The organism is Dyadobacter arcticus (assembly GCF_011762185.1).
GTDB lineage: Bacteria > Bacteroidota > Bacteroidia > Cytophagales > Spirosomataceae > Dyadobacter > Dyadobacter arcticus.
This window is the reverse complement of record NZ_JAASQJ010000001.1, coordinates 460,714-691,399: the sequence shown is the minus strand read 5'-3', so window position 1 is coordinate 691,399 and position 230,686 is coordinate 460,714. Positions and strand designations below refer to the sequence as shown.

Here is a 230,686-nt window from a genome sequence, read left to right as displayed (position 1 = left end):
CCAATATAATTTTACGGTCATTATTCCAAAGGTGATTAGGGTAGTAGCGATGCGCGAGACTCTGACAATTATATCCATAGAAATGGTCAAAGCCCTGTTTATTTGGATCGCCTTCCGAACCTACCGGCCCGAGGCCCCACTTGCCAAAAGCTCCCGTGACATAACCGGCCTTTTTGAGGATTTCCGCCACCGTCAGCACAGAATCGGCAATCGGCTGCTGCCCTTCCGGTTCCACGCTTTTATTTCCGCGGATATAGGTATGACCTGTATGTTGCCCGCTCAATAAAGACGAACGCGAAGGGGCGCAAACGGAGGTACCTGCATAAAATTGGTTGAATATCATCCCCTCTCGGGCCAAACGATCAATATGAGGCGTTTTGATCAACTTTTGTCCATTGAAACCCACATCACCATATCCCAGATCGTCGGCGAGGATGAAAACAATGTTGGGACGGCTTGGTTTGGCAGCCTGTGCATATAATGGCGAACCTGATGGGTTCGCAGCCAGGGTCAAAAACAGGAAAAAATATTTAGTCATTCTCAGAAGGTCAGGATATAAATAAAAGGTTTTGCAACCGCAAGATTACTTGGAAATCTGAAAGAATCCTGCCGAAAAAAAGGCAGAAAACAGTTTTTGAACCGCAAAATTGAACGGATAAATTCCCTGGAAGCAGGCGAATAGAAAGTATAATGCTATGTATCTTTGCACCTGATACCCTTTGACAGCCGGGACGAAGAGCATGAATTGACAACCACCGAAAATTCCGGCAAATCGGCCCCAGGCTGTCTTTCAGGGTATCAGGTGCGTTAACGTTTAGTCAAAATTGGAATACCCGAAAAGTTTAATCTACTTAATTGGTAGACAAAGTAAAGAAAGAGATTCTAATTAAACAACCGTTGATAAATAGAGATTTTCAAATACTTAAAAAAATCCTTCAATTATTTCTTCTCAACGCGTCCTGCAACCCTTACATTCTTTCCTTTCTTTTGCTGTAAATCATCGCCCAAATCTTCCCTGGCGGCTTCGGCGATTTTTTCGAGTTCGGTGATGATTTCGGGATTTTGCTCTAATACATTATTGCGTTCACCCGGATCACGCGTCAGATGGTAAAGCGCTTTTGGAAAGAGGTGATCTTCGGGGATTAGACCAGGTTGCCCATTCTTGCCGGGTAAGGAACCTTCGTAAGTCCGGCCGGGATGTTCAAAGATTAATTTCCAATCGTTTTTCCGGACTGCTTCAAGGTTGTTTTGTCGGTAATAGTAGAGAAAACTTTCTCGGGGTGTCGTACTGTCATCACCTTTCAAAAGATTCACAAATTCAATACCATCAATCTTCGCTTTTGGCAACTTTGCACCGGTTAGCTTGGCGATGGTAGGTAGAATGTCAATGGTTGACAGCAACTTATTGGAAACCCTGCCTGCCGGCACAACGCCTGGCCAGCGCATAATACAAGGCTCCCGTTGCCCGCCTTCAAATGAAGTTCCTTTACCTTCCCGAAATCCTCCCGCCGATCCCGCGTGGTCGCCGTAATTCAGCCAGGGGCCGTTGTCGCTGGTAAAAATGACCAGCGTGTTCTTGTCCAGACCCTGGGTTTTCAGCTCCTTCATAATCTCGCCAACAGACCAGTCCAGCTCCATCATAACATCCCCAAAAATACCACGGCCACTTTTGCCTTTAAACTTTGCAGATGCTGCAAGCGGCACGTGCGGCAATGGATGAGGCACATACAAGAAGAATGGCTTACTCTTATTTTTTCTGATAAATGAAATTGCATGTTCTGTAATCACCGGCGTAAGTTCACTGGCATCATCCAGCGTTTTGATCTCCTTACCCTGCTTATTTCCATCAATCCAATGCAGCGGAGGATATTTTGAGGTTTCCTGCCAGGGATGTAGCGGCCACATATCATGTGAATACGGCACCCCATAGTATTCATCAAAGCCTTGCTGCAAGGGCAGAAACTGTTCTTGACTTCCCAGGTGCCATTTCCCAAAAATACCCGTCGCATATCCCTGCGCCTTTACCAATTCAGCGATCGTTTCCTCTTCCGGATTTAAACCGATCGGCGACGAAGGCCCGAATGCCCCCGATATTCCGAGCCGGTTTGGATAACAGCCGGTTAGTAATGCTGCCCGCGAAGCGCTGCAAACGGCCTGAGCTGCCATGAAGTTTGTAAACCGGGTTCCTTCAAACGCCATTTTATCCAGATTGGGCGTGGTGTACCCCAGCGCCCCATTGACCGACAAATCACCATATCCCAGGTCATCAATAAAAAAAAGGACAATGTTGGGAGTTTTTGCTGGTGGTTTTTCAGACTGGAATGCAGTTAGCAGATAAAAGCCAAGACATAAAACGGCGGCAGAAACCAAACGGAGCATTTTAAGAGACATTTTATGAAAGATCATTTTCGGAAATTTATTGATAAATCCATTATGCCGACTAATCATGCAGCATAATCCGTGAATCTAGCTGATAATGCTTGTTTTCATTGCTATTTTAAAAAAGGCTATTTACTTTCATCATTCACAGTTCCTTTTATTAGCCTTCAAAAATGTCAAACGAGACCACTTTTTATGGTGTGAAAGAAATTGCCCGGCGGGCCAATGTGTCAATTGCAACCGTAGACAGGGTAATCCACAATCGTTCGGGTGTATCGGAGAAAACGAAAAAGAAAATCAATGACATTATAAAGGAGCTTGATTATCAGCCCAATATTCTTGCTAGTCGGCTTGCCTCCCGAAAAATCATATCGCTTGCAGTTTTAATTCCCAAAGTTTCTGAGGAAACCGATTTTTGGGAATCACCATTGAAAGGGATTTCCCGAGCAGAAACCGAGATAAAGAAATATGGCGTTCAGGCTATACCGTTTTTCTTTGATCTGAACGACCGCAACTCATTCAATGCAAAGGCAGATCTCATTTTGGAAGGGAATTTCCATGGCGTATTACTTGCTCCTTCATTTGTGGAAGAAGCCAAACAATTTACCGAAGCCTGTTATTCCAGAAAAATACCTTTCACATTCATCGACTCCGATCTGCCTGACCAGCACAATCTCTGTTACATTGGTCCGCACCTCTATCAAAGCGGATATGTAGGTGCCAAGCTGCTTACCTATCGTTTGAAAGAAAGACATAAGGTGCTCGTTATCAACATTTCGAGAGCAACCGACAATTACAATTACGTTCAGATCGAAGAGGGTTTTCGCTCCTATTTTAAAGATCACAAGCTACCTGGCGACATTATCCGGGTCGACATTCAGGACACCGACAACTTATCGGTTTCTCGGGAGCTGACCAAAGTCTTAAACGATCACGAAGGCATTCAAGCCATTTTCGTAACCAATTCCAGGGTGTTTGCTGTTGCCAAGTTTCTTGAAAAAAGTAAGCGCGACGATATATCGCTGATCGGTTACGACTTCCTAAAAGAAAATATCAATTACCTGGAAAACGGATTGATCGACTTTCTGATCTGTCATAAGCCTGAGGAGCAAGGATATCGCGGACTGATGTCGTTATATGAAACATTGGTTTTAGGCACACGCATTGAAAAGGTGCAGTTTATGCCGATTGATATCATTACCAAAGAGAATCAAGCCTTTTACATGAATTAGCACACATTCTATTATTTATGTAAATTTAAATTAATTATTATATTTACGGGTACGTACCCGAACCAGAGATTATTCCTAAACACTTTTTTTAAAAATTATGCATTCTCGCGACAGAAGAAGGTTTCTTATCAAATCCATTGCGGCGGGCGCAGGATTGGGTTTTCTCCATTATCTGCCAACAACCGCGAAACCTGCCGATGGAAAACGGGTCGGCATTATTGGTCTGGATACATCTCACAGCATCGCATTTGCAAAAGCCCTGAATGCCGCCCAGCCTGATCCTGTTTTTGACGGTTACCGCATTACCGCTGCTTACCCATACGGCAGCAAGGACATTGAATCCAGCACGAAACGAATTCCAGGATACATTGAAGAAATAAAAAAGCTGGGTGTCGAGATTGCTGGCTCGATCAAAGAACTCTTAGCCAACGTCGACGTGGTACTTTTGGAAACCAATGACGGACGATTACATCTGGAACAGGCTTTGGAAGTTTTCAAAGCAGGCAAGAGAATGTTCATCGATAAACCCGTTGCGGCTTCTTTATCCGATACAATTGCTATTTATGCAGCATCTAAAAAATATAACATTCCCATATTTTCTGCTTCTTCCCTTCGCTATATTAAAGGGATAGAAAGCATTGACAAGAAAAAAGTCCTCGGTGCGGACACATATAGTCCTGCCGTTCTTGAAAAAACACATCCTGATTTCTTTTGGTATGGCATACACGGCGTGGAAACGCTCTATACTGTTATGGGGACCGGCTGCAAAAGCGTCACCCGCGTCAGTTCGCCCGATACGGATATTGTAGTAGGGATATGGGGCGATGGCCGAACAGGCACATTCCGGGGCACGCGAACAGGAAAGCACGATTATGGCGGAACGGTTTTCACCGAAGATGGCAACAAAGTGCTTGGACCATATGGAGGTTATGAGCCACTTTTAACGGATATTGTTAAGTATTTCAAAACCGGAGAGGTTCCCGTAACGCCCGAGGAAACCATTGAAATATTTGCGTTCATGGAAGCTGCGGATGAGAGCAAGCGACAGGGTGGAAAAAGCGTAACGCTTGAAAGTGTGCTTGCGAAAGCTCGAAAGAATTAAGGTTTGAAATCATGACTTATCTTAAATCCCATGAAACCATTTAAAGAAAAGCTCTCTCGGCGCACTTTTGTAAAGCGTAACACGCTTGCAAGTTTGGGCATTGTCCTAACTGCGGGCAGCATTAATAAACCATTTGAGATAGGCAGCCTTTCGGCACAAAAACCGGCGATTTTGGGAGGGGCATCGGCTTGGAGTGTCGATAAATGGCCAATCTGGCCTATCTGGAACCCTGAGACGGATGAAAAACAGGTTTTGGAGGTACTCCGCAGCGGCGTATGGTCGCGGGCGGCAGTGGTTACTGAGTTTGAAAAAGAATGGGCAGCAGCATTGGGTGCAAAGCGATGTCTGGCCGTCGTAAACGGTACCAATTCGTTGGTAATTGCATTGAACCAATTCGATATCAAGGCTGGTGACGAAGTTCTGGTTCCACCATATACCTTCATAGCAACAGTTTCTGCAATCCTATCCAATGGCGCGATGCCCGTTTTTGTAGATGTTGACCCGGAGACTTTCCAGATCGATCCCGCCAAAATTGAGGCGAAGATCACTTCACGCACCAAAGCTATTTTGCCCGTCCATATCCTGGGATTACCTGCGGATATGGACCCGATTATGGCTATTGCTAAAAAACACAAGCTGCTGGTAATAGAAGACGCCTGCCAGGCGCATTTGGCAGAATATGATAAACATAAAGTGGGTACGATTGGCGACGCGGGTTGTTTTAGTTTTCAAAATTCCAAAAACCTGCCGATTGGCGAAGGCGGTGCCATTGTGAGTAACAATGACCAATTTATGGATAAGTGTTTTTCCTATTCCAATTTCGGTAATCCTTTCGGTGCCGGTGTTGCGGCAATAGGAACCGGCAGTATGATGCAGGGCACCAAACTACGATTTACAGAATATCAGGCCGCAATCGGACTTGCCCAAATGAAAAGGCTGGATGCCCAAACGACCACCCGAAATGAGAATGCCGCCTATTTGAAATCCTTGATCAAAGACATTCCGGGCATTATACCCTACAAACTATACGATAAAGTGACCCGCGGCGCTTTTCATCTTTTTCCATTTCGTTATCATAAAGAAGGTTTTAAGGGTTTACTAAGAATCAATTTTTTAAAGGCTTTACAGGCCGAAGGCGTTCCTTGTTCCAGCGGGTACACAACTTTGAATACCCAACCCTATCTCAAGGATACATTTCAATCCAAAAATTATAAGAAAATGTATCCGGCAGAAATGCTCAACATCAATACGTACAACGAGCGGAACAAATGTCCCCAAAACGACCAGCTCTGTGAAGAGGCAGTCTGGTTTACGCAAAATATTTTGCTGGGCACACAATCAGATATGAAAGCCATTGCCTCGGCCATTGAGAAAATCCATCAGAATGCGGACAAAATTAAAACTTTGAGCAAAAAATGAGGATACTCATTGCCCTAACCTTCTTAATGGTCGGTTTCCTGCCGGTTTCTGCGCAAAATGGGTGGAAAGCCGGAGTAGCGCGAGTTGCCATCACACCACAGCAGGAAATGTGGATGGCAGGTTTTGCTTCCCGGACGCATGCATCCGAGGGTAAGCTTCATGATTTGTGGGCAAAGGCATTGGTATTGGAAGATGCGGACGGAAAACAAGCTGTTATGATTACAACAGATCTTCTCGGATTCCCGAAAGTCCTGTCCGATGATATCAGGACCAAGCTGAATGCTAAATACAAGTTATCCAAAGCTCAGATTATCCTCAATAGCTCACATACTCATTCGGGACCTGTGCTTGGGACCGCACTTTCGGACATTTATCCATTGAATGAAGCTGAACAGAGAAAAATTGATCAATATGCTGAATTGCTTTCCAATCAGATCATTAAGCTCGTTGGCTATGCGGTTCAGGCGTTGCAACCCGCCACTTTGCAATCGCAAAATGGCGTAACCCGATTTCAGGTTAACCGCAGAAATAACAATGCGGCCACTTTGGAAACATTGACAGAAATTGCAGGACCGGGAGATGCTGCGGTACCAGTGTTAAAAGTGTCGGACTCGAAAGGGAAAATAATTGCCATTGCATTCGGATATGCATGCCACCCCACGGTTTTGGATCAATATAAATGGTCGGGCGACTATCCGGGTTTCGCGCAAATTGAGCTTGAAAAACTATATCCCGGAGCAAGTGCACTGTTTTTCCAGGGAGCCGGAGCTGACCAAAATCCATTGCCGAGACATACCGTTCCGCTTGCGATTCAATATGGAAAAACATTGGCAGCCGCGGTAGAGAGGGTTTTGAGTGAAGATATGAAACCGCTGGATGCGAAACTTTCAACGGCTTACACCGAACTTGAACTATCACTCACAACCGCGCCTACCAAAGAACAATTCTCTGCATTGGCCTCGAAAACAACGAGTTACCAACAAAAATGGGCCAACAGAATGATAGAGAAAATTGATAAGGGCGAAAAATTTCAGACCTCTTACCCTTTTCCCATACAGGTTTGGAAACTGGGAGAGCAGGCTATCATGACCATGGGTGGGGAATTGGTGGTGGATTATGCGATTAATCTCAAAAAAATATTTGGCCAGGACACGTTTGTGATGGGTTATACCAATGATGTGATGACGTACATTCCGAGTACAACCATTCTGCGGGAAGGTGGTTATGAGGGCGAAGTCGCAGCGATTGTTTACGGACTTCCTGCAACCTGGGCCTCGGATGTGGAAATTGAAATTTTGAATGGAATGGTGCAGCTGGCAAAGCAGGCTGGCGTAGTCAAACCCGAATCGCGGGTAATCAAAAACTAATGTTCCGATCGTGAATCGTACCGACTATTTTGTGGCATTTGAGTCTTTGACGGATAAGGAAACCTTAACTGCCAACCTTTATTACTCGGGTTTTGAAAAAGCACATGATACTTACAATGCGATTTCAGCTGCGAGTGACGGCAAAATATATTACGTTCTGTCTTCCGACAATCACGAAGTTGGAGGTCAAATGTATGTGTATGATCCTGAAAACGATTCGATCCGGTTTTTGGGTGACCTTACTGAAATTTGCGGAGAGAAGGATTCGAAAACAATTCCGCAAGGCAAAAGCCACGTCCGGTTTTACGAACGAGATGGAAAGCTGTATTTCTCCACACATGTCGGCTACTATCAGTCAATTGACGGAATGGAACGGCTGCCGGAAACGCCTCCAGAGGGATATGGGCTATATCCGGGCGGACATTTCCTTTCTTATGATTTAAAAACAGGGCAATTTGAAGATCTGGCCAAAATCCAGAATGGCGAGGGAGTAGTTTCAATGACTATGGACCGTGATCGGGGACAATTGTATGGCATTACGTGGCCCCATGGCAATTTTGTGCATTATGATGTTGATCAGAAGGCGTTAAGGATTCTCGGCCCGATCTCCCATGGCGGCGAAGCGGGAGCGCCCGGGCAGGATTTTCGCTCTCTTTGCCGATCGCTCTTTGTGGATGCTAGAAATGGAAAGGTTTATTTCTCAGTGGCTGAGGGTGATATTTTTTGTTATGATCCGGAAACCATTGCGATCCGCAAGCTGGAAAACGTGGATTTGCGGCTGGACTATTTTGGGAAATACGACCCTACCCGGCCTGGAAGCATGTCGTACAATTGGCGGAAAATCTTCTGGCACCCGACCGAGAATGTTGCGTACGGCGTACACGGTAACTCAGGATATCTCTTCCGTTTTGATCCAAAGTCGGAGAGGATTGAGATAGTCGAACGCATTACGTCCGGGCCGTCCAAAAGAAGCGGGATGTTTGACCAGTTTAGCTATGGTTACCTTGGTTTTCAGCTTGGGCCTGATCAGGAAACAATCTATTATCTTACCGGCGGGCCTGTGTATCAAGATGGTAAACGGGTAAAAGGAGAAACGCAAATTGCGAAAGGTGCGGCGAAAGGGTTGGAAAACCTTCATTTGATCACCTATAACCTTCCAAGCCAGACATACATGGATCACGGCCCCATATTTTACGAAAATGGCGCCCGACCTACTTATGTGAATTCGATCGCGGTCGGTGCGGATGGCAGCGTTTACACTCTTGGCCGGCTCGAGCACGATGAAAAAATTATTCAGGGCCTAATCAAAATCCCTAATCCATTCAAATGAACATTAAACGCTTATTCCATGCAAAATATCAATCAGACAAAAAAAGATATGGATTGTAATCAATCGGATAACCGCAGAGATTTTATCAAAAAAACATTGGCTGGAAGCGCTGTGATTACTTTTGGTGGTGTTTTGCCAGGTTTTAGTCCAAAAAGCTATGGCAAAATTTTGGGAGCAAATGAAAAGGTACGGGTAGGTGTAATGGGTGTGAATAGCCGTGGACTGGCGCTTTCTTCCAACTATGCCTTACAGCCCAATTGCGAGGTAATTTCTATTTCTGATGTGGACACCCGCGCGGCCGATAAAGCGATCGAGACGGTAAATGACATTACGAAGTCCAAACCTGCGAACGTCCCCGACTTTCGTAAAGCATTGGAAAACAAAGATTTGGATGCGCTGGTCGTGGCAGCTCCCGACCATTGGCATGCGCCAGCCGCAATTCTTGCTTCCAAGGCTGGAAAACATGTTTACCTGGAAAAACCCTGCAGCCACAACCCACATGAGGGGGAGCTTCTGGTATCGGTTGCAAAAAAATATAAGAATGTGATCCAAATGGGCAACCAGCGCCGTTCCTGGCCGAATGTGGCTGCCGGGATTAAGGAGGTACATAATGGCGCGATCGGCAGGCCGTATTTTGTAAAAGGCTGGTATACCAACAACCGTGCGTCCATTGGAATAGGCAAAGAAACGGCTGCCCCTTCCTGGCTGAACTATGATTTATGGCAGGGCCCTGCACCCCGCAAGGCTTATAAAGACAATGTGATCCATTACAACTGGCATTGGTTCTGGCATTGGGGAACCGGCGAAGCATTGAACAACGGAACCCACATGCTGGACCTCATGCGCTGGGGTTTACAGGTCGACTATCCTACCCGGGTAACTTCATCGGGCGGGCGCTACCGTTACAAAGACGATTGGGAAGCACCAGATACACAGGTAATTAATCTGGAATTTGCCAACAACACGGCTATGTCATGGGAAGGACGCAGCTGCAATGGGCGTACCAATGAAGGCAGCAGTGTGGGAGTGATTTTCTATGGTGAAAATGGCTCACTACAAATCTGGGAAGGTAATGCTTACACGATTTACGGGCTTGATAATAAAGTGATTAAGGAAGTAAAAAATGATTTTGTGATCGACCCAAGAAACAAGATGAACCCATCACAGGGTCTGGACGCATTGCACATCCAAAACTTTTTCGACGCCATCAAAAAAGGAGCTCCGCTCGCTTCTGAAATTGTCGGCGGGCATCAGAGTACACTGCTGGCGCAGCTGGGTAACATTGCGATCCGCTCAGGGGAAACTTTGAATATTGATTCGACAAACGGGCATATTAAAGGGAATAAAGCTGCAGAGAAGCTTTGGAAGAGGGAATATGAAAAAGGCTGGGAGCCGACTATTTGACCTTATTCTTTCTTTCTGTGATCCCTGGATCCCCGGGTTGAAACCCGGGGCAATTAGATTTTGCACCGCTCTGCGGTTGAGTAGTGCATACAAGGATCAAACCGCAGAGCGGTGACGGATGTCTTAACCTGGGATTTCGATCCCAGGAACAACAAAGGATAAAAAACCGCTCAGCGGTTAGGCAGTGCAATGCAAGAGCAAACCGCAGAGCGGTGACCGATATCTTAACCCGGGGTTTCAACCCCAGGAGAGGCAGTAGCAAAAAGCAAAACCCTCAACCCAAAGGCCTCAGCGTGGGCATATGACAAGTAGCTCAGCAAGCAGCCACAAACAGATACGATACGGCAAGCTCAGACAAAGCAAAATAAAAACATGAAAGCCGAAACCATAGCAATTAAAGTCGAAGACTTAACCAAGCGGGAAACAACCATCTCGATCTTCCTGATCGGGGCGATGTTTTTCATCTTCGGCTTTATCTCCTGGGTGAATTCTATCTTGATCCCCTATTTCAAAATTGCCTGTGAGCTGACCAGCTTCCAGGCTTATCTGGTGGCTTTCGCTTTTTACATTGCCTATTTTGTGATGTCGGTGCCGGCTTCGTTTTTGTTGAGAAAGCTGGGTTTTAAAAAAGGAATGATGCTGGGTTTCTGGGCGATGTCGCTAGGGGCATTCATTTTTGTGCCGGCGGCTATGTCTCGGACTTATGAGATTTTCCTTTTGGGATTGTTTACGATTGGCATTGGGTTATCGATTCTTCAGACAGCAGCCAATCCGTACATTACTATTTTGGGAGCCAAGGAACGGGCGGCGCAGAGGATCAGCATGATGGGGATTTGTAATAAGGCGGCCGGAATTTTATCGCCGATTGTGTTTGCAGCGGTGATCTTAAAACCTACTGATACCGATCTATTTAAGCAGCTGAGTGCGATGAATGACCTTCAAAGAAGCGCGGCATTGGACGAGCTGATACAAAGGGTGATCGTTCCATATATTTGCCTTGGGACGTTTTTATTTGTGTTAGGTTACCTGGTTTTCAAATCACCTCTTCCTGAAATTGATACCGAGCACGAAAGCCAGGATTTGGCAACAGTGAATGCTGGAAAGAACAGTATATTTCAATTCCCGCATTTGATATTGGGAGCACTTGCTATCTTCTTGCACGTCGGAACCCAAGTGATTGCGATCGATACCATTATTGGTTATGCCAATTCTATGGGCATTGATTTGCTCGAAGCCAAGGTTTTTCCTTCTTATACCCTTTTCTGCACCATTTGTGGCTATCTGATTGGAATTACGGTTATTCCAAAATTCATCAGTCAGGTGAATGCATTGCGGATATGTACCTTGCTTGGGACAGCTTTTACATTGCTGATCATTTTCGCCCAAGGGCAGATTAACTTCCTGGGACATAGCGCAGATATTTCGATCTGGTTTGTAGTATTGCTCGGATTGGCTAACTCACTGGTCTGGGCAGGAATCTGGCCGCTGGCTTTGGATGATCTGGGTCGATTTACCAAGCTTGGTGCTTCCATCATGATCATGGGACTGTGCGGAAATGCGATTATGCCGCTTTTCTACGGCTACTTTGCTGATAAGTTGGATGCGCGTCAGGCGTATTGGGTGTTGTTGCCTTGCTACCTGTATTTGGTTTTTTATGCAGTTAGGGGGCATCAGTTGCGGAGGTGGGGATTCAGATAAGGAGTATTGGAGTATAAAATTTGTCATGCTGAGCGAAGTCGAAGCACGTTACTGCTCGTGAGTAGCGCCCTTCGACTCCGCTCAGGGTGACAAAAAGTAAGTCAAATAACTTATACATTAATGAAATTAAAAATCAAAAACGGCACACTAATTACCCCATACCGTTACATCAAAAACGGCACGCTGGTGATCGAGGATGGTAAGATTGCGGGGATTCACCAGGGAGATATTGAAGTACCAGACGCCGACATAATCGACGCCGGCGGAAAATACGTCGCCCCAGGCTTTATTGATCTGCATATCCACGGCGGCGGCGGTCATGACTTTATGGATGGGACTGTTGAGGCTTTTCTAAAAATCGCCGAAACACACGCCCAATACGGAACTACCGCATTGGTACCCACCACTTTGACCAGCGAAAAAGAGGATTTGTTGATCACCTTGGACAATTATGAAAAAGCCAATGCTAATAATTTGTTTGGAGCGCAATTCCTCGGGATGCATTTGGAAGGACCTTATTTCGCATTAAGTCAGCCGGGTGCGCAGGATCCGCGTTATATCCGCAATCCTGATCCTGCCGAATATGAGGAGGTACTTGCCTATTCCTCGTCGATTACCCGATGGAGCGCTGCACCTGAACTGCCAGGAGCTATTGATTTTGGTAAAAGATTGAAGCAAAAAGGCATTCTGGCGGCAGTAGCGCATACTGATGCGATTTATGAAGAGGTTTTGGAAGCATACGAAAATGGCTACACACTCGCGACGCATCTTTACTCCGCCATGTCGGGCGTGACGCGGAAAAATGCATTCAGATATGCAGGTACCATTGAAAGCGCTTTTTTGCTGGATATGGATGTGGAGATCATTGCAGATGGCGTGCATTTGCCCGCGCCGCTTTTAAAATTAATCTATAAAATAAAAGGCCCGGATCGCATCGCATTGATCACCGACGCTATGCGCGCAGCTGGGATGCCGGAGGGAGAAAGCACTTTGGGTTCGCTCAAAAACGGCTTAAAAGTGATCGTTGAAGACGGAGTCGCCAAGTTACCTGACCGCACTTCATTTGCCGGAAGCGTTTCGACGACCGATCGATTGGTAAGGAATATGGTGAAAATGGCCGATGTGTCTTTATTGGATTCGGTCAGAATGATGACGGCTACACCAGCCCGGATTATGGGCGTGGATCATAAAAAAGGAACATTGGTAGCGGGCAAAGATGCAGATATTATCATTTTTGACGAAGATATCAACATACAAATGACCATTGTAAAAGGGAAAATTATCTACGAAAAGCATAACAAGAATTTTACTGCCACAAACTATGAAAGTTGATCAATTGGATATAAAAATATTCGACACACGAAAAGAAATGGGCGAAGCGGCCGCAAGAGCAGTAGCCGATAAAATCCGTGAATTGCAAGACACCAAAGATTTCGTCAATATCATTTTCGCCTCTGCGCCTTCTCAGAACGAGTTTTTGGCTTCATTAAAAGAGGAAAAAGGAATTAAGTGGGAAAAGATTAATGCTTTTCACATGGACGAATACGTAGGCATTGCAGACGATGCACCACAAAACTTCGGCTATTTCCTGAAAGTCCGTTTGTTCGATCATGTTCCAGTCCATTCCGTTTCCTATCTCGACGGCAATGCGCCTGATCTTGAAAATGAATGTGATCGTTATGCTCAGCTTTTACTAGATAACCCAATTGATATTGTTTGTCTCGGAATCGGCGAAAACGGTCACCTCGCATTCAATGATCCGCATGTCGCATTTTTTGATGATCCTTTGATTGTAAAACAAGTAGAGCTTGATCAAGCATGCCGCCAGCAACAGGTAAATGATGCTTGTTTCGACACATTCGACGAAGTACCGGAAACTGCATTGACTCTCACGATACCGACCTTGCTAAAAGCCAAATACGCTTTTTGCATCGTTCCGGGCGAGAAAAAAGCGGATGCGATTTACCATACCGTTTCCGAAGATATCCAGGAAGCATTCCCTTCCACGATCCTCCGCAATCATCCGAATGCCGTTTTATTTATCGACAAAGACAGTTCAGGGAAGTTGAAAGAAATATCGTCGTACAGTCAGGCATAGTTTCATTTTGAGATTATCTTGCAATCATTACCTCAATCCATTCAAATGAGAAAAGAACTCTTGACAATCGCTTTATTGAGCGCAATGGCAATAAATCAGGGATGTAGTACCAAGAAAGCAGAAGCAAAAGAAGGGACGAAAAAGCCTTTGAGCCTGATCGTAGTGGAGCCAGGCCATTTCCATGCGGCATTGGTACAGAAATCCATGTACGACGATGTGGATTCGGTTGTTCACGTTTATGCGTCCGAGGGGCCGGATGTAAAAGCCTACCTCGATAAAGTTCAGAAATACAACGGCGCACCTGAAAACCCTACGCATTGGAAAGAGGAAGTTTATACAGGACCTGATTTTCTCGATAAAATGCTGGCCGAAAAGAAGGGTAACGTAGTAGTCCTGGCAGGAAACAATCAGAAGAAAACCGATTACATTAAAAAATCTGTCGATGCTGGTTTGAATGTGCTTGCCGACAAGCCGATGGCGATCAATGTGGCGGGTTTTGAGAAATTGAAGGAAGCATTCGCAAGTGCCGACAAAAATAAGGTGCTTTTGTATGATATCATGACTGAGCGTTATGAGATCACCAATGCATTGCAGCGTGAACTGGCCTCTCTTCCCGCTATTTTTGGAGAACTACAAAAGGGGACACCGGAAAACCCTGCTGTTGCCAAGGAAAGCGTTCACCATTACTTTAAATATATTTCGGGTGAAGCCTTGGTACGGCCTACATGGTTTTTTGATGTAAATCAGTCGGGTGAGGGAATAGTGGACGTGACCACGCACCTTGTGGACCTGGTGCAGTGGAGCTGTTTTCCAAATACGGTTGTGGATTATCAAAAGGATGTGAAGTTACTATCAACCAAACGCACTGCTACCAAGCTTACGCCATCGCAATTCAAGCTGGTAACAAAAAGCGATAAGTATCCCGACTTCCTGAGCAAGGATGTGAAGGATTCCACATTGAGTGTTTATTCAAACGGCGAGATTAATTATTCGCTGAAAGGCGTGCACGCGAAAGTATCTGTGCTCTGGAATTTCCAAGCACCGGAAGGGACCGGTGATACGCATTATTCGATCATGAAAGGCTCCAAAGCCAACCTGATCGTCCGCCAGGGCAAAGAGCAAAAGTACAAGCCTGTTCTTTTTATCGAAAACACGGACAAGTCGAAAGCCTACGAAGATGGCGTTGCCGGTGCATTCAAATCTGTACAGGATAAGTACCCAGGCGTCGAGCTGAAAAAGATTGCAGCAGGCTGGGAAATCACCATTCCAGCAAAATACGATACCGGGCATGAGTCGCACTTTGCGCAGGTTGCTAATAAGTATATGGAATATTTGAAGGCGGGCAAACTGCCCGAGTGGGAAGTGCCGAACATGATTACGAAATATTGGATTACGACGATGGCGCTGAAGCAGGCGAAGGGGAAATAGCCGCCCGGCCCCGTTGCCCGTCGGTTGAAACCGACGGAAATTGATTTAAAAAGCGAGCAGCGCATTATGGACTGCTCGCTTTTTTTGTGAAATATGAATATTATCTGTGAAAAATAGATACTTATGACTGAATTTCATGAAAAGTGAATACCAACGTTGCTTTACATCAATCTGCTGTGCCCGACCTAAACAGAGTAAAGGCAACCTTGCCCTCCAAAGCCTGACTTGTAATACCTGTCCTGCTAATATTTCTTTTTACTGGTGCGAGATCATGTCGATATTCGACCGATATTGCCAAACGCTTCCATTTGATTCCCGCCGAACCTGATACCGTCGGAGCTATACGATCATATCCAAATGCATTCCATGTGGCAACATTCCCGAAACCTTCCACTCGCTGAACCGCCGCAATTAATATGTTTGCAGCCAGCTTTCCGTCGACAAAAAACCTGAGCTGAGATTTGGGATTTACATACCAACGCAATCCAATGTCCGCAGATCCACGGTGATGAACTTCCTTCGTAACCCAACGGGCGCCAGTCGCGCTTCGCTCGCCAAACATATCAACAGGCATTTTCTTTTGAGTATAATTTAGCTGTCCAAGCAGCGAAAATTGCGAGTTAAGTATTCGCTCGGCGAAAATACCGACGCCGCGCGAATGGTAAGATGGAAAATCCTGAATGTAGCCATTGGGAAGCGACTCCCATTCATAATACGCTCTGTGATACCAATCGTTACCATATTCGGCTTGAATGCCAAACTCCCAGGAATTATTTTGCTGGGCCTGAGCCTGTGAAAGGCTGATTGTGATAATTGCTGATAGTATAGCTAATGTTTTCATATCTCTTACCTAATTTAATTTAAGACGATTCTCACTTTCTCAATACGCTCATTTTTATCACCACCAAAAAGCAAATGCACATAATATGTTCCTCGGGGCAAATCGCCTACCCCTATGTTTATCTTGCTCTCTGATTTCTGCTTCACAAGCGCGTCTTTCACCAAAATTACTCTTTCAGGATTTGTCGAATTCTCTTTAAACAGTTGAATTTGAACGGGAAGCGTTTCTTCAATTTCCGCTCTTCCAAATTCAAGGGTTACCAAATCTTTTGCCGGATTTGGATAAACTTTTAGCCCCGAGGAAAGATAAAATACAAAGTCCTCAGCGTAATTTCCACAACTGTTGGCTGCCGTCAATTTGACTTTACGAAGTCCATTTGTAGAATTTGCCAATACGTACATTTGTGTGCTTGCGCTATTTGGATTATAAATGTCAATTGCCATATCGCCCGATCCCGCATAGTTATTGTAATTAAAGTTTGTCGACGGACTCGACGAACTAGCGGCCAGACTATACAATCCACCTGCATTTACCGAAATGGTACTGGTAATTACACCATTGACGGTCTTGGTGATATTCGGGTTACCTACCCAAATCGAACGCTTGATAGTTACTGGAGCACAGGCATTCGGAATAGTTAGCGTTGCAAAAATAGTTGCCACACCCTTGTATCCGCCTTGCCGGGTAGCCAGGTTTCCTGCCGTTGTCAACCCCGCAGATGCGGACCACATTGCGGATGAACCCGCCGGAAATTGCGTAAGTGTGTAACCTCCGTTACTGCAAATCAGGTCCGGACCTGCGATAGGTGCGCCCGCTGCTTTTTCTACTGCACGCAATGCATTGACCCTTCCATAACCAAGATCATTGTTATGCGACAGGTCAGAAAATGTTGAACCATTACCAACCAAGTAGTTATAACCGCCAACTTTATCACACGTCTCAGCGATGATCCTTCGAACCTGCATTTGAGTCAGGCTGGGGTTAACCGAAAGGATCAACGCTGCGATTCCTGCTACCGAGGGTGCCGCCCACGAAGTGGCACTTTCAGCTGGCTGATTGTTGTATTGGCTACCATCCTTGGTAGTTACATAAGCGCCGGGCGCCGCCACATCTATGCGGTGCGTCGGACCATTGGAACCTTCCCAGCGCATATCGTTTGATTTCGATGCTCCCACCACAAATATGTCCTTGACATTCCCTGGCAATGGAGCGAGATAGTTGAGGCCTTTATTACCGGAGCTGGTCACCAAAACCGCCCCTTTGCCTCCTCTTCCATTCATAGTCGCATTGTTGAGGGCAGCTTCAATAACCGGACTTTGATTGACAGGTACCACACTTGGAATGATTCCCCACGACATGCTTAAGATGTCTGCATTCTTTACATTAATAGCATGATTGATGGCGGAAGCTATGTACGAATCCAGCGTTTCGGTTCGCAAGCTGCCATCCGGTTTTGTCCCAAATGCCCTGATTGGAATGATTTTGCTGTTATATGCTACTCCCGCGATTCCTATTCCATTGTTTCCTTTTGCAGCTGCAAAACCAGCACAATTGGTTCCATGCTGCTCCTCGCCTGCGACAGTTCCTCCGTTTGTACCGTATGGAGTTGCATCAAATCCTGGAAGCAAGTTGGGTTGCAAGTCAGGATGATTAAGTTGTACGCCGTCATCGATAATCGCTATTTTGATATTAGGGCAACCTGCCGTGATGTCCCAGGCTTCCGGCAATTTCATTTTGGCAAGGCCCCAGTTACTGGCAAAAAGTGGGTCATTCGGATTTCCAGCTAGTTCCAAAAATCGGAGATAATTTGGCTGAATGAATTCAAAGAGTCCGGTAGCTTCCAGTTTCTCACAGGCCTCAAATGGATTACTAGTGACGAGTTTACCTCTCAAATAGTAGTTCTTTTCAGAATCAGTGTCATCCGCATCAATGTCTAAATTGTATGTTCTGAATACGTTCAGAATATTTTGAATCAAAGCATTTCTTTTCGGTCGGGCAATAATAACGTCGGTCAGCCCGGCAACTTCCTCGCCCGACTCGTTGACCAGCACTGGGTGAGTAGACTTAACGTTTTCATTCTTCCGAAGAGCGGAAATCGCCGAATCAATCTCCGTTTGCGATGTCAGGGAATCAAAAAGCACATACGCCATATCAGGAATGCTGTGAATTGGCTCAATGCGCTTGGCCTTCGCTGATACATCCTCCGGCCTGAGATCGCTACTACCGGAAATGTCCACGAACTTTACAAGGATCTTTGTTTTGCTGTACCAAATAGGATACCGCACGCCTTTTGTTAAATAATATGCATCCTGAGCGGCTGAAATTTGGATGGTAAGAGTTAGTAATAACAGTAATTTCTTCATCATAGCGGCAAATAGTTTTAAATGAGATTAAAAATACCTGCTGCTATCTAATTGTATTTTTTGAATTAAAAATTGAAATTTTTCTATCGGCAGGACTTCATCGAGCGAACGGTTTGTAGCATTTACAAACAGCCCAAAAAGTCACTAACCGTTGGCTTCAGCCAACGGAGTGAACGCCCGAAGTAACCGCCCCGCCCCTCACCCTCCCTCCCCCTTCCTAATCTCCTCAACCTTCTCAAAAAAATCAACCAGCTCCTTCCACGACCAAAACGTGTTACTCAGGCCCGGCGTGTAGCCTAACTCTTTCAATGCGAGGACGTAGCCGCCGAACATTGTCCAGAGTTCGGCAGTCCAGCTTTTGGGATTACTACTGCTCAACAGCGAGCTTACTTCCTTACCATAAGCGATCAATTTCGGGTCTGCGGACTCCTGGGGGTTTGGTTCTGTTTGCATGTGTGGCTGATTTTAAAAATGTTGATGAAAACCTTGCTTTAAGGCCTCGTATTTGGTTTCGGCAAAGCACGGCTTCCTGCAAATCGTACCCAACACATTCGGCTGGTACATTACGCCGAAATGCTTGTAAATTACCCGAAAACTTACCGAAGGATTTATATAAATTGCCTTTTCAAAAAATAGCTTTCCGCATGACACCCACTACCTCCAACCCTAAGATCCACGAGGGCCGCAACCTGAAACGCTTCCGCGAATTACTCGGAATTAAGCAAGACGCGCTCGCCTTCGAGCTCGGCGACGAATGGAACCAGCAAAAGGTTTCTCTACTCGAACAAAGAGAAAAGATCGATTCCGACATATTGGAACAAGTTTCGGCGATTCTTAAAATCCCAGTTGAGGCAATTCGGAATTTTGATGAGGAAAAAGCTGTGAATATTATTTCAAATACATTTCACGACTTTAAGGATAGTGCATTTGTCAATACTGGAAATGCACCAACTTTTAATGTCAACCCAATTGAAGAAATAAGGAAGTTGCATAATGAAAAAATGGAGCTTTATGAGCGGATGTTGAAGGAGAAGGATGAGATGATGGGGAGGATGGAAAAGTTGATTGGGAGTAAATAGCTTAGTAATGATCATAGCGTGACCGTCGAGGAGATGCTTCATTTATCAGTTTTTTGCCGATAATTAAATCAACCATGCCGATCAATAACTACTTCGCTATACCGGGATTACGTTGACAGTAAAAAGGCTTTGATAAGAGATTTGATAGTCAAACCTTATATCCTCTTACATATGCCATCAAAAGATCTACACGAAGATCCATTCGACGAAAGCACAATTACAAAACTCGAAATTTTCGAGGATTATGTCCAAGCCTGGATTCCGACATTTGTTATGCAGGAGGCTCCAATAATCTGCATTTTCGACTTCTTTGCGGGTACGGGTTACGATTTAAATGGGATACCTGGTAGCCCAATTAGGCTTTTGAGAAAAATTAAGGATCATATTGGCTATATTATTGAAAAAAGTGTTCGCATTCGGTTGTACCTCAATGAATACGAGCCCAATCGAACAAAGCAAAATAAATATCAATTACTGCAAGACGCTTGCAACGAATATCTCGCTATTAATCAAGATGTTAAGGGCTCAATTGATCTGATCTTTACTAATAAAGATTTTGAAACACTCTTCCCAAAACTACTTTCTGAAATAAAGCAGCATCCTTCATTAGTTTACATTGACCAAAATGGCATTAAATTCCTTTCGGATAAGTATTTGCTTGAATTCGAAAAAATGGTCCAAACTGATTTTCTTTATTTTGTCTCATCCTCATACTTCCTGTGGCTTGGTAATACAGATGAATTCAAAAAGCATGTCACACTCGACGTCGACTCCCTGAAAAAGGGATCATTTAGCTTGGTCCACAGGAATCTAATTACACAATTAAAGCAAAAACTTCCAGGGAAGACAAAGCTGAAATTGTATCCATTTTCAATAAAAAAAGGAACCAATATTTTCGGCATTGTCTTCGGTGCTAGCCATCCACTTGCAGTTGAAAAATTTCTGGGAATTGCATGGAAAAGAAATGAAATCAACGGTCAGGCCAACTTCGATATGGATCAAGACTTTCGCAAAGCACAACTAGATTTATTCGGAACGAAAAAATTGACGAAGATTGAACAGTTCAAAGAAAACCTGAAAAAAAGAATTCTATCTGGCGAGATTAGGAGTAATTTCGACGCACTAAACTTTGCATACGAGGAAGGCCACATTGGCAGACACGCGGCTGAGACTTTGAAAGAGATGAAGCAAAAAGGCGAGATAAATTTCACAGCTACTTCACCATATATTACATATGACAAAGTCTACAGAGAAAGGCAACTTGTAGATTTTAACCTACCAAAGTAATGAAATACAGCAAGATAGAGTGGACAGAAGCAACGTGGAACCCTTCGGTGGGCTGTGATAAAGTTTCAGCTGGCTGTAAATTTTGCTATGCTGAAACGATGGCCAGAAGGTTGATGTTGATGGGAGCACCAGGATATGAAGACGGATTTGATTTCAAGATCTTACCCAACCGCCTTGATGCGCCGAAAAAAATTAAGCGTCCAACAAAGTTTTTTGTCAACTCAATGAGCGATCTTTTTCACGAAAAGATGCCTTTCAGTTATCTGGATGAGGTTTTCGCTACTATTCGAGATACTCCACAACATACATATCAAATACTTACCAAGCGAGAGGATATTCTTGTCAGCTATTTTGCTAACAGATCAGTTCCTGACAATGTTTGGCTTGGGGTAACAGTTGAAATTGCGAAAAAGAAAAATCGTATTGATGCATTAAGAAGCATTGATGCGAAAATTCGATTTCTGTCTATTGAGCCTCTGTTGGAAAATATGGGAGAACTCAATCTTACTGACATTCACTGGGTTATTGTCGGCGGTGAAAGCGGTAGTCGCGCCAGGCCGATGAAGTCGCAGTGGGCTGCTGAAATTCAAAGACAATGTGATGACCAAGAAGTTTCATTCTTTTTCAAACAGTGGGGTACCTGGGGCGAGGATGGCCTGAAGCGGAATAAGAAGGCTAACGGTAGATTATTGTTAGGAAAAGAGTGGAATGAGGAACCGGCTTTCTCTAAGGCTTATCCATAATGTACAAAGTTGAAGATACATGGGATTAAAAATCTACGTAAAATCTACTCTGGTTTATGATGATCATAATCAGGCAGTAAGAGAATTTTTTAGTGTAGGTGAAGAAAAGGAGCACAATCTCCCGAAGATTACGACATCCTTTCATTACCTTGTGGCTGATGAAAAATTCAAATTTGAAATCAATTCAATATTTGAGTACGAAATAAATGTGAAGACATACGATGCGTTTGTGGCAATTTCTGAATCTCATAAAAAAGGCTTTCCTCTTCGCATACCTCCAAATGATATAATAAAAGGTTTTATTGATAATCACATAAGTGAATGGGACAAACCACAGACGTATTTTAATCTGATGCGGTGGGTTCTTAACGTTAATCTAGCCTCCGGAAGAACTTCCAAAAATTGGTCTTTTGATAAATTCAACTGGTACCACTTGTTTGATATGTGGATTTCTGGTGCTACACTGCAAGATTCAAGAATTTTCAATTTATCCTTATTAGCGCAATTAGCGAACAGAAATATTTCCGAACCACTGCCTTTTGAAATTTTAAACGAGGCAAAGGTTACAATGTCATCTACTCCACGAGCGGCTCTCATAATGGTAGCCACTGCGTTAGAGATCGGAGTCAAACAGTTTATTAAAAGTAGAAGTCCAGATACTGAATGGATTTTAGAAAACATTCAATCTCCACCTGTGATTAAACTTATAAGCGAGCTTGTTCAGCAGCTTGAACCAAGATTGGACTTTTCAAAAGAAACAATTGCCAGTGCAAAAAATCTCATTTCTGAACGAAATAAGGCGATCCATTCGGGCGTATTTGACAATTCGACAAAAAACGCAGCAAGAATTGGCGAGAAGATGCATAATTATGCAACCCTTGTAAATGATATCCTCTATTACCTAGAATTCTTTTCAGGCCATCGTTGGGTTAAACTGGGAACACATATAATGCATAAACGGATCTCACAGCATTTATGGGATATCTCTTAGGTGCAATGGAAGACCAGCCTAATTGTCAATCTAATTCGCAAGCTTCACGTCACTACATCTAAATATTGAAACCTCCTTAGCTCTCACCGCCACGCCAACTCAACCCCTTCCCCCTTCAAAAACTCCTGAAACCCCTTTAACATTTCACTCCTCTCCCGCACACCCCGCGGCGTAACCCCCTTCCCAAAAGCAAACTTCACCAACAACCCCACAGCCTCCCCAATGCTCCATTCTACCGGATGAAGCCGATAACAACCATTCGTAATATGCGTAGTCCCAATATTCTTATTCGCTGGCAACAAATTTTCCATGCGTATAGGAATAAGCGCACCTAGGGGGATTTGGAAGGGGAGGGATGCGAAATCGATGTAATTGTCGCCGGCGCTGCTTGGGTGGAGGTCGATGTGGTAGTAGCCTACGCCTACGCTGTCGTGGAATTCGGCAGCTTTGTCTTTGGGGCCTGGGGTGCCAGCGGCTACGGCCATTTCGCGGTTTGCGGCTCCTACGTGTTCTTCTTTGATGGTAAAAACGGCTTTGATGCGGCGCGATTCGCGGACGTAGGGGTATTTGGCAAGGCCGTCTTCGGTGCCCATGATGTCTTTCCGGAAACGGATTCCCGGCCAGCCTTTTCCGCCATCGGGGCGGGGGGCTTCGGTTTGCAGCCAGTAGAGCAGGGATAAGCTGAGTTGTTTGGCTTTTTCGACATGTTTGGCGAAATCCTTTTCGCTGGCTCCGATCAGGTTGCCCAGGAAATAGTCGTTTTGCGGCCAGTTTACAATCGTGATGTCGCCTTTGTAGGTACCGGGCACGAAATTGGCTTTGCTGATGATCCTGCGGTAGTTCCAGAGGTTCAGCTTGTCGCCCGTAGCAATGCCTTCGGGATGAAAACCGAGTTCTTTGGGTTCGAGGGTTTTGGGGTTGGAATAGGAAGGTGACAGTAACTTTCCAGACCAGGGTTTGCTCATTTTCGGAATGTAATCCTTCCAGAAATCATAGTCTGCAGGCTTGGGGATCACGTGGTTTTTGCCGGGCTGGTAATCCATCGCAAAGCAAACGGTAAATGCCTGTACGTTGTCGGGATTTCCCTTTTCCGGGGCGTGCAGTTCGTTGGTCTCGCTTTTGGATTCGGTCCCGGTCACGAATTCGGTGCCGGTTAGCGGAAGCAAATCGCCCAATTCGGTAGCATCTACAAAATACGGTGCTGAAAGTATGAGATGCTTGCCAGTCCGGTTATTTCTTGCTTCCAATGATTGCACTTTGTTGCCGCTCGCTTTTGCTGAGACGACTTTATGCTCCAAAAGCAAAGTCAATTTGCCGGAACTGATGTAAGGCGCAAACATATCCATCAAAACGGTTACCGCTACACGCGGTTCAATGCAGAGACGCGAAACGGCACCGTCACCGGGATTCAGGAACTTGCGGCCCTTTGCTTCTTCTGTCAGCGGATAGTTTTTAATGTAATATTGCCTGATCGCTTTACGAAAATCCCGGTACTGCTTCGTACAACCATGCGTTTCAATCCATTGATGCTCGTCCGGCGGCACGCCTTGCTGGGAAAGCTGGCCGCCGATCCAATCGGTTTCTTCCGTCAGGATTACGGACAGGTTATTTCGCAATGCCGCCAATGCCGCAGCGCAGCCGCCCAGTCCTCCTCCAGCGATCGCGACGTCAGCAATAAGCGTTTCCTCCGCTTTATTTTCACGCAAAAAAGGCCCGGACTCAATAGCCGGACCTTCGTTGATTGTATTTGCAATAGCGCCACTGAGGGCGATGTTTGCTATAAAACTTCTACGTTTCATTTATCTAGCGATATCTTGGAACTGTCATGCGAAATGCTCTTTGTCAAACTAACTGCTACATTGTCCCACTGAGCGCAGTCGAAGTGCAAGAAGCAGTATTCAAAAGGGCATTGTACCGAGCCAGTAACGTGCTTCGACTCCGCTCAGCATGACAAAGGTCAACTATACTTTTCCCATCACATACATTTCTTCCATCGTCGGTGACGGTACGCCACCTTCTTTCTCAAGCGTGATAGCAAACGCTACTGAGCCTGGTTTGGTGTTTTTCATTTTCAAAACCTTACCACTAAACTGGTTGTCGATCATCCCCATATCCATTGGTGCGGCTTCACCATTCACAATGCTCCACAGCTGATATTGTTTGCCGGCAGGCGCCGCGGGCAAATTCTTCACATCAATCAAAACCTCATTGGTTTTCTGGTTCCAGAATGCGGCAACAGAACTTTCGGGAGATTTTGGAAGACCTGCCAACTGAACGGCTTTATAACTCGGATCCCGATATAGATTGGCGAGCGACTGATTGTACTCAAAACCTTGTTTTAGGCTTGCCATTTCCATTTTCATGCCACTCATTTCCGAAGCCAACTGCTCGTTGCTACCTTTATACTCGGTCATCTGACTTGCAGACCAGGCCGCAAAAATGGCTAGTAAAACTGCCGCAGCTGCTGCAAATTTGGCCCAAGCTGGTGTTACCACCCTGGTTTCAACCTGATCAAATACATTGTCTATAATTTTAGGCTCTGCATTTACTGGTCGCATCGTATCATGTGATTCTATTGTTGTCGTGCTTACGCTTTCAATATAGTCACTGGTCAAATCATGGGTGTGTGTGTCTTCTATTTCCTGTGCGAAATCAAAATTCATTTTAGCAAAAAGCGATTCTTTTAAAGACGCAGGTGGAGCAGTTTGATGCTTTAATGCATATTCCTCCAATGCGTTCTCAGTGCGTAACAGCTCTTCCTTAATCTCAGGGTAAATATGAGACATACACTCCACTTCCTGTTTTTCCTGAGAAGAAACAGTGCCCAATACATATTCCTCTAATATGCCGGACTCTATGTAGGCTTGTGTATTCATGCTGCAAAGTATTGTTTTAACTCTTGTAATGCTGTTCGGATCCTCGATTTAACCGTACCCAATGGAATGCTCAATTCTTCTGAAATTTCCTCATGGGTGTAGCCCTGAAAATAGGCCATATCAATGAGAATCTTCCTTTCGGGCCTGAGCATGTTAATGATCGCTTTCATTTCCGAACTTGAATTCTGCGAATCCTCGTACACATCCCGCTCATTCAGGACTGCCCTGTCGTCAATATCATCCATTGCGGGTTTCCTTCCTTCCACTCTGACCGCATCTATTGCGCCGTTACGCGCAATATTCATGATCCAGGTAAACAATCGTCCTTTCTCGGGATTATAGGAAGCAATGTTCTTCCAAATTTTTAAAAAGGACTCCTGTAATACGTCTGCGGCTCTCTCCTCGTCCCTCAACGTTTTTGAAATGATATTAAACAATGCCCCTGAGTAATGGTCGTACAGGAATTCGAAAGCGGTGCGCTCGTTTCTTTTAAGAGCTAACACCAATTCCTCTTCCGAGTATTTTACCTTGCTAGTCGCCAAGAGTTGCTTAACTTTTAGTTCTAAATTACTTACTGGCAAGCTAGCAAAATTTCCGTAAAAGAGGGCAGAGCCATTCCAAATTATTGTCCCTGTACCTTGTGTCCCGGAAACCGCAATAGCTTTCCACATTGGCGGTGCACCTAATCGGGCTTGAATTGTTCTCATCTTAGTGTGTTTGTTCTGATATACGTTGAACACACAAGATTGGATCAAAAAGCTTTTACGTTCGTAAAAAGCCGTTCATTTTCTGAGGTTTTCGATCCTCAAAAAGGTGAGAAAAATGAACAGGCTCATGATGCTGAAAAGGTAAATAACATTGCGGGAATCAACCACGCCTTTTCCCAGTGACTGGTACTGCCCGTTCAAAGCCGCCCAGGAAAAAAACTGGGAGATCGGTCCCGCGCCAAATAATGTGGCAACGGCACCGAAACCGATATACCAGACAAATGCGAGGAAAACGCCAAGGATAAAGGCGACGATCTGGTTTTCATTGAGCGAAGACGACCAGATTCCCATGGACACCACCACGCCGCTGAAAAGCAGCAATCCGATATAAGATCCGAAGACAGAAGCAGAATCAACATTACCTTCAGGATTTCCAAGTTTGTAGACGCTGTAATAATAAACAAGCGTTGGCAGAATTGTAACTAGAACTAGGACCCAGTTAGCGAGGAATTTACCGAGTACCAGCTCAGCATTACGCAAAGGTTTTGTAAGTAAAAGTTCAAGCGTTCCGGAGCGGGCTTCTTCGGCCAATGAACGCATTGTGATCGCGGGGATCAGGAAAATTAATACATAGGGAGCAAGACTGAAAAAGGAACCAAGGTCAGCGTAACCGTAATCTAGAATGTTGGAATCAGGGAAAACCCAGACAATTAATCCGATTGCAGTCAAAAAGACCGCCATTACAATGTAAGCGATCAGTGAATTGAAGAAACTACCTATCTCTTTGTTAAAAACTGCTAGCACGCTTCCGGTGATTTGAACAATTCTATCCTAATGCATTTTACTCGAAAACTGGCTTTTCACGCCGTATAATTGCTGCTGCAACGAGTGAAATAACAAAGCCGGTAATGACATAAACCAATATGCTTGCCGGAAATACGATTGCTGGCGACATGAGTTTTTGGGACAATTCCATTGCCATCTCAATTTCAGAATCGTCTTTACCTCTACTCTCCATATCCTCCCGTACCTTGTCCAGTGCCTGCGCTAGCAGCGTGTCATCAATGAATTGGACGTAAAACATGGTAAACGCCGAACTCAATAACCCCAGAACGGCCGAAGTGAGGGTACCTAATCCCAGACCTTCGCCGTAAGACATAAAACCCTTACTTTGTTCCCTGAAATTTTTCATCGCCAGTACAATGGCAATGATCATGAACAGGAACGACAGGGACGACAGTATCTTATTTTGGGAGAAGCCCGAAATGTTAATGATCGTTGTATAGACCATAATTACAACAGCACCTAAAATGCCATATTTCAGCGCAACGCGGGCAGTAGATATTTTTTCGTCCATGTCAATAAAATTAAGGTTTATTCTGAAATACGCCGTAATCCTGCTTTCTGAAAATTAATGAAATGACCAGAATTGGGATGATCGCCATCAATGTTTTTTTGCTAACCTCATCCATAATGATCTCGGACCGCTGCATACTTCCCACACCATTGTACATTTTAAGAAATTCAGCTTCCCCAATGTTCTTGACCAATTCCTTTTTCCCATCCAGCATCAATACTTTCATTTGAGCGAGGTAGTCTGTAAATACAGACGGATCAGCATAGGTAATAAAAAAATAGATCAGCCAGCCGCCGACCAGCGCACCAATGGTGTTTACGACATAACCGATCGTCAATGCTTCCCAAAGGTGTAAAAATCCATTTCCCACTTTTTTGCGGTAATACCAGCAAGCTCCGGCAATCATAATGATATGTATGCCAATGTCAAGTACCTTATTATTGCCTAATGGCACGATGCCAATCAGATAAAGTCCGAGGAAAAATATAAAAACCAGCACGCCTGTTACCAACCCGAAAAGCAGGGGAAGTTTTAAAATCGGTTTATTAAAATATGCAATAATTGATTTCATGAATACCACTCCTGTTTTCCATTGTTAATTACCCCTCTTACTTTCCCGATTAGCTCTTTTCCCAGAAAGGGTGTATTCTTTGATTTTGAATAGCTTTTATTAAAATTCCATTTAGCGTCCGGCTCAAAACAGGTAATGTTGGCTGCGGCTCCCACTTCAATCTTATTTTCTGCAAGTCGGAGGATGTGTCTTGGTGCAGAAGTCAGTTTTTCAATAATATCTTCTAAATCCAACCCGCTATGCGTTATGGCCAGTGAAAATGCGGTTTCTAATCCAGTTATCCCAAAATCCGCATGGTCAAATTCCAGATTTTTACTTTCCTCATCATGTGGATTATGATCCGAAACAATGGCGTCGATCGTACCGTCTGCCAATCCTTGTTTTAATGCTTGCAAATCAGCCGCCGAGCGAAATGGCGGGCTTACTTTCAAATTGGTATCAAAATCGATCAGGTCCTTATCTTCAAAAGCAAGCTGATGCGCTGCGATATCGCAGGAAACGGGAAGTCCTTTTTTCTTTGCCTCCCTCACCAGGTGAACAGCTGCAACGGTTGAGATTAGCGAAATGTGAAGGGCCGGAACTTCCGATGGATACATATTATTTTCCAGGGCGTATTCGAGTAATTTAAGATCGCGGTTCAGCATCATTTCTTCTGCCAGCGAGGGTATACCTTTCAGCCCAATCAATGTGCTGGTCACGCCTTCGTGCATTTGTCCGTAAAGCGTAAGCTGCCTGTCCTCCGGGCGGTTCATCAGCAATGCATTCAGCGGCTGGAGATATAAAATGGTTTTGAGAAAAAGGTCCGGATTCTGGACGGGTTGCTCGCCGTCAGTAAATGCAATCGCCCCAGCCTCATGCAAATCGATCATTTCGGTGAAATCCACTCCTTCGGCATTCCGGCTGACAGCTGCTGCAACGTGCAATTTCACCAGTCCTCCCGAACCTGATTGCCTGATATAGTTCAATGTATCCTTGCTGTGGACAACCGGCTGGGTATTTGGCAACAATACGATTTCAGTAAATCCTCCGTGGGACGCCGCCGCACGAACGGAAGTCAAGTCCTCTTTATGTTCAAAGCCTGGATCACGTGAGGCAACGCGCATATCAATCCAGCCTGCCGACATACACAACCCATTCGCTTCCCAAATTTCGGCGTTATTAGCATCAAGATCCTGCCCTATCTCCTTAATTTTCCCTTCCTCAATCAATACATCCCTAACCTGCCCGTTGAAGGTGGACTTTTTATCAATGATTCGAACTGAACGGATTACTAGTTTCATGTTGTGTCAAAACAAATGCCCGGAGTATCAAAAGAAAAACCGGATTCAAAAAAAAAGCTCCAAATGGAGCTTAAACCTTTTCTCAGGCACCTATAAACTTTTGATAATCCTCTGCGGACAATAAACCGCCTTCCTCTCCCGGACTATCAATGCTGATTTTCACCATCCAGCCATCGCCATAAGGATCTGTATTGACTAATTCAGGTTCTCCATCTAGCTTTTCATTCACTTCAAGCACGGTACCGGCTATTGGGATGAAGAGATCAGAAACTGTTTTTACTGCTTCCACTGATCCAAAAATCTCGCCTTTTTGAAGGGCGTCGCCAATTGTATTAATGTCAACATACACAATGTCACCTAATTCATTCTGCGCGTGGTCTGTTATACCAATCGTCGCTATATCTCCATCAATGCGAATCCATTCGTGATCTTCTGTATATTTTATTTCTGGCGGGAAATTCATGATTTAATCAGGTAAAGTAGAACATTCATTGAACCGCAAATTACAGGATGTGCGTTGTCTTTTCCAAATCAAAATATTATTCTGCCAAATTGAATTTTAGCTGCACACCACCGGATGTGCTGGCGCGATAAAATGAGTTGGAAACAAGCGGATCATTGAAGGTGCGGTCAAAATAAAACTGTACACTTAACCTGTTATTGACCATATAGTTAATGGTCGGCCGGAGCTGGAAATTGATATTTCCGGCGATTGGTATATTCTCGCCGTCGAACTTCCGCTGGATCGACCTGGTATCCCTGAATGTAAGGCCCAGCTGCATGGTCATATCATTTTTTAGCTTCCTTTTTACCCCATTGATCTTAAATGGTATTGCCACATTGTTTTTAGTAAAACCAATGTTGACCGTAACGTCCTGATTGAACAGCTCAGCCATCTGCGAATTAGAAAGATTCAATGCAACTGTCCTATCACGGTTGTACTCGATCCTTGCCGTAACCCTGCTTTGAGTTCGGAATTCAACACCAACCAATGGCTGGAATTTTTCCGAAAGCGTAATGGTACTCATTGAGAACACCGGAATGTACTGTCCCAAATCATTTAGCCTAGAAGATAACGGATAACCTGTCACGGCCAGGTTCACATAAAGTGCTTCGTAATCCAATGACGAAGTGAAGTTGCCGACGCTGTAATTGGACATATACTTGTGTTTCAGCGTAAATGAACTGAACATTCTCTTGAACATGGGCAGCTGCGACAATCCGTTGTAACTCAAGTCCCAATTGGGCATCGGAAATTTCAAAAATGGATTGGTACGGACGGTGTTGGGATCCTTGCCGGTATAAGCAGCAAAGAATGAAGAGATCAGAACATCCTGCGAGGTCTCATTGTATTCACCGCCGCTCTGATTTTCATTATTAAGGCGATCGCGCAGAATGGCACGATAAGCCCTGAATTTGTCGAAAACTGGTGACGAGTTATCTCTTTTCATCTTCGCAAATGCAGTTCTGAATGACAAAAATGACATACTGAACTGCCCATTCCTAAGCGGGCTTTGCGAAACAAAATCTCCGGAAGAATCGGGGCGATAGAATTCCTGATAAGCATCCTGTCTCGTCAAACGTGCTTCAATGATCAGCCGGAAGTCTTTGAATGGTTCGAGAGTTGTATTGGCCGAGAAATTTTTCGCGATGGTTTGCTGGAATGGCATATTCTGTTGCTCACTTCTCGTAATCCACCCTTTTTCTGCGGCTTTAATCTGGAAATTCCGACCCTGTTGCCCCAATACAAATGGTAATCCGGGCGCATTGGTATTGTCGATCCCAAAATATTTTGGCGCCCTTAAATAACCAGGCAACGCAGTTGTTTCCAGCACCGAATAACTAAAATTGATTCCTCTCACCGTCATGAGGGCGCGGGTTACGCTTTTGAGGATATCCGTCGTGCGCATGTCGATTTCTTCAATGTCACCCGGACTTCTTGCAAAGTTCTTACGCGCGGTCGAAGGCGTATTGGCGAATTTCAGATAGCGTAGTTTATTATAAAGTAAAACAAAATCCACTTTCCCGGTCACGCCCCGCTCACGGCTGTTCCGGATGATATCTCCGAACGGAAGTCCGGTCGTATCCTTTAATCCCAATGCATTCGCCTGATACTGGTAAGCCACTGAATGTTTGTAATCAGCAGTCATCCAGTCGACCAGCGGAATTTTATCCAATGGCAAACGGTAGGTCAGGTCTATTTTCTGATCAAAATTTTTGATCCGCCCCAGATTTTTAAAATTTGTCCACAACGAATCTTTTTTCTGAGTGCTATTAATATCCCCCATCGGCTCGTCGATAATGGAGTTAGCCGACGAATTGTAGGTCAATGTCAAGTTTCTGGTCAGGTTCCAGCCAAAATCATAATAGCGGTTAAACCAGAAGTATTTTTCAAACAAAGGCTGAATGCCATCAGTAGTCAGGTCGGCATTCCGCAATTGGGTTTTCAGGAAACGCCGGTCCACGTCGGTACGGAGCGAAACCATGTTTGGCATTAAGGTAAGGTTCACATCCTTGATCAATTCAGCCCATCGGTTTGTTGCTTTCCAATTTTTAAATGGCTCAAAAGCTTTGGGCTGACTACTGTAAACATAGGATATCCCACCTCTGTAATTGCGTTGATTGTATTCTTGCGTCAGTACATTGCGCCGCTTATCGTCACTGAAAGCATAGGTGAAGGAGAAGTTCTCGAAATCGTAAAAGTGATTTTTGGCACCTGGCTTCATTTTAATTTTCCTGACATTGGAAAAATTGATTCCCCGCTTGACGGCATTTTCCTCCACCAACCGGCTGTAACCATCTCGCTCTTCGTCAGAAAGTAGATTATCCAGCGAAGTAGTCAGCGGTGTATCTGGATCGAGTGGATTAAAGTGTGGTTTTACATTCCGCCTGTCATAACTTAAAAATAGCGGGATACTGAATCCCCATTGTGCCGGGAGCAGCTTATCTAATGCAACATTGGATGAAAATCCATATTCCTGGGTGAAATTACGGGAGCGCTCACCGATCCGTTGCTGAACACTTCCAAAACCAAATGTCTCTATTCTTCCGGAAGCTGTTACCGTTGCAAAATCAGCCAGTTTCGCATTCAACTGCGCAATAGCGGCAATACCGCCAGTATCGTCAAAACCTTCCACGTGCATTTCATCGGTCCAGAGGCAGAAACTCTTAGGACGCTGATCGGCAGATTTGGGGTTTCTCATTCCAATCATCATAATTCGAACGGAACTAAGGTCAGGGTTGCCGACAACGGTTAGCTTGAACCTGCCGTCGGAGGTAAGTATGGTATAAGGCACGCTAAGGTTTCTATCAATCTGCCTGTTACGCTGTGATTTTACTGAGATAAGATCTGCCAACGCAATGTTAATCTCATTACCCTCCGGCCATATTTCCGATGCGTCGGTAGCAGAAGGACGGGTGGCCTGTAATGTTGACAGGTCAATTTCGTAGTAATTTTGAGTAAGGTCAGTTCCAATCCTCATGAATGTACCCACCATGCCATCTTCACTTTGCTCATTTTGCATGTGGACGTACATGCGCAATCTTTTGCGGAACAACAGGTCCAGGTTTACATTTTTAAATACCGCCCGCGAATCGCCATCGCGTAGGTCGGTCACGCAAAGGCTCATGGATTGTTCATTCAGCAACAAAGGTGGCCTTTGTGTATTGTCCTGGTCACGTTTCCAGCCGGGAGGGATGGTGTAAATGTATTTGTTGGCGCCGCCGCGTGGGTCACTATTTTCCTCAATACTAACCGTTCCAACCGTGAATTTCGCATCGTAAGGCTCTGGAACTTCCTGCAATCCAGGTGCGTCAAGGTTGGACGTGTATTTGCGATATTGCTGCCCTACCATTTGCAACTGTGCAAAGCGAAGGATAACCGGCTGCTGAAAATCAGTGAGGTACATCCGCATGAAACGAATGGATTTGAAACCATTCATATTGCCGACTATTCCTGAGAATTCCTTTATGGGAACACGGAATAAGTACCAGTTCTGACCATTTGTTAATGTTTTATCAACGATATATCCATTCCCAATTGCGAGCTGGTTGGGTTTCAGATCAATTTCATATTCATAATAAGCTTCGTTGTCGTTGATGGTATTGTCCACATTCATATCCTCACCATCCGGAACATTGGTGGAAGCGGGCGTAACGTCGGTAGACCGGCCCTGGCTTTCGGGTGAGTTATTCTCCATCCCGATGTAGTTTTTGTAACGTTCCAGGACTTTCAACCCGGCGCTGTCCAGATCGGCGCCGAGGAAAAATTTGAAATCATCCCCAGATGGATCGGAAAGTATTCTCTCTCTTGCTTCCGCGGTAAGGTTAGCGGGCAAGCGGTCCAGATATTTCCTGAAGAAATTACGTTCTTCTTCATTACTCAATCCATCCAGCCCCACATCCTGCTTCTCTCTCGCCCCCGATTCGTTACTGAATGCATTGATCAGATACTGAGATTTGGTGGCATATCCCCAGGCGGTAGAATCAACATTCACCCCAATCTGTTTTGGAACCAATGGAAGCCCGTTTTCAAAATCGTAGCGTTCGTTCGGGACAACGTCTTCGGAAATATCCCCAAGATTGAACACCAGTTTCCCTCCGGTTGTATTGTTTCTATTCTCAACCCCGTCCCTCACTACTCCATCCGGCGTGTTGATAAAGGGATCAAGCATCCAGAATTCAATGCTTTCAATGTTAGCATTGTCAAAATCGTTATCAGATGTGATAGCACGGCTGATGGCACCAAAATTCAGCCTTGGTGTTTTCAAACGTCCATCGGTCGCGAGATCTGCATTGTAATTGTACATCCCCCTTTCGCTTGGATAGTATGCAATGTCGAGGACCTGTTGGGGGTATGTAACCAAACCAGCAATCGCCCTGTTTGGAAAGATTTCATTAGGAAGAAAAAGTCTTTCGTAAAAGAATTTACGGTCGGCATCTTCAATGTTGCTCGGAGGCTGATAACCTCCACCCAAACCTTGTGATCCTCCAAAAATATTATCGACAGTATAAGCAGAGATTTTGGCCCGCTTATAGGCATAATTCAATGTTTTTCCATCAAACCCTTCGCGGAATTTTGTGGGAACCGATGCCAGACGCCATTTTTGAGGCTGGCGGGAAAGGTCGTAAATCGTTCGTGCAGCTTCAAAATCATCGACTAATGAGCGATTGTTCACATCTTTGGAAACCCCCGGCAAGAGTTTGGCAAATTCCCCCTTAAACTGAATGCTAGACATTTCTTTTGTCTGCAAAAGCGGCAATGCATCCAGCCATTTGGTCAGGAAAGGAACATCTTTACGGAAATTGATATCGAAACCCAGCATTGTATTGTTCACGGGTTCGTTGCCGATAGAAACACGGGACAAAAACCCAGCCGGCCGCTCACGGTATTTCATGATGGTTGCGCCAATGCTCAAATCTCTGTTCAAAACATAATCCAGACGTGTTCCCAGCAATGAGCGGATCTGATTCTGGAACATATCAGGACGTTCGTATTCAATGACGATCTCCCGTCCCGAATTAAGCACGCTGCTATTTAACAATCTGACGCGGCCAATCTGCGCCTCCACAATGTAATCGGAACCCGGGGAAAGAGGTACGCCGCCGGAAGTAACCGTCACGGAAGTTTCCAAAACCCCAAAAGGAAGCTGCACCTCTGCACCACCGCTGGATTGATAAGTACCTTTGATAAAAAACTTGTTACGCTCCGAAACCTGCTGCGCGTCGATCATCGTAGTCCGGTACAACTCGTTGAAGACATATTTGTTCCGAAACTGATCTTCTCCCGCACCAAATTTTCTGGAAAGGTTGGTACCAAATGGTTCAAGTACTGGAAAAATAATGCGCCCAGTTTTGCTGTCTACGGTAATGCCGTCTACAAAGTCAAAGTTTCCGTCGGGTTGAAGGTCGTTGACGGGATTAAGACGGTCGAGCCCTGCAAGGCGGATTAAGGGAACATTGGCAATGCTGCTTTCCTGCAAATTGGGATTATCAATACCCGTCTGGTCATCTTTATAAATAATCCTGAGCTGAAAACCCTGCTTATCGATCTGGCTGGTTCCGAGTGAGTAAACATTCTTCATCATCAGGTCCCACATCGGAAGATTGGTATTATTCCTGATCGTGGATGATTTCAATAATTTCAACGCAATCACCTCGTTGTCCCTTCTCGCCTGATAATCTTCGGTCAATTCTCCTACTTTAAAGGCACGCCCATTGAGGGTATATTCGTAAGAAACAGCCAATACTTCGTCGTTTCTCAATGCATTGGTCAGGGAGATATATCCTAATTGGGGGTGAAAAGTGTAATCACGATCAGCTATCAGTCTTTTCGATCCTCTTAATAATTCATAGTCTATTGTTCTTTCCAGCCCCAACGCGGTGATTGCGCTATTGGTATTATCAACCTGCCTGAACGCATTGTTTGAAGTCAATGCCTGATAAAGTCCATTCGCTGCATTGTCTGCGGGCGATGTCGAGCGGATCGGTTGTAAACTGGGGTTTGCTGATTTATAAGGTGCTGGTTCTCCTAAATCAGCAAAGCCGACCACATTTCGCAAAGATTCTGTCGTGGTCGTGCGGTTTGTCACGTACACTTCAAGCCGCGTAACAGTTATGCCGGAAGTGATCGTGGGTGTATTTTGCAGAGAACCTTCATACTTGTTCCTGAAATATTGAGAAAGAAAGAAGTTGCGGTTTTCATCGTAAGTATCTGCTCTGAGTTCAAAATCCCTGTTCTGAGCTCCTCCGCGCAATACGATCCTTTCTTTGCTGGACTTTTGCTGGGAAGCAACAAATGTTGCGCTTAATCTCCCAAACTGGAAATCAGTTTTTAACCCGAACAAATTTTGAACCCCTGGAATAAGCTGGCTATTAATGGCCCAGTTGATATTACCGGCCTCAATTTTCCGGATGAAACTCTCTTCCGGATTTTTATAATTCAGCTTGATCGCATTCTCAAAATTGAAATTTGCTTTGGTATCAAAGTTGGTTTGAAAACCAAGCTGATCCCCCAGTTTCGCATCAAAATTGATACTGATCTGTTCGTTAAATATGAATTGGGTATTGCGCCGCTGGCGGATGGGGATGGAAGGGTTATCCAAAAATTGGTGCATTAACCCCAGATCAAGTGAAACAAAGCCAGTTGGTTTAAAATTGACAAAGTCGTCGCCTAGCAATTTAGACAATGCTGGCGGGAGATCCAGCTTGGGCAGCAATCCTCTCGCACCCATAGCGCTTTTTCCATCTTGCCGACCCGCATATTCGCGCAATAAGCTTTTAAATGCCCGGTCTTCCTGAATCTTGTCGTACGTTTCCAAGTCCATCCGCTCAGGTGCACGGAAGTCGAGATTGCCGGACGGAGTCTGGATTTTTTCGGTAACTGCTACTTTTCCAGCACTGTCCAGGATGATAGTAGTAGAAATATTGGAAGGATCGCGCATATAGAATGGCGATCTTGGGCGGGGTTCGGTGATCCTGTTGGAGTAATAATCCTTCCAGCGTGTGATCAGCTGGTTACCGGAGCGGTCTACATTTTTCTTCGTAGTATCTTCTATAATCGTATCTGCAAACACTGCCCAGTCCTGGGCCTGCGTTGCATATGGTTCATCCATGTCAACCGAGAGGTTGGCTAATAATACCGCTCCGGTCGAAATGCTTAGTATCTTAAAAAGAAATGAGTAAATCGTTGATGACAAGGTAATGTACTTATTTAGAGAAGGTTGTATCTAAAATCAAAGCCACCAATACTAATTTACTATCGTAAAATTTTTCGCCAAATATCATTGTGGTACTGGTCAACGAAGCGCCAGTTTTATTAAGTTTTCAACAGTCATATCCAGTCCTTCCCGTTTTACAATGGTGTCCAGACTTTTCTCCGCAGTGGCCTTGGGGATTCCCAACGTTACCAATGCAGCTAATGCTTCACTTCTTAAATGGTTGGAAGATGTTTCTGAGGATTTAGGACCTGTTGATGTCAGCTCTTCCTTGCGTATTTTATCTCTTAATTCCAGAATAACGCGTTGAGCAGTTTTTGATCCGATGCCTTTAATCGATTGAATCAGGCGCAGGTCTTCATCTATAATCCCCCGCCGGATTTCTGATGAGGAGAGTGAAGAAAGCATAATCAGAGCTGTCGAGGGTCCAATTCCCGAAATACCAACCAGGTCAAGAAAAAGCGCTTTTTCATCAATTCCCCAAAAGCCGAAAAGAACGTGGGCATCTTCCCGTATACTCAAAAACGTTACCAATTTGCAACGCTCACCCAAGTCCGGAAGTGAAGTATAGGTCTGTAATGAAATGCGTACTTCATAGCCTATTCCATTTACATCAATAATGGCGTAAGCCGGATCTTTATAGGTTACAGTTCCGTTAACGTAGGCAATCATATATGTAGTATGTGTGCTTGTAACTCTCGTTTACTAGGTCGAAATGATCAATTTTTGGCCTGGCTTGATCGCGTTGCCCCTGATTCTATTCCGCTTCTTCAATTGCCCGATTTCCAGTCCGTAACGCTGCGAAATGATCCATAAGGTGTCGCCTTTTTGTACGGTATGGTAACGTTTACTAATATGCCTGGCCTTTTTCGCAGGCTGCTGCTGTTCATCGGCACGATAAGATGCGATTGCCACGCGAGTTGTAGGTGCAGTTACTCTTACCTCCCTGTAAATCACCAGTCGCTGGCCTCTTTGGATGTTATTCCGGCGAATGTGGTTCCATCTTCTGAGCTCCGAGACGGAAACGTGATATCTCCTGGCAATAGCTCCCAAATTTTCTCCACGCCGAACAGTGTGGGATGATTTTTTTGTTTTGCTGCGGCTCGTTACCACTACTTCCTTTTCCTCGTTTTCCTCATCTTCGCCCGAGCCGACCTCATTACTTACCAAAGCGTATGGAAATGCCGAATTCCTGCTCAATGAATCCACCGTAGTGCTATCTACCTTCGCGATCATCATCCCCGAAGCTGTGTACCTTCTGGTGCACGAATCCATGATCACATTGCGGTTGCTGACAAAGTAAGTATACTGAACACTCGGTACTTTTAATATAAAATCCCTTGTTTGATCAGGAAGTGATGTTTTGGTAATCTGGGGATTAAGTTTTTTGAGATCTTCGAAATTGATATTGCTTTGCTGGCAAAAAGTAACCAGATCAATATAGCCGTCAATATGTATGGTATCATTTGGAATCTGAAACTCCATTTTTTCCGGATAGATACCATGGTCATACCCATAATTCATCATATAGTTCATGGCGACATATTGCGGAACATAGGAGCGTGTTTCGCGGGGAAGTACATTGTAGATAGTCCAAAAAGTGGTTCCGCGAGAGCGTCTCATGGCTCGCTTCACATTGCCCGGTCCTGTATTGTAGGAAGCGAGTGCAAGCTCCCAATCACCAAAAATCCGATATAGCTGCGCAAGGTACATGCATGCGGCCTCTGTGGCTTTGGCGGGTTCAAAACGTTCATCAATGTATTTGTCTTGATGCAAGCCAAACTCACGACCTGTTGCCGGCATAAACTGCCACAATCCGCCAGCTCGGGCACGTGAAATCACTGTCGGGTTAAGCCCCGATTCTATCATTGAAAGATATTTGAGTTCGGTAGGCAGGCCATGACGCGCCAGTGCTTTTTCAAAAAGGGGAAAATAGAGCGGCATTTTCTCCATCATCGTTTTCGTAAAGTCCGCCTTTTTGTAGATAAAATATTCTACGAATTCGTGAGAAGACTTATGGTAGGTGAGCGGGATTGCATTTTCAAGTTTTGCAAACCGCTCTCTGAGAAGTTCCTGGGGCACCGCAGGATTAGGGCCAATCTCTTCTACTTCTGGTAAATAAGGTAGCAGTTTTTCATCTGCCTGAGTAATTGTTTCCAGCGTATCTGGCTCGAATGCTAACTTCTCCTGTGGAATATTCGCCAACGCGGCCGAGTTCCAGTATCCCAAACACATGGCTCCGAGCCACAACACTTTTTTCGAAATCCTCATCAATAATACTTTTTGAAGGTTAATCAATTCACGGTTTTCAATGGCTCGTACCTGTTAATGAACAACTTACAGATAAAAAATCCCTTTTAATTTTCCTTGATGAATCAGAATAATCTCTAACACATTTCACGCCCCGCTCACAAAAAATCTTTGACCGAATAACTTTAACAAAACCGCCTGTTATACTGGCATGATATTTTTCGTTCAAACACTGGGTCCTGATACAAATGCAGCTTAGTAAGCATGATCACAAAAATAACTGCATACAGTTAAGCAATCTAGTGATTTGTATCGTATTCTTCGGCAACCTTTTTATTCAGCCCGGAAAGATAATGGGCAAATGCCAGCATTTTTTCTTCCCCAAAATAAGGAGCCATTACCTGAATTCCAATAGGCATCCCATTATCGTCCACACCATTTGGAATTGAAATAGCAGGATTCCCCACCACATTGGCTTGAACCGTAAATATATCAGCAAGATACATTTGCAACGGATCTTCTGTTTTTTCTCCTATTGTAAAGGCGGTTGTTGGTGTAACCGGGGAAATCAGAAAATCAAATGATTCGAAAAACTTATCCGTTTCCTCCCGCACCAATCTTCTAACGCGTTGCGCCTTGGTATAGTATGCATCATAATAATTTGCACTTAACACAAAAGTGCCGAGCAATATTCTCCGTTTTACCTCTTCCCCAAATGCTTCTGTACGTGTTTTTTTATACATACTTTCAAGGTCGGTTGCTTCGGAACTTCTGTAACCATACCGCACACCATCAAACCGGGACAAGTTCGAACTGGCCTCCGCGGTAGTCAAAATGTAATAAGTTGGCAGCAATGCATCAACCAGCGGAATCTCAACAGGAGTGACTTCATGTCCTTCGGCACGTAGCCGATTCAGCATTTCAAGGGTTTGCTGACGGATTTCGAGAGATATTGCAGTGCTTTCTACCGCTTCACGGATATAGCCAATCCTGGCATTTCCTTTCCACATCAAAAGCGAAGAATAAGAAGGTACCCGCTTTTCAGAAACTGTACTATCGAAATCATCAGCGCCAGCCATAATTTCCAGGATCAATGCAGCGTCTTCTATACTTTTTGTAATTGGCCCGATGCAATCAAAAGACGATGCATAGGCGATGAGGCCATATCGCGAAACCCTGCCATATGAAGGTTTTACCCCAATTACCCCACAAAAAGCAGCAGGTTGCCGGACAGAACCGCCAGTATCACTACCCAAAGAAGCATGGCACATTCCAGCCTGAACTGCAACAGCAGACCCTCCGGACGAACCGCCCGGAACCTTTGTATTGTCGGCCGCATTCAATACGGGACCAAATGAAGAATTTTCGTTTGAGGAACCCATTGCGAATTCATCACAATTTTGCCTTCCAATGACAATCGCATCTTCATCAATCAGGCGTTGAACGGCTGTCGCGGTAAATGGAGCTTTATAATCTTGAAGGATTTTACTACCGGCTTGCAAACCGTGTCCTTTGAGAGAAAGTACGTCTTTTAATCCAATCACCAGACCTGCCAATTTCCCAGCAGTTTGGGTAGCTATTTTTTCATCCAAAGCAAGGGCTGCTTTTTTTGCTTCGTCAGCATAAACTTCGACAAAGGCATTCAGATGTTTATTGGATTCAATTTTTTGTAAATAATGATCAACTAACTTGACACAGGTCAAATCTCCTGCACGCAAATCTTCCTGTATATCGGCTAGCGTCAGATATTCCTTCAATGTAGAAATTTTTGTGGGGTTGTAAATAAAGAATCAGAGCCGATAAGTTGAAGCTTATAGGCTCTGGTTATGAAATCGATAAGAGGGAAGAGTTACTTTGGGTCTTCCATGCTTTTCTCAATATTTTCTTTAACGTCTTTGGTTGCGCTCTTGAACTCATTGATACCTTGGCCAAGGCCGCGCATCAATTCAGGAATTTTCTTCGCACCGAAGAAGAGTAAGACGAACAAGGCAACCAAAAAGATTTCTTGTCCACCTAATCCCATGATGCCTAAAACGGTTATTGATTCCATGTTTTTTCTTTTTTAATGTTTACAAAAATAACTATTCTTTTTTACAAGAACTATAACTGATTACTACTTTATCCTATATTAATCGTTTTTTCCTGCTTCTCCCATTCACCAAATTTCTTCACATCGTCAGCGAAAGTTTTGATAAGCCAAACGACCAGCGCAACATCGTCCGTAATGCCTATAAATGGCAGGAAATCAGGTATTAAGTCAATCGGGGAAACGAAATAAATAAGCACTGCAACAATGGAAAGTAAGCTCTTCCAAGGCAGGTTTCTATACTCCCCGGAAGCATAAGCCCGGATCATCCGGATCAACAACTGCACATTGGTTTGAAACTCCGAAAAGTTCTCTTTAAAGCCTACTTTCTGAAGCTTGCTGACCGTCTCTTTGACCAATTCAAACAACTTGCCTGAACTCTTGGCATAACGGCCTGCTTTTCCCGCGGCGCTTTTAAAAAAAACTGATCTTAAAATCTGTGAAATCATTGACTCATCCTTCATTATATTAAGCAAGAAAAAGTGGTTTGTAATGCCAATATAACTATCAAGATACGTAAATAATTGCATTTTGGATCACCACTACGAGTTTTCTGGCAAAAAATTACATTCGTCTTGGGTTAAACAAATTATGTATCCTACTTTTAGGCAAAAATTTAAAAAGCATTAATTTCTATACAATTAACCATATTTTTCTATGAAGATTACTGTTGTAGGTGCGGGCGCCGTCGGTGCAACCACTGCCGATAATATTATTCGTCGTGAACTGGCAGAGGAGGTCGTTTTGCTTGATATCAAAGAAGGTGTGAGCGAAGGCAAAGCACTCGACATGTACCAAACAGCAGCATTGCTTGGCTTTAATACCAAACCCATCGGCTCTACCAACGATTACGAAAAAACCAAAGGATCCGATGTTGTTGTGGTCACATCTGGTTTGCCACGTAAGCCAGGAATGACCCGTGAAGAATTGATTGGTATTAATGCTGGGATCGTTAAAGGAGTTACTGAAAATATTCTCAAATATTCCCCCAAAGCCATCATCATTGTCGTGTCAAATCCGATGGATACGATGACTTACCTGGCACTGAAAGAGTCTGGTATTCCAAAAAAACGTCTGATCGGAATGGGCGGGGCGTTGGATAGCGCTCGCTTTAAAACCTATCTGGCACTTGCCATGGATGCATCGCCCCTGGATATTCACGGCATGGTGATTGGTGGGCACGGAGATACAACCATGATCCCGCTTACCCGGCTTGCAACCTACAATGGTATTCCCGTAAGCCGTTTTCTTTCCGCTGAACAATTGGAAAAAGTAGCAGCCGATACCATGGTTGGCGGCGCTACATTAACCAAACTGATCGGTACTTCTGCATGGTATGCGCCAGGTGCAGCTACTTTGCTATTAGTGGAAAGCATTGTCCGTAACCAGAAACGCATCGTACCATGCAGCGTTTACCTTAATGGTGAATATGGCCAAAAGGATATTTGCATGGGCGTACCAGTTGTTTTGGGAAGAAGCGGTTGGGAAAAAATTATCAACCTTCGTCTGAGCGACACGGAAAAAGCCGCTTTTGAAAAGTCTGCCGAAGCCGTTCGCTCAATGAACGGCGCATTAAGTTTGTAACAACTTAAATATGCCCACCATACAAGCCGGTCCAAAATTTTGGATCGGCTTTTCTTTTGCTCAAATTTCATTGTTTTACATAGTATGAACCGGATTCATTAAGATTGTAGCGAATATCGCTCCTGGTCTTGCCGTCGAAAGGCTTACTTGCGCCGTGGCCAGGTTAATGCTAAGCAGCATTATGAAAGTATTTTTTTCATTATAAACGTGATCAATTTTAGGGCAAATCGCATACTCAATCTTTAATGGAGCGTTAAAAAGTATCAAAAAGCAGTTGAAATGATTTTCGACCATCCAGTAAGGCTACACACGCATGCTAAACGAACATACCGGTCGTCAAAACACAAGACTGGTTTGTTGGCTGCCTTACTGTTTCTATTGTTGATTTTTTCAAACCTCCACGCACAGGAAACACCGCCACTCGTCCACTATTCCTCATCATTATTTAAGGCACATAATCAGAATTGGCAGATCAGTCAAAGTTCCGACCACATGATTTATGCTGCGAATTCCGATGGCTTGTTGGAATACGACGGCGCATCCTGGCGGCTATATCCTTTGCCCGATGGTCAGATTGTAAGAACTGTGTTGTTCGACGAAACGGATCGGGAGAAGCGCATTTATGCAGGTGGGTTTGCAGAGTTTGGATATTGGAAAAAAGAAGCAGACGGTCAGCTTAAATACTATTCGCTTAGCAGCAAGGCAAATTTCCCGAGCCTTAAAACCGAGGAAATCTGGCACATCCTAAAAACTCCGGATTACATTTATTTTCAATCATTCGCCAAAATCTACCGATATGACGGGAAAAACCTGGTAGAAATAGGGGCGTCCGGAAATTTTATGTTTCTGAGATATGTGCAAGGCCGTCTGCTTATCCAGCTCATTGGCAAGGGGTTATATAAACTCAAAGACACGAAATTCGAACCTGTGCCGGGTACAGAATCTTTGGCCGCCACCATTGTTTCGTCTATTCTTCCCTTGTCCAATGACAGGCTTTTGATCACTACCACTAAGAAAGGGCTATTTGTCTGGCGAAATGGAAGTATTAAGCCCTGGAACATTCCTCTTTCGCAAGAATTGAAACGAAATATCCTCAACCGAGCTATTATTCTGAGCCAGGACAGCAGTCTTGTATTTGGGACGATTCAGAACGGCGTATACGTTTTTTCGAAGGATGGAAATCTTAAATATCAATTTAATAAGGAAACAGGGTTACAAAACAATACGGTACTTGGATTGACAGAAGACACTCGCAAACAACTTTGGATAGGCCTTGATCAAGGCATCGATATGATTAAAATGTCTTCTCCGATTATCTCCTACCAAACCAACGACAACCCATTAGGCTCTACCTACGCTGCCGCTATTTGGCATGAAAAATTATATGTGGGCTCCAATAAAGGAGTATTTGTAAAAAAATGGCTCTCCTCCGAACCATTCCGCTCCGTTCCCGGGCTCGAAGGACAGACCTGGGCCCTGACTGTATTCGACGACCAGCTTTTGTGCGGGCACAACGATGCCACTTATCGCATTGAAGAAAATGGGATCAAAAAAATATCCGACATTACAGGAGGCTGGATTATTCGACCGGTTGTGAATGGAAATGATACCTTGCTTCTCCAGGGTACCTACAATGGCTTACACGTATACAGGAAGAATCCTCAGAAGCTTTGGTCATACGCATACCCTGTTAAAGCGGTTTTGCCCATTCCGATCCGCCAGATTGAAACGGATATCAAAGGAACATTTTGGCTTGGACATGCTTACAAAGGCCTTTTTACAGCTCGCCTAACCCCACAACTGGACTCAGCGTTCCAATGGAGGGAATTGAAGGCCCCAAAAAAACTGCCCAGCGAATTTTCAATTGAAATAACCGAATGGAAAAAACAAATACTCATCCGGTCAGGACATACTTTTCTTCAACCAGATTCTAAAAACAACTTACGCCCGAGTCCAGATTTCCCAACAGAAGACGAAGCTTTTAAAGTCAGGATCGGGACTAATGGCGATTGGTTTAAGGTCTTCATGAATCGGGTGACCTTTTATCCGGCCGGTAAAAAGCCAGCAAATCTAGCCTTAACCCTGATCAGAAATAACGAAACCATCATTCCAATTTCAGCCGGATATTACTTTTTCTGTTTGGACAATGGCTATGCTTTGTATAACCGAGTATCCGACAAGGAAGAGAATGAGATTATTTCAGTGCCAATCATTCGGAAGGTTGCTAATCTGAGAAATCTTTCAGAAACGTTCGGTATCTCAGGAAAACCCGCCTTGCCTTCGGAGGTACGCGCAGTCAGGATCATGTATGCGCTGCCCGAATATGGGCAAAATATTCAATTCAAGTACCGTTTGAAAGGTCTTACAGACCAATGGTCCGAATGGACAAGCCAGAATTTCGTGGAGTTTACAAACTTGGAATCGGCTGACTATATTTTTGAGATCCGTAGCAATTTGAATGATTCGAGCGCATTGTATTCATTTAGCATTAAACCCTTTTGGAGAGAAACCGTCTTCGCCAGGATCCTATTTGCTGTGCTGACGTTGATGTTATTACTTGGACTAATATATTATCAGGAGAAACGTTTAGCAAGTCACCGTTCAAGATTGATTGAGGAGCAGGAAGAGAAATTACATCAACAACGTCTTTCGAGTGAGCGGCAAATTATGCGAATCCAAAATGAAAAACTTCAGAGCGATATTCAAAGCAAGAGCCAGCAGCTTAGCAATGTGGCCATTAATGTGGTGCGCAAAAATGAGATCCTCGAAGAAATCAGGGACGAGCTAAAACAGGTTAAGGAAGAGCTTGGGCAGCAGCTTCCCAATATACATTATCAGAAACTACTCAATAGCATTGAACGTAATGTTGCAGGAAAGGATGACTGGGTGCTTTTTGAGCAAAATTTTGACGAAGTCCACGAGCAATTCTTCAAAAGGCTCCGACAATCATATCCTTCCATATCCCCTTCAGAACTACGTCTGGCCGCCTGCCTCCGCATGAATCTTTCAACAAAGGAAATGGCTCCCGTATTGGGAATATCCATCCGTGGTGTGGGAATAAAGCGTTACCGACTCCGGAAAAAACTGGGATTAAATTTGGAAGCCAATCTTGTGCAAGCTATGATGGATATTTAAGCCACTTGCATTTATCTGAGATAAAAGCCCCATAATTTAATCAACCATTGCATTATTCCCATTGATGTAATGGTGATGTAGTGCTTTTTTTGATTCCTTCCACATCCTGGATTTATATTTGAAGACAATTAATTCTTATAATAATTCTATCAACTAATTAAATACTAATGAAAACTACTGTACGACTGCTGTACATCCTTGTTTTCCTATGCTTTGGGACGCTTTCCTACGCGCAGGAAATCAATGTAACAGGAAAAGTCACTTCTGGCTCGGACGGTTCTGCTCTTCCGGGAGCAAGTGTGCTGATAAAAGGGACAACAACAGGTGTTCCGACGGACGTCGAAGGGAATTACACAATCAAGGTACCATCAGTACAATCGATTTTAGTGTTCTCGATGATCGGGATGACGGCGCAGGAAGTAGCGGTTGGAACACAAACTGTTCTGAACGTCATCCTGCAGGAAGACGCCAAAGCCTTGAATGAAGTGGTTATTGTGGGTTATGGAACGCAAAAGAAACTGGACATAACTGGTTCTGTCGTTCAGATCAAAGGTGAGGAAATTTCAAAACAGCCTTCCATGAACGCGGTAAGTGGTTTACAGGGAAAAGTCGCTGGTGTTCAGATTAACAACTCCGGAAAACCAGGTGAAGCTCCCCAAATTCGGATTCGCGGTGTAGGAACGGCTTACGGAAGTGCCAATCCATTGTATGTTGTGGATGGCGTTTGGTTTGATGACATCAGCTTCCTGAATTCAGGGGACATCGAAAGTATGAACATCCTGAAAGACGCCTCAAGCCAGTCTATTTATGGTGTTCGCGCTGCAAATGGCGTCGTGCTGATTTCAACCAAAAAAGGAAAAGCAGGAAAAGCAGTTGTTAACTACAATGGTTTTGTGGGCTTCCAAAAAGTCACCAACCAGATCAAAATGGCTAATGCAAATGAATATGCCACCATGGTTAACGAGTTGAGCAATATCAATGGCAAGGGAAACGTCCTTGATCCAAGCCAATATGGAGAAGGAACAGACTGGTATCATCAGATTTTAAGAAATGCGATGGTAAACAATCACCAGCTTTCCATCAGCGGCGGAGGAGAAAATTCGACTTACAATTTCTCAGTCGGATATCTGAACCAGGATGGTATTGTTGAAAAAAATAATTTCAAACGCTACACCGCACGTCTTCAGAACGACTTTCAGGTTTTTAAGGCTTTAAAAATCGGGTATACCGCAACCGGTTCTTTCAGCAAATCACAAGACGAAGCGGGCGGAATATTCAGGCAGCTGTACGCAGCCGGTCCAGTTGTACCTGTTTATTACGACGATGGTACTTATGGCGATCCGACCGACTACAATCTGGGGGACGGTAATAACTTCAACCCACAGGTTACGATCGATTACTACAATCAGAACACCAAGAAAACATTACTTACCGGAAACGCTTACGCGGAATTATCCATTCTGAAGGGCCTGACTTTTAGAAGCAGCCTCGGCGGACGTTATGCGCAGGATGAAACTCGCTTTTATAACCCTGAATACGTTGCTACTTTTAAGCAGCGCAACACCACAAGTCGCCTTGAATTCACGCGTCCGCAAAGTCGCTACTGGATTTTTGAAAACACTTTGACCTACACCAAAGATTTCGGAAATCATAGCCTTACCGCGCTGATCGGCCAGTCTGCCCAGCGTGACCAGTCTTACAAGCTGACAGCCAGCGCATTGAATGTGCCTTATTCCAGCGAAGGTGATTTATACCTGACTCTTGGAAATACCGATGGCCGCAATGTAGTGGATGAAGGCGATCTGGCGACTTATGCATCCTATTTTGGGCGGGTTAACTATTCATTTGGAGACCGTTACCTGCTTAATGCCTCTCTTCGCGCCGACGGATCTTCGAAGTTTTTCCAGGGAGGCAATGCCTGGGGCTATTTCCCTTCGATCGGTGCGGGCTGGGTGATTAGTAATGAATCCTTCATGAAGGGGCAGAATTTTGTCGATAACCTGAAAATCAGAGGTAGCTGGGGTAAAATCGGGAATGCATCCGTGCCTTCCAATCTCTCTACATTGACCGTTGCAACAGGTGGCGGACTTGCGGCTATTTTCGGAGGCGCATTGAATACAGGTGCCAGCATCAACACCATTATTCCACCGACAACCTATTGGGAAAGAGGTGTTGGAACGGATATTGGTTTGGAAGCATCATTCCTAAAATCACGGCTTTCAGTTGAATTGGATTATTATGTCAAGAAAACAGAGCGGGCCATTTTTGACATTCCTGTACTAAGCTCAATCGGAACAGAATCGGGAAGGATTGTAGGTAACCAGGCTGACTTTCAGAACAAAGGTTTTGAATTTGCATTGAACTGGAGAGACGATATCAGTAAGGACCTTACTTACAGCATTGGCTTCAACGGCGGTATCAATGACAATACAGTTTTAGCTGTATCATCGGGAGCTAATCCGATTTATGACGGTGGCGTGGGACTTACTAGCGGTGCCCTGGCGACCCGTACGAAAGTAGGTGACCCAATTGGCTCATTTTATGGCTACGTCGTAGACGGCATTTTCCAGAATGCGGATGAAATCGCTAAGTCTGCGCAGCCCAATGCTAAACCAGGCGATTTTAAATACCGTGATATCAGTGGAACTTCGGGTACCCCCGACGGCGCAATCACAGGTCTGGACAGACAAGTGATCGGCAATCCCAATCCTAAGTTCACTTACGGTATCAACACCAGCTTCAACTACCGTAACATTGACTTATCTCTTGATTTCCAAGGTGTCGCTAAGATTGACATTTATAATGCGAATCTTGGATGGCGGTACGGGAATGAAAACTTCACGAAAGATTTCTATGATAACCGCTGGCATGGGGAAGGAATTTCCAACACTTACCCATCGGCAAATATTGGTGGCGGTTCCAATTATTCGCCTAATACATTCTATGTTCAAAGCGGAAGTTATTTCCGGGTGAGAAATGCGCAGCTGGGCTTTACGTTCCCTCAGGCAGTGAACGAAAAACTGAAAATCAGGAAGCTCCGTTTATATGCAAATGCGCAAAACCCTTTAAATTTCTTCAAATACAAAGGACTTTCCCCTGAGGTGAGGGCGAATGAAAATAAACCAACGCAGGCCGGAATCGACGCCAATGTGTACCCACTTTCGGCAACTTACAACTTTGGTATTAATGTTACTTTCTAATATCAGCATCAACATGAAAAATTTAATGTTTAAAAATAGTTTAAAACGGACGGGACTTTATCTAAGCCTGATTGGGCTTCTCATGATCCCTTCCGCTTGTGACCAGGGTTTTCTGGACACCGACCCTCAGGGTAAACAGGCAGGCACCGTTTTCTGGCAAAGCGGAGAAGATGCAACAAAGGCCGTGAATGCCATGTATGCCAATCTCCGTGGCTGGAATAATACAGCTTTCGCACCTATCGCCATTGAAAGTGTCGGTTCCGACGATGCCGAAAAAGGCAGTACACCTTCGGATGCAACATTTTTTAACGATTATGATAACTTTTCGGTAGGATCCGGCGACGGACAGTTGGGCGGTTTCTGGTCTGGGCAATATCAGAATATCAATTATGCCAATCAGGTGATTGATAACATTCCCGCGATCAGCATGGATGAAACCCTGAAAGCGAGATACCTGGCAGAAGCGAAATTCATTCGAGCCTATTCCTACTTCCGTCTTGTGCGGGCATTTGGAGATGTTCCACTTAGGTTAACTCTTCCAAAGGATGCAACCGAATACAACATTCCACGCAATCCCAAGGCAGAAGTCTACGCTGCTATCGAGAAAGACTTGACCGACGCGGCCGCAGTATTGCCTCTTAGCTATGGAGCAGCTGATCGTGGCCGAATTACCAAAGGTGCTGCGTCGAGTTTGCTTGCCAAGGTATCCATGTACCAGCAAAAATGGCAGCAGGTTTTTGACCTTACCACCCAGGTGATCACATCGGGACAATATTCACTATTTCCAAATTATGAGGCGCTGTTCCGCGTTGCCAATGAAAACTCTGTTGAATCCATTTTCGAAATCCAGAATGAGCTGATTCCTTCCAATGCAGATGCTTCCAATTCGCAATATTCACAGGTTCAGGGGGTTCGTGGGGTTACCGGCGGCGGCTGGGGATTTAATACACCGACCAAAACATTGGCAGATTCTTATGAAGCAGGCGATCCGAGAAGAGATGCTACCATCATTTTCAGAGGAGAAACCACTCCTGCCGGTGACGCGATCGCCGCAATAGGCGATAATCCAATGTATAACCAAAAGTCATATGTGCCATTTGGCCTTTACACAACTGGTTTCAATGAAGGTTCCCAGCAGAATGTGAGGGTTATCCGTTACGCCGATGTATTGCTTATGAATGCGGAAGCTGCTAACGAACTGGGAAATACCGCGCAAGCGCTGGCTTCTCTGGAATTGGTGAGGGCACGTGCAAGAGGGGCCAGTAAAACCATTCTTCCAAAAGTAATTGCAACTGATAAAGCTGCATTACGTACGGCAATCTGGAATGAACGTCATGTAGAACTTGCGATGGAAAATGACCGCTACTTTGATGTGATCCGTCAGGGACGTGGTGCTGAGGTTTTTGGACCAAAAGGTTGGAAAGCTGGTAAAAATGAAGTTTGGCCGCTCCCACAAAATGAGTTGGACTTGAGTGCAGGTGTATTGGTTCAAAATCCAGGATATTAATTGTAAACCACGATTTATCGATGAAAGCTTTAACGAATAAAATGATATGGGTAATCAGTGGCTTGCTACTAGTAGGCGCTTCCTCCTGCTATGAAAAGTTCGATCCTGAAAGCTATGCACCCAGCGTATCCATTGGCGGTTTCACTTCAACAAGTGAGATCGCATCTGCTAATCTCATCGCTTATTTCCCATTCGACGGCGACTATGTGGATGTTGTTTCGAAAACTGCCGGTACTAACACAGGTACCACTTTCGCCAATGGCTTGAAGGGCAAGGCAATGAAGGGAGCAAAAAGTGGATATGTGCTTTTTAATCCAACCGCAGCAATTCTTGGTTTGAAGAGTTTCACAATGACTTATTGGGTGAACAGCCAGTCCACCACAGCGGCGGGCGGAATCATCGGCTTGGTGGGATTATCTAAAAAAGATGGGTTCTGGGGAAACATTGAGACTTTTTTCGAAAATGGCGGTACTACTACCGACGGAATCTTCAAGGCCCACATTCAAAATGACACCTTGGATACCTGGGTTGCAAAGGAAGGTATTGTGAACCTGTACAATTCATGGACGCACATTGCATTGAGCTACGATGCAACAAGTTCTACTTTTTCAATATATGTCAATGGATCCAAGACCGCAACCAGCACTGTTCCCAAGTTTGGAAACCTTAAATGGAAAAATCCAGGGCAAATGGTTTTTGGTACTGTCCAGTTCCAAACTACCCCAAGTCTTACCACCGGAGCGAAAGGTCAAGATTGGGCAAGTTACCTGACCGGTCTGCTTGACGAAGTGCGTATTTACGATGTTGCCTTGAAAGACAATGAAGTAGATGCGCTGGTGAAACTAGAATCACGAGGGAAATAATGCCTCTTAGAAAACTTATGCATATTGGCCTGTTCTTGTGGCTTGGGATTTCCTGCAAATCAGAGCAGGATCCCAAGCCTACACCACCAGCCACCCCCTCCTCTTTCGGTTTTAATAGCCTGAAAGTCAATGATTCCTATTCAGGATTTGACTACGTTAATGTGAACCTGAAACCAAAAGTCAGGTTTACATTTTCATCTTCTTTAAATAATAGCTCCTTCGCAAGCGCAATTACTTTCAAATCCAAAACGGGTGAAAGCATTGCCTTTTCCACAACACTGGAAAACGGCGACAGCACTGTCCTGATCACGCCTTCCTCAAATCTGGATTACCTTCAGGCTTACACGGTTTCGGCGACCAAGGCGTTAAAGTCGAAAGCCAACGGTACATTGCTCAGTGAGGTAAAGGTTAATCTCACAACAGCGCTCGATTCGACGGATAAGTTTCCGGTTGTTTCTGACGACGCACTTCTTACCCTGGTGCAAAAACAAACATTCAAATATTTTTGGGATTTCGGACATCCAATAAGCGGCTTAGCAAGAGAAAGGAACAGCTCTGGTGATGTGGTAACCAGTGGCGGCAGCGGTTTTGGCGTTATGACCATTCCAATTGCCATCGAGCGAAAATTCATTTCCAGGACACAAGGTCTGGAGCGGATGCAGAAGATCGTTGGTTTCCTAAAAGATAAGGCTCAGAAGTTTCATGGTGCCTTTCCGCATTGGCTCAATGGTGCTACCGGAGCAGTTCAGCCATTCAGTACCAAAGACAATGGGGCTGATCTTGTGGAAACCTCGTATCTTATTCAGGGCTTATTGACTGCCCGTCAGTATTTCAATAGTGCAAATGCTGCCGAAACAACTTTGCGGGCTAACATTAACACAATCTGGCAAAGCGTAGAATGGGATTGGTTCAGGAAAAACAATGAGGATGTCCTGTACTGGCATTGGAGTCCTGAATACAATTGGGACATGAACCATCAGATCAAAGGCTGGAATGAATGTCTGATCACCTATGCATTGGCGGCATCTTCTCCAACCCATTCCATAACAAAAGTTGTTTACGACAATGGCTGGGCAGGCAATGCGAATTTCGTCAACGGGAAAGAATATTATGGCCTGGTACTTCCTCTGGGCGAACCCTATGGAGGGCCTTTGTTTTTTTCACAATATTCCTTCCTCGGTCTGAATCCCACAGGTTTGACAGACCGTTTTGCGAATTATTTTACGCAGAATAAAAACCACAGCTTAATCAATTATAATTACTGTAAAACCAATCCGCAATCATTTTATGGATACAGCGACCAGTGCTGGGGACTCACTGCAAGCGACATTCCAAACGGTTATAATGCCAATTCGCCAACCAATGATAAAGGAGTAGTTTCGCCCACAGCCGCCCTTTCCGCGTTTCCATACACGCCAACGGAATCCATGAAAGCCCTTAAATTTTTCTACTACAAGCTCGGGGACAAAATATGGGGCGAATATGGGTTTCATGATGCATTCTCATTGCAGGAACTATGGTTTGCGGATTCGTACCTTTCTATTGATCAGGGGCCAATCGTGATCATGATCGAAAATCAAAGAAGTGGCCTACCCTGGAAATTGTTTATGAGCTGCCCGGAAGTAAAGGCGGGACTTAAAAAAATAGGGTTTAATAGTCCTAATCTCAACTAAGGCATTTAAAAACTCAATGATGAAGATATCTATCTATTACCTTTTGGGGCTGCTATTACTTTGCTCCCAAGGCGACTTAATAGCTCAAAAAAAGAAGCAGACCGTTTCTAAACCTGCTGTCTTCAATGCATCTGAACGTCCACGAAACTTATCAGACACTGCCTTGTTGGAATTGGTGCAGAAACAGACATTTCGATACTTCTGGGAATTCGGACATCCGGTCAGTGGCATGTCGCGTGAAAGAAGCAATGTCGCTTATGACTATGGGAATGAAGTTGTAACTACTGGTGGTACTGGCTTCGGTGTCATGGCGATGATTGTGGCTGCGGAAAGGAAATGGCAACCGCGTGATTCTGTGGCAGCAAGGCTCCTGAAAATGGTGAAGTTCCTCTCGAAAGCAGATCATTACCACGGTATTTTTCCACATTGGCTTAATGGTGCCACCGGAAAAATCATTCCTTTTGGACGAAAAGACGATGGCGGCGACCTGGTAGAAACCTCCTTTCTTTTTCAAGGATTACTGGCTGCAAGGCAATATTTCAATTCAAATAATGATGTGGAAAGGGATCTACGCAACCGAATTCAATGGATTTGGGATGAGGCGGAATGGGATTGGTACACAAGGGGCAACCCAAACCAGTTGTATTGGCATTGGAGTCCGAACAACGGTTGGGCTATGAATTTTGAGTTGAGAGGTTACAATGAAACGCTGATCACGTACATCCTGGCCGCCTCTTCGCCGCGATACCCTATCACAGCACAGGTTTATAACAAATGCTGGGCGCAAAGCGAACATTTCAAAAACGGAAAAGAGTATTATGGCATCAAGATACCGTTAGGATTTGAGTTTGGCGGACCGCTGTTTTTTACCCACTATTCATTTGTAGGACTTGACCCACGTAAATTAAAAGACCAGTACGCCGATTATTGGGAGCAGAATGTGAACCATACTCTAGTTAATTATAAATACTGCGTCACGAATCCCGGCAAGTTCAAGGGATATGGTGAAAATAACTGGGGACTGACTGCCAGTGACACTTACAATGGTTACAATGCGCATTCCCCCACCAACGACTTTGGTACCATCACTCCAACGGCTGCCTTATCATCTTTTCCGTATACCCCCGAACAGTCCATGAAGGCGCTAAGGCACTTTTATGATGATATGGGTGATAAGCTATGGTCCGAATATGGATTTGTGGATGCATTCAACGAATCGCAAAACTGGTATGCCAAATCGCATTTGGCGATAGATCAGGGACCTATCATTGTGATGATTGAAAATTACAGGACAGGTTTATTATGGAAATTATTTATGAAAGACCCGGACATACAGAATGGACTGAAAAAGCTGGGATTCGAAAGCCCTGCGCTGGAAATAAGCAGCAAGAATTAATCACTTTTTGAACTAAATTAACCGAAAGACCGGCCATACGCCGGTCTTTCGGTTTTATGAAATATAATTGTACCTTGATAATGTATTTTATAAAAGGCCTCCAGATGAATCCACTATACAAAACAGGAATATGGCTGGCAAGCCTGAGCTTTTGGGCGATGTCGGCATCCGGGCAAATATGGGAAGTATCCGAGCCGGAGAACCTTCCCGGAAAAAGGCATGAAAATGCGATGGCCACCGCAAACGGGAAGCTCTATCTTTTGGGAGGCCGTGGCATAAAGCCGGTGGATGAATATGACTTCAAAAAAGATTCCTGGACAAGCCTGAGCAAGACACCCCTCGAAATGAGCCATTTCCAGGCTGTGACTTATAAAAACGAAATTTACGTGCTTGGAGCTTTCACAGGAAGTTATCCACATGAAATTCCAATCCCTGACATTTACATTTTTAATCCAATCAAAAATGAGTGGCGAAAAGGTGCCGCTATCCCCGAAAACAGAAGGCGCGGAGCTGGTGGAGCCTTTGTTTTGAACGATAAAATATATCTTGTTTGCGGCATCCAGGACGGGCATTGGGATGGACAGGTTACCTGGTTGGATGAGTTTGATCCTGCGTCAGGAAACTGGAAAACGCTAACCGATGCGCCCAGGCCACGGGACCATGTACAGGTTGCGGTGCTAAATAATAAACTTTACCTGGCCGGAGGGCGCCTCTCCACAGCGCGGATCAATCAGGTATTGAATACGGTGATTAAGGAAGTGGATGTTTATGATTTCAAAACCGGCAAATGGTCCACATTAGAACCTGCTAATAATCTCCCTACCCTGCGCGCAGGCAACACTACGGTCGTTTTTGACAACAAATTACTGATCATCGGCGGTGAGAGCGACTCGCATGTGGAGGCGCATAATGAAGTGGATGCTTTTAATCCCAGAACTCAAAAATGGGAGAAGTTACCCTCCCTTCATCAGGGGCGCCACGGCACCCAGGCGGTGTCACTGAACAAAAAGGTATATATCGCTGCCGGTTCGGCCAATCGCGGCGGTGGGCCGGAGCTTGACGATATGGAGATCCTCAATAATAGGTAAAATCAACACAATCAAGCTAAACAAGCCAATCAATGCTGCGGACGATTCTTTGCTGTCTATTTATTTTACTGTCATATACAGGCTTTACCCAGGTTCAAAAATTCACCCATGCCGATACATTGCGCGGGTCGATAACCCCTCAGCGCGCCTGGTGGGACCTGACTTATTATCACCTCAGCATAAAGCCCAATGCCCAGGATAGCACGCTGACAGGCAGCACGCAAGTGGTTTATAAAGTCCTCAGCCCAAACCAAAACATCCAAATAGATTTACAACAACCGTTACAAATCACCAAGGTGGTCCAGGATGGTGAAATGCTCGAATTCAAGCGGGACGGCAATGCTTTTTTTATTGTTTTAAAGAAAAAACAAGAAGTTGGTAAAGCGGAAAGCATTGAGGTTTTTTATACCGGAAAACCAAAACTTGCCAAACGTCCTCCGTGGGACGGCGGCGTACAATGGATACCGGACGGGAAAGGGAACACCATTATCTCAACGTCTTGCCAGGGTTTGGGATCCAGTGTTTGGTGGCCCTGCAAAGACCATATGTATGACGAGCCGGACAGCATGCAGATTAGCATTACCGTTCCTAAAAACATGACGGATGTTTCCAACGGCAATCTCAGATCTGTCGTCGAGAATGATGATAACACGCATACATTTAATTGGGTTGTCAAAAATCCCATCAATAATTATGGGGTGAATATGAATGTGGCCAATTATGTCAACTGGAAAGAAACATACAAAGGCGAAAAAGGCGACCTGCAGTTGAGCTATTATGTGCTTCCACAAAATCTGGAAAAAGCGAAAGAGCAATTCAAGCAGGCACCCATGATGCTAAAAGCATTTGAGCATTGGTTTGGGCCTTACCCTTTTTATGAGGATGGCTATAAACTGGTTGAAGTACCTTATCTCGGCATGGAACATCAAAGTTCAGTGACCTATGGAAATGGATATAAGCAAGGTTATCTGGGCCGCGACTTATCCAAGACGGGATGGGGACTCAAATGGGACTTTATTATCATTCATGAGAGCGGGCATGAATGGTTTGCAAATAACATTACTTATAAGGATGTGGCGGATATGTGGGTGCATGAAGGTTTTACGAACTACTCCGAAAACCTTTACACTGAATACTACTTTGGCAAGGAGGCTGGTTCAGACTATGTGATTGGTACCAGGGCAAATATTACAAACAACATTCCGATCATTGGAATTTACGGTGTAAACCAGGAAGGGTCTAGTGATATGTATTATAAAGGAGGTAATATGCTGCACACGATCCGGCAGATTGTAAATGATGATGAGAAATGGAGATCGATATTGAGAGGACTTAATAAAACCTTTTACCATCAAACCGTCGATGGGTCTCAGATTGAAGCTTATGTAAGTGATCAGTCGGGCAGGAATCTTTCGAAGGTATTTGACCAATATCTAAGAACTATCCAGGTTCCTGTTTTGGAATATGCCTTTGGGTCAAAAGGACTTCAATACCGCTGGGGCAATGTAGTTGACGGTTTCGATATGCCCGTGAAAATTAAAATTGGCAATGGTAAGGATGAGTTTCTTTATCCTACAACAGACTGGAAAACGGTTAAGACAAAGGCTGAGAAAAAGCTGACGATTGACCGGAATTTTTATGTTGAATCAAAAGAAACAAAACCTGCTTCATAAGTCCCAGCATTCCATAATCAGAAGATCGCCTTTCTGAGCTGAAATCCTGACCATTCCATCACTTTCGGCTTCATTGCTGTTGCCTGTGCGGTGTCCCATGGTCAGGGTTTCTTTATTTAAATTGTATTTCAATCCGCTTGTCTCAATCCCCTCAACAATACCAACCGGTATCAGGGAAATGGGTGTTCCAGAAACATACCATTTTTCAAAAACACCTGTTAGCGGGAATATTTTCGAATAATCGTCGAACATCACCAGTTTGATTTGATCTTTATAACGCACCAAATTGGTAACATTGGTAACTGCGTGATCCTGGCGACGGCCGGTAGCCCATACAATGTTGGCAGCAGGAAATCCTCGCTCAATTAAAAAATCAATTCCTTTTTCAAGATCTGTTTTTTCCTGATCAGGAGTACCGATGATTTCCAGCGGATGTTGTCGGCTTCGCACATCTTCGAAATCATGATGCTGGTCAAAATCCCCTAGCCAGGCATCTATTTTTATTCCCAGGTCAAGAACGCGGTAAATGGCATGATCCAAGACCACAATGTAGGGGCTCCATTCCAGCAATTGCCCCAGCAGCTCTTCACTGCACGATTCACCATTGGCAATGATCAATGCAGGTTCCTGCTTTTCCTTTACAATGTGATGGGAGGACATTGGTTACAATTTTTTAGCCTGATTCCAATATTCATCCATCTCAGCAAGCGACATTTCTGATAGCGATTTGCCATCTGCTTTGGATGTTTCTTCGAGGTATTGAAAGCGCTTGATGAATTTTTTGTTTGTTCTTTCCAATGCTGTTTCGGGGTTAATGTCCGCAAATCTGGAATAGTTAACCAGTGAGAAAAGCAAATCACCAAATTCACCTTCTGCCTCATTCTTATCAATAACTTCCTCTGTTTCAATATTAAAGTTATCTCTGAATTCTTTTAACTCTTCCTCCACTTTCCCCCAGACCTGCTGTTTTTCATCCCAATCAAATCCAACGCCCCTGGCCTTTTCCTGAATGCGCATTGCTTTTACCAGGGCAGGCAATGAACCAGGAACTCCTGATAAAACCGATTTATTTCCCTCTTTTAGTTTTAGTTTTTCCCAATTCTGCTTTACAGCTTCCTCTGTGTCAGCCACAAAATCACCATAAATATGCGGATGGCGCGAAATTAGTTTTTCACAAATACCATTTAATACGTCCCTAATGTCAAATCGATAACTGCCACCCTCCTCTGATCCTATTTTAGCATAAAACACAATATGCAAAAGCAAGTCCCCCAACTCCTTTTTGATCTCGGGAAGGTCATCTTCCATGATCGCATCGGACAGTTCGTACGTTTCCTCAATTGTTAAATGCCGTAAACTTTCGATTGTTTGCTTGCGGTCCCAGGGACATTGTTCGCGCAATTCATCCATAATGGTAAGCAGCCGGTCAAAGGCCATGAGCTGGCTTTTCCTGTTGTCGGTAAGTGATTCAAAGCTTTTTTCCATAAAAACAAAGATAGGTACGCGTATGTTAACACGAGTCCCTGATCGCCTTTTCAAGCGAACTTTTTCCAGCATCAAAACGATTATTGATACTGAACCATTTACATTTCATCATTGAGAAAAAATCCACCAAAAGCATCCCCTAAAAATCTGCCCTCCTTTAGAAAGCGATTCTCCGCACTCCAAAACCTGCCCCGATTTTTTGCGCTGGTTTGGGAAACGAATAAAGCACTGACCATCGGAAATATCATTTTCCGGCTTATCAAATCCGCGTTACCTCTTCTTGTACTCTACATTGGTAAAGAAATTATTGATGAAGTAATCAGGCTGATGGACCACAGGACCGATTCTCACCAATACCTCTGGATCCTGGTGGGCGCGGAGCTGGCATTAACCATTATCTCAGATCTGCTCAACCGCTGCATAACCCTTTTCGACAGCCTGCTCGGCGACCTTGTGGCCAATAAAACATCGGTTGATCTGGTACACCACGCAGCAAAACTCGATCTATACCAATTTGAAAATCCTGTTTTTTATGATAAACTGGAAAGGGCACGGCGGCAAACATCCGGACGGACTGTTTTGTTGTCCCAAACACTCGCTCAAATGCAGGATATATTAACATTGATTTCCCTGGGAGCCGGGCTGGTCGTGTTCAATCCCTGGCTAATCCTTATTTTGATTGTAGCTGTCATTCCTTCTTTCATTGGAGAAACACATTTTAATGAAAAGACTTACTCTCTCACAAGAAGCTGGACGCCAGAACGTCGCGAATTGGATTATCTGAGATACTTAGGTTCCAGTGCGGAAACCGTGAAGGAGGTAAAAGTCTTTGGGCTGGAAAATTACCTGGCAAGTCGTTTCAAATCACTTTCTGATGAATATTACGATGCGAACAAAAAGATTGCGATCAGCCGGGCTGGCTGGGGCTATCTGCTGTCAGCAATCGGAACATTCGCATATTACGGAGCATATCTTTTTGTGTTGCTCCAAACATTATCGGGACTGATCACTATTGGCACCATGACTTTCCTGTCGGGATCTTTTCAGCGCATGCATGGTATGTTGCAAGGCATTATGACCCGGTTTTCAGGTATCGCGGAAAATGCATTGTATCTGCAGGACCTGTTTGACTTTTTCGAAATCCAACCCACCATTCCTGCGAATGAGAGTGGTAAAATTGTACCAAAGCCCATCCGGAAGGGTATTGTGTTTGAAAATGTGGGTTTCAAATATCCCGATAATGATTTTTGGGCACTCCGAAATCTCTCCTTTACCATTCAACCGGGCGAAAAGCTGGCATTGGTGGGGGAAAACGGTGCTGGTAAAACCACGTTGGTCAAATTGCTGGCCTCGCTGTACAAACCAACAGAAGGCCGTATTCTTATAGATGGTGTTGATTTGCAGGATTATCAGCTTGCCGATCTCCGCGCCAACATTGGGATCATTTTTCAGGATTATATCCGGTATGAAATGAGCGTTTCCGATAATATTGCAGTCGGGGATATTTCAAACATTGATGATAAAGCTGCCATCGAAAATGCAGCAAACATGAGCATGGCATTGGACGTGATCTCTGGTTTACCTAACAAATTCGAACAGGTACTGGGCAAGCGCTTCAAAGATGGGACAGAACTTTCGGGAGGTCAATGGCAAAAAATTGCATTGGCACGTGCCTACATGCGCAATGCGCAAATTGTGGTGCTGGATGAACCTACATCTGCATTGGACGCCCGCGCAGAACATGAAGTTTTCAAAAGATTTTCAGGACTGATTCAGGGAAAAATGGCTGTATTGATTTCCCACCGCTTTTCAACAGTAAGGATGGCCGACCGGATTTTGTTTCTTGAAAAAGGCAAATTGATTGAATACGGCTCTCACGAGGCGCTCTTGGATCAAGATGGCAAATATGCTGAGCTATTCAATTTACAAGCGGAAGGTTACTTATAAATCAAAACGGTATTTTCAAGCTAGTCTGAATAAGGTTACTGGTGCATTTGGCAATAATTTTGCCATGAATGTCGTGGATCACTCCTTCCACATGCACGATATTCCGTCCCGCCCTGATCAGCTTTGCCTTGGCGGTAATGATATCGCCTAGTTTTGCGGCGTGCAGAAAGTCGCAGTTCAGGTTTACAGAGGTATAGGCATATTCCCGTCCAAGTGCATACACCATTGTTCCCACTACTTCATCCAGGATCGTCGCAGCCATTCCTCCATGAAGGGTTCTCATTGGATTCGTCATATCTTTTCGAACTGTAAATTCCGCTTCCATGCTCCCCTCTTCAATGTTAATAAGTGTACCATTGAGCCATCTTCCTATTGGAGATACGCTTTGCTCCATTGACTTTCCTATAAACTGTTGCAAAACGGCCAGGCGCATATTTTCAGGTTCAGAGGATGGCTTACTTTCGTCGGTCATGTGTAATAAGGTAATGTTGGAATGATATACGAGGATAATTCGAAAAATAGTAATTATCATAGAAATACCTATGCCACAGCCTCAATTCTGTGGATTTAATTGCTAAGTTTTGAAGGTTATTACTACCTTTGCCGGAGTTTTTGCGAGAGATAAAAGCATACCCATATATGAATTTTACGTTATCACAGGTTCCTGAACGCTCCGAAAAACCCCGTCAGAAGGGAATTACCATGGTAATGGACAAAGGGCTCAGTGTCAGGGAAACAGAAGATATGTTGTCTATTGCGGCACCCTACATTGATATCGTAAAATTGGGCTGGGCCACTTCCTATGTCAGCCCAAATCTGGATGAAAAGCTTGCAGTCTACAAAAACGCCAATGTTCCGGTATACTTCGGAGGCACATTGTTTGAAGCATTTGTAGTACGAAACCAGTTCGATGATTACAGGAAGCTTCTTGATAAGTACGATCTGAAATACGCAGAAGTTTCTGATGGCTCCATTGAAATGGCCCAGGACGTTAAGTGTGAATATATTCGTAAGCTTGCCAAGCAGGTCATAGTCCTCTCCGAGGTAGGCTCAAAGGATGAAAACAAAATCATTCCACCCTACAAATGGATCCAGCTCATCAAATCCGAACTTCAGGCCGGCGCCTGGAAAGTAATCGGTGAGGCACGGGAATCAGGGAATGTCGGTTTGTTCCGCGCCAGCGGGGAAGTACGACAAGGTCTGGTGGAAGAAATCCTGACCCAGATTGCATTTGAAGACATGCTCTGGGAAGCGCCCCAGAAATCACAGCAAGTTTGGTTTGTCAAGTTGCTGGGCGCTAATGTGAACCTCGGCAACATTGCCCCTTCGGAATTAATACCACTTGAAACCATACGTTTAGGCCTGAGAGGAGATACTTTCAATCACTTCTTGAATGCCAAAACGAAGCAGAAATGGAAAATAGATTCTAAAAATTAAATACATTATTACTCACCCGATTCGCAGCTATGGAATTCATCAGGCAGTTTATTGACATTTTTCTTCACCTGGATAAGCATTTGTTTGACATTGTCCAGCAATACGGTACCCTCACTTATCTCATTCTTTTCCTGATCGTTTTTACCGAAACCGGGCTCGTCATCATGCCATTGCTTCCGGGTGATTCGCTGCTTTTCGCAGCAGGCGCTATTGCTGCCAATGAAGGAACCGGCCTGAATGTGTGGCTGATCATTGTCATTTTGATTGTCGCTGCTCTGTTGGGGGATAATGTAAATTATTTTGTCGGAAAAAGATTCGGAGGGGAGATTAAGAAGCGGGAAAGGATCCTTTTTCTCAAAAGGGAATATCTAGAAAAAACAGAAGCTTTTTATGAAAAACACGGTGGAAGTACCGTCATCATGGCGCGTTTCATCCCTATTGTTCGCACCGTCGCACCGTTCGTAGCGGGCGCAGGAAGCATGAATTATTCCAAATACATCGTATTCTGCATCATCGGCGCATTACTTTGGGTTCCCGCTTTGACATTACTCGGTTTCTTCTTCGGAAACATGGATATTGTAAAAAAGAATTTTGAATTGGTCATTTTTGGCATCATCGGATTATCGGTACTACCAATGGTTTTTGGCTATTTGAGGAGCAGGTTTGCGAAGCCGAAGCCGACGGCGGCTTAGGCCTTTAGCTATTAGCCTTTAGCTGTTAGCTTTTTGAATTTGATTCTATTGAAAGAATCTTGGATAAGAAAAAATGCCTCGCGTATTGCAAGGCATTTTTTCTGTTTTTTAAGAATTTTAAAAAAGCTAACAGCTAACAGCTAATAGCTTCCTACGATTTGGACGAGTAATTTGGCGCCTCCTTCTGAATCATAATATCGTGCGGGTGGCTTTCCCTTACGCCAGCGGAGGTAATTTTTACAAACTGGGCTTTTTGCAGGGATGCAATATCACCTGCCCCGCAATAACCCATACCTGCTTTTAGTCCGCCGACCATTTGATACACAATTTCAGAAACCTTTCCTTTGAATGGTACACGACCGACAATTCCCTCAGGTACCAGCTTCTTCACGTCATCCTCCGCATCCTGGAAATAACGGTCTTTGGAGCCGTCTTCCATTGCTTCCACTGATCCCATTCCGCGATAAGCTTTAAATTTTCGCCCTTCATAAATCACGATTTCGCCGGGAGCCTCATCGCTTCCTGCCAGCATGGAACCGATCATAATGGTACTTGCGCCTCCCGCCAATGCTTTGGTCATATCGCCTGAAAAACGGATGCCTCCATCCGCAATTACAGGAACGTCCGGATAATTTTCCTTCAATGCCTCTGCTGCCCACATGACCGCTGTTAACTGTGGAACGCCGATACCTGCAATGATACGCGTGGTACAAATGCTACCCGGACCAACCCCGACTTTTACTGCATCAGCCCCGGCTTCGGCCAACGCAATCGCGGCAGCGCCAGAAGCAATGTTACCCGCAATGACTTCCAGTTTGGGAAATGCTGCTTTTACCGATTTCAATGCGTCAATAACCCCTTTCGAATGTCCGTGAGCAGTATCGAGGCTTATTACATCAACTCCTGCTTTTACAAGTGCCTCTACCCGTTTCAAAAGATCGGCGGTAACACCTACTGCCGCTCCCACGCGCAGCCTGCCGTATTCATCCTTGCAGGCGTTCGGGTGAGATTTACGTTTGAGGATGTCTTTATAGGTGATAAGGCCGGTAAGCCGGTATTGAGAATCTACGATCGGAAGTTTTTCAATTTTGTACTCTTGCAGGATTTTCTCTGCATCGTCAAGAGATAAACCATCAGAAGCGGTGATCAGATTTTCCTTCGTCATGATCTCCGTAACCGGCTTGGCCATTTCCCTTTCGAAACGCAGGTCGCGGTTGGTAAGGATACCAATCAGCTTGCGATTGTCGTCAATGACGGGGATACCACCGATTTTGAATTCCCGCATGATCTGATGTGCGTCTCCTAGCGTTGCGGTATCAGATAATGTGATTGGGTCGAGGATCATTCCGCTTTCTGATCGCTTTACTTTCCTTACCTGCTCCGCCTGGGCTTCCAGGCTCATATTTTTATGGATAATGCCGATTCCACCTTCCTGGGCCATTGCAATGGCCAGATCAAATTCGGTGACTGTGTCCATAGCAGCGGAAACAACAGGAATGTTGAGTTCAATGTTACGGGTTAGCTTGGTTTTTGTGTTTGTATTGCGAGGAAGAATTTCCGAATAACCAGGTATTAGAAGAACGTCGTCGTAAGTGAGGGCCTCAAAGAGGACTTTGGATGGGTCTGTGCTCATAGCAAATAAACGATTGTTATTTGCCGGGCAAAATTAGCTATAAGTTTGGAGTCGACCAAAACATTTCGCTTTGGCTAAATATTAAATTTTCAAGAATTTAAAAATCCCTTAAAATGGTTTAGGGGTTATAGCTGATTAATTGACTATAACTTTGCAGCCCATTTGTAGAACCCTATGAAGGCAATATTTACCGATGAACAACTGGTGATTCAGCTTTCCGAAAGCAGTAAACGCGCTTTCGAGGAGATATATGATCGTTATTGGTATAAACTCTTTTGCATTTCATTTCACCAAACAGGTTCCAAAGAAGAGGCAGAGGAACTGGTGCATGATTTGTTCGAGAGCCTTTGGAACAGACGATTGGAAAGCAATATCAAGCACCTGAGTTCTTACCTCGTCATTTCAGTCAAATATCTGGTTACCAACCATATTAAGTCAAAAATCACCTGGCGGAAATATCAAGAGTATGCGCTTTTGAACAAGATGCAGGAGATATCTTCAACTGAAGAGGCTATCCTGTTCAATGACCTTGCGGCCGCGATTGACAAGGCAATGAAAATGTTACCCGAAAAAACAAGCCGCATTTTCCAGCTGAGCCGGTTTGAAAATCAATCGGTTAAAAGCATTGCCAGGGAATTGCACATTTCCGAAAAAGCAGTAGAATATCACATTACCCGGTCCCTGAAGGTTTTAAAAGACCAGCTTTGGATTTATCAAACAGACAACTAGTATTTCAATAAAAATCAATGAATCAGTACGATTTTCAGAAAACGTTGGGCAAATACCTTTCCGGGCAACATTCGCCTGAGGAAGAGCAATTTATTCTCGAACATCTGAAAAATAACCCTTTGGATGAATCATCTGTTTTTGAAGCTGAAAAAGATATCATTGGAAAACGCATCAAAAGAAAGCTTCTTAAAAATACGGCCAGCAAATCCGTAATAATCAGAATGACCCCGTGGTTGGCAGCAGCGGCTTCGGTACTGATAGTATTGAGTTTCTCGTATTTCCTTACGAAGAAAGAGTCGCCAGCAATCACATCAGAATCGCCAGACGCTGGCACCTTAACAGTGGTTGAGGTTAAAAACACATCCGGAAAACCCCAACGAATTCCATTGGAAGACGGCAGCATTGTAGTCTTAGAAAAAAATAGCAGCGTCAGCTTTCCCGAACATTTCGGTGAAAAAAGCCGACTGGTTTATTTACACGGCGAAGCGTTTTTCCAGATCAAAAAAAATATTTCCAAGCCCTTCATTGTCTCCACAGGAAGTCTTCAGACCAAGGTATTGGGTACCAGTTTTACTATAAAATCGTATGACGGATCGCCGTCTGTAGAGGTGCAGGTGAAGAGCGGACGGGTTTCTGTTTATGAGGACGACTATATTAAATCCGACAATAAGAACGGCGTAATCTTAACGCCGAATCAAAGGATTGTTTTTAATAAAAAATCCCGGAAAATGGAGCTCTCGATCATTGAGAATCCATTGCTTGTGATACCGGTAAGTGAAACTGAACATGGGTTCTCTTTTTCAGAAGTTCCAGTTAAAAACGTTTTCTCAGCCCTGGAAAAATCGTATGGAATAGATATCGTGCTCGAAAACGATACAACCGATTCCTGCCTTTTCACGGGAGATTTGAATGGATTGAGTTTGTTTCAGCAACTGGATTTAATCTGTAAGTCCGCCAATATTTCTTACGATAGAAGAGGAACTGCCTTATTTGTTCAGGGTGCTGGTTGCAGTAATTAGTAAAAAAAGCGGCGATGATGCTCGAACATCACCGCCGCATAAATGCTGTTGAAAATCAACAGAACACTTTGTTGCCTTTGCGTTTCATATCACAAAAACTTTTAAAAATATGCATAAAAAAATACCCCTCAAAAGGGTTGTTTACAATGTCATGAGTACAACGGCTAAACAACTGCTATTATCCATTTTATGCTGCGGCATTTCATTTGCCCATAGCATTTATGGACAGGAATTGCTCAACAAAGAGGTTTCACTCAAGGTAGAATCTCTGGAAATTAAGAAAGTATTACAAATGATCGAAAAGCAGGCGGACGTCAAATTCGTATACAGCACTTCGAGCATTCAGGCAACTCAGACTACTGGTTTTAAAGAGGTTAAAGGTCCTTTAAACAAAGTCCTGGACCAGCTGCTTACACCGTTGAATGTTTCTTACGAAGTGGTTGGAAATTCGAGGATTCTCCTGAGAAAGAAAGCGCCGGCCCCGACTGGCGGTATCGATCTCCCAATGGTAGGAACCGCGGTAGATCGGAACATTAGCGGCAAAGTTGTTGACGAAAAAGGCGCCGGACTGCCTGGGGTAAACATTTTGATAATTGGCACCCAGCAAGGCACTTCAACCAATGAAAATGGTGAGTACCGCATCACGGTCCCCGATGCAAGTGCATCTTTGAAATTTTCATTTATCGGGTATGTAAGCCAGGAAATTGCGGTGGATAAGGAAACAATCAATGTTTCATTGATACCTGACGTGAGTGCATTGAAGGAAATTGTGGTGGTGGGTTATGGTACGCAGGAAAAGAAAGACATTACCGGAGCGGTTTCATCAGTAAAAGGTGCGGACTTTCAGAATTTGCCTTCCGGAGGTGCGCAACAGGCATTGCAGGGACGGGCGGCAGGGGTTAATATCGTCAGAAATGGTGGAGCACCCGGCGACGCAGGCTCCATCCAGATCCGCGGTTTTGGTACGGTCAACAATTCCTCCCCGCTGGTTGTCATCGACGGAATTCCCTCGGGAAATATGAACGACGTCAACCCGAACGACATTGAGTCGATTGAAATCCTGAAAGATGCCTCAGCCTCTGCAATCTACGGAACGCGTGCTGCAAATGGCGTTATCATCGTTACCACAAAGAGAGGTAAGTTCGACAACCCGCTTTCGGTTACATTAAATGGGTACGTGGGTGTTACCAACCGCATTAAAACGCTCGACGTGCTCACTGCCCCTGAACTCGCAAGCCTGAAACGCGAAGCCTATACAAATGATAAACTTCCAATACCCGAAATCTGGAATGATACGAAATACCAGACGCAATTAACCAACTGGCAGGATGAGCTGCTGCAACAAGGTACCACACAAAACTACGACGCGGCGATTCGCGGAGGAAGCAAATATTCCTCGTTTGCGATATCAGGAGGTTATTATAACGAGAAAGGGATTATTGGAAAATCTGTTTATAAGCGGTTTACATTCCGTATCAACTCTGATCATAAAATTGGTAACCGCATAAAAGTTGGGCAGAACCTGCAATTTACCAATACGCATAACACAGGGCCCGACACCCAGTCTTCCCAGACCGGCTTACTTTGGAGCGCCATCCGTTTCCACCCAGGATTACCTGTGCGCAATGCGGATGGCTCTTACGGTTCGACCCAGGGAATTGGTGCATTTGGAGATATCAACAATCCGATTTTTACAGTAGATACCCAGGATAAAGACAATGTTCGGAACCGTTTTCTCGGAAGCGTTTTCGGTGAAGTGGAGATCCTAGATGGTTTGACATTGCGTGCTAACCTGGCCATGGACGCTACTTTTTCGGATAGCCATACTTTTGATATTAAAATCAATGACCAGTTCAGGACGAATTCTTACAATCAGCTAAGCCAGGGCCACGATAAAAGCTGGTCGTTTCTGCAGGAATATTTTTTGGCGTATAACAAACGGTTTGGCTCACATTCTCTTAACATGACGGGTGGTTTTACTTCCCAAACATTCAATAGTCGCTACTCCAACCAATGGGGACGGGATTTTCCGAGTGAAGATCCATCGCTCCGTTACATGCAGTATGCCGGAACTATCGTTTCTGTTCCTTTAAATAACGGCGGAAATGGTGGCAGGAGCTACGACGCTTTGGCTTCCGTTTTTGGTCGGGTCAATTATTCGTTCAAAGACCGTTACCTGCTTACGGCCACCGTAAGAAGTGACGGTTCCTCTAAGTTCACTCCCGGAAATCAATGGGGATATTTCCCTGCATTCTCCGCAGGATGGCGCGTTTCAGAAGAAGATTTTTTCAAGAATGCACTTCCGATGTTCGGCAATTTCAAGCTGACAGGCGGCTGGGGAAGATTGGGCAATCAGAATGTGGCTTCCCTGCAATACCTGGCATTGATCAACTCCACGTACCGGTACGCATTTGGAAATGGGGGCGTTCAGAACCAGGTTTCTGGTGCGGCACAAAGTCGCTTGGCTAACCTGAATATCGGCTGGGAAACGGCTGAGATGACGAATTTTGGGTTAGAAACTGAGCTTTTCAAAAACAGTCTGTTCTTGTCGGTCAATTATTTTATTAAAAACACCAAGAACATGCTGCTCGCGCCGCCTTCGATCGGTACGATTGGTACTGCAACGATCCCTGATCAGAACATTGGCCAGCTTCGAAATAAAGGTTTGGAAATTGAGGCTTCTTATCGGCACACTGTGGGCCAGGTAACATTCAATGTGAGCGGCAATGCAACTTTTATCCAAAACAAAATAACCAGACTAGCCACTCCAGGCGGATTTCTGGCGACGCAGCTCTATGGACGCGGTCAGCAGGAAATTGTAAGGACTTATGAGGGCCAGCCTTATGGTACTTTCTATGGTTACAAAACAAATGGCATCTACCAAAGCCAGGGAGAAATCGATTCGGACGGCAACATTGCCAACGACACAAGACGCACAGACGGGCTGATCAAGCCCGGTGACGTTCGGTTCTCAGACTTAAATGGCGATGGTATTGTGGACGACCTGGATCGTACGACCATTGGAAGTCCCCAGCCGAAAGTAAACTACGGCTTCTCGGCAGGTGCCAATTTCAAAGGATTTGATTTGACTTTGTTCTTTGTAGGCGTTGGCGGTTCGAAAATCTACAATGCTGACCGGATGCAGGGATTGGATGCGAGCTATTCCTTCAATTTGTATGCGGAAGAAAATGAGCGCTGGAACGGGCCGGGAACGAGTACCACGGTACCACGCGTAAGCATCGACAATGCAAACCGGAATTTCAGACCATCGGACTTGTTCGTTGAAAAAGGTGATTACCTGCGTTTGAAAAACCTGACGTTGGGTTGCTCCGTTCCAAAGAATGCAATCAGCAAGCTTAAAATGTCTCAGGCGAGAATATATGTGACGGGCCAGAACATTCTGACTTTCACGAAGTATTCAGGTTTGAATCCTGAACTGGGATACGTAGGCGGCGGAAACGGGTCTTACAACCAGCTGAATGTAGATTATGCACAGTACCCATTGGCCCGCACCTGGACCATCGGAGCTACCATTTCTTTCTAACCCAACATTCAGATTTACACCGAAGAATTTGATTCATTTATGAAAAAGATAACAATACTATCCGGATACATACTGCTTGCCATGCTGACCAGTTGCAGCGATTTGCTCGAAACCACGCCATACGGACAGGTTACCTCCCAGCAATACTGGCGAAACGGCGATGATGTGGTGGCGGCAGTGAATGCAGTTTACTCCCCATTGCTCGATGAAGACGGCTTTGCGCATACCGAATATACATTTGACAACTGCTCGGATGATATGAACCGCGCGGGCGACCATTCCGATGAAACGGCGCTCGAAATGTTCACTTTCGATGCCTCCAATTCACACATCCTGGCGACCTGGAAAGCCAAGTACGAAGTCATTTCCCGCGCCAATACCGTGTTGATCAACGCTCCGAAAGTTTCAATGGACGAGACTTTGAGAAACCGCAGCATGGGTGAAGCTTACTTTCTGAGAGGCTTCATCTATTGGAGACTTTCGCTGGTTTATGGTGAAGTTCCGATATTGCTGGAAGACGATGCTTTGAAACTTAATTACAACAAGCCTAAATCCACGCTGACAGAAGTTCGTGCCCAGGCCGAGGCGGATTTTCTGAAAGCCTCCACATTGTTGCCGGTTTCTTACGGTGATGCGGAAGCTGGAAGGGTTACCCAGGGCTCTGCTTTTGGTTTTCTGGCCAAATTATATGTGTATGAGGAACAATGGGCAAAAGCCATCGAAGCAAGCGCAAAAGTGACTTCCAATGCTGCTTACAAATTGGCAACCGGCTTTAACCAGAATTTTGAGCTGGCGACCGAAAATAATCCGGAGATATTATTTTCACTTCAATATGAAACCGGCTGGACAACAGACAATTCCCCGACTTTTTATCATACACCGCAGGCATTTGGCGGCTGGGGCTTTCACGAACCTATCGACGATCTGGTGAAGGAATTTGAAAAAGGGGACACGCGGAAGGCATCCTCCATTTTCAGCCCGGGCGACCAGGTAGACCGGAAGGGCCTTGGAAAAGAAACATTTGCAAAAGATATGACACGGGTTACCGGTTATGCATTCAAGAAATACACACAGTTTGTCGACAATGGCGATATGAGCCAAAGTCTTAATGCACCGTTTCTGAGAACAGCGGACGTGTATCTGCTTGCTGCCGAGGCCAAAATCCGTTCAGGTGCCAATGGTGATGTTGAACTCAATGCAGTAAGAAAAAGGGCTGGGCTGGCAGCAATTACCAATGCTACAATGAAAAACATCATGCACGAGAGACGTGTGGAACTGGCGGGAGAAAATGAAAGACATCAGGATTTGATGCGTTGGGATAAGGCAGGACTAATTGACATCGTGGCACATTATAAAATCGATCGCGGACCTCATAAACCAAGTCGTAATTTCGTCAAACCTAAGCATTACTACTTCCCTTTGCCACAACGTGAAGTGGATTTGAGCAATGGCGTACTAGTCCAGAACAGCAACTATTGACATTGGTAAAAAAACTCCCCCAGGCTCTTCTTCTGATTTTTATTTTGTCCCAATGCAAATCAGAGGAGGAGCAGATATATGGATTATGGCGGACTGATTCCATTTCAAATTTTGTAAATGGATTCAGTTTCACCAATAATGTCAAAGATTCTCACTGGTCTTACTTTGATTACAGGCCGGATGGGATACTCTTTGAAAGGAGAAAAGGAGAATTCCGGAAATCGCATTATAAATTGATGAGCAAAGATTCGCTCGCGTACCTGGATTCGACGGGTAAAGTTGTGAATGGATATCAGATACTAAGTCTTAATTCCAGAAGCATGATCTTGAAAAAAACGCATAAGCCCTATTTCTCTGGTAAAAATCAGGAATTGTACGAGTTAAGGTATTTCTCAAAAGTCGCCCCACAAGCAGAGTAACTATCCCACCAATACCCTGACTTTTTTAATACGCTTCTTGTCCGCTGACTGGACTTTGAAAGTTACTCCGCGGTGGGTGGCAATTTCACCCGTTCTGGGCAAACGGGAAAACAATTCTAGTAGCAGACCTGCAAGGGATTCACTGGTACCTCTCACATTGTCGAAATAATCGGTATCAATGTTGAGGATGCGGCATAGATCATTGATGAGCACTTTTCCTTCAAAAACATAAGTATTCTCATCTACTTGCGTAAAATTGATTTCCTCATCCTCGTCGTATTCATCATTAATATCCCCGAAAATTTCCTCAATGATATCTTCCAGCGTAATGAGGCCGCTGGTACCTCCATATTCATCTACCACAATGGCCATATGAACCCTACGACTTTGAAAATCTTTCATCAAGTCGTCCAGTCGCTTGCTTTCAGGGATAAAATAAACCGGTCGTAGTAATTTCTGCCAATTAAAATGTTCATCCTGGTGAATGTGTTGCAATAGGTCCTTCACATTCAGAATACCTTCAACGTGGTCAAGGTCGTCGCGGAAAATGGGTACGCGCGAATACCCCGACTTATTGATTTTGTCCATCAGCTCATGAAAATTCAGCTCAATGTCAAAAGAAGTAATTTCCAATCGCGCCTGCATTGCCTTTTTTGCATTCGTTTGTCTGAAATTAGCAAGTCCCCGAAGCAGGTCTGTCTCTTCCTCGCTTTCCGCTTTCGCCTCCAGCATTTCGGTAGTTACCTCCGCCCCTTCCGGCGTTAGCACGCCCAGAGCGTAACCCAGCTTCATAACAGGTGCAGCTAAGGGCCGACAGATTTTTACCAGAATCTGTGTCAAGCCTGTAATTCTTGGGATAAATTCATTGGCACGACGCGCGCTATTGTACCGGACAATCGCATCCAGCCAAATCCACACCGCCAGAAAACCTAAAACGACCCATCGGGAATACGGGTCATCGGCTGCCTGCAGGTGATTCCAGGCGTAGTGTGCCGCAAGTATCAATGCTAACAGCGTCATTGCCCGCTGAACGAGGGATAAGGAAAGTTGTTGGATGCGGTTTGGTAAGCCATTTTCCCCTTCGCTCTTGCGCTCCCAGGGGTTTTCCATGGCGCCGGATGCGGCATAAGCAGCGCGAATGCCGGATAAAAAAAGGGAAACGATAAGAAGAAAAACAACGAGGATAAGGTCGTAGGGGCCAAGAAAATCAATGGGGATTATCACCCCTGCCAGAAGTGGTTGCGTACTTTTTGGGGAAAACAAAATCCCCGTACGCGTTCGGGCAAGGGGATCGTCACTGTCTGCAGTTTCTTCCACGAAATATCGGAAAACGTTGAGAATTAACGGTTAATAAGATAAATGTAACTAATTAAAACGGCAAGTCATCATCGTCGTCACTTCCTGCTGCCAGTGCTGGCGGGATCGGATCGGCTGGCCTGGGCGATTGGTTGCTCCTCGGCGCGGCTGACTGTTGCTGATACCCTTGATTGCTATTTTCTGCTTGTCCGCCTGAGCCTGATGGTCCGCCCAACAAGGTCATGCTGTTTGCCCTGATTGTGACACCGGTTTTTTGCAGTCCTTCTTTATCAGTCCAGCTGTCTGTTCTGATGCGCCCTTCAATATAAACCTGGTTTCCTTTTTTCAAATATTTCTCCGCTACCTTGGCCAGACCTTCCCAAAGTTCAATGCGATGCCATTCTGTATTGTCAACCCTTTCACCACTTTTGTTAGTGTAAGATTCGGTGGTCGCAATGTTAAATTTAGCGACTGCTGAGCCGCTTTCCAGGTATCTGACCTCTGGATCACTCCCCAGGTTACCTATTAAAATCACTTTATTAACACTTCCTGCCATGGGTGGATATTTTACGAATGTAGATTTAAATATAAGGATATTCGGTGAATCGTTTTTCTAAATATCCTGCTCAAAAATTTTGCCGGTCGCCTTATCTTTTAAAATCAGCTTGTTACGCCCGTCGTGGGTTACCTCTTGTTTGATCAGATAATATTTTTCATCATAAGAAGTATAGTTGGATGGTTTTTCAACGCCTTCCCTACCCCTCCAAACCGGAAGCTCAACCTTTTCCCATAATTTGGTTTTTGCAGACTTGTACGCTGCATCAATAACTGCATTAACAATATATCCATCGTAAAATGTCTCAGCAGCTTCTATGCCACGCTCCGCCGAATTGAACATGTCGGTGAACATGTGGTTGTATCCCAGATCATTGACCTCGTCCCCAACCGGAAACAGCCAGCCTGTGGTACTTTCGGCCTTTTCCGCAACATACTCTTCTCCTGTACCTTCGGCATTTTGGCCTGTAGTGAACATTTCAAAACCGGTACGCAGAAAATTATTGATCCAGATTGTTCCCTCGGTACCCATTACTTCGTCCCGAAGGTCCATTCCACCGCGAAAAGTCCAGCTAACTTCAAACTGCCCGATTGCCCCGTTTTCGTATTTTACCAATGCAATTGCATGGTCTTCCGCATCAATTGGCTTAACCTGCGTGTCCGCCCAGCACATTACTTCAATTGGTTTTATATCTTTTCCAATGAAATTGCGTGAAATTTCAATGCAATGGCAGCCCAGGTCAAGGATGCAGCCACCCCCTGCCTGTTCGATATCCCAAAACCATTCGCTATGCGGGCCGGGGTGTGCTTCTCGGGATTTCGCCCAGATAATCCTGCCCAATGAGCCATTTTTAATACTTTCAAGGGATTTTAAGAACTTTGGCGTGTAGCAGAGATCTTCAAGATAGCCTCCAAATATTCCCGCTTCTTCCACCGCCTTCATCATTCGCAAAGCTTCTCCACCAGTCCGCCCAAGCGGCTTTGTCGAAACCACTGCCTTTCTATGTTTGGCGCAAAGCATTACAGCTTGCTCATGAATGTTGTTGGGAAGCGCGATGCATACCATATTTACCTCGGGATTCGCGATGATCTCTTCCATGTCGGACGACCAAAAATCACAGCCATAATCGGCAGCGAATTTCTTGGCGCTTTCCTCTCGTCTCGCATAAATGGCGATTACCTTATCTCGCCCTCTCTGCCCATGAATGGAGTCAGCATAAAAACGCCCGATAAAACCCGAGCCTAGCATTGCAATTTTCTGCATGGTACTTACAAGTTAAATGTGTTTAAAAATGGGTTCGGGGTGGTTCGAGGTGGTCTGAAGTTGTTTTACGTTTCCATTACCATAAATAACAATCTCGAACCATACCGAACCAACTCGAACAACATTAACCCTTAAATCGCTTCCGATACGCAGGCATTAAAATCTTAAAATCCCACTTCCTTCAAAAGCGTATCAATTAGGATCGGTTTCGGAAGGAATTCAATTTCGTCTCTGGTGTAAAAAGCCATGTCAGCTGGCAAATCTATTGCTGCACTTTCCGAAATTTCAATCCACCAGAAGCGAACATTTAATCTTTGGTGGGTGAGTCTGTGGGTGTAAAGCTCGGGAATTTCAGTTATAATGCCCTTTTTCAGTAAATTGATAATAAACTTATCTTCCGAAAAATCTTCGGGAGAGGTTAGCGGCGTCTGCGATTCGATAAGGTAAAAGTCGAATAATCCTTTCCAGATGTCCTTTCCTGTCCGCTCCTTCATAATAATCCGCCCATTTTGATTGATTACGAAATAGTTTAAAAACCGATGCTTGACTTTCAGCTTTTTGGCCTTGACCGGCAGTTCCTTCTGCATTCCGAACTCGAAAGCAAAACAGATATCGTTCAATGGGCAAATGATACAATTTGGAGAAACGGGTACACATTGAATGGCGCCAAATTCGATCATTGCCTGGTTATAGGTACCCGGATCATCAGCAGGAATAAGCTCTTTGGCCAAAGTAGCAAACTCCTTTTTTCCTTCATTACTCAGCATATCTGACTGTATCCCGAAAATGCGGGACATCACCCGGTAAACATTTCCATCAATGGCAGCCACAGCTTCTCCATATGCAAAGGAGGCGATGGCGGAAGCAGTGTAGGCGCCAAGTCCTTTTAGTTTGGATAGCTGGGCTGCGGTAGATGGAAATTTACCGTCAAAATCTTTGACGACCTGTCGGGCAGTAAAATGCATATTTCTGGCCCTCGAGTAGTACCCTAATCCTTGCCATAATCTTAAAACGTCCCGCTCATCGGCATTGGCGAGATCAAAAACGGTGGGATAATGAAGGAGAAATTTCTCATAATAAGGCGTTCCCTGAGCGACTCTGGTCTGCTGAAGAATGATTTCGGAGAGCCATATTTTGTAAGGGTCATTTGTCTGGCGCCAGAGCAAAGGGCGATGGTTTTTGAGATACCAGGATTTAAGCCTTTTGTTAAAATGAACTCCCTCAAAATGATCCGGTATCATATTATTTGAACTTATGTATGCTGTTTTTTAACCAATTAGAAAAAAATTGAAAAGCCCATCCTTTTAAATTCTGGTAAAATTACCGTACCTTTGTGTTCCCAAAATTCAGAGGAGTAAGTAAATAAATGAAATAATATCCACTTAAAGTAAACAATCAAAGTGACTAAGGCAGACGTAATCGCACAGATTTCTGAAAAAACAGGTGTAGACAAGGGCGACGTTCAGCAAACGCTAGAATCGTTCTTCACCGTGGTAAAGGACTCCCTTTCTGAGGGCGAGAATCTTTATGTAAGAGGTTTTGGTAGTTTTATCAATAAAAAACGTGCACGTAAAGTCGCCCGTAACATTTCGAAGGGAACTTCAATGATTATTGATGAGCACTTTGTACCAAGCTTCAAACCTGCCAAGGTTTTCGTGGAGCAGGTGAAAGAAAGTGACAAACTGAAAGCGGTCGCTGAAAAGTAATTTACCTGAAAAGGTTTAGTGATACTTATGAAAAAGTCTATTCTTCTTTCCTGTGTATTTGCGGTTGCACTTGTTGGAACATTGTTCAGTCTTCCAAAAGTCGTTGTCAACACGAAGGGCAAAGAGGTAGACAAGGAAAGGAGTCAGACGGCAGCTACTTCGGCGACAACTTCTGACTCCTCTCCTACATCACATGACGCAGCTACCCTTTCCCCTGATCAGCAGAAAATAGTCGATCAATTGAAAGGTAACTTTGCAAATGCGGGTGACAAGGAAAAGATTGCGGCTGGGCTTAAATTGTCAGACAAATTCGCAGAACTTCAGAAGTTTGACAGTGCTGCGTTTTATGCTGAAAAAGTAGCCGTTATATCCCCATCTATTGAGAACTTGGTCAAAACAGGAGATCGATATTATGAAGCATATGGCTTTGCTGTGAATGAACAAAAAGCCAAAAATCTTGGAATTAAAACCCGCGAATATTACCAAAAAGCAATTGACCAGAATCCTGGACTGCTGGCAGCAAAAGCCAATATGGCAATGACTTACGTGAACACCGAAAATCCAATGCAAGGGATTTTAATGTTACGGGAAGTGATTGACACAGATCCCACCAACGAATTGGCATTGTTCAATCTGGGGATTTTGTCCATGAGATCTAACCAATATTCAAAAGCTGCTGATCGGTTCAGGCAAATTTTAACCAATAATCCAGCGAATACGAAAGCAAAGTTTTATCTAGGACTGACGCTCGTTGAACTTGGAGATAAAGAACAGGCTCGTAAAGTGCTTGCGGAGGTTAAAAAGGAAGAAAAAGACCCGGTCATACAGCAAGCCATCGGTGAATTGGAAGACCGACTGAACAATTGATCATCAGAAAATAAGAGAATTATTTTTTATTTATAAACGACATAGATTTATGCCTTGCGGAAAAAAAAGAAAGAGACATAAGATTTCCACTCATAAGAGAAAGAAAAGACTTAGAAAAAACAGACATAAGAAGAAATAAATATAAATGACCGGACTTTCACATGAAGCTCCGGTCATCCTTCTTCACTACGCATTTATACCCCTTTATTCTGAAAAGCGGGAGGTTAATTATCAACATTATATAGCCATTTAGTTGGTTGAACATTGAGTAACGAATTACTGATCAATTCTACTCAAAAGGGAGAACGTATAGCCCTTTTGCAGAATAAGCGCCTTTTAGAATATCACGTCGAAACACCTGATCAAAGCTTTACCGTTGGGGATATTTACCTTGGTACTGTCCGAAAATTGGTGGCTGGTCTTAATGCAGCATTTGTTGATGTTGGTTTTGAAAAGGACGCGTTTTTGCATTACCTTGATTTGGGTCCAAATATCAATTCTCTCAATAAATTAACGAAGGACGTTATTTCCAAACGTGGCAATTCGGGCAAATTGAGTAGCTTCAAGATGGAGCCTGAAATTGAAAAACTTGGAAAAATTGACAAGGTCCTCTCCAAAAATCAAGCGATCCTTGTTCAGATCGTAAAAGAGCCTATCTCTACAAAAGGCCCGAGATTATCCTGTGACATTTCCATTGCCGGTCGTTATATCGTTCTGGTTCCTTTTTCTAATTCAGTTAATCTTTCCAAAAAGATTACTGACAAACAAGAAAGGAATAGACTGCAACGCTTGATGTCTTCTATTAAGCCTGCAAATTTTGGCGTAATCATCCGTACTGTTGCGACAGGCAAAGATGTGGATGAGCTTAATAAAGATTTGCAGGATTGTCTGGATAAATGGGAAAATGGTATCAAAGCCCTTCGTGAAGCAAAACCCCGCGATCGGGTAATAGGCGAGATGAATCGAGCCTCGTCCATCATCCGCGATATGCTGAATGAGTCTTTTGACAGCATTACCGTGGATTCGAAGGAAGTATATGACGATATCAAAGCGTACATCCACAACATTGCGCCTGATAAGGAGAATATCTTAAAGCTACACAGTGGCAAGAATAAAATCTTCGAACAATTTGGTCTGGAAAAGCAGATCAAATCGTTATTTGGTCGCTCGGTAAGTCTTCCAAATGGAGGCTATTTGATCATTGAGCACACCGAAGCATTGCATGTGATCGATGTAAACAGCGGTAATAAGTCCAATTCGGAAGAAGATCAGGAAGCTACTGCATTGAGTGTCAACCTGGAAGCGGCGAAGGAAATTGCCCGGCAACTTCGGTTGCGGGATATGGGCGGCATTATCGTTGTAGATTTTATTGATATGAAGAAAGCGGAGAATAAAAGAACGCTTTTCGATGTCATGCGTGATGAAATGAAAGGCGATCGGTCTAAATATACTGTTCTTCCTTTATCTAAATTTGGCCTTCTTCAGATTACCCGCCAAAGGGTTAGGCCTGAAATGAACATTGTTACCCGGGAAACATGTCCTACCTGCGGTGGAACAGGCACAATCCAGGCAAGCATATTGGTTTCTGATGCCATTGCGAATAACCTCGATTACATCCTCAGCAAGCAAAATGAGCGGGGAATAACCATTTCTCTTCATCCTTTCCTGCATTCCTATTTTACCAAAGGAATGATTTCAGAACAGGTAAAATGGTTCTTCCATTACAAAACCTGGGTGAAGTTGACTAAAGATAGCTCACTTGGCGTCGTCGATTTCAAGTTCCATAACCGTTATGGGGAAGAGATTGAGATTGTGCCGGTGAATTGATAGCAAAGAGCTATTAGCTATTTGCTTTTAGCTTTTTCCAGACTTTCTTATTAATTACCCTTCCAATTCGGACTCCTTTTTTCTTTGAATGACAAGGCTCCTTCTTTTGCATCCGCTGTTTGGAGCAGTAATTTTAATTGCTCTTTCAAATAGGTATGTCGCTCCCTTTCCGTGATGTCTTTCAGTTTGTGAAAAGCTGCGATGCCTGATTTAATTGCGTACGGCGCATTTCCGCAGATTTGCTCCGCCAGCGCGTTTACTTCTTCTCCAATTTGTCCTTCTTCCGAAATCCTGGTGACCAGCCCCAGTTCATATGCCTCGGTAGCAGTATATTCCTCGCCAGTAATAGCCATTTCAAGCACTTTACGATTTGGAATAATATGCATCAATGAAGCCATCACCTGCATTGGCCATATTCCCCGCTTTACTTCGGGCAGGCTAAATGTTGCGTTCGTCGTACTATAAACAAAGGTCACACCACAAATCATAAGAAAACCACCCGCTAAAACAGGCCCCTCGACCTTCGCAATGGCAGGCTTTGATAAAGCGATAAAAGCATCGCCCAATGTGAGATCTCCTTTTATTTTTGGTAAAGTGTCATTTTTTCTATCAAAAGATGGATCATGGAATGCATTTAAATCGGCACCTGCGCAAAAAACACTTCCCTGCGCATCGATAATTACACACCTGATTTCGCTATTGTAATGAGCATAGGCAAGGGCGTAGATTATTTCTTCGGCCATTGTTGGTGTGAATGCATTTCGCTTCTCCGGTCGGCTCAGCGTCACCGTAAAAATGTAGCCTGACAGGGATGTTTTAATGTATAAAAACTTCACTGATGCAAAAGCCTGTACATCTTCGTGGGAGTAGAATTGCATATCAGTTTAGTTTGGATTGTCACCTGAATTTCGCTCAGACGCCTAGTGAGTTACCACGCCTTCCAGCATTGTAATGTATTGTGTTATGCCTTCTTCAATTTCATGAAGATAGATGAACTCATCGGCACTATGCGACCTCGCCGATTGTCCCGGCCCCATTTTTAGTGATGGACAATCCAGAAGCGCCTGATCAGAAGTAGTGGGTGAGCCATAAGCGGCTCGGCCCAATTTCAAGCCCTGCTGCACAATCGGATGATCCATTGCAATACTTGACGGCCGAAGCCTTATCGACCTGGCAACAACCTCAGACTGAATATTAGCCTGGATTACAGTGATAACTTCCTCTAATTCATACTGATCGGTCACCCTGACATCTATCGTAAAGGTACATGCGTCGGGAATGACATTATGCTGTGTGCCCGCGTTGATGATCGTCACTGACATTTTTATCGGCCCCAATGTAGGTGAAACTTTGGGAAACTGATATTGGGTAATCCAGCTTATGTCCTTTAAAGCTTTATAGATCGCGTTATCGCCTTCTTCCCTGGCAGCATGCCCTGATTTCCCAGCTGCAGTGCAGTCGAGCACAAGCAATCCTTTCTCTGCAACAGCCAACTGCATTTCAGTTGGTTCACCAACGATGGCAAAAGAAATATCGGGCAATTCAGGAACCACTATTTCTAGTCCTTCTTTACCTGATATCTCTTCCTCGGCCGTAGTGGCAATAGCAATGTTATAGGTAAGATCTTCTCTCTCAAAAAAATAACAGAAGGTAGCGATTAATGATACCAGGCACCCGCCCGCGTCATTGCTTCCCAGCCCATACAACTTGCCCTTCTCAACAATGGCTTTAAAAGGGTCCAGCGTCCAGGATTTATTGGGCTTTACCGTATCATGATGAGAATTTAGTAGGATTGTTGGCTTGGCTTGATCAAAATGAAGGTTATAAGCCCATATGTTATTTTTCTTTTGCTGAAAAGGAATGTTTTTAGCCTTGAAAAATTCAGCGATCAGCACCGCAGTATTTGCTTCCTCTTTACTAAATGAAGGAGTTTCAATTAAATTCTTCAAAAGCGCAACTGCTTGTTCCGAAAGTACCTTTATATTTTTCGCAGTGTTTACCATCTTACCTGTCCGTCACCTTGTACAATCCACTTTTCCGTAACGAGTTTCTCCAATGCAAATGGGCCGCGTGCATGAAGCTTTTGGGTTGATATTCCTATCTCCGCTCCCAATGCGAAGACAGCTCCATCTGTAAAACGAGTTGACGCATTGGCGTAAACAGCTGCCGCATCAACTTCCCGCAAGAATGTTTCAATAATAGCTTCGTCCGTTGAGACAATTGCCTCAGAGTGGCGGGACGAATATTGTTCAATATGCTTCAATGCATCTTCAAATCCATCAACTACTTTAATCGAGCATTTGAAATCCAGGAATTCCCTTCCAAAATCCTCCGGCCCAGCATTCCGTAGCAACGGGTATTCCGCCTTTTGCAAAATATTATAGGAAGTTTCATCAGCGAACACCTCCACATCCCATTTGATAAAATCTCTTTTCAGCATTGGCAGGAAACTCTCGGCAATCGCTCTATCCACCAGAATAGTATCCAATGCATTGCAGGCAGCTGGTTTAGATACCTTGGCATTTACTACGATTTGGGCCCCTTTATCCAAGTCCCCCGTAGTTTCAATGTAAGTATGACACACGCCTGCTCCTGTTTCAATGGTAGGAACAAGTGAATTTTCTCGCACAAATTTTATCAGTCCTTCCGAGCCGCGTGGAATAATAATATCGACATATTGTGTAGCTGTCAATAGTTCTCCAACGGATTCTCTGCCGGTTGGAAGCAGGTTAACAGCCGCAGCTGGGATTCCAAATTCGGCCAGGGTTTTATGAATAAGTGCTACCAGCAAAGTATTTGAAAAATGCGCTTCTTTTCCCCCTTTCAAAACGCAGGCATTGGCGGAACGCAAACAAAGCGACGCCACATCAATTGTCACATTGGGTCTTGATTCATAAATGACACCGACCACACCGAGCGGGACGGCTATTTTTTTTAAGGAAAGCCCTTGCTCGATCGTCTTTTCAAGAAAAATGACATTGGTCGGATCCGGAAGGGCTGCAACGTCGCAAAGACTCTGAGCAAGTTCCTTGATCCTCCTTTCATTCAGAAGCAGGCGATCTTTTTTAGGATCTGCATCATCCATTAATGAAAGGTCCTTCTGATTTTCGGCGATAATAGCATTTATATTCTCTAACACGCTGTTTGAGAGAGATATCAAAAGGTCAGCACGCTGCTTGTCTGTCAGCCGCCGAACAGCCGCTGACGCTTCTCTGGTTTCCTTTAAGAGGGATATGATAGATTCCATTATAATAACACAATATCATTGGCATGCGCCACTTCAAAATTCACTGTTTTCAGATTTTGCCTGATCGCCGAAGATGTTTCTCTTGCTCTGGCAACCGCAATCATTTCTCCGTCGGAGGAATATATTTCAATAATTTCGCCGGACTCAAATTCACCGGTTACCCCGGTCACCCCGACAGCTAACAAGCTCTTTCTTTTTAGAATGGCCCTCGAAGCTCCTTCATCGATCAATAAACTGCCGGATACCAGTCCACCGCTTCCAAGCCATCTGTTCCTGGCAGATAATGTGCTCTTACCAGCCTGGATTACAGTTCCGGCATTCCCGTTCAGCGCATTAAGCAGCTCGTCTTTTTGGTTCATACCAAATATAACAACCCTGATCGCCATCCGCGCTGCAAGTTTTGCGAAAGTCAGCTTGGACGCCATCCCGCCTAAACCCAGGAAAGATTTATCTGTTTTTACAAATTTAAAAACCTCATTGACATTCGATACGTTCCTGAGTACCTGACCCTGTTCATCAAGCAAACCGCCAACCGATGTACAAAACATCAGAGATTCGGCCCCAAATCCAACCGCCAGTAGGGTAGCTAACTCATCATTATCTGAAAATTTAAGCTCCCGATCACTGACAACATCATTTTCGTTGACAATTGGAATGATATCATTATACCAAAGCTCCTCGAAAGTCTCTTTAAGCTGTAAAAACTTATCGCGGTTTGCGAAATGCTGCCTTTCGCATAGACTTTGGGCGATATAAATGTTGTTGGGCGCAAAAAAGGAGGAATACAGTCCAACCAGCAATGGATTTCCCACGGACGCAGCTGCTTTCCGCTGCGTCATCGAACCTTTATAATCCTTAATGAAAGACTTCCCTGCCCCGACGGCGCCAGATGATACGATGATGATATGATATTGCGAGTGTATTTCTGAAACCTGTCGCGCTATCTCTGAAATAATTCGGACGTCCGGCTCACCAGACGTTAAGGTAATGGACGCTGTCCCAAATTTTATAACAAGTATTGGTTTTGACACTTTAAACTGTAATAAGCGACATATACTTTCTTTGAATGCCTATATGCGGATTTTCAATTGAAGTCAAAAGTAAATAATATTTCAAATGATATTATATTTCAAGATGCAGGCCGCTCCTCACAGGAAATTAAGCACCTTGCCATCAAACCGCCTTTTCATCTTCAAAGCCTTTTCGAGCAGATCTAAATATTCGCCCCGGGGGATTTCGATTGCCCCGTAGCGACGCACATTGTCATTAATAAACTGTGTGTCTAACAATACAAACCGGTTTAAGCGAAGGATCTGAATCAAGTAGTGAAATGCTACCTTGGATGCATTACTTTCAATTGTAAACATAGACTCTCCAAAGAAAACGCCGCTTATTGCTACACCATACAAGCCGCCCACCAGGCGGTCGTCCAGGTAAGATTCGATACTATGTGCATATCCAAGCCGGTGTAATGCCGTATAACTTGAAATTATATTTTCTGAGATCCAGGTTCCCTGTTCTTCTCCACGTGGGCCGGAACATCCCCGCATAACTGCCTCAAAATTTGTATCAATCCTGATCTGAAAATAATTTTTATTCAATACGGGACGAAGAGATTTGGCAGGCTTGTAGGTGTCGATTGGTATGATTGCCCTTGGATTTGGGGAGTACCAGTAAATAGACCCGTCCGCCTCCGCCATTGGAAATATACCATTTATATAACCGTTCAAAATATCATCAGTACTTAATGCTGACATGCTGGCATTGAGAAATTAAAGCGTGAATGAAGGGTCTTGACGAATTTTTGAAAGCATCAGATGCAAAATTAAACCGTGGATTAAAACTTATGCCTCGAAACGAACCATAAAAATATATCTTCTGTTTCTTTGGAGTGATAATTTTTTTTTCAAAATTTGCACGCTACAAGACTCACAAGCAAGTCAATGAATAACAACGGAATACAAACTGTTCTTCATACTACGCCTTTCCGATTCAGGTCCCTGTGGACCGCATAATTATATTTTACCTACGTGGTAAAAACTTTATCCTCGCTTTCTTATTATAATCCTAAACGTCCCATCGTTATCATCTGGGGGAAATGTTATTGTTTTGAATTTTTTGTCAGCATAGCCATCAATGAAAAATACCGAAGTAGTGGACAGTAAATTTATCATTCAGACTGCCAATGAAAATCATCTTCACTTCGCCGACATTATTTGTGCTGAAATGGAGGAGAGCGCTAAAAAGCGTGGTACGGGCATAGCCAAACGTTCCCCTGTTTACATCATGGAAAAAATGGTTGAGGGAAAAGCGATTATAGCGATTACTGAAACCGGCGAGTGGGTAGGTTTTTGTTATATTGAAACTTGGGAACACGGCAAATTTGTAGCAAACTCAGGATTGATCGTCCATCCCGATTTCCGTAACAGCGGAATGGCAAAAGCCATCAAACAAAAAGCGTTTGAATTATCCCGTCAGAAATATCCGGATGCCAAAATAATCGGGATAACTACCAGCTTGCCCGTTATGAAAATAAATTCTGACCTGGGATATGAGCCTGTTACATTCAGCGAATTACCTGCTGATGATGCATTCTGGAAAGGTTGTGCGAGTTGTGTTAATTACGACGTACTGACCCGGACAGGCAGAAAACACTGCCTCTGTACCGGCATGATGTATAATCCCGATGATAAGAAAAAAGCAGAATTGGAAGCAGCGACGACCGGAACTGAAGTCGAAAAGCATTCCTGGGATTTCCTAAAAGAGTATAGCCTTTACGAACGCTGGATGCGTATCAAACAACGCATATTATTGCGAAGGGAGGAACGCGCGAAAAAGAAAAACGCCGGGGCAATGCTTGTACACTAGGTACTGCATTCATTTGAATATCTTTTAAATACCTCGCGCGGACCTTGAATAAGCCCGAAGCGAGGTATTTTTTTGTTTCTTTGTAGTTCAATTCGAAAGCATTTAGAGAAATCCAATTCAATATAATGTCACAACAAAAAGTAGTGTTAGCGTTCAGTGGAGGATTGGATACCTCCTTTTGTGTTAAATATTTAGCCGAAGATAAAGGTTACGAAGTCCATTCCGTTTTGGTCGACACGGGTGGTTTTTCGGAGGAAGATTTGAAAACCATTGAAGCCAATGCCTATTCCTTGGGTGTCGAAAAACATGTGACGATCTCTAAAACAATTGATTACTATAATGATTGCATTAAGTATCTCATTTTTGGGAACATTCTTAAAAATAATACCTATCCACTCTCAGTAAGCGCGGAGCGCGTTTTTCAGGCCGTCGCGGTAGCGGAATACGCAAAGGAGATTGGCGCTAGTGCGATTGCGCATGGAAGTACAGGTGCAGGAAATGACCAGGTCCGTTTTGACATGGCTTTTCGCATTATCATACCTGAGGCAGAGATCATTACCCCGATCCGCGATCTCAAACTTTCCCGCGAAGCTGAAATTGAGTACCTCACGAAAAAGGGTGTCGCAAGGGAATGGGCGAAAGCTGCGTACAGCATTAATAAGGGACTTTGGGGTACTTCTGTTGGAGGGAAAGAAACATTAACGTCTGAAAAATATTTACCGGAATCTGCGTGGCCTACGCAAATATCTAAAACTGACCCTGAACAAATCACGTTGGAATTTGTTCAGGGTGAACTCAAAAGTGTTGCAGGTGAGAAATTTGAAAATTCCGTCGCGGCGATCCAAAAACTGGCAGCAATTGCACAGCCATTTGGTATAGGCCGAGACATACATGTGGGTGATACGATCATTGGAATTAAAGGTCGGGTAGGCTTTGAAGCTGCGGCTCCTTTGATCATTATCAAAGCCCATCACACGCTTGAAAAACACGTATTGAGTGAGCAGCAGCTTTACTGGAAAGAGCAGCTTTCCAACTGGTACGGAAGCCTTCTGCACAAAGGGCAGTTTGTAGAACCCGTTATGCGGAATATAGAGACCTTCCTAACAGACACCCAGACGCATGTAACCGGCAAAGTTCATGTTTATCTGGCACCCTATCGCTTCCACATTGAAGGTATTGAATCACCTTTCGACCTTATGTCTTCTACATTTGGCAGCTATGGCGAAATGAATAATGCGTGGACCGGTGATGATGTAAGAGGATTTTCAAAAGTTGTTTCCAATCAGGTGATGATTTATCAGAAGGTAAGAGAGTTCAATGATCAGGAATAATGAGTAAAATCAATATAGGAGTTATTGGTGCGGCTGGATATACGGGGGGTGAATTGATCAGGATTTTAGTTAACCATCCTTTCGCGGAAATTTTATTCGCACATAGTAAAAGTCAAGCGGGAAAGCCTGTTTATGCTACGCACACAGATTTACTTGGTGATACGGATTTGGTTTTTTCCGGTGATGAGATTCAACCATTATTAAATGCGGAGGGGCTGAATGTTATTTTTCTCTGCTCCGGACACGGTGAATCAAGGAAATTTTTAAATGAATTCATTGTACCTGAAAGCATTAAGATTATTGATCTAAGTACCGACTTCCGGGACGAAACTGACGGTTTTCTATACGGTTTGCCAGAATTACAAAAGGACAAAATTAGTTCTGCCGATAAAATTGCAAATCCAGGTTGTTTCGCTACCAGCATTCAGCTTGCTATTCTGCCATTGGCGAAAGCAGGCTTAATAAAAGACAACATTCACGTCAGCGCTATCACGGGAAGCACAGGAGCCGGACAATCGCTGAGCGCAACCACTCATTTTACTTGGCGAAACAACAATATATCTATTTATAAGGCCTTCAATCATCAGCATTTAAGTGAAATAAAGATGAGCCTGGGTAAGTTACAAAGCGGTTTTGACAAGGCTGTCCATTTTATCCCTTATCGCGGCGATTTCACGAGAGGTATCATGGCAAATGTTTACACCTCATTTGAGGGTACGATTGAAGATGCGAAAAGTTTGTATAAGGAGTTCTATGCATATGCACCGTTTACTTATGTTAGTGATGTTCCGGTTGATTTGAAACAAATTGTTAATACCAATAAATGTTTTATTCATCTGGAAGTGCACGATGGCCAATTGTTGATTACAAGTATTATCGATAACCTCACAAAAGGTGCGTCGGGGCAGGCGGTTCAGAATATGAACCTGATGTTCGGACTGGCAGAGGACGCCGGTTTGAGACTGAAAGCACCAGCGTTGTAATGTTATTTTCGTATTTGATACCATTCATGTTAATACCCGCTCGCTATGACTGATTTACTGCAAACATTCAACCAACTCAGTGAAACGCATCAGAAGCAGCTGCTGTCCTATGCTGATACACTTTTACTTCAACAAAAAGTGAAAAAGTCAGAAGGTAATATGACTGTCTGGAAAGAAAAAATCAAAAATGTTTCAACATGGAGTGAAGCTGATATCTTTCTGTTAGAAGAAAATGCAAAAAAATTAGATCATTGGAAAATCCCGGAATGGTAATTGACACGGGCGTATTTATAGAATACCTCCGCAAAGCTGATAAATCCAGAACCATTTTGGCGTCGTTGCCCAATGATGCTTCTTTATTTGTCTCTGCGGTTACTGTCTATGAGCTAATGATGGGAGCGACCGATGTACAGAAGAAAAAAGATGTTGAGATTTTATTGGATGGCATACCTGTTCTGCCATTTAGCGAAGAAGTTTCTCTTAGGGCTGCTGAAATTTTTCACAATCTCCGAAGGCGAAATTCACTTATTGAATTTCGGGATATCTTCATTGCTGCAACCGCAATTACTTTTCAACTACCCATCAAAACACTCAATCAGGGACATTTCCAACGAGTCGAAAACTTGGATGTTGTCTAATATTAAATACTGAATACCATGTCACATTTATTTGATGTATACCCCCTCTACGATATAGAGCCGGTTAAGGCTCAGGGAAGTTATTTGTGGGATCGAAATGGCACGAAATACCTCGATCTTTACGGTGGCCACGCCGTGATTTCCGTAGGTCACTGCCATCCTTATTATGTTGAAATGCTCACAAGGCAGCTTAACGCGATCAGCTTTTATTCAAATTCTGTAAAAATTTCGTTGCAGGAAGAACTGGCTGAGAAGCTTGGAGTACTTTCCGGATATCCCGATTACAAGCTATTCTTGTGCAATTCTGGGGCGGAAGCCAATGAAAACGCACTCAAACTGGCTTCGTTTCACAACGGCAGAACCAAGGTTATTTCCTTTACCAAATCCTTCCATGGCCGCACAGCCGGCTCTGTTGCTGCAACCGATAATCCCTCCATTGTAGCTCCTGTTAATTATAACAAACACGTCACTTTTCTTCCGTTCAATGATATTAAAGCGGCGGACAATGGCATTACCGATGAAGTTTGCGCCGTTATTGTCGAGGGAATCCAGGGTGTAGGAGGCATTAATGTTTGTTCAGACGAGTTCCTGCGGACATTGAGACGCAAGTGTGATGAAACCGGCGCAATTCTAATTTTGGATAGTGTACAATGCGGATACGGGCGTACTGGAAAATTCTTTTCTAACCAGTTCAGCGGCATCGAGCCGGACATTATTTCCATGGCCAAAGGAATGGGTAACGGTTTTCCAATCGGTGGAATTTTGATCTCTCCTAAATTTAAAGCCAGTTATGGTCTGCTTGGCACTACTTTTGGCGGCAACCATTTAGCTTGCGCTGCTGGTGTTGCCGTTTTAGATATCATGAAAGATGAAAATCTGATTGAAAATGCAGCGGAAATCGGAAATTATCTTTTTGAGGGAATCAAAGATATTGGAGGATATAAGGAGTTAAGAGGAAGAGGTCTCATGATCGGAATTGAATATGAATTCCCGGTCAAAGACCTGCGAAATAAAATGCTTTTTGAACATAAAATCTTTACAGGAGTGGCTGGCGCCCATACGATCCGCTTACTTCCTTCACTGGCATTGGGTAAAGAAGAAGCGGATATATTCCTGGAAACATTGAGGAAAGAAGTGACTGTTACCAATATCTAAGTCAGCAAACATTAGCCTGCAATTGGTGCAGGGATTGAGCCTAAATCCTGTGAATAACTAAATTGAATGAAGCACTTCCTATCCGTTAAAGACGTAACCGACCTGAACCAGCTCATTACCAGCGGTATTTCAGCGAAACGAGACCCATTTGCTGATAACGACCTTGGAAAAAACAAGACCATTGGATTGCTTTTCTTCAATTCAAGCCTGAGGACCCGTATCAGCACACAAAAGGCGGCGCAAAATCTGGGACTTCATGTGATAACCATGAATGTCGGGCAAGACGGCTGGGGGTTGGAAATGGAAGAAGGAGTGGTGATGAATGGGGATAAGGCCGAACATGTAAAGGAAGCCGCCGCCGTAATCGGAAGTTATTGTGATATCATTGGCATACGTTCTTTTGCAGAGTTACAAGATCGTGAAAAGGATTATGCAGAAATTGTTTTTCAGCAATTCAAAAAATATGCAGAAGTCCCCATTATAAACCTGGAGTCAGCTACCCGGCATCCAATGCAATCTCTGGCCGACTGCATGACAATAGAAGAATTCAAAATTAAGGAACGCCCGAAGGTAGTTTTATCCTGGCTGCCTCATTTCAAAGCGCTGCCACAGGCAGTAGCAAATTCATTTTGCGAATGGATGAACCCAATGGATGTGGAGTTGGTCATAACACATCCGGAAGGGTATGATCTTGATCCTCAGTTTGTTGGTAAGGGGCAGGTCATTTATGACCAGGATAAAGCATTGGAAGGCGCTGACTTTGTTTATGGAAAAAATTGGTCGTCGTACCAGCATTATGGGCAAGTACTTACCAGTGATCCTTCTTGGATGATTACAGAAGCAAAAATGGCCTTGACCGATAATGGTAAGTTTATGCATTGCCTTCCGCTCCGTCGGAATATGAAAGTAGCAGATGAAGTGCTGGACGGCCCGAGATCCCTGGTAATCGAACAGGCGGCCAACCGCGAATGGTCGGCCCAGGCAGCTTTAAAGGAAATTTTACTTGGATTAATGTGAAAAAATTTAATAATGAGTACATTCATTTCGGCTCAACCGAATACATCAACTGATAAAAAAACAATCCGGAAAACCGGTGTACTGATTGTAAATCTGGGTACACCAGATAGTCCGTCGGTACCGGATGTGCGCAAATATCTTCGCCAATTTTTAATGGATGAGCGCGTGATCGATATCCCTTTTGTGAACCGGTGGCTGCTTATCAATTTAATTATCGCTCCATTCAGGGCACCCAAATCAGCGAAAATTTACAAGCAACTTTGGCGGCCTGACGGTTCTCCTCTGAAAATTTACGGTTTCGCGGTCAAGGAAAAGCTACAACAGGTTTTGGGGAATGATTTTGTGGTGGAACTCGCAATGCGTTACCAGAGTCCAAGCATTGAGAATGGTTTGAAAGCATTACGCCAACAGACCCTTTCTGAGATTATCATAGTACCATTTTTCCCACAATATGCTTCCGCGTCTACCGGATCTGTTTATCAGGAGGTAATGCGGGTTGTGAAAGATTGGCAGATATTACCCGAGATCCGTTTTGTAAACCGCTTTCTGGATCACCCGAAATTCATTGAAGGTTTTGCAAAACTTGGCAAGAAATACATGGCTGAACGATCCTATGATCATTTTGTATTCAGCTACCACGGCTTGCCGGAACGTCAGATTCTTAAAGGGGATGTGACTGGCAGTTTTTGTCAGTTTGGAAGCTGCTGCGATACGCTGGACCACCGGAATCAGCATTGCTACCGGGCGCAATGCTTTGAAACGACCAGGTTGCTTGTCAAAGAAATGAACATTCCGGAAGGAAAATATACGACCTGCTTTCAGTCGAGATTAGGCAAAAACCCGTGGATTAAGCCTTATACAGACGAAGTAATTCCAGAATTAACAAAGAAAGGTGTCAAAACTGCGTTGGCATTTTCCCCTGCATTTGTAGCTGATTGCCTTGAAACCACCATTGAGGTTGGTGAGGAGTATAAAGAAATTTTCGAGAAAGCGGGTGGAACACACTGGCAATTGGTGGAGAGCTTGAACGACGGTGATATCTGGATCGAAGCCCTTGAAGATTTGATTACAAAACCAGCTGTATAGTAGCAGCTGGTTCGCTTTAAACAATTACGCTTTCCTTTTTGTACAAATCCGCCAGCGTTTTTACTGCATAGTCAACTTCCCCCTCTGTATTATATTTTCCAAAAGAGAAACGCACATTCGCCCTTTCAGGATCAATTTGCAGTTCATTTAAGACATGAGAACCAATGTCGGTTCCGCTGGAACAGGCACTACCGCCAGAAACGGCAATTCCTGCGATATCCAGGTTAAATAGCAACATATCGCTGATTTCGGAAGGCGGCAGACTGACATTGAGTACCGTATACAAGCTCTTTTCCAGATCCGAGGAATTGCCATTGAATGTTACACCGTCTATCTCAGCACGAAGCTTTGCAATCATCCGTGTTTTAAGCCCTTCAATATGGCTGCGATGGTCATCCATATCTCGATATGCAATTTCCAATGCCTTGGCAAGACCCACAATACCGTAGATATTCTCGGTTCCCCCACGCATATTACGCTCTTGTGCACCGCCATGTACGAAAGGCATGATCTTAATGCCCGGCCTCACATACAGAAACCCAATTCCTTTCGGACCATTAAACTTATGCGCTGCACCAACGATAAAATTGGCTTTAATCTGCTGTAAATCATGTTTGTAATGACCCATCGTCTGCACAGTGTCACTATGAAATACTGCATTATACTTTTCGCAAATATCTCCGACCGCATTTAAATCGAGCAAATTGCCGACTTCATTATTTCCATGCATCAGCGAAACGAGCGAGCGGGAATTGAAGGATAGCAATTCTTCCAAATGCTGCAAATCGACCTCTCCTTGTTCATTCAAATCAACAAAACTAAGCTGGATACGGCCGGTTTTCTGCAAATGTTCCAATGTATGCAGCACAGCGTGGTGCTCTATACGAGATGTGACGGCATGTTTCAAACCAAGTGTTTCAATACTTGAACAAATGGCTGTATTATCAGCCTCAGTACCACCGGAAGTAAAGAATATTTCAGCCGGCGCGGCATTCAAGATACCCGCGATGCTTTTTCTGGCTCTTTCAATAGACGACCGCACTGCCCGTCCAAAAGAATGAATAGACGATGGGTTTCCAAACTGCTCCGTCATGAGCGGCAGCATTACTTCCAGCACCTCCGGATCCAGTTGGGTCGTAGCGGCGTTATCCAGATAGACTTTCATATTTTCTTATTTCTTTGGCTCAGATATTATTTCCTTAATATCTGAAATGATCTTATTGGCGAGATTGATCGCAGTAGTCTGCGTTTCCGATTCGGAGTAGATCCGGATGATCGGTTCTGTATTTGATTTGCGCAAATGCACCCACTCGCGGTCAAACTCAATTCTCACGCCATCAATGGTATTGTGCGGTTGCTTCGCGTACCTTGTGCGAATGCGACTTAATATGTTATCAACGTTAATATCCGCCGTGAGTTCAATTTTATTTTTTGAGATGTAGTAACTTGGATATGCCCTCCGTAAGACAGAAGCTGTCTTACCGAATTTCGCCAGATGCGTTAAGAATAGTGCAATACCAACCAATGCGTCCCTTCCATAATGACTTTCAGGATAAATAACCCCTCCGTTTCCTTCTCCGCCAATAACCGCATTGTGTTCTTTCATCAAATTCACCACATTCACCTCTCCTACTGCGGAAGCAAAATATTGTCCACCAGCTTTCACGGTCACATCTTTTAATGCTGCGGTTGAGGAGAGATTGGAAACGGTGTTTCCTGGGGTGTTTTTAAGCACATAATCGGCTACTGCTACCAGGGTATACTCCTCGCCAAAAGGGGTACCATCTTCGCAGATCAAGGCCAGACGGTCTACGTCCGGATCAACGACTATTCCCAGGTTAAATGCCCCATTATTCAGTTCTTTGCTGATATCACGGAGATGCTCAGGAAGGGGTTCGGGATTGTGCGCAAAGTTACCGGTAGGATCGCAATGAAGTTTTTTGATATTTTTGGAAGCCACTCCAAGTGCCTCCAGTAGCATGGGGACAACAATCCCGCCAGTCGAATTGACTGCGTCTACTACAATTCTGAAATTAGCATTCCGGATCGCTTCAACATCTACCAATGACAATGATAATACATGATCAATGTGTTTTTGGAGATATGTATCGTCAGTGGCGTAGCTTCCCAGCTTCTTGACATCCACAAAAGTAAAATCTTCCTGATCTGCAATTCTCAAAACTTCTTCACCATCCGATTCAGAGATAAACTCCCCATTATGGTTCAAAAGCTTCAGAGCATTCCATTGAATGGGATTATGGCTTGCAGTGAGAATAACCCCGCCTGCCGCCTTCTCAGCCGTGACCGCTATTTCAACGGTGGGAGTTGTAGAGAGTCCAAGATCTATAACGTGAAGGCCAACACCCTGCAATGTACCCGCAACCAGGCGGCTCACCATTTCACCCGAAAGACGGGCATCCCGACCGATAATTACTTTTGAATTTTGCGGATTATTTCGCCTCAGCCATGTTCCGTATGCAGCAGCAAACTTAACAATATCAATCGGAGTCAGACCTTCACCCGATTTTCCACCCACGATACCTCTGATTCCCGAGATAGATTTAATTAACGTCACGATCTAGAATTCCCCTTTTTGTTTAGTTTGTAAAAATACTAAATTTCCCTCTCTGCTATCCGATTTTTGAACAAACAATACAACCAGCGAATTTCCGGTTTACATAAACCGATCAGTGTAAATTCTTTTCAATTCATCCATTGTCCCCTGAAATGTCCGGAAGTTTGTCCCATCGATTGGCTCTGGCTTTGTGACTGCCCGGTCTCCAATCCGAAGTACATATCAAAGATTGCGCTGTCCACCTCGTTATTTCTGGTTTGAAACGTATCCAGGTATTCGTGAAGTCCCGCTTTAAAAACATCCTCCACGTCTGTAAATTCCAGGTCACTGCGCAGCTTACTTAATGCACGCTCAGCCGGATTGGTATGTCCGCGCTCGGGGATAGAGCCTGCGACGGCGTAAAGTGAAAGTTCTGCCTGGCGAACACAATAGGCGATTGACCTTGGAAATAATTTGTCAAGGATTAAAAAGGCAACAATGTTCATAGGCGTTAAAGCCCGGTGCGTTTGCCTGTACATATTATAGGCACTCACCGATTTTAGTACCGCCGTCCAGAGCATCAGATCCAATGTAGATCCCGACGTTCCTGAATCCTGTAAGAGTGTGAAATATTTAACATCCAAAAAACGGGAGCACTTATCCCCCCGCTCAATGTGCCGGCCCAGCCTTCCAAAATGCCAAGCCTCGTTCCTTGTAATGGAGGCATCAACAACTCCATGAAAAAGCTGGCAACTTTTGCGGATGTCAGTGAAATAGGACTGCATATGGTCCATATTTCTGAAATTATCGGGGGAAGCTGCGCGGATAGACAGGTAAAATGTGTTAATGCTCTCCCACATTTCTTTTGAGATGGTCTCGCGAATGGTCCGAGCGTTTTCCCTGGCCTCGTAAAGACAGCTTATGATCGAATTCGGATTCCTTTTATCGAATGTCATAAAATGAATCACGTCTTCCTTCGTGGGCTTCTCATAATATTTATAAAACAAAAAATGATCAGCAGTTGCGATCAGAAGCGGTTCCCATTGTTCGTCCACGTCAGGCGGCAAATCCAATGCAAGATTAAAGTTAACTCCTACGAAACGGGCGTAATTTTCGACCCGCTCCATATAACGGTTCATCCAGTAAATTGAATTAGCAACTCGACTAAGCATATAAGATAAGTATTGTCTTTAAAAATGAATAATCAGAATAATTGTTAAGCGAATGCACCAAAATACCTAATAAAATTTTGCATTTACAAGATTATGCGAAAAGTAATACTCTATCTCGAAAGATTATAATTTCAGGAAAAATACCCTCATTGGCTTGGAAAATTCCCGAAACATCTAAATTTTGTAAATATTCATTTCATAACCTATAACCCGTCATTTCTGTGTCGAAAAAAGAACAGTTCGTTGCCGCAATTCAGAAATCCTACCTAACGGATAAACCTGTTATCCGTCTCGGCTCGGCCATTCTGGAAGCTGAAATCATTGGAGAAGCAAGAGTAAATCTGCCGTTGCGGATGATGAACCGGCACGGACTTGTTGCAGGGGCTACGGGATCGGGAAAAACCCGGACCTTGCAGGTATTGGCTGAGCAATTATCCATGGCTGGCGTTCCTGTATTTATGTCGGACATCAAAGGGGATTTATCAGGCATTGCACAACCTGGTAAGTCCAATGCTGCTTTGGAAGAGCGCTCCCAGGTTTTGGGAACCACGTTTTCTCCTACTGGTTATCCTGTTGAGTTATATTCGCTTAGCGGCCAAAAAGGTGCTCAAATGCGCGCTACCATTCTGGAATTCGGACCAATTCTTTTATCCAAAATATTTGAATTGAATGATACCCAATCCGGTGTTTTGGCAATTCTTTTTAAATATGCCGATGATAAAGATCTGCCTATGGTTGATCTGAATGACCTGAAAAAAGTACTGAATTACTTATCCGAAGGCCCGGGTGCAGCTGAGATAAGAAGTGACTACGGCAGCATTTCCACTTCCACTGCGGGAACCATACTAAGAAAGATAGTTGCATTGGAGCAGCAGGGGGTAGGTACCATTTTCGGGGAGAAATCTTTCGATATCACCGATCTGATCAGCCGTGTGGACGGACAGGGTGTGATCAGCCTGCTTAATATTTCCGATGTTCAGGACAAGCCTGCATTGTTCTCAACATTTATGCTAAGTATGCTTGCCGAGCTGTATTCCAAACTCCCGGAAGCCGGTGACCTGGACAAACCCAAGCTAGTATTCTTTCTGGATGAAGCACATTTACTATTTAAAGATGCGCCAAAAGCATTCCTGGATCAGATCGAGCAGGTCGTTCGCCTGATCCGTTCCAAAGGGGTAGGGATTTTCTTTTGTACTCAAATGGCCCAGGATGTTCCTGTGACAGTGCTATCCCAGCTAGGTAACAGGATTCAACATGTTTTGAGGGCATTTACCCCGCAGGATGCAGATGCTTTAAAGCAAACTGTGAAAACCTATCCAAAATCAGATTTTTACTCCATCGATCGGGTTCTAACCACATTAGGGATTGGTCAGGCGCTTATTACGGTACTAAATGAAAAAGGTATCCCGACAGAAGTTGCAGCCACCCATTTACTTCCGCCTACTTCCATTATGGGGCCTATGGTACAGGCCGATTATGACAACCACGTCCAGCAATCGGACCTTTACCAGAAATATAAAGACCCGGTCGATCCGGAAAGCGCCTATGAAATGCTGACCAAAAGGATGGAGGCACACGCCAAAGTTGAAGCCGAAGCAAATGAGGAAGTGGTTGAGGCTAAAAAGGAAAAAGAAGAAAAGAGCGTATTCTCAGATGCATTGAACTCCCCTCTCGCAAAACAAATAGGTCGTGAAGTTGTAAGAGGCGTTTTCGGAATGCTCTTCGGAAAGTCTACCAGGTCCCGCACAACGACCAGGAAGACTGGTGGTGGGTTATTTGGGTTTTAGGGTCTTTGTATCGGGCAACTCAATTTCAGCTAATATCGGAGATCATGTTTTCGAATGTCGATAAATCTATGACGGTGATTTTTGGAAACATGATATTTTTTAATGAGTTGAAATGTCCATCGTGTGTAACCAGGCTATCAGCATTAGCTGCCACAGCGCAATCCGAAAACTTATCATCGTCAGGATCTGCTATAACCAATTTCCACTGATAATATCGAGTTATCAACTCAACATTGGGCAGATAATCCAGCGTTTCCATTACTGCATTGGCGACCTCTGCGCCCATTCGTCTGCCAATAACTTCTTCATATTCTTTAAGGATTTCGGTGGTGACGGGCAGGATAAAGTCTCCTTTGATTAACCTCTCAAAAAGCCAATGTGAGGAAGAGCGTCGTGATATTGAAACCCAAAATATATTTGTATCTATAACGGCTTTGATCATTGATCGGATTTCCTGAAATGCTCATTCATCATCCGATCACTATCTTTTTCAGTCCATGCTTTTTTATCCCACACAGCATCTGCCAGGTTCATTGATTTTTCGGCAAAGTAATTGGCCAAAAAATGCCGGATTGCCAGGAGGTCATCCTCGGAAACCGGACGAGAATAAACCTTTAAGAGTTCCAATTGAAGATTACTGAGAGCTTCCATATTCTTTACCAAGTTTCTTAAAATCGATAGTCTCCATCTTTTTTAATACTAAAATAGCGGATCGGCAATCTTAAAACTATTTTTCAAGATGCCAAATCATTATCCCAGCCAATCACACAACGTTGCTGGGATAATCTTTCCAGATTTGACTGGACATCCAGCCTCGTTTTGGCATTGTCAAATGCATCGCGATAGGTTTCCTTTAATTCCCTTCGTTTGATCGCTTCCAGGAACCGCCGCGCGTCTTCTTCGTTTTCCAGTAACAATTCAGGAACAACCGTCGGCTTGTCGTCATCGCCTTTCGCGACCATTGTAACATAGGAAGTATTGGTATGCCGCTGGATCCCGTTCCGCACATTTTCTGCAATCACCCGGATTCCAATCACCAATGATGTCCTGCCGACATAATTGACAGAAGCATGCAGCGAAACGAGGTCCCCTACTTCAACAGGTTCGAGGAAATCGACGCCGTCGACGGAAACTGTTACGCAATAAGTGCCTGCATGCCTCGCCGCACATGAGTAAGCAACTTTATCAATGAGCGAAAGCAGGATACCGCCATGAATTTTCCCTCCAAAATTGGCATAGGAAGGAATCATCAGCTCCGTCAGGGTGGTTTGAGAAAAGTGTACAGAGCGGGGCTCCATATTTCAACAGTTACTTTTTGAGAAAAATCGTTTTTCCGGATTTTGCCGATTCCCTTGCCGCATCCAATATTTCTACCGCAATCACATTCACGGGCAAGCCATACAGATCATTCTTATCCAATTTCAACCTGCCTTGTACGACGTCGGCTAAAACAGAAAACGGATCAGTGTGAGGTGCCGGTCTGGGATCAAGCTTAATGGTTTCTTCGGGGGATTTCTCTTGAAATCTCTGGCGAACCGTGGTCGCATTCACAGCAATTGCGTAACCCTTATTACCAAACACTTCCATGTCTTTTCGCGCAAAAGACCAGTTCCACGACCCCTGGATAATGCATTGCGCCTTGGGATATTGCAAGACAATCGAGGCTTCGTCGTCTACATTCTTATAAATCTCCGGTTTGTCCTGATGGATTACAGCGGTAACTGAAAGCGGGCGCTCACCCTTCAGAAGCCAGGTCATTAAATTGGCACCGTAGCAACCAAAATCGATTAATGCGCCACCACCATTTTTTACAGGATCTGTCAGGATTTCCAGAAATTCACTGCTAACGCCGATCTCCTTCGGCCCTTGATGACCATCATTGACCATTACCTTGCGGATCTCCCCCAATTTCCCGTCCTCGACCAATTTATTCACATATTGATTACTAGCATACCAGGACGTCTCAAAATTGGTTAATACCTGAATGCCATTCTTCTCGGCCAATGCATTGATTTCCTTTGCTTCTGCATAAGTTGTCGCCAATGGCTTTTCCACCATCACATGGATTTTGCGCGGTGCACATGCTCGTACAATCTTAATGTGCTCATTGATAGCCCCAAATGCCGAAACCGCTTCTGGCTTTACCTCGTCGAGCATTTTATTTAAATCTGTAAAGAATAGCTTTCGATCCAGTTTATATTTTTCTACAAACCGGTTGACCAATTCCGGGTTTGTCTCATAAATTCCTACCAGCTCCGTGTCTTTCTTATCTGAACGGTTGAAAACCCAGCCCACATGTCCGTGGGTAAGTCCTGCAACAGCAATACGAACAGGCTTTTGTGCCATTGCCTGAATTGTCAAAAGGCTGAAAATCAACAGTAAGAATGCTTTCATCGTATAGGTTGGTTAGGATAATTTGTCAATAATATCTTTGATTACTTCTTGTAAATAAGCTCCATTGTAAGGGCCGTACCAGCTCATGGTTTTGGTTTCATAAAGATCTTTATCGAAATGTTTGTCGTGTGTAATATAGCCAATGTAACCTCCATTAAAACTGGTTACCATCAGGTTTAGCCCTTTGGTTTTTGCATAAGCGTCCAGCTCTTTCATCAATTCCCCTGAAAAATCGCAGGGCATTCCTACCATCAGAATGTTGCCGATCCGCAATGCTTTTATGAAAACAGGATATTCCCCAAATGCCTGTTTAAATGCCCACGAACGCAAGACAATGTTCATGGTAACCCTAGGCGAAGGATCGCGTAAAGGCAAGGGTAATGTAATTGCTCCCAGTACAGCGCTTTTCGACACTTCCCGAATGGTCGACGAACTTAGCAATGCCGACTGCACACCAAAAGCTTGATTTTTTACCTCATCAAAGTCATCCGTCCCTTTCTCGATCGGCCCCATACTTCCTACGGCCCCGGCCATGTACATCGCAAAATTGTACCTTCCTTTTTCGAGGGAATCGACCAGCGTTCCAGGATAATCACGGGATAGGACAATGTTTTTAGAATTTAGGACTGTCGAATGTGCTGCGAAAGAGCTCAGGATTGCCTTTTCCCCGCTTTGGGTTGTAAATGCGGCCGAACGTATCTCCGGATCGATCCCGCCTTCTTCACCTACCAGCCGGTTACGGATGTCCACGCTATCAATGGATTCCAGATAGGTAAGTTTGACGGGTTCCATTGCCGCTTTTGCCTGAACAATCGCCTGAAAAAAAGCATCAGCGAGACGGTCGACCGTTGCCTGTTCAAATTTTCCGGAAAAAAACAAAGCTGATATGCCAGTTCCCCAACCACCTATGCTGTTATGGCTATGTGTAGCTCCGAAGAATACCTGATCGAATGGAATTTCCTTTTCAGTAAGCTTTGATTGTAAGGCTTTTATGACGGTGGGTGGAATAATGAGCAAGTCCGCAGCGATGATGGCAGCCTGTGTGGAACCATTGTCTACCACCATTGCCCTCACATAAACCGAGTCATGAACGGATGTATATAACTTGCCCTTGCGATTGCCGTAACCCGCAGTTGGCGTTGGGGATGAAGGAGTGATATTTACTTTCGCCCAACCCGCCCGAAATGTGCCCGTCGATCCGGAAGTGTCTGCCTTAACCTCACTTATGATCTTTTTCCACCGTCCGTAGTACGGCATTTCCTTATAAGGTGTGTGGTCCATGGTCGTTACCATGGTTGCAATCGCCAATAACAAAAGCAGGACTACTGAACCGATTATTTTCAGCAGGATTTTCAAAAACCTCATAGAAGCAACTTTGGAAGGTAAAGTGGTTTAAAGGTAAAAGGAAAAGTGTTCAGGAATATCCTCATTAAGCAAAAACCCGGCAATGCTACATAGCATTGTCGGGTTGTACAGGATTTGAACCTCCCAATGATGATGTGCCTAAGATTGCTTAACCAATTGAATGCTAGCGATCAATTTCACGTCTTCCCCGATAACCAAACCGCCAGAATCCGTCAATTGCATATAATTTAGTCCATATTCCTGCCTGCTAAGTCGCCCCTCCACTTCAAATCCAACCCGCAGATTCCCTTCAGCATCCCGCTCCGAACCGCCATATTCAGCATCAAGTTCAATGGGTTTCGTAATGCCTTTCAAGGTAAGCAAGCCGGAAAGCTTGTAGTTATCGCCCTTCACTTTATGAAAATAATTTGATTGGAAGGTGATATGAGGAAATTGCGCAGCATCAAAGAAATCCGAAGATTTTAAATGGTCATCACGCATTTCAACATTCGTGTCGATACTGCTTACATCAAGCGAAAAGTGAATTTCCGCCGATTCAAAATTATTGAGATCCGATGTTGCCCCGCCCTCGAAATTATTAAAAGAACCTGTGATCGAGGAAATTACGAGGTGTTTGATTTTAAACTTTACTTCCGAGTGTTCCGGGTCTACGATCCATTTTGTAACTGCCATACGCCAACGATTTTAATTTCATACGCTACTGATCCTAAAATTAATATTCCTATTGAGAAACCAGTATTAAAATGTTTTAATTCAGAGAACGTATGCACCGTTATTATAAAAATAAAATGGCACGTAATTTATAAGAAATGCATTGTCATTACATTTGCCAATCATAATAAAAAGACTCATCCATGAAAATGAAGGGAAGAAGTGTATTCACGTATGACGTGTATACTCCCACTACTGTGACCACGATGTTGCGGCCACGACGCCAGGAAGGACAGTCGATTATCCAGGAAGGATTTAGCATTGAGCCACCGGTCCCGTTTTCAGAATACATTGATATTTACGGAAACCCTTGTCAGAGGACAATTCTGCCTGTTGGACAGGTTACGATTTCAACCGAAGTACAAGCGCAGGTAAATCCTACGAAAGCTATTCCAAATCCGCCTCCTGGATACATGCTGGTGGGAGATTTGCCCGATGACGTCATGCATTACATTCTGCCCAGCAGGTACTGTGAATCGGATTTACATGAGATCAATATGCTGGCAATGGAGATTGCTGGAAATCTCGCACCCGGGTATGCACAGGTGGAAGCGATAAGAACATGGATACATAATAACATTACCTATCAATACGGCGTAACAGATGCCAGCACTACCGCACTCGACCTTGCACGCAATCGTATAGGGGTGTGCCGTGACTTCACGCACCTGGCCATAGCATTGTGCCGCAATCTATGCATTCCCACACGAATGACCGTCGGATACCTGGACAGGCTGAAAGTAATGGACCTGCATGCCTGGTTTGAAGTTTATATTGGAAATGATTGGTACACCTTCGATGCGGTACAGGAAAAAACCAGTGGCTACCGCATCGAAATTGCCCACGGAAGAGACGCCGCCGACGTCGCGATGGTTACCCAATATGGTAATGCTACTTTGCAGTCATTGCACGTGGAAGCGGTATTGCTGGAAGCCGAAAAGGCGTAGTTAGTAGCGAGACTTGCCAAGTTTAAAAAAACTTGGTAAGTCTGTCCCGATTTTAAACAACCCCTAACGCTTTACCAACCTTCGTAAATGCAGCGACTGCTTTTTCCAAATGTTCCTGCTCGTGCCCGGCGGATATCTGGACACGAATCCGTGCTTTGCCCTGGGGAACGACCGGATAGAAGAATCCAATCACATAAATACCCTCATCCAGCAATTTGGCCGCAAATTCCTGAGCTAACTTGGCATCATATAGCATAATAGGAACTATTGGATGTTCGCCTGGCAGGATATCGAAACCTGCCTCGGTCATTGCTTTGCGGAAATAAGCAGTATTCTTTTCCAGTTTATCTCGAAGCGATGTGGAAGAAGATAATAAGTCTAAAACCTTAATGGAAGCCCCAACAATCGACGGTGCCAATGTATTTGAAAATAAATACGGTCGTGAGCGTTGGCGAAGGATTTCAACAATCTCTTTTTTAGCAGCTGTAAAACCGCCGGAGGCGCCTCCGAGTGCTTTCCCGTATGTTCCGGTTATGATATCGATGCGGCCCATCACATTTCTGAATTCGTGAGAACCTCTTCCCGTTTTACCCATAAAACCGGTAGCGTGGCATTCGTCGATCATGACCATTGCATTGTTTTGCTCGACCAAATCGCAAATGGTATCCAGCTGCGCAATGGTTCCGTCCATAGAAAAAACACCGTCAGTAACAACCAAAATCCTGCGGCTTCCTTTTGCATCACTGAGCTGTTTTTCAAGATCAGCCATATCATTGTGCTTATAGCGAAAGCGTTTCGCTTTGCATAACCTGATGCCGTCAATCAACGAGGCATGGTTAAGCTCGTCGGAAATGATAGCGTCCTGCTCATTAAGTAATGGTTCGAAAACGCCACCGTTGGCATCGAAGGCGGCCGCGTAGAGAATGCAATCTTCCATACCCAGGAATTCCGCAGTTTTTTGCTCCAATTCCTTATGAATATCCTGGGTACCACAAATAAAACGTACCGAAGACATGCCAAATCCGTGGGTGTTAATGGCATCAATGCCTGCTTCAATCACTTCCGGATGCGATGAAAGTCCCAGGTAATTGTTGGCGCAGAAGTTCAGTACCTTTTTGCCATCGGTTGCAATGTATGCGGACTGGGGCGTGGTAATGACACGTTCTTTTTTATATAACCCCGCCGTCTTGATTGCTTCAAGTTCTTGTTGCAGTTCGTTTTGGATGGTAGCGTTCATGGGGTTTAATTTTGAATGAATGAATGAGTAAATGAGTCCGCCGTGGGACGGAACCCGTGGGACGGCCCCCGTGGGACGGGAATGACTGGCTAGGTGAATGAACGAATTAGTTAATTTTTAATCAGGTCATACTTTTTTCTTAGCTGGGTTATCATTTCTTCGGTCATTTTGTCGAGGGAATATGCGGGGCGCCATCCCCAGTCTTTTCGGGCTTGTGAATCATCTATTTCGGCGGGCCAGGATTCTGCGATGGCCTGACGAAAGTCGGGCTTATAGGTCACTTTAAAATCAGGGATAGTCTTTTGAATGCTTTCGGCAATTTCTTTGGGAGAGAAGCTCATTCCCGCCAGGTTATAGCCGGTTCGTACTGTAAGTTTTTCAGCGGGCGCTTCCATGAGACGGACTGTCGCGTCCATGGCGTCGCTGATGTAGATCATTGGAAGCGTTGTTTCGGATTTTAAAAAACATTCAAAATCCTCGCCTTTAACTGCTTTATGATAAATGTCAACGGCATAATCTGTGGTGCCGCCGCCAGGCATCGACTGATATCCAACGATGCCCGGATACCGCAATGAGCGAATATCCGTGCCATATCTTTTGAAATAGTAATTAGACCAGTTTTCACCAGCCGCCTTACTGATCCCGTAAACGGTCGCGGGATTTAAGAAAGAAAACTGGTCAGCCTTATTATCAACATGATCACCGAAAACGGCAATTGAACTTGGATAGAAGACTTTGCTAACCTTATTTTCCCTTGCCGCTTCCAACACATTGAAATAGGTCTGCATGTTGATATCCCAGGTTTTCAGCGGCTCCTGCTCACCTTTGGCGGATAGGATCGCTGCCAAGTGATAAATCTGGGTAATTTTATATTTTTTCACAATGGCCGACATTGCCTTGCCATCTGTTGCATCCAATTTTTCGAAAATGCCATTATGCCCATCCCGCATCCTGATATCTGAGGCAACAATGTTATCGTCCCCATAAATCTCTCGTAGGTACTCAACAAGCACAGAGCCAATTTGCCCGTTTGCCCCAATGACCAGAATACATTCCGATTTCATAACAATCATTTTTAAAGCATAAATCACTTGCAATTTCCCATTTTAGGATATTATTTTCAATAATTTAATGATGTTGCAGGAAATGTTCCTGCACTATCCCAGATTGAAAGATATTATTACTTTTGCAGTATGTAATCAATCGCCACCACAGTAAATATTCTCCCCCCATGGAACAGCTGGACAAAATTGATACCAAGATTCTCCGCATCCTGCAAAAAGATGCAAAAAAGACGACCAAAGAAATCGCAACAATGCTGAACCTGACGGTATCCCCGGTTTACGAGCGGATCAGGCGACTGGAAAGCCTGGGTTATATCAAACATTATGTCGCAATCCTCGACAAGAAGTTGATTAACAGGCATGTTACCACCATTTGTCAGGTTTCGATGCGATATCACAATGAAGCGTTCATTGAAAAATTCGAGCAGGAGATTCAGAATTTACAGGAGGTGCAGGAATGCTACCACATGGCGGGGCAGGTGGATTTTCTATTGAAGATCAATGTGGCCAGCCTGGACGAATACCACGATTTTGTAAAATATAAGCTCTCCAAAATTGATAACATCGGCGTCCTGAACAGCACCTTTGTTTTAAAAGAGATTAAACATACCTCAGAATTTTACATCTGATCGCCTTCCAATGAAGGCAATGCGGGTTCAGAAATTCCTTTTGACTACCTCAAAGCTCAGAGTTTTGGTACCTGCCACACCGGAAGGCGTAATTCCCTGGATGACAACCTGATATTGCCCGGTCTGGTCGGAAGCGTAAAAGTCTACTACTGCTTTCCCATTTTTATCAGTCGTGACATTTGGGGCCCAATGCAGCAAATTGCGAAAATCGGGAATGCGGCTTGTCGCTTTTCCGCCGTCATATTTGGGTGCGTAAAATTCTCTCTGCGCCTGGACTCCCTCGTAAGGCATAACCATTACTTTGGGATCAAGTTCAAATCCGGCCAGGTCGCTGAGATAGGTTGAAAAGCTAACTATTCCAGTGAAAGTCATAGGACCCAGAAAATACCTTGAACTTAATGTTTCGATCTTTTTAATCTTCAAAGGGTCGAATTCCATGATTTTGTCTGTATCAAAAACAGGGATACCATCCAACAATATCAGCGGATCGGTGGAATAGAATGTGTTGGGGAGGAGCTTATCAATCATTCGGAAATGAAATTCTTTCTGCCTTTTTCTGACCAGAACGCCTTTTACATATTCCCGCAAAACTTCCTCCATAGTCGGGAACCTGGTAAAATCATCAAGAAAATACTTCTCATCAGGTAACCCAAAAAAGGCGAGCGAATCAGCCAATGTTACCTTTTTTTCCGTATAAATTCTTGGCAGAAAAACATTACCCGTCTGCATATTGATGGCACGGGTTAGCAGCTGATTTTCAAGCGTTTTGTCAAAAAAGAATGTGGGCAATGCGGTGGTTGAAAATTGTTTTGAAAAAGGACTTGCAATCTCGAGCCGATGAGTCGAATCTTCGGCAAGGTTAGTTTGCAGGGTAATTTCCTTGAGGCCTGTAAATTTCCTGACCTCAAACACCACTTTACCTTTTGGGTCGCTTTGTGCTACGTAGAGCCGGGCAGGAACATCCAGCGCGGCCAAAAATGCGTCAACGCCTTTTGCTGGGCTTCCATCAGATTTATTAACCATTTTACCAGTGATAAAATGGCCGTCATACTCCGGAAAATTTTCAAAAGCAATCGTTTGATTTGACCAAACATTGTCCCATTTCAACCTTCTCCATCCATGGGTCAGCATCAAATTATCAAGCAGCTGATCGGTATCTTTCGTCACATTGCTGAAATAATACTCGGGGTTTTCAATGTTGCCTTTCAGGTCTGAGGTAAGCCATAAGTAGCTTGAAATATCCTGTTGAACCGGTGTTCTTATAGAATCGTCAAGGTAAATCGCTACTGAGAGGTTTGTCATATCTTCTGAGGATGCGGCTCCAGCTGTGGTCAGTTCCAATGTCATTTTTTCCCGGTTCACAAACTTGTTCCCCAGCTTGGCTTCAATGGCGAGGCTTTTAACGGGGCGTTTGAAATACAAGCGTTCGCTGACGGGCTTAACCTTCTCATTGAAAATGGTAATGTGCGAAATGCCTTCGCCCAGCTTATTTCTATCCAACAAGAAAACAGCCCTATTTCTATTCAGAAACTTTTTTTCAACCATTACATTCGCTTGCCTGGTGTGGCTGAGCATATACAAAGCGATCGGCTCTTCACTAGTCACGCGCGCCATGACGGTTACCTTGATCAGATTGGCAGTAGAATCTCTCACCTGCATCACGTAACCCTGCTCCTCCACATTGGGCAGAGGATATTCGTAACTCTTCCCCTTGCTGTTGTTCACAAATGCTTTATAAGTATCTCCTTCCTTTGGCGTAAACATAAAATAGCCAATACCATTGAGCGCAGGTGAGAATTTTTGGATGGTATCATTTTGTTGGTTCACCAATGCCCCATTGAAACGGATTCCTTTACCGTCCACAGCTACCGCACGAAACGCGACTTTACTTTCAATGCCTTTTACCAGGCGTCCGCCTTCCGGGAAAAACTGTACATCGTATTGCGCCTCACCCTTCGCAGTCCTGTCCGGTTCAAAGCGAATGAATGGATTTACGACGGTAATTGCGGTTTCAAAAAACTGGTCGGCGCTGAAATTCTTCATCCAGTTGGTGTAACACCGTACTTTGTACTTGCCACTTACGATGGTAGACGGTATCAAAAGTGATCCGTTGCCTTTGCCATCGGCCATTGAAAATTTGGTTTGGGCCAATGCATTGTTTTCACTATCCAGCACTTCCAGATATGCCACTTTGCTCAAATCCAGAAACTGGTGGGTTGCGCCGTTGAGATTGTAGGCCTTGAACCAGACGGTTTCCCCAACCAAATAAAATGGCCTGTCCAAATGCAGATACATCTTTTCCTGAACAGCCCTCTCAGCATAGAGGCCAAACCTTTGTTTGATAGAAGTTACCATGGGATCTTCCTGAGCTGCGACCCTGAGTGAAAGGATTAGCAATAAACAGAAATAAGTAAAAGTCTTAGCTGTCATTTTATATGCACTGATCATGAAACTGCCTATTTACCTCAAACTCCAACATCTTAATCCCCCCAAAACGATGGCTTCTCCGTTGTCCCGCCCTGCGTCCTGCAATCCGAACATTCGGCTGGCGCGACCAGCACGGAATCCGCTCTTAATCCCCAATAATTTAAAAGCAACGAAGAGGTAATTTTAGCACATTCTTCTCCGGGCACACAAGCGATCGGAAGCGTGTCCGGATTGATGCACCGCGGATATGCTCCGAGATTCGGGGTGATGGTAATTCTTTGTGATTCCTCGGTAGACGCGCTGAAATACCCAAAAACCAGCTCCTTATTGTTTTTTGTATTGAGAATATTACCTGTTACCTGCGACGGAAGTGGATCGAAAAGGCTGCCCGTACTCTGTGTCGTCTTGGCCAGGCTGGTCCAATATTCGAACGCCTGTTTTGATAAGCCGTATTGCTTGATCACAATGCTGTATTTTATAAAAAGTTTATTTGAACTGATGGGAACAATGTTTAAAGGAAGATTTTTGATCACATCGCTGCTTAATTTGACAGTGCTACCCAATAGAATACTTCCCGAATTTTGCCTTCCCCAGCAACGATAAATATTTTCATCCCTCACTTTAATTTCGCCTTCAACAATTTCCAGACTGGTAAAATAGGAAGAACGATACTCCCAGACTTCATCAAATTTCCAACGGTAAAACTGTGTATGGTTCTGGTCATCATGGGTATTGATCAAAAATGTCATTGCATTTTGCCTTGAATCCAACTTATAGGTTACGCTATCAATCGCCGGTGTAATGCTAACAGTAACATACTCTGAAAGATATTCCTGCCCATCCTGGGTTTCAATTTTCAGCCGGTATTTGCCCGATAAATTGAATTGCTGCGGTGGTAGGAGGTATAGGCCGTTACCTGCCTCTGAAAAGTTATAAGACTCCCCACTTTCCGCTTCCACAGTCAAAGTTGCCCCAATCTCATTGGTAGGGCTGGCATTCTGATTAACATTTTGGGTCCTCCGCAGTTCAATCCTGCTGGTATCCTTGCCGATATTCAAAAAACCGTCGACTACCAAATGGTTCTCGATAGAGTTAACCTCGGGCGGCGAAAAGGGCTCAATACAACTGTACATCACAGCAAATGAGATACCCAGTATTGTAATTGGTATACTTGCCCTGATCTTCAATTTTTATGATTCGTTATGTTATCAGTTACCAGAACGATGGTTTGACCGTCGTTCCTCCCTCCAATCGACAGTCTACACAACTCGCCGGAGCACCAAGAATATATTCACCAAGAGGTGGCCCGGCGATCGTAATGAGCAGGGCTGATGTTTCCAGCGCACATTGCCTGTCGCTTAACGGGTTACAAACAATATCAAAAGTATCCGGAGGCGTACATCTTGCGTAATTTCCAAGCTTCGGAACAATGGTCAGCCTTTTCCTTTCTTCGGTTGAAGCGCTGAAATAACCAAAAACCAAATCATCTGAATCCGTCACACTTCGAATATTCCCGGTTACTTGTGATGGTTGCGGATCGAAAAGGCTTCCTGTTCCCTGTGTGGTTTTGGAAAGATCAGTCCAATACTCAAATGCCTCGCGTGACAAGCCATATTGCCTCACGAGAACGCTGTATTTGATAAAAAGCTTATTGGTCGAAACCGGTACGCGAAATAGCGGGAGGTCTTTGATTATCGCGCTGCTGAGCTTTATTGTGCTGCCCAACAGAATGCTACCCGAAAGCGCATTACCCCAGCACAGATTGATGTCATTTTTCCGCAGGATGATGTTGTTATCGGCTACTTCAATTGAAGAATAATAGGCAGACCGATATTCCCAGGTTTCTTCAAATTTCCATCTGTAAAATTGTGTCTTATTCTGGGCGTCATGGGTATTGATAGAAAAAACCATCGCATCCCGAGAGCTATCGAATTTTGAAGTAACGCTGTCAATGGGCGGAGTAACTGTAATAGCAACATAATCGGACAAGTACTCACTGCCATTTCTTGTTTTGATCCTGAGCCGGTATTTGCTGGCCGTATTGTACTGCTGTGGTTCCAGAATGTATCTCCCGGGGCCCGATTCGTTGAAAAGAAAGGTTTCACCAGACTCTCCCACCACAGACAGGGATGCTCCTGTTTCGATTGTAAATGTCGATTCTTCGTTAACATTCTGGGTCCTACGCAGCGAAATTGTGGTTGTATCCTGTACATTCAAAAAGCCGTCGACCACCAGGTAATTCTGATCTGAATTGACCTCGGGTGGTGAAAATGGCTCAATACAACTTTCCAACAAAAGCAGCAGCGCGAAGAAACCAAGCTTCAAAAGGCTATATCTCATTCTCTTATATCTATTAAAACCTGAAATTATAAGTGATTGTAGGTATTGGCTGACCGAAAATTGAGAGTTGATAACCACTCACTTTTCCTGCAACTGTTTGGAAATAAACCGATGAAGGGTTTTTCCTGCCCAATAAATTATAGACTGCCAACGTCCACGAACTGTGCGCGAGCTTTTTGATCTTGTGATTGCCCTCAATGTTCATCGCCAGATCCGTTCGGTAGTAATTGGGAATGCGGAACTGATTTCGGTCGGCATAATAAACGCGCTGTGCTCCGTCGATTAAATATTTCCCGATCGGTGGTGTGTAGGGTCGCCCGGTACTGTATGTGAAATTGAACGACAGGCTGAACCGGTGTGAGAACCTGTAATTGGATATCAATGTAAAGTCGTGGGGCTTATCATAGTTGCTCGGATAATAGTTGCCATTGTTCGGCGCATCCGGCGATTCGCGGTCAATGGCCCGCAGCAATGTCCTGGAATAAGTATAACCCAGCCAGCCGTTAAGCTTTCCAGTCATTTTTTTGATCATAAATTCCACCCCATACGCCTTGGCTTTGGTATTCAGCACCGCGGCTTCAATGTTATGGTTCATGATCAGCGAATCCCCTCCTTTGTAATCCAGGAAGTTTTTGATGTTTTTGTAATAACCTTCCAATGACATTTCAATTTTGTTGCCCCTGAAATTTCGGTAAAATCCAAGTGAGATCTGGTCGCCTATCTGTGGTTTGACATAAGGATCGCTCAGTTTCCAGATATCTGTTGGCGAAACGGTCATGGTATTGGTCAGCAAGTGAATATATTGCCTTAATGTATTGTAGCTGAGCTTGATAGACAGGTTATCGAAAGCGCTATAGCGAACTGATGCCCGATATTCGGGACCGCCATAGGACTTGATTTTCTTTCCGGATTGGTATTCCTTTACACCTTCCTGGTAGATATAGTCGATTGGAAATCCTGGAACATAAGTGTTGATGGTTTTGGGACCGAGATATTGAAAATACGAATAACGAATGCCCGCCGAAATCGATAATTTTGAATTGACTTCAAACTTATCTTCCAAATAGAAAGCACTTTCTGTTGCCTGTTCAGCTTCTAGCACATCAGGCACAATTAGGGATTCGGCACCCTTAGGCTGAAATGATCCGGGATGTAGTTTGTAATAAATGGTGCTGCCACCAAATTCAAGGGTATGACGCGGATCCAGGGAATAACTGAGGTCAGCTTTGAAGTTCGACTGGTTAATGTCAAACTTCAGATCGAACGAATTGAGCGGAAGGCCCGCTGCACCCATCGCATATTGATATTTACTGTGCGAAGCAGTCAAAACACCATACAACCGGCTGTTAAACGTATGCTTCCATTTGAGTGAGCCCAATTGGTTCTGATAGGAATATAATGTATCTCCATACAGCCGGAAACGGTCACTGCTCACATAGCCTGTCAGGAATAAGCTGTTCTTTTCATTGATTTCATGACTTACATGAAGATTAATGTCATAAAAGGACGCTGAGCTTTTGTTATAATTTTCATTATCCAAAGCCTTGATCACCCAGTTGGAATAAGTAGAGCGGCCTCCCAAAAGGAATGACGTTTTATCTTTAATGATAGGTCCTTCAAGGGTTAACCTGCCTGTTACCAGACCAATACCGCCTGACGCAACAAATTTTTTCTTGTTACCATCGCGGCTGTTTATATCCAGCACTGAAGATAACCTGCCGCCAAACTTGGACGGAATTGTGCTTTTATACAGTTCGACGTCCTTCAAAACATCGGGGTTAAATGCGGAGAAAAAGCCGAAAAGGTGGGACGGATTGTAAATAACGGCATCATTGTAAAGGATCAGGTTTTGGTCTGTTGAACCCCCACGCACATTAAGACCGGTGCTGTTTTCACCAACCGATTTAATCCCAGGCAGGGTAAGAATGGTGCGAAGCAAGTCAGTCTCCCCAAAAACGGTCGGAACTTGCTTCAGGTTTTTGATAGTCAGTTTTACCGTTCCCATCTGCGTCCCAACCACATTTTTATCCATACCTGCCTTCACAGATACCTCTTTCAGGGCGATCACACTTTCGCGCATTTCCACATCAAGCTTGCCATCAGAATAAAGTACCACCTGACGCTGGGTTTCACGCATTCCCGTGCTCTTGATCCTTAATATTTGCTTGCCACGCGGAATTGTAAGGGAATAAAAGCCAAGCGCATCCGTCGTAACACCAATGGAAGGCTGGGCAATGAAGACCGCAGCCCCAATAACTGGCTCACCAGTGGTAGCGTTGCGAACGTACCCGGTTACTGTTGAGTTGCCGGGAGTGATCCTGTGTTTTCGGATACCAAGGTCGTGCACTTTGCTTTCGGCAGTGGAAAGCAGCTTCTCCTTCACATCATTTTCAGGACCAGCATATGCGACGGTGTCATTATCACTTGCCCTATCGGGCTCGAAAAGGCCTCGGGTAAGCTGTGTAATGATTCTTTGGCCTTCGGTAATGTAAACTCTTTTCTGGGAATCAATAGAATATTCGAAATCCGAACCCTTAAAAACCTGATCTAATGCTTCTTTAATGGTCAGGTCTTTAACATTTAGATCCAGCGTTAGGCTGTCGAAGCGGTTGGCGTCGTAATAAAAATAGTATCCTGTCTGCGATTCAACCTGCTTCACAAACTCTCCGAACCTCGCGGAATCAAGGCGCATTGTAATTTTTTTCTCGGCTATATTTTGTCCAAAGGAAAAATTAGCGGCAGAAACTGTGCAGAATAATATTAATAATGGTAAAAGTTTCCTCATGGTTTGGCCAGTTCGTCGTGTTTGGCGACAATTTTTGCAATAGCGACTTCCTTATTCTTGCGGAATTTGATTTTTTCGTCCTTTAAGACTTTTCGTAGTTCCTTTTTTTGTTCGGGAAATAAGCCCAAAACACTTTTCTTGCTGTTGACAGAGTGATAGCGTTCATTATTATAGATGTAGAAGAAATTTTTCTGCGGATAAAGGGCGATAACTCTTTTATCGACTATTTTTTCCTGCCGGGATTTAAATCTGCGGATTAATGTGCGGGTTTTGCCATCATACAAGATGTCGTAGAATCCGGTGCGCATTTGCTCATTGATATCCGTTCCGGACTCAAATCTGGCGAAATGGTGGTTGTTCAAAAGAAAATAATCAACCTTTTCCGACTGAACCAGCACATGATCCCCATTGAAATGTTTGATGACAAGTTCATCCTTATAAATATCATAAAGCATGGGAATGCTGTCGAACCGTTGCCCGTCGTAATAGATAACACCCTTAACCCACTTACGCTGATTGAAAAATTGAAACTCTTCCTGGCGGGCGTCATATACATAGTATTGCCTGCCGTTGTAGAGATTTTGAGACATTGACGTTGCCTCTTTGTATAATGATAACGGATAATTTATGGCACTTGCAGCGGCAATATTATTTTCGGCAACCTGCGCAAACGAGCGTGTGGCAGTAATGGTCAGGAAAAGTAAGACGGTAGTAAAAATGCGCATGCAGGCTGGGTTTTGTTTCAATACGAAAAAAGTCTAACTATTTGTTGCAATATAAGTTATGTATTTAAAGATGTGAACATGAGTTACATACTTCAATGAGAAAATCTTTTTTTATTTGGGGTTACATACCAAACGGGATACATATTTAGTCATAATTTTTTCAAGCATTATTATCGGTTATAGGTAATGTGATAACTTTGGCTCTCTTTAATTCGCACATCTCAGATCATTCAACTCCACATATGAAAATTTTAATTACCGGAGGTGCTGGCTTCGTAGGATCTTCTCTGGCTATATCTTTAAAAATAAACTATCCTGATTATCATGTTTACGCACTTGATAATCTTAAACGCCGTGGTTCCGAACTGAACCTGAGCCGCCTGAAAAAGCATGGTGTAGAGTTTGTTCACGGAGATATCAGAAATAAGGAAGATTTTGATTCTATACCAGCGGTTGACACTGTAATCGAAGCTTCGGCAGAACCATCGGTACTGGCTGGACTGGACGGGACACCCGATTATCTGATCAATACTAATCTCGTAGGTACTGTAAATTGTCTTAATTATGCCCTGAAACATAAAGCCGCATTTATATTTCTTTCTACCAGCCGGGTCTATCCGATCAAAACAATCGAAACCTTAAATTTCGTTGAGGAAGAAACCAGGTTCGCACTTTCCGATGATCAGCCTGTGGCCGGAGTTTCATCCAAAGGAATTGCAGAAGACTTCCCGCTGAATGGCGCCCGCTCCCTGTATGGAACAACAAAGCTGGCATCTGAACTGATTATTCAGGAATACAATGAATTTTATAATCTGAAAACAGTTATCAATCGCTGCGGGGTGATTACAGGTCCATGGCAAATGGGTAAAGTGGATCAGGGCGTGATGGTACTGTGGATCGCCAAACATTACTTTAATCAGCAGCTGGGTTACTTTGGATATGGAGGAACCGGGAAACAGATCCGTGATATGTTGCATGTTGCAGACCTTTACCGCCTGATCGATTGGCAATTGCATAATCTGGACAAGGTAAATGGCGAAATCCTGAATGCAGGCGGTGGATTGGAAAGCAGCGCATCTTTGCAGGAATTGACTAAGGTATGTCAGGAAGTAACTGGCAAAACCATTCCAATTAAAGTTGTTCCTGAAAACCGCACAGCAGATATTCGTCTTTACGTTACGGATAACACGAAAGTCACCGCCCTGACAGGCTGGACACCCGAAATAGGCATCCGCCAGATTGTGGAAGAAATAGCGGCCTGGCTGGCTGAAAACGAAAAAGACCTCGCGCCAATTCTAATGTAACACTCAGTCATTCACTCATTCAAAATTGGTTTATGAAAATCATAGAATGTCCCCGTGATGCCTGGCAAGGATTCCACCCATTTATACCAACAGAAAAAAAAATTGCTTATCTGAATCAGTTATTAAAGGTTGGCTTTGACACCATTGACTTTGGAAGTTTTGTATCACCCAAGGCAATGCCCCAGGTTAGTGATACCGCCGCATTACTGGATGGCCTGCAAATTTCCGAAACCTCGGCTGGCTTATTGGCTATCGTTGCGAATGAACGGGGTGCCGCAGAGGCTTGCCAGCATGCTGCTATCAATAGCCTCGGATATCCATTCTCTATTTCAGAAACTTTTCAATTGCGCAATACCAATGCGACAATAGCAGAATCCCTAGACAGGGTCAGGTGCATTGCGGACTTATGTGGTACAAATAGAAAGGAACTGGTGATTTACATATCAATGGGTTTTGGTAATCCTTACGGCGATCCCTGGAATCCTGAAATCGTTATGGAATGGGTCGATAGGCTTTCTATGCTTGATATCCGCACATTTGCATTGTCAGATACTGTCGGCGTTGCCAAAACAGTGGATATAGATCAGCTATTTACCCAACTTACCCCAGCTTACCCTCAGCTAGAATTTGGTGCACATTTTCATACCAGTTACGAAAGCTGGCGGTTTAAAATAGATGCCGCATATCAGGCGGGATGCCGCCGGTTCGATGGCGCATTGTTCGGATACGGCGGCTGCCCAATGGCGCAGGATGACCTGATTGGAAATATGCCTACGGAAAAACTGATTGATTTCGCGGCTGAAAAGGAAGAGCCTCTTGCAATCAACCAGGTTGAATTGCAAAAGGCCCGCTTAATGTTTCTCGAACTGGTCGAAAAATGAATATTTAAATGTGATGATTGCTGGCAAATTTCCTTTTTACGATTGCCAATAATGCAGTTACCGCCTCTCCATTCACATCCCAGGCATATTTGGATGCATAACGATGCCAAATAAGGTTCTCAGCCTCTTCAAAGCTTTTTACGGTATCCAGCTCGTAAACCGCTTTATCAAAATGCTCACTGTTTCTATTAAAAAGTTGATTTACAAACATGAACCGCTGGCCCAATGGGATGGATGATGCGATGCTTTCCACTTTAACCGGTACACTGCCGTAAGATTTGTCGTGGGAAGGTTTGGCAATTTCGACTTTAAAACGATTATTTAAAGACTCCTTTTCGGAAGCATTCGTTTTGGAAACAATTTCGCTCAGAATTGCACTGGCTGGTTCAGCTCGCGGCGGTCCGGACTTTGGTGTTGCAGGTTCGAGATCTGTAAATGCTGAATCAAAAAACGATTTCGATTCATTTCTTGCATTGGGCGTATTCCTGGCAGCCTCTACCGTTTTTAGCTCATTCAAATTAACCGGAAATACTTCCGAGAATTGAACCAGATGCATTTCTATATCATCGATTAGGTCTGAATTATCTTTCAATTCGTATAACCAACTCACGGCTTGAGTCTGGTACACCGAATTTGAGCCACTGTCGGTCAGCCGTCCAAGCATGGCTTCGGCCATACCGCGATGGATATGGGTATATTTTACCAGCTGTTCTGCCTTTTCATGGGTAAATTCAGCATCCGCATTCACCCTGATCTTATCCTCGAAATAAGCCGCAGGTGTTAACAGTAATTTTAGTGATTCTTTGACTGACTCGGTCAGCAACGGTTCCAGATCTGCACGTTTTACCGAAATGTGCTGAGAAGCTGTATTCATGAAGTCTTCCAATGCTTTTTTAACATCTTCATTAGAAAAATCAAAATACGGACTTTTAAATGCTTCTGCATTGCTTTTCCATTCTTCAAACAGACGGTTCAGTATACCCAGGTTCACTTGCCTCACCGGAGTAAGCTTCAATAAGCCCCCGCCGTTTACGAAATTTTGTGACTGGTAAACCTCATTTAATACCGTTGTAGTGAACCTTACAGCATATTGGTTGAGTGCAATTATATTCAAATTATCCGGCATGACGAATAAGAGCTTTGGGGAACGATTGTGTTTAAAAAAAATATGTTTGATTTGTAAATATAAACAAAATTGACCGTTAAGCGGGTCGGTCTGGCACCAAACATGTTCGTAGAACCTTCACATAAAAGCGAAAATCAAAACCCCCGGACCGGTTGGATCGAGGTTATTTGCGGATCTATGTTTTCAGGAAAAACCGAAGAATTGATCCGGCGGTTAAACCGTGCCAAAATTGCGCGACAGCGGATCCAAATTTTCAAACCTGCTTTGGATAAACGTTATCATGAGGAGAACATTGTTTCTCATAATGACAATTCAATCCGCTCTGTTCCGGTGCATTCAGCGTTGCAAATCACTGCTTTGGCTGAAAGTTTTGAAGTAATTGGGCTGGATGAAGCGCAATTTTTTGATGATGGCATTGTAGCTGTTTGTAATGAACTCGCTGATGCTGGTAAACGCGTTATCATAGCCGGCCTCGATATGGATTTCAGGGGAAAGCCGTTTGGCTGCATGCCGCAATTGATGGCTACTGCCGAGTATGTTACCAAAGTTCACGCAATTTGTATGGTTTGCGGTGAAGTCGCCTCACACTCTTATCGGCTTTCGTCATCCAGCGAAAGGGTGCTCCTGGGTGAAACTGATTTGTATGAAGCGCGTTGCCGGCGTTGCTTCAATCTGGGTGAAAATGCCTATATCTAAGGTTTTGCCAGATGAAAACAAAAAGGCTGCTTGCGATGTCACTGGCTGTCAATGTTCTGCTCACTGGGATATTTGCCGTTCTCGCATTTATTTACCGCGATAAAATAGCGCAAAGATTTGTCTCGATCAAGGGCAATCCGACCATAATAATGTATGGAAATTCTATCACAGCGCAGGGAAAATGGGTCGAGTTACTACATAGGACCGACGTCATGAATCATGCACTTCCCGGCCAATCGACCTACCATTTCCTGCAATTGATCCAGTCACACGTCGTCGCATTACATCCTAAAATATGCTTTTTGAAAGGCGGGATCAATGATATAACCGTGGGAGTTGCGCAGCAAAAGATTCAAAAAAATCTCAAAACTATGTTGGAGACGCTTATCCAAAACAAAATTATTCCAGTTGTTACCCTCACCGTTTACGAGCAAAATGACCCACATAGCAAAAGCGAGGTAGACTCGTTAAACCATTTCCTCATTACTTACTGCACCAAACAAAAGATCACTTACATTAATCTGAATCAATACCTTGCAGATTCGTCAGGTCTTAAAGCTGAATATGCAGTTGATAAAACCCATCTCAATGAAAAGGCTTATGTGATATGGGCGAGGGAAATAAGCAAAGTTTTAAAGCAGAAAGGGATCTAAACGGATAACCCGTAAAGCAAAAAAGGCTGCCTCTATGGAGACAGCCGTCAGAAATATATAAAAAGTCTTTTAAGCGCTCACCTGGTTCATCACTTCCGTTTGTTTGCGGATAGATTCCATGTGAACGAGTTTGAAAAGTTCATCCACCAAATTTGGATAAAGGTTCATGCTTTTGCCCCATCCTGCACGTGTCTCAAGAACTTCCCTGAAACGGTCAACCTGATAAGCGGCTACGTTATTGTCACGCTTGTACTCTGCCAATTTCTCAACCAAAGCCATGCGTTGTGCCAATGTTTCAAGCATTTCGCGATCTAAATGGTCAATTTTGCCACGGATAATCTCCAATTGATTTTGGTAATCACTTCCGTAAGATTCCTTGCGAACATGAAGATCATGCAACATCTGGCCAAGTGCAGCAGGAGTCAATTGCTGTGAAGCATCGGACCATGCTTTATCCGGATCGCGGTGTGATTCAATAATCAGACCGTCATAATGTAGATCCAGTGCACGCTGCGCTAATTCATATAAATAAGCGCGCTTTCCTGCCATATGGCTTGGATCACCAATAACAGGCAAATTAGGAAAAAGCGTTTTTAGCTCAATAGCAATGTTCCACATTGGAGAATTGCGAAATTTGGTTTCCTGCGCGTTGGAAAATCCTCTGTGGATTGCCCCCAATTTTTTTACGCCCGCCTGGTTAAGACGCTCCAAAGCACCAATCCAAAGCTGTAAATCAGGGTTAACCGGATTTTTAACAAGGACGGGAACATCAACACCTTTCAAGGCATCGGCCAATTCCTGAACATTAAATGGATTCACAGTAGTACGCGCGCCGATCCAGAGGATGTCAACGCCGTATTTAAGGGCTAATTCAATGTGTTGTGGATTAGCCACTTCCACTGCAACCGGCATTCCGGTTTCTTTCTTTGCAGCCTGAAGCCATGGCAAAGCTGCCTCACCCATTCCTTCAAAACTTCCCGGACGGGTCCGTGGTTTCCAAATTCCTGCGCGGATTACATGCGCAAATCCTTCATCCCTGATTTGGGTTGCGGTTTCCAACATTTGTTCCTCGGTCTCTGCGCTGCAAGGCCCGGCTATTATCAAAGGTTTTCCCTCGGTATTAATCCAACTGCTTAATGGGAGGATATCTAAAGAAGCATTCATATTCAAAAACTGGTCCTTAGTATAAATAGATAATTGTAATATTTTGATCCTGTACTATGCGTATTTCTGGGATTGCCGTACATTTGATACCATATAAGTCGATTAACTCCTAATGAATACTACCTTCTTCCTGTGGTTTTAATTAAAATGTTAACACTCACCTAGGAAAAACGAGTAATACAATGGCATATCCCTCACCAAAAGACCAAATACCTGTATTTTTTGAAGATACTTCCGTCGCGTTTGCTTCCAAAACTGATGCTAAACTGCGGAAAACTTACTGGTTATTCAGCCTAATGAATCAGGCTCGAGTGGTAAATTTAGGCACTTTTTTCATAAAGCTCGCACTTAAACTTCACTTACCTATAAAAAATATCATTCGGCTAACCATTTTTGAACAATTCTGTGGTGGCGAAACAATCAATGATTGCAATGCGACCATTCGACTCCTGGGCAACTCTGCTATCGGTACGATCCTAGATTATTCGGTTGAAGGGGAAGATAAAGAAACCAGTTTTGAGAATACCGCTGATGAGATTCTGCGGACGATTGATAAAGCAGCCTCATCCACCACTATCCCGTTTTCTGTCTTCAAAGTCACCGGAGTTGCATCAGCCGAACTACTGGAAAAAATTCAGCAAAAAGATTCCCTATCCTACGAAGAAGAGGCTTCCTATGACAGGATCAAGGAGCGCGTGGAGCGACTCTGCAGACGCGCCTATGAGCAGGACGTCCGCATATTCGTGGATGCAGAAGAAAGCTGGATCCAGGGCGTGATAGACGATCTGACGTATCAAATGATGCAGAAATTTAACAAAGAAAAAGCCATCGTTTACAATACCTATCAATTGTATCGCCACGAAACGCTGGATGCCCTTAAAACCGCTTATCTCACTGCGCGTCAAAAAGGATATTACGTCGGTTGCAAATTGGTCCGGGGCGCTTACATGGAAAAGGAGCGATTGCGCGCCAGAGAAAATGAATATTTCAGTCCCATACACACTTCAAAACAGGCGGCTGATGACGACTATAATATAGCTATTGATTTTTGCCTCGAACACATTGAATATATCTCGATTTGCCTGGGTACCCACAACGAGTATAGCTCCCAGTATTGCGCTGCAAAAATGAAAAAATTGGGGATTAGTAATGATGATAATCGGATTTGGTTTGCACAATTGCTTGGAATGAGTGATAACATATCCTACAACTTGTCCAAAATCGGTTATAATGTCGCGAAATACGTGCCTTATGGACCCATTGATGCAGTATTACCGTATCTGATCCGCCGCGCCGAGGAAAACACATCCATCGCAGGTCAGAGCAGCCGGGAGTTTTTATTGGTCAAAAGTGAATTGAAGAGAAGAGGAATCGGTTCTTTATAAGTATCTTATTACTTTCGCGTTCTTAAATTGTCAATTGTTTACCAAAGGAATGAACCAATCCAGAAATCCGGCGCCTTATTTAGTTTTCAGTTTTCTGCTCATTATTGTTGACCAGGCTTCCAAACTTTTGGTACATAAATACATGGAACCGGGTTTTTCCGGACAGATTGCATTAGTCGGAAATTGGTTTAAATTGCATTACGTCCTTAATCCAGGCATGGCATTCGGCATGCAGCTAGGGCATGAATACGGCAAGCTATTTCTTACCCTTTTCAGGTTGGTAGCGATGGTCGCAATTGGTGGATACATGATTCATCTTGCCAGGTCTGGCGCTTCGAAAGGGTTACTCTGGGCTTTGGCGATGATCCTTGCGGGTGCGGTAGGCAATGTGATCGACAGCACATTTTATGGCGTTCTGCTCGGCAATGCACCTTATGGTTCGCCTACTCCATGGTTTCACGGCCAGGTAATTGACATGATTTTCGTGGATTTCTGGGAGGGTTTCATTCCCGATTGGGTGCCTGTCTGGGGAGGTCAATATTATTCTACTCCTATTTTCAACATTGCCGATTCCTGTATTTTCATTGGCGTATGCAGTATCCTCATATTTCAGGGAAGCTTCCATTCTTCGGGCTCACACCATCAGGATGACCAGGACGTTGCCCTCGACGAAGCTCCTATTGCGGCAAGTGATTCTAATATTGAATTGATCGCTACTGAAGACAACGATACGGAAACCGTTCCGCTTCCATCACCTGCTACCAGTGAGCTGGAAGACGATAGAAACGAAAAAGAGAGCTAAAAGCGCTCTTGACATAGTAATTTCACCCCGATTATTCTTTCAATTTTCGTCCTTGGTCAAGGGCACAAAATCCTTAAATGCCTTTTTTATCGCATTGTCGTTTGCTTCTTTTTTACTTTCCCAATTCGCATCTAATTCAAGCGCAACTAATCCACTCAAATTCATTAATGACTTAAACTCGTCGAGCTTTCTAATAAAGTCCGGCTGCCGGCGTGACGACTTTTGGGCATATTCCCGTGCAAAAACATCCCCTTTATTTTGGAGCTCGTTTTTCTTTTGCATGACATAATTAAACCGGTCCAATAAGCCGTTCACCGATTTCCCTATTACTTCTGTTGCTTCAAGCGTTCCAACTGTGGCAACAGTGGTTCCGCCAATAGTTGTAATGTAACCACGGGTATCAGGGTTTGCTTTTGCTATAACTGGCGCCAAACCGGTGGTTGCTCCCAATGAGGCATTTAAGAGAGACCGGCTGCGCTTTCCCTTTTTAGCTCTCGAGTAAGCCCTTTTTAATTCGCCTTCTCTTTCCGTCATCTGCTCCAAGAGCCCCCAGGCATTAACCAGTGCACCACGATAAAGGCTATAAACAAAATTATCCCGCAGGCTTTCATCAACCGTATTCTTAATCACAAATTTGACAGTTTTCTCTTTTTTATTTTGCGCCTTATCCATAACATAAAATGTCATGTTAAACGCAAGAGTGTCAAAAGGGTCTTTGACAAAATCAAAACCCGGCTCCCAAATGAATTCGTAACTAGTTGGACTGTTCTTTACCAAAGCAGTCGTGGGTACTTTCTTGTTTTCTGAAATGAAGTTAAATGTGGTAATATCATCTTCTCCATTTGGATCCGATAAGGAAAATCGCAAGTTGATCCGATTATTTTCAGGACTTTTAACTACCGAGTTTTGAGGAATGATTGTGAAATCCGGCGCCAGGTCCATCTGAGTCGCATCAAGCTTTAATCTTCCTTTTGTCCTTGCTTTTGAAGGCTGATCTTCAACAAAAAACTCCATAAAACGGGGGCCTTTTTTGAGGATTGTAAATTGGCTCATGGATGGTTCCCAGGTGATTTCACCAGCTGCCGTCAATTTCATCCCCTCAGGCATTTCTTCTAAAATTGGGACAAAAATGATAGGATCTCCATCCTGGTCACGAACAGACCCCATGTCAATTTTATACACATTTTGTGTCTTATACTGAACATAAAATGGCTGCAACTCATCTATTTGGGGAGGCCGATTAATATGATTAACCTTGAAAACTATTTCCCTTGTAACATTTTCGCCGGCCACGTTTTGAGCCTCAAAGATGACGGGAAAGTTTTTAGTTGTGTTAATTCGGTCGGCAATATCGAACCCAGGGGTCCAGACAAAATGACCAGAGGAGTCAAATTTCATTTCTTTTAATAATCCGCTGGGCACGTTAAATCTGACTGAGTCACTTTTCCGACCCCTTACCTGAAGATGAAAATTAATTTCTTTGCCTTCCTGTAAAATGTTCCACTCCGGTTCATCCGGAAATATTATCTGTAAAGGACCGTTTGAAGCATTCTTCATATTATCCTGTCCCTGCGCCTGGAAAAATAAAAAAACAGCTGGCAGAAGTATCAGTATTTTATGAATATGTTTTATTATCATAACGTCAAAAATATAATTTATTCAATGGGTTAAAGAATTCTCTGATTTTAACGCAAAACTAGTAAATCCTATATAGAATGCCCTGTGATTACTTCTGAAACTGGATTTTACAGAATCGCTGTTTTCACAAAATAGGACGTTTGCATTTTTCGAATATTTACCTCTTTACGGAGCTATGATAAAAGCCGGTAGATAGCATATTTTACCGCAAAATCTTGGAAATACAAAAACCGGAAAGCAGCCATTTTAAAGACTGCTCTCCGGTTTTTTAAGTTCAATTACCTACTTACTATTTTTTCTTAGGCGTTGTAGCAGGAGCGGCTGCTGGTGTTGTTGTAGCGGCCGGTTTCGTGGGTGTTGCAGAGGCCGGAGCTGCTGCTTCCACTTTATCAGGATCTACTCCTAGTTTCCGCAGGATCAAGTTTGTTGCATTGTTTTCTTCGGATGCAGCAAACAAAATAATTGGAGTAGTTCCCTGGCCTGCATCCATATTCAATATATAAAGAAAACCACTTTCCTTTCCCACTTCCTGAATCGCATTATTAACCTTGGTCAGGATTGGCTCCAACAGCTGCTGTTGCTTTGTTTGTAGGGAAGTCTGTGCATTGGTTTGCATCTCCTGAATGCGGGTCTGCAGATTTTGCAACTCTTTCTCTTTATCAGCGCGAATCACATCTGTCATGTTTGCGCCGTTTTTCTGATAAGCCTCGTATTTTTCCTGCGCTTCCTTATAAGTTTCGCTTAATGCCTTGTCTAATTGCGCCTTGGTCACTTCAAGCTGATTCTGCATTACCTTACTTTCAGGTAACTTACTGATCACATAATCTACATTTGTATAACCTATTTTAGTAAGTCCGCTTGCAGGGGTAGTTTGAGCTAACAGAGGGGAGGTGATAATGGTCATAACGACCAAAAAAGCCATCAATTTTTGTTTCATTGCTTGTTATTAAGTTTACTGTTTGTACTTTTTTGTTTTGGTGAGTTTTCTACCGGCAATTGAACAGGCTGCTCTGATTTGCCAATTTTTTCGTTAGATAAAGCTTTGATGGCCTTGGGATCAATCCCTAATTCTTCCATTACATAGTCTGAATAATCATGCTTTGGATTTGTGTAAAGCATGCCAACATCACTGGATTTATCAAACATAAAATCAAGCCTTCGCTGACTGCAAACTTTGGTAACTGCTCTCTGGACTTTTTCAAGGACCGGCTTCATGAGCTCCTTTTTCTTTTGAAAGAGCAATCCCTCCATTCCAAAGATCTTACTATTATAATCCCCGGCTTCGAGCTCCTTCTCTTTTATTTCATTCTGTCTTTTCCGTTTCAGATCTTCGGTTAGTAAAATCTCTTCCGCCATGTAGGCTCGCTGCATCCGATCAATCTCTGAAAATTTGTCCCGAATTTCTTTTGCCCACTTCTCCGAGAATTTTTTCATCTCAGTTTGCGCCGCCTGATACTCCGGCAATTTACTGGTTATGAACTCCATATCAGTATATCCTATCTTCTGAGCGGATGCAACTGATATACATAGAATTGACAAAACTAGTAAAATAAAAAACTTCTTCATGCCAACGGGCTAATAATTTGCAAACTTCTTAACGAAACGACTTTCGGAATATTATCTTATTTGCTGTCCTATCGTGAAATGGAACTGGGGTCCGCTACGCTTCGGTTCTCCCTGAATTTTATCGAATCCATAACCCCAATCAATCCCTAAAAGACCAAATGCTGGCATAAATATACGCGCTCCAACACCTGCCGAACGCTTAAGATCGAAAGGATTGAATTCTTTATAAGTACCCCAGTTATTTCCTCCTTCAGCAAACCCAAGTATGAAAATCGTCGCTTGTGGATTCAATGAAACGGGGTAACGTAGCTCCATTACATATTTGTTGTAAACGATACCTCCACCTGATGCCGGATACCCATTTTGCGCCAACGGACCTACTTTCTGATCCTGGTAACCTCGAAGGCCAATGATATCCTGATCGGCCAAAGAGAACGATCCCTGTCCAGCCAATCCCGATCCCCCTACAATGAAGCGTCCAAATGGGCTATACCCCACTTTGTTTCCATAGGCGCCGAGATAACCCATGTGCGCCCGGGTACTTAATACGAGCTTTCCGGTAATTGTAGCGTAATAGCTAGCGTCAAACATCCATTTATGATATTCAACCCAGCGATATGTGTCAGTTTTGTCAGTAAATGCTTTTTGTCTCAGCACTGAATACGGTGGCGTGAATGTTCCGCTCAACGAAATGTTACTTCCGCTTCTTGGAAATTGAAAGTCACTTAATGTATTCCTTGAAATTGTGGTATTGAAGGAAATGTTGTTGGAAGATCCTGTGCTGTAACCGATCCTGAAAATATCCAAACTGTCCAAACGATACCTTTGATACGATAAGGAATGGGTCATGACCAGGTTACGATCCGGTTCTTTCAAGCGGCGGCCCAATGAAACGGTAATCCCATTATTGAAATATCCACCCCTGTAATTGATGTTACGTGAACCACCGGTACTAGCTCCATAACCATATAAGGAACTATAATCGGTCATCCGATAAACGGTACGTTGCAGGGAAACGCCGAAATTAATTGGCTTTTTCCCGCCAAGCCAGGGCTCGCTGAATGAAAGCGAATAGGTTTGATATTGTTTACCATTAGCCTGGAAACGAAGCGATAGCTTCTGACCATCTCCGGATGGCAATGGCCTCCAAGTTTCCCGGTTTGGAATATTCTTTAACGAAAAGTTATTGAAAACCAATCCAAGAGTTCCTACGAAACCAATATAACCTCCCCAACCACCTGACAGCTCAATCTGATCCGAAGGTTTTTCCTCCACTGTATACTCAATGTCCACAGTTCCATCCGCCTGATTTGGAATTGGGTTGATCTGAATTTTTTCAGGGTCAAAATATCCCATTTGAGACAATTGACGCTGAGTATTGATGATTTCTGTTTTGCTGAACTTCTGGCCCGGCAATGTAAATAGTTCTCGCAGGACCACACGGTCGCTTGTTTTCGTATTACCATTTAGAAGAATACGGTTGATGGTGGCCTGCTTACCTTCAAACATCCTTAGTTCAACATCGATCGAATCGCCTTCCACTGACTTTTCAGTAGGTTCAATGCGAAAATAGAGGTAACCGTCGTCCATGTAGATTGAACTTACGTCGGAACCAGGAATACCATTGATTTTCTTATCCAGTTCTTCAGGATTATAGACGTCTCCTTTCTTCACGCCCAACCTGTCGCTCAGATACTGAGATGGATATAAATAGTTTCCCGACCAGGAGATGTTGCGGTAAAAGTATTTGGTACCTTCCTCAATTTTCAGGTCAATACTGATGGTTTCATCACCATTTTTAATTGTATCAAACTCAATCGTAGCATCGCGGTAACCGTTTTTACGATAGTAAGCAATCAGTTTCTCCTTATCCTCATCGTATTTTTTTGGAATATATTTCGATGGATTGAAAAGCCTCCCAATTCTTTTTTGCTTGGTACCTTTCATTTTGCGTTTCAGCAACTGATCACTGATAGCGGTATTTCCTTCGATATTGATTTTTTCGATTTTTACCTTCTTACCTTTTGTAATAGTAAAGTTGAGGGTAGCCTGCCCGCGTGTAGAATCCGGGATTTGCAGCACTTTTACTTTGGTATAGTAAAAGCCTTTGTCCATATAATATTTTTTGATGACAAGCTGGGTGTTCTTAATAATGGTTGGCGTAATAACCCTTCCCTTAATCAATTTCACCTTGTCATTCAGTGTCTCTCTCTCTCCCTTGCGGATCCCGGAGAATGAGACTTTATAAAGTCTTGGCCTTTCCTTAATGTGGATATTCAACCAGATTTTTTCTCCTTCAATTTTCGTAGCCAGGATTTCAACGTCATCCAATGTACCGAAATCCATCATCCGTTTTACTGATGAGCTTACTGCAGGTCCCGGAATCCGTATCTTATCGCCAGGCTTGAGACCGGAAATGGATACCATGGAGTTTGGATCCAGAAATTGCGTTCCTGAAACGGTTACTTCCGAAATCGTGTAGTCTTTGGGATTTGCCGGATCAATACCGAGGTTGGTTGCCGGTGTTGAAGGGCGGCTGCCAGCGGCGCCTAATCCTACGCGTTGCGCATTTGCCGACAGACAGCAGCAAACGAATAATAGTGCGGAAAGGCCTTTCAAGTGTGATAGTGATTTATTCAAATTTTTTACAAGGTTCATACTGTTCTGCTTAGCTCTATTTCGCTTTAACTTGTTCACCTGTTTTACCAAAGCGTCGTTCCCTGTTCTGGTAGGCCAGAATCGCCTCATACAAATGTTCCCTCCGGAAATCCGGCCAAAAAAGATCTTCATAAAAATATAACTCTGCATAGGCTAATTGCCACAACAAAAAATTGCTGATGCGGTGATCACCACCGGTACGAAGCATCAGATCAACCTCAGGGCGGCTTTTGGTAGCCAGATTTGCGGAAATCATTTCTTCATTGATTTCTTCCGGAATCAGCGTCCCCTTTTTTACATCTTCTGCTATTTTTCTTGTTGCCTGCGCGATATCCCACTTTCCGCTATAACCAAGAGCCAGGACAAGATTTAAACCGGTATTTTGCCTTGTCGCCTCTATGGCTTCAGCAAGCTGTCTCTGGCAACTGCTTGGTAGGCTCTCCGTATCCCCAATCGTGTCCATCCTCACATTGTTGTTCAGCATTGTAGGCAATTCGTTGCGGATAGACTGAACGAGCAATTCCATTAATGCTTTCACTTCAAACTCCGGGCGTGCCCAGTTTTCGGTCGAAAATGCGTAGAGCGTCAGGACAGAAACGCCTAATTCAGCACAACCTTCGGTAACTTCTCTAACGGCCTTAATTGCATTGCGATGGCCGAAAATCCGCGCTGCTCCCTGGTTTTGGGCCCATCGTCCGTTACCGTCCATGATAACGGCTATGTGCTTTGGCAGATTGCCCGTATCAATGAGCTCCTTCATTACTCCTGACTCCCTTTAACCTTTTTTAACAAAAAGAATATACAATATCCGGGATCGCAGGGATTTCCGAATAATCTTGTAAATCCCAAGCCTCATAAGGAATCACGTTGTCCATCAACAGTACGCCGGGCAAGTTAGTTTTGTGCCGAAAGTCGAAAAAAATCAACAGCAAAAAACTCCTGACAAACGGAAAAAGCTCTGACAAACAGCCGTTTAACCTATGAAAACATATATGGGATTTTAAACAAGGGCGCAATTTAGCAATAAGTATTGCCTCATCAAAATCAATGTTGGGTACCATGCAGGTAATGTAACCGGATTAATTATCTAGAAGATGGCGGATCGCATCGGTATAGGTGCTGCCGCTGGTGACTTGCGAAGCTTTACGGTCACGCATAATGATCACGAATTTTCCGTTGAAATGCTTCTGGATTTCCTTAATGTGGTGGGAATTAACAATGCCCGCGCGGCTGACCCGGAGGTAATGATTGGGCAGCTTTTCCTCCAATGATGTTAATGTATAGTTGAGGAGATATTTCTGGCCATCTAGTGTATTAAGGAAAACATACTTTTCCTCAGCATCAAAGTGGGTAATCTCAGTCATTGGAATTAATAAAATACGATCTCCTGACTTTACTGATAAAGAGAATATTTCCCTCTTAGGCTTCATTTCTTCCAGTAATCTAAGCAGATTATCTGAATAAGGATTTTCAATGCCATGATTGCTTGTTATTACCATGGTCATATTCCGTATTTTATCAATGGTCTTCATTAGCCGGTCGTTTTCTACCGGTTTCAGTAAATAATCCACCGAGTTTTCTTCAAATGCACGGATTGCATATTGGTCATATGCAGTGGAAAATACCACCAGCGGCATCTTAGTAAGCTTCGAAAGCATTTCAAAGCCGTTTAGAAGGGGCATTTCAATGTCAAGGAAGATGAGATCAGGGTGATATTTGTCAATTTCTACTAATCCTTCTGCACCGTTTCTTGCTTCCGAAATAATCGTAAAAACGTCAGGGTGTTTTTCTAATAACCGCCTTAACCGACTTAATGCCAGCGGCTCGTCATCAATGAGAATGGTTTTAAGAGGGAACTGCATGGGCGGTCTGTTGTTGTTGCTGAATAGCCGATTTTTGGATTGCTATATTAACAGATTTTGGATTGTTGTGTAGTTCCAGCTTGGCGTCATCGCCATAAAGCAGTTTTAATTTATCCTGAATACTACGGATTCCATATCCTGCCCCCATCGTATCCGGAAAAGCCGGGCCATTATCATGCACACAAAGGTGCAGCCAGCTATCTTCCTCATAAATTTTTACAACAATGCTTCCCTGATCTGCCATTCGGGAAATGCCATGCTTGATCGCGTTTTCCACAATAGGTTGCAATATGAACTTGGGAACTTCCAGATTTCGGAGTTCGCCATCGGTAACTTCCACCGTAAACTTGAGCCTGTCGCCGAAACGCACTTTTTCCACCTGCAAGTAAGTTTCTACCATTTCCAATTCATTTTCAATGGTATCAAAGTACTCATTGGTTTTACGGCCCGTGGTGTATCTAAACAACTTGGATAACAGCAGGGTCATCTCCTCCGCCTTATCCGGATCAACGTGAACAAGGCTTGCAATGCTATTCAAAGAATTATAGAGAAAATGAGGGTTGATCCTTGCCTGTAATGCATCCAGTTCAGCCCTGGTTTTTAGCTTTTCTAAATTAAGAAGCTGATATTCCTGATCAGATATTTTTCGTGAAATTTGTTTTCCTTCTCTGCTGAGATAGTAAAAAACATTGGCTACGACGATCGTTCCCCACATATACCAGTACCATGGGGCGTTGTGGGCAGTTTCTGTTGGATATTTAGCATTGTAATTCTTGACAATATTCGTCCCGAAAACGAAATACAATGCAATGCTCGAGAGGTAGTTCACCAAGAATACGATAACAGATAATATGAGATGCTTGACAAACAATCTCTTAAGAATCATATCGAGCCAGAATGTGAAACTCTGCGTTACCAATATTGTACAAACTCCGGCAACAACATTATTTAAAATAAGGTATTGATAAAGCTTGATCCGGATAGGCTCGTCGGTGTAATAAATTTCGGCGGTGAAATATACGATTGCATTGATGCCATATAGGATTACAGCTCCCAGTATGACGGCAACCAACGTCCCAATCCATCCCTGGTTTTGAATAATGCCGATCAAACTGAAATCCTGCCAGCGGAACGACTTCTCTTGTGATGTAAAACTAAAATTAGCTCCGTCGACATTCGCGCCGGTTAGGTCTACATCTGACAGGCTGCTGAAACTCAAGTCTGCATTGCGCAGGTCGGCGTTCCTAAAAGTAGTGCCATCCAAAGACGAGAAACGAAGCTTAGCATTGCGCAAATTGGCCCCATTGAAGTTAATGTCTTTCAGACTGGAGAAACTGAAATCTGAATTTTCCAGATTCATATTGCTAAAATCCCTCCCATCCAGCGAGGAAGCCGTCATGCGCATCTGCTTCACTTTTTTATCCTCCATTATCTTTTCATGAGGCGTTCCTACTAATTACTTTGAGATAACATCCATTCGGTCTCAACTTTGCCCCAATCGGGATGTATTGCACTTTGAGGTTTGAAAGCGGAAAATTTTTGCCGGGCTTTTTCCAGGAACGGCTTGGCTACTTTCTTGCCCCCTCCATATTCTTCCGGCGTAAAGAACAAATTTGACCCTTCCAGATAATAAATGCGTGGATTCTCAGCGTTTGCAGCTTTTGCCGCCTCCAGGTACTCGCTGAATTTTGCGCCGTCTTCCTGGTATCGGTTCATTGGATCTGCCGCCAGATGGATTTGAGATTGATAGGCCTTCATCACCAGCAGTTCATCATTTGGTTTCCCCAAAATCCCTTCCGCATCTTTTAATAAGACATTTGCCTTGTCCAGATACTGATCTTTTTCGGTCAGGCTTGCACCAACGAAACCCAGGATCACATTGCTGTAAGCAGCATAATATTTAGGAAGCCATTCTTTGGGCTCCGCAGAAGCAATTCTTTCAAAACGATTGGAAATATCCTGTAATGTTTTCACATCAGGTTTGGCCTTGTCCAAGCTGTTCAAGGCCTGTATGCCTTCGGTCATGGCCTGGGTATATTTCTCATTTTGAGCCATAACGGCACAGATTGATAACATAAATACCACTGCAATTGCAAATAGATTTTTCATTGGATTACGGTTAAAGATTTGATGTTAGTAATTTCAAAAATCGTTTTTCTCCACTTTTGCCTTTTTAGAAAGCATGATCTGCATTCCCACAAAGAAACTACGATAGCTCTGTGGACCAACTGCATAACGCGTTTTGCCGTCGGGGGTGTAACGGTATGTAAATACATTCTTGGTGTTGAGTATATTATCAACATTGGCATAAAAAATGACCAGGTTGCCCTTAATGCTTTGAAGCTTGCTGGCTTGAATGCTTACATTATTTACTGAAGGTGTTTTATCAGACAAAAACTTTTCGTTGTTCGGATTGTAATAAGGTCTCCCGCTGGTGAATGCATAAGTCATGCTCACATTTGTGCGTGCTTTTGCAAACCATTTTTTTGTAATTAGGCTGATATTATGGTTGGAGATAAAAGTTGGAGTAGCGGATTGATCGAATTGCTGAAAAAGGCGCTCGGAGTCGACAAAACTGTATGTTACCCAGTAATCGAAATTCTTGATGGTTTTTTGATCCCGCCAGAAAAAGTCAAATCCTCTTGCGTAACCATTACCCTCATTATTGGTAGCCCCCCATGGAAAGCGGTATGGATTCGCATCAAATTTTTCGCCTGTAAACTCGCGCACGAGCTGCGCATAGTTCTTGTAGAACGTCTCAATCCTGAATGTGCGCTGATTTTTAATGATCTGATAATTCACGATTAAATGATCGGCGCGTTCGTAGTTCAGGTTTTTGTTAAGATATAAATAGCGGTAGTCCGGATTTTGATAGAATTGCCCCGCTGCGAGAGAGATTTGACTGTATTTTCCTGTTTTATAGGCAAATGACAATCTTGGAGCAAGATTTGCACGACCAATAAGGGATGAATATTCACCGCGAAGCCCCACGCGGCCTGCAAGTTGGCGGGTAATGTATATTTCGGATTCTACAAAAACAGCAGTATATCGGTCTTTAAGATGGTAAAGTTTGCCATCCACATCGTTGCTCAAATTGATCGCATGAGCCTCAGCACCGAAAAGAATGGTATTGTTACCTGTAAGCAATCTCGTGAGTACGAGCCTGGCTTGCGTTCTTTCATCAAAACGATCAAAACCAACACTGTCAAAAGTCATGTCGTCGCGGTTGCGGCTGTAAGAAAATCCCGAATTCAGCGACCACCTGCCTTCATTCCAGGAATCAGTATAAGTGCTGGTCGTGAATGCGTTGTTGTTACGTAAGACCAACTTTGTTTTTCCTGATTCATTCGCAGGATCTTTGGAATTCATACTCAAATGACTGTCTGAATACATTCCGTAAACTTTCAGCACACCATTTTTGCTTGTTTTGAGTCGATAAGTGAGTGACGACCCTTTAAATTCCGGTTCATGAAGCCATTCCACATTCTGCCTGACCAGCTTAAATAATGGTCTCAAATTTCCATAGTACCCTACCATGGAAACCGACTGATTTTTATTTGCATAATCATAATTAAGACCTGCATTTGCCAAATTAAGGCTTATTCCCAATCCATTGTTACTCACTTTATCCGTCGTGTTGAGCAATAAAACGGACGAAAGGGCCTGGCCATACTGGGCCGAATAACCTCCCGTGCTGAACGAAGTGCCTTTAAACATGAAGGGATTAAACCTGCCTCGCTGTTGAACATCGGGCAGTGAACTAAAAAATGGGTTCTGGACGATCATGCCATCGATCACAATTTTCGTTTCCTGGCCTGAGCCGCCACGCACAAACAACCCTTCTTGTTCACCGACTCTTTGTGCCCCCGGTAGAAATTGCATCGCGCCGGTAATATCTGCTGCTGCCCCGGCCGTGGTAACAATATCCAGCGGTTTCAACATGGCCATCCGCTTTTCGTCAGAAGCTTCGAAAGCGCCTGCGGTAATTACCACGGTATTAAGTTCATTGGCAAGTTCCTCCAATTGGATCACGAGATCAGCACCCTTTTCAGTCAATGTAATTTTCTGTTCAGAGCTTTCGAAGCCAACGAAACTTGCCGCAACCATTGCCGTATCCTTTTCCGAAGTTTTGAAACTGAATGTACCGTTGGCATTTGTTGTGGTACCATCGTAGGTACCTTTTAAAAACACATTAGTTCCCGGGAGTGGATTTCCCTTTTTGTCGGTAACCTTTCCAATGATCATTTTTTGCGAGTAGGCAACGGGCGAGGTCAATAACAGCAAATAATAAAAAAGCTTCATGGCTAATAGATTTGTGAACTGTTGACACAAATCTATCAGCCATGAAGCCTGATCTTATATGTTTTCCGACGAACTACCTGTTTACGCAGGATGAATATGCCAGCCGACGGAGTGAAAAACCGCTGACTACAGTTCTTCGAGCGTTATATTTTTCCAACGGACTTTAATTCCCCCTCCATCGTGAATCTGCAATGCGATGGAGCCGGTACCTGCGCCAATTTTAGCATCGTCGAAATCCACCATTGCATTGCCATTTAACCAAGTTTGTGTCTTATCGCCGACGGCACGAATGCGTAAGGTATTCCACTCGCCCATTTTCAAGAATCCTTCTTTTGCTTCTGGGATCTGTACGAGCCAATTGCGCCCGTATGATTCGTAGATACCGCCTGTATCATGGTTTGGCGGCGCAACCTCTACTTGCCAGCCCGATACCTTGGTACCATCCACAGTCGACCGGAAGAAAACACCACTGTTACCATTCGCCTCTTGCTTGAATTGCAGCGACAGGTCAAAGTTCTTGTAGAATTTCTCTGTTGTCAGATAACCATATTTTTTATCCGGGCCGCTTTCGCAAATGAGTTCTCCGTTTTCCACGTACCACTTCTCCGTTCCATTAATTTTCCAGCCACTAAGATCTCTTCCGTTAAATAATTTTTTGGGTTTTTTCTCAGGGCCTCCCGGATTGTCTTTTAATACCAAAAAGGCTGAATTGAGAAGGAAAATCGAGGCGCAAATGAGAAATAAATGTCTTGCTTTCAACATAAGAAGATAAGGATTAGTATTAAAAAAATATGTTTAGGAATGCGGTCAAAATACATTTTCCATTAGTTTTACGGAAATTAACCATTGGGAAAGCTATGAAAAAAAACCGTTTTGTAGGGCGTTTTGCCACATTTTTTTTGACGGTGGCATTGTTGTCGTCTGCCGTTTATTCGTGCAAAGAAAAAAATGAAGATATAGTTAAGCCTATCACTATTACGGATATCATTCTTCAGAATGAACAGTTCAGCATGCTTCGTGATATTATGTTGTATGCCGGAATGAGTGATGCAATGCGTACCGAAAATTACACGCTTTTTGCTCCAAATAACAATGCGTTCGGGAAAGCTAACATTTTCAATTCCAGTGCAATAACCTCCCTGCCAAAAGACTCCGCCCGGCTCTTTATCCAGAATCATATTGTAAAAAAGAGCTTTCCTTACATAGACTTGAAGGTAGGTAATCAGGAATCTGTCAACCGCAAAAAACTAACCATCACAAAAGTTGACAGTTTAATCAATATCAATAAATCAGAAATTCTTATCAAAGATGTGAAAGCTGCTAACGGTTTGATCCACGTGATTGACAGTCTGCTGGTTCGATAATCCCAAGCAAAAAAGGAAGACCGGGCAGAAATTTCTACCCGGTCTTCCTTTTTCAGTATCCGCTAAAACTGCTCTGTGTGAGCAAAGAAAAAGCCGCCTTCAATTTCAGCATTTTCATCAGAATCGGATCCATGGATCGCATTTGCTTCAATGGATTTGGCAAATAACTTGCGAATTGTGCCTTCATCGGCATTAGCCGGGTTAGTAGCGCCAATTAATATCCGAAAGTCAGCTACCGCATTTTCTTTTTCCAGTATCATTGGAACGATTGGGCCGGAAGACATATATTGGCAAAGGTCATTGTAAAAAGGACGCTCACTATGCACAGCATAAAATTCTCCCGCCCGTTCAACCGTCAATTGCGTTCTCTTAAGAGCTACGATACGAAATCCCGCCTCCTCAATCATTTTAATAATGGAACCTGAATTGCCATCCTGCGCGGCATCCGGTTTAATCATGGTAAATGTTCTATTCGTTGGCATACTTTCAGCTAAATTTAATTTTTGGTGCAAAACTACTATTTTTCACTTTATATCCTTATCAAGCTACACATTAACCAAATAGCGGTTAGAAAACATGGAACGATGGCAAGCCTTTAGCACTCAGCATTAAGCAAATCCCAACAGTTTTATTAATTTTGGGCTCTCGTTACCGCAAGTGAATTCTTCTTTTGAATTAAATAACTGTGAATCAAACTATTAAAGAGCTTAGCTCTTTTTTATCTCTTCCCCAAAAAATCATCATTACGATGCATCGTGACCCAGACGCTGACGCGCTGGGATCTTCGCTTGGGTGGGCGAGTTATTTGACTAAGAAAGGGCATGATGTTACCGTCATTAGTCCCACAGAATATGCGGCTAATCTGCGCTGGCTTGCTGGCATGGACCAGGTATTGGTTTTTGAAAAATCATCACAGCAGGGACAATGCAGGAGAAAAATTGAGCAGGCAACATTAATCTGTTGTCTTGACTTTTCAGCATTATCAAGATTGAAAGACCTCGGAAAAGTTGTCCAGGATGCTGCTGCTCCCAAGATGATGATCGATCATCATCTTGAACCTGAACATTTTGCGAAGTGGATGATCTGGGATACAAATGCCGCTGCCACAGCTCAGCTGGTGTATTCGCTGGTCAAGGAAATGGAAGTTGGCCTGCCTGCCAAAGAAATTTTCGACATTCCAATGGCTGAATGTCTTTATGCAGGCATTATGACTGACACGGGCTCGTTCAGGCATGCAAATGTCACACCCGAAGTCCACCTGGCAGTTGCAGATTTGATGCTCACAGGTTTTGACTGCAGCCGCGTTCATAGGCTTATTTATGATAATGCGCCGTTATCAAGATTGCAGTTTCTTGGCTATGTCCTTTCACAAAAACTGATTGTTCTTCCTCAATATCGCACCGCTTACATGGTGCTCACAGAAGCTGAATTGCACAAATTCAATTCCAGTTCTGGCGAGACGGAAGGCATTGTGAATTACGGCTTACAGGTTGAGAATGTCGTCATGTCGGCTATGTTCATTGAAAGGAAAGGAGAGGTCAAAATTTCCTTTCGATCAGTGGGTTCGTTTTCGGTAAGGGATCTGGCAAGTACCCATTTCAGTGGGGGCGGACACAAAAATGCGTCGGGAGGCCGCTCAGAACATTCAGTAAATGAAACGGTTGCGACTTTTTTAAGTGTACTGCCGTCATACGAACAGGATCTTTTAAGCGTTGACTAAAATTAATTCTTACTTCAAAATTCACCCAAATATTTTTCTAATAAACACAATCCAATGAATCTTAAAACAATCGGTTATGCAATGGGCATAACCATTCTCACAGCGGCTTGCAACCAATATCGAACGCAGGTTACAGAAAGTGGCCTTAAATATCAGATTTTCGAGCATGAAGATGATGCACGAAAAGCAAAGCTGGGAGATATCATGACATTCCATCTTGTTTTGAAAAATGGTACTGACTCTACATTAAGAGATACATATAAAGAAGGGACTCCTCATAAAATGGTTTTGCAGGCGCCCCAGTACAAAGGTAGCTTTGAGGAAGGGCTTACATTACTTGCGGCTGGTGATAGTGCCAAATTCATGATCAATGCGGATACGCTTTTTGCGAAAATCGGTCAGCAGATGCCGCCGATGATTAAAAAGGGATCAGAACTTAGTTTTACGGTAAAGGTCGTCAGCGTCCTTACCTCGGAAGAGTTTGAAAAGCAACAATCTGAATCAAAAACCAAGCAGAAAACGATTGACGATAAGATTATCAGCGATTTTTTGACCAAGCAGAATTTGAAAGCAAAGGCGCGCAAAACAGCGTCAGGCTTATATTATATAGTACTGGCGGAGGGAACAGGGGTAAATCCTAGTGCGGGTGACAATGTTAAGGTACATTACACAGGTAAATTCCTTGATGGAAAAGAGTTTGATAGTTCTAAAAATCAGGGAAAACCACTCGACCTTCAGGTCGGCGCAGGAATGGTTATTCCAGGATGGGACGAAGGTATTATGTTAATGAAAAAGGGAGAAAAGGGTTTGTTGCTGATACCATCATCCCTTGCTTATGGACCCGAGGTTTACGGTCCAATCCCTGCAAACTCTATCTTGCAATTTGAGATGGAGCTAATTGATTTTAGCAAAGGACCGCAACAACCTGCGGCACCTGCGCTGACACCACCAAGCAGATAAATTAAGTAACATTAATAGGACGGCTGCTTCATAAGAGTAGCCGTTTTTTTGTAAAATGCATTTTCAATTTCATTTGCGTAAACATGAAACTTTGTTTTGCAACACACAACATTCATAAACTGGAAGAAATACAGGCGCTGTTGGGCAATCATTTTGAACTTCTAACATTAGATGACATTGGCTGCAATGCAGAGATACCAGAGCCATTCGACACCATTGCTGAAAATTCAAGAGAAAAGGCCCGCTATGTTAAGGATGAATTTGGCGTGAATTGTTTCGCCGACGACACCGGCCTTATGGTTGATGCATTGAATGGAGAGCCAGGCGTGAAATCGGCAAGATATGCGGGCTTACAGCGAAATTCAAACGACAATATGAAGCTACTACTAAATAATCTCACCGGATCAAAAGATCGCAAAGCACGGTTTGTCACAGTAATTACGCTCACATTAAACAACGTTTTCCACGAATTCGAGGGAAGTGTAGAAGGGCAGATTATATTTGAAAAACGAGGAATTCACGGCTTTGGCTATGACCCAATCTTTGTACCGGACGGATATGATAAAACCTTCGCGGAGATGACAATGCAGGAAAAAGCAACGCTCAGTCACAGATCACGGGCATTCGCCAAGCTAGTCAATTTTCTTAAAAAGCATAACTAGTATTCATCAATTAAATCACACCAATATGTCGGACTTTAACTCAGACGATTACCGCATTGACGGCACGAAGAAATTTGATATTAAAAAGGCTAAGACGCGCTTTAATGACATTTATAAAGATAAGGACGAGTATGAGTCCATGCAAAGCAAGTCGGCAGCGGAATTGGATGCGTTGCAAAGCGTAATGTATGCGCATAACCGATACGGACTACTGGTTATTTTTCAAGCAATGGACGCTGCTGGGAAAGACGGAACAATCAAACATGTTCTTTCTGGTGTAAATCCGGTAGGCGTCAAAATTCATTCCTTTAAAAGGCCAACTGAAACTGAATTAGAACATGATTTTCTTTGGAGAACCAATCAGGTACTGCCTCAGCGGGGTACAATCACCATTTTTAACAGAAGCTATTATGAAGAAGTACTTGTTGTGAAGGTTGAGCCAGATATTCTCACCCAATCGCAACGGATCCCCGTTGAACTGACAGCTGATATGGATAAGTTTTGGAAAAACCGATATTCTGACATTAGCAACCTCGAAAAATATTTGTTCAGAAATGGAATCAGGGTTATAAAATTCTTCCTGAATGTGTCGAAGGCAGAGCAGGCGAGCAGGTTGATAGAACGAATAGAAGATCCTTCCAAAAACTGGAAATTTGAGGAGCAAGATGTGAAGGTTCGCGACAAATGGAACGACTATATGCAGGCGTACGAAGACTGCATTAACGCTACTGCATCAAAAAAAGCACCGTGGTACGTGATACCAGCGGATGACAAAAAAAATCTGCGACTTACTGTGGCAAACATCATTGTGGAAGAGCTTAAAAAAATGGATATGACCTATCCGGAAACGGGAGCTGAACGAACAGCAGAGTTGCACCAATTTGTTGATATTATCAATCAGCAGACTATAACAGAATAATTGCTAAGATGCTTAACAAGAAAAAGGCGGCCGAACTGATCGGCCGCCTTTATAGCTATGCATGGTGTGATGTTAATCTTTATTTGATAGTGAAATTGCCACCACCTATTTTATAGCCTTCTGCATACAATTCTACATTATATTTTCCTGGACGGAATTGCGAAGTATTATCATAAAGCATTTCAACTTTCTGATTGTTATTTTGATATGCTATTGACTCTCTTGTTGTGAATTTAGACGGCGCACCATCTACTTCAAATTCTCCTGATCCAGTTGCATTATCAGATAAAACTGCTCCCTCAGGATCTAATACCCTTACGTAAATATCTTTTGATTCTTGTGCTGTCAATTCATTCTCTGGAAGATTGAAAACCAACTTAAGTTTATCAACTCTTTTAGATTTATATTCTTCCTTATCTTTTACTTTTCCTCTTGAATTAACAGTCAAAATTTTCAGATTTTGAGCTCTTAGCGATGCTGCTTTGCTCACTTTTTCGCTAAGCTCTTTATTAGCCACTGTAAAAGTTGATACAGAGTCTGTTAATTCTGCCTGGCGTTGAACCAATCTTTCCCGTTCGCTGGTGAGTGATCCTACATGCGTGCTCAGGGAATCGTTTGAAGCAACAAGATGCTCATTCTCAAGTTTGAGCTGTGCAATCATCTCGTCTTTTTCAACCAGGAATTTTTCGTATTCCTTGATTTTACCGAGATATTTGTTTGTTTCAACTTTTCTGCTGCGGCTAAATGCCAATTTATCAGCTTCCAGTTTCTCTTTAACCTTATTCAATTCGGTAACATCACCACCAAGTCTTTCAACTTCTGCAATTTTTGCGTCCAATACAGTGGAAATAGAGTCCAGTTTCGTTTTTGTAACAGCCAATTCCCTTGCTTTTTCAACTACCATTGTTTCCTGTTGAGTCAACTCTTGTTTTTGAGTTGTAAATAGGTAGCCAAACATGGCTGTTGCAAGTCCAAGGACAACGACCATTGCCCATGCTATGCTTTGCTTATTTTTTTGTTCTTGCTCCATTTTGAGTTACGATTTTACTTGTGATTCAGTTTTTATATGCACAAACTGTTAAACACAGCTGTGTGATATCATTCTAAATGCAACCAAATTTATGCCGATCGGCAAAAAGTACTGTAATCTCCTCCGCGCAAAACCATCAATATCCCTGGATAATACCAAAAAGATAGCCTAAACGATTCGTGTAGGCTATCTTTAATTCAAATTTGCAAATCACAAAATTTCGCTGCTATACCGTCAAAGTGGTTTGTTTGACATTCGAAAAATGGGTAATGTTTACCCAAACTATGGTGGAAGGATACAATACAATGAATGGACACAACCCGCTATAATCCTATTTTCGACTCAATTTGAAACAACTTTTTATCCATGAAGATTAGCTTTTGATATCCGTGCACTGAAAAGGATTTCAACTCCCAGAGATTATTTGCTTTCGTGCAGATTAATTCGATGCTTTTTTCCGAATCGTAGATTTTATTTTCAGATTTCAGCAGTGCCTTCACATATAAAGGTTGGTTGATGGACTTATCCGTAACGATCTTCAGATAACGCACTGGTAAATTCATATTAGGCCTAAGCGTATACTCGTACTCGGACGAATCCTTCCGAACCACATCGTAACTTTGCCGATATGCAGGTTTATTGATATCCGCCTGTATGAATAATTCCAACTCCTTTTTCCAATCAATGTTTGTTGATTTTCCAATTTCCTTTTTCCCATTCAACATTGTGGTTTTGTAAACCATTGGCTTTTTCTCATCCAAATAAACGATCTGATTGTCGACGAACCCTTTAAGATCATAGTAATATTTTTCATTCTTGTCGTTGGTCTGCTCACTCCCACAAGACAAGAGCAAAAAAAAGAGTGGTATTAACCAAATTTCGGAAAGCCTCTTCACTGCTTTAACACTTCGATTAGATGTAATAGAATAACACATTTTTGATCTTTTGTTATTGATCCTTATTAAAAAAAAGAGAGCCTTTTCAGACTCTCTGGAAAATAACGTCTTTCACTCCGGTAAAGTTACAAAATGCTTGTCCCAGTCATTTCCTCAGGCTGAGCGATTTCCATCAGTTGAAGGATAGTGGGTGCAATGTCTGCAAGTTTTCCATCATGAATTGGTGCCTGATAATGGTTATCCACCAGCACACAAGGTACCAGATTCAGCGAATGCGCTGTATTGGGAGATCCGTCGTCATTCACCATATAATCTGAATTACCATGATCCGCGATGATGATGGATGAATAGCCGTGCCTTAGACCCGCTGTAACAACAGCTTCCACGCATTGATCAACCGTTTCGCATGCTTTGACGGCAGCTTCAAATACGCCGGTATGACCCACCATATCAGCATTTGCGAAATTCAGACAAACGAAATCAACTTCCTCTTTCTCTAACTCAGGGATAATGGCGTCTCGGATTTCATAAGCAGACATTTCTGGTTGAAGGTCGTAAGTTGCAACTTTTGGAGATGGGCAAAGCAAGCGGCTCTCGCCTTCAAAAGTTTTCTCTCTACCTCCCGAAAAGAAAAAGGTGACGTGTGGGTATTTCTCTGTTTCCGCAATTCTGATTTGCTTTTTCCCAGCCGCTTCCAATACTTCTCCAAGTGTATGATTTAGATTGTCCTTATCAAAAATCACATCGACACCTTTATATGTATCATCATAATTAGTCATGGTGATATATTTTAGGTTCAACTTGTGCATGTTTTGCTCGTGAAAATCTTGTTGGGTAAGTACTTCCGTAATTTCTCTTCCACGATCAGTACGGAAATTGAAACACAGCACCACATCCCCATCTTCAATCAGCGCCAGCGGCGTACCATCAATATTGGTTGCGATTATAGGCAGAATAAATTCGTCCGTCACACCCTCCTCGTAAGAGGCTTTCACCGCTTTTAACATATCCGAAGCTGGTACGTGATTCCCTTCCCCATGCACCATTCCATCATAAGCAAGCTTTACCCGTTCCCATCGTTTATCCCGGTCCATCGCATAGTATCTCCCCGTAATGCTTGCCAATTGTCCCGTAGTTTGAGCCATGGCATCTTCAAGTTCAGTAAGGAAGCCCAGGCCACTTTTAGGATCGGTATCCCTTCCATCCGTAAACGCATGAACAAAAACATTTGTCAATCCGCGATCCGAGGCAATTTTACAAAGGCCTTTCAAGTGGTCGATGTGCGAATGCACGCCTCCATCAGATACCAAGCCAATGAAATGGACCTTTTTGCCATTTGCTTTTGCATAATCCAACCCGTTTGTAAGAACTGGCTCATTTGCTAGCGTGCCTTCGGAAACTGCGAGATTAACTTTTACAAGATCCTGATAAACTACCCTGCCGGCTCCTAGATTGGTATGTCCGACCTCCGAATTACCCATCTGACCATCTGGGAGACCGACCGCCAACCCACTTGCAGCCAGTTTGCTATGAGGATAGTTTTGCAAAATGCTGTCGTAAAAAGGAGTGTTAGCTGCGATAATAGCGGAACGGCTTTCTTCGCCAACCTTGGCGATTCCCCAACCATCCATGATTATGAGAATTACTTTTTTGCTCAATGTCTTAAATTTTATGATTTATCACTTGAAGCTTCTGCCTATCACTCTGACTTTTCAAGCTCAGAAGGTTCGTTATTTTCATCAATAATTACGTAAACCTCTTCATTTGGGCGACGCATCAGAAATTTTTCACGCGCCAATTTTTCAAGCATTTTCGGATTTCCGAATACTTCGTCTCTTTCCTTTTTTACCTGGCTGATTTTTTCCAACAGAATGGACTTCTCGGTTTCCAGCTCCTTCATTTTGATCCTGTTAGAAAAAACAACCCTGAGATTATTATTATCAAGCACGAAAATCCACACAAGCCAAGCCAGCAAAGTGGCTATGTAAAAATTCCTTAGAGTATGGAGAGACCAGAATGACTTGTTTTTCATTTCAAAATGCCTTGAAACAGAACCGGAGCTAAAAGCTCCGGTTCCTAATGTAATATTAGAATTTCAATCCTGGAAAATATGCACTTTCTCCGAGTTCTTCCTCAATGCGCAATAACTGATTGTATTTGGCCATGCGGTCAGAACGGGAAGCAGATCCGGTTTTGATCTGACCTGTATTTAATGCAACAGCAAGGTCAGCAATTGTTGAATCCTCCGTTTCTCCCGAGCGGTGAGACATGATGCTTTTGTAACTATTACGTTTTGCAAGATTTACGGTGTCAATAGTCTCTGTTAATGTTCCGATCTGGTTAACTTTAACAAGAACCGCATTTGCTATTTGGGATTCAATGCCCTGTTGCAGACGGGTTACATTGGTTACAAATAAATCATCTCCAACCAGCTGGCATTTGTTACCAACAGAATCTGTCAAAGTTTTCCAGCCAGCCCAGTCATCCTCGCCCATACCGTCTTCGATGGAAATGATAGGATATTTGGCAACCCACTGAGTCCAGTAGTCCGCCATCTCAGGTGACGTCAGTTTACGACCATCTGATTTTTTAAAATGGTAGAATCCATCTTCGAAAAATTCAGAAACAGCAGCATCCATTGCGATAAATATTTCTTCGCCCGGCTTATATCCTGCTTTTTCAATAGCTTGAATTACAATCTCAATAGCTTCCTCGTTCGATTTGATATTAGGAGCAAAGCCACCTTCATCACCTACGTTCGTTGAATATCCTTTGCTTTTTAAAACAGTTTTAAGCGTGTGGAATACTTCTACACCCATACGAAGCGCCTGAGAAAATGTTTCAGCTTTCGCGGGCATAATCATGAATTCCTGGAAGTCTATTGAATTATCTGCATGGCTACCACCATTCAGGATATTCATCATTGGAACCGGCAATGTGTTTGCATTGGTACCACCTACGTAACGATACAATGGCAGGTTTGCTTCTTGCGCGGCAGCTTTTGCAGCGGCCAAGGAAACGCCCAGAATTGCGTTCGCCCCAAGCTTACCTTTGTTGGGAGTGCCGTCCAATTCCAGCATAATTTTATCAATCAGATTTTGCTCAAATACAGAACATCCAATCAATTCAGGAAAAATAATGTCGTTTACATTTTCAACCGCTCTCAAAACACCTTTGCCCACATAAACACTTTTATCGTCATCACGAAGTTCAACGGCTTCATGCTTTCCGGTGGAAGCACCAGAAGGAACAGCAGCGCGTCCCAGATAACCATTTTCTGTTCGTATATCAACTTCTACCGTTGGGTTTCCTCTTGAATCAAGAATTTGTCTTGCATGCACTGACTGAATCGTACTCATTAGCAGCTTGTGGTTTGATTAAAAATTTGAACATGTTAACATTACAAAATAACACAAAAAAATTGTCATCCATAAACTAGAATTCACTTTTGGGTAAATTTCACATGTTGTTAACCTAGTGAATTTATCTGACAATCAGTATCGTTTTGGTTGTTTGGAAAAGAAAAAAGCCTCCGCATCGGGAGGCTTCTTCATACTAATTTTCACTTAGCAATTTTATGAAATCGTCGAAAAGATAACGAGAATCGTGCGGTCCCGGTGATGCCTCCGGGTGGTACTGCACCGAGAATGCCGGATGGTCTTTTCTTCGGATACCCTCAATTGTTTTATCGTTCAAATTAACGTGTGTTATCTCGATGTCGGGATGGCTTTCAATTTCATCGGGGTTGACTGCAAATCCATGATTTTGTGAGGTTATCTCGCAAAAACCAGATATTAGGTTTTTAACTGGATGGTTCAACCCTCTATGACCGTGATGCATTTTATAAGTATTAATGCCACTTGAAAGTGCCAAGAGCTGATGACCGAGGCATATGCCAAAAAGAGGCTTATTACTCTTTATCATCTGGTTTACACTTTCAACCGCATATAACATTGCAGATGGATCTCCCGGACCGTTTGAAATGAAAAATCCATCTGGCTGCCATTTCATTACTTCCTCAAAAGATGTTTTTGCGGGAAAGACTTTGCAATAGCATCCTCTTGAAGTCAGATTTTTGAGAATGCTTTTCTTTATGCCATAATCCATGACAGCGATTCTCCATTTGCTCGTCTTCTCATCGCCCATGAAATACGCTTCGTCCGTGGTAACCTGGGACGATAGTTCTAATCCGTCCATGGAAGGGATTTTCTTTAATTCTTCCATAAGCTGTGCTTCATCCAGGATTTCAGAAGAAATAATTGCATTCATTACACCTTTTTGCCTTACATGCCGCACCAGGTGTCTTGTATCGACATTGCTAATACCAACAATACCGGCCCTTTCAAAATATTCCTGCAATGAAAAGTCGGCAGTATAACGGGAATAAATGGTGGAAAAAGTATTACAAACCATTCCCCGGATCTTTACAGAAGACGATTCCTCTTCATCCTCTAATTGAACTCCATAATTTCCGATATGGGAATTCGTGTTAACAATAATCTGACCGTAATAGGAAGGATCGGTATAAATTTCCTGATACCCTGTCATGCCCGTGTTGAAGCAAATTTCTCCACCAGTTGTACCATGGATGCCCAAGGCCAATCCTTTGTATGCTGTTCCGTCTTCCAGCAATAACAGAGCTTCCCTTTTTTGATTCATATTGAAGATAATCTTTACTTTATTTGGCCCGAAAATGAAGCATTCTGAGGGTTAATTAAAAATCCGGTGCAAAAATAGAAATTTTTAGCCATAAAAAAGGGTTAAACGAAACCGTTCAACCCTTTTCATATATCATTTTCAGATTTCCAAAACTATTCCTTTTCAGTTTCGCCTGGTAATTCTTCACTTTCTTTCACATCTTCAGAATCAGGTTCTGCTTCTGCAACGATTGGATGATCCACTTTCTTGACAGGTGACGCAGCTACTACTTCATCCGTTGAATCTGACTTTTTAACTCCACCTCTTCTGCTCCTACGCGTTTTTGCTGGTTTATCAGCATTTGCAAGTAACAAAGCATCATTAAAGTCAACCAACTCGATCAGCGCTTTTTCGGCCGCATCACCAAGTCTGTTCCCCAATTTGATGATTCTTGTGTAACCACCTGGGCGCGAAGCTATTTTATCTGAAACGATACCAAAAAGTTCTTTGGTTGATTCCTTGTCGTTCAAATAAGAAAATGCGATCCTTCTGTTATGTGTAGAATCTTCCTTCGCGCGGGTTAACAAAGGTTCTACGTATTTACGAAGCTCCTTTGCCTTTGTCAAAGTTGTTTCAATTCTCTTATGGATAATCAAGGAAGAAGCCATGTTTGAAAGCATTGCCTTGCGGTGAGATGCTGTTCTTCCTAAGTGATTATCTTTCTTACCGTGTCTCATTGTTTTTTTGTTTAGTTGCTTCGAGCTGCGACGATCGCGCTACAGAATACATCCTTATGATGGAATATTAATTAATCCTCGTCCAAACGATATTTGGCAACATCCATCCCAAACGTCAATTGCTTGTCAGCAACAAGTTGCTCTAACTCAGTGAGGGACTTTTTACCAAAATTGCGGAACTTCATCATGTCAGAAATTTCAAGCCTTACCAAATCACCAAGTGACTTAACATCAGCAGATTTCAAACAGTTATACGCACGAACCGAAAGATCCAATTCTGACAAAGATGTTTTCAGGAGCTTTCTCATGCGAAGCATTTCTTCATCAACCTGATTATCTTCTTCTGCCTTCTGCTTCTCAAACGTCATTGTTTGGTCAGAGAACAACATGAAATGTTGAATCAAAATGTTTGCTGCACCCTTCAATGCATCCTCAGGATGGATTGAACCATCAGTTTGGATATCTATTAAAAGACGCTCATAATCGGTGCGTTGTTCTACACGTGTATTTTCAACACTGTATTTGACATTTTTGATAGGTGTGTAGATTGAATCCACAGCGATATATCCAAACGGCAATTCATTTGCCCTTGGCTCATCGGCCGGAACATAACCTCTTCCTTTGTCCAAAAGAAGTTCCATTTCGAACTCCTTTTGATCATCTATATGACAAATCACCTGATCTGGGTTCAAAACCTCGAATGCATTGGTAAACTTACCAATGTCGCCAGCCGTTATAGCCGACACATTTTTAAGATTTACAACGATTCTGCTTTCGCTCAGATCAGAAACTTTTTTAAAACGAACCATTTTTAGGTTCAGGATGATTTCTGTTACATCCTCAACAATACCTTCGATAGAAGAAAACTCATGAAGAACTCCAGGGAACTTCACACTCGTGATGGCATAGCCTTCCAAAGATGAAAGAAGTATTCTACGTAACGCATTACCAATTGTTACGCCGTATCCTTTCTCTAAAGGCTTAAACTCAAACAACCCGTGAAAGTCATCTGCTTTTTCCATGACGACCTTATCAGGCATTTGGAAAGCTAATATTGACATAGTCCTTGCTCCTTTTTAAGTAGTAAATGATAGTTGATCACGCTACCGTTACCTTTGCGATCGCAAAATTGCCGTTTCCGGCCAAAAAAGCACTCCCTCGAAACGAGGAAGTACCGAATGATGAAGATATTATTTAGAATACAACTCAACGATAAGTTGCTCGTTGATGTTTTCCGGGATTTGTTCGCGTTCTGGGAAAGTGACAAACTTTCCAGACAAACTTTGAACATCCCACTCCAGCCAGTTAAAACCTTTGGAGCTATGTCCTGCTAAGCTATCTGTAACGGCTTCAAGAGATTTAGATTTCTCTCGAACAGTTACAACCTGGCCCGGACGCAGAGAATAAGAAGGGATATTAACAATTTCTCCATCAACAAGAATGTGCTTGTGAGAAACTAGCTGACGTGCAGCGCGCCTAGTTGGGGAAATTCCCAGACGATAGACTGTATTATCCAAACGAGCTTCACAGTACTTTAAGAGGTTTTCACCAGTAATACCCTCTTTAACCGAAGCCTTTTCAAAAAGATTGCGGAACTGTCTCTCAAGTATACCGTAAATAAATTTCACCTTTTGCTTTTCCATTAACTGTAAAGCATATTCCGACTTTTTGGAACGGCGACCCTTTCCGTGCATTCCGGGAGGGTAATTCTTTTTTGCAAGCGCCTTGCTCGGTCCCATAATGGGTTCTCCGTAACGTCTTGCAATCTTTGATTTGGGACCTGTATAACGTGCCATTAAAAACTTTTTGTTTACTTATAATTAATAAAAAACCATTCGGTAACCCCAGTGTCCAAATTACGAATGGATAATAAACCTATACTCTGCGACGCTTCGGAGGGCGGCAACCATTGTGAGGCAATGGAGTGATATCACGAATGGTGGTCACTTCAATTCCCGCATTTTGAATGGTACGGATCGCCGACTCACGTCCGGATCCAGGACCTTTAACAAATACTTCTGCTTTACGCATTCCCAGATCAAAAGCAACCTGAGCTGCACTTTGAGCCGCGGTCTGAGCAGCATATGGAGTATTTTTCTTCGATCCCCTGAATCCCATTTTACCAGCGGAACCCCAGGAAATAACCTGTCCGTTGCTATTGGTAATAGAGATAATAATATTGTTGAAAGAAGCCTTAATATGAACCTGCCCAACAGATTCTACTACTACTACCCTTTTTTTCGCTTTATCTTTTCTTTTGTTCTGTGCCATTGCTTATGGAATAAGTTGTGGATCGCATCCACTGCTCATTGTTTATTTGGTAGCCTTTTTCTTGTTCGCTATTGTTTTGCGTTTTCCCTTACGCGTACGAGAATTGTTCTTAGTTCTTTGTCCACGCAATGGCAACCCTTTACGATGGCGAAGGCCACGATAACAAGCAATATCCATCAAACGCTTAATGCTTAGCTGAACTTCCGACTTTAGGGCGCCTTCTACTTTATACTCACCAGCAATGACCGCACGGATAGCTCCAGACTCATCATCAGACCAGTCTATTACTTTTTTATCCAAATCAACACCAGCTTTTCCTAGAATCTTCTTAGCGGAACTACGTCCAATTCCAAAAATATAAGTCAATGAGATTTCGCCTCTTTTACGGTCTGGAATATCAACTCCTGAAATACGTGCCATAATGATTAACCTTGTCTTTGTTTATACCGTGGGTTCTTTTTATTTATTACATACACTTTACCCTTACGGCGTATAACTTTGCAGTCTTCGCTGCGCTTCTTAACTGATGCTTTGACCTTCATCTGATTATACTTATGTGTTAATAAAAGGTGATCAACTTCTTACTTATATCTATAGGTAATTCTTGCCTTTGACAAATCATAAGGAGACATTTCCAATTTTACACGGTCTCCCGGTAATATTTTTATATAGTGCATTCTCATTTTTCCGGATATGTGCGCTATTACTTCATGTTTGTTTTCTAATACAACCCGAAACATTGCGTTTGACAAAGCTTCGAGAATTACTCCATCCTGTTCTATTGATGCTTGTTTAGCCATTCGTGGTGTTTATTACTTCACTTCCACCATAAGGCTGGTGTTGGCCGTGACTTTTTCTATGTAGTCAAAAGTTGTCAGAATCTCAGCCTTGCCTTTACGAACTACAACTGTATGTTCAAAATGAGCGGAATACTTTCTATCGCTTGTCCTGATTGTCCACCCATCCCGCTCCTGCATAACTGACTTGGATCCAAGATTAATCATGGGCTCAATAGCTAAAACCATTCCCTCCCTCAACCTGACACCCTTTCCTCTTTTTCCGTAATTCGGAACTTCTGGGCTTTCATGAAGATCTTTTCCGACACCATGTCCAACCAACTCCCTAACAACAGTATATCCTCTCTCCTCCACATAGCTTTGAACTGCAAATCCTATATCCCCTATCCGCAAACCATCAATTGCTTGATCTATTCCCCTGTATAACGACTTTTTCGTTGCCGAAAGAAGATTCATTACTTCTCTTGATACCTCACCGACTGGATAGGTATAAGCACTATCACTATGGAAACCATTCAACTTAACCCCACAATCAATAGACACTACATCTCCGTCTTTCAATATATAACTTCCAGGGATACCATGAACAACAACCTCATTTACAGATATACAAAGAGAAGCTGGGAATTTGTTAAACCCTTTGAAAGAAGGAATTCCTCCATAGTCACGGATATACTCCTCCGCAACAGCGTCGAGCTTAGCGGTTGTAATTCCGGGTTTAACCCAAGTTGCAACCTCCGCATGCGCCTTACCTAAAACCTGGGCACTTACCTTTATAAGGGCTATTTCCTCCTCTGTTTTAAGATAAATCATCTTTTATCAGATAGCAACGCTCTCTGTTCTACCTTTAACCCTACCAGACTTCATCAAACCTTCGTATCTTCTCATTAAAAGATAGCTCTCGACTTGTTGTAGCGTATCCAACACAACACCAACCATAATTAGTAAAGAGGTTCCTCCAAAGAAATGGGCAAAATCTGTTGACACGCCCAATAAACTTGCGAATGCAGGCAGAGTAGCTACCACGGCTAGCATTAAAGAACCGGGAAAAGTAATCCTGTCTAGTACAGAGCTAATATATTCCGATGTCTGTTGCCCGGGCTTCACGCCTGGGATAAAACCTCCACCTCTCTTCATATCGTCCGCAATTTGCTGCGGATTCACCGAAATGGCTGTATAGAAGAATGTGAAAACAATGATCAATACCGCAAAAAGCAGGTTATACTGCCATGTAGTATAATTTGCGAAGATAGTTGCAACATTACTGGCAAAATCGCTCTTCTCAGCAAAGTATGAGGCACCCAACGAAGGGATAAACATCAAAGCTTGCGCAAAAATGATGGGCATTACTCCCGCCGCATTGAGTTTCAATGGCAAATACTGACGTTGCCCGCCCATTACCCTGTTTCCCACTACCTGTTTGGCATACTGAATGGGAATTCGTCGCACAGCCTGAGTCAACATGACGGCACCCATAATTACAAAATACAGGGCCACTATCTCAAGCACAAATAGCAAAATTCCACCACTACCCCTCGAAACAAATTCCTTGTATATTGCTCCTGGAAACCTGGACACAATGCCAATCATAATAAGCATTGAAATACCATTCCCGATTCCTTTATCTGTAATTCTTTCTCCAAGCCACATACAAAACATGGTCCCCGCAGTCAACACAAATACAGATGAAATAGAGAAGAGACTTCTGCTAACAAGCAGGGCTTCGTCTGGCACAGTAGTATTCAAGTAAGCAGTTCCCTGAACCAGGGTTACCACTATGGTAAGCACCCTTGTGATTTGATTCAATTTTTTGCGACCTGACTCACCTTCCTTCTGCATTTTCTGAAAGTAAGGCAATGCCATCGTCAACAACTGAATGGCAATAGACGCAGAAATATAAGGCATGATACCCAACGCAAAGATGGATGCCTTACTAAAAGCTCCCCCTAAAAAAGTATCAAGAAGTCCCAACAAACCCTGCGAAGAAACATTCATTTGGTCCGGCTCAACCCCCGGTAATGCCACGTAAGACCCCAAACGAAAAATAGTTATAAACAACAAAGTGTTGAGAATACGCGTTCTCAACTCCTCTATCGCAAATATATGTTTAATTGTCTCTAAGAATCGTTTCATGTTCTGGGCTTACATTAGTCTATCAAGTAGTAAATTAGTTACTTGAATAGCACAATTATAATTTGACCGCCTTACCTCCTGCCTTTTCGATCGATTCTACCGCCGATGCAGAAAATCCATGAGCATGAATTTCAACTGCAGACGTAATCTCCCCCCTATTGAGAATTTTGACCAAGTCCTTCCTCGCCAAGAGACCATGTTCGCTAATTAACTCAGGAGTAATCACGGTAGCCCCAATTTTTTCAGCCAGGGCCTGAATCGCATCCAGATTTAGGGCTTTGTACTCGATTCTATTGATATTGTTAAAGCCAAATTTAGGCAACCTTCTTTGAAGCGGCATTTGCCCTCCCTCAAAACCCGTTTTTCTGCTGTAACCTGAACGAGATTGAGCACCTTTATGACCACGCGCCGATGTTCCGCCTCTACCAGAGCCCTGACCACGTCCAACTCTTTTTCCTACCTTTACAGAACCTGCTGCCGGTTGTAGTGAACTTAGATTCATACTATTCGTATCTATTAAATTTCCTCAACTTTTACCAAATGGCTTACCTTACGGATCATTCCCGCAATCGCATCGCTATTTTCTTTTTCTACCGTTCTATTCAACTTACCCAAACCTAATGCCTTGATAGTCAGCTTTTGTTTCTCAGGACGGTCGATCGTGCTCTTAACTTGTGTAATGCGTACTTTTGACATGATTACTTTCAGATATAGAATAACCTCTAATTGATTATCCGTTGAAAACTTTATCCAATTTGACACCACGCTGAAAAGCTACCTGATGTGGTGCTCTCATTTTTAGGAGTGCGTCGATAGTAGCTTTGATAACATTGTGCGGATTTGACGATCCCTTAGATTTTGCGAGTACATCCTTAATTCCCGCACTTTCCAAAACTGCTCTCATAGGACCTCCTGCAAGAACGCCAGTACCCGGAGCAGCAGGCTTGATAAGAACAAAACCGCCGCTGAATTTACCTTCCATTTGATGCGGGACAGTATGTTTCAACATAGGAATTTGAATCAAATTTTTCTTTGCATCATCGATTCCTTTTGCAATGGCGTCAGTGACCTCATTAGCTTTACCTAATCCATATCCAACAACACCATTTCCGTCACCTACCACAACTATGGCAGAAAAGCTAAAACGACGTCCACCCTTTACTACCTTTGCCACCCGATTAATCGCAACAACGCGTTCTTTCAGATCTGATTCGTTAACCTTTGAAGGTCTTGTATTTGTAGACATAGTCTTTGTTATACTTAGAATTTCAGGCCACCCTCGCGAGCTCCTTCGGCCAATGCTTTTACTTTTCCATGATACAAATATCCGTTACGATCGAAAACCACCGCCTGAATACCTGCCTCTTGCGCTTTCTCAGCTATTTTTTTCCCTACCAGAAGAGCTGCTTCAATATTAGAATTTTCCTTTCTTCCTCCAAGCTCCACAGATGATGCACTCGCAAGTGTAATTCCGTTGATATCATCTATAATTTGTGCGTAAATGCTAGTATTAGACCGAAATACTGAAAGTCTAGGGCGTTCAACACTGCCCTTCACCCTTTTCCGAATGTGTAGCTTTAGACGCTGTCTTCTGTCTGCTTTTGCGTTAGCCATTTTAATCTTATCTAACTTTATTTATACATTAATTTTTGTAACGTACTACTTCTTGGAGGCAGATTTGCCAGCTTTACGGCGAACCTCTTCACCAACAAAGCGTATGCCTTTTCCTTTGTAAGGTTCAACTTTCCTTAATGACTTAATCTTGGCCGCAACCGAACCGATTAACTCCTTGTCAATTCCTTCCAAAATCACTTTAGGATTTTGTCCCTTTTCAGAAGTTGTAGTCAACTTAATTTCTTCTGGTATTGCCATGAAAATATTGTGTGAATAGCCAAGTTGCAGCTCCAACACATTATTAGCAGCGCTTGCTTTATAACCCACACCAATTATCTCCAATTCTTTCCTATAACCCGTACCAACTCCAATAACCATGTTGTTGATCAAGGAACGATACAAACCATGCAAAGCCTTATGGCGTTTCTGCTCTGTCGGACGTTTTACTTTCAATTCATTACCTTCTACTTCAACCGTGATATCAGTATCCACGGCTTGTAAAAGTGTGCCTTTCGGCCCTTTAACCGAGACAATGTTATCCTCTGCAACTGATACCGAAATTCCAGCCGGTAAAACGATAACCTTATTTCCTATTCGTGACATCTCCTGAATTACTTTAAAATATTAATACACGAAACACAACAATTCACCACCAACGTTCAATGTTTTAGCCTCTTTATCAGTCATCACACCTTTTGACGTAGAAATAATAACAGTTCCTAATCCGCCTAAAACACGCGGTAAAGTTAAAGAACCTGAATATTTACGAAGTCCTGGTTTACTTATCCTCTCTAATTTCACAATCGCAGATTGCTTTGTAACCGGATTGTACTTCAAAGCTATCTTAATTGTCCCCTGGGGGCCAATTTCATCAAACTTGTAACTCTGAATATATCCTTTGTCAAAAAGCACCTTTGTAATTTCTTTCTTTATGTTGGATGCAGGTATCTCAACAACCCTGTGCTTCGCTTTGATAGCGTTTCTGAGTCTCGTCAGATAGTCTGCTATGGGATCCGTTAACATTTTTAAGCCTAGTTTAAACACCCCTTTTAAAACGGGAGTGCAAAGTTAAGTAATTGAAATCAAAATTGAAAGTATTCTTACCAACTTGATTTTGTGACTCCCGGGATCTTTCCATCAGAGGCCATATCCCGAAACAAAACTCTTGAAATACCGAATTTTCTCATATATCCACGAGGTCTGCCCGTGATTTTGCACCTATTGTGCAGGCGGACCGGAGAAGAATTACGGGGTAATTTATCAAGTCCAACCCAATCCTCAGCGGCTTTAAGCTTTTTACGCTTTTCAGCGAATTTAGCTACCAGCTCTTGTCGTTTTCTCTCCCTTGCTTTAACTGATTCTTTTGCCATTATCGGTAAATAATCTTAGTATTAAGTATTATCCTTATTTGTTCGCGTTACTGAAGGGCATTCCTAATGCTTTCAACAACTCATAGCTTTCTTCGTCCGAATTACTGGAGGTAACAAACGTGATGTCCATACCAGTAATTTTGCTCACTTTTTCGATGCTTATCTCAGGAAAAATGATTTGCTCCTTCACGCCGAAAGTATAATTTCCACGTCCATCAAAGCCTTTGTCGCTAATACCTTTGAAATCCCTCACACGAGGCATCGCAATAGCCGTCAAACGATCAAGAAATTCATACATACGATCTCCACGAAGTGTCACCTTTGCGCCAATCGGCATGTTTTCACGTAATTTAAAGTTAGATACAGCCTTTTTCGAAATAGTTGCTATCGCTTTTTGACCAGTAATCAAACTTAACTCGTCAACACCTACATCAACAAGCTTCTTATCAGCAACTGCCGCACCTATTCCTTTATTGATAACAATCTTTGTTAAACGTGGAACCTGCATGCCAGACTTGTACTGAAACTTTTCTTTCAATTGCGAAACAACTTCGCTTAAATATTTTTCTTTTAATCTTGGCTGTGCCATATCTAAAATAATTATGTGGATTGCCGACCCACCTGCTCAAATATAAATTTTACCTCTGCAAGTCAGGCTACAATAATTGTCCTGACTTTTTAGAGTAACGCTGCAATTTACCTTTTTCATCAGCCTTGCGACCAGTTCTTGTAGCTTCTCCAGTTTTAGGGTCAACAACCATTAGGTTGCTAATGTGAATAGCTCCTTCCCGCTTTTCTATACTACCTTGTGGGCTCTGAGCATTTGGTTTTACATGTTTGGTAATCATGTTAACACCTTCTACCGTAGCCCTTAACTTTTCTACTATCACCTTTTTAATCACTCCGGTTTCGCCTTTAGCATTACCTGAAATAACTTTAACAGTATCCCCTTTACGGATATGTAATTTTGCTGGTGCCTTTTTATTTGAGCTTTCCATTGAGGTCTTTCTTAACAGTTAAAAGAAATACTTGTGTTCGATTTCTTACAACACTTCCGGTGCCAACGATACAATCTTCATAAACTGCTTTTCACGCAGTTCCCGTGCAACGGGACCAAAGATGCGGGTACCACGAGGTTCGTCATTATTGTTCAATAACACAGCTGCATTATCTTCAAACCTGATGTAAGTACCATCCTTACGTCTTACTTCCTTTTTTGTGCGTACGACAACGGCCTTTGATACCGTCCCTTTTTTCATATTGCTCGAAGAAAGAGCAGCTTTTACTGTCACGACGATCTTATCGCCAACAGATGCATAGCGTTTACCTGTTCCGCCAAGCACCCGGATTACGAGTACTTCCTTCGCACCGCTATTATCTGCTACTGACAATCTTGATTCTTGTTGTACCATGATTACTTCGCTCTTTCAAGGATTTCTATTAATCTCCAACGCTTATTCTTGCTTAGCGGACGAGTTTCCATCACACGGATCGTATCACCGACTCCGACCTGATTTGTTTCGTCATGTACCATTAGTTTGGTAGTTTTTGTCATAAACTTACCATACTTGGCATGCTTTACCTTACGCTCGACAGTGATCACGCAGGATTTCTCCATCCCGTTACTCACCACTTTACCAACTCTTTCTTTCCGTAAATTTCTTTCTGTTGCCTCCATAATTTCTAAACTGATTTACTGTTGGATAGTTTTAGCCGACAGTTCGGTTAAGAGTCTTGCAATTTCCTTACGTGAGGCGCGAATACGCAAAGGGTTTTCGATCGGAGAAATAGCATGAGCAAATTTCAACCGGAGTAAGCGCTCTCTCTCTTGGGCGATCTGCTCTTTAAGCTGATCTTGCGAAAGATCCTTTATTTCTGTACTAGTCATTGCTTTAAATAATTAGTGTTCTTAATACGTTCGGAGTTAATCCTGTTCCTGATAATCCCGACGTACCACGAACTTGGTTTTAATTGGCAGCTTCTGAGCGGCCAAACGCAATGCCTCATTTGCGGTATCGAGTTCCACACCAGTCGCCTCAAAAATGATCGTTCCTGGTTTAACAGGTGCCACCCAATATTCGGGTGCGCCTTTTCCTTTACCCATCCGAACCTCTGCAGGTTTCTTTGTAATAGGTTTATCAGGGAAAACTCGAATCCAAACCTGTCCTTCACGTTTCATTGCACGAGTCACGGAGATACGAGCAGCTTCGATTTGTCGTGCAGTCAACCAGCCTGGTTCAAGTGCCTTAATAGCAAACGATCCAAATGCTATTTCATGTCCACGAGTGGCCAAACCATTGTATGAACCCTTCCCCTTTTGTTGCTTGCGAAATTTTGTCCTTTTCGGCTGTAACATGATTCCAATCTATTTGAACCGGTTCAAAACCGGAAAATGTCTGATTACTTTTTCTTACTCTTATTTCTCTTCCTACGGTCTGCTTCGCTTCCTCCTCCACCACCTTCACCTCTTGGAGCACCGCCACCTTCATTTCCTCTTCCACCTCTTCTGTCACGTCCACCACGGTCATTACCACCACGATCATTCGATCCGCCAGTTCCTCTATCCGCTCTATCGGCAGCAGCAGTTGCAGCAGCAGGGGTAAGGTCACGCTTGCCGTACAATTCACCTTTAAAGATCCAAACCTTGATACCTATTTTACCGTAGATAGTTTGTGCCTCTGAAATAGCGTAGTCTATGTCTGCACGTAAAGTATGAAGAGGGATCCGGCCTTCTTTGTACTCTTCTGTACGAGCCATTTCAGCTCCTCCCAGACGTCCGGCCAGACGAATTTTTATCCCTTGTGTTCCAACTCTCATGGCAGAAGCAATTGATTGCTTCATTGCCCGTCTGTAAGAAATACGAGCTTGTAATTGTTGTGCGATCGCCTCACCAACTAATTTTGCATCGATCTCAGGACGTTTGATTTCGTAGATATTAATCTGAACATCTTTTCCTGTAATCTTTTTAAGCTCTTCTTTAATTTTATCTACCTCGCTACCACCTTTACCAATTACAATACCAGGACGAGCCGTATGAATGGTGAGTGTGATGCGCTTCAACGTTCGCTCAATAACGACTTTCGAGATAGATCCTTTTGGGATACGTGCCTTAATGTAGTTACGAATTTTTTCGTCTTCAACTAATTTATCAGAGAAGTCCTTTCCTCCATACCAACTTGACTCCCATCCTCTAACAATTCCTAGTCTCAGACCTATAGGATTTACCTTTTGTCCCATTCGATATAGATCGTTTTACTTATGATTCGGTGATTACTACTTCTTTATCTGCACCTGAGACCAAAACCGAAGCGTCATCAATCACAATCGTGATATGATTTGAACGTTTGCGGATTCTATGCGCTCTTCCCTGAGGTGCGGGGCGTAAACGCTTCAACATACGTCCACCATCTATAAAGACAGTTTTAACGATGAGATCAGCGTCTTCCAGCTTAGTATCTTCATTCAATTGTTGCCAGTTTGCCACAGCAGAAAGCAAAACCTTATGCAACACTGGTGAAGAAGCCCTTGGCTGAAATTTCAAAAGTGCCAACGCCTTGCTGACCTTTTGTCCGCGAATCATGTCGGCTACTAATCTCATCTTGCGAGGAGAGGTAGGTACATCTTTTAATATTGCTCTTGCTTCCATGTTCTTTCAGATATAGGCTTGTCCTTTGCGGAACCAGCTATCGTCGAATAATTATTTTCTACCTTTATCTTTTTTTGCTGTATGGCCTCGAAAATTGCGTGTTGGAGAAAATTCTCCCAATTTATGGCCAACCATGTTTTCAGTCACGTAAACCGGAATAAACTTATTTCCGTTATGAACCGCGAATGTATGCCCGATAAAATCAGGCGAAATCATTGAGCGTCGAGACCATGTCTTAATGACTGACTTGCGAGCTGCACCGTTCATGACAGTTACTTTATTCTCCAGACGAAAGTCGATATATGGTCCTTTTTTTAATGAGCGTGCCATGTTATATTATTATTTTTTACGACGGCTTATAATCAATTTCTCTGAATGCTTATTGCGGTCACGGGTTTTCAAACCTTTGGCAAACTGACCATTTCTAGAACGAGGCTGACCTCCCGACGAACGTCCCTCACCACCACCCATTGGGTGATCGACAGGGTTCATTGCAACACCACGAACTCTTGGACGACGACCCAGCCATCTTCTGCGACCCGCTTTCCCCAATGCAACATTCATATGACTTGCATTAGAAACGGTACCAACCGTAGCAATGCAAGTTGACAAAATCATGCGCATTTCGCCGGAAGGCATTTTTAATACAGCGTATTTACCTTCACGAGCTACTAGTTGAGCATAAGCTCCGGCACTTCTTGCAAATTGTCCCCCTTTACCTGGAGTCAATTCAATATTGTGTACAATTGTACCGATTGGCATTACTCCAAGAGGTAGCGCATTTCCAACCTCAGGAGCTACTGAGCTACCTGAAACAATCACCTGCCCTACTTTGAGACCATTTGGCGCAATAATATATCTTTTTTCATCATCCTCGAATTGAATAAGCGCGATACGAGCTGAACGGTTCGGATCATATTCAATGGTAAGAACTGTGGCTGGCGCATCGAAACGATTTCTTTTGAAATCTATAATACGATACTTTCTTTTGTGCCCACCACCTATGTATCGCATGGTCATGTGCCCCTGGCTATTACGACCACCTGTTCTTTTGATGGTTTCCAGAAGACTCTTTTCAGGTTTCGCGGCGGTGATCTCCTCAAAAGTAGGAGCCGAGCGAAAACGCTGACCAGCACTTGTCGGTTTTAATTTTTTAACTGCCATTTGCTATTAACTCGTCAAAGATTTGAATCGATCAACTATTTTATGCTTCACCGTAGATATCGATGATTTCACCTTCAGCTACTGTTACGATAGCCTTCTTAATGGTTGATGTCTTTCCACTTACAAATTTACCTCCCGATGTGCGGGATTTGCTTTTTCCAATGCTGCGCATCGTGTGAACGCTTTCTACGGTAACCCCGAACAGTTTTTCGATAGCCTTTTTGATTTCTACCTTATTAGCGGTAAGCGCAACTTCAAAAGCATATTTTCCTTGACCACCCTGAGCCGTTACCTTTTCAGTTATAATCGGACGTTTCAGTACACTCATCTTATTTGTTCAGTTGGGTTTCCAAAATAGAAAGGGCAGATTCACTTATCAAAAGGCGGTCTGCATACATCAGGTCATAGGTGTTAATAGAATCAACTGTAGTAACCTTAGCCTTTGGAATATTTCGGCTTGAAAGGTATACATTGCTGTCAACAGCTGACAGAATCAATAATGTCTTGGTGTTCACTAATGAAAGTGAAGTTAAAACATTCAAATATGATTTGGTCTTAGGCGAATCAAAGGTGAAGGCTTCTAAAACAGAAATAGCATCAGACTGAGCCTTGGCCGAAAAAGCAGACCGTCGGGCCAAAACTTTAACTTTCTTATTGATTTTAAAACCGTAGTCACGAGGTCTTGGTCCAAAAATACGGCCACCACCTACAAACACCGGAGACTTAATGCTACCTGCACGAGCTCCACCAGTTCCTTTTTGACGCTTGATCTTACGTGTCGAGTGATTAATCTCTGCGCGTTCTTTGGATTTGTGCGTGCCCTGGCGCTGATTAGCCAAATACAGCTTCACATCTAGATAGATAGCATGCGTGTTAGGTTCAATGCCGAAGATATCCTCAGACACATTTACCTTCTTGCCGGTATCTTCTCCTTTTATATTTAATACGGACAGTTCCATTATACTATTTCTCAATGATTAGAAATGAATTCCTTGAACCGGGTACTGAGCCACTTACAACCAAAAGGTTCTGCTCAGGTATCACTTTCAGGATACGTAAATTCTGAATTTTTACACGATTGTTACCCATGCGTCCACCCATACGGATACCCTTAAATACACGTGATGGGAAAGAACAGGCACCAATCGAACCTGGGTGACGCGCTCTGTTATGCTGACCGTGTGTCTGACCTCCTACCCCGGCAAATCCATGGCGCTTAACAACACCCTGAAAACCACGACCTTTGGCAGAACCTACAACATCAACAAACTCGCCTTCTTCAAAGATATCCTGAACAGATAATGAAGTTCCAAGTTCATGCTCGACTTCAAATTCCTTGAACTCAACCAATTTTTGCTTGGGAGTTGTATTGGCTTTTTTGAAATGGCCAATCATAGGTTGAGTTGAACTTTTTTCTTTTTTCTCCCCAAATCCCAATTGAATAGCTGTATAGCCATCCTTTTCTTCGGACCTAACTTGTGTTACTACACAAGGACCAGCTTGAATTACAGTACATGCCAGAGCCTGCCCGTCAGCATTGTACAAACTAGTCATTCCGATTTTCTTACCAATTAAACCAGACATGTTTTGAATTTAAAATTAGCAGGTAATACCCTTATTCTTTAAAACGGACTGCAAAGGTAAAAAATCAAAAATTAGTTTCCAAGCAGTATTATTATATTTCTCGCTCGCTATCAGCAAAAAAGGTCAGATGAATATACATCTGACCCCAGTAGGTAAAGTTAATATACGTTTATACGTATATGTCCTAACATTTACCCGAGTTCAGATGTGGTTTCCCTATAAAAAGGACCTTCATCCATTTATTTAAGACTTAAATTAATAAGTCTTTTTACTATACTTTAATCTCTACATCAACACCACTTGGAAGTTCTAGCTTCATTAAGGCATCCACCGTTTTAGCGCTTGTTGAGAAAATATCTACCAAACGTTTGTAGGTGCAAAGCTGAAATTGTTCCCTCGACTTTTTGTTAACGTGAGGCGAACGAAGTACCGTGAATTTCTCTGTCTTAGTCGGCAAAGGGATCGGTCCGCTTACAATAGCACCGGTAGCTTTTACTGCCTTAACAATTTTCTCAGCTGATTTATCAACCAAGTTGTGGTCGAATGACCGAAGTTTGATGCGAATTTTTTGATTCATGTTTTTTATTAATTTCCGGTTCTGAAAGTTGATCGAAGGAACTTCGAAATCCATCAGCGAAAGAACCATTTACTTCCCTGACTTAGATATAAAATCCGTTATCATATTCCTATGATAACGGGTTACAATTTATGCTTTAACAAGGCCTTTCGCCTTTTCAATTACAGTCTCTGCGATATTATTAGGGACAATCTCATAATAAGCGAAGGTCAATGATGCAGTAGCCCGCCCCGATGACATGGTGCGAAGATCTGTCACATATCCAAACAATTCCGAAAGAGGGACATCACATTTGATAACCTGAGCTCCATTACGCGAATCCATACCTCTCATAATTCCACGACGACGGTTAAGGTCACCGGTAATTGGCCCTGTATATTCGTCAGGAGTAAGAACTTCAACATGCATAATCGGCTCCATCAATTTGGAACCTGCATGGCGGGCAGCTTCTTTAAAACCTATTTTTGCAGCAAGTTCAAACGACAAAGAATCGGAATCGACATCGTGGAATGAACCATGATACAAACGCACTTTCATTGAATCCAAAGGATATCCTGCGAGCGCTCCATTTGCCATGGAAGCTTCAAATCCTTTTTGAACAGGTGCGATAAATTCGCGAGGAATAGTACCGCCTACAATCTGATTGACAAATTGCAGACCTTGTTTTGGATCTTGTCCTTCTTCATTATCATCACGTGGTCCGATTTCGAAAAGAATATCTGCAAATTTACCACGACCACCAGTTTGTTTTTTGTAAACTTCACGGTGCTCAAAGTTCTTTGTTAAAATTTCCTTGTAAGCAACCTGAGGAGCTCCCTGGTTTACTTCCACTTTGAATTCGCGACGCATACGGTCGATAATAATCTCAAGGTGAAGTTCGCCCATTCCTTTGATAATGGTCTGCCCAGTCTCTTCATTACTTTCAACCTGCAGAGTTGGATCTTCTTCAATCAATTTTGTAATTGCCTTGGAGAAGTTATCGCTATCCGCCGCTTTCTTAGGCTCTATCGCATAACCAATAACCGGCTCAGGAAACACCATTGATTCCAGAACAATCGGGAATTTTTCGTCTGATAATGTGTCTCCGGTTTTGATATCCTTGAAACCTACTACTGCACCAATGTCACCTGCTTCAAGCCTATCAATCTGATTTTGCTTGTTGGCATGCATTTGGAAAATTCGGGAAATACGTTCCTTATTTTCTGAACGATTATTCAACACATATGATCCGGATTCCAAAGCACCTGAATAAGATCTGATGAAGCAAAGACGCCCCACGTATGGATCTGTTGCGATTTTAAAGGCAAGAGCACAAAATGGATCAGTTACCGTAGGTTGACGACTGATTTCGTTACCTGTCCGGGGATCTGTCCCAATGATACTTTCACGATCAAGAGGTGACGGTAGAATAGCCATCACATAATCCAACATCGTTTGTACTCCTTTATTTTTGAAAGAAGAACCACAAACCATAGGAACAATTTTCATGCTGATGGTCGCTGCACGCAATGCGGCGAGTATTTCGTCCTCAGTTATTGAAGCTGGATCATCGAAATACTTTTCCATCAACGTATCATCGAATTCAGCAACAGCTTCGAGAAGTTTTTCTCTCCACTCAGTCGCTTCTTCAAGCATATCATCAGGAATTGGCACCTCGGTGAAAGTCATTCCCTTATCCGCCTCATTCCATTCAATACCACGGAAATTAACAAGATCTACTACACCTGTAAATGAATCTTCAGCACCGATAGGCAATTGAAGTGGCACAGCATAACTTCCAAGCATTTCTTTGACCTGCGTACAGACTTTTAGAAAATCTGCACCAGAACGGTCCATCTTATTTACGAAACCAATGCGGGCAACATTATAATTGTTAGCCAAACGCCAGTTTGTCTCAGATTGTGGCTCAACACCATCAACAGCGCTGAAAAGGAAAACAAGGCCGTCCAGAACCCGAAGTGAACGATTTACCTCCACGGTAAAATCCACGTGACCTGGCGTATCAATAATGTTTATATGATATTTTTCATTCCGGTAGTTCCAATCAACCGTAGTTGCAGCAGAAGTAATGGTAATACCACGTTCCTGCTCCTGCTCCATCCAGTCCATTGTAGCAGCACCATCATGTACTTCTCCAATTTTATGGCTTACACCTGAATAATAAAGTATACGCTCCGTTGTGGTTGTCTTGCCCGCATCAATGTGCGCAGCAATACCAATATTTCTTGTTAATCTTAGATCACGTGCCATGACAAATGGTGATGTGTTATATTTTATCCGATGTGCAATTCAATTCGAAGCAATTAGAATTTCCCAGGCAAAACACTATGCTTTTGAAAATTCAGAGCGCAAAAGTACAAATCGCTGGGTATAAAAACAATCACGGGAAGGTTATTTTTAAAGAAATTCAGCAAAATGAAGATTACTGATATTAAATCTGATATTTTGATCAAAAGTGTCTGAGCAAAACATGCTAATCTTCCATCCCCACAATTGATTATTTCTGAGGCACAAAAAAAGGTACCATCGGCAATGACCAATGGTACCTACAAAATCTACTATAATTCCTAAAAACGGAAATGTGAGAACGCTTTGTTGGCATCAGCCATACGGTGCGTATCGTCTTTCTTTTTGACGGCAGAACCTTCGCCCTTTGCAGCAGCAATAATTTCACCCGCAAGGCGATCTACCATTGTTTTTTCTCCTCGTTTCCGGGAGTAGTTGATCAACCATTTCATTCCGAGAGACTGCTTACGCTCAGGACGAACTTCGGTGGGAACCTGAAAAGTAGCTCCACCCACACGACGGCTCTTTACTTCAACAGAAGGTGTTACATTGTTCAGCGCCTTTTTCCAGGTTTCTAAGCCATTTTCGCTGGTTTTTTTCTCAACCAATTCCAATGCGTCATAGAAAATGGTAAATGCAATGCTTTTCTTTCCTTCGTACATCAGGTTATTAACAAATTTTGTAACCTGAACATCTCTGAACTTTGGATCAGGAAGGATGTATCTTTTCTTTGGTTTCGACTTTCTCATTTTGTCTTGAAATTTTTACACTAGGTTTCGTTTTGCAACTTATTCACCCCGGATACTAACTAGGATTACTTCCCTTTTATCATTAACTATTTAATAAAAGCAGAGAGAGTTACTTTTTATTTTTTCTTGCCTTTTGTCGGTGCTGCAACAACTTGTCCTGGTTTTGGACGCTTAGCACCATATTTAGAACGACGTTGTTTCCGTCCATTCACTCCTGCGGTATCCAATGCACCACGAATAATGTGGTAACGCACACCTGGTAGATCTTTCACACGCCCACCACGGATCAAAACGATCGAGTGCTCCTGCAGGTTGTGGCCTTCTCCTGGGATGTAAGCATTCACCTCTTTATTGTTTGAAAGACGAACACGTGCTACTTTACGAAGCGCTGAATTCGGTTTTTTTGGCGTTGTAGTGTACACCCTGGTGCACACTCCCCTACGCTGAGGGCAAGAATCCAAAGCCGGTGACTTGGATTTCCATGTAATGGTCTCTCTACCTTTACGGACTAATTGTGAAATAGTTGGCATTTAACAAATTGATTTTGATATGGTTAACTAACCAGTCTTTTGTTATATAAACAGTTTTCCCGAAAAATCGGACTGCAAAAGTAGCAGAGTTGTATTGATTTTCAAAATGTTACCGGCGATTTTTAAGCGAAAAGTGTGAGGTCATTTATAAAACAAAAATATTTAAGAACAAAAGGATACCACGATTTTCTAAAATCACTCTTAAAGTCATAGCCCTTACAGTTTTCAAGGTGGCTTGCCTACTATGAAAAGCTTATATTACAGGACCAATAATGACCGGTCTTTATGTCGGGCACCATCGCCTCATTTTCTGTTGACTGCAATCTGTTCATAAAAGTGGCATTTATAGAGTCAAAAAGCGTATAATTAACCAAAACGCATCGAATAAAAATCTTAGGCACTCATATCCATAATTTTATTTCCAAACGTTGTTTATTAGTATTGTTTTTCAAAACCCAATCTCGCGTCGAATCGTTTGATTTTATACTTTCCATTATGAAACTTTTGCGGAGTAGTTTTACCCTCATAACTTGCCTTTTTACAATCATTATATATTTATCCGGCTGCAATTCGGCGATGCAGGCATACAAAGACGGCCAAAAGAAGTTCGCAAACGGAGAATATGATCTGGCGATTAAGGGATTTCAAAAAGCTGCTGCCGAAAATTATCAACCTGTCGAGGCTAACCATTTCATTGCAGAATCCTACCGGTTATCCAATCGTTTTAAAGAATCAATCCCTTATTACAAGCAGGCTATTGATGCAGGCATAAGCAGCCCTGATGCAAAGTTCCAATATGCGTATGCTTTAAAAACCAATGGACAGTATGACGAGGCGGCAGCTCAGTTTGCGGCATTTGCAAAGGATACAAGCAGCGCTGAGAATTTACAAGAAAGGGCATTAAGGGAGGTAGAAATTCTCAGAATCGCGGATCGCCTTAAAACGCAAAAAATGGAGGTGGAAATTAAGGATATCCCACTTAATACCGCCGGATCCGAATTTTCTCCAACCATCCTTGGCAACGAACTGATATTCTCCTCCTCCAAAAAAGAGAAGATTTATAAAAATAACGGCCAGGCTATGCTCGGTTTGTATAAGGTTGCGATATCCGAGGATGCAGGAGCAACACAAGGCACTCCCGCGTTATTGAGCCAGGAAATTTTTGCAGAAGATGCGAATGAAGCTTCACCTGCATTTTCGCCCGATGGAAAAACATTGGTTTTTGCGCGCGGGAATAATGGCAAGAAAAATGGAACTTTGGATGTTGACCTTTACATGAGCCGCAACATAAATGGCCAATGGACGACGCCAGGTATTCTTCCCATCAACGATTCGCTTGCCTGGGACGGATCTCCTTCCTTTTCAAGAGATGGCAAAACACTCTATTTTGCTTCCAAAAGGGCTGGTGGAGCTGGTGGAATTGATATTTACCGTACCAACATGGATGCGTCGGGAAGATTCAGCAAACCCGTTAATATGGGTCGGGACATCAACACATCCGGTGACGACATGTTCCCATATGTAGCCGAAGGTGGCAAACTTTACTTTGCGTCAGACGGACATCCCGGACTTGGAAAACTCGACCTTTTTTCCGCAACCAGAACTCAGGGAGTTATATCAATTGAAAATCTTGGGATTCCATTTAACAGTCCACAAGATGATTTCGGTTTAGTGTTTTATAAAAACCTAAAAAAAGGCTTCTTCGCTTCGAACCGAGATGGTGGAAAAGGCGATGACGACATCTACTATTTCTCATCACCAGAAGAACCCGATAGTTCAACCATAGCTAGAAACAATGACCCGAATAACCCTCTGAATCCCAACAATCCAAACTATATCAACGGCAAGCCTAAGATTGTGAGGTACTTCCTGGCTGGGAATGTTATTACCGCTGGACAAAATCCAATTCCGATTGATTCGGCAGTAGTGCATATTCTTCCTGATACCTCCGATACACAGATTGCCCAGTTACCCTCTGGTGCGGATGGCAAGTTTGGCAAACAGCCGATTGAGGAAGGAAAATCATATAGCCTGCTCGTTCAACGCAGGGGCTATATCAGCAAACGAGAGTCGTTCACCATGAATGGTCGCTCGATACCGCCAATCTTCCTGACAAAAGAACTTACCGACACCACTTTTAATGTCACTATTAAACTGGACAAGCTGGAACTGAACAGGACATTTGTTCTTGAAAATATTTATTACGATTTAAATAAATACAACATCCGCTCAGATGCTGCTGTCGAACTCGATAAATTGGTCCAAATTCTAAAAGATAATCCGACCATGAACATCGAGCTGAGCTCTCATACGGATGCCCGCGCGACGGATGCTTATAATATGACATTATCACAAAACCGGGCTGAGTCAGCTGTTACTTATCTGAATTCCAAAGGCATTGACGCAGACCGTATGGTAGCAAAAGGTTACGGTGAAAGAGAACTGATTGTTCCTAGTGCCAAAACAGAAGAAGAGCACCAACGAAATCGTAGAACTGAATTTACAATTCTCAGCTATTAATCCAGCCCACATACAGATCCCGTTCCGATTGTAAAAGATCCGGAACGGGATCTTTCTTTTGCCCTGGCCAATTTTCGTATCATTGTAGATGTTAAAATTTGTTTACCAAATACTAAAGTTTTTATAATGACTCAACGCATCATTTATTGGTTTAGAAACGACTTGCGACTGAATGACAATGAGGCGTTATTCAAAGCTGTCCAGGCCGCTCCGGAAATCATACCCGTTTACGTTTTTGATCCCAGACAGTTTGAAAAAACAAGATTAGGATTTCGAAGGACAAGTGCATTACGGGCTCAGTTCATCATTGATTGCGTTTCCGATCTCAGAAATCGTCTTAGAGAAAGAGGGGGTGATTTACTGATTAGAATAGGCGAACCTGAAAGGATTGTGCCTAAGATGGCAGAGGATTACGGCGCGGAATATGTTTACACCAGCAAGGAGATCGGTCCCGAAGAAACCATAATCGAGTCGTCGCTTAGCAAAAATCTGAAAACCGGCAATGTGGACATTAAACTTTTTTGGATGGATACATTAGTTCACGCAGTTGATTTACCGTTTGCGATAGCTAAGCTACCTTCCAATTTCCCCGACTTTTACAAAAGCATCAAAAACAACCTGATTATAAAAAATGCTCTTTCCGAGCCGGAGTCATTCACTTTGCCACAGGAATTGGAAGCAGGCACCCTGCCCACACTGCCCATCCTGGGAATTGATCCAAAGGAAATTCTTGCCTTCCGACTGAAACGTATCCCTTATTTCTCCGGCGAAACGCAGGCCATCTCTGCTTTTGACAATTTTCTCGAAACCAATAACACAACGGGTAAGGATGAAAAGATAGCTGATGCGCTGACTGACTCGCGGTTATCCGAATGGCTGTCACTCGGCTGCTTGTCTGCCCGGAGCATCTATAATCACATCCAAGCACAAAGTGGAACTGCAAGGACAGATATATTGATACAAGATCTACTCAAAAGGGATTATTTCCATTGGATACTGCTGCGCTACGGTCCCCGCATCTTTAAGCCAAGTGGTATTAAACATGATTTCTCAACGCAATGGACCAGTGATATCGCAATATTAAATTCATGGATTAATGGGGAAACGACGCATGAGGAAATCAATGCGATCATGCTAAAACTAAGGACAGATGGATTTCTGACCTCGGAGGAGCGTCGGATCTCGGCTGATTACCTGGTTAACAGCCTGGGTGTCAACTGGACATTGGGCGCGATGTATTTTGAAAGTTGTCTTCTGGACTATGAAGTATCCGTGAATTGGGGCAAATGGAATAATATTGCGGGCGTTGGCGAATATTAAGTACCAAACAATTTCACTCAACCCGCTATCAGGCTACGCCCCGCCCCTATGCCTGAGAAAAGCCGATTGTGTAAATATTCTTCTGGTTTTTGCTAGCTTTGGTCAACTTTGAAACACATTCATTAATTCTAAACTGAATATTAAAATGTCAAAAGGACTCATTGCAGTGATCGTCGTAGTTCTGATTCTGGGATTCGTAGGCTGCGGTAAATATAACGGCCTGGTAAGTAAGGACGAAGTCGTCAAAGAATCGTGGGCGAAAGTAGAAAGCCAGTACCAGCGCCGGGCCGACCTGATCCCTAACCTGGTAAGTACGGTTAAAGGAGCTGCGGATTTTGAAAAAAGTACATTAACAGCTGTGATCGAAGCGCGTAGCAAAGCAACTCAGACTACTATCAATCCAGATCAGCTTACCCCCGAGAATATCGCGAAATTCCAAGGCGCTCAGGATCAACTAAGCAGCTCACTTTCAAGGCTTTTGGTATCTGTTGAGGCATACCCTCAACTCAAGGCAAACCAAAACTTCCTGGAACTTCAAGCTCAGCTGGAAGGAACGGAAAACCGCATTGGTGTTGCGAGAAATGACTTCAATACCGTAGTGAAGGATTACAACCAGGAGGTCCGGACATTTCCGACCAACCTATTTGCTGGAATCTTTGGTTTTGCTCAAAAAGGCTATTTCACGGCGTCAGCTGGTTCAGAAAACGCTCCTACTGTAAAGTTCTAAGATAAACCCTGTCGATTCCCAAACAATTTGATTGGGAATCAACAGGGTTTTCATTTTTCTTCCTGTCAAAATATTCCAGGTATATGTCAAGCGAAGCACTATTCTTCTCAGATGAACAGCAACAGCGCATTATTGAAGCAATACAGGAAGCTGAGAAACAGACTTCCGGAGAAGTAAAAGTGCATATCGAAAAGAAATGTGCAAACACGGATGTGATGGAAAGAGCCAAAGAAGTTTTTCTGCTGCTCAATTTGCATGAGACTTCTGAACGTAATGGCGTATTATTTTATCTGGCCTATGAAGACCGCAAATTTGCTGTTTTGGGTGATAAAGGCATAGATGAAAAAGTACCTGTGGACTTTTGGAACAGCACGAAAGACCTTCTACGCGAATATTTCTTGAAAGGTCAGTTTTCCGAAGGGCTTTCGAAGGCCATTGGTGAAGCAGGTATACAGTTAAAAACACACTTTCCCTACAAGTCCGATGACGTCAACGAACTTCCGGATGATATCTCTTTCGGGCAATAAATGCTATGAATAAATCCCTGATTTTTTCCTTTTTGCTTTCCCTTGTGCTGTTCGGCGTTCGGGCTCAGGATATTCCTGCAAAACCGAATCCACCCCGCCTGGTCAACGATTTTGCAAATCAATTGAGTGAAGGTGAAAAGGCGAGTTTGGAACAAAAGCTGGTTTCCTACAATGATTCCACTTCTTCACAAATCGTTATTGTCATCGTTCCAACGACGGGTGATTATCCAATGGCCGACTATGCTTTAAAAATCGGTCGCGAGTGGGGCGTAGGACAAAAAGACAAGGATAATGGCATCGTGTTGCTTTGGGCGCCAACGGATAGAAAAGTGTTCATTAGTACCGGCTACGGCTTGGAGGGTGCTATACCGGATGCCATCGCAAAACGCATTATCTCCCAGGTAATTACGCCTCAATTTAAAAACGGCCAGTTTTACCAGGGGTTAGACCAGGGTGTGGATATGATTTTTAAGTATGCGACTGGAGAATATAAAGCCGATGCCAAAGAGGATACAGGCGACGGTTCATCACCATTGGTAACATTCATTATCGTCTTTGTCATCATCCTAATTATCATTTTCAGAAATCGCAGGAGAGGTGGAAGGGGTGGAGGGGGCTTAGGAAACTTCGGCGGGCCTATCTTTTGGCCGTATACTACCCATTCCGGGAGTGGTAGCTTCTCTGGCAACTGGGGAGGTGGCGGAGGCGGTGGCGGGGGATTCGGTGGGTTCGGTGGAGGAAGCTTCGGAGGAGGAGGAGCCGGAGGCGATTATTAAATGTATATTTAATCAACTGATTTAAAATAAGTTAAATAAAGACAACAAGCCGCTTGTAAGATCAGTCTTACAAGTGGCTGTTGTTTTTAGAGGTAAGCGTAACAGTTGCGTATAGTAATGGCATAGTTTTTTGAATATTCCTCATAATAAATACTATCATTTAACCTAAACATTCTATTATGGAACGTAAAAATAACACCGGGCTTCTGGTCGGCTTGATCCTGATGACAATCCTTGCCGCCGTTTTCGGATACCTTTATTATAATGAGCATGCGATTACAAATAAGCAGACAACCGACATTCAGGCACGTGTAAATGAATTGGCCAGTGCTGAAATAAAACTGGACTCTATCGGAAAACAGCTGGATGCAAGGATCACTGAGGTACAAAACCTGGGTGGCAACATTGAAGAACTGGAAAAAGCGAAAGCCTCATTAGAACAAGATCGTATTTCGCTTCGCAAAGGCAATGCCAATATGGGTAAGAAGGTGAAGGAATATGAAGAGTTCCTCACCAAGAAAGATGTTGAAATCGCTCAGTTAAGAGAAGAAAACCAGCAACTGATCAGTCAAAACGAAACATTGGTACAAGAAAAAACTGAGTTACAAACCACAAAACAAGCTATAACAGATTCGTTGAGTGGTGTTGTTGCAAAAAATACTGAACTGGAATCGAAAGTAACTATGGCTGCGGCACTCCGTGCCAGGAATGTAAAAGTATACGCGGTTTCGTCAAAAGGTAAAATTCGCGAGGGCGAAAATGTCAAATCTAAAAGAGTGGACAAAGTGCGGGTAGACTTTATGTTAGAGAAAAACCCGCTGACCATGTCTGATAATAAAACCATTTATTTGCGGATCATCGATCCAACTGGTGCAACCATATCGGACACCAAAACCGGATCAGGTACATTCGAACTCAACGGTCAAGAGCAAGGCTATACTACCAGCAAAGAGGTGATGTATGCCAACAATAATCAGGATGTGAGCATTATGTATGATCGTGATGCGGCTTTCACGAAAGGCACTTACACGATCGAACTTTATTCGGAAGGTTTTTCAGTGGGTGAAGGAACATTCTCCGTGAAATAACCTTAATAGAAAGCAGTTTTAATAGCGGCAGCCGGACATCCAATCCGGCTGCCGCTTTTTTTTAGGATTTCGATATTTATCTATAATTCCTATCTTGCACAATAAGATCATTTATCAAAAACCCAAAAAACCAAATAAAACACCTCTCTTCTATGCCTTTACCGATATCTCAAAAACATCCCAAAGGATTGTATATCTTGTTTTTCGCTGAAATGTGGGAACGCTTCAGCTACTACGGGATGCGTGCAATCCTTCTGCTCTTTTTAATAGATAATGTGACCGGAGGAATGGGTATGAGTGCTGCCGAAGGCGCTGCGATCTACGGTATTTACACCGCCTCGGTATATCTTTTGTCGTTGCCAGGCGGTTGGCTGGCCGACAATATCTTAGGTCAGAAAAAAGCGATATGGTATGGCGGGATTGTAATTATGCTAGGTCATATCATTTTGGCGGTTCCAGGAGGCTCCGCCTTATTTTTTATTGGACTTACAACTGTTGCAATAGGTACAGGTTTGCTTAAACCAAACATTAGCTCTATTGTGGGCGAGCTTTATCCCGAAGGTGGCGCTCGTCGCGATGCGGCCTTTTCCATATTTTACATGGGGATCAATCTTGGCTCCTTTTTGGGAATTGCGATCGTAGGTTACTTAGGCCAAAGGGTTAGCTGGCATATGGGCTTTGGCGCAGCAGCTGTCGGAATGTTCCTCGGACTTATCGTTTTCCATTTTGGTAGTGCGCGTTATTTGAAAGGCTTAGGCGATGTTCCGCCTGCGAAAATCTCAACACCTGAAACCGTGGCCCAGTCGAAAACCAATAGTAAACTTGGTTATGGACTAATTGCACTGATTATAGCCTTTCTGGTTATTCTCCAAATTACCGGCACGATTGATATGACTACTGCACAAGGACTTGCAAAGGGCGCAGGTGTCATCATTGTAGTCGTTTCCGCATCTTATTTTTTATATATCCTGGTAGCCGGAGGGCTTACCAAGGTAGAACAACGACGCGTTTTGGTTCTGATCATCCTGTATCTGGCAGCGGCATTGTTTTGGGCCGGTTATGAGCAGGCTGGTACATCATTGCAGATTTTTGCGGATCGTCACACCCAGCGCATGCTGGGTGGATGGGAAGTTCCATCCAGTTGGTTCCAGAATTTCCAACCTGCATTTGTGCTCATTTTTGCCCCCGTATTGGCCAGTCTCTGGATATCACTTGCTGCAAAAGGACGTAATCCATCTATCCCGGTAAAATTTGCCGCCGGGTTAATCCTGACCGGACTTAGCTTTTTTGTCATGGTAGCTGCGTCCGGCATTGCCGTTAAGGGTGATTTGGTTTCTCCCCTTTTCCTCACATTCACTTATTTTCTCCAGACCATCGGAGAACTTTGCCTCAGTCCGGTAGGATTAAGCTCCTATACCAAGCTTGCACCAAAACGCTACGTCAGCCAATTGATGGGTATCTGGTTTGTGGCTACTTCACTGGGAAACCTCATTGCAGGACTTTTTGCTGGCGGGTTTGATGAAGAGAACATTATGCAAATGCCTGCATTGTTCAACCAGGTAGCCATCATAAGTACCGGCTTCGGTCTGTTGCTGCTTATTTTCTGGAAAAAGGTGAAAAGCTGGATGGGTGGAGTCCAATAAGCATTTAATATAACTTCGTCATAAACAAATTACTGAGATGAAATTAGCCGCAATCTGTTATTCAACTCTGGCAGTAACCTTGCTCCTGTCCGGATGTAAAAAAGAAAAAGAAGAGTCCGCGACCGAAAAAGTAGCTGGGTTCGACATTAGTTCGCTTGATTCCACCGCAAAGGCCTGTGATGATTTTGATAATTATGCCAATGGAGGCTGGAAAAAGAAAAATCCGATACCAGGTACCGAAAGTCGCTGGGGTGCTTTTGGTATTCTGGATAAAGAAAATAAAGAAGTAAGGCTGAAAGGGATTATCGGCGAAATTACCAAACTGGAAGATCGCAAAAACGGCAGTGAAGAGCAGCAAATTGCCGATTACTACCAATCATTCCTCGATACCGCAACCATCGAAAAGCGGGCCCTGGAACCAATGAAGCCATACCTTGATAAAATTAATGGTGTGAAGTCATTGAAAGACCTATCCCCTGTATCCGCAGAATTGCAGAAGCTTGGCGTAGAAAGTGTCATTGGTTTTGGTGTGGAAGGTGATTTGAAAAACAGCAAGATCAATGCATTGTATCAGATACAGCAAGGTTTGAGCTTGGGAGAAAAAAGTTATTATGAACGCATGGATTCGAGCACATTAAATGTGCGGAAGGAATTCGTAAAGTTTGTCGACAAAATGTTTGAGCTTTCAGGCTTCACAGATGCTAAACCCGGACAAACGATCCTCGATTTTGAAACAAAGCTCGCTAAATTGCAGCTTACCAATGTAGAGTTGCGGGATCCTGTGAAGACGTATAACAAAATGGCTTTCAAGGATTTTGAAAAGCTTGTACCTGATTTCGACCTGAAAACCTATGCAGACAAGCAGGATATCAAAACCGACACATTGATTGTCCAGAACAAGCCTTACCTGCAAAACCTGAACAGTTTGCTCAAAACAACTCCTCTGGCAACATTACAGCAGTACACCAAGTTGCAACTTCTTCTTCGTTTTGCGGGCTATTTGCCAAAACGTTTTGAGCTGGAAGATTTCCGCTTTTTCGCAACGGTAATGAGGGGTACAAAACAGCAGAGAAGCCGATCGGAAAAAGCCATCCGATCGACGGATAATCTTCTTGGGATGCCCTTAGGCAAACTATTTTCGAAAAAGTATTTCCCTGAGGATGATAAGAAAAAGGTGTCTGAAATGATTGAGAATGTGCGCTCGGTTTATGGGGAAAGGATTGATAAGCTCACCTGGATGAGTGATTCTACCAAAGCAAAGGCTCACAAAAAATTGAAAGCATTTACCTATAAAATCGGGTATCCCGATAAGTGGAAGGACTATTCATCGATTAAAATTGCCCCGGACAAGCTCATCGAAAATGTGGTGGCTGCATCACTTTTCAAACATAAGGAGCAAGTGGACAAGATCGGAAAAGAAGTGGATAAGAAAGACTGGCTTATGACACCACAGACTGTCAATGCCTACTACAATCCCTTGAATAATGAGGTCGTGTTTCCCGCTGGTATCCTTCAACCGCCATTCTACAATCGTGATGCCGATGATGCCATTAACTACGGCGGGATTATCGCGGTGATAGGCCATGAGTTCACGCACGGTTTTGACGACCAGGGTTCGCAGTTTGATGATGAAGGAAATCTAAAAAATTGGTGGACTGTCTCGGATCGCGCGAATTTTGACAAACTGACCAAAAAATATATTGACTATTTTAGTGGAATTGAGGCTTTGGTAGGTTTCAAGATCAATGGTGCGCTTACGATTGGCGAGAATGTCGCTGACCTGGGCGGTTTAACATTAGCCTATTATGCATTGGAAAAGTCGCTGAAAGGCAAAACTGAGCCAGCCGCTATTGACGGGTTCAACTGGAAACAACGGTTTTTCCTCGGCTGGGCGCAGGTTTGGCATATGAACACGACCAATGAGGCATTGCGCAATCAGGTACAGACAGATCCGCATTCTCCGGCCAAACAACGCATTAATGGGCCATTACCTCATTTGAAAGAATTTCAGTCGGCATGGAACTGTGCGTCGGGAAATAAAATGGCACTGCCTGATTCTGCCAGGATCGTGATCTGGTAATTACTTGCCAGCGAGATACTTATTTCTGTAAACACTTGGACTACAACCCTTAGCCTGCCTGAATTGGCGGGCTATATTTTTGCTGTCATTCAAACCCATATCTAATGCGATTTCAAAAACTGACATATCCGTATCCAGCAGTTTCTGGGTAAATTTTTCGATGCGCAGGTTGAATATGTATTTGTAAACCGGGTAACCCGTAATTTCCAGAAAACGCTTTTCCAGTGCCCTGCGTGATAAAGGAACCTGCTTCACCACCTCGTCCACATGCAGGTTTTTCTCAATATTCTGGTGAATGTATTTTAAGGATGAAGCAATGTGATCATCATTGGTGGCATAAATATCCGTTGAGTGCCGTGTGATCACCTGCATGGGTTTCACGATAATGTCGTAATAATCATCAGTGCCATTTCTGATCATATAGTCCAGCAATTTCGCCGCATCATATCCTCCTTTTTCAACGTCCAAAGCAATGCTGGAAAGAGGAGGATCGGATAAATCACAGATCATTTCATCATTATCCACGCCCAAAACCGCCACTTCCTCAGGAATGCGGATTCCTACATGCCTGCAAGCCTCAGTAATGTGCTGACCCTGATTATCGTCACAGGTCATCAGACCAATGGGCTTAGGGAGAGATTTAAGCCAGCGACTCAAGGAACTCGGCTTATAGTACCATAACTCCGTGGACCTGGCCTTTTTATGTTCAAAGTAATGCACTTTATGTCCCCGGGTTTTCAGCCTTTCTTCAAATCCTTCCGCCCTTTCCCGCGACCATACAATGTCATTGAATCCGTAAAACGCAAAATTGGTAAAACCTTTTTTGAGAAAATAATCGGCCCCTAGCTCACCAGCCTCACGATATGCGCCCGTAATGTTCGGAATTTCAGTAAAGCGCTCTTTAAAATCCTGTGCAATTACCGGTATCTCAGCTTTAAGGATTTTTTCAACTTCCTTATTATACAATTGGCCTACTATGCCATCAGCACCCCATTCCAGCGCCCATTGCAGAATTCCGTCGATACCAATCGTTTCCCGGTGGAACAGCGGCATCCGGCAAAATATCCACGGCCCATATTCTTTGGAATAAGCATTGATCCCTTTCATCAGGCTTTTGCTATATTCTTCCGCGAAGTCGAGCAGCAGGATGATTTTGTACATGGGTTAGGAGCTTTTTTGCTGTTAGCTTTTAGCTGTTAGCTTTTTTAGAAGATGTCCTTGATGTTTGTGATCCTTTCGTTGCTTATTAATGGTTTTGCCCAGATTCCTATGCTCAGGATGTAGCCGAGCGGGATTAGCAGGAATAGCATGGCTAATTGCAGTCCTACCAGTTCTCCTAATCCGCCAACAATTAATGGTACTACTGCTCCACCCGCTATTCCTGCGCACAAAATTCCCGAAAATGTGCCGTGGTGGCGTGGGACTGAATTTAATGCTAATGAGAAAATGACCGAGTACATGACCGACGCGAAAAAGCCGGTGACTGGAAATGCCTGCAAAGCCAGGTCTTTGGAGCCGAACAATGCCGCAAGTAATGAGATAACCGCGCCCGAAGTAAAGAAGATCAACACTTTCCGGCTGTCTATCAGTTTTAAAAGTATCAATCCCAAAAAGCATCCTACCGTTAATAAACCCCAAAAGTAGGAGATCACGGAAGCGCCGGTTGTGGTCGGATCAACATTGTGATACGTTTGCAAGAATTGGGAGATCCAATTTGCGATACCCTGTTCAGTTCCTACGTAGGCAAATATGCCCAGAAAGAAAAGCCAGACAAACCTGTTGGCTGCCAGTTCTTTGAATGATTTGCCAACATCAATCCGCTCATCTTCAAGCAATTCTACCTTGGGAAACTTTACCACGGCAATCACAGCTACCATTGCTAGCGCAATCACTGCAAAAACCCAATATAATGAAACCCATTTGAGATTTTCGGGTACGAGATTATTAAGTATATCAATCAAAAAACCGGACTTGCCCGAATGCACATTCAGTACCAGATAACTGTAAAGCAATGGACTTAAGAAAGAAGCAGCACCAAAAAATAGCTGCGCCAGAACAGAAAAGAATGCAAACTTCTCTTCACCACCCGCAACCCGCAGCAGCGGATTAATCACCACCTGCAACATCGCCATTCCAATGCCGATCATGAAAAGCGAAAACAGCGCAATGGAAAATCCCGGGATGAGCGCAAACAGAAGAGCGCCAATAAATGCCAGAAAAAACGCGAGGATCAGGATCTTCTTTTCCCCATACTTTTCAACCATTAAGCCAGCGGGAATCGACATCACCCCGTAAGCAACAAAAAAAGCAAAAGGCAGGAACCCGGCCAGACCAATGCTGAGATTAAAACTTTTGACAATGTCGGGAATAATAGGTCCGAGAATGTTGGTAAGGAAGGAGATTACAAAGAAAATAAGGAGGATCAGGATAACGATAAAAATATTTCTTTGCATGAGGGAGGTGCCTGAATTGGGAATCTAATTTAACTTTTATTCGGCATAACTTCAATCGTCTAGCAATGCCGCAGCGCCAAGCAAAGCGATATTTTCGTTTTCTGAGAGCAATAAAGTCAATTTTCGGAGTGACTCGGGATATGCGAAATCTTTGAGGCTGTGCAGCATGCTTTCCTGAAAAAACCGGTTAGCCTTGGCAATGGAGCCACCCAAAACAATTGCCTCGGGATCATACGTGTACATAATTGCTTTCACCACCGCGCCCAGGTGAACGCCAAAATCCTTCCAGACTTTAATGGCCTTCTTATTTCCATTTCTTGCCGCCACATGCGCATCGAATGCACCCATACCCAACGAACTTTCGAAAAAACGGTTGCATACGTAATTTTCCAGGATTGAATCTTTATAAGGCAACATTCCTATTTCCCCCGCGCCGCAATTTCTGCCTGTATATAGCTGGTTATTAATGATAATTCCCGATCCCAGTCCCGTCCCAATCGCCATCCCGACGACCGAACTGTACTTTCGCGCCAGACCAAAACGATGCTCTCCAAGAATGAAGCAATTCACATCATTATTAATAGAAACAGGCAGATTGAACTCATTTTGCACGATATCCCGCAGCGCCACTTCCTCCCATGACGGAATGTTCATGACATTATACACGATGCCCTTGCTGACATCCACTACCGAAGGAACACCAATGCCAATCCCCTTCACAGGATACTTTGTAAAGGGTCTGATCAATTCCATCAACTGGTTCAAAGTGGAAGGAAGAGAATGCTTATTTTCCAGCAAAGTCTTGTTTTGCCAGGTTATAGACCCACCTGATTCTATCCCGGCACGAAGGTTGGTGCCGCCGATATCTACGCCTATATTCATCGAACCTTGGGGAAGTTGAGTATTAATTATTTGATATCGAATGCTTTGCCTCTTACTTTGCAGCTATCTCGCTTGTTCTGCTGGCAGTTCCCGCTGCATCAAAACTTTTAAGCTTGATCTTTCCCACTAACCTTATCGGCGCGGTATAAGCTGTGGAATTGGCTGTCGGCTCAGAACCATCCGTTGTGTAACGGATCGTCAGTCCCGGAAGCTCAACATTGGCTCTTAACTCTCCGTTTTCCAATACAGCTCCGGGCATTGGAATTCGATAATTGTAGCCGCCATTTTGGTATCTCAGCCTAGGCAAATGTCGCTGCGCCACGGAATTAGCAAAAACATTCCAGCCTTCCCGGATCATTTTGGTACGGGTAGCATCGTCAGCCACATTCTCCCATTTGCGCTCCGTCCAGGCACTTTCTGCAAAGCCCAGCAGCTTCGGAAGAATCGAATATTCCATCATATCACGGCCCTTGATCGTTTCACTCCAAAGTTGTGATTCCACGCCATAAATGTTCTTCCTGGCTTCCGGTTTCAGCAATTGCTTACCCACAAATTCCTCTTTCATCGGCTTGCCCATGGCCGTTTCTTCCGTGGTTTTGAACATGTTGTAAGGTGAAAATGTCCACATATCACGCGTATCAACAAATCCTGCCCAGTAAAGCCCGGGCTCTTTCGGATCATTGTCGTAGGACATATCGAAGTAGAAATTAGTCACATTGCAGAGGATTACCTGGTAGCCATCATTCGCCATGCGGTTGCCCAAATCCACATCAAACACATTGTTCCAGATGTATGGAAAAACAGGATGTCCTACAAACTCAGGATTAGACAAATAAGCGCCAGCAGGTGTTTTTGTTAATGCTATCTCTTCCCATCCGTGCACTTTCAGGTTCCGTTTTTCGAGTCTTGGTAACAGTCGGCCGAAGAAATAAGTTTGCAAGCTTTTCGGCCCCTTCAATTTCGGATTTTCCTTCAAAAGCTTATCGATCATAGGGGACTTTGTCCAGACGCCATCGGCCACTTCGTCGCCGCCGGTATGAAATGTATCCATCGTCAGGCCAGCTTCTTTGTACATTTTAGCAATCTCATCCACCACTTTTTCAAAGAAATGATATGTCGATTCCCGCGCCACGCAAACCACATTGTTCTTATAGGCCTGGGCAGACAGGTACACCGACTTATCATCCGGATCGATCAGGCGATATTCGTTGGCTTCTGTTTCCTTACCTTCTTTCATGAGACGCGCATTACGAGCCTCCATAGATTTGATCGCCGCCAGCGCATGTCCTGGAAAATTCAGCTCCGGAATTACCTTAATGTGTCGCTCATTTGCATACTTCAATATTTCGATAAAATCAGCCTTTGAGTAAAAACCACTTCCGTGTTTCCCTTTATCATAAGCCACCGGTCCCGAGCCATAACTTGGCTGCATTGCTGGTGCATTCATCCCGGAAATATGCTGACGTTGCGCACCAACTTCGGTAAGTTCCGGCAAACCGTCAATTTCAAGCCGCCAGCCTTCGTCCTCCGCCGTATAAAAAAGAAAATGGTTGATCTTGTAAGAAGCCAGCAGATCCAGAACCCTTTTGATGGATTCCTTCGTCTGGAAATTACGTCCAACATCCAGATGCATGCTTCTGAAATGAAAACGCGGCGCATCCTCTACTTGAACGTAGCCCAGGATCACAGAATCGGACTTTTTAACATAAGATTCGGTCGGGATTAATTGCAGGAGACTTTGAACTCCATAGAAAACACCGGCCGCGTCACTTCCCGTAATTGCTACACCATTTTGATCAACTTGTAGTTTGTAGGCTTCTTTGGCGATCCCGTTTACACTCATCGCGCCAGTTTTTAAAACGATCGCCGGTGCAGATGCCGAGGCCGTTTGAGGTGATCCTTTTTGAATTGGAAAATCAGTACCTGTTACCGCTTTTAATTTCTCAATCAGCAACTTTGCCTCTGTTTCCAAGCCTTCCTGATAAAACACATTCGCCTTACTGGTCAATGTAAATGTGCCCGCGCCGGAGGTCATTTTCACCGGGCTTGGAATGATTTTCAGTAATTGATCGGCGCCCAATGTTGTAAAAGCCAGATTGTCTTTATATCGCGTTTCCGCTGTTGGTATCGCCATCAAATCCCGGGTACCTCTTAATATTTGTTCCTTGGTTGTGAAAGGCTCGACGGTGAAATCAGCCACCTGAACAATGTCTTTTTCTTTGCCTTCTTTATCATAAAAAACAAAATACAATCCCATCGGTGCGTCTGTTTCTTTGATCACACCTTCCGTACCTGTATAGTTAATCGTTATCGAATCGCCTGGATTTAATCTAAAATCCTTGGAAGCGATCATTTGGTACCAATCACCATTGATATGCTCAATTACAGCGGGTTGAGGAGTCTTATTGGTTTGAATGGGGCGGGGCGACATGCTGAAAAACAATTTCCAGTTGCTCCCATCCAATACAAAATCACTGCCATTTTTGATGGTAAATTTCGCTTCAAAACTACCCTCCGGTTCAATGAAATTGCTGACCAGTTTCCAGGAAATGCCTATTTTTTCGGCTTGTTCCTTGCTTACTTCACTGGATTTGCCGCAGCTTATTAAAAAAATTAAACAGAGAATGAAGAGTTGAAAATGAAATGTTCTTTTCATAAAGTATAAGAAGCAAAATTGTTTTGAGCTCTGATAAACCGGTTCCTGAAAGGTACGGTGGCTCAGATATGATTAGTACTGAAAAGTCGGCAAAATATACTAGTCTTTCGGATTTCCCCTCCGAGAAATCAATTAATTCTGCCGTTGATAGCCTTTCCAAACCATAAGGCCGTATTAAGTCCTTAAACGGATCAAAATGGAAAAACAGCCAGGCCCAATTTCAAGATTGCTCTCACTTGACGCAATGCGGGGGTTCACCATCGCCGCCATGATCATGGTCAATTTCCCTGGAAGTGAGGAATTTGTATTTTCTACATTAAGCCATACCAAATGGAACGGGCTGACATTCACGGACCTGATCGCTCCTGTTTTCCTTTACATTGTCGGCGTTTCCATTGCTTTTGCTTACTCCAAACGTTTGTCCATATCCGGTCCGAAAGGCGATTTATATAAAAAGATCATCATCCGCTCGCTTAAAATATTTGCAGTGGGCATGTTCCTGAATATGATGCCCCATTTCAATCTCTCCGACCTGCGTTATACCGGCACATTGCACCGCATTGCCATCGTCTTTCTGGTCTGCGCGATCCTGTTTCTTAATACCACCTGGAAACAGCAGGCTATTTTGGGAATCAGCATTCTAATACTTTATTGGCTGGCCCTGGTACTGATCCCCACTCCTGGAATGGGAAAAGTGATGCTGGAAAGAGGTAATAACCTGGCTGCCTGGGTCGATCAGCAATACTTACCTGGTAAAATGTGGCAGGGCAACTGGGATCCGGAAGGTATTTTGAGCACATTCCCCTCCATAGTAACGGGGATTACCGGTATGCTGGCAGGAAGGCTGATGCTCACCAGCCTGACGTCCAATGAAACGAGCAACTACCTCATGTCCAGCGGCTTAATCGTTGCTGCTGCGGGTTATTTCTGGAACCTGACTTTTCCTGTCAACGAAAATTTATGGTCAAGCTCTTTCGTACTCGTTACCTCCGGCTTTGCTTCCATGCTTTTCGGCACATTGTATTTTATCATCGATATCAAAGGCAGGAAAAAAGGAATCGCGCCGGGTGTGATTTTCGGGGCCAATGCAATTGCAGTGTATGTGCTCGCCGATATCCTTGCCTTGTTCTTTTACACGTTCGAATTTGGTGGAAAAGCGCTTAATGAAATTGCAGTAAGCTTCATGTCGCAAGCTGGCATGGATCCGCGGCTGGCCAGTATGATCTATGCCGTCTTTTTCGTCTGCATCAATTTTATCCCAGCCTACATCCTTTACAAGAGAAAGATTTTCATCAAGCTATAATAGGAAGATCAATCTTATTATTTCCTGCCTTCCCACATCATTAACCCTTCAATCAATGCGGTTATCTGTTCAAAAGGCATGTTTGCTGTAAGATACGCATGCGGGCCCATAGGGTCGTCGCGCCATTTATTGTTCCCGCCCTCAATAATGATCCTGCCTCTTTTCAACCCGAAATAAGGAAGGGTTCCGCGCACTGCAACCAACACAGCCGTCTGGTCCCAGCTCATGCGGCCTTGGGCGTCCTGCTCACTCATAGGCATCGCCATTGCAAAAACGTCTTTCACCGGGCTGTTCAATTTTTCATTTGCAATAACCCGCAAACCTGTTTTTACCTGCTTTCCAATCTCAAATCCGCTAAAAATGATCTCTGTCGGCCATTCCTCAAATACTTTGGCAGATGAAATAGAATCCGCATAGACATTGTATTCGCGGCCTTCCGGAAAAGCCCCTGCCATGGCCACAAGGTGTTTAACCTTTTTCTTAACCAAACTGCTCCCCGAAAGCGCCGAGTAACTATCCGGTTTCGAATCCAGAAGGTCAGAAAGATTAGTCAGGAAGCCTACGGTAACGATTGTAACGCTTTGATCGGGCTGCTTGGCGAGGATTTCACGGTACGTTTTTACCGCATCGGGGGCGTCCGATGTTTTGGCGATTTTGTGTGGATATTTTTCAGCGAGCATTGCGGGCCATTTTTGGATAGCGCCGTAACTTGCCCCATTGCCTTTTGGCGCTCCGGTGGGAAGCTCGGGTCGGCCGAAGTAAGTATTCAAAATTTCGATAACGGGTACAACCAGCTCATCTTTATTGGAAGCAATGACCGCCAGCGGCCTTACTTCGCCTTTATCTGCCAGCGCATGCATCACAGCCATCGCGCCCACGTCGTCATAATCTGGGCCGATATCTGTATCAAGAATGAGGGTATTGGAAGATCTGCCAGTGGTTTGGGCAAAGGTCTCAACGCAAACAAAAAGGGACAGGGCAAGTATAAATTTGTGCATCATCATTGTTGGAAGGGGCTTTTTCAGATTGGTAACCAAAGATATGATTCGTCTAAACCAGCCGATTTGCTGCAAGTTGACGCAATTTTTTAATCTTTAAATACCTGAAATACCTGTTTTTCCTTCCCTTTTACAATTTCTACCACATATAACCCCTGAGAAAATTCAGCACCGGACAAGTCAATTTTATTCCGTTGTAAAAATCCGCTTGCCACGGAGCTGCTTTTACGGTATAGCCGACCTTTCAAATCATATATATTTACCGAAATTTCTTTCCCCTCGTCCGCCTGATAATTGACATAGAACATTCCTTTGGAAGGGTTAGGATAAACAGTCCATTCGGTGGCTTCATCAAAAACAACTGGCCTGACCCGGGAATAGGTATATGTACTGTCGCTATCGACCATTTTCAGGCGATAATAGCGCACGCCGGATTTCGCAGGTTCCTGATCTAAATACTGATAAGCACTGTTTTGTTTCAGACCACCGTTTCCGGCTACCTTATCGAGCATCATAAATTTGTTTTGTCGATAAGCCTCATTGCCCCAGGCCACTTCAATGTCGAAATGGTCGAAATTCTCTTCTGAGGCAGTTGCCCAATCCAGCATCACATTATTGCCACCCTCCCCATCAGATATTCTTTTTGCATCAAAACTGATCAGCTCAGCCGGCAAAGAGCTGCCATTACCGACAAAACCTTTGGCGATCCAGAATTCAGAGAAATTTTTGATCCGCAATTCAAGATAATAGCCCTTGTCATAAGGCACCATTGGAATTTCAGATGCCTCATGAAATGACCAACCGCCATCGGTACTGTTTGCCAAGGAGCCGTCTTCCTTACTTCTGTCAAGATTTCGGTATTTGGAAATACTCAATTCGTAAGCATTAGCCGGTTTTATGCAACCATTACAACCAGTCGCATTAATGAGCGCATCGCTTTCAGAGTCTAGAAGGTAGAACCGCACAGTAACCGAATCGGCGGGATTTGCAACTGCAGGTTTAATTGCGAAATTTCTATTAAGATAATACTGAGAATTGGCGTTCCTGACGCTGGAAGTGTTGATGTATGTTTGCACCTGCGTGTCGCCCAGACTTTGTCCATTGGGATTGATAGAAGCAATAAGTTGTCCGTTTTGCACAAAATGCACCCAATCTTTGCCGCCCGGTACATTCATGGACACCGGCACATCCGTTGTGCCACCGTCGTAAATGGCGTTGGTTTTGTCATAAACATGAATGTCGTCCAACGCAATTCCTTCCCTGTGCGTGAAGCCGTCGGAAATGACTACAAAACGAATTTTCACACTTGCAAAACCGGTTGGCAGCGGAATGCTCGCAACATGCCAGCGTACATTTCCCTGAATGCTCCATGCGCCTCCCGAATAACCTTTGTTATACCAATTGGTCCCCTGCCCCATCGCACCCAGCCTCGTCCATGGCCCGCCGTCTCCGGAATATTCAAGGTATGTATAATCGCAGGGTGTTGGATCGCAAACTTCAAAATCTAAGGCTACACTGAAACTTAATGTAGGATTGTTAAGCCCGCCTACTGAAAAACAAGGTGAATATAGGTACGATTCCTCTCTGTCGTTGTGACCGCCAGCCAGATTGGTTTTCCATATTTTACTTCCGCTCGGCGCCATATTAATTAGTGCTGAAACAGGCGTTCCGTGTTGCCACGAGCTGTTTATTCCCTTTGAAATCCAGTAACCATTCCCTTTTTCAAAATCCTCCAGATATGGAAAATTGCTGATGACTGGCGCGTTATTGATTAATACAGTCACCGTATCATTATCGTGGTAACTGTCTGATTCCAATGCTGACCAGACTTTGACCTGTCGCAATCCGAATGGCGACATATCGGCCTTGATATCGAATGTATAATTGATCGTAGTCCTTTTGGGGATTGAGGGAATTGTATCCCGCACGACATCTCCATTGCCCAGTTGATAAACAATGGGAATACTGGCCACCTCTTTTGCTGAGCTGTTACGGATTTTAATGGTGACCGATTCCTCGGGGCCTAAGCCGCAGCTTTCTGTGCCTGGCGACAGCAACCCCACCATTTGAATGTCATCGACGACTTTATAAATTTCAATGTCGTCGAAGGTGTAACCGCCCCCGGTTGCGTAATCAGCAGTGATCGACTTACCCCACTGACCCCAGCGAACCTGAAAACTGGAAGAGAAATTCTTGCTGTTAATGGATAATAAATTACTTACCTCAATACCTCTGGGCATTTTATATCCGTCCTGGGCCAGGTTCTGATTTGCGAACAGGTCATAAGCCTCAATCCAGGGATCGGTGTCATTTCCACGGATCCATACCCTGTTATTGGCGTTGGTTTTTTGTCCATGGTTTTTATAGCGGAAATTTAAGCGGATATCTGATTCTTCAATGTCAAATGCGGAGAGGTTAAACGTCCCTTCGAGGTAATTAACATTCCCGCTGGCAAAATATCGGTTAACGTCCAGTGTAAGCGCTTTCTGACCAGAAAAAGCAATGCCTGAATTGACAAACGTTCTGATCCTGCCTGCGTCGGTTGTGGATGAAAAATCATACCGCCCATCGCCTTTGAGGCCTATCTGATTACTTACAACTGCTTGACTGGGTAGGTATTCCATGTCATCGAGAAATGGCAGAGAGATAGGGTCATTTACAAGTTGCCTGAATGTTTTGATCAATGTATCATTGGCGGAAACAGGATCGCTGGCATTATGGATATATATTTTGAAAGTATAATCCCCGACATTCGAAAGATCTGCCCCGACCGAAAAAGTGTGGTCATAGGTTTTTCCTTTCTCAATAAAAGGGGTAATGGTTTCGATGGGAATGGTGGTACCATTGAATTCGTAACCGACGTCGAGCGGTTCGTTCAAGTCCACATCGTCCAGGTTTTTTATTCTTATCTTAACAAAAATTGAGCTGCCCAATTGTGTCGACGTGTTGGCCCGACCTGTACTTATGGGCGTCAGGATGGATTCAATTTTAAAATCATGATCGGAAATGTTTCCCTGGCATGTTCCCGAATCCGGCCTGCGTGAGATGGCAACAGCCCTTCTGCCTACGCGGGTGTTGATCCTTGCCCTCACAGAAACATAATAGGTCGAATCTTTCAGCATACCGCTAAAAACATACTTGGTTGCATTGGTTAAACCCGCGGAAACCATCTCATTTCCTTTCAAGATCATCACTTCATAATCCGTGGCCCCTGTAACCGCGGTCCAGTCTATGGCAATGTAGCCTTCGCACTGCAGCGATGAAAGTGTAACTGTTGGAACGCCGATAATAGTGAACGCATCGCTTGTGCTTTGCTCTCCTGTGCTATTCTGTATTACTCGAACTTTTGCTTTTTCACATATGGTACCTGCCGGAATAGTGTAGGAAAACTGTCGCAAGCCCGCAGCCAGATTATTGCCGATGTTGCTCCAAGTTTCTCCGTCATTCAAACTAAGTTGTACTGTAAATGTGCTGGACACATTGCCATACGCATCCCAGCTGATCAGTACAGCGTCGGCATCTTTCAGGTGTTCGTTCCCAATCGGATAGGTCAGGGTGATGGATTTGGGGATAATGTCATAAACGACAAAGTATTCCTGTAGCGGATTCTGGGCTATGGAAGTTCCTTTGACAGAAATCTTATAGTCGCCTTCCGCCGGATTGTCAATCACCACCTGTTCAAGATTATTGACGTCGTCCACGCCTGTTCCAGCAACGAGGCTCACTTTTGATGGTGCTGAGTCGAGAAGCCTTGGAAGAATGGTGGTTGAGGATGGATTGATCACTTTCAGGTCCAGGTTATGAACCAGGGTTTTTTGTGCCAAAATGGCCGCCGCAGGATCGTTCCAATAAAGCATTACTTTCAACTGAGCGGTATTGGACGGTATCGAGATCGAAATCTCCTTCGTTTCCTGATTTCCCAGAGAATCATTCCGATAGCTTCCCGATTCGAGCATTTTGAGTGACCTTAACAAGTTGAGCCAGCCAAAACCATAAGTGTAATCAGGGCCTTCATTTCCTTTATCTGTCGCTCCATTGATCACTAGCGCCTTCATCAACCCATTTTTCGGATTTTGCTGGCTAAAAAGTTGACGGTAGCGTTGGTACAACAACGCAAGTCCACCCGCGACGGCAGGCGACGACATGCTGGTACCACTTCCGTTCACATACAAATTCACCGGAAAAGTTGACATCACGGAAGAGCCCATGGCGGTTATTTCCGGTTTGATGCGTCCGTCCCGCACAGGGCCGCGGCTCGAAATACCGGCTACAACACCTGCTTCGGAGGTGCTGCCCACGCTGATTACATTCTTCGCAGACTGATAACCACTCAGGACATTGGCAAAGTTGGCGGTGTACGGCGTACAAGTAGAAGCTCCGCTGTTACCGGCCGCAAACACATGTTGAAGATAGGGCATCTGAAATGCCTGACGGTCTAGTATGTACGAGTAAAGGTCATAAACGCCAAATGTTTCGCAAGTACTTACGTCCCCACCATACGAATTATTGGTAACGACCATTCCAAAGTCACGGCTGTAATTGGGTGCATTCGAAATGATATTGGAAAAGCTTTGTGCGACGTAGGTTAACTTAGGGGCGAAGCCACTGAAACGCTCGTTCATAATGCCTGCTCCACCCAAAATGCCCATGATGTGAATACCATGGCTACCCGCCTCGACCGGCGAGCGGTTGATCAGGCGATTATTAAAATCAATGTGTAGCAATGGATTCGCATCGTCCCCGATCCCTACTACGACGCCTTCGCCACTAAGATTTCGACCTATTGACGATGAGGAGCTCAGCACATTCGCTCGCCCATTTGCAGTACTTCTGTTATTAAATGGTTTGTCTTCGGGCGGAATTGCCTGTACATATTGAATAAATGGCCTGGCCGCCAACTCTTTTAACCGGCTTACCGGGATCCTTAATGCAAGTATCTGATGCTCCTTATAAGTCTCTGCAATTAATTCGAAGTTGCTGGCTTTCAAGCTATCTCTAATTTCTTCAAACCTGAAACTTTTTGGGAAACTGATCCAGATATCGACATTTCCCGGACTTTTCATGGCATATGCCGGGATCCGGCCATTGGCAAGAATGCTCTGCATTTTTTGTTCTGCCGATAATTCAATAATGGAGCGCCCTTTTGCGCGGGCCAGGGCATTGAATGTTGAATTCCCCTTTATCGTGGCAGTGTAGGCGTTATTAGGGATATATTCCAGTAGTTCAATCCCCTCATTTTTAAGATCCGCCTTCTCTGCCTCAGAAGGAATTTCTTCAAACTGGATTAATACAAATGATTTCTGCCCAGGGTTTGAACCTGGATCAGCAGACCTCATTGTTCTGACTTTTCCGGTTGAAATATTGCGTTCCGGCGTAAAGGAGCCACTTTTGAGTAGTACCTTATAATCCTTGGTTTCCTGTGCATTGACTGAAACGGAAACTAAAAAATAAATGAGCAGGGTATTGTAGAAATGCTTCCAGTCCATAACAAATCGAACATGTGTGTAATTAGGTAATTCTACTTTATTTGAAGATAATATCCAAATTAATTCGATTATAGTTTAATGTTTTACAAATGAATTAAACAACTAGTTGATCAAATACTACATAAATTGTAAAACTAGGATGGTAGTAGATATTACTAACCGTCGGTATGCGTGAAATGAGGTCAGAATAGTATTTTGTAATAACCTGAGCACTCTCTTAACTTTGCGTTTTTAAAGTTGCAGCCATTATGGATTTATACGGTTTAATAGGATTTCCGCTTACACACTCATTTTCTAAGCAATATTTCACAGATAAGTTTGTCAGAGAACAGATTAAAGAAAGCAGTTACGAACTTTTTGAGATGAAGTCTCTGGAAGAACTACCAGCGCTTCTGAAGAAAACCGTTGATTTGAGAGGCTTGAATGTCACAATTCCACACAAAAAGGAAGTCATTGCCTATCTTGATGATCTCGACGACGCTTCTGCCGAGCGAATTGGAGCAGTAAATACCATTAAGATTTATGCCGACGGCAGCACAAAAGGCTTTAACACAGATTATTACGGTTTCCGCCAGTCGCTTGTAGAATGGCTCGACAAGCGTGGAGAGGTTTGCACCAACTTTAAGGCGCTCGTGCTTGGCAATGGCGGAGCGGCGAAGGCAGTCATGGTGGCGCTCGACGATCTTCATGTAGAATTTAAATTGGTCTCTCGTCAGAAAAGCAGCAATTCAATTCTTTATCAACAGCTTACCGAAGATATGATGAATGAATATCTTCTGATCATCAATACTACGCCGCTGGGGACATTTCCAAATACAGCGGAATGCCCTGAAATCCCCTACCAATGGATTACAAAGAAGCATTACCTCTACGACCTCGTATATAATCCAGCTGAAACGCTGTTCCTGAAAAATGGACACGTAAAAGGCGCGGCCCTGCAGAACGGTCTCAAAATGCTGCAGTTGCAGGCTGAGAAAGCCTGGGACATATGGATTACCGAAGACAATTTATGGAGCATCTAAACTCTGGAAAAATAGGTCCAGAGATCGTTCTGAACCTTTTCCGAGCCAGTAAGAATGCCTTTTGGCGTCGGTGCAATAACTCCTTCGCCAATTCGCAATGTACCCTGACAGCGACGGATTTCGTCCCATTGCCCTGATTCAAGAAACGCATTGATTACGGCTGTGCCACCTTCTACAAATACAGATTGAATTTTTCGTTGATGGAGGCCGCCTAACAATTGAGCTATCTCATCGCTCCCCGCGTCTATCTGCTGGTAAGCCACCATCGGCACCTCACGATACCGTTCAGGATCAGGGCCCACCGGCGTGCTTTCCAGATAATTGACAACGATTGTGGCCTGAGAGCCATTAAAAAGATTTAGCTGTTTCGGCAATTGTAAATGTCGGTCTAAAACAATTCTTACTGGATTCGTTCCGGCCCAATGTCTCACATTCAATCGCGGGTTATCCGCTAATGCTGTTTTGAACCCGACCAAAATTGCATCTTCCTGAGTACGCCACTGATGCACCCGTACGCTGGACATCGCGTTGCTGATAGTAAGAGGCCCCCCTGACGAATGCCCAATAAATCCATCAGCCGTTTCTGCCCATTTCAATATTACATAAGGCCTTTGGAGGTTCATCGCGGTGAAAAAGCGCTTGTTTAGTTCCAGGCCTTCCGATTCCAGCAATCCTGTGTGCACTTCTATACCCGCATTCATCATCCGCGAAATGCCTTGTCCGGAAACAAGCGGGTTAGGATCAAGGTTACAAATAATAACCTTTTTGAGCTTTTTGCTGATCAAAAGGTCTGCGCAGGGCGGCGTCTTACCATGGTGTGAACACGGTTCGAGGGTAACGAAGGCCGTCGCCTCGGATAATAAATGGCCATTTCCTTTTTGCTCGGCATCTAAAATAGCCCAAACCTCGGCATGAGGGCCACCATATGCACGGTGCCAGCCTTCGCCGATAATGCGGTCGTCATCCACAATGACACAGCCGACCATTGGATTAGGACTGACTTTTCCCCGGCCAAATTCAGCCAGTTGCAAAGCTCTGCTCATCCATTGAATGTCCGTCTCCATGCGGCAAAAATACAAACGTCCTTTTAAACTCAACTTTCGGGAGTTGCCATAATTTGCTAACTTTCCGACATTGGAATAAAAATCATTGAAAATGACTTCGGCACGCCAGCTATATCAATATATATTAACAAGTATCAAAGTATATCCCGAAAAAGAAGCCCAGGCACTCACATTTATGCTTTTGGAGCATTATATGCGGCTCCGCAACATTGATGTTCTCGTTGACCGCCCGGTTCCTGAAAACACTGCTCAACCTGACTGGGGAAATATTATCGAACGCCTGAATAACAACGAACCCATCCAGCACATCATCGGGTCTACGGAGTTTTGCGGACTGGAATTCAGGGTATCCTCTTCCGTTATGATACCACGGCCCGAAACTGAGGAACTTGTCAGAATGGTAACCCGTGATTATGCGGAGCCTGAAAAGAACATTTCCATCCTGGATATCGGCACCGGCAGCGGCTGCATCGCCATCGTTCTTGCCCGTTTTTTGCCTCACGTATCCGTCCATGCCTGGGATGTATCTGACGACGCGCTTGAAGTTGCCAGAGAAAATGCCCGTCAGCTCATTGCAGACGTCATTTTCGCTAAACAGGATATGTTAGATGTGACGTTTCCGCTTCCAGGCAACATTATGCAATTCGATTGTCTGGTAAGCAATCCCCCGTATGTCACTTACTCTGAGCAGGAGCATATGCGGCCTAATGTCCTTCGTTTTGAACCGCATCAGGCGCTTTTTGTAGAGGACAGCGATCCATTGCTCTTTTACAAAGCCATCGCAAGTTTTGGAATGCATTACCTGAAATCAAGCGGCAAATGCTATGTGGAGATCAATGAGCATTTCGGTGCGGAGACGAAGAAGGTTTTTGAAGAAAGAAATTACACAAATGTCGAAATCCTGCGTGATATTCACGGAAAAGACCGGTTTGTAAGGGCGATCTGGGGCAGGTAAAAAATGAATACATGTATATCGAAAAAATAAAAGAGGTTCTGGACGAGATGGGTAAGGTTGTTGTGGGACAGGATAAGTTGCTGAACCGCCTGCTCATAGGTCTTTTTACCGGTGGCCATATTTTGCTCGAAGGCGTGCCTGGCCTCGCTAAGACCCTGACCATCAATGTCATGGCCAAAGTATTGCATCTTGACTTTAAACGTATTCAATTTACTCCCGACCTGCTACCGGCCGATTTGATCGGCACCATGATTTATAAGCCGAAAATCGGTGATTACGAAGTAAAAAAAGGGCCAATCTTTTCGAACCTCATCCTGGCTGATGAGGTCAACCGTTCGCCTGCCAAAGTACAATCCGCCTTGCTGGAAGCCATGCAGGAAAAGCAGGTAACAATCGGTGATGAAACATTCCTCCTCGACCGCCCCTTTGTTGTGCTCGCCACCCAAAACCCTGTCGAACAGGAAGGCACCTACCCGCTCCCGGAGGCCCAGATCGATCGGTTCATGATGAAAGTTTATGTCGATTATCTTGACAAAGCCAAAGAACTGGAAGTTATGCGCCGCATGTCGGACATTAATTATGAATATAAGATCAGGGCCATATTGAACAAGGAGGACATTTTTGCGATCCAAGACAATGTCAACAAAGTCAACATTTCGGATACGCTCGAACGCTACATTATAGAGTTGGTGTTCGCAACCCGTCGGCCATTGGATTACGGTTTACGGGAAGAAGCCCGCTACATTCAGTTCGGCGTTTCGCCAAGAGCGACCATTTACCTGAACCGGGCAGCCAAAGCCCTGGCCTACCTGGAAGGCCGTGATTACGTGTTACCGGAAGATATCAAGGAATTGGCGCCGGATATTATGAACCACAGGATCCTGCTTAATTATGAGGCGGAAGCGGACGGCGTACGTACCACCACCATCATCGATTCCATTCTCAGAAAAGTGGCGATAGGGTAAGTTCAGGGAACCGGGTCATGGCCGTGGCCTCCCCAGGGATGACATCTGGAAAAGCGTTTTAAACCAAGCCAGCCGCCTTTTAAAGCGCCGTGCTTATGTACAGCCTGGATCATATACTGGGAGCAAGTGGGCGTATATCGACAGGAATTTGGCAGGTAAGGCGACAGCACTCCCTGGTAAATCCGGACCAACCCTATGAGTAAAAATTTCATTTCTCTTCTTGTCCCAAAGTAGTATATTTGACAATTAACATCACTTACGCATGATTTCCTATATATTATGGGACGCCAGTCCTGAAATCTTTACTATCCCTGAATTTTTCGGTCTTGGTCCTTTTCCCGTGCGCTGGTACGGGCTTCTTTTTGCCGGAGGTTTTCTGATCGGGCAACAGATTATGATCCATATTTTCAAAAAAGAAGGGAAGCCGCTCGAAGATATTGATGCGCTAACATTATATATGGTACTTGCAACCGTCATTGGTGCAAGAGTGGGCCACTTCCTTTTTTACGAGCCCGAAGTTCTTTTTAAAAATCCATTGGAAGTCATTATTCCCCCGTATTCGGGCCTTGCCAGTCATGGTGCTATAATAGGTATTGTCACAGGACTTTGGCTTTATGCCAGGTCAAGGCGTGCGTCCGGACAAACGTTTTTATGGGTCGCCGACAGAATGGTGATCACGGTCGCGCTGGCCGGTGCATTTATCCGGTTTGGAAACCTCATGAATTCGGAGATTGTCGGCAGACCGACTGATGTTCCCTGGGGATTCATTTTCAAGTTAAATACAGAATTCAGGCAGATACCCCGCCACCCGGCACAGCTTTATGAATCCATTTCCTGCTTCATTCTGTTTTTTGTACTGCTCTGGATCTGGAACAAGTATAAAGCTGCAACGCCGAGAGGCTTAATGGTCGGTGTGTTTTTCATATGGGTATTCACGTTGCGCTTTTTGTACGAATTTTTGAAAGAAAACCAGGAAGCTTTTGAAGACAACTATGCTTTGAATATGGGCCAGATCCTGAGTATTCCAGCTGTACTTCTGGGCATTTATTTTATCATCCAATCCAGGCGAAACCCGATTGAAAACGTGGTATGGCATAAATAGCTTTTTAGACTAAGTAAGTAATCCGGAATGTTTTGTTTTGATTAAATTAAACAGAAAATTGAACGAAACCCCAATCCATATTCAGAATGAAAACATCATCTATTCACGTCATCTTCCTTTCGGCTGCATTGCTTTTTAGCGGTTGCGGCAATAAGGAAAAAGAAAGGGAGGAAGAGGAAGCCAAAGAAGCCGATAGCCCCGCCGACGCCTTGCAGGCATTTGCAGATAAAGCGAAAGAAATCGGTAATCGTGAAACCGTAGATCCCATCGATTTTCGCAAGCTCAAAGAGTTATTACCGGAAAAAGCGGGCGGCCTGGCCCGCACAGAAGCAACTGGTGAGAAATCCGGCGCAATGGGATTTACAGTCTCGACCGCAGAGGGCAAATACAAAGGGGATGATGGTGAATCGATTGACATTGAAATTGTAGATACAGGAGGCATTGCAGGCGTTTCAACAATGGCACTTGCAGCCTGGTCCATGGCAGAAATTGATAAGGAAACAACCACAGGCTACGAAAAAACGACCAAAATAGACGGCTACAAGGCTTTTGAAAAGTATGACAATGAAAGTAAATCTGGTGAGATCAATGTGCTGGTAGGAGATCGTTACCTCGTTAATATAGATGGAAATGATATTACCGTAGATCAGTTGAAAGATGTTCTCAAAGAAATTGATCTGGCAAAGTTGAGCGACCTCAAATAAGATATAAAACAAAAACAGAAGCGTAAAGCTCCTGTTTTTGTGGTTTTAGAAATATCGCGGCACCATCTGTTAGTCTGATTTCAGACCATAGCAAAATCAACTTTATCTCTCAGGATTTGCTTTGCTTTCACCAATTGGTTTTTAACTGTATTTTTTGAAATCCTCAGAGATTCAGCAATCTCCTGGTAAGATTTGCCTTCCTCAATGTTCAGTTTAAGGATCAGTTTCCTTTTAATGGAAAGTGAATCAACCGCTGCCAGAACCAGGCCAAGTCTTCTTTCACTTTCTTCCCGCTCCTCTTCGGCAGCTGCCCTGATGGCCTCCATATAGTACCTGCGCAGTTGCTCGCTCTTCTCAATCCTCTTGAAATGATCGAAAGCCATGTTTCTCAGGCATGTAAAGAGGTAGGAATTGAAGTTGTAGTCTGGCTTAATCTGGGCCCGTTTTACCCAAATCTTGATAAATACGTCCTGCACCATATTTTCGGCTTCCTCCTCGTCTTTTAATAACGAAACAGTAAATCGCAATGCGGGGGTTTTGTAATAATTGTAGAGTTCTGCAAAGGCCGACTCATCGCCTTGCATCACTTTTCTGATGATACTTTCGTCAGGACATGCCACGGTGGTAGAGGTTTACTTATAGGTAAAGGGTTTCAATTAGCAAATGATCGATATACCAAAAAGTATTATAATTCTTCTTTAAATACAATTTTTTTGACAGGTCAGCTTAGCGCTCTGTTCGTTATTATCCGACTGATAGTTACGTGTATTGAGAAAAAATAAAGTTGTTTAAAATGCTGGGACAGCAACCGAAAATTTTGCTCTGTAATTGATACTCAGGGTTTTCTTTTGAGCGGTGTCTTAAATTGTTTGATAAAACTACGAGAAGATCCTCATTCTTAAATCGCAAACTGCGTAAAATTATCTTCATTTTGCGCAAATTTTCGAGAGGTAATAATTTAATTACAATTACATATTGTAGCCGTATCGAATAGCCTACCGAACATCATAAAGAGTATATATCCCGAAAAGCAACCATTGGTATCTAAAATCACAAATCCAGTCCGGTTACAGCCCATGGATCAAAGCCGCATTCTTCAGATTCTCGAAAAAATTTCTTCTGTTAAGATCGCTGTCTACGGCGATTTTTGTCTCGACTCCTATTGGGTGATGGATAACTCCGGCTCCGAAATGTCCATTGAAACAGGGCTTTGGACGGAAACAGTCGCCAGGCATTACCATACACCGGGTGGCGCAGGAAATGTTGTCGCGAATCTTGCAGCCCTGAAACCTGCCTCCATTCAAGTCATTGGAACAGTGGGAAATGATATGCAGGGACGAGAGCTGACGACACAGCTTCAAAACCTGGGGGCAGATACTTCATCGCTTTTCATACAAAAGGATCATTTCAACACTTACAACTATCTGAAAAGGTTGGTAGATGGAAAAGAAGAGCCGAGGATAGATTTTGGTGTATATAATCGGAGAAGTACTGAAACAGACCAAAAATTGCTCGATGCTTTGGAAAATGCATTACAACAATACGATGCGCTTATTTTCAACCAGCAGGTAACCGGGAGCATTAATAATGAATCATTTATAGATGGAGCCAATCAGCTTTTTGCAAAATACAGCAACAAGATGGTCATGCTGGATTCACGTCATTTCAATGATCGTTTCGAGCATACTTTTCTGAAAGCCAATGACAGAGAAATCGCTTCGCTAACCGGCTTGCAGGTGAATCCGGGTACCAATGTCCCGGTTGCCGATGTCAAACGCTATGGTCAGGAAATCTTTGATAAATATAAAAAACCTGTTTTTGTAACCTGTGGCGAGCGAGGTATTATCGCTTTTGACGAAAATGGTCATCACGAAATATTAGGGCTGCAATTGAAGAATAAGCTCGATACCGTTGGAGCCGGCGATACCGCCATCAGCTCCATCAGCCTTTGCCTTGCCGCGGGTTTCTCTCCGGAAGAAGCTGCCAGTTTTGGCAATTTTGCAGCGGCAGTAACTGTACAGAAATTGTATACAACCGGGACTGCAAATCCGGAAGAAATCCTCAACATTAGCAAAGATCCGGATCTCATATTCAACGCAGACCTGGCCGAAAACGAACGAAATGCTGTTTATTACCCTGATACCGATTTCGAACTTTGCGCACCCGAAGTACTCGAAAAACTCGGACATATACGCCATGCCGTTTTCGATCACGATGGTACAATCAGCTCGTTAAGGCAAGGTTGGGAGGAGATCATGGAACCCGTTATGATGAAATCCATCCTGGGATCTCAATATGATAGCATTGATGCCGGCACTTTTCATAAGATCCGGGAAGATGTAAAGTTATTTATCCATAAAACAACGGGTATCCAGACCATTTACCAGATGGAAGGCCTTGTGAACCTGGTACGCGAGTTCGGGTATGTGCCTGAGGATCAGATACTGGATAAGTTTCAGTATAAGCAACTCTATAATGACGGCCTGATGGAAATGGTCAACAAAAGAATGGAGAAGCTTGTGAATGGGGAGCTTGGGCAGGAAGATTATACGATGAAAGGAGCTGTGGCTTTTCTTTATCAATTAAAAGAAAGAGGGGTCACCATGTATCTCGCCAGCGGCACTGATGCTGAGGATGTGAGAAATGAAGCGGAAATGCTGGGTTATGCCGATCTGTTCAATGGCGGTATTTATGGTGCGTTGAAGGATTATACCAAGTTTTCCAAGAAAATGATCATCGAAAAAATCATTTATGACAACAATCTGAATGGCAACGAATTGGCTGTATTTGGTGACGGCCCCGATGAGATTAGGGAAGGCAGGCGGGCAGGAGGAATTTCCGTCGGCATTACAAGCAATGAGGTGCAGCGTTTCGGGCATAATGCTGCCAAACGTCCTCGTCTTGTGAAAGCTGGCGCCCAGTTACTGATCCCTGATTTTTCGCAATACAAGAAACTGATCAACCTGTTGTTTCAGGAAAGCATTAACTACGCCGAGGCATGAGAAACCTCCCTCGCAGGACTAAAAGCCAATTCTGCTTTCTAATAATAATCTCCCTTTTAAGCTCTTGCGGAAAAGAGGAGAAAATGGATGCAGAAAATGCTTTTTATCAGGACAAGCCTTTCTGGCAGGAATACCATGATGCTTACCTTGTGGGTCAGGATGCTCGCGAGAACGAGGTGCGCCATATAACAGCAGACCATAATTCGGATATCTGGATCGCTACCGCAGCGGGTATTTTCAATAAGAAAAAGGATTCCAGAGATTGGGTTAAAGTTATTATTGGCGAAGATGACGGCCCGGCCTATACGGTTACAGAAGACCAAAATACGGCAATGTGGCTTGGAACCTGGAATGGGCTTTTTAAAATCCAGGATGGCAAACCAGTGAAGATGTCAGGACCGGAAGGTCCTATATCTGCCATTTGCGCTACAAAAAACGCGATTTATGCACTCGGGCCAAAAGGTTTTTGGGCAGAAGAAGGCAAAGGGTTCATGAAAGTGCAAAGCAGCATAGCCAAGTCCGTCAGAGATGTCATTTCTGATAAAAACGGAGGACTTTGGATTGCAACAGATGTGGGGTTATATCATTGGACCAAACAAAAGACGGATCATTATTACAAAACTGATGCATTGATTAGTGGATACGCCAAGGGATTGGCAATTGACGACAGCGGCAAACTCTGGATCGCAGGATTGGGGGGTGTTACTATTCAAAATGAAGAGAAAAAAGAAAAGGAACTGCGGTCCGTCGATGGGATACCTTCGACATATGCTACTGCGGTGAGACATTCCCCGGACAGCTCCATGTGGGTTGGCACCCAGGCAGGCATCGTTCGTTTCCGGCCGGATGGCAGCCATTCATTGCTTTTTTCAAGACGGTGGCTGATGGATGATCAGGTGAACAGCATCGCATTTGATCAGGAAGGAACCGCCTGGATTGCCACGCCTATGGGTGTAAGCGCGATCAGGAAACGAAAAATGACGCTGGCTCAGAAGAATGACTTTTTCTTTGATGTATTAATGAAAAGACACATTCGCGCTCCCTGGATTGCGGGTCAGGCGCATTTGAAAATTCCCGGCGATACAACTTCCTGGGAGCCTGAGGATGACGACAATGATGGCGAATACACGGGCAATTACCTTGCAATGGAGAGCTTCAGATATGCTGCGACCAAAAATCCGGAAGCGAAAGAAAATGCAAAGAAAGGATTTGGATTTTTGAAGCTGTTGCAGGAAGTGACCGATACAGACGGATTTTTCGCAAGAACCATTGTCCCAGCCAATTGGGGGCATATGCATGACAGTAACAGGATTTTTACTCCGCGTGAAAAAGCGGATGAATTGGTGAAAGAGCCGAGATTTAAACCCGTAGAAATTCGATGGCATCCATCCAAAGATGGAAAATGGCTTTGGAAGGGAGATACCAGCAGCGATGAAATGTGCGGACATATGTTTGGCTATTTTTATTACTACACCCTCGTTGCCGACGCCGCCGAAAAGAAAGTAGTTGCTACCCATGTCGCCAAAATTGTAGACTACCTGATGGCGCATAACCTGAATCTGGTCGATGTTGACGGTACGCCCACTCGCTGGTCGGTATGGTCGCCCGACCAACTCAACCGCGACCCGGAATGGCTGCCCGACCGCAACCAAAATTCGATGGAAATGCTGGCTTTTATCAAGCTGGCCTATTTCATGACGGGTAATCAAAAGTATGAAACCGAATATTTGCGCCTGATTGAAAAGGAGCATTATCTTGAAAACATGGCTGATGTAACCAAGCAGAACCCAGCCTGGCTGATTTACTTTGATGTAGTATTGCAGGCCTATCTCTATCCTATACTGATCAATTGCGAAAAAGATCCGGAACGGGTTAAATTTTATAAAGCGCACCTGGAAGAATGGTTCATCAAAAGAAAAGACGACCATAATCCGCTGATCAACTTTATATACAACAACTGCCTGAATAAAAAAGCAGAACTCTCCAACTCCATCGATTTTCTCATCGATACCCCGCTGGACCTGGTCGATTGGCCCATTGACCATCGCAAAAGAGAAGATCTTCGCATTGTGCGGACTCCAGTAATGGAAGACGAACAGGTAGACCAATTACAGCCGGCAACTATCCGGATGACGGTTCGCTGGGACAAAAATCCATGGACATTGGCGGGAGGAAATCCGCAGGTGGAAAGAGAACCCGTTTTCTGGCTGCTGCCTTATTGGATGGGGCGATATCAGGGAATGATATCCAAATGATTAACTTTTAAAAACGGCAGAATATGAAGCGATTAATACTGGTTATTAACATGCTGTTCCTATCTATGAACCAGAGCAATGCACAAACAGCGGAAACCTACGCCGAAAAATTAGGCTGGCCAAAAGGGGCCAAAGTCGTGATATTCCATGTGGACGATGCCGGAATGTCGTATTCGTCCAATGAAGGCGCTAAGAAGTCTGTTCAAAATGGCGTAGCTACTTCATGCAGCATTATGATGCCCTGCCCGTGGGCAGCCAGTTTTGCCAAATTTGCCATCGCCAATCCGCAGATGGATGCCGGCCTTCACCTTACATTAACTTCTGAGTGGCAGGATTACCGCTGGCCGCCTTTGAGTGGCATTGCAAATTCTCCTGGATTGGTGGATCAGGAAAGTTGCATGTGGCATGAGGTGGACCAGGTGATAAAAAATGCCAGCCCGGATGAAGTAGAACAGGAAATTCGGGCGCAACTGACCCGTGCATTGAAACTGGGTTTGAAACCAACACACATGGATTCACATATGGGAACTCTTTTCGCGCATACCCCTTATTTGGAGCGATATATTAAGGTTGGCGTAGAATACGGTATCCCAGTGATGTTCACCGGCGGAAATAATACGCTTTTGAAGGAATCGCTTAACAACCCAATCATTAAAAAACTAAAATCGGAAGGCAAGTGGACTGAGGGAACGAAGTTGCCGGATCCGGAAATTACCAAACAGACAGGCCCGGTCGGTCAGAAAATATGGGGCGCAGGCTTACCAGTGCTCGATGACCTGCATACGATCAGCGGCGATTGGAAGCCAGAAGGAGCGAACGTAACTCCTGAACAGTGGGGAAAATATAAAGTCCAGAAACTGAAAGAAATGCTGGGCAGGATGCAGCCTGGGGTCGCAATGATCATTGTCCATAGCAGCGATGTTACGGAGGAATTCAAATATATCAGTGGTTCGGGCGGCTCACGATATGCCGATATGCTTTCCATGATGGATAAGGACCTGAAAGATTTTATAAAATCGGAAGGGATTATTCAGACGACCTGGACGGAAATGCTGGAGAGAAGAAAAAAAGCAAAATGATCAAATTGAGGATGAGGAAATTGATTGTAACATTGGTCATAAGTTTAGGTTTCCGCGTAGTGCTATTCGGACAGCAAGCCGCTGTGGTACGCGAAATGTTGATTTTCCCGCACCAGGAAAAGCATGTCCATGGCAGTAGCATTGTAAGTCTGCCCAATGGAGATTTTTTGACGGCCTGGTTTCAGGGAAGCGGCGAACGTACCGAGGATGATGTTCGCATCATGGGTGCCAGACTGGTAAAAGGAAGTAATAAGTGGAGCGAACCATTTCTCATGGCCGATACACCAAACATTCCCGATTGCAACCCGGTTCTATTCCTTAATGCCCAGGGCAAGTTGTTTCTCGTATGGATCGCCGTTCAGGCCAATCTTTGGGAACAATCTATTTTACGTTTCAGGACATCAACTGATTACGGCAAAAATGGCCCACCAGTCTGGAACTGGCAGGATAACATTTTATTAAAACCAAATAAGCGCTTCGCAGAAGAGGTGGCGAAAAAATTCAAGGACTTGCCTGAATATACAGCCGGATGGGCTGGTTATGCTGCCAAATATGACGAAATGATCATAGAGGCCAGCAAAGACGCCCCGAAACGCAGCATTGGCTGGATGACACGTATCAAACCACTTTTATTGGAAAACGGAAGAATTGTACTACCTCTTTATTCCGACGGCTACAACTTCTCGATGACAGCGATTTCCGAAGATAACGGAGATACATGGAGACCTGGGTTGCCGATAGTAGGCCGTGGGCCGATTCAGCCGGCCATCGTCAAAAAGAAAAATGGCACATTGGTCGCCTACATGCGGGATAGCGGTGACGAACCCACACGGGTACACATCAGCGAATCATCAGACAATGGAGAAACCTGGAAAGCAACCCAAAAGCTTGATCTTCCCAATACAGCGAGCGTAGAATTGTTGGTTTTAAAAGATGGCAGATGGGCATTCCTTGGAAATGATATTGACGATGGGCGTTACCAGCTCAGGTTAATGCTTTCGGACGACGATGGAAATACCTGGAAATGGAAAACTTATATTGAAGATGACAAGACTAAAAAAGGCGGGTACTCCTACCCCTCCCTGATCCAAACCGATGACGGATTACTGCATATGACTTATTCGCACCATCCCGAAAAAGGCAAAAAATCCATAAAGTATGTGGTCGTTGATCCAAACAAATGATCTAACCTAAAAAAATGAGAAAATCATTATCACTCTTCCAGACTGTTCTGGCAATCATTTCTTGCGTATCCAATATATGCGCCCAACCCGTATACAAAGACAAGCCATACCAACAGGATTATAGCATAAAATACTACTCGGATAGCACCAAAGCCCAGCTCATGCAGGTCAGTTCTGATCGCAATGGCAACATTCAGATCCTCGCAAAGGAAGGCCTCCAACATACCTACGATGGCCAGTTTTTGTATCCTGGTAAAATTGTCCCGGATGATTCCTATCGTTTTTTGAAATACAAAAAGATATCCGCGCTAAAATCCTACGAAAACCAATTTACTTACCTGACCGACTCGGTTGTCCTGAGCAATGCCTGGGCTGGTACCTTATTTTCAAAGCATTCCCTGCCCAAAGCCAATATCATGGCTGGTGGAAGAGACCAGACGTTTCTGATCTCTGACGGTCAATCTTTACAGTTGATCAAAGATTCCCAAAATCTTTGGAGCGGTAAACTGACGGATGACGATGTAATTGCAGTTGCTTTTCAGAGCGCTGTCGATCAGTTTTGGATATTGGGCAAGAAGTCGCTGTATTCCATTTCAGTAAAAGATAAAAAACTAACTAAACGGTTGGACGGAGCCGGATTTACCTGTTTTGACTTAACGTCCAAGGAAAGCAATGTTATAATTGGAACCACAGACGGTTATCTTACATTCAACATTGCCTCAGGAAAACAAGCCGGATTGGTCAACAGAAAACTTCCCGTAAACAACATCACTGCAATCAAAGAAGTAAATGGTAAAATTTGGTTTGGCTCAAATGAAGGAGCATTTGCCCTTCGCCCGTACGGGAAGTTCGATTACTATTATGGTGAGCGTTGGCTTCCGGGAAACCATGTTATGGACATTGCCGCAGGCCCGAATAAATCCGTACTGATTTTAACTACGAAAGGACTTGGCCAGATTGTGTTCAAATCCATGACATTGGAAGACAAAGCGATGCTTTATGAGGATCAGGTAAGGCAGAGACATATCAGAAACGGGTTCAATGCAGCATTGGTAAAAATGGACCATGGTAACTTGTCAACAGGATACATGGAGGATTCGGATAATGACGGGTTATGGACGTCGATGTATCTGGGAGGGGAAATTTTCAGGTATGCAGCTACCAAATCACCCGAAGCATTGGCGAACTGCCGTGACGCAATGGACGCTATGGAAAGATTGTATACTGTAAATCCTGTTCCAGGCTTTCCTGCAAGATCTTTCGAGCGATCCGGGCATCTTAAAGAGCTGCATGACACTGAGCGCTGGCAGCATTCTCCCGAAAAAGAATGGGATTGGAAATCGACCACCAGCAGCGACGAGGTAATCGGACACATTTTCGCTTTTGGGGCCATGGCTGAATTGGTTGACGATCCTTTGTTAAAGAAGCGTTCGATTGCATTGATTGATACCGTCATGTCGCATATTCTCAAAAACGATATGTACCTGATTGACTTTGATGGCAAGCCTACGATGTGGGGAAAATGGAATCCTGAGTATGTCAATTCATTTCCAATTAATGTGGGTGATAGGAAACTGAATTCGTCCAACATTATCGGTATGCTTCAGACTGCCTATCATTTCACCAAAAAAGAAAAATACAAGAAAAAAGCATTTGAACTGATGACCAAATACGGTTATCTGGAAAACATGATGCGCTCGATGAAGGTGATCGGAAAAGCACCTGCGGATGCAGACGAACATGCAAAGCATATGTCTGACGGGTGGAACCACTCTGATGACGAAATGTATTTTGTGGGTTACTGGGGACTTTACCGTTACGCTTTCAATGATACGCTTAAAGCCAAATACAAGGCTCAGATCATCGATCACTGGCAGGCCGAACGACCTGAGAAAGAAGGGGCCTGGAACATTTTCACCGCATTAACGGGCACACAAGAATTTGATTTGAATGAGGCAGTCTGGTATCTGCGGGAACATCCGCTGGATTTGATTGACTGGGTGATTAAAAATAGTCACAGAAAGGATATTGAGCTGCTTGAACCCAACTTCCGTAAGCAGACAACCAAGGAAGTGCTTCCGCCTGACGAGCGGCCGGTTCAGCGGCACAACGGAAATATGTTTAGTCTCGATAGAAGTGGGGGCAATGGTACTTCGGAGCACAGTGCTGGTGATATCTGGCTTTTACCTTACTGGATGGGAAGATACCTGGGCATAATCAGCGGTCCCCAAAAGTAAATCCGCCATGCCCGGCTTTCTGACACTTATCTATCTTCTGTTAGTACCGATATTTATGGCTGACCAGCATTCTGTTTTGAAGAAACACAAATCACGCATGACCTGATCTACAAACACGATCTGGACAATAACGATAATTTTTCACCAGACGGCAAGTGGCTTGTGTATGATAGAGGCTTTGGGACACAGCAGATTTTTATCGGGAAAATTAATTTGAGGTAATATCCCCTGTCGATTTCTTTAAAAAACAATCTTCTTATAAATCTGGCTAACAGGAAGTCGAATATCAAAATAAGGCAGCCCAATGATTTCTTCCATTTTGTCAAAAAACTCAACATACCAGCGTTCTCCTTCGCGAACATACATTTCTATGGAGCAGCTTTCCTGTTCGACAATCAGATAATATTGCAGTGAAGGCATTAGTCTGTATTCATTCAATTTGGTAAACCGGTCAGTTTTCGCGGTGCTTTCAGACAGTACCTCCACAATCAGTAATGGCTCCGTAGCAAACTTACGCTTGTTTCCACTTTCTTTAAAAATAAGGAAATCTGGAATTCGAAAAATCCGGCCTTCATGAACTTGTAACTTAACTGCATTTTGAACCAGGATGTAAGGCTTGTCCTCTAAATACCCTCTTATAAAAAAGTGTATATTTCCTGCAATCTGATTGGATGTAACCGATTCTCCGGACATTTCTATTATCTCTCCGTTTACGAATTCATAGCGACCTTCATGTGATTCGATGAAGGCAAAATATTCTTCCAGAGTGTAAAGTTTTTCAGCCACGGCTTCCATTATCATCAGCTTTTCTTTTAAAAGTAATCATTTATCCAATTTGTTCCTTAATCCGACTCGCACTGACCTTATGTAAGGGATAACTTGAATTCTTTGCGTCTGACAATAACATCGTGAACTGTTCATGTAATACGAAACGGAGAATCAAATTTGAGGGCTTTTAGGATCAGATCCTAATAAGCAATCCCCTCAAAAATTGTAGCATACTCCCCTCAAAAATTGTAGCATCAAATGATACACACCATGCGCTGGTTCGGGCCCAATGATCCGGTTTCGTTAATGGATATTCGGCAGGCAGGGTGCAGTGGAATAGTGACCGCGTTGCATCAGGTTCCAGTCGGAGATGTGTGGACGGTAGAAGCTATTCAAGATCGAAAAACGCTTATAGAAGCTGATAATGAACAATTTACAGCATTACATTGGCTTGTTGTTGAAAGCTTACCCGTTCATGAAAGCATTAAAAAGGGACTTCATTCGAGGGAGCTGTATATTGAGAATTATAAAGAATCGCTAAGGAATTTAGCAAAATGCGGGATCAAGACTGTCTGCTATAATTTCATGCCGGTTCTGGACTGGTCGCGTACCGCATTGGATTATACGCTTCCTGAAGGACAAAAAACACTCCGGTTTGTCTGGGTAGATTTCGCGATTTTTGACCTATATATCCTTCAAAGGCCGGGTGCTTTTAATGACTATGAACCAGCAGTTCAGAAATTAGCGGCGGAAAAACTGGCTCAAATGTCGCCGGAAGAAATTGGTACATTGACCAACACAGTCTTTTTGGGCTTACCTGGTTCTGAAGAAGCATTTGAATTAACCAGTTTCCAGACGCTATTGAATGCCTATGATGAAATTGGGGACAAGGAGCTGCGAGAGAACTTGTATTATTTCATACGCGAAGTAGCCCCGGTTGCGGAAGAACTTGGCATCAACCTTTGCATTCATCCTGATGATCCCCCAAGATCACTTTTAGGTTTGCCTAGGGTGGTCAGTACCGAATTGGATCTCCGGCAGTTACTGGACGGATGCGATGTACGGGCAAATGGAATTACTTTTTGCACGGGTTCTTTGGGGGTAAGGGAGGATAATGATTTGCCTGGAATGATCCGCCAATTTGGAGATCGCATACACTTTGTGCATTTGAGAACAACAAAAAGGGAAATCGATCCCATTACGGGCTATTCCCTTAATTTTCATGAAGCGCCACATTTGGAGGGCGATGTGGATATGTACGAAGTTGTCAAAGCATTGTTAACTGAGGAGCAGAGACGCAATGACCAAGGCTATAAGGATTTTTCCCTGCCTATGAGACCGGATCATGGCTTTCAGATGCTCGATGATTTACATAAAAAAACTTACCCTGGATATTCTGCCATTGGTAGATTGAAAGCCCTCGCAGAACTAAGAGGATTGGAAATGAGCATTTCCCGCTCATTTCGGGAATTTAATAACTGAGTTTAAAAATTTGTTTGCAAATGTCTGTCACTGCTGATACTATTTTGGAGAGTAACACACTGAATATCTTTTCATTAAAAGGAAGATTGGCCCTGATCACCGGAGGAGGGAGTGGTATTGGCTTTAACATTGCTCAATGTTTGATAAGAGCTGGTGCAAAGGTCGTCATCACCGGTCGCAGGGAATCTGTGTTGAAGGAAGCGGTGGCTGCATTAGGGAATGATGCCAAATATGTTGTCAATGATGTCACAGATCTGAAATCAATACCCGCACTTATTGAAGATATCGAATTGACATTTGGAGAAATTGACATTCTGGTCAACAATGCCGGCATTAACATGAAGAAGCATGCTGTGGAGGTTTCAGACGAAGATTTTGACAAGGTTATCCAAACCAATCTTCACGCGGTTTTTTCAATTACCAGGGAGTGCGGCAAGAAAATGATCGCCCGGAAACGAGGCTGTATTATCATGATTACTTCAATGGCAGCGCTTTACGGAATTGATCGGGTTGTTGCTTATACGGCTTCCAAATCAGCGGTTGGCGGCATGGTAAAAGCATTAGCAACTGAATTTTCGCCAAATAATGTGAGGATCAATGCCATTGCACCTGGTTTCATAGAAACACCCATGATGCTTACCGCCATGAATGGCGATCCTTCCCGCCGCGACAAAGCTATGGATCGGACGCCTATGGGAATTTGGGGAAAACCTGATGATGTTGGCTGGGCAGCGGTTTATCTCGCTTCTGATGCCGCCAGATTTATTACGGGTGTATCCCTGCCGGTGGATGGTGGGAATTCGATCGGGTTTTAGGTAGGGCGGGGCTTTCTGAAACTTTACTAAGAATATAATTTTAAGCTAAACACTATACACCATTATGGAAAACAAGATCAAGCTTTTTAATCAGCAAAAAATCAGAAGTCATTGGGATCAGGAGAATGAGAAATGGCTCTTTTCTATTGTTGATATTGTAATGGTACTAACGGAAAGTTCGAATCCACAGGTTTACTGGAGGGTTCTCAAAAAACGTCTGGCAGCCGAAGGAAATGAAACCGTTACAAATTGTAACGGTTTGAAAATGGAAGCAGCGGATGGCAAAATGAGGCTAACAGATGTAGCCGATACCGAGCAAATGCTGCGCCTCATCCAATCAATTCCTTCACCAAAAGCGGAGCCGTTTAAACAATGGTTAGCCAAAGTCGGCAGCCAAAGAATTGAAGAAACTGAAAATCCTGAGTTAACGATTGACCGGGCCATGCAAACATATCTTCAGAAAGGGTATAGCAAAGAATGGATCAATCAACGTCTCAAAAGCATCGAGGTTAGAAAAGAGTTAACCGACGAATGGGAAAATCGCGGTGTAAGGGCAGGAAATGAATTTGCCACTCTAAGGAGAAACTGCCTTCCACTTTTGATGAAAACAAAATTGTAGCCAGAGAAGGCGGTACTATTGCTGGAAATACCAGGAAGGAAATTGAAGCAAAAACTGGTAAAAAGATTGTAAATCAAAACAATGCTAAAAAGCTTTTAGGCAATACAGGTCCGGATCAACTAGAAAATGAGAGACCATAACAAGACTATCCAAACCCAATAAATAATGAAAAAAATACATTGCTTGAAACCAGTTTTACTTCTAATCATTCTCGCAGTTACCGCAACTTTTGCCACAGCATCCTTCGGCCAAAAAGTTAAATGGAATAAGGTCAAAGTCCTGGTCTATACCAGAAACGGGAAGGGTTATGTCCACGATAATGTTGCCCGTTCCATTGTCGCGATCCAGGCGTTGGGTAAGCAACATGGCTTTGCCGTAGATTCTACTTCCGACGCATCAAAATTCACGGAAGAAAATCTGAAACAATACGACGCTCTCATTTTTTCGAATACCAATAATGATGTATTTGATTCTGACGCGCAACGAGTTGCATTAATGCGCTACATTCAGGCGGGTGGCAATTTTGTTGGGATACATTCTGCGTCAGGTACTGAGCGGAAATGGAAATGGTTTAAGGATATGCTGGGTGGAACGTTCTTCTGGCATGAGCCCGGACAAGCTTTTTCTGTAAAAATTCTCGACCCTAAAAATCCGTCCCTTGCGCATTTGCCGGAAACCTGGAAGCGTGAAAAAGATGAATTTTATTTCGTTAAAGAAATGGCTGTCAACCTGAATGTGCTCGCAGTCAATGATCATACAACCATTGAGAAACCTGCTGGAAAAGCATTGGACACTTTTGGTAATGTGTTTCCGTCCGTTTGGTGGCACGAGTACGACGGCGGCCGGGCATTTTACACTTCGATCGGACATCAAAAAGAAGACTACGATCAGGAAGATCTTCGAAAACATATTCTTGGAGCTATTGAATGGGCGATCGGCCCTCAAAAACCTAGAAATTATAGCAAATCCTATGCAACGAGTCCGCAGGATATTGTCGTAAGAAATTAACGCAACCATCAATACTAAATCCTAATCCAATGAAAGACAACCAGCAGGAAATCAGCCAGGACAGAAGATCATTCATAAAAAAGGCGGCAACAGGAACTGCGGGAATCATCGCAGCATCCATGTTCCCGACCATTGTGCCATCAAGCGTGTTTGGCAAAAATGCGCCGAGTAACAAAATCAATATTGGGCAGATCGGCTTTGGGCGCATTGGTTCTTCGCACGATTTACCGGAAGTAATTAAAAATGAGGCTGCACACGTCATTGCAGTTGCTGATCTGGACAAAAACCGGCTTGCCAAAGGAAAAGTCTGGATTGAGAAAAAATATGCAGAACGGACAGGAAAAGAGAATTACCTGGACGTAAAAACCTATGATGATTATCACGAAATTCTTGCAAGAAAGGACATTGACGCAGTTATCATCAGTACGCCCGATCACTGGCATGCGCAACCAGCTATGGAAGCAGCAGTGGCCGGCAAGCACATTTACATGCAAAAGCCTACTTCTTTGACGATTAAAGAAGGCCGGATGATGGCTGATATGATCATCAAGAAAAAGGTTATTTTTCAATTAGGAAGTCAGCAGCGTTCCGTTTCGCCCTGGCCGCAATTCAAAAGGACCTGCGAACTGGTGCGCAATGGCCGGATTGGAAAATTGAAAAAAGTATATGTAGGCCTACCAGGCGATCCTGCTGGCGGAATTGTGACTGAAATGCCTGTACCATCCAATTTGAACTACAAGATGTGGCTTGGTTCAACGCCCGAAATTTATTACACTAAGGACCGTGTACATTCTCAAACCGACATGCTGAATGAACGGCCGGGGTGGCTGCGTTTGGAGCAATTTGGGGCAGGTATGATCACCGGCTGGGGCTCGCACCACATTGATATTGCGCATTGGGGAATGGACACTGAGCTTACCGGTCCGATTGAGATCGACGGAAAAGCGACCTTTCCTGCCAAAGGTTCAGGATTGTGGGATGTTCACGGCGATTTCCTTGTCAATGCGAAATATGCCAATGGTGTTGAAATGGAAATCGGAGGTACCAATCCGAATGGAATAAAGTTCGAAGGAACAGATGGCTGGATCTTCGTTTCGCGCGGTAATGTGGGCGTGACGGCTTCCGATCCGGTCGCGGCTTCATCTGCTGCAAAGAATGAGGCGTTTTACGCAAGTGATGCCAAGATTCTTGGGTCTGTCATCCAATCCGATGAAATCCATTTGTATGAAAGCCCTGAGCAGCATCAAAACTGGATTGAGAGCATCCAGAATGGCAAACAGACCATCAGTCACGCGGAAATTGCCCAACGTTCCTGCACAGCCTGTTTGCTCGCGCATACCGCGATGAAACTGGGCAGAAAATTGAAATGGGATCCTAAGAAAGAAGAGTTTATCGGAGATAAGGAAGCAAGCGCGATGCTATCCCGTCCGCAGCGCGGGCCTTATGGTACAAACTACGTGAAGGGATAAACTTAATAATTTCCCTTATACTCCCGGGGTGTCTGCCCGATGTATTTTTTAAAATTCCTGTTGAAATTAGATAGGGAGTCAAATCCGCTATCGTAGGCGATCTGTGCAATGGTCCATTTGTCTTCTAATAATAATTTGCAGGAATGTCCGATGCGGATCTCATTTACAAAATCAATAAAAGTCTTATTGGCCCTGGCCTTGAAATAACGACAGAAAGCTGCTTCCGTCATCCCTGCCAATGAAGCCACATCTCCGAGCCTGATTTCCTGATAAAAATGCTGCAAAACATAGTTATGCACTTTTTGCATACGCTCAGTTTCAGAAATTTTATAAGTATTCACATATCCATAACTTGAAATCGGACTTCCTCCCGCTTCGTGCGCCAGCTTATCCAGCAATGTGAGCAGTTGGAGAATACTTTTGAAGCCTTCTGTTTGTGTTAGTGACATTAATTCGCTGCGGATATGCTCCCGAAGTGGGCCTTTATATTCAATTCCTCTTTTTGAATCCAGGAGCAGCTGTCGCAATGCAAGCATTTCTGGTTTTTCAAGAAAATCCTTCCCTAGAAAATCTTCCTGAAAATATAATACAATTCCATGCGTCGCGAGTGAGGAAGAATGGTCAAAATAGGCCGGATCGCTCCTCCATAGATGCGGGACGTCGGGTCCGAGAAATACAGTATCCCCAGGCTCAAAAGTTTGAACGGAATCTCCAATCAGCCTCTTGCCAGTTCCTTCTAAAACAGTAAACAGTTGGTAATGCGGATGAAAATGCCAGTTAGGATCGAAATGAGGCGCTTTTAGCTCCTGAACAGTGACTGTGCGGACCTGGCTTTCTATATTTTTATGAATAGGTGCTTTCATGTAATCTCCTGAATTTTACCACATATCTTGGTATTTATGCAAATTTAACATCAAAATCCGATTACTTATGCATATTTGCGCCCTAAAATCATTTAGTAAGCGGTGAAAGAATAAAGCGTTTTTCCCGTTGTAATAATCGCTAGCCGCTACATACTCTGATGGCATAATATTTTAATGATGAGTTGTCCAATTGTTGTTGCAAATAGTCAATCTGACCCAATGTCCTCATATCATTACCTTGGTACTCTTTTCACTTTATGAAAACCTTTATCCTTCCGGCGCTTTGTTTAACATTCCTTATTTATCTATCAGGCTGTGGAAAAACAACCACAATCAGCAGCAATATGGAATTAACCGGCAAGTGGGAATTAGAGCGTATTGTGCAGTCTAATGTCACTATTAAAAAGCCTACTCTTGCCAAAGGTCAAATGGAAGTAAGCCTGATTTTCAAGGACAAGGGTGAGTTGGAAGGAACATCTTCAAGGAACTATCTGACAGGTTTTTATGAGACCGCGCAGCAAAATACAATCCAGATTGGCGGTGGCGGGACTGAAAGAGCAGAGACTTCGTGGGGAAATATGTTTGTCAACGCATTGCCCAATGTTAACCTTTACGACCTTAAAGCGGATAAGTTAATTTTATATTACGAAAACAATAATCAGCTGATATTTGCCCGGGAGCAATAGTCAACTTTACATATTGAGAAAGCAGTTTTGGTGTAATAACCTGAACTGCTTTTTTTATGCATATCAAGATCAAATCATTACTTGTCAAATCGTGTCAAACAAAGGGGATTTTTTTACTGTAAAATTGTACGGATATTACTTCGATATTGATTTTACAAGAAAAAGCCGCATTTGATGAAATACAGCATGAATCTCCTCCTTTGGGGAACTGAAATAGATGATAGCCTTTTTCCAACACTGGAACTGATCAAAGAAATAGGGTTTGATGGCGTCGAAGTCCCCATTTTCAATACAAATCCTGAACATTGGTTCAACTTCCGCGCAAAGCTGGATAGCCTGGGATTAGCCTGTGAAACAGATACAATCTGCGGCCCGGACCAAAATCTGATCAGCAGGAACCCGACCGTGAGACGGCATACAATCCAACATCTAAAAAGTGCATTGGACTGCTCTTTGGTTTTGGGTGCGACCAAATTAATGGGCCCTTTCCACTCTGCCTTGGGTGTTTTTACCGGAATGGCAGCAACCGAGGAAGAATGGCAATGGGGAATCGAAGGTATCCGTGAAGTGGCTGATTACGCCGAATCAATTGACATCACACTAGGCCTCGAATACCTGAACCGCTTCGAACTATACCTGACAAGCTGCACCGACGAGTTGATCCGCTTTGTGAACGAGGTCAACCACCCGAATTGCAAGATCATGTTTGATACTTTTCACGCCAATATCGAAGAAAAAAATATTGGCGATGCGATCCGCAAAGCGGCTAACCAGATTAGCTTCATCCAGCTTTCGGAAAATGACCGCTCCACGCCAGGAAAGGGAAATGTGGATTGGGAAGGGGTATTTAAGGCGATTAAAGACATTAAGTATGATGGCTGGCTGAGTATCGAAGCTTTCAGCCCAAAACTTCCGGTTGCTAACATATGGAGGAAGATGTTCGATTCAGAGGAGCAGCTGATGCGGGATGGGTTGGGGTTTATTAAGGCTAAGGTTACCTAAGTACCTAAAAGAGCCAGAGGCTCGACCTGCGCGGCGCGACCGATCTCCTAACTACGGATTTCAATCCGTAGACCTACGCGAGGTAACAGCTACCCTCCTATCAAACCGCAAGTAGATAGCTGTTACGTCACTTGCCGCATTGAGACGATTGCTATGTCGCTCATCCCCATGAGATAGTTGCCACGTCACTTGTACCCCGGGTTGTACCCCGGGTTGAAACCCGGGGTTAGTAGATCTGCCGAGCCTCTGGCTCTATTTCCTAAAAACATAGGTTGCTAAAAAATAAAAAAGCTATTTTAAAGATTGGCGTTTTGGAGTTATCCCAAAAAAATCTAAATTTGCTTAATGAAGACATTTACTTCAATTGAGGAAGCCTTTGTCTGGTGGCTTAATGACATCTACCCAGCGCTACCCGCAGATGTGAAGGTTGGGAAATATACGAATGCGTGGCGCGATTACAGATTCAAGAAAGGGATATCACAAAAACGTATGAAAGAGATATTGTCAGATTTTGCCGATGTAAATGAAAAGACGGTTGTTACTTTAACTTTGAAATAAAAAAATTTGTTGGAAATTTTTGGGTAAATCCCAAAAATTTCCAGTCAAGAAAAAACCCGGAGTACAGTCGGAAAACATTACATCCGGGTTCAGTTCAATCAATTACTATTAAACTTTCACAAAACTATGAACAAACGGCAAGATTCAAAATCGGAAGAAGCAAAAGACATTGAAACGGATTTTAACGGCTTAGATCCGGCATCTTTGAGCCAAATCAATATGGTAAAAGATTTTTTTAAAAGAGATAGCGCAGACGAGATGATTGAATCGCTTCATACGATGATTGAGAATTTTCTCTTCACCGAAAATCTTGCCCGAGTGACACCGGAAATGCGGGTGCATATTGTTAATAACCTCCGAATGGGCACTTTAATCGCAAAATTGGCCAGAAACATCAGATAGTCAGCCTGCTGATTACGCAACAAGAGCCAGAGGCTCGACCGATTTCCTAACTACGGATTTCAATCCGTAGAAAGACCAGCATCGTTGGCCGCACCGTAGAGCCATGCCATCACTTGTCTCGCCGGGTTGAAACCCGGCGCCAGGGATCGGCCGAGCCTCTGGCTCTAACACATCGGTAGCCTCAATAAACCTTCGCCAGCAAATGCGGTCGCTCCTTTTCCAGTTTCAAAATCAACTCTCCAAAAAGCGTATTAACCCACGCAAACCATTTCCTTGTAAACTTGGCGTCATCATCTTTGTCAAAAGATTCGTGCATGAAACCAGTATGATTATGGGTCATTTTCAACTGTTTCAATTGCGCCTCTATTTCTTTATCATCCGTTGAAGTAATCGCTCTCGCAATGATCCCCATCGGCCAGACCTGGTTGATAAGCGTATGCGGACTTCCCAAACCTTCTCCCGCTTTTCCTTTAAAGAAATAAGGGTTAGAATCGCTTAAAACAAACTTTCTTGTATTAATGTAAATCGGATCTTTCACAGACATTGCGCCGAGATAGGGCAAACTGATCAATCCCGGAATACCAGCGTCATCCATCAAGAGGTGGTTACCAAATCCATCCACTTCGAAAGCATATATTTTCCCAAACTCAGGGTGCGGATAAACTGCATATTTCTTCAGAGCATTTTCAACTTCAGTCGCCAAAGCCTTAAACTCTCCGGCTAGCTTAGTATCCTGCGCATCCGAGGATTTCTCCAATATTTCGGCAACTTCTCGAAAAGAAACGACTGCAAAGAAATTGGAAGGCACGAAAAAAGGGTAAACCGTTGCGTCGTCAGAAGGGCGAAAAGTATTAGCAATCAAACCAACCGGCCTTATTGGGTTTCCATAGCCATTCCCAGGAACCGTATCGGTAGACCAGGAAGTAACACGGCCAAATTTATAAGGTCCAGGGCCATCCTTCCGTTGCTGCTCCTTGCAGGTTTTAAGGACCAAGCCCATCGCCTTCTTCCAATCGGCATCAAAAGGCTTGTTATCGCCGGTCGTTTTCCAATAATTGTAGGCCAAACGGATGGTATAGCAAAGCGAATCCAACTCCCATTTCCGCTCGTGAAGCATCGGCTTCATGTCCGTCGCGTCCGTCGTCCACTCACTTTCTTTCGGACGATCGTAAAATGCATTGGCATACGGATCGATCAGTATGCATTTGGTCTGACGGTTAATTAACCCGGCTACCATTTCTCTCAAATGAACATCTTCTTTCAGCAAAGGAAGGTACGGCCAAACCTGCGCAGTGCTGTCGCGAAGCCACATCGCGTCGATATCCCCGGTAATCACAAAAGTATCGGGCTTACCATCCGTTGTTTTGAAATGAACGGTTGTATCAATGGTATTGGGGAAACAGTTTTCAAATAACCAGGCTAGTTCCGGATCCTTGATCACCTTTTTCATCCGAACAATGGTCGCTTCTACCGCTTCACTTTTGAAGCTGCGCTTATCTGCCGCAATGCGGACTACTGGAAAATCGGCAACACTTTTTGCAAAAGACCAATTGGAAACAGCAGTTCCTGCCACTGCCAAAGCTCCGGCTTTCAGAAAATCTCTTCGTTGATACATGAATTCAATTGAAATTTGATTCTTAAAATTTTTGGAAAAGCAATTTATACAAATTTTCATCGCTGCCTCACACCCTGAATACCAGCTTCCGGCGATAGAGGACAATCAAAATAAGACTCCATAGCAGTAGATAAAGCAATGCATAAGTCAGTGAGGCGTTGTAGGGACTTTCAAACCGCGGCACAATCTGATATTGATAAAGATAAGGCACCAGATTCATTTGCTCAGAAGGATTGGTCGGGTTGGCGACCTTAACAACATTTAGAATTCTAATGAGAATGCCGGAAAAGAAAAAGACGACCATCGGATTGACCCCAAACATCACAAAAAAGGTAGTCCAACCCCCATAACCCTTAATATCAATGATATATAATAGCAATGCAAGACAAAGCAATGCCCAACCGGCTGCGTAAAGCACGAACGAGCTTGTCCAAAGCGCTTTGTTTAACGGAAAGACAAAATTCCAGAGAAAACCAATGATGATTCCAGCCAAACCGCCTGCTAATAAATACAAAGCTTTGCGGGATTGGACAATATCTAACCGTAAGAGCTGACCCGTCAACAAACCTGCAATGCCAGTTCCGACAGCGGGTAATGTACTTAATATTCCTTCCGGGTCCCAGGTTTTGGATGTTGCCCACAAATGTCCGGGCAGCAAGAAATTGTCCAGCCAGGCTGCCAGGTTAGTCCCTTTTTCAAGATTTGGTTCTCCAATGCCGGGTACTGGGATTAATGTCATAATTGCCCAATAAATTAGTAAAACGGCAACGCCGACAATCGCCTGAGTGACCCAGCCAGTCCTCCAATAAAGTAAGGAGACGATCAGATAAACCACCGCAATCCGCTGCAAAACCCCCGGAATCCGGACCGACTCGAAATCTTTAAAGCCCCCAAATGCGAGAATGATCATTGTAATGAACATGATCACCACGATCCAGAACTGCCAGTTTTTATCATAATTTCCAAACAAAGTCACGACGACAATGGCTGTAATCGCCAATCTGAAACCCAGTAATGCGGCATCTTCCAATCCACCGAAATGTATCCGGCTGAAAAAGCTCAAAAAAAGTCCGAGGCAAAAAATGCGCAATGTCCGGGTTAAAATTCTTTGAAGAATAATCCCATCGCTCGATTGATCAGGTGAAGCCAGTACGACCGAAACGCCAACAATGAAAAGGAAAGTTGGAAAAACCAAGTCCGTTGGCGTGCATCCATGCCATTCGGCATGCAACAATGGCGCATATACGTGCTCCCAATCACCGGGATTGTTGACGATCGTCATCAGGATCATCGTAAATCCGCGCAGGACGTCTAGAGATACAAGCCGCTGCTTCATCAATTCAAAAGTGGGTTTTAGATACAATTACAATACTCTCCAGATGCCCCATTCCTAAATAACCAACGCTACTCCTGATGGAGCGTCGTCGGGCGTGGCTGGTCGGATCACAAATGGCAGTATGTTTCTTGATGCAGTTTAATCAAAAAAAGGCAAAGCCACTCATCTGCTCATTTCCAATAGCAATCGCTGCTTGAAGAGCGGAATTGTAGCCGTTTTTTGCCAATTATTATTTATAATATTTAAAAGATAGTCAATATTCAGCCAGTTCTAATCAAAAGACGTAAAGCTTTTAGCATTATTTTGTTTTAAAATTGTATTGCCATATTTTGCTTTTACAAAAACTAAATCCACAAACCATTCAAGAAGCATGTCTCAAAAAATTAATGTTGCCATCGTAGGATTAGGCTTCGGGGCCGAGTTTATTCCCATTTACCAGCAACATCCCAATGCCAATATGTACGCGATCTGCCAGCGCACCGAATCAAAACTCAATGCAGTTGGCGACCAGTACGGAATTGACGTCCGTTATACCAGTTACGAAGATCTTTTGAATGATCCGCTGGTGGATGCGGTGCACATTAACTCTCCTATTCCTAATCATGCCGAGCAAACTTTAAAAGCTTTGCGAGCCGGTAAACATGTGGCTTGTACGGTGCCGATGGCTACAAGCGTAGAAGATTGCATTGAGATTGTGAAAGCGACAAAAGAATCAGGTAAAAAATATATGATGATGGAAACCGTGGTGTATGCGCGGGAATTCCTTTTCGTGAAAGAACTTTATGAAAAAGGCGAGCTAGGGAAAGTGCAGTTCCTGAAAGCAAGCCATCAGCAGGATATGGATGGATGGCCTGACTATTGGCCCGGTTTGCCTCCAATGCATTATGCAACGCATTGTGTAGGCCCGGTCGCTGGTTTGTTGAAACTGGAAGCTGAGTATGTTTCCTGCTTTGGCTCAGGAACGATCAGCGAAGATCTTGCCAAAATCCATAACTCCCCTTTTGCGGTTGAATCGGCACATATCAAGTTTAAAGACAGTGATTTATCTGCCTATGTTTATCGTTCGTTGTTCGATGTCGCGCGTCAGTATCGCGAGAGTTTTGAAGTTTACGGAAGCAAAAAGTCGTTTGAATGGCCGTTGATTGAAGGGGAAGATCCCGTGATCCACACCGCCAAAAAGCCGGAACATGAGATTCCTGAGAAAGTGACTACGCCGGATTATGCGCATTACTTGCCGGAAGAAATCCGGGCATTTACTGGCCACGGCGTTTATAATCTGGATGACAACGCGCATTTGTCGTTTGTACAAGGCGGCGGGCATGGAGGCTCGCACCCACATCTGGCCCACGAGTTTATCAGCGCATTAATTGAGAACCGCGATCCGTTCCCAAATGCATGGCAATCCGCCAATTGGACAAGTGTAGGAATTTTAGCGCATGAGTCGGCGTTGCAAGGCGGGGCAATTATTAAGTTACCAGATTTTAAGAATGTTTAGAATATCAAAATTAAACTCAATGAAAATCAAAGCGTTATCCTTTATACTTGGTATTGTCTTGCTGGGGTGTGCCTCTCAGCCGTCATCGCAAAATGCATCGATGAAAAGCACTTCCACAAAGGAAGCTGCGAAAGGACGTCGTCTTGAAATTCTCTTTCTGGGGGATAATGGACACCATAAGCCTGCCGAGCGCGTGCCACAGATTATGGCAGCATTGGGGCCGAAAGGCTTCAATTTCACTTATACTGATAACCTGAATGATCTTAATGCTGAGACACTTAATAAGTACGATGCATTAATGCTCTATGCCAACTGGGATTCGATCGCACCGCCGCAAGCCAAGGCTTTGCTGGATTATGTGGCAAGCGGCAGAGGTTTTATTCCTGTGCATTGCGCTTCTTACTGTTTCCGTAATAATCCGGAAGTTGTAAAGCTCATGGGCGGACAATTCTGGAAACATACCTTTGACACCATCCAGCCCGTTTGGACAAAACCCGATCACCCTGCAATCGCCGGTGTGAAGCCTTTCAAGACCATTGACGAGACTTACTTGCATACGTCATTGCAGCCCGACAACATTGTTTTGACCGAACGTACGATCCAAAAAGATCAGGAAAAAGATAAGCCTGGCGTTCAGAAGGAACCTTATACCTGGATAAGAACGCATGGAAAAGGGCGCATTTTTTACACTGCTTATGGCCACGACGAGCGTACCTGGGCGGTGCCGGGTTTCCAGGATTTGTTGGAAAAAGGAATATTGTGGTCTGTAAATGACGAAGCAAAAGCATCCTTGGCTGCACTTGCTCCAAAACCATTTGAATACCGCGAGGCTAAACTTCCTAACTATGAGCAACGGCCAGGTGCTCAGATGCAGCAATTGCCGCTTTCTCCGGAGGAATCGGTAAAACACATTCAAATCCCGGTTGACTTTACCTTGGATATTTTCGCCCACGAGCCTGACGTAATGCACCCGATCGCGATGACTTGGGATGAGCGCGGAAGGTTATTTGTTTTGATCACCAAAGATTATCCAAACGAGAGAAAAGATACAGGTGGAAGCGATTACATTTTGATTTGCGAGGATACCAATAAGGACGGAAAAGCCGACAAGTTCACTAAATTCTCAGACGATCTCAGCATTCCAACCGGTCTGGTTTTCGCAAATGGCGGATTAATTGTGTCTCAGGCGCCGCATATGTTGTTTTTGCAAGATACCAATGGGGATAATAAAGCGGATGTGAAGAAAATTCTATTCTCTGGTTTTGGAACTGGTGATACCCACGCCGGACCTTCCAATTTGCATTATGGCTTTGATAACTGGGTTTACGGTTCTGTGGGTTATTCCGGATTTAAAGGCAAGTTTGGCCAAAGTGATTCGCTCAATTTCGGTCAGGCACTTTTTCGCTTCAAGCCCGATGGTACCGATATGGAAATTGTTGCTAAAACCTCAAATAATACCTGGGGACTGGGTTTCAATGAAGCTGGTGACCTTTTTGGATCTACTGCCAATAACTCACATGGCTGGTATTCCGCTATTCCAAACCGCTATTTTGGAAAAAGCAAAGTAGATAACGGAAGCCGCAGTACCGATACGCATAAAGATATGCAGCCGATTACGCCAAAAGTGCGTCAGGTGGATGTATTTGGCGGTTTTACAGCGGCAGCGGGACATAATTTTTATACTGCAAGGTCTTATCCTAAAAAGTATTGGAATAAAGTAGCATTCGTTTCGGAACCTACCGGACACATTTTACACCAGAATATTGCGACCAAAAAAGGCACGGACTTCGAGGATGCGTTGGGTTTCAACTTACTGGCTGGCGCCGATGAATGGGTTGCCCCGGTATTTGCGGAAGTGGGTCCTGACGGCGCCGTTTGGGTGGCCGATTGGTATAGCTATATTATCCAGCATAACCCCACCCCGAAAGGATCAGAAAATGGAAAAGGAAATGCTTATCAGACTGATTTGCGTGATTTTACCCATGGTAGACTTTACCGCATTGGCTGGAAAAACGCTCCAAAATATACGCCAATCTCTTTAAGCAAAGAACGTCCCGACGAACTGGTAGCCACATTAAAAAACAACAATATGCTCTGGCGCCGTCATGCGCAACGGTTGCTGGTTGAGCGTGGCAATAAAGATGTTGTTCCAAAATTATTGGAATTGGTTAAAGACAAATCTGTTGATGAAATTGGCCTGAATACTGCCGCAATCCATGCTTTATGGACATTGCAAGGACTTAATGCAATCGGCGATCCGCAGGTTTTGGCTAGTGTAACAGAAGCTTTGAAACATGCATCCAATGATGTTCGCAAAACAGCCGTTCAGATTCTACCACGCACGCCGGCCACAACCCAATCATTGCTAGCCGCAGATGCGCTTCATGATAAGGAACCTTTGGTTGTTTTAAACTCATTGCTGGCATTCTCTGAAATTCCCTACACGCCGGAAATTGAAAACGCGGTGTTAGCATTGCTTGATTCTTATTCGCAAGCTGATGATCGCTGGATGCCGGACGCATTTGCAGCAATCCTCAATTCACAAGATGGCGCATTGCGGAATAAATATCTGGCTCAGCGTGCAGGTAAGGCTGGTTCTGCACCAGCTCAAAAGGCGGAAGCTACGAAAGCAATGGATCATTCTGCCATGAATCATGAGAATAGTACTGCTGCCAATAAAGTCACGGTACAAGGTTCTGCTGAGCTGGCGGTTACGAATATTACCATTGAACCAGCGATGCCTTATGTCCGCGAGTATGCGAGAGTTGTCATTGAAATTACAAATCAGGGAAGTGTGGCGGTGCCAAAAGAATTAGTGCCGGTTGTGAATGTGGGAATAAGAAGTCGCGCTTTGAATACCAACTACATCAGCCGTCAACTGACCAGCGGAATTGCTCCCGGCGAGACTGTGAAACTGGTTGAGGGCAACAATGGACCGTGGAAATCTGGTTTCGGGTTTGTTTCCGAAGAAGCCGGTAAGGTGAATGTGACCGCCACGGTAGATGTGGACAATGCTGTTCCAGAAAAAGATGAAAGCAAGAACAACACTTTGAGCAAAACCTTTGAAGTAAAACGTATGGACCGCTTGTCTGACTTTGCTTTGGAACGCGCATCGCGGGGATATACTTCCTATGCGAGCGGAGAAGACGTGATTGGATTGATCAAAACTGCACAAATACTGGATCCCCAAGGCAAAAATGCAATTATCAAAGGCGTGCTAGGTGCCTGGAATCCGAAACGCAAAGAAACTGTAAACGACGAAAGCCGCAAGTACCTAGCTTCTTTGAAAGGTCAGATCAACGACGATATGAGCAGCAAGCTCATTCCATTCCTGGAATCGTACGGCATTAAAGAAGAAGTGACCACTGATCCGAATGTACAGGTTGTTCAGATCAAAGCGATCCGTGAGGAAATGAAGTTCAACGTAACGGAATTCAAGGTAATTGCAGGAAAAACAGTTGAGCTGGTTTTTGAAAACCCGGATGCCATGCAGCATAATGTAGTGGTTGGAAAACCAAAATCTTACGAGATCATCGGAGCAGCGGCAGATAAAATGATCACTGTGAAAGACGGCGCGGAAAAGAATTACGTTCCAAACATTCCGCAAATCCTGGCTGCAACGCCATTGGTAAATCCCGGACAAACTTTCCGTTTAAAATTCGTGGTACCCGATGTTGTGGGCGATTATCCTTTCGTCTGCACATTCCCCGGCCACTGGCGATTGATGAAGGGTGTGATGACGGTTATTAAGGAACAGGCGGCTTTAAGTAAATAATAAATAACGTTATTGGCGAGACCTGGTAAGTTTAGGCGACCCCGTCTACAAAACTTGCCAGGTCTCCATCACCTTCGGAAAGGGTTATCAAGGGTTGGGATAAAACTTAGACTCACAAGACAGCAAACCTTCCTTCTATTTCGATACCGTATTTCATAACTTCAAACGCGACTGGGTTTGAAGCTTCAAAATCCTCTTCCAGGAAAGGATGCGGCTCTATCATAATGTCGACCCTCCTTCGAAGTTTCATCATTGTTATTTGCGCTTCAAGAATATCATCAACATTCTCGACGATGATTGCGATATCTATATCACTGTCCTCGTGAAAATTCCCTTTGGCAAAAGACCCGAATAGAAAAGCCTTTTTCACAGAAAACGTTTGTTTTAGTAAATCAACATATTGCTGAGCTACTGTTAATGCTTGATTCTGATCCATTGTCGTAACGTTTCAATTTTCCCGATCCAATCCTGCGCATACTCCGGAGTGCACGTTTTGTAAAATTGACGCTTATAACTTTCGTAGCGCGCTTGCAAATTAAAGGTCGTAATTGTATCAATCCAATCCAACTGTTCTTGCGGTAATTCAATTCCTGTTAGAATGAGCAACTTACCAAGGTTGTGGGTAAAGGGAGCGGATTTACCTGTCTCTTTGACCACTTTGCTTTTGAGTAGCTTTTCTATCACAATATGGCCTAAGAACAACGTCCAGTTATACTTTTTTACAGCCATCAAATGCGTCATGGTCTCGAAGTCCTCATCTGAGGTTTCCAGCCAATATTCAGAAACTTTTGCAACATCGATATTTTCATTCATAAATGTGGTTTTTGTCCCAACTTAAATGGATATTAAAAAACCAACACTTTTGCTTTATCGACTTGAATACTTCAATTATCAATTGGCAAATTTGGATCGACACCGGCGGTACTTTTACCGACTGTCTGGCGATTGATTCAGAGGGGAATAAAACTAGAATAAAAGTACTAAGTTCGAGTTGCTTGCGGGGAAGGATAATTCGTCGGCTGAATTCGAACATTTATGAGTTCGAGGCCAAATGGTCATTTGAAAATGCTCTTCTCGCAAGTTACAATTTCAGATTGCTCGAAAATCAGGATACCAGCACCATCGTCGAGATAAATCATGCCGAAAAAACGCTAACATTAAGCAGCGACATTTCCATTAATGATAGCGCTGACTTTGAAATAACGACCGGCGAAGAAGCACCAATACTAGCCGCGCGGCTTCTTACCAAAACGCTTTTAAATCAGCCGCTGCCCCCAATTGAAATGCGGCTTGGAACCACCAAAGGCACTAACGCATTGCTGGAAAGAAAAGGTGCGAAAACGCTGCTGCTCGTTACAAAAGGCTTCAAAGACCTATTATACATTGGAAATCAACAGCGGCCTTCACTATTTCAACTGAACATTCCTGAGCCAAAATTGCTTTACAGCGAAGTCATAGAAATCGACGAACGGCTTGATGCTGAGGGAAATATTTTGGAACCACTAAAATTTTCAGATCAGGAACGACCTACTGATTACAAGTCAGTTGCTGTGTCACTTCTACATTCCTACAAAAACAATGCGCACGAACTCGAAATTGCCCATGCGCTGAGGGAATCCGGAGTTCGATACGTGTCAACCTCTTCTAGTCTTTTCCCATTTTCACATTATCTGCGCCGGACGCAGACCGCCGTCGTCAATGCTTATCTGGATCCGATTCTGGATAAATATTTGTCCAATATAAAAAGCAGATTGTCCGAAGGAAGTTTGAAAGTCATGACCAGTACAGGAAGTCTGGCTGATTTGAGTGGTTTTAAGGCAAAAGACAGCTTGCTGAGTGGCCCGGCAGGGGGTATGATTGCAGCCGCCAATGTTGCAAAGCGGCTGGGTTTCAGCAAGTCGATAACCTTCGATATGGGCGGTACAAGTACCGACACCGCATTGATCAATGGTGAACCCGAGCTGAAATACATTACCGAAATCGACGGAATCGAATTTCATAATCCCACACTTGCCATCGAAACGGTTGCCGCGGGTGGCGGCTCAGTGTGCTGGTTTGATGGATTTTCATTGCAAGTCGGGCCGGAAAGTGCAGGAGCGTCGCCGGGTCCAGCTTGTTATGGGGCTGGCGGCCCGCTGACGATCACGGACGTGAATTTGCTTTTGGGAAAATTGGACGTTTCCAAATTTGGCATTCCCGTGAATCCTGATGCAGCTATCTCGAAGCTTAATGAATTGATAAATTCAATTTTTGAAAGGACTGGAAAGACATTAACCTCAACTGAATTATTAAAAGGCCTGGAAAGGATTGCGAATGAAAAAATGGCCGATGCTATCCGTAAAATTTCAGTCGAGAAAGGCATTAACCCAGCCGAATTTACATTGATTGCCTTTGGTGGTGCAGGAGGTTTGCATAGCTGCCAACTTGCAGAATTATTGAATATAAATTCCGTGATTGTTCCTTACGATGCCGGACTTTTCAGCGCAGTTGGCATCGGAGAGGCATTGGTAAGTACTATTGTTTCCAAACAAATCCTGCTTCCCTGGAATGATGCTCAAAATCGCATTGAATTTTGGAAAAATGAACTGATAGCAACTGCTGAAAAATTACTGATGGCACAACATGTGGAAGGCTTCGAAATTGCTTTTTGCACTTGCTTTCTACGCTTTGCCGGTCAGGAAAATACAATTGAAATTGATTATAGTGGCGAAAATACAATCCCTGATTTTGAGAAAGCTTATGGGGCACAATTTGGATATTATCCTGCTAATCTGATAGTCGAACTTGAAAGTCTGAAAGTCAAATTGCAGGAAAAAGACGGTCAATTAAACCTTGAAAATGTCAGAAAAGAAGGACAAGCAGTTATGCCAATTAAAACATTAAATCCCCTACTTGCGAGTAATGAAACGCAATCAGCAAATGTTTTTAAATGGGACTTACTCAAACCCGGCGAGCAGATTTCGGGACCAGGTATTTTGCTAAGCAATACATCCACTTCCTATATTCCTGAAAATTGGAAATTAATTATCCAGGATAACCAGGATGCTATTATTTTCAAAACAGGAGAAACTAGAATTGTCAGCGAGCAGCATAATGAAGCCGTCGCATTGCAGCTTTTCACAAACCGTTTCAAATCCATCGCCGAAGAAATGGGCGTTCAATTGCAACGCACTGCATTTTCTGTGAATGTTAAGGAACGACTTGACTTTTCATGCGGATTGCTCAACGCCGAAGGTGAATTATTGGTTAATGCGCAGCACATTCCGGTGCATTTGGGAAGTATGGGGATTTGTGGCCGGCTGGTTAGAGATGCGATCGAAATTGGTCCAGGCGATGTCGTGATCACCAATCATCCAAAGTATGGTGGTTCACATTTACCGGATATTACACTGATTTCCGGAGTTTTTACGGATGAAAATAAATGCATTGGATACGTAATCAATCGCGCGCACCATGCGGAAATTGGCGGAAAAACACCTGGCTCTATGCCGCCGGATGCTACTTGTTTGGCCGAGGAAGGAGTGGTGATCGTGCCTCAATATTTGGTAAAAGCTGGTGAATTTCAATGGAATAACATGCGAAAGTTATTCTGCGAAGGCCCCTATCCTACCCGTTCCTTTGTTTCGAACGAAGCTGACATCATAGCGGCGCTTTCGGCTCTGAGAAAAGGCAGTGAGCAGTTGCTGACATTGGTAAAAACACATGGATTGGCTGAGGTCAAAAAATACATGGATTTGCTGAAAGAAAGCGCCATTATCCAATTGCGAAACGCACTGGAACCGTATCATAACCAGATATTTGAAGCAACTGAATTTCTGGATGACGGGCATCAGATCCAGGTTAAAATCTCGGTTGATGCTGAAAAGCAGGTTTTCGACTTTACCGGAACTTCACCAGTGCATCCAAATAATCTCAACGCCAACATCTCCATCCTTTACAGCGCCATCCTGTATGTTTTGCGGCTTCTGGTAAACAAAGACATTCCGTTGAATGACGGTTTGATGAAAAATGTCCAGATAATTTTGCCTGAAGACAGTTTCTTGCATCCCGATTTTTCTGATGACCCACTGCTTTGCCCGGCGGTTGTCGGCGGGAATACCGAGGTAAGTCAGCGATTGGTAGATACTTTACTGAAAGCATTTGGACTTGCGGCGTGCAGCCAAGGGACAATGAATAATTTTCTTTTTGGGAATAGCAGGTTTGGGTATTATGAAACGATTGGTGGAGGTAGTGGTGCGGGTAATGGATTTAATGGCAGATCAGCTGTTCATCAGCATATGACCAATACCCGCATCACCGATCCTGAGCAACTGGAACGCAAATATCCGGTGCGTTTATTGGAATTTGGAATTCGTAAAAATTCAGGCGGACAGGGAAAATTTACTGGTGGCGATGGTATCATTCGAAAAATTCAGTTTCTTGAACCATTGCAGGTTACGCTGCTTGGACAGCATCGAAAAGAAGCACCTTACGGGTTGAACGGTGGAGATGATGGCGAGTGCGGCGAGCATACCCTTGTTTCCAATGACCATGTGACAGCATTGCCCGGCATATGCAGCCTGGAAGTTCAAAAGGATGATATTTTGATCATTGAAACTCCTGGCGGCGGGGGTTATGGTATTTAAAATTAATGCCCAAAAATATGTCCTCAAAAACCTCCAAAACACTCCTCGGGGCCGCGTTCTTAATGGCTACCTCCGCAGTCGGACCCGGCTTTCTGACGCAGACGACGGTGTTTACCCAGCAGCTGACAACAAGCTTTGGCTTCGTCATTCTATTGTCGGTCGTGATCGATCTTTGCGTACAATTCAACATCTGGCAGATCATCACCGTTTCTGGAAAACATGCTCAGGATCTCGCAAATGCACTATTTCCTGGCTTGGGTTACTTACTCGCATTTCTAATCGTCGTAGGTGGACTCGCCTTCAACATCGGCAATGTAGCCGGCGCAGGACTCGGCATCGAAGCCATGACAGGCATTCCAGTCGAATTTGGGGCAGCTGTCAGCGCAGCCATGGCGATCGCCATTTTCTCATTCAAAGAAGCTGGCAAAGCCATGGACAGCTTCGCCAAAGTCCTGGGCTTCGTCATGATCGCATTGATCATATATGTCGCCTTCATAACCAGCCCGCCCTTAGGTGAGGCGATAAAACACACATTCATTCCGCAGGAATTCAATTCAATTGCCGCCCTGACATTAGTTGGCGGAACAGTGGGAGGATATATTTCATTTGCCGGGGCGCATAGGCTGCTGGATTCTGGGATAAAGGGTGAAAGTGAACTGGGCAAAGTCAATCGGAGTGCTTCGACAGGGATTTTGGTCACTGCTGTGATTAGGTATCTCTTGTTTCTGGCGACTTTGGGAATTGTTGTTTCCGGTGTTACTATAAATCCTGATAACCCAACCGCCTCTGTCTTTGAAAACGCCGCGGGTACTTTCGGAAAGCAGTTATTCGGATTGATGATTTGGAGCGCGGCCATCACATCTGTGGTCGGTGCGGCATATACGTCTGTCTCTTTTTTGAGGTCATTTCATCCGCTTCTTGAAAAGTACCACACCTATGTTACAATCGCCTTTATCGCCGTCTCCACACTCATTTTCCTTTTTGTGGGCAAGCCGGTAAAAGTGCTGGTTTTTGTCGGGACATTAAATGGCTTCATTTTACCAATTGCATTATCGATTTTGCTGGTGGCGAGTCGAAAATCAAGGCTGGTTGGTACTTATAAGCATCCATTGGCATTACAAATCGCAGGCTGGGTAGTGGTGGTAATTTTGGCGGTAATGGGTGCCGGATTGTTTTAAACTAAATTTCAGATATGCGCAGGCTTCTACTACTCGGTCTTATTTTTACAATTTCTAATCTTACTATCGCTCAAAAATCCAAGAAGCTGATCATCAAAATCAATGTAAGCGATCGGGCGCAACAGGATGGTATCAGCACCAATCTTGAAGCAATTGAATCGGACTTCACCATATGGGGCTATTGTAAGGGTGATTGGGAGCTGTTTAGCAAAGGAGTTGATTACGATATTTTCTTAGTCGAAAGAAAATTGTAAATTTGATTATCATGAAAACGAAAGAATTGATTGCCGGCAAAACACTTCCAAAGGGTTCAATAATAGACCCTTCTTTAAGCGAAAAATATGCGAATAGTAATCTGTTCAACAAGAAGTTTGCTAAAAATGATGAGCTGATACAGAGAATTGGCCTTCCTGATTTTTTGAAGAAAAAATAATTATACAAATAGTTGATATAGTAGCAAGCCGCAACCCGTGCAGCTTGCTATTTTTATTTCACTTCTCTAAATTCTCTCGTTTTACAAAACTACCAAAGAAATCCCTAAGCCATGTTTTCAAAAGAAACTTACATACAGCGAAGACAAATATTAAAGCAAAAAGTCGGTAGCGGCCTGCTCCTTTTTATGGGCAATGAAGATACCGGGATGAACTACCGCGACAATGTGTACCCCTTCCGCCAGGAAAGCACTTTTTTATATTATTTCGGTCTGGACATTGCATCGCTACACGCCGTTATTGACATTGACAATGATCAGGAAATTGTTTTCGGTAACGAATTGACAATCGATGATATCGTCTGGACTGGCCCGAAAGAAGCATTGGTAGACAAAGCTGCAAAAGTGGGTGTGTCCAAAGTTCAGCCTTTAAATGCTATCGATTCGTTTTTGAAAGGAATTTTATCAAAACAACAAACCATTCATTACTTACCCCCTTACCGTGGCGAGCATTATTTGCAATTACAGGAATGGCTGGAAATTGCTCCATCGGAAGCAGGCCAAAAAGCCTCAGTAGGATTGATTAAGGCAATCGTTTCAATGCGTTCTTACAAGTCGGGGGAGGAAATTGCAGAAATTGAAAAAGCCGTGAATACCTCCGTAGATATGCACCTGGAATTCATGCGTACTACGCGACCGGGCATGACTGAAAAAGGGTTAGCTGGAAAACTGCAAAGTATCGCCATCAGCCAGGGCGGCGACATT

At 43.8% G+C, this 230,686-nt stretch carries 206 protein-coding genes (2 of these 206 running past the window's edge); 91 read left to right on the top strand and 115 right to left on the bottom strand.

Going from position 1 to position 230,686, the window contains the following annotated elements; all coding sequences use genetic code 11:
* Together FHS68_RS03055 and FHS68_RS03050 are read right to left on the bottom strand one after the other, a co-directional pair.
* On the bottom strand, positions 1-538 hold the beginning of the coding sequence (locus tag FHS68_RS03055) for an arylsulfatase (protein ID WP_167267111.1). Its footprint begins 908 nt before the window's first position; 538 of the gene's 1,446 nt are visible here — the first part of the coding sequence; its start codon is at positions 536-538; the stop codon falls past the left edge of the window.
* A gap of 401 nt (positions 539-939) precedes the next feature.
* Positions 940-2,406 (bottom strand): sulfatase family protein, encoded by a 1,467-nt coding sequence (locus FHS68_RS03050; RefSeq protein WP_229211753.1) that lies wholly within the window; start codon positions 2,404-2,406, stop codon positions 940-942.
* A gap of 146 nt (positions 2,407-2,552) precedes the next feature.
* On the opposite strand from FHS68_RS03050, the gene FHS68_RS03045 reads away from it, so the two are divergent.
* The 10 genes from FHS68_RS03045 to FHS68_RS03000 all read left to right on the top strand — a co-directional run bounded on the left by FHS68_RS03045 (position 2,553) and on the right by FHS68_RS03000 (position 15,457).
* Positions 2,553-3,611 carry a LacI family DNA-binding transcriptional regulator gene (locus FHS68_RS03045; protein WP_167267110.1) on the top strand — a complete coding sequence of 353 codons (1,059 nt, stop codon included), beginning with the start codon at positions 2,553-2,555 and terminating at the stop codon, positions 3,609-3,611.
* 97 nt (positions 3,612-3,708) lie between these two features.
* On the top strand, positions 3,709-4,713 hold the full coding sequence (locus FHS68_RS03040) for a Gfo/Idh/MocA family protein (protein ID WP_167267109.1): 1,005 nt from the start codon (positions 3,709-3,711) through the stop codon (positions 4,711-4,713).
* 30 nt (positions 4,714-4,743) lie between these two features.
* A complete protein-coding gene (locus FHS68_RS03035; RefSeq protein WP_167267108.1) occupies positions 4,744-6,132 on the top strand; it encodes a DegT/DnrJ/EryC1/StrS family aminotransferase in 1,389 nt (462 codons plus the stop codon).
* Complete coding sequence (locus FHS68_RS03030) at positions 6,129-7,499, top strand: neutral/alkaline non-lysosomal ceramidase N-terminal domain-containing protein (protein WP_167267106.1); 1,371 nt, start codon at positions 6,129-6,131, stop codon at positions 7,497-7,499. The genes FHS68_RS03035 and FHS68_RS03030 overlap by 4 nt, the downstream gene beginning before the upstream one ends.
* A 10-nt stretch (positions 7,500-7,509) precedes the next feature.
* Complete coding sequence (locus tag FHS68_RS03025; RefSeq protein WP_167267105.1) at positions 7,510-8,829, top strand: ligand-binding sensor domain-containing protein; 1,320 nt, start codon at positions 7,510-7,512, stop codon at positions 8,827-8,829.
* Positions 8,830-8,847: 18 nt separating this feature from the next.
* On the top strand, positions 8,848-10,233 hold the full coding sequence (locus tag FHS68_RS03020; protein ID WP_374757490.1) for a Gfo/Idh/MocA family protein: 1,386 nt from the start codon (positions 8,848-8,850) through the stop codon (positions 10,231-10,233).
* 372 nt (positions 10,234-10,605) lie between these two features.
* Positions 10,606-11,931, top strand: a complete 1,326-nt coding sequence (locus tag FHS68_RS03015) for a sugar MFS transporter (RefSeq protein ID WP_167267103.1) — start codon at positions 10,606-10,608, stop codon at positions 11,929-11,931.
* 120 nt (positions 11,932-12,051) lie between these two features.
* The gene (gene nagA / locus FHS68_RS03010) at positions 12,052-13,263 is read left to right on the top strand and encodes an N-acetylglucosamine-6-phosphate deacetylase (RefSeq protein ID WP_167267101.1); all 1,212 of its coding nucleotides are present in this window, start codon (positions 12,052-12,054) and stop codon (positions 13,261-13,263) included.
* The gene (locus tag FHS68_RS03005) at positions 13,253-14,029 is read left to right on the top strand and encodes a glucosamine-6-phosphate deaminase (protein ID WP_167267099.1); all 777 of its coding nucleotides are present in this window, start codon (positions 13,253-13,255) and stop codon (positions 14,027-14,029) included. Before nagA ends, FHS68_RS03005 begins: the two co-directional genes overlap by 11 nt.
* 45 nt (positions 14,030-14,074) lie before the next feature.
* Positions 14,075-15,457, top strand: coding sequence for a putative oxidoreductase C-terminal domain-containing protein (locus tag FHS68_RS03000; RefSeq protein WP_167267098.1), 1,383 nt, complete (start codon positions 14,075-14,077; stop codon positions 15,455-15,457).
* A 166-nt stretch (positions 15,458-15,623) separates the two neighbouring features.
* Here the strand turns inward: FHS68_RS03000 and FHS68_RS02995 are convergent, their stop codons facing one another.
* From FHS68_RS02995 to FHS68_RS02985, 3 genes are all read right to left on the bottom strand, one after another.
* Entirely contained in the window at positions 15,624-16,298 is a 675-nt protein-coding gene (locus FHS68_RS02995; protein WP_167267096.1) for a hypothetical protein, read from the bottom strand.
* A 14-nt stretch (positions 16,299-16,312) separates the two neighbouring features.
* Positions 16,313-18,664: a S8 family serine peptidase gene (locus tag FHS68_RS02990; RefSeq protein ID WP_167267094.1), complete on the bottom strand. Its 2,352-nt coding sequence runs from the start codon at positions 18,662-18,664 to the stop codon at positions 16,313-16,315.
* A gap of 195 nt (positions 18,665-18,859) precedes the next feature.
* On the bottom strand, positions 18,860-19,114 hold the full coding sequence (locus tag FHS68_RS02985) for a hypothetical protein (protein ID WP_167267093.1): 255 nt from the start codon (positions 19,112-19,114) through the stop codon (positions 18,860-18,862).
* Between the two features lie 191 nt (positions 19,115-19,305).
* On the opposite strand from FHS68_RS02985, the gene FHS68_RS02980 reads away from it, so the two are divergent.
* The 4 genes from FHS68_RS02980 (at position 19,306) to FHS68_RS02965 (ending at position 22,761) form a co-directional block, all read left to right on the top strand.
* Positions 19,306-19,740: a helix-turn-helix domain-containing protein gene (locus tag FHS68_RS02980; RefSeq protein WP_167267091.1), complete on the top strand. Its 435-nt coding sequence runs from the start codon at positions 19,306-19,308 to the stop codon at positions 19,738-19,740.
* Positions 19,741-19,911: 171 nt separating this feature from the next.
* A complete protein-coding gene (gene tcmP / locus FHS68_RS02975) occupies positions 19,912-21,027 on the top strand; it encodes a three-Cys-motif partner protein TcmP (protein ID WP_167267090.1) in 1,116 nt (371 codons plus the stop codon).
* Positions 21,027-21,770: a DUF5131 family protein gene (locus FHS68_RS02970; RefSeq protein WP_167267088.1), complete on the top strand. Its 744-nt coding sequence runs from the start codon at positions 21,027-21,029 to the stop codon at positions 21,768-21,770. Before tcmP ends, FHS68_RS02970 begins: the two co-directional genes overlap by 1 nt.
* Positions 21,771-21,789: 19 nt before the next feature.
* Positions 21,790-22,761: a hypothetical protein gene (locus FHS68_RS02965; protein ID WP_167267087.1), complete on the top strand. Its 972-nt coding sequence runs from the start codon at positions 21,790-21,792 to the stop codon at positions 22,759-22,761.
* An 83-nt stretch (positions 22,762-22,844) separates the two neighbouring features.
* Here the strand turns inward: FHS68_RS02965 and FHS68_RS02960 are convergent, their stop codons facing one another.
* From FHS68_RS02960 to FHS68_RS02895, 14 genes are all read right to left on the bottom strand, one after another.
* Positions 22,845-24,560: an FAD-dependent oxidoreductase gene (locus tag FHS68_RS02960; protein WP_167267085.1), complete on the bottom strand. Its 1,716-nt coding sequence runs from the start codon at positions 24,558-24,560 to the stop codon at positions 22,845-22,847.
* A 162-nt stretch (positions 24,561-24,722) separates the two neighbouring features.
* Positions 24,723-25,637, bottom strand: coding sequence for an anti-sigma factor (locus FHS68_RS02955; protein WP_167267083.1), 915 nt, complete (start codon positions 25,635-25,637; stop codon positions 24,723-24,725).
* Positions 25,634-26,344, bottom strand: coding sequence for an RNA polymerase sigma factor (locus FHS68_RS02950; RefSeq protein ID WP_229211752.1), 711 nt, complete (start codon positions 26,342-26,344; stop codon positions 25,634-25,636). Before FHS68_RS02950 ends, FHS68_RS02955 begins: the two co-directional genes overlap by 4 nt.
* A 75-nt stretch (positions 26,345-26,419) precedes the next feature.
* The gene (gene gldF / locus FHS68_RS02945; protein WP_167267082.1) at positions 26,420-27,148 is read right to left on the bottom strand and encodes a gliding motility-associated ABC transporter permease subunit GldF; all 729 of its coding nucleotides are present in this window, start codon (positions 27,146-27,148) and stop codon (positions 26,420-26,422) included.
* Positions 27,149-27,185: 37 nt separating this feature from the next.
* Entirely contained in the window at positions 27,186-27,701 is a 516-nt protein-coding gene (locus FHS68_RS02940; RefSeq protein ID WP_167267080.1) for a DUF4199 domain-containing protein, read from the bottom strand.
* Between the two features lie 10 nt (positions 27,702-27,711).
* Positions 27,712-28,272 (bottom strand): DUF4199 domain-containing protein, encoded by a 561-nt coding sequence (locus FHS68_RS02935; protein ID WP_167267079.1) that lies wholly within the window; start codon positions 28,270-28,272, stop codon positions 27,712-27,714.
* Positions 28,269-29,552, bottom strand: coding sequence for a dihydroorotase (locus FHS68_RS02930; protein WP_167267077.1), 1,284 nt, complete (start codon positions 29,550-29,552; stop codon positions 28,269-28,271). The genes FHS68_RS02935 and FHS68_RS02930 overlap by 4 nt, the downstream gene beginning before the upstream one ends.
* A gap of 82 nt (positions 29,553-29,634) precedes the next feature.
* A complete protein-coding gene (gcvH, locus tag FHS68_RS02925) occupies positions 29,635-30,015 on the bottom strand; it encodes a glycine cleavage system protein GcvH (protein ID WP_167267075.1) in 381 nt (126 codons plus the stop codon).
* Between the two features lie 76 nt (positions 30,016-30,091).
* On the bottom strand, positions 30,092-37,249 hold the full coding sequence (sov, locus tag FHS68_RS02920; RefSeq protein ID WP_167267074.1) for a T9SS outer membrane translocon Sov/SprA: 7,158 nt from the start codon (positions 37,247-37,249) through the stop codon (positions 30,092-30,094).
* 99 nt (positions 37,250-37,348) lie between these two features.
* Positions 37,349-37,939 (bottom strand): Holliday junction branch migration protein RuvA, encoded by a 591-nt coding sequence (gene ruvA / locus FHS68_RS02915; protein WP_167267072.1) that lies wholly within the window; start codon positions 37,937-37,939, stop codon positions 37,349-37,351.
* Positions 37,940-37,972: 33 nt separating this feature from the next.
* Positions 37,973-39,538: a lytic transglycosylase domain-containing protein gene (locus FHS68_RS02910; RefSeq protein ID WP_229211750.1), complete on the bottom strand. Its 1,566-nt coding sequence runs from the start codon at positions 39,536-39,538 to the stop codon at positions 37,973-37,975.
* A 278-nt stretch (positions 39,539-39,816) separates the two neighbouring features.
* Positions 39,817-41,274: an Asp-tRNA(Asn)/Glu-tRNA(Gln) amidotransferase subunit GatA gene (gatA, locus tag FHS68_RS02905; RefSeq protein ID WP_167267071.1), complete on the bottom strand. Its 1,458-nt coding sequence runs from the start codon at positions 41,272-41,274 to the stop codon at positions 39,817-39,819.
* A 92-nt stretch (positions 41,275-41,366) separates the two neighbouring features.
* On the bottom strand, positions 41,367-41,567 hold the full coding sequence (locus FHS68_RS02900) for a Sec-independent protein translocase subunit TatA/TatB (RefSeq protein WP_167267069.1): 201 nt from the start codon (positions 41,565-41,567) through the stop codon (positions 41,367-41,369).
* Positions 41,568-41,635: 68 nt separating this feature from the next.
* Complete coding sequence (locus FHS68_RS02895; RefSeq protein WP_167267067.1) at positions 41,636-42,052, bottom strand: YkvA family protein; 417 nt, start codon at positions 42,050-42,052, stop codon at positions 41,636-41,638.
* Positions 42,053-42,260: 208 nt separating this feature from the next.
* Between FHS68_RS02895 and mdh the strand changes: the two genes are divergently transcribed.
* The 9 genes from mdh to FHS68_RS02850 all read left to right on the top strand — a co-directional run bounded on the left by mdh (position 42,261) and on the right by FHS68_RS02850 (position 57,722).
* On the top strand, positions 42,261-43,187 hold the full coding sequence (gene mdh, locus FHS68_RS02890; protein WP_167267066.1) for a malate dehydrogenase: 927 nt from the start codon (positions 42,261-42,263) through the stop codon (positions 43,185-43,187).
* A gap of 279 nt (positions 43,188-43,466) precedes the next feature.
* A complete protein-coding gene (locus FHS68_RS02885) occupies positions 43,467-46,322 on the top strand; it encodes a triple tyrosine motif-containing protein (RefSeq protein WP_167267064.1) in 2,856 nt (951 codons plus the stop codon).
* Positions 46,323-46,489: 167 nt separating this feature from the next.
* Positions 46,490-49,522, top strand: a complete 3,033-nt coding sequence (locus FHS68_RS02880) for a SusC/RagA family TonB-linked outer membrane protein (RefSeq protein ID WP_167267062.1) — start codon at positions 46,490-46,492, stop codon at positions 49,520-49,522.
* A 13-nt stretch (positions 49,523-49,535) separates the two neighbouring features.
* Positions 49,536-51,029, top strand: coding sequence for a RagB/SusD family nutrient uptake outer membrane protein (locus tag FHS68_RS02875; protein WP_167267061.1), 1,494 nt, complete (start codon positions 49,536-49,538; stop codon positions 51,027-51,029).
* 20 nt (positions 51,030-51,049) lie between these two features.
* Positions 51,050-51,892 carry a LamG domain-containing protein gene (locus FHS68_RS02870; protein ID WP_167267059.1) on the top strand — a complete coding sequence of 281 codons (843 nt, stop codon included), beginning with the start codon at positions 51,050-51,052 and terminating at the stop codon, positions 51,890-51,892.
* 17 nt (positions 51,893-51,909) lie between these two features.
* Entirely contained in the window at positions 51,910-53,565 is a 1,656-nt protein-coding gene (locus FHS68_RS02865) for a glucoamylase family protein (RefSeq protein ID WP_167267057.1), read from the top strand.
* A 16-nt stretch (positions 53,566-53,581) separates the two neighbouring features.
* On the top strand, positions 53,582-54,961 hold the full coding sequence (locus FHS68_RS02860; protein ID WP_208408139.1) for a glucoamylase family protein: 1,380 nt from the start codon (positions 53,582-53,584) through the stop codon (positions 54,959-54,961).
* A 158-nt stretch (positions 54,962-55,119) separates the two neighbouring features.
* Positions 55,120-56,049, top strand: a complete 930-nt coding sequence (locus tag FHS68_RS02855; protein ID WP_445438740.1) for a Kelch repeat-containing protein — start codon at positions 55,120-55,122, stop codon at positions 56,047-56,049.
* Positions 56,050-56,081: 32 nt separating this feature from the next.
* On the top strand, positions 56,082-57,722 hold the full coding sequence (locus tag FHS68_RS02850) for a M1 family metallopeptidase (RefSeq protein ID WP_167267054.1): 1,641 nt from the start codon (positions 56,082-56,084) through the stop codon (positions 57,720-57,722).
* Here the strand turns inward: FHS68_RS02850 and FHS68_RS02845 are convergent.
* Both FHS68_RS02845 and mazG read right to left on the bottom strand, forming a co-directional pair.
* A complete protein-coding gene (locus FHS68_RS02845; RefSeq protein ID WP_167267052.1) occupies positions 57,717-58,382 on the bottom strand; it encodes a thiamine diphosphokinase in 666 nt (221 codons plus the stop codon). The genes FHS68_RS02850 and FHS68_RS02845 overlap by 6 nt on opposite strands.
* A 3-nt stretch (positions 58,383-58,385) precedes the next feature.
* On the bottom strand, positions 58,386-59,207 hold the full coding sequence (gene mazG / locus FHS68_RS02840; RefSeq protein WP_167267051.1) for a nucleoside triphosphate pyrophosphohydrolase: 822 nt from the start codon (positions 59,205-59,207) through the stop codon (positions 58,386-58,388).
* Positions 59,208-59,318: 111 nt separating this feature from the next.
* Here mazG and FHS68_RS02835 point away from each other — a divergent pair, with 111 nt between their 5' ends.
* Entirely contained in the window at positions 59,319-61,154 is a 1,836-nt protein-coding gene (locus tag FHS68_RS02835; RefSeq protein WP_208408137.1) for an ABC transporter ATP-binding protein, read from the top strand.
* 1 nt (position 61,155) lies between these two features.
* Here FHS68_RS02835 and FHS68_RS02830 read toward each other — a convergent pair whose 3' ends face one another.
* Positions 61,156-61,626, bottom strand: a complete 471-nt coding sequence (locus FHS68_RS02830) for a PaaI family thioesterase (protein WP_229211749.1) — start codon at positions 61,624-61,626, stop codon at positions 61,156-61,158.
* Between the two features lie 167 nt (positions 61,627-61,793).
* On the opposite strand from FHS68_RS02830, the gene FHS68_RS02825 reads away from it, so the two are divergent.
* Both FHS68_RS02825 and FHS68_RS02820 read left to right on the top strand, forming a co-directional pair.
* Complete coding sequence (locus FHS68_RS02825; RefSeq protein ID WP_167267049.1) at positions 61,794-62,591, top strand: phosphosulfolactate synthase; 798 nt, start codon at positions 61,794-61,796, stop codon at positions 62,589-62,591.
* Positions 62,592-62,620: 29 nt separating this feature from the next.
* Positions 62,621-63,283 carry a DedA family protein gene (locus tag FHS68_RS02820; protein ID WP_167267047.1) on the top strand — a complete coding sequence of 221 codons (663 nt, stop codon included), beginning with the start codon at positions 62,621-62,623 and terminating at the stop codon, positions 63,281-63,283.
* 151 nt (positions 63,284-63,434) lie between these two features.
* Here the strand turns inward: FHS68_RS02820 and guaB are convergent, their stop codons facing one another.
* Entirely contained in the window at positions 63,435-64,916 is a 1,482-nt protein-coding gene (gene guaB / locus FHS68_RS02815) for an IMP dehydrogenase (protein WP_167267046.1), read from the bottom strand.
* Between the two features lie 174 nt (positions 64,917-65,090).
* Here guaB and FHS68_RS02810 point away from each other — a divergent pair, with 174 nt between their 5' ends.
* From FHS68_RS02810 to FHS68_RS02790, 5 genes are all read left to right on the top strand, one after another.
* Positions 65,091-65,645: an RNA polymerase sigma factor gene (locus FHS68_RS02810; protein WP_167267044.1), complete on the top strand. Its 555-nt coding sequence runs from the start codon at positions 65,091-65,093 to the stop codon at positions 65,643-65,645.
* A gap of 17 nt (positions 65,646-65,662) precedes the next feature.
* Positions 65,663-66,664 (top strand): FecR family protein, encoded by a 1,002-nt coding sequence (locus FHS68_RS02805; protein WP_167267042.1) that lies wholly within the window; start codon positions 65,663-65,665, stop codon positions 66,662-66,664.
* A 109-nt stretch (positions 66,665-66,773) separates the two neighbouring features.
* Positions 66,774-70,208, top strand: coding sequence for a TonB-dependent receptor (locus FHS68_RS02800; RefSeq protein WP_167267041.1), 3,435 nt, complete (start codon positions 66,774-66,776; stop codon positions 70,206-70,208).
* Between the two features lie 39 nt (positions 70,209-70,247).
* Positions 70,248-71,687 (top strand): RagB/SusD family nutrient uptake outer membrane protein, encoded by a 1,440-nt coding sequence (locus tag FHS68_RS02795; protein WP_167267039.1) that lies wholly within the window; start codon positions 70,248-70,250, stop codon positions 71,685-71,687.
* 2 nt (positions 71,688-71,689) lie between these two features.
* Positions 71,690-72,106 carry a hypothetical protein gene (locus tag FHS68_RS02790; RefSeq protein WP_167267038.1) on the top strand — a complete coding sequence of 139 codons (417 nt, stop codon included), beginning with the start codon at positions 71,690-71,692 and terminating at the stop codon, positions 72,104-72,106.
* Here FHS68_RS02790 and FHS68_RS02785 read toward each other — a convergent pair whose 3' ends face one another.
* The 4 genes from FHS68_RS02785 to mutY form a co-directional block, all read right to left on the bottom strand.
* Positions 72,107-73,423 carry a transporter associated domain-containing protein gene (locus tag FHS68_RS02785; protein WP_167267036.1) on the bottom strand — a complete coding sequence of 439 codons (1,317 nt, stop codon included), beginning with the start codon at positions 73,421-73,423 and terminating at the stop codon, positions 72,107-72,109.
* Positions 73,424-73,475: 52 nt separating this feature from the next.
* Positions 73,476-73,958 (bottom strand): single-stranded DNA-binding protein, encoded by a 483-nt coding sequence (locus tag FHS68_RS02780; RefSeq protein WP_167267029.1) that lies wholly within the window; start codon positions 73,956-73,958, stop codon positions 73,476-73,478.
* Between the two features lie 57 nt (positions 73,959-74,015).
* Positions 74,016-75,221, bottom strand: coding sequence for a Gfo/Idh/MocA family protein (locus FHS68_RS02775; RefSeq protein ID WP_167267028.1), 1,206 nt, complete (start codon positions 75,219-75,221; stop codon positions 74,016-74,018).
* Between the two features lie 164 nt (positions 75,222-75,385).
* Positions 75,386-76,462, bottom strand: a complete 1,077-nt coding sequence (mutY, locus tag FHS68_RS02770) for an A/G-specific adenine glycosylase (RefSeq protein ID WP_167267026.1) — start codon at positions 76,460-76,462, stop codon at positions 75,386-75,388.
* A 159-nt stretch (positions 76,463-76,621) separates the two neighbouring features.
* Here mutY and FHS68_RS02765 point away from each other — a divergent pair, with 159 nt between their 5' ends.
* From FHS68_RS02765 to FHS68_RS02755, 3 genes are all read left to right on the top strand, one after another.
* Positions 76,622-76,927 (top strand): HU family DNA-binding protein, encoded by a 306-nt coding sequence (locus tag FHS68_RS02765; RefSeq protein ID WP_026631310.1) that lies wholly within the window; start codon positions 76,622-76,624, stop codon positions 76,925-76,927.
* 27 nt (positions 76,928-76,954) lie between these two features.
* Entirely contained in the window at positions 76,955-77,794 is an 840-nt protein-coding gene (locus tag FHS68_RS02760) for a tetratricopeptide repeat protein (protein WP_167267024.1), read from the top strand.
* 264 nt (positions 77,795-78,058) lie between these two features.
* Positions 78,059-79,621: an Rne/Rng family ribonuclease gene (locus FHS68_RS02755; protein ID WP_208408136.1), complete on the top strand. Its 1,563-nt coding sequence runs from the start codon at positions 78,059-78,061 to the stop codon at positions 79,619-79,621.
* 50 nt (positions 79,622-79,671) lie between these two features.
* Here the strand turns inward: FHS68_RS02755 and FHS68_RS02750 are convergent, their stop codons facing one another.
* From FHS68_RS02750 to aat, 5 genes are all read right to left on the bottom strand, one after another.
* On the bottom strand, positions 79,672-80,499 hold the full coding sequence (locus FHS68_RS02750; protein ID WP_167267022.1) for an enoyl-CoA hydratase/isomerase family protein: 828 nt from the start codon (positions 80,497-80,499) through the stop codon (positions 79,672-79,674).
* 42 nt (positions 80,500-80,541) lie between these two features.
* Entirely contained in the window at positions 80,542-81,624 is a 1,083-nt protein-coding gene (locus tag FHS68_RS02745; RefSeq protein ID WP_167267020.1) for a M20 family metallo-hydrolase, read from the bottom strand.
* A complete protein-coding gene (locus FHS68_RS02740; RefSeq protein ID WP_167267019.1) occupies positions 81,618-82,868 on the bottom strand; it encodes a glutamate-5-semialdehyde dehydrogenase in 1,251 nt (416 codons plus the stop codon). Before FHS68_RS02740 ends, FHS68_RS02745 begins: the two co-directional genes overlap by 7 nt.
* A complete protein-coding gene (gene proB, locus FHS68_RS02735) occupies positions 82,868-83,899 on the bottom strand; it encodes a glutamate 5-kinase (RefSeq protein ID WP_167267017.1) in 1,032 nt (343 codons plus the stop codon). Before proB ends, FHS68_RS02740 begins: the two co-directional genes overlap by 1 nt.
* A 117-nt stretch (positions 83,900-84,016) precedes the next feature.
* Positions 84,017-84,625 carry a leucyl/phenylalanyl-tRNA--protein transferase gene (aat, locus tag FHS68_RS02730; protein WP_167267015.1) on the bottom strand — a complete coding sequence of 203 codons (609 nt, stop codon included), beginning with the start codon at positions 84,623-84,625 and terminating at the stop codon, positions 84,017-84,019.
* A gap of 379 nt (positions 84,626-85,004) precedes the next feature.
* On the opposite strand from aat, the gene FHS68_RS02725 reads away from it, so the two are divergent.
* From FHS68_RS02725 to hemH, 8 genes are all read left to right on the top strand, one after another.
* Positions 85,005-85,736: a GNAT family N-acetyltransferase gene (locus FHS68_RS02725; protein WP_167267013.1), complete on the top strand. Its 732-nt coding sequence runs from the start codon at positions 85,005-85,007 to the stop codon at positions 85,734-85,736.
* 125 nt (positions 85,737-85,861) lie between these two features.
* On the top strand, positions 85,862-87,067 hold the full coding sequence (locus tag FHS68_RS02720) for an argininosuccinate synthase (RefSeq protein WP_167267011.1): 1,206 nt from the start codon (positions 85,862-85,864) through the stop codon (positions 87,065-87,067).
* Positions 87,067-88,050: an N-acetyl-gamma-glutamyl-phosphate reductase gene (gene argC / locus FHS68_RS02715; protein WP_167267009.1), complete on the top strand. Its 984-nt coding sequence runs from the start codon at positions 87,067-87,069 to the stop codon at positions 88,048-88,050. Before FHS68_RS02720 ends, argC begins: the two co-directional genes overlap by 1 nt.
* Positions 88,051-88,095: 45 nt before the next feature.
* Complete coding sequence (locus tag FHS68_RS02710) at positions 88,096-88,323, top strand: hypothetical protein (protein ID WP_167267007.1); 228 nt, start codon at positions 88,096-88,098, stop codon at positions 88,321-88,323.
* Complete coding sequence (locus FHS68_RS02705; RefSeq protein WP_167267005.1) at positions 88,302-88,688, top strand: type II toxin-antitoxin system VapC family toxin; 387 nt, start codon at positions 88,302-88,304, stop codon at positions 88,686-88,688. Before FHS68_RS02710 ends, FHS68_RS02705 begins: the two co-directional genes overlap by 22 nt.
* Positions 88,689-88,706: 18 nt before the next feature.
* The gene (locus tag FHS68_RS02700; protein ID WP_167267003.1) at positions 88,707-89,843 is read left to right on the top strand and encodes an aspartate aminotransferase family protein; all 1,137 of its coding nucleotides are present in this window, start codon (positions 88,707-88,709) and stop codon (positions 89,841-89,843) included.
* Positions 89,844-89,909: 66 nt separating this feature from the next.
* Complete coding sequence (locus FHS68_RS02695) at positions 89,910-90,860, top strand: N-acetylornithine carbamoyltransferase (RefSeq protein ID WP_167267001.1); 951 nt, start codon at positions 89,910-89,912, stop codon at positions 90,858-90,860.
* Between the two features lie 12 nt (positions 90,861-90,872).
* A complete protein-coding gene (gene hemH, locus FHS68_RS02690) occupies positions 90,873-91,946 on the top strand; it encodes a ferrochelatase (RefSeq protein ID WP_167266999.1) in 1,074 nt (357 codons plus the stop codon).
* 16 nt (positions 91,947-91,962) lie between these two features.
* Here hemH and FHS68_RS02685 read toward each other — a convergent pair whose 3' ends face one another.
* The 3 genes from FHS68_RS02685 to FHS68_RS02675 all read right to left on the bottom strand — a co-directional run bounded on the left by FHS68_RS02685 (position 91,963) and on the right by FHS68_RS02675 (position 95,672).
* Entirely contained in the window at positions 91,963-93,111 is a 1,149-nt protein-coding gene (locus FHS68_RS02685; protein ID WP_167266998.1) for a cysteine desulfurase family protein, read from the bottom strand.
* A 6-nt stretch (positions 93,112-93,117) separates the two neighbouring features.
* Positions 93,118-94,521 (bottom strand): phosphoglucosamine mutase, encoded by a 1,404-nt coding sequence (gene glmM, locus FHS68_RS02680; RefSeq protein ID WP_167266996.1) that lies wholly within the window; start codon positions 94,519-94,521, stop codon positions 93,118-93,120.
* A 128-nt stretch (positions 94,522-94,649) separates the two neighbouring features.
* Positions 94,650-95,672: an alpha-E domain-containing protein gene (locus tag FHS68_RS02675; protein ID WP_167266994.1), complete on the bottom strand. Its 1,023-nt coding sequence runs from the start codon at positions 95,670-95,672 to the stop codon at positions 94,650-94,652.
* A 221-nt stretch (positions 95,673-95,893) separates the two neighbouring features.
* Between FHS68_RS02675 and FHS68_RS02670 the strand changes: the two genes are divergently transcribed.
* On the top strand, positions 95,894-97,459 hold the full coding sequence (locus FHS68_RS02670; RefSeq protein ID WP_167266992.1) for a helicase HerA-like domain-containing protein: 1,566 nt from the start codon (positions 95,894-95,896) through the stop codon (positions 97,457-97,459).
* A 25-nt stretch (positions 97,460-97,484) separates the two neighbouring features.
* On the opposite strand, the gene FHS68_RS02665 is transcribed toward FHS68_RS02670, so the two are convergent.
* From FHS68_RS02665 to FHS68_RS02640, 6 genes are all read right to left on the bottom strand, one after another.
* Positions 97,485-97,901 carry a putative toxin-antitoxin system toxin component, PIN family gene (locus tag FHS68_RS02665; RefSeq protein ID WP_167266990.1) on the bottom strand — a complete coding sequence of 139 codons (417 nt, stop codon included), beginning with the start codon at positions 97,899-97,901 and terminating at the stop codon, positions 97,485-97,487.
* The gene (locus tag FHS68_RS02660) at positions 97,898-98,110 is read right to left on the bottom strand and encodes a DUF8507 family protein (protein ID WP_167266989.1); all 213 of its coding nucleotides are present in this window, start codon (positions 98,108-98,110) and stop codon (positions 97,898-97,900) included. The genes FHS68_RS02665 and FHS68_RS02660 overlap by 4 nt, the downstream gene beginning before the upstream one ends.
* A gap of 83 nt (positions 98,111-98,193) precedes the next feature.
* Positions 98,194-98,757 (bottom strand): acyl-CoA thioesterase, encoded by a 564-nt coding sequence (locus FHS68_RS02655; protein WP_167266987.1) that lies wholly within the window; start codon positions 98,755-98,757, stop codon positions 98,194-98,196.
* Positions 98,758-98,767: 10 nt separating this feature from the next.
* Positions 98,768-99,853 carry a Gfo/Idh/MocA family protein gene (locus tag FHS68_RS02650; RefSeq protein WP_167266985.1) on the bottom strand — a complete coding sequence of 362 codons (1,086 nt, stop codon included), beginning with the start codon at positions 99,851-99,853 and terminating at the stop codon, positions 98,768-98,770.
* Positions 99,854-99,865: 12 nt separating this feature from the next.
* On the bottom strand, positions 99,866-101,218 hold the full coding sequence (locus FHS68_RS02645; protein WP_167266984.1) for a neutral/alkaline non-lysosomal ceramidase N-terminal domain-containing protein: 1,353 nt from the start codon (positions 101,216-101,218) through the stop codon (positions 99,866-99,868).
* Between the two features lie 138 nt (positions 101,219-101,356).
* Positions 101,357-101,890 (bottom strand): YceI family protein, encoded by a 534-nt coding sequence (locus FHS68_RS02640; protein WP_167266982.1) that lies wholly within the window; start codon positions 101,888-101,890, stop codon positions 101,357-101,359.
* Positions 101,891-102,072: 182 nt separating this feature from the next.
* On the opposite strand from FHS68_RS02640, the gene FHS68_RS02635 reads away from it, so the two are divergent.
* Positions 102,073-102,876 carry a transglutaminase-like domain-containing protein gene (locus tag FHS68_RS02635; RefSeq protein ID WP_167266980.1) on the top strand — a complete coding sequence of 268 codons (804 nt, stop codon included), beginning with the start codon at positions 102,073-102,075 and terminating at the stop codon, positions 102,874-102,876.
* Positions 102,877-102,928: 52 nt separating this feature from the next.
* On the opposite strand, the gene kbl is transcribed toward FHS68_RS02635, so the two are convergent.
* The gene (kbl, locus tag FHS68_RS02630) at positions 102,929-104,113 is read right to left on the bottom strand and encodes a glycine C-acetyltransferase (protein ID WP_167266979.1); all 1,185 of its coding nucleotides are present in this window, start codon (positions 104,111-104,113) and stop codon (positions 102,929-102,931) included.
* Between the two features lie 110 nt (positions 104,114-104,223).
* On the bottom strand, positions 104,224-105,177 hold the full coding sequence (locus FHS68_RS02625; RefSeq protein WP_208408134.1) for an NAD-dependent epimerase/dehydratase family protein: 954 nt from the start codon (positions 105,175-105,177) through the stop codon (positions 104,224-104,226).
* A 167-nt stretch (positions 105,178-105,344) separates the two neighbouring features.
* On the opposite strand from FHS68_RS02625, the gene FHS68_RS02620 reads away from it, so the two are divergent.
* Entirely contained in the window at positions 105,345-105,806 is a 462-nt protein-coding gene (locus tag FHS68_RS02620; RefSeq protein ID WP_167266978.1) for an Lrp/AsnC family transcriptional regulator, read from the top strand.
* Between the two features lie 27 nt (positions 105,807-105,833).
* Here the strand turns inward: FHS68_RS02620 and FHS68_RS02615 are convergent, their stop codons facing one another.
* From FHS68_RS02615 to FHS68_RS02595, 5 genes are read right to left on the bottom strand one after another with little or no spacing between them, the layout of a single operon-like run.
* A complete protein-coding gene (locus FHS68_RS02615; RefSeq protein ID WP_229211748.1) occupies positions 105,834-108,254 on the bottom strand; it encodes a hypothetical protein in 2,421 nt (806 codons plus the stop codon).
* 32 nt (positions 108,255-108,286) lie between these two features.
* Positions 108,287-109,420, bottom strand: coding sequence for a DUF4249 domain-containing protein (locus tag FHS68_RS02610; protein WP_229211747.1), 1,134 nt, complete (start codon positions 109,418-109,420; stop codon positions 108,287-108,289).
* A gap of 25 nt (positions 109,421-109,445) precedes the next feature.
* Positions 109,446-110,573, bottom strand: a complete 1,128-nt coding sequence (locus FHS68_RS02605; protein ID WP_167266976.1) for a DUF4249 domain-containing protein — start codon at positions 110,571-110,573, stop codon at positions 109,446-109,448.
* A 13-nt stretch (positions 110,574-110,586) separates the two neighbouring features.
* Complete coding sequence (locus FHS68_RS02600) at positions 110,587-113,358, bottom strand: carboxypeptidase-like regulatory domain-containing protein (protein ID WP_167266974.1); 2,772 nt, start codon at positions 113,356-113,358, stop codon at positions 110,587-110,589.
* Positions 113,355-114,083: a hypothetical protein gene (locus tag FHS68_RS02595; RefSeq protein WP_167266972.1), complete on the bottom strand. Its 729-nt coding sequence runs from the start codon at positions 114,081-114,083 to the stop codon at positions 113,355-113,357. Before FHS68_RS02595 ends, FHS68_RS02600 begins: the two co-directional genes overlap by 4 nt.
* Before the next feature lie 242 nt (positions 114,084-114,325).
* Between FHS68_RS02595 and FHS68_RS02590 the strand changes: the two genes are divergently transcribed.
* Both FHS68_RS02590 and FHS68_RS02585 read left to right on the top strand, forming a co-directional pair.
* Positions 114,326-115,387 carry an NAD-dependent epimerase/dehydratase family protein gene (locus FHS68_RS02590; RefSeq protein WP_167266971.1) on the top strand — a complete coding sequence of 354 codons (1,062 nt, stop codon included), beginning with the start codon at positions 114,326-114,328 and terminating at the stop codon, positions 115,385-115,387.
* Positions 115,388-115,419: 32 nt separating this feature from the next.
* Positions 115,420-116,268: a hydroxymethylglutaryl-CoA lyase-like TIM-barrel protein gene (locus FHS68_RS02585; RefSeq protein WP_167266969.1), complete on the top strand. Its 849-nt coding sequence runs from the start codon at positions 115,420-115,422 to the stop codon at positions 116,266-116,268.
* A 4-nt stretch (positions 116,269-116,272) separates the two neighbouring features.
* Here the strand turns inward: FHS68_RS02585 and FHS68_RS02580 are convergent, their stop codons facing one another.
* Positions 116,273-117,394 (bottom strand): DUF8457 domain-containing protein, encoded by a 1,122-nt coding sequence (locus tag FHS68_RS02580; protein WP_167266967.1) that lies wholly within the window; start codon positions 117,392-117,394, stop codon positions 116,273-116,275.
* Between the two features lie 102 nt (positions 117,395-117,496).
* Between FHS68_RS02580 and FHS68_RS02575 the strand changes: the two genes are divergently transcribed.
* Together FHS68_RS02575 and FHS68_RS02570 are read left to right on the top strand one after the other, a co-directional pair.
* Positions 117,497-118,090 (top strand): thymidine kinase, encoded by a 594-nt coding sequence (locus tag FHS68_RS02575; protein WP_167266966.1) that lies wholly within the window; start codon positions 117,497-117,499, stop codon positions 118,088-118,090.
* Positions 118,091-118,101: 11 nt separating this feature from the next.
* Positions 118,102-118,743, top strand: coding sequence for an SGNH/GDSL hydrolase family protein (locus FHS68_RS02570; RefSeq protein WP_167266964.1), 642 nt, complete (start codon positions 118,102-118,104; stop codon positions 118,741-118,743).
* Positions 118,744-118,812: 69 nt separating this feature from the next.
* Here FHS68_RS02570 and FHS68_RS02565 read toward each other — a convergent pair whose 3' ends face one another.
* Complete coding sequence (locus FHS68_RS02565) at positions 118,813-119,907, bottom strand: chorismate mutase (RefSeq protein ID WP_167266962.1); 1,095 nt, start codon at positions 119,905-119,907, stop codon at positions 118,813-118,815.
* A 182-nt stretch (positions 119,908-120,089) separates the two neighbouring features.
* On the opposite strand from FHS68_RS02565, the gene FHS68_RS02560 reads away from it, so the two are divergent.
* Both FHS68_RS02560 and FHS68_RS02555 read left to right on the top strand, forming a co-directional pair.
* On the top strand, positions 120,090-121,292 hold the full coding sequence (locus tag FHS68_RS02560; protein ID WP_167266960.1) for a proline dehydrogenase family protein: 1,203 nt from the start codon (positions 120,090-120,092) through the stop codon (positions 121,290-121,292).
* Between the two features lie 49 nt (positions 121,293-121,341).
* Entirely contained in the window at positions 121,342-122,094 is a 753-nt protein-coding gene (locus FHS68_RS02555) for a lipoprotein signal peptidase (RefSeq protein WP_167266958.1), read from the top strand.
* Between the two features lie 39 nt (positions 122,095-122,133).
* Here FHS68_RS02555 and FHS68_RS02550 read toward each other — a convergent pair whose 3' ends face one another.
* The 10 genes from FHS68_RS02550 to FHS68_RS02505 form a co-directional block, all read right to left on the bottom strand.
* Complete coding sequence (locus tag FHS68_RS02550) at positions 122,134-123,732, bottom strand: hypothetical protein (RefSeq protein WP_167266956.1); 1,599 nt, start codon at positions 123,730-123,732, stop codon at positions 122,134-122,136.
* Between the two features lie 289 nt (positions 123,733-124,021).
* Complete coding sequence (locus FHS68_RS02545) at positions 124,022-124,669, bottom strand: OmpH/Skp family outer membrane protein (RefSeq protein WP_167266954.1); 648 nt, start codon at positions 124,667-124,669, stop codon at positions 124,022-124,024.
* Complete coding sequence (locus FHS68_RS02540; RefSeq protein ID WP_167266952.1) at positions 124,666-125,298, bottom strand: OmpH/Skp family outer membrane protein; 633 nt, start codon at positions 125,296-125,298, stop codon at positions 124,666-124,668. The genes FHS68_RS02545 and FHS68_RS02540 overlap by 4 nt, the downstream gene beginning before the upstream one ends.
* 51 nt (positions 125,299-125,349) lie before the next feature.
* Positions 125,350-127,956, bottom strand: coding sequence for an outer membrane protein assembly factor BamA (gene bamA / locus FHS68_RS02535; protein ID WP_229211745.1), 2,607 nt, complete (start codon positions 127,954-127,956; stop codon positions 125,350-125,352).
* A gap of 16 nt (positions 127,957-127,972) precedes the next feature.
* Positions 127,973-128,716 carry an undecaprenyl pyrophosphate synthase gene (gene uppS / locus FHS68_RS02530; protein WP_167266950.1) on the bottom strand — a complete coding sequence of 248 codons (744 nt, stop codon included), beginning with the start codon at positions 128,714-128,716 and terminating at the stop codon, positions 127,973-127,975.
* A 319-nt stretch (positions 128,717-129,035) separates the two neighbouring features.
* Positions 129,036-129,818: a LytR/AlgR family response regulator transcription factor gene (locus tag FHS68_RS02525; RefSeq protein WP_167266948.1), complete on the bottom strand. Its 783-nt coding sequence runs from the start codon at positions 129,816-129,818 to the stop codon at positions 129,036-129,038.
* Positions 129,802-131,247: a histidine kinase gene (locus tag FHS68_RS02520; RefSeq protein ID WP_167266946.1), complete on the bottom strand. Its 1,446-nt coding sequence runs from the start codon at positions 131,245-131,247 to the stop codon at positions 129,802-129,804. The genes FHS68_RS02525 and FHS68_RS02520 overlap by 17 nt, the downstream gene beginning before the upstream one ends.
* 23 nt (positions 131,248-131,270) lie before the next feature.
* A complete protein-coding gene (locus FHS68_RS02515; protein ID WP_167266944.1) occupies positions 131,271-131,927 on the bottom strand; it encodes a hypothetical protein in 657 nt (218 codons plus the stop codon).
* A gap of 33 nt (positions 131,928-131,960) precedes the next feature.
* The gene (locus tag FHS68_RS02510) at positions 131,961-134,120 is read right to left on the bottom strand and encodes a TonB-dependent receptor (protein ID WP_167266942.1); all 2,160 of its coding nucleotides are present in this window, start codon (positions 134,118-134,120) and stop codon (positions 131,961-131,963) included.
* Positions 134,121-134,246: 126 nt separating this feature from the next.
* The gene (locus FHS68_RS02505) at positions 134,247-134,882 is read right to left on the bottom strand and encodes a 3-keto-disaccharide hydrolase (protein WP_167266940.1); all 636 of its coding nucleotides are present in this window, start codon (positions 134,880-134,882) and stop codon (positions 134,247-134,249) included.
* Between the two features lie 95 nt (positions 134,883-134,977).
* On the opposite strand from FHS68_RS02505, the gene FHS68_RS02500 reads away from it, so the two are divergent.
* On the top strand, positions 134,978-135,484 hold the full coding sequence (locus tag FHS68_RS02500) for a fasciclin domain-containing protein (protein ID WP_167266938.1): 507 nt from the start codon (positions 134,978-134,980) through the stop codon (positions 135,482-135,484).
* Positions 135,485-135,546: 62 nt separating this feature from the next.
* Here FHS68_RS02500 and FHS68_RS02495 read toward each other — a convergent pair whose 3' ends face one another.
* A complete protein-coding gene (locus tag FHS68_RS02495) occupies positions 135,547-135,966 on the bottom strand; it encodes a nucleoside-diphosphate kinase (protein WP_167266936.1) in 420 nt (139 codons plus the stop codon).
* Between the two features lie 203 nt (positions 135,967-136,169).
* Between FHS68_RS02495 and FHS68_RS02490 the strand changes: the two genes are divergently transcribed.
* The 4 genes from FHS68_RS02490 (at position 136,170) to FHS68_RS02475 (ending at position 139,745) form a co-directional block, all read left to right on the top strand.
* A complete protein-coding gene (locus FHS68_RS02490) occupies positions 136,170-137,204 on the top strand; it encodes a DHH family phosphoesterase (protein WP_167266934.1) in 1,035 nt (344 codons plus the stop codon).
* A 54-nt stretch (positions 137,205-137,258) separates the two neighbouring features.
* A complete protein-coding gene (locus tag FHS68_RS02485) occupies positions 137,259-138,164 on the top strand; it encodes an FKBP-type peptidyl-prolyl cis-trans isomerase (protein WP_167266932.1) in 906 nt (301 codons plus the stop codon).
* A gap of 83 nt (positions 138,165-138,247) precedes the next feature.
* Positions 138,248-138,826, top strand: coding sequence for an RdgB/HAM1 family non-canonical purine NTP pyrophosphatase (gene rdgB, locus FHS68_RS02480; protein WP_167266931.1), 579 nt, complete (start codon positions 138,248-138,250; stop codon positions 138,824-138,826).
* Between the two features lie 25 nt (positions 138,827-138,851).
* On the top strand, positions 138,852-139,745 hold the full coding sequence (locus tag FHS68_RS02475) for a polyphosphate kinase 2 family protein (RefSeq protein ID WP_167266929.1): 894 nt from the start codon (positions 138,852-138,854) through the stop codon (positions 139,743-139,745).
* Between the two features lie 79 nt (positions 139,746-139,824).
* Here FHS68_RS02475 and FHS68_RS02470 read toward each other — a convergent pair whose 3' ends face one another.
* From FHS68_RS02470 to rpsL, 39 genes are all read right to left on the bottom strand, one after another.
* Positions 139,825-140,775, bottom strand: a complete 951-nt coding sequence (locus FHS68_RS02470; RefSeq protein WP_167266928.1) for a DUF8428 domain-containing protein — start codon at positions 140,773-140,775, stop codon at positions 139,825-139,827.
* 323 nt (positions 140,776-141,098) lie between these two features.
* Complete coding sequence (locus FHS68_RS02465; RefSeq protein ID WP_208408131.1) at positions 141,099-141,629, bottom strand: hypothetical protein; 531 nt, start codon at positions 141,627-141,629, stop codon at positions 141,099-141,101.
* 167 nt (positions 141,630-141,796) lie between these two features.
* The gene (gene gpmI, locus FHS68_RS02460; protein WP_167266926.1) at positions 141,797-143,329 is read right to left on the bottom strand and encodes a 2,3-bisphosphoglycerate-independent phosphoglycerate mutase; all 1,533 of its coding nucleotides are present in this window, start codon (positions 143,327-143,329) and stop codon (positions 141,797-141,799) included.
* A gap of 41 nt (positions 143,330-143,370) precedes the next feature.
* Positions 143,371-143,703, bottom strand: coding sequence for an FtsB family cell division protein (locus FHS68_RS02455; RefSeq protein WP_167266924.1), 333 nt, complete (start codon positions 143,701-143,703; stop codon positions 143,371-143,373).
* Positions 143,704-143,758: 55 nt separating this feature from the next.
* Positions 143,759-145,030, bottom strand: a complete 1,272-nt coding sequence (gene eno, locus FHS68_RS02450) for a phosphopyruvate hydratase (RefSeq protein WP_167266922.1) — start codon at positions 145,028-145,030, stop codon at positions 143,759-143,761.
* A 196-nt stretch (positions 145,031-145,226) separates the two neighbouring features.
* Positions 145,227-146,330, bottom strand: a complete 1,104-nt coding sequence (gene carA / locus FHS68_RS02445; RefSeq protein ID WP_167266920.1) for a glutamine-hydrolyzing carbamoyl-phosphate synthase small subunit — start codon at positions 146,328-146,330, stop codon at positions 145,227-145,229.
* 152 nt (positions 146,331-146,482) lie between these two features.
* Entirely contained in the window at positions 146,483-147,046 is a 564-nt protein-coding gene (rplQ, locus tag FHS68_RS02440; RefSeq protein WP_167266918.1) for a 50S ribosomal protein L17, read from the bottom strand.
* Positions 147,047-147,117: 71 nt separating this feature from the next.
* On the bottom strand, positions 147,118-148,107 hold the full coding sequence (locus tag FHS68_RS02435; protein ID WP_167266916.1) for a DNA-directed RNA polymerase subunit alpha: 990 nt from the start codon (positions 148,105-148,107) through the stop codon (positions 147,118-147,120).
* 129 nt (positions 148,108-148,236) lie between these two features.
* The gene (rpsD, locus tag FHS68_RS02430) at positions 148,237-148,842 is read right to left on the bottom strand and encodes a 30S ribosomal protein S4 (RefSeq protein ID WP_167266914.1); all 606 of its coding nucleotides are present in this window, start codon (positions 148,840-148,842) and stop codon (positions 148,237-148,239) included.
* 79 nt (positions 148,843-148,921) lie between these two features.
* Entirely contained in the window at positions 148,922-149,317 is a 396-nt protein-coding gene (gene rpsK / locus FHS68_RS02425) for a 30S ribosomal protein S11 (protein ID WP_031528731.1), read from the bottom strand.
* A gap of 42 nt (positions 149,318-149,359) precedes the next feature.
* Complete coding sequence (gene rpsM / locus FHS68_RS02420) at positions 149,360-149,737, bottom strand: 30S ribosomal protein S13 (RefSeq protein ID WP_167266912.1); 378 nt, start codon at positions 149,735-149,737, stop codon at positions 149,360-149,362.
* Positions 149,738-149,742: 5 nt separating this feature from the next.
* Complete coding sequence (gene ykgO, locus FHS68_RS02415; protein WP_015813811.1) at positions 149,743-149,859, bottom strand: type B 50S ribosomal protein L36; 117 nt, start codon at positions 149,857-149,859, stop codon at positions 149,743-149,745.
* Positions 149,860-149,898: 39 nt separating this feature from the next.
* Positions 149,899-150,117 carry a translation initiation factor IF-1 gene (gene infA / locus FHS68_RS02410; RefSeq protein WP_015813810.1) on the bottom strand — a complete coding sequence of 73 codons (219 nt, stop codon included), beginning with the start codon at positions 150,115-150,117 and terminating at the stop codon, positions 149,899-149,901.
* A gap of 12 nt (positions 150,118-150,129) precedes the next feature.
* Positions 150,130-150,927 (bottom strand): type I methionyl aminopeptidase, encoded by a 798-nt coding sequence (gene map / locus FHS68_RS02405; protein ID WP_167266910.1) that lies wholly within the window; start codon positions 150,925-150,927, stop codon positions 150,130-150,132.
* A gap of 6 nt (positions 150,928-150,933) precedes the next feature.
* Positions 150,934-152,247, bottom strand: coding sequence for a preprotein translocase subunit SecY (gene secY, locus FHS68_RS02400; RefSeq protein WP_167266908.1), 1,314 nt, complete (start codon positions 152,245-152,247; stop codon positions 150,934-150,936).
* A 55-nt stretch (positions 152,248-152,302) separates the two neighbouring features.
* Entirely contained in the window at positions 152,303-152,749 is a 447-nt protein-coding gene (gene rplO, locus FHS68_RS02395; RefSeq protein ID WP_167266906.1) for a 50S ribosomal protein L15, read from the bottom strand.
* A gap of 14 nt (positions 152,750-152,763) precedes the next feature.
* Positions 152,764-152,943, bottom strand: a complete 180-nt coding sequence (gene rpmD, locus FHS68_RS02390) for a 50S ribosomal protein L30 (protein ID WP_167266904.1) — start codon at positions 152,941-152,943, stop codon at positions 152,764-152,766.
* A gap of 34 nt (positions 152,944-152,977) precedes the next feature.
* Positions 152,978-153,493 (bottom strand): 30S ribosomal protein S5, encoded by a 516-nt coding sequence (rpsE, locus tag FHS68_RS02385; RefSeq protein ID WP_167266902.1) that lies wholly within the window; start codon positions 153,491-153,493, stop codon positions 152,978-152,980.
* 14 nt (positions 153,494-153,507) lie between these two features.
* Positions 153,508-153,861: a 50S ribosomal protein L18 gene (rplR, locus tag FHS68_RS02380; RefSeq protein ID WP_167266900.1), complete on the bottom strand. Its 354-nt coding sequence runs from the start codon at positions 153,859-153,861 to the stop codon at positions 153,508-153,510.
* A gap of 45 nt (positions 153,862-153,906) precedes the next feature.
* On the bottom strand, positions 153,907-154,464 hold the full coding sequence (gene rplF, locus FHS68_RS02375) for a 50S ribosomal protein L6 (protein WP_167266898.1): 558 nt from the start codon (positions 154,462-154,464) through the stop codon (positions 153,907-153,909).
* A gap of 21 nt (positions 154,465-154,485) precedes the next feature.
* A complete protein-coding gene (gene rpsH / locus FHS68_RS02370; RefSeq protein ID WP_167266897.1) occupies positions 154,486-154,884 on the bottom strand; it encodes a 30S ribosomal protein S8 in 399 nt (132 codons plus the stop codon).
* Between the two features lie 77 nt (positions 154,885-154,961).
* Positions 154,962-155,231: a 30S ribosomal protein S14 gene (rpsN, locus tag FHS68_RS02365; RefSeq protein ID WP_167266895.1), complete on the bottom strand. Its 270-nt coding sequence runs from the start codon at positions 155,229-155,231 to the stop codon at positions 154,962-154,964.
* Between the two features lie 34 nt (positions 155,232-155,265).
* Complete coding sequence (rplE, locus tag FHS68_RS02360) at positions 155,266-155,820, bottom strand: 50S ribosomal protein L5 (RefSeq protein WP_167266894.1); 555 nt, start codon at positions 155,818-155,820, stop codon at positions 155,266-155,268.
* A gap of 67 nt (positions 155,821-155,887) precedes the next feature.
* A complete protein-coding gene (gene rplX, locus FHS68_RS02355; RefSeq protein ID WP_167266892.1) occupies positions 155,888-156,229 on the bottom strand; it encodes a 50S ribosomal protein L24 in 342 nt (113 codons plus the stop codon).
* A 45-nt stretch (positions 156,230-156,274) separates the two neighbouring features.
* Positions 156,275-156,643 carry a 50S ribosomal protein L14 gene (gene rplN / locus FHS68_RS02350; RefSeq protein WP_138365934.1) on the bottom strand — a complete coding sequence of 123 codons (369 nt, stop codon included), beginning with the start codon at positions 156,641-156,643 and terminating at the stop codon, positions 156,275-156,277.
* Positions 156,644-156,645: 2 nt separating this feature from the next.
* Positions 156,646-156,909, bottom strand: coding sequence for a 30S ribosomal protein S17 (gene rpsQ, locus FHS68_RS02345; protein ID WP_167266890.1), 264 nt, complete (start codon positions 156,907-156,909; stop codon positions 156,646-156,648).
* A 15-nt stretch (positions 156,910-156,924) separates the two neighbouring features.
* Positions 156,925-157,119 carry a 50S ribosomal protein L29 gene (gene rpmC / locus FHS68_RS02340; RefSeq protein WP_167266888.1) on the bottom strand — a complete coding sequence of 65 codons (195 nt, stop codon included), beginning with the start codon at positions 157,117-157,119 and terminating at the stop codon, positions 156,925-156,927.
* 36 nt (positions 157,120-157,155) lie between these two features.
* The gene (rplP, locus tag FHS68_RS02335) at positions 157,156-157,587 is read right to left on the bottom strand and encodes a 50S ribosomal protein L16 (protein ID WP_167266887.1); all 432 of its coding nucleotides are present in this window, start codon (positions 157,585-157,587) and stop codon (positions 157,156-157,158) included.
* 44 nt (positions 157,588-157,631) lie between these two features.
* A complete protein-coding gene (gene rpsC, locus FHS68_RS02330) occupies positions 157,632-158,468 on the bottom strand; it encodes a 30S ribosomal protein S3 (RefSeq protein WP_167266886.1) in 837 nt (278 codons plus the stop codon).
* Between the two features lie 19 nt (positions 158,469-158,487).
* Positions 158,488-158,877: a 50S ribosomal protein L22 gene (gene rplV / locus FHS68_RS02325; protein ID WP_167266884.1), complete on the bottom strand. Its 390-nt coding sequence runs from the start codon at positions 158,875-158,877 to the stop codon at positions 158,488-158,490.
* Positions 158,878-158,928: 51 nt separating this feature from the next.
* Complete coding sequence (gene rpsS, locus FHS68_RS02320; RefSeq protein WP_167266882.1) at positions 158,929-159,207, bottom strand: 30S ribosomal protein S19; 279 nt, start codon at positions 159,205-159,207, stop codon at positions 158,929-158,931.
* 9 nt (positions 159,208-159,216) lie between these two features.
* On the bottom strand, positions 159,217-160,041 hold the full coding sequence (gene rplB, locus FHS68_RS02315; protein WP_167266880.1) for a 50S ribosomal protein L2: 825 nt from the start codon (positions 160,039-160,041) through the stop codon (positions 159,217-159,219).
* 40 nt (positions 160,042-160,081) lie between these two features.
* A complete protein-coding gene (gene rplW, locus FHS68_RS02310; RefSeq protein WP_167266878.1) occupies positions 160,082-160,369 on the bottom strand; it encodes a 50S ribosomal protein L23 in 288 nt (95 codons plus the stop codon).
* A 1-nt stretch (position 160,370) separates the two neighbouring features.
* Positions 160,371-161,000, bottom strand: coding sequence for a 50S ribosomal protein L4 (rplD, locus tag FHS68_RS02305; RefSeq protein WP_167266876.1), 630 nt, complete (start codon positions 160,998-161,000; stop codon positions 160,371-160,373).
* Positions 161,001-161,004: 4 nt separating this feature from the next.
* Complete coding sequence (gene rplC / locus FHS68_RS02300; RefSeq protein WP_167266874.1) at positions 161,005-161,625, bottom strand: 50S ribosomal protein L3; 621 nt, start codon at positions 161,623-161,625, stop codon at positions 161,005-161,007.
* A 271-nt stretch (positions 161,626-161,896) separates the two neighbouring features.
* Positions 161,897-162,202: a 30S ribosomal protein S10 gene (gene rpsJ, locus FHS68_RS02295; RefSeq protein ID WP_026631228.1), complete on the bottom strand. Its 306-nt coding sequence runs from the start codon at positions 162,200-162,202 to the stop codon at positions 161,897-161,899.
* 129 nt (positions 162,203-162,331) lie between these two features.
* The gene (gene fusA, locus FHS68_RS02290) at positions 162,332-164,452 is read right to left on the bottom strand and encodes an elongation factor G (RefSeq protein ID WP_167266873.1); all 2,121 of its coding nucleotides are present in this window, start codon (positions 164,450-164,452) and stop codon (positions 162,332-162,334) included.
* Positions 164,453-164,769: 317 nt separating this feature from the next.
* Positions 164,770-165,237: a 30S ribosomal protein S7 gene (gene rpsG, locus FHS68_RS02285; RefSeq protein WP_167266871.1), complete on the bottom strand. Its 468-nt coding sequence runs from the start codon at positions 165,235-165,237 to the stop codon at positions 164,770-164,772.
* Positions 165,238-165,353: 116 nt separating this feature from the next.
* Positions 165,354-165,767, bottom strand: coding sequence for a 30S ribosomal protein S12 (gene rpsL / locus FHS68_RS02280; protein WP_167266870.1), 414 nt, complete (start codon positions 165,765-165,767; stop codon positions 165,354-165,356).
* 495 nt (positions 165,768-166,262) lie between these two features.
* Here rpsL and FHS68_RS02275 point away from each other — a divergent pair, with 495 nt between their 5' ends.
* The 8 genes from FHS68_RS02275 to FHS68_RS02240 all read left to right on the top strand — a co-directional run bounded on the left by FHS68_RS02275 (position 166,263) and on the right by FHS68_RS02240 (position 176,448).
* A complete protein-coding gene (locus tag FHS68_RS02275; RefSeq protein WP_510185959.1) occupies positions 166,263-168,287 on the top strand; it encodes a CHU_0125 family OmpA-like outer membrane integrity protein in 2,025 nt (674 codons plus the stop codon).
* 126 nt (positions 168,288-168,413) lie between these two features.
* Positions 168,414-169,607, top strand: a complete 1,194-nt coding sequence (locus FHS68_RS02270; protein ID WP_167266867.1) for a deoxyribodipyrimidine photo-lyase — start codon at positions 168,414-168,416, stop codon at positions 169,605-169,607.
* Between the two features lie 145 nt (positions 169,608-169,752).
* Positions 169,753-170,334 (top strand): LemA family protein, encoded by a 582-nt coding sequence (locus FHS68_RS02265; protein WP_167266865.1) that lies wholly within the window; start codon positions 169,753-169,755, stop codon positions 170,332-170,334.
* Positions 170,335-170,417: 83 nt separating this feature from the next.
* Positions 170,418-170,861: a TPM domain-containing protein gene (locus tag FHS68_RS02260; RefSeq protein ID WP_167266864.1), complete on the top strand. Its 444-nt coding sequence runs from the start codon at positions 170,418-170,420 to the stop codon at positions 170,859-170,861.
* Between the two features lie 5 nt (positions 170,862-170,866).
* Positions 170,867-171,637, top strand: coding sequence for a TPM domain-containing protein (locus FHS68_RS02255; RefSeq protein ID WP_167266862.1), 771 nt, complete (start codon positions 170,867-170,869; stop codon positions 171,635-171,637).
* A gap of 179 nt (positions 171,638-171,816) precedes the next feature.
* Positions 171,817-172,725: a DUF8428 domain-containing protein gene (locus tag FHS68_RS02250; protein WP_167266861.1), complete on the top strand. Its 909-nt coding sequence runs from the start codon at positions 171,817-171,819 to the stop codon at positions 172,723-172,725.
* 152 nt (positions 172,726-172,877) lie between these two features.
* The gene (locus FHS68_RS02245; protein WP_167266859.1) at positions 172,878-174,368 is read left to right on the top strand and encodes a peptide MFS transporter; all 1,491 of its coding nucleotides are present in this window, start codon (positions 172,878-172,880) and stop codon (positions 174,366-174,368) included.
* A 37-nt stretch (positions 174,369-174,405) separates the two neighbouring features.
* A complete protein-coding gene (locus tag FHS68_RS02240) occupies positions 174,406-176,448 on the top strand; it encodes a M13 family metallopeptidase (RefSeq protein WP_167266858.1) in 2,043 nt (680 codons plus the stop codon).
* Here the strand turns inward: FHS68_RS02240 and FHS68_RS02235 are convergent, their stop codons facing one another.
* The 4 genes from FHS68_RS02235 to FHS68_RS02220 are packed head-to-tail and all read right to left on the bottom strand — an operon-like array spanning position 176,449 to position 182,439.
* Complete coding sequence (locus FHS68_RS02235; protein ID WP_167266856.1) at positions 176,449-177,609, bottom strand: AraC family transcriptional regulator; 1,161 nt, start codon at positions 177,607-177,609, stop codon at positions 176,449-176,451.
* Between the two features lie 44 nt (positions 177,610-177,653).
* Positions 177,654-178,901, bottom strand: a complete 1,248-nt coding sequence (locus tag FHS68_RS02230; RefSeq protein ID WP_167266855.1) for an MFS transporter — start codon at positions 178,899-178,901, stop codon at positions 177,654-177,656.
* 51 nt (positions 178,902-178,952) lie between these two features.
* Entirely contained in the window at positions 178,953-179,783 is an 831-nt protein-coding gene (locus FHS68_RS02225) for an ROK family protein (RefSeq protein WP_167266853.1), read from the bottom strand.
* A 52-nt stretch (positions 179,784-179,835) separates the two neighbouring features.
* Positions 179,836-182,439 (bottom strand): family 20 glycosylhydrolase, encoded by a 2,604-nt coding sequence (locus tag FHS68_RS02220; RefSeq protein ID WP_167266852.1) that lies wholly within the window; start codon positions 182,437-182,439, stop codon positions 179,836-179,838.
* A gap of 196 nt (positions 182,440-182,635) precedes the next feature.
* On the opposite strand from FHS68_RS02220, the gene FHS68_RS02215 reads away from it, so the two are divergent.
* The gene (locus FHS68_RS02215) at positions 182,636-183,742 is read left to right on the top strand and encodes an acyltransferase family protein (protein WP_167266850.1); all 1,107 of its coding nucleotides are present in this window, start codon (positions 182,636-182,638) and stop codon (positions 183,740-183,742) included.
* A gap of 17 nt (positions 183,743-183,759) precedes the next feature.
* Here the strand turns inward: FHS68_RS02215 and FHS68_RS02210 are convergent, their stop codons facing one another.
* Together FHS68_RS02210 and FHS68_RS02205 are read right to left on the bottom strand one after the other, a co-directional pair.
* The gene (locus FHS68_RS02210; RefSeq protein ID WP_229211744.1) at positions 183,760-184,746 is read right to left on the bottom strand and encodes a nucleoside hydrolase; all 987 of its coding nucleotides are present in this window, start codon (positions 184,744-184,746) and stop codon (positions 183,760-183,762) included.
* 83 nt (positions 184,747-184,829) lie between these two features.
* Entirely contained in the window at positions 184,830-190,226 is a 5,397-nt protein-coding gene (locus FHS68_RS02205) for a S8 family serine peptidase (RefSeq protein WP_167266848.1), read from the bottom strand.
* A 248-nt stretch (positions 190,227-190,474) separates the two neighbouring features.
* On the opposite strand from FHS68_RS02205, the gene FHS68_RS02200 reads away from it, so the two are divergent.
* Positions 190,475-191,248 carry a shikimate dehydrogenase family protein gene (locus FHS68_RS02200; protein WP_167266846.1) on the top strand — a complete coding sequence of 258 codons (774 nt, stop codon included), beginning with the start codon at positions 190,475-190,477 and terminating at the stop codon, positions 191,246-191,248.
* Here the strand turns inward: FHS68_RS02200 and ribD are convergent.
* Entirely contained in the window at positions 191,245-192,312 is a 1,068-nt protein-coding gene (ribD, locus tag FHS68_RS02195) for a bifunctional diaminohydroxyphosphoribosylaminopyrimidine deaminase/5-amino-6-(5-phosphoribosylamino)uracil reductase RibD (RefSeq protein WP_167266844.1), read from the bottom strand. The two genes, FHS68_RS02200 and ribD, sit on opposite strands and share 4 nt — an antisense overlap.
* Positions 192,313-192,403: 91 nt before the next feature.
* Here ribD and prmC point away from each other — a divergent pair, with 91 nt between their 5' ends.
* Entirely contained in the window at positions 192,404-193,267 is an 864-nt protein-coding gene (gene prmC, locus FHS68_RS02190) for a peptide chain release factor N(5)-glutamine methyltransferase (protein ID WP_167266842.1), read from the top strand.
* An 11-nt stretch (positions 193,268-193,278) separates the two neighbouring features.
* Complete coding sequence (locus tag FHS68_RS02185; protein ID WP_167266840.1) at positions 193,279-194,232, top strand: AAA family ATPase; 954 nt, start codon at positions 193,279-193,281, stop codon at positions 194,230-194,232.
* 2 nt (positions 194,233-194,234) lie between these two features.
* On the opposite strand, the gene yidD is transcribed toward FHS68_RS02185, so the two are convergent.
* Positions 194,235-194,444 (bottom strand): membrane protein insertion efficiency factor YidD, encoded by a 210-nt coding sequence (gene yidD, locus FHS68_RS02180; RefSeq protein WP_167266838.1) that lies wholly within the window; start codon positions 194,442-194,444, stop codon positions 194,235-194,237.
* Between the two features lie 50 nt (positions 194,445-194,494).
* Here yidD and lgt point away from each other — a divergent pair, with 50 nt between their 5' ends.
* The gene (lgt, locus tag FHS68_RS02175) at positions 194,495-195,334 is read left to right on the top strand and encodes a prolipoprotein diacylglyceryl transferase (protein WP_167266836.1); all 840 of its coding nucleotides are present in this window, start codon (positions 194,495-194,497) and stop codon (positions 195,332-195,334) included.
* 86 nt (positions 195,335-195,420) lie between these two features.
* Positions 195,421-196,038 (top strand): hypothetical protein, encoded by a 618-nt coding sequence (locus FHS68_RS02170; protein ID WP_167266834.1) that lies wholly within the window; start codon positions 195,421-195,423, stop codon positions 196,036-196,038.
* 80 nt (positions 196,039-196,118) lie between these two features.
* On the opposite strand, the gene FHS68_RS02165 is transcribed toward FHS68_RS02170, so the two are convergent.
* Entirely contained in the window at positions 196,119-196,658 is a 540-nt protein-coding gene (locus FHS68_RS02165) for an RNA polymerase sigma factor (RefSeq protein WP_167266832.1), read from the bottom strand.
* 456 nt (positions 196,659-197,114) lie between these two features.
* Between FHS68_RS02165 and FHS68_RS02160 the strand changes: the two genes are divergently transcribed.
* The 5 genes from FHS68_RS02160 to FHS68_RS02140 are packed head-to-tail and all read left to right on the top strand — an operon-like array spanning position 197,115 to position 205,795.
* Positions 197,115-199,040 carry a PfkB family carbohydrate kinase gene (locus FHS68_RS02160; RefSeq protein ID WP_167266830.1) on the top strand — a complete coding sequence of 642 codons (1,926 nt, stop codon included), beginning with the start codon at positions 197,115-197,117 and terminating at the stop codon, positions 199,038-199,040.
* Positions 199,037-201,295 (top strand): ligand-binding sensor domain-containing protein, encoded by a 2,259-nt coding sequence (locus FHS68_RS02155; RefSeq protein WP_167266828.1) that lies wholly within the window; start codon positions 199,037-199,039, stop codon positions 201,293-201,295. Before FHS68_RS02160 ends, FHS68_RS02155 begins: the two co-directional genes overlap by 4 nt.
* A 23-nt stretch (positions 201,296-201,318) precedes the next feature.
* On the top strand, positions 201,319-202,374 hold the full coding sequence (locus FHS68_RS02150) for a polysaccharide deacetylase family protein (protein WP_167266826.1): 1,056 nt from the start codon (positions 201,319-201,321) through the stop codon (positions 202,372-202,374).
* An 11-nt stretch (positions 202,375-202,385) separates the two neighbouring features.
* Complete coding sequence (locus tag FHS68_RS02145) at positions 202,386-203,558, top strand: sialidase family protein (protein ID WP_167266824.1); 1,173 nt, start codon at positions 202,386-202,388, stop codon at positions 203,556-203,558.
* A 14-nt stretch (positions 203,559-203,572) separates the two neighbouring features.
* Positions 203,573-205,795: a hypothetical protein gene (locus FHS68_RS02140; protein ID WP_167266822.1), complete on the top strand. Its 2,223-nt coding sequence runs from the start codon at positions 203,573-203,575 to the stop codon at positions 205,793-205,795.
* A gap of 240 nt (positions 205,796-206,035) precedes the next feature.
* On the opposite strand, the gene FHS68_RS02135 is transcribed toward FHS68_RS02140, so the two are convergent.
* A complete protein-coding gene (locus FHS68_RS02135) occupies positions 206,036-206,596 on the bottom strand; it encodes a Uma2 family endonuclease (RefSeq protein ID WP_229211743.1) in 561 nt (186 codons plus the stop codon).
* Between the two features lie 225 nt (positions 206,597-206,821).
* Here FHS68_RS02135 and uxuA point away from each other — a divergent pair, with 225 nt between their 5' ends.
* The 5 genes from uxuA (at position 206,822) to FHS68_RS02110 (ending at position 211,956) form a co-directional block, all read left to right on the top strand.
* Positions 206,822-208,045, top strand: a complete 1,224-nt coding sequence (gene uxuA / locus FHS68_RS02130; RefSeq protein ID WP_167266820.1) for a mannonate dehydratase — start codon at positions 206,822-206,824, stop codon at positions 208,043-208,045.
* A gap of 20 nt (positions 208,046-208,065) precedes the next feature.
* Positions 208,066-208,860, top strand: a complete 795-nt coding sequence (locus tag FHS68_RS02125; RefSeq protein ID WP_208408130.1) for an SDR family NAD(P)-dependent oxidoreductase — start codon at positions 208,066-208,068, stop codon at positions 208,858-208,860.
* A gap of 64 nt (positions 208,861-208,924) precedes the next feature.
* Positions 208,925-209,479, top strand: coding sequence for a BRO-N domain-containing protein (locus FHS68_RS02120; protein WP_208408129.1), 555 nt, complete (start codon positions 208,925-208,927; stop codon positions 209,477-209,479).
* 165 nt (positions 209,480-209,644) lie between these two features.
* Positions 209,645-210,487 carry a ThuA domain-containing protein gene (locus tag FHS68_RS02115; protein ID WP_167266818.1) on the top strand — a complete coding sequence of 281 codons (843 nt, stop codon included), beginning with the start codon at positions 209,645-209,647 and terminating at the stop codon, positions 210,485-210,487.
* 29 nt (positions 210,488-210,516) lie between these two features.
* Positions 210,517-211,956 carry a Gfo/Idh/MocA family protein gene (locus FHS68_RS02110; protein ID WP_167266816.1) on the top strand — a complete coding sequence of 480 codons (1,440 nt, stop codon included), beginning with the start codon at positions 210,517-210,519 and terminating at the stop codon, positions 211,954-211,956.
* A gap of 2 nt (positions 211,957-211,958) precedes the next feature.
* Here FHS68_RS02110 and FHS68_RS02105 read toward each other — a convergent pair whose 3' ends face one another.
* Positions 211,959-212,819, bottom strand: a complete 861-nt coding sequence (locus FHS68_RS02105; protein ID WP_167266814.1) for an AraC family transcriptional regulator — start codon at positions 212,817-212,819, stop codon at positions 211,959-211,961.
* Positions 212,820-213,076: 257 nt separating this feature from the next.
* Between FHS68_RS02105 and FHS68_RS02100 the strand changes: the two genes are divergently transcribed.
* The 4 genes from FHS68_RS02100 to FHS68_RS02085 all read left to right on the top strand — a co-directional run bounded on the left by FHS68_RS02100 (position 213,077) and on the right by FHS68_RS02085 (position 215,467).
* Positions 213,077-213,505, top strand: coding sequence for an META domain-containing protein (locus tag FHS68_RS02100; RefSeq protein ID WP_167266812.1), 429 nt, complete (start codon positions 213,077-213,079; stop codon positions 213,503-213,505).
* A 174-nt stretch (positions 213,506-213,679) separates the two neighbouring features.
* On the top strand, positions 213,680-214,507 hold the full coding sequence (locus FHS68_RS02095) for a sugar phosphate isomerase/epimerase family protein (protein WP_167266810.1): 828 nt from the start codon (positions 213,680-213,682) through the stop codon (positions 214,505-214,507).
* A 345-nt stretch (positions 214,508-214,852) separates the two neighbouring features.
* Positions 214,853-215,065 (top strand): hypothetical protein, encoded by a 213-nt coding sequence (locus tag FHS68_RS02090; protein ID WP_167266808.1) that lies wholly within the window; start codon positions 214,853-214,855, stop codon positions 215,063-215,065.
* A gap of 126 nt (positions 215,066-215,191) precedes the next feature.
* On the top strand, positions 215,192-215,467 hold the full coding sequence (locus tag FHS68_RS02085; protein ID WP_167266806.1) for a hypothetical protein: 276 nt from the start codon (positions 215,192-215,194) through the stop codon (positions 215,465-215,467).
* A gap of 181 nt (positions 215,468-215,648) precedes the next feature.
* Here the strand turns inward: FHS68_RS02085 and FHS68_RS02080 are convergent, their stop codons facing one another.
* Both FHS68_RS02080 and FHS68_RS02075 read right to left on the bottom strand, forming a co-directional pair.
* A complete protein-coding gene (locus tag FHS68_RS02080) occupies positions 215,649-217,082 on the bottom strand; it encodes a glycoside hydrolase family 125 protein (RefSeq protein WP_167266804.1) in 1,434 nt (477 codons plus the stop codon).
* Positions 217,083-217,149: 67 nt separating this feature from the next.
* Positions 217,150-218,418, bottom strand: coding sequence for an acyltransferase family protein (locus FHS68_RS02075; protein WP_208408128.1), 1,269 nt, complete (start codon positions 218,416-218,418; stop codon positions 217,150-217,152).
* A 370-nt stretch (positions 218,419-218,788) separates the two neighbouring features.
* Here FHS68_RS02075 and FHS68_RS02070 point away from each other — a divergent pair, with 370 nt between their 5' ends.
* On the top strand, positions 218,789-219,913 hold the full coding sequence (locus FHS68_RS02070) for a Gfo/Idh/MocA family protein (protein WP_167266800.1): 1,125 nt from the start codon (positions 218,789-218,791) through the stop codon (positions 219,911-219,913).
* A 19-nt stretch (positions 219,914-219,932) separates the two neighbouring features.
* On the top strand, positions 219,933-223,688 hold the full coding sequence (locus FHS68_RS02065; RefSeq protein ID WP_167266798.1) for a PVC-type heme-binding CxxCH protein: 3,756 nt from the start codon (positions 219,933-219,935) through the stop codon (positions 223,686-223,688).
* Between the two features lie 112 nt (positions 223,689-223,800).
* Here FHS68_RS02065 and FHS68_RS02060 read toward each other — a convergent pair whose 3' ends face one another.
* Both FHS68_RS02060 and FHS68_RS02055 read right to left on the bottom strand, forming a co-directional pair.
* The gene (locus FHS68_RS02060; protein ID WP_167266796.1) at positions 223,801-224,124 is read right to left on the bottom strand and encodes a nucleotidyltransferase domain-containing protein; all 324 of its coding nucleotides are present in this window, start codon (positions 224,122-224,124) and stop codon (positions 223,801-223,803) included.
* The gene (locus tag FHS68_RS02055; protein ID WP_167266794.1) at positions 224,103-224,501 is read right to left on the bottom strand and encodes a HEPN domain-containing protein; all 399 of its coding nucleotides are present in this window, start codon (positions 224,499-224,501) and stop codon (positions 224,103-224,105) included. Before FHS68_RS02055 ends, FHS68_RS02060 begins: the two co-directional genes overlap by 22 nt.
* Positions 224,502-224,563: 62 nt before the next feature.
* Between FHS68_RS02055 and FHS68_RS02050 the strand changes: the two genes are divergently transcribed.
* From FHS68_RS02050 to FHS68_RS02030, 5 genes are all read left to right on the top strand, one after another.
* A complete protein-coding gene (locus FHS68_RS02050) occupies positions 224,564-228,313 on the top strand; it encodes a hydantoinase B/oxoprolinase family protein (RefSeq protein WP_229211742.1) in 3,750 nt (1,249 codons plus the stop codon).
* Positions 228,314-228,330: 17 nt separating this feature from the next.
* Positions 228,331-229,491 (top strand): NRAMP family divalent metal transporter, encoded by a 1,161-nt coding sequence (locus tag FHS68_RS02045; protein ID WP_208408127.1) that lies wholly within the window; start codon positions 228,331-228,333, stop codon positions 229,489-229,491.
* A gap of 14 nt (positions 229,492-229,505) precedes the next feature.
* The gene (locus tag FHS68_RS02040; protein ID WP_167266788.1) at positions 229,506-229,745 is read left to right on the top strand and encodes a DUF6934 family protein; all 240 of its coding nucleotides are present in this window, start codon (positions 229,506-229,508) and stop codon (positions 229,743-229,745) included.
* 11 nt (positions 229,746-229,756) lie between these two features.
* On the top strand, positions 229,757-229,924 hold the full coding sequence (locus FHS68_RS02035) for a hypothetical protein (protein ID WP_167266786.1): 168 nt from the start codon (positions 229,757-229,759) through the stop codon (positions 229,922-229,924).
* A 111-nt stretch (positions 229,925-230,035) separates the two neighbouring features.
* Positions 230,036-230,686: the 5' portion of an aminopeptidase P family protein gene (locus tag FHS68_RS02030; protein WP_167266784.1), read on the top strand. 732 nt of this gene lie beyond the right edge of the window; 651 of the gene's 1,383 nt are visible here — the first part of the coding sequence; the start codon lies at positions 230,036-230,038; its stop codon lies beyond the right edge, outside the window.

Excerpts from the sequence above, each read along its gene's own strand:
- FHS68_RS03050 (WP_229211753.1), bottom strand. The coding sequence starts at position 2,406 with ATGATCTTTCATAAAATGTCTCTTAAAATGCTCCGTTTGGTTTCTGCC.
- FHS68_RS03045 (WP_167267110.1), top strand. The coding sequence starts at position 2,553 with ATGTCAAACGAGACCACTTTTTATGGTGTGAAAGAAATTGCCCGGCGG.
- FHS68_RS03040 (WP_167267109.1), top strand. The coding sequence starts at position 3,709 with ATGCATTCTCGCGACAGAAGAAGGTTTCTTATCAAATCCATTGCGGCG.
- FHS68_RS03035 (WP_167267108.1), top strand. The coding sequence starts at position 4,744 with ATGAAACCATTTAAAGAAAAGCTCTCTCGGCGCACTTTTGTAAAGCGT.
- FHS68_RS03030 (WP_167267106.1), top strand. The coding sequence starts at position 6,129 with ATGAGGATACTCATTGCCCTAACCTTCTTAATGGTCGGTTTCCTGCCG.
- FHS68_RS03020 (WP_374757490.1), top strand. The coding sequence starts at position 8,848 with ATGCAAAATATCAATCAGACAAAAAAAGATATGGATTGTAATCAATCG.
- FHS68_RS03015 (WP_167267103.1), top strand. The coding sequence starts at position 10,606 with ATGAAAGCCGAAACCATAGCAATTAAAGTCGAAGACTTAACCAAGCGG.
- nagA (WP_167267101.1), top strand. The coding sequence starts at position 12,052 with ATGAAATTAAAAATCAAAAACGGCACACTAATTACCCCATACCGTTAC.
- FHS68_RS03005 (WP_167267099.1), top strand. The coding sequence starts at position 13,253 with ATGAAAGTTGATCAATTGGATATAAAAATATTCGACACACGAAAAGAA.
- FHS68_RS03000 (WP_167267098.1), top strand. The coding sequence starts at position 14,075 with ATGAGAAAAGAACTCTTGACAATCGCTTTATTGAGCGCAATGGCAATA.
- FHS68_RS02995 (WP_167267096.1), bottom strand. The coding sequence starts at position 16,298 with ATGAAAACATTAGCTATACTATCAGCAATTATCACAATCAGCCTTTCA.
- FHS68_RS02990 (WP_167267094.1), bottom strand. The coding sequence starts at position 18,664 with ATGATGAAGAAATTACTGTTATTACTAACTCTTACCATCCAAATTTCA.
- FHS68_RS02985 (WP_167267093.1), bottom strand. The coding sequence starts at position 19,114 with ATGCAAACAGAACCAAACCCCCAGGAGTCCGCAGACCCGAAATTGATC.
- FHS68_RS02980 (WP_167267091.1), top strand. The coding sequence starts at position 19,306 with ATGACACCCACTACCTCCAACCCTAAGATCCACGAGGGCCGCAACCTG.
- tcmP (WP_167267090.1), top strand. The coding sequence starts at position 19,912 with ATGCCATCAAAAGATCTACACGAAGATCCATTCGACGAAAGCACAATT.
- FHS68_RS02970 (WP_167267088.1), top strand. The coding sequence starts at position 21,027 with ATGAAATACAGCAAGATAGAGTGGACAGAAGCAACGTGGAACCCTTCG.
- FHS68_RS02965 (WP_167267087.1), top strand. The coding sequence starts at position 21,790 with ATGGGATTAAAAATCTACGTAAAATCTACTCTGGTTTATGATGATCAT.
- FHS68_RS02960 (WP_167267085.1), bottom strand. The coding sequence starts at position 24,560 with ATGAAACGTAGAAGTTTTATAGCAAACATCGCCCTCAGTGGCGCTATT.
- FHS68_RS02955 (WP_167267083.1), bottom strand. The coding sequence starts at position 25,637 with ATGAATACACAAGCCTACATAGAGTCCGGCATATTAGAGGAATATGTA.
- FHS68_RS02950 (WP_229211752.1), bottom strand. The coding sequence starts at position 26,344 with ATGAGAACAATTCAAGCCCGATTAGGTGCACCGCCAATGTGGAAAGCT.
- FHS68_RS02940 (WP_167267080.1), bottom strand. The coding sequence starts at position 27,701 with ATGGACGAAAAAATATCTACTGCCCGCGTTGCGCTGAAATATGGCATT.
- FHS68_RS02935 (WP_167267079.1), bottom strand. The coding sequence starts at position 28,272 with ATGAAATCAATTATTGCATATTTTAATAAACCGATTTTAAAACTTCCC.
- FHS68_RS02930 (WP_167267077.1), bottom strand. The coding sequence starts at position 29,552 with ATGAAACTAGTAATCCGTTCAGTTCGAATCATTGATAAAAAGTCCACC.
- gcvH (WP_167267075.1), bottom strand. The coding sequence starts at position 30,015 with ATGAATTTCCCGCCAGAAATAAAATATACAGAAGATCACGAATGGATT.
- ruvA (WP_167267072.1), bottom strand. The coding sequence starts at position 37,939 with ATGATTGCCTACGTTAACGGAACTGTAACCTATAAAGATCCGGCTTAC.
- FHS68_RS02910 (WP_229211750.1), bottom strand. The coding sequence starts at position 39,538 with ATGAGGATTTCGAAAAAAGTGTTGTGGCTCGGAGCCATGTGTTTGGGA.
- FHS68_RS02900 (WP_167267069.1), bottom strand. The coding sequence starts at position 41,567 with ATGGAATCAATAACCGTTTTAGGCATCATGGGATTAGGTGGACAAGAA.
- FHS68_RS02895 (WP_167267067.1), bottom strand. The coding sequence starts at position 42,052 with ATGATTTCACAGATTTTAAGATCAGTTTTTTTTAAAAGCGCCGCGGGA.
- mdh (WP_167267066.1), top strand. The coding sequence starts at position 42,261 with ATGAAGATTACTGTTGTAGGTGCGGGCGCCGTCGGTGCAACCACTGCC.
- FHS68_RS02885 (WP_167267064.1), top strand. The coding sequence starts at position 43,467 with ATGATTTTCGACCATCCAGTAAGGCTACACACGCATGCTAAACGAACA.
- FHS68_RS02880 (WP_167267062.1), top strand. The coding sequence starts at position 46,490 with ATGAAAACTACTGTACGACTGCTGTACATCCTTGTTTTCCTATGCTTT.
- FHS68_RS02875 (WP_167267061.1), top strand. The coding sequence starts at position 49,536 with ATGAAAAATTTAATGTTTAAAAATAGTTTAAAACGGACGGGACTTTAT.
- FHS68_RS02870 (WP_167267059.1), top strand. The coding sequence starts at position 51,050 with ATGAAAGCTTTAACGAATAAAATGATATGGGTAATCAGTGGCTTGCTA.
- FHS68_RS02865 (WP_167267057.1), top strand. The coding sequence starts at position 51,910 with ATGCATATTGGCCTGTTCTTGTGGCTTGGGATTTCCTGCAAATCAGAG.
- FHS68_RS02860 (WP_208408139.1), top strand. The coding sequence starts at position 53,582 with ATGATGAAGATATCTATCTATTACCTTTTGGGGCTGCTATTACTTTGC.
- FHS68_RS02855 (WP_445438740.1), top strand. The coding sequence starts at position 55,120 with ATGTCGGCATCCGGGCAAATATGGGAAGTATCCGAGCCGGAGAACCTT.
- FHS68_RS02850 (WP_167267054.1), top strand. The coding sequence starts at position 56,082 with ATGCTGCGGACGATTCTTTGCTGTCTATTTATTTTACTGTCATATACA.
- FHS68_RS02845 (WP_167267052.1), bottom strand. The coding sequence starts at position 58,382 with ATGTCCTCCCATCACATTGTAAAGGAAAAGCAGGAACCTGCATTGATC.
- mazG (WP_167267051.1), bottom strand. The coding sequence starts at position 59,207 with ATGGAAAAAAGCTTTGAATCACTTACCGACAACAGGAAAAGCCAGCTC.
- FHS68_RS02830 (WP_229211749.1), bottom strand. The coding sequence starts at position 61,626 with ATGACCGACGAAAGTAAGCCATCCTCTGAACCTGAAAATATGCGCCTG.
- FHS68_RS02825 (WP_167267049.1), top strand. The coding sequence starts at position 61,794 with ATGAATTTTACGTTATCACAGGTTCCTGAACGCTCCGAAAAACCCCGT.
- FHS68_RS02820 (WP_167267047.1), top strand. The coding sequence starts at position 62,621 with ATGGAATTCATCAGGCAGTTTATTGACATTTTTCTTCACCTGGATAAG.
- guaB (WP_167267046.1), bottom strand. The coding sequence starts at position 64,916 with ATGAGCACAGACCCATCCAAAGTCCTCTTTGAGGCCCTCACTTACGAC.
- FHS68_RS02810 (WP_167267044.1), top strand. The coding sequence starts at position 65,091 with ATGAAGGCAATATTTACCGATGAACAACTGGTGATTCAGCTTTCCGAA.
- FHS68_RS02805 (WP_167267042.1), top strand. The coding sequence starts at position 65,663 with ATGAATCAGTACGATTTTCAGAAAACGTTGGGCAAATACCTTTCCGGG.
- FHS68_RS02800 (WP_167267041.1), top strand. The coding sequence starts at position 66,774 with ATGCATAAAAAAATACCCCTCAAAAGGGTTGTTTACAATGTCATGAGT.
- FHS68_RS02795 (WP_167267039.1), top strand. The coding sequence starts at position 70,248 with ATGAAAAAGATAACAATACTATCCGGATACATACTGCTTGCCATGCTG.
- FHS68_RS02780 (WP_167267029.1), bottom strand. The coding sequence starts at position 73,958 with ATGGCAGGAAGTGTTAATAAAGTGATTTTAATAGGTAACCTGGGGAGT.
- FHS68_RS02775 (WP_167267028.1), bottom strand. The coding sequence starts at position 75,221 with ATGCAGAAAATTGCAATGCTAGGCTCGGGTTTTATCGGGCGTTTTTAT.
- mutY (WP_167267026.1), bottom strand. The coding sequence starts at position 76,462 with ATGATACCGGATCATTTTGAGGGAGTTCATTTTAACAAAAGGCTTAAA.
- FHS68_RS02760 (WP_167267024.1), top strand. The coding sequence starts at position 76,955 with ATGAAAAAGTCTATTCTTCTTTCCTGTGTATTTGCGGTTGCACTTGTT.
- FHS68_RS02750 (WP_167267022.1), bottom strand. The coding sequence starts at position 80,499 with ATGCAATTCTACTCCCACGAAGATGTACAGGCTTTTGCATCAGTGAAG.
- FHS68_RS02745 (WP_167267020.1), bottom strand. The coding sequence starts at position 81,624 with ATGGTAAACACTGCGAAAAATATAAAGGTACTTTCGGAACAAGCAGTT.
- FHS68_RS02740 (WP_167267019.1), bottom strand. The coding sequence starts at position 82,868 with ATGGAATCTATCATATCCCTCTTAAAGGAAACCAGAGAAGCGTCAGCG.
- aat (WP_167267015.1), bottom strand. The coding sequence starts at position 84,625 with ATGTCAGCATTAAGTACTGATGATATTTTGAACGGTTATATAAATGGT.
- FHS68_RS02725 (WP_167267013.1), top strand. The coding sequence starts at position 85,005 with ATGAAAAATACCGAAGTAGTGGACAGTAAATTTATCATTCAGACTGCC.
- FHS68_RS02720 (WP_167267011.1), top strand. The coding sequence starts at position 85,862 with ATGTCACAACAAAAAGTAGTGTTAGCGTTCAGTGGAGGATTGGATACC.
- argC (WP_167267009.1), top strand. The coding sequence starts at position 87,067 with ATGAGTAAAATCAATATAGGAGTTATTGGTGCGGCTGGATATACGGGG.
- FHS68_RS02710 (WP_167267007.1), top strand. The coding sequence starts at position 88,096 with ATGACTGATTTACTGCAAACATTCAACCAACTCAGTGAAACGCATCAG.
- FHS68_RS02700 (WP_167267003.1), top strand. The coding sequence starts at position 88,707 with ATGTCACATTTATTTGATGTATACCCCCTCTACGATATAGAGCCGGTT.
- FHS68_RS02695 (WP_167267001.1), top strand. The coding sequence starts at position 89,910 with ATGAAGCACTTCCTATCCGTTAAAGACGTAACCGACCTGAACCAGCTC.
- hemH (WP_167266999.1), top strand. The coding sequence starts at position 90,873 with ATGAGTACATTCATTTCGGCTCAACCGAATACATCAACTGATAAAAAA.
- FHS68_RS02685 (WP_167266998.1), bottom strand. The coding sequence starts at position 93,111 with ATGAAAGTCTATCTGGATAACGCCGCTACGACCCAACTGGATCCGGAG.
- FHS68_RS02675 (WP_167266994.1), bottom strand. The coding sequence starts at position 95,672 with ATGCTTAGTCGAGTTGCTAATTCAATTTACTGGATGAACCGTTATATG.
- FHS68_RS02665 (WP_167266990.1), bottom strand. The coding sequence starts at position 97,901 with ATGATCAAAGCCGTTATAGATACAAATATATTTTGGGTTTCAATATCA.
- FHS68_RS02660 (WP_167266989.1), bottom strand. The coding sequence starts at position 98,110 with ATGGAAGCTCTCAGTAATCTTCAATTGGAACTCTTAAAGGTTTATTCT.
- FHS68_RS02655 (WP_167266987.1), bottom strand. The coding sequence starts at position 98,757 with ATGGAGCCCCGCTCTGTACACTTTTCTCAAACCACCCTGACGGAGCTG.
- FHS68_RS02650 (WP_167266985.1), bottom strand. The coding sequence starts at position 99,853 with ATGAAAGCATTCTTACTGTTGATTTTCAGCCTTTTGACAATTCAGGCA.
- FHS68_RS02645 (WP_167266984.1), bottom strand. The coding sequence starts at position 101,218 with ATGAGGTTTTTGAAAATCCTGCTGAAAATAATCGGTTCAGTAGTCCTG.
- FHS68_RS02640 (WP_167266982.1), bottom strand. The coding sequence starts at position 101,890 with ATGGCAGTTACAAAATGGATCGTAGACCCGGAACACTCGGAAGTAAAG.
- FHS68_RS02635 (WP_167266980.1), top strand. The coding sequence starts at position 102,073 with ATGAAAATGAAGGGAAGAAGTGTATTCACGTATGACGTGTATACTCCC.
- kbl (WP_167266979.1), bottom strand. The coding sequence starts at position 104,113 with ATGAACGCTACCATCCAAAACGAACTGCAACAAGAACTTGAAGCAATC.
- FHS68_RS02625 (WP_208408134.1), bottom strand. The coding sequence starts at position 105,177 with ATGAAATCGGAATGTATTCTGGTCATTGGGGCAAACGGGCAAATTGGC.
- FHS68_RS02620 (WP_167266978.1), top strand. The coding sequence starts at position 105,345 with ATGGAACAGCTGGACAAAATTGATACCAAGATTCTCCGCATCCTGCAA.
- FHS68_RS02615 (WP_229211748.1), bottom strand. The coding sequence starts at position 108,254 with ATGATCAGTGCATATAAAATGACAGCTAAGACTTTTACTTATTTCTGT.
- FHS68_RS02605 (WP_167266976.1), bottom strand. The coding sequence starts at position 110,573 with ATGAGATATAGCCTTTTGAAGCTTGGTTTCTTCGCGCTGCTGCTTTTG.
- FHS68_RS02600 (WP_167266974.1), bottom strand. The coding sequence starts at position 113,358 with ATGAGGAAACTTTTACCATTATTAATATTATTCTGCACAGTTTCTGCC.
- FHS68_RS02595 (WP_167266972.1), bottom strand. The coding sequence starts at position 114,083 with ATGCGCATTTTTACTACCGTCTTACTTTTCCTGACCATTACTGCCACA.
- FHS68_RS02590 (WP_167266971.1), top strand. The coding sequence starts at position 114,326 with ATGAAAATTTTAATTACCGGAGGTGCTGGCTTCGTAGGATCTTCTCTG.
- FHS68_RS02585 (WP_167266969.1), top strand. The coding sequence starts at position 115,420 with ATGAAAATCATAGAATGTCCCCGTGATGCCTGGCAAGGATTCCACCCA.
- FHS68_RS02580 (WP_167266967.1), bottom strand. The coding sequence starts at position 117,394 with ATGCCGGATAATTTGAATATAATTGCACTCAACCAATATGCTGTAAGG.
- FHS68_RS02575 (WP_167266966.1), top strand. The coding sequence starts at position 117,497 with ATGTTCGTAGAACCTTCACATAAAAGCGAAAATCAAAACCCCCGGACC.
- FHS68_RS02570 (WP_167266964.1), top strand. The coding sequence starts at position 118,102 with ATGAAAACAAAAAGGCTGCTTGCGATGTCACTGGCTGTCAATGTTCTG.
- FHS68_RS02565 (WP_167266962.1), bottom strand. The coding sequence starts at position 119,907 with ATGAATGCTTCTTTAGATATCCTCCCATTAAGCAGTTGGATTAATACC.
- FHS68_RS02560 (WP_167266960.1), top strand. The coding sequence starts at position 120,090 with ATGGCATATCCCTCACCAAAAGACCAAATACCTGTATTTTTTGAAGAT.
- FHS68_RS02555 (WP_167266958.1), top strand. The coding sequence starts at position 121,342 with ATGAACCAATCCAGAAATCCGGCGCCTTATTTAGTTTTCAGTTTTCTG.
- FHS68_RS02550 (WP_167266956.1), bottom strand. The coding sequence starts at position 123,732 with ATGATAATAAAACATATTCATAAAATACTGATACTTCTGCCAGCTGTT.
- FHS68_RS02545 (WP_167266954.1), bottom strand. The coding sequence starts at position 124,669 with ATGAAACAAAAATTGATGGCTTTTTTGGTCGTTATGACCATTATCACC.
- FHS68_RS02540 (WP_167266952.1), bottom strand. The coding sequence starts at position 125,298 with ATGAAGAAGTTTTTTATTTTACTAGTTTTGTCAATTCTATGTATATCA.
- bamA (WP_229211745.1), bottom strand. The coding sequence starts at position 127,956 with ATGAACCTTGTAAAAAATTTGAATAAATCACTATCACACTTGAAAGGC.
- uppS (WP_167266950.1), bottom strand. The coding sequence starts at position 128,716 with ATGAAGGAGCTCATTGATACGGGCAATCTGCCAAAGCACATAGCCGTT.
- FHS68_RS02525 (WP_167266948.1), bottom strand. The coding sequence starts at position 129,818 with ATGCAGTTCCCTCTTAAAACCATTCTCATTGATGACGAGCCGCTGGCA.
- FHS68_RS02520 (WP_167266946.1), bottom strand. The coding sequence starts at position 131,247 with ATGGAGGATAAAAAAGTGAAGCAGATGCGCATGACGGCTTCCTCGCTG.
- FHS68_RS02515 (WP_167266944.1), bottom strand. The coding sequence starts at position 131,927 with ATGAAAAATCTATTTGCAATTGCAGTGGTATTTATGTTATCAATCTGT.
- FHS68_RS02510 (WP_167266942.1), bottom strand. The coding sequence starts at position 134,120 with ATGAAGCTTTTTTATTATTTGCTGTTATTGACCTCGCCCGTTGCCTAC.
- FHS68_RS02505 (WP_167266940.1), bottom strand. The coding sequence starts at position 134,882 with ATGTTGAAAGCAAGACATTTATTTCTCATTTGCGCCTCGATTTTCCTT.
- FHS68_RS02500 (WP_167266938.1), top strand. The coding sequence starts at position 134,978 with ATGAAAAAAAACCGTTTTGTAGGGCGTTTTGCCACATTTTTTTTGACG.
- FHS68_RS02495 (WP_167266936.1), bottom strand. The coding sequence starts at position 135,966 with ATGCCAACGAATAGAACATTTACCATGATTAAACCGGATGCCGCGCAG.
- FHS68_RS02485 (WP_167266932.1), top strand. The coding sequence starts at position 137,259 with ATGAATCTTAAAACAATCGGTTATGCAATGGGCATAACCATTCTCACA.
- rdgB (WP_167266931.1), top strand. The coding sequence starts at position 138,248 with ATGAAACTTTGTTTTGCAACACACAACATTCATAAACTGGAAGAAATA.
- FHS68_RS02475 (WP_167266929.1), top strand. The coding sequence starts at position 138,852 with ATGTCGGACTTTAACTCAGACGATTACCGCATTGACGGCACGAAGAAA.
- FHS68_RS02470 (WP_167266928.1), bottom strand. The coding sequence starts at position 140,775 with ATGGAGCAAGAACAAAAAAATAAGCAAAGCATAGCATGGGCAATGGTC.
- FHS68_RS02455 (WP_167266924.1), bottom strand. The coding sequence starts at position 143,703 with ATGAAAAACAAGTCATTCTGGTCTCTCCATACTCTAAGGAATTTTTAC.
- eno (WP_167266922.1), bottom strand. The coding sequence starts at position 145,030 with ATGAGTACGATTCAGTCAGTGCATGCAAGACAAATTCTTGATTCAAGA.
- carA (WP_167266920.1), bottom strand. The coding sequence starts at position 146,330 with ATGAATCAAAAAAGGGAAGCTCTGTTATTGCTGGAAGACGGAACAGCA.
- rplQ (WP_167266918.1), bottom strand. The coding sequence starts at position 147,046 with ATGAGACACGGTAAGAAAGATAATCACTTAGGAAGAACAGCATCTCAC.
- FHS68_RS02435 (WP_167266916.1), bottom strand. The coding sequence starts at position 148,107 with ATGTCAATATTAGCTTTCCAAATGCCTGATAAGGTCGTCATGGAAAAA.
- rpsD (WP_167266914.1), bottom strand. The coding sequence starts at position 148,842 with ATGGCACGTTATACAGGTCCCAAATCAAAGATTGCAAGACGTTACGGA.
- rpsK (WP_031528731.1), bottom strand. The coding sequence starts at position 149,317 with ATGGCACAGAACAAAAGAAAAGATAAAGCGAAAAAAAGGGTAGTAGTA.
- rpsM (WP_167266912.1), bottom strand. The coding sequence starts at position 149,737 with ATGGCACGTATTTCAGGAGTTGATATTCCAGACCGTAAAAGAGGCGAA.
- ykgO (WP_015813811.1), bottom strand. The coding sequence starts at position 149,859 with ATGAAGGTCAAAGCATCAGTTAAGAAGCGCAGCGAAGACTGCAAAGTT.
- infA (WP_015813810.1), bottom strand. The coding sequence starts at position 150,117 with ATGGCTAAACAAGCATCAATAGAACAGGATGGAGTAATTCTCGAAGCT.
- map (WP_167266910.1), bottom strand. The coding sequence starts at position 150,927 with ATGATTTATCTTAAAACAGAGGAGGAAATAGCCCTTATAAAGGTAAGT.
- secY (WP_167266908.1), bottom strand. The coding sequence starts at position 152,247 with ATGAAACGATTCTTAGAGACAATTAAACATATATTTGCGATAGAGGAG.
- rplO (WP_167266906.1), bottom strand. The coding sequence starts at position 152,749 with ATGAATCTAAGTTCACTACAACCGGCAGCAGGTTCTGTAAAGGTAGGA.
- rpmD (WP_167266904.1), bottom strand. The coding sequence starts at position 152,943 with ATGTCAAAAGTACGCATTACACAAGTTAAGAGCACGATCGACCGTCCT.
- rpsE (WP_167266902.1), bottom strand. The coding sequence starts at position 153,493 with ATGTCTACAAATACAAGACCTTCAAAGGTTAACGAATCAGATCTGAAA.
- rplR (WP_167266900.1), bottom strand. The coding sequence starts at position 153,861 with ATGGCTAACGCAAAAGCAGACAGAAGACAGCGTCTAAAGCTACACATT.
- rplF (WP_167266898.1), bottom strand. The coding sequence starts at position 154,464 with ATGTCACGAATAGGAAATAAGGTTATCGTTTTACCGGCTGGAATTTCG.
- rpsH (WP_167266897.1), bottom strand. The coding sequence starts at position 154,884 with ATGTTAACGGATCCCATAGCAGACTATCTGACGAGACTCAGAAACGCT.
- rpsN (WP_167266895.1), bottom strand. The coding sequence starts at position 155,231 with ATGGCAAAAGAATCAGTTAAAGCAAGGGAGAGAAAACGACAAGAGCTG.
- rplE (WP_167266894.1), bottom strand. The coding sequence starts at position 155,820 with ATGGCACAGCCAAGATTAAAAGAAAAATATTTAAGCGAAGTTGTTTCG.
- rplX (WP_167266892.1), bottom strand. The coding sequence starts at position 156,229 with ATGGAAAGCTCAAATAAAAAGGCACCAGCAAAATTACATATCCGTAAA.
- rplN (WP_138365934.1), bottom strand. The coding sequence starts at position 156,643 with ATGGTACAACAAGAATCAAGATTGTCAGTAGCAGATAATAGCGGTGCG.
- rpsQ (WP_167266890.1), bottom strand. The coding sequence starts at position 156,909 with ATGGAGGCAACAGAAAGAAATTTACGGAAAGAAAGAGTTGGTAAAGTG.
- rpmC (WP_167266888.1), bottom strand. The coding sequence starts at position 157,119 with ATGACTAGTACAGAAATAAAGGATCTTTCGCAAGATCAGCTTAAAGAG.
- rplP (WP_167266887.1), bottom strand. The coding sequence starts at position 157,587 with ATGTTACAGCCGAAAAGGACAAAATTTCGCAAGCAACAAAAGGGGAAG.
- rpsC (WP_167266886.1), bottom strand. The coding sequence starts at position 158,468 with ATGGGACAAAAGGTAAATCCTATAGGTCTGAGACTAGGAATTGTTAGA.
- rplV (WP_167266884.1), bottom strand. The coding sequence starts at position 158,877 with ATGGAAGCAAGAGCAATATTAAAAGATGTACCTACCTCTCCTCGCAAG.
- rpsS (WP_167266882.1), bottom strand. The coding sequence starts at position 159,207 with ATGGCACGCTCATTAAAAAAAGGACCATATATCGACTTTCGTCTGGAG.
- rplB (WP_167266880.1), bottom strand. The coding sequence starts at position 160,041 with ATGGCAGTTAAAAAATTAAAACCGACAAGTGCTGGTCAGCGTTTTCGC.
- rplW (WP_167266878.1), bottom strand. The coding sequence starts at position 160,369 with ATGAGTGTACTGAAACGTCCGATTATAACTGAAAAGGTAACGGCTCAG.
- rplD (WP_167266876.1), bottom strand. The coding sequence starts at position 161,000 with ATGGAACTGTCCGTATTAAATATAAAAGGAGAAGATACCGGCAAGAAG.
- rplC (WP_167266874.1), bottom strand. The coding sequence starts at position 161,625 with ATGTCTGGTTTAATTGGTAAGAAAATCGGAATGACTAGTTTGTACAAT.
- rpsJ (WP_026631228.1), bottom strand. The coding sequence starts at position 162,202 with ATGAATCAAAAAATTCGCATCAAACTTCGGTCATTCGACCACAACTTG.
- fusA (WP_167266873.1), bottom strand. The coding sequence starts at position 164,452 with ATGGCACGTGATCTAAGATTAACAAGAAATATTGGTATTGCTGCGCAC.
- rpsG (WP_167266871.1), bottom strand. The coding sequence starts at position 165,237 with ATGAGAAAGTCGAAACCAAAGAAAAGATACATCCTTCCTGATCCAAAG.
- rpsL (WP_167266870.1), bottom strand. The coding sequence starts at position 165,767 with ATGCCAACTATTTCACAATTAGTCCGTAAAGGTAGAGAGACCATTACA.
- FHS68_RS02275 (WP_510185959.1), top strand. The coding sequence starts at position 166,263 with ATGAAACTTTTGCGGAGTAGTTTTACCCTCATAACTTGCCTTTTTACA.
- FHS68_RS02270 (WP_167266867.1), top strand. The coding sequence starts at position 168,414 with ATGACTCAACGCATCATTTATTGGTTTAGAAACGACTTGCGACTGAAT.
- FHS68_RS02265 (WP_167266865.1), top strand. The coding sequence starts at position 169,753 with ATGTCAAAAGGACTCATTGCAGTGATCGTCGTAGTTCTGATTCTGGGA.
- FHS68_RS02260 (WP_167266864.1), top strand. The coding sequence starts at position 170,418 with ATGTCAAGCGAAGCACTATTCTTCTCAGATGAACAGCAACAGCGCATT.
- FHS68_RS02255 (WP_167266862.1), top strand. The coding sequence starts at position 170,867 with ATGAATAAATCCCTGATTTTTTCCTTTTTGCTTTCCCTTGTGCTGTTC.
- FHS68_RS02250 (WP_167266861.1), top strand. The coding sequence starts at position 171,817 with ATGGAACGTAAAAATAACACCGGGCTTCTGGTCGGCTTGATCCTGATG.
- FHS68_RS02245 (WP_167266859.1), top strand. The coding sequence starts at position 172,878 with ATGCCTTTACCGATATCTCAAAAACATCCCAAAGGATTGTATATCTTG.
- FHS68_RS02240 (WP_167266858.1), top strand. The coding sequence starts at position 174,406 with ATGAAATTAGCCGCAATCTGTTATTCAACTCTGGCAGTAACCTTGCTC.
- FHS68_RS02235 (WP_167266856.1), bottom strand. The coding sequence starts at position 177,609 with ATGTACAAAATCATCCTGCTGCTCGACTTCGCGGAAGAATATAGCAAA.
- FHS68_RS02230 (WP_167266855.1), bottom strand. The coding sequence starts at position 178,901 with ATGCAAAGAAATATTTTTATCGTTATCCTGATCCTCCTTATTTTCTTT.
- FHS68_RS02225 (WP_167266853.1), bottom strand. The coding sequence starts at position 179,783 with ATGAATATAGGCGTAGATATCGGCGGCACCAACCTTCGTGCCGGGATA.
- FHS68_RS02220 (WP_167266852.1), bottom strand. The coding sequence starts at position 182,439 with ATGAAAAGAACATTTCATTTTCAACTCTTCATTCTCTGTTTAATTTTT.
- FHS68_RS02215 (WP_167266850.1), top strand. The coding sequence starts at position 182,636 with ATGGAAAAACAGCCAGGCCCAATTTCAAGATTGCTCTCACTTGACGCA.
- FHS68_RS02210 (WP_229211744.1), bottom strand. The coding sequence starts at position 184,746 with ATGATGATGCACAAATTTATACTTGCCCTGTCCCTTTTTGTTTGCGTT.
- FHS68_RS02205 (WP_167266848.1), bottom strand. The coding sequence starts at position 190,226 with ATGGACTGGAAGCATTTCTACAATACCCTGCTCATTTATTTTTTAGTT.
- FHS68_RS02200 (WP_167266846.1), top strand. The coding sequence starts at position 190,475 with ATGGATTTATACGGTTTAATAGGATTTCCGCTTACACACTCATTTTCT.
- ribD (WP_167266844.1), bottom strand. The coding sequence starts at position 192,312 with ATGGAGACGGACATTCAATGGATGAGCAGAGCTTTGCAACTGGCTGAA.
- prmC (WP_167266842.1), top strand. The coding sequence starts at position 192,404 with ATGACTTCGGCACGCCAGCTATATCAATATATATTAACAAGTATCAAA.
- FHS68_RS02185 (WP_167266840.1), top strand. The coding sequence starts at position 193,279 with ATGTATATCGAAAAAATAAAAGAGGTTCTGGACGAGATGGGTAAGGTT.
- yidD (WP_167266838.1), bottom strand. The coding sequence starts at position 194,444 with ATGAAATTTTTACTCATAGGGTTGGTCCGGATTTACCAGGGAGTGCTG.
- lgt (WP_167266836.1), top strand. The coding sequence starts at position 194,495 with ATGATTTCCTATATATTATGGGACGCCAGTCCTGAAATCTTTACTATC.
- FHS68_RS02170 (WP_167266834.1), top strand. The coding sequence starts at position 195,421 with ATGAAAACATCATCTATTCACGTCATCTTCCTTTCGGCTGCATTGCTT.
- FHS68_RS02160 (WP_167266830.1), top strand. The coding sequence starts at position 197,115 with ATGGATCAAAGCCGCATTCTTCAGATTCTCGAAAAAATTTCTTCTGTT.
- FHS68_RS02155 (WP_167266828.1), top strand. The coding sequence starts at position 199,037 with ATGAGAAACCTCCCTCGCAGGACTAAAAGCCAATTCTGCTTTCTAATA.
- FHS68_RS02150 (WP_167266826.1), top strand. The coding sequence starts at position 201,319 with ATGAAGCGATTAATACTGGTTATTAACATGCTGTTCCTATCTATGAAC.
- FHS68_RS02145 (WP_167266824.1), top strand. The coding sequence starts at position 202,386 with ATGAGGAAATTGATTGTAACATTGGTCATAAGTTTAGGTTTCCGCGTA.
- FHS68_RS02140 (WP_167266822.1), top strand. The coding sequence starts at position 203,573 with ATGAGAAAATCATTATCACTCTTCCAGACTGTTCTGGCAATCATTTCT.
- FHS68_RS02135 (WP_229211743.1), bottom strand. The coding sequence starts at position 206,596 with ATGATAATGGAAGCCGTGGCTGAAAAACTTTACACTCTGGAAGAATAT.
- uxuA (WP_167266820.1), top strand. The coding sequence starts at position 206,822 with ATGATACACACCATGCGCTGGTTCGGGCCCAATGATCCGGTTTCGTTA.
- FHS68_RS02125 (WP_208408130.1), top strand. The coding sequence starts at position 208,066 with ATGTCTGTCACTGCTGATACTATTTTGGAGAGTAACACACTGAATATC.
- FHS68_RS02120 (WP_208408129.1), top strand. The coding sequence starts at position 208,925 with ATGGAAAACAAGATCAAGCTTTTTAATCAGCAAAAAATCAGAAGTCAT.
- FHS68_RS02115 (WP_167266818.1), top strand. The coding sequence starts at position 209,645 with ATGAAAAAAATACATTGCTTGAAACCAGTTTTACTTCTAATCATTCTC.
- FHS68_RS02110 (WP_167266816.1), top strand. The coding sequence starts at position 210,517 with ATGAAAGACAACCAGCAGGAAATCAGCCAGGACAGAAGATCATTCATA.
- FHS68_RS02105 (WP_167266814.1), bottom strand. The coding sequence starts at position 212,819 with ATGAAAGCACCTATTCATAAAAATATAGAAAGCCAGGTCCGCACAGTC.
- FHS68_RS02100 (WP_167266812.1), top strand. The coding sequence starts at position 213,077 with ATGAAAACCTTTATCCTTCCGGCGCTTTGTTTAACATTCCTTATTTAT.
- FHS68_RS02095 (WP_167266810.1), top strand. The coding sequence starts at position 213,680 with ATGAAATACAGCATGAATCTCCTCCTTTGGGGAACTGAAATAGATGAT.
- FHS68_RS02090 (WP_167266808.1), top strand. The coding sequence starts at position 214,853 with ATGAAGACATTTACTTCAATTGAGGAAGCCTTTGTCTGGTGGCTTAAT.
- FHS68_RS02085 (WP_167266806.1), top strand. The coding sequence starts at position 215,192 with ATGAACAAACGGCAAGATTCAAAATCGGAAGAAGCAAAAGACATTGAA.
- FHS68_RS02080 (WP_167266804.1), bottom strand. The coding sequence starts at position 217,082 with ATGTATCAACGAAGAGATTTTCTGAAAGCCGGAGCTTTGGCAGTGGCA.
- FHS68_RS02075 (WP_208408128.1), bottom strand. The coding sequence starts at position 218,418 with ATGAAGCAGCGGCTTGTATCTCTAGACGTCCTGCGCGGATTTACGATG.
- FHS68_RS02070 (WP_167266800.1), top strand. The coding sequence starts at position 218,789 with ATGTCTCAAAAAATTAATGTTGCCATCGTAGGATTAGGCTTCGGGGCC.
- FHS68_RS02065 (WP_167266798.1), top strand. The coding sequence starts at position 219,933 with ATGAAAATCAAAGCGTTATCCTTTATACTTGGTATTGTCTTGCTGGGG.
- FHS68_RS02060 (WP_167266796.1), bottom strand. The coding sequence starts at position 224,124 with ATGGATCAGAATCAAGCATTAACAGTAGCTCAGCAATATGTTGATTTA.
- FHS68_RS02055 (WP_167266794.1), bottom strand. The coding sequence starts at position 224,501 with ATGAATGAAAATATCGATGTTGCAAAAGTTTCTGAATATTGGCTGGAA.
- FHS68_RS02045 (WP_208408127.1), top strand. The coding sequence starts at position 228,331 with ATGTCCTCAAAAACCTCCAAAACACTCCTCGGGGCCGCGTTCTTAATG.
- FHS68_RS02040 (WP_167266788.1), top strand. The coding sequence starts at position 229,506 with ATGCGCAGGCTTCTACTACTCGGTCTTATTTTTACAATTTCTAATCTT.
- FHS68_RS02035 (WP_167266786.1), top strand. The coding sequence starts at position 229,757 with ATGAAAACGAAAGAATTGATTGCCGGCAAAACACTTCCAAAGGGTTCA.